The sequence below is a fragment of the Arsenophonus endosymbiont of Aphis craccivora genome (genome assembly GCF_013460135.1).
GTDB classification, from domain to species: domain Bacteria; phylum Pseudomonadota; class Gammaproteobacteria; order Enterobacterales; family Enterobacteriaceae; genus Arsenophonus; species Arsenophonus nilaparvatae.
In genome coordinates, this window is sequence record NZ_CP038155.1 from 1956213 (window position 1) to 2186898 (window position 230686).

Below are 230686 nucleotides of genomic sequence, written 5' to 3' on the forward strand. Positions count from 1 at the left end.
AATAAAACGGGCATGGATAGAATAACAGATAAGAGTAGATTGATTGTTCCTGAAGCATAAAGTAGCCATAAGCCATATAAACTAGTTACTGCACCAATAATAAGTCATCCTTTGCTAGCACGCTCAAAAGAGATTTTGATTAAGAAAGCACCGACTAAAAAATAAGGCACCAAAATCATTTACTACGGCATTATTATTTTGCACTATTCGTTTTGGTGCATCTGCTGCATAAATATAAGCAGTAGCAAGTGTGTTACCGCCATCATTTAAAGCAACATTGCGGACGACATAAAAATAAGCAGCACCTTTTCGCTTGGCTTTTTTAGCTAGCGCCTCATTCAGTGCGGCTTCCGAGCTATACAAACCACTGGCAGTAACAGTATCAAATGGCAATAATCTTACTGCTTCTGCTTCTGCTTCTGCTTCTGCTTCTGCTTCTGCTTCTGCTTCTGCTTCTGCTTCTGCTTCTGCTTCTGCTTCTGCTTCTGCTTCTGCTTCTGCTTCTGCTTCTGCTTCTGCTTCTGCTTCTGCTTCTGCTTTCGGCAATTCTTTGATGCCAGCAAAGATACGATAGGGGGGATTGGTTACTTTTACAGCATCTTTACGATACAAATCAGCAACTACTCGTAAATTACCACTATCGCCTACATCATCTAGGCTTTGAATATAGTAAGAGTAGGCGCCTTCTTTATCCGCTCGACGAGAAACTCCATCGGATGCTTCATAGATGGCATTAAAGCGGCCTGTGACAGCGATCCTTTGATAAGGCTTTAATTCTTGAGCTTGTTCCGGTGTTAATTCTACAGCGGCTTGCACAGTTATTATACTGCTTAGTGAAAGTACCGCAGTTGTGATGGCCGTTATCTTCAGCTTCATACAAAATCCTTCCGCATTACACAATTTACTATCAAAATGCTGAATTAATAGTCGTATCATACAGATAATAATTATTACATGTAATAACTGCAATTGTCCCATTGTTTTCTTATGAAACTATTAATTTAGTTGAATACTCACTACTTTTGCTAATTATTTTTATAAATTAATATCAAGTCTTAAGCTATTTGACTAATATCATTTTTTGACAAAAAAATTTAATTTAATGTCGTAGGAATCCGATAGATTATGGCTTATGATTACTATTTTCAGTAGGTTGCAATAATGTTTTTTCACTCAATATGACAGATATATAATATAATTAGTTATGTTAGTAGGGAATAAACATCAAGCAATTTTGAACTAGATAAGGGATCATTATGCATATTGGTGTACCAAAAGAAAGAATTACCAATAAAACACGTATTGCATCAACCTCATCAACAATAAAGCAGCTAATAAAATTAGATTTTTCTGTCATCGTTGAGCGAGAAGCTGGTCCGCTTACTAGTTTTGAAGATACTGCTTTCGAGCAAGCAGGTGCTGAAATTGTCGAGCAACAATCTGTATTGAATGCAGATATTATATTTAAAGTTAATGCGCCGCTAGAAGCTGAAATTGCCCTTATTAAAGAAGGGCAATATTAATTTGCTTCATTTGGCCGGCACAACAGCTAGATTTAATGCAAAAATTAGCAGCTCGTAAAATCACTATATTAGCACTGGATGCAGTGCCACGTATCTCCAGGGCTCAGCCAATTGATGCTTTAAGCTCTATGGCTAATGTTGCAGGTTATCGGGCGGTGGTAGAAGCTGCTTATCAATTTGGACGTTTTTTTACTGGCCAGATTACTGCCGCCGGCAAAGTACCGCCAGCTAAAGTTATGGTTATTGGAGCCGGGTTGCCGGTTTAGCAGCGATAGGCGCAGCGGGTAGTCTAGGGGCTATTGTGCTGGCATTTGATACCAGGCCAGAAGTAAAAGAACAAGTACAAAGCATGGGGGCTGAGTATCTTGAATTGGACTTTAAACAGGATCAGGTACGCAGTGATGGTTATGCTAAAGAGATGTCCGAGGCATTTATTCAAGCGGAAATGGCTTTATTTGCTAAGCAAGCAAAAGAAGTGGATATTATTATTACCACCGCATTGATACCAGGAAAACCTGCACCACAGTTGATTACTAAAGAGATGGTTGACTCGATGAAGCTTGGTAGTGTAATCGTTGATTTAGCAGCGAAATCGGGCGGTAATTGTGAGTTAACCCCGGCAGATAAACTGATTGTTACTGATCATGAGGTTAACATTATTGGCTATACCGATTTACCCAGCCGTTTACCAACACAATCCTCACAACTTTATGCGACTAATATTGTTAATTTAATCAAGTTGCTTTGTAAAGAACACAATGGGCAACTAACCATTGATTTTGATGATATTGTTGTACGCGCAGTCACTGTTATTAAAGAAGGTGAAATTACCTGGCCGTCTCCTCCTATTCCTGTATATCAACAACCACAAACAAAAAATCAACTGATAAAATATGAAGAAAAACCAGCAGTAAAAAAATCTCTTCTGGGTTAAAATATATTTCTCTGCTGTTGGCGATTATACTTTTTGGTAGTTTTGGGCGTATAGCGCCTAAAGACTTCCTTTCTCACTTTACCGTGTTTGCGCTGGCGTGTGTTGCTGGCTACTACGTAGTATGGAACGTCAGCCATTCACTGCATACACCGCTTATGTCAGTAACCAATGCGATTTCCGGTATTATTGTGGTGGCCGCATTGCTGCAAATTGGTAGTGGAGGTTGGGTCACTTTCTTCTCATTTATTGCAGTACTTATAGCCAGTATCAATATTTTTGGTGGATTTACAGTCACGCAACGTATTCTGAAAATGTTTCGTAAAAGATAAGGAGTTAAAATGATGTCGAGTGGAATGGTAACAGCGGCATATATCGTGGCGGCCATCTTATTTATTTTCAACCGGGCAGGTTTGTCTCGTCACGAAAGTTCTAAGCGGGGTAATATATTAGGTATTACCGGAATGGCAATCGCTTTAATTGCAACAATCTTAGGTCCCAATGCTCATAATATTGGCTGGATTATTATTGCAATGGTTATTGGTGGACTTATTGGGGTGCGTTTAGCAAATAAAGTCGCCCTGACTGAGATGCCCGAATTGGTTGCTATTTTACATAGTTTTGTCGGTTTGGCTGCTGTTTTAGTTGGTTTTAATAGCTTTATTGCTCACGATGTATTCTCAGATAGGATCATGGATAATATTTATCTGACAGAAATTTTCCTGGGTATTTTTATTGGGGCGGTAACATTTACTGGTTCAATTGTTGCTTATGGTAAATTATGCGGCAAAATAGCGTCTAAACCCTTAATGCTTCCTAATAGTCATAAACTTAATTTATTGGCGTTATTAATTTCATTTATTTTGCTATTTCTTTTCGTAAAAACGACAGCTACTGGTTTGCAAGTATTTGTCTTATTAATGATGACCATCATTGCGTTAGAATTTGGCTGGCACCTAGTCTCCTCAATTGGTGGTGCAGATATGCCGGTTGTGGTATCAATGCTAAACTCTTATTCAGGATGGGCCGCTGCTGCAGGCTTTATGCTAAGTAACGACTTGCTAATTGTTACTGGCGCGCTAGTGGGTTCTTCAGGTGCTATTTTATCTTATATTATGTGTAAAGCCATGAATTGCTCATTTATTAGTGTTATAGCCGGCGGGTTTGGCACTGACGGGATATTAGTCGATGATGAACATAGCTTGGGAAATGATCGGGAAACTACAGCGGATGAAGTAGCTGAGTTGTTAAAAAACTCCCATTCGGTAATTATTGCTCCCGGTTATGGGATGGCGGTGGCTCAAGCTCAATACCCGATTCACGATATTACGGCAAAATTACGCGAAAAAGGGATTAATGTTCGCTTTGCGATCCATCCTGTTGCCGGACGCCTTGCCTGGTCATATGAATGTATTATTAGCTGAAGCGAAAGTACCTTACGACATCGTGTTGGAGCTCGATGAAATAAATGATGATTTTGCTAATACAGACACGGTATTAGTAATCGGGGCAAATGATACCGTTAACCCAGCCGCACAAGATGAGCCCAATAGCGGGAATGCCCGTCCTGGAGGTTTGGAAAGCGCAAAATGTTATTGTATTTAAACGCTCAATGAATACCGGTTATGCAGGTGTTCAGAATCCGTTATTTTTTAAGGAAAATACCCAAATGCTTTTCGGTGATGCCAAAGTTAGCGTAGAAGCTATTTTGCGCGCTTTATAAGTTTTTACTAATAATGGCTCTATTTGAATGGGCCATTGGGTCGTTAATTATTTGCTGGATTTATTGGACAGACAAAACCATCCGGCTTAATGGCCAATAAATCACATTTTAACTTATCAATGATCTGTTCAGCAGTATTGCCTAAAAACACCGCTGAAATACCTGTTCTGCCTAAAATACCCAATACAACAATACCTGCATGTAATTCGTCACAGATTTCAGGAATTTTTTTCTCAGCGGACCCTTCAACAACATGGGTATATTTTTCATCAATGGTAAATTTTTGCCTTAATTTTTTCATTGCAACAAGATGCTGTGCCCGCAGAGCCTGATTATAGACATTTGGATCAAAATCTGGTAATTCAATAGCGATATTTATTGGCGCGACAGGGTAGGCACTAACGAGATGAATATGTGGATTTTTAACAATCTGGTGGCTGATATTTTCCGTTTCCTTGATGAGTTTAATATTAAGTTTATCGTGATCGGATTCTTCATTAGATAAATTAACTGCAACAACAATAGCGCCATCATTAGGCCATACTTTATCTTTTAACATCGACTGTGCAAAGGGCATTTACGAAGTAGATGCCTATCAAGGGAAGTGAATATCATGGCATCAAAACGATCATTTTTATGCGCCATTTTTAATAATAAATCATGTTTGTCAGCAATAACTTCTTGAATAATAGCTTCATATGTTTTGTTATGCCATATTACTTTAATTTCAATATCAATACCGGCTTCTAAATAGTAGTGTGCTTGCTGTTTTATCCATACTTTTCGCTGACTAATAAAGCCTTTGCGCATAGCATTGCGTTCTTCAGGGGATAATAAGGTTGTCATATCATAAGAGAGATCATATATGGGCAAGAAAGCCTTAATGCGTCCCCCATTGCGTTGTACTATATATACAGCACGTCGAAGTGCAGGTTGGTCATCCTGATTTGGATCAATAGCAACAACAGATTACGGTAATTAGCCATAATGGTTCCTCTTAGAGGCCAGGTAACATTGATATCACTAAAGATAAACCAATATGAGTTGGGATAATAGATATTAACATAGCCAAATCACAAAAAAATAATATGTTAATGTGATCTGACTTACATTTATATTGTTGTTTATGCTGAGGTTTTACCTGCAATTTGGGTCAGCTTATACATATCATTAATTGTAATATATTTACCTTTAACGCTGAGAGTATTATTTTTTTGGAAGCGACCTAACAGACGACTAATTGTTTCAACGGTTAATCCAAGATAATTACCAATATCACCTCGAGTCATTGTTAGGCGGAATTCTTTAGCTGAAAAACCACGTTGAGCAAAACGGCGTGAGAGATTATAAATAAAAGCAGCTAATCTTTCTTCAGCATTTTTTGTTGAAAGCAGTAATATCATTTCTTGATCATCTTTAATTTCACTGCTCATTAACCTCATTATGTGCTGTCGCAAATTAGGCATTTTACCGGAAAGATCGTCTAGTGTTTCAAAAGGTATTTCACAAAACATTGAAGTTTCAATAGCTTGGGCAAAACTTAAGTGTTTATGATTGATAATAGCATCAAAACCTACAAGATCACCTGCTAAATGAAAATCGGTAATTTGTTCATCACCTTCCTCGGTAATGGTATAGCTTTTTATGGTACCAGATCTAATGGCATACAGTGATTTTAACTCATCACCTGCTTTAAATAGAGTCTGTCCTTTTTGGATTGGTTTTTTACGTTCAATAATATTATCGAGTTGATCCAGTTCATGTTCATTCAATGTGAATGGAATACCAAGCTGGCTAATACTGCAGTCCTGGCCATGGATAGCGCAGCCACCAGACTGGATTCGGCGAACCACGCGTTTTTCTTGGATCATATTACTTGACTCATTATGATAAGAAATATTGATTTTAGTCAATTTTAACACATATTCTAAGCTTGAGTAAAAGAATTAATAATTAGTTGTATTGTTATTTAACTAATATTATCAATATATGCAGTTCACTTGACAGTCATTTATTTTACTTAAACTAATTGTATAACTTATAGAAAAGTAAAAATAAAATCAAATTTTTTCTAATAATATATTAAATTTTAATTAGTTTTAAAAATGTTATTATTTTTCACTTTAAACTTTATTTATTTGTTTTTAGTGAAATTTATTTTCTAATAATATTACTTAATAAAGTTTTTTTATTATAAAACATATTGATATCGATAGATTTTATTAATCAATATGGCTTTGTTGAATAAATCGAACTTTTAGGTGATTGGCGGAGCTGATCGCTAAATTCGTTTCAACATCAGGTCCCCATGGCAAAGCAAAAGTTTAAAATTACCAACTGGCCCGCGTACAACAAGGCACTCAGACAACGCGGTTCCCTGACGGTCTGGCTTGATGAGTCGGCCATCGCTGGATGGACTGACAGTTCTTCGCCTGAAGGTCGTGGCCGGCCGCTTTACTACAGCGATATGGCTGTTACCACTGTCCTGATGATGAAGCGTGTGTTTAACCTGTCGCTCCGGGCATTACAGGGCTTCGTTGATTCGATTTTTAAACTCATGTCTTTGCCGCTGTGCTGTCCGGACTACTCGCTGGTCAGCAGACGAGCAAAGAGCGTCAACATCAGCATAAAAACGCCAACGCGTGGTGAAATCTCGCATCTGGTCATCGACAGTACCGGTCTGAAGGTCTTTGGCGAAGGTGAATGGAAAGTCAGGCAGCATGGGGCTGACAGACGAAGAGTGTGGCGCAAGCTTCATCTGGCAGCAGACAGTGTGACTCATGAGATTATCTGTGCCGACTTATCGCTCAGCGGAACGACAGATGCGCAGGCACTGCCGGGCCTGATTAACCAAAACCACCGGAAAATCAGGGAAGTGTCAGCAGACGGTGCTTATGACGCCTGTTACTGCCACGATGCGTTGCTAAGAAAGAAAATCAGGCCCCTTATCCCGCCGCGAAGCGGAGCGAAATACTGGCCGGATAAGTACCATGAACGTAACCATGCGGTGGCGAATCAGCGTCTGAGCAGGAGTAATGATATGTGGAAAAAGAAAGTGGGTTATCACCGGCGTTCAGTGGCAGAAACAGCGATGTTCCGCATAAAAACTTTGCTGGGTGGCCATCTGAGGCTGCGTGACTATGAGGCTCAGGTAGGTGAAGCAATGGCGATGGTCAAAGCGCTGAACCGTATGACGTTGTTGGGTATGCCACACAGCGTCAGGATCGGATAACAGCTGTAGCAGAGGGAGCCATCCTGTCGGCTAATTCTGATTTATTCAACAAAGCCAGAAAATAGCTAAGCAGGTAGTGAAGAGTGAAAGGTTGGCAATTAGGCATTGCTATTATCATCGTGTTGCAGATTAACAACTGCTATGCTGCAATGCTGGTTTTTTCTTCTGCGCAAACAATATCATGTCCATTCTCAGAGCGGCAACACTGGTCTGGTAATTTTGATTCTTCGATTAGTAATGAAAAAGACATTTTTAATCAAAAAAAGGCTAATGCCAACTTTCCATACTAACCAAAAAACGCAAATAAATCCCATGTCAATGAAATGTTATATAAGTTATTTCATTGATATTACAAACCAATATAATCTGCTATCCAGTTTAACAATAAATAATATATGTAACTCGGTAAGTGACGCCGTCACTAAAAGGTGTTTAAAACAACAAAAAAATAATATAAATGATAAGGTGAACGGCAATTTTATTACTACCAATAGCACAAAGAAATTTTATTTTAATAATTTAAGCCAGTTTTCTAGTCACAAAGAATTAAATAGAATAAAAAATTTTGATGCTATGGAGATTGAATTTAATATAAATTATAAAATAAATCATAAAGTTAGTTTTGGGACGAGATTTCTTAATGAAATAGATGTTATTAATTATAAATTAACTGAATTTGATTTAATTGCGCAGTGGTATTTCTAATCAAACTATTGTTTTATTTTTCTATTTTACCAAAATATTATATTAAATATTGGTTAAATTATTAGAGGAAAATTTTACGGCTCTCAAGGGCTTTGTTGAATAAATCAGAATTAGCCGCCAGGATGGCTCCCTCTGCTACAGCTGTTATCCGATCCTGACGCTGTGTGGCATACCCAACAACGTCATACGGTTCAGCGCTTTGACCATCGCCATTGCTTCACCTACCTGAGCCTCATAGTCACGCAGCCTCAGATGGCCACCCAGCAAAGTTTTTATGCGGAACATCGCTGTTTCTGCCACTGAACGCCGGTGATAACCCACTTTCTTTTTCCACATATCATTACTCCTGCTCAGACGCTGATTCGCCACCGCATGGTTACGTTCATGGTACTTGTCCGGCCAGTATTTCGCTCCGCTTCGCGGCGGGATAAGGGGCCTGATTTTCTTTCTTAGCAACGCGTCGTGGCAGTAACAGGCGTCATAAGCACCGTCTGCTGACACTTCCCTGATTTTCCGGTGGGTTTGGTTAATCAGGCCCGGCAGTGCCTGCGCATCTGTCGTTCCGCTGAGCGATAAGTCGGCACAGATAATCTCATGAGTCACACTGTCTGCTGCCAGATGAAGCTTGCGCCACACTCTTCGTCTGTCAGCCCCATGCTGCCTGACTTTCCATTCACCTTCGCCAAAGACCTTCAGACCGGTACTGTCGATGACCAGATGCGAGATTTCACCACGCGTTGGCGTTTTTATGCTGATGTTGACGCTCTTTGCTCGTCTGCTGACCAGCGAGTAGTCCGGACAGCACAGCGGCAAAGACATGAGTTTAAAAATCGAATCAACGAAGCCCTGTAATGCCCGGAGCGACAGGTTAAACACACGCTTCATCATCAGGACAGTGGTAACAGCCATATCGCTGTAGTAAAGCGGCCGGCCACGACCTTCAGGCGAAGAACTGTCAGTCCATCCAGCGATGGCCGACTCATCAAGCCAGACCGTCAGGGAACCGCGTTGTCTGAGTGCCTTGTTGTACGCGGGCCAGTTGGTAATTTTAAACTTTTGCTTTGACATGGGGACCTGATGTTGAAACGAATTTAGCGATCAGCTCCGCCAATCACCTAAAAGTTCGATTTATTCAACAAAGCCGCTCTCAAGTACAATAATTAGTTGATTGACTCAGCAATGGAGTTATTATTGAATGCCGCACCTAATAGACCCTTTACCAAAAACGATGATTGCTATTGAAATTATTGAACCTGGCGGGCCGGAAAAGCTTAGTCCCACCCAATTACCACTAATAAAACCACCAAAATCACATTTACTTGTTAAAGTTGCCGCCGCGGGTGTCAATCGTCCTTATATTTTTCAGCGTATGGGGGTTTATCCACCACCAACGGATGCATCTCCAATACCAGGATTAGAAATTGCCGGTCAGGTAGTTAGTGTTGGAGAAGGTTGTCAGCGTTGGAAAAAAGGCGATAAAGTTTGTGCTTTAGTTGCCGGTGGAGGATATGCTGAATATTGTCTGGTACATGAAGCGATCGCTTTACCTGTTGGTGATCTTAGTTATATCGAAGCGGCGGCATTGCCAGAAAACTTTTTTACTGTTTGGGCTAATGTTTTCCAAATTGTTCAACTCAAAAAAAATGAAACTGTTCTCGTTCATGGTGGCACCTCTGGTATTGGTAGTGTTACTATCATGTTAGCAAAAATTTTTGGTGCTAAAGTATTTACTACTGTTGGTTCAGTGGAAAAAAGGAAGGTGGCCTCTTCTTTAGGTGCTGATAAAGTTATTAACTATATGACAGAAGATTTTGCTGAAAAAATAGCTGAATATACCCAAAATAAAGGGGTCGATATTGTGGTTGATCTGATTGGTGGCTATTATGTTAATAAAAATTATCAAATTGCCGCTAAACATGGCCGTATCATTCAAGTTGGTATGATGCGTGGGGCACCTCAGCAGTTAAATTTAATGCCATTAATGGTTAAACAATTAGTTCATACTGGTTCAACAATGCGAGCAAGAACTTTAGCGGAAAAAATAGCGATTGCAACAGCGTTAGAAAATAAGGTTTGGCCGCTGATTAATTCAGGTAAGATAAAACCCATTATTGCTAAAACTTATTCATTAGAACAAGCAGAAAAAGCGCATCGTTTTATGAAGTCAGGAGCTTTAATTGGTAAATTAGTATTAGTTAATGAACACTTTTAATATTGGTATTTTAATCATTATTTTCACTGTATTGAGAGCTACTCTGTAGTTAAAAATTTATGGTTAAATTATATGAAGAAACAGTCTAATTACCTGAAATTACTTCTAATATTATTACCTTTACCAGCTTTAGCCTATGATGAACAAGCTTCGTTAGAACAGTATCCAACTAAAGATATTGTGGTTTATTTCAAGCAAGCACAACAAAAAGGTTTAACTGGCATTGCTCAAAAAAGTAAGTAGGTCTATGCGCGACTTGCTGCGCCTGGTGAAATTATTAAGACAATCATTAAAGGCGTTGGAACTGAGGTAATATCGTCGCCCGCCGAGGAGGGTGATTGGGTGGTGGAAAATATTTGTCCTGCCACAGGTAATGAGCAATATTTGGTTGAAAAAGCAAAATTTCACCAGTATTATCATGATCCTGTTACCGTATCAAGTAAGCCCAATTATTTACGTTTTATTCCGACCGGTAAAATGATGAATTATTTTATTGTACCTGAAACCGAATCGGCGTTTACCTTTATTAATAGCTGGGGAAAAAAGCAATTATTGCGTGCCGGTGACATTGTTATTCAACCTGTTAGCCAGCCTCAAAGTTTTTATCATGTGCCAAAGCAGTCATTTTTTTGTACTTATAATATTCTGGTCACTGCACATAAAGCGTCTAATAACTTTGCCAGTAATTAGTCATGTCTGCGCTGGTGCTTATCATGTTCTAATTGATATTCTTAAAGTTAATCTGACGCATTATTTCTCAAATCAAAATCGATTTATCCATCGGTTTTTTTATATTATATTTATTTACAATAGGTAATACCTATTGAATTAATAGTAAAAAGGAATTAGACGTAATACTTTTATGTTTATATATTAAATACCTATCAAATAGAAGGGAGCAGCAAAATGTCTTTGGTTAATACAGAAATTAAACCTTTTCAAAATACCGCTTTTAAAGATGGAAAATTTATCGATATATCTGAAAAAGATATTAAAGGCAAATGGAGCATTTTTTTCTTTTATCCTGCTGATTTTACCTTTGTTTGCCCAACTGAATTAGGTGATTTAGCTGATCACTATGACGAGTTTCAAACACTAGGCGTCGAAATTTATTCTGTTTCAACGGATACTCATTTTACTCATAAAGAGTGGCATAGTCATTCAGACACGATTGGTAAAATTAAATATACCATGATTGGCGATCCTAGTTGGACATTAACGCGTAATTTTGAAGTGATGCGCAAATATCAAGAAAATGATGAACAAAAAGAATTAGGATTGGCAGATCGTGGCACATTTATTGTTGATCCAAAAGGTATTATCCAGGCAGTTGAAATTACTGCGGAAGGTATTGGGCGTGATGCATCCGATTTATTACGTAAAATTAAAGCGGCGCAATATGTAGCAAGCCATCCAGGGGAAGTATGTCCAGCTAAATGGAAAGAAGGGGAAGCAACCTTATCACCTTCACTCGATTTGGTAGGAAAAATTTAATTAAAATTTTTTGTGAATCATTTTACTGTGTTCGGGTGCATTAGCACCCGTTTTTTCGGGGATAAAGCAATGCTTGATAGCAACATGAAATCTCAACTTAAACTATATTTAGAAAAATTAACTCAGCCAGTTGAGTTGATAGCAACCTTAGATGATAGTGAAAAATCTACCGAGATAAGCACATTATTACAGGACATTAGTACACTGTCAGATAAAATAACTTTTAATAAAGACAATAATCTAACAGTACGTAAACCCTCGTTTTTAATTACTAATCCAGGTAAAGATAGCGGATTACGGTTTGCCGGCTTGCCATTAGGTCATGAATTTACCTCATTAGTTTTGGCATTCTTGCAAGTTGGCGGCCATCCAGCGAAAGAGCGGTAGAATTGTTAGATCAGATCCGTCAATTAGAGGGAAAGTTTCATTTTGAAACCTATTATTCATTGTCATGTCATAATTGCCCGGATGTAATTCAAGCTTTAAATCTAATGGCGGTCTTGAATCCTAATATTACGCATACTGCCATCGATGGCGCTATTGTTCAGTCTGAAGTTCAGCAACGGAATATTATGGCAGTGCCTGCTGTGTTTCTAAATGGCAAAGAGTTTGGGCAGGGGCGGATGACTTTAAGTGACATTGTCACTAAACTTGATGTTAATGCTGAAAAAAATACTGTCCAAAAATTAAATCAGCAACTGCCTTATGAGGTCTTGATTGTTGGTAGCGGACCGGCCGGTGCTTCAGCCGCTATTTATGCGGCTCGTAACGGTATTCGTACCGGTATTATCGGCGCACGCTTTGGTGGGCAGGTCTTAGATACTATTGATATTGAAAATTATATTTCTGTGTCAAAAACCGAAGGACCCAAATTAGCTACTGCACTACGTGGCCATGTCAATGATTATGATATTGATATTATCGACTCACAAATGGTAGCAAAACTCATTCCCGCCGATGCGGCTGATAAGTTGCATAAAAGTGCAACAGTATCGGGTGCTACTTTGCGTTCCCGCATCATTATTATTGCCACAGGGGCTAAATGGCGTGATATGAATGTGCCAGGCGAAAAAGAATATCGTACCACAGGAGTAACTTATTGCCCCCATTGCGATGGGCCATTATTTAAGGGTCAACTAGTTGCTGTGATTGGTGGAGGTAATTCTGGCGTTGAAGCCGCGATTGATCTTGCCGGAGTTGTTGAGCATGTTACTTTATTAGAATTTGCTCCAGAAATGAGAGCCGACGCAGTGTTGCAACAGAAACTAGCGAGTTTAAGTAGCGTGGATATTATTTTGCAGGCCGAAACCCTCGAAGTCAAAGGGTATGGTGTCAAAATGACTGGCTTACAATATAAAAATCGGCAGGATGGTTCAATCCATGATTGAGTGGTTGCTGGAACTTTTGTCCAAATTGGTTTACTACCTAATACCCATTGGTTAGATGGCGTAATTGCACGTAATGTAATCGGTGAAATCAAGGTTGATGAAAAAGGTGAGACCAATATAAAAGGTATCTTTGCTGCCGGCGATTGCACAACTGTGCCTTATAAACAGATCATCATTTCGGCAGGAGACGGGGCGAAGGCATCACTTAGCGCTAGCCACTATCTGATGAATGTAATGGAATAAACAGTTATTTATATTGATAACGATATATCGACTAAATTTAACGATTGCCCCCTCGATGAGGGGGCTTTTTTTATTATAGCATTTAGCTTTAATAGCATTATCGCCAGGCGGGAGGAATAATTTTTTTAAACGTGTCATTACAATGCTGTCTTGCGTAAATAGTCATATTGTCAGATAAAATATTGGTACAAGTGGAATTGTTTGTTACTCAGATTCCGAGTAATTGTTTCTTCCATTCAGCAAACCTATCAGATAGCTTAAATTTTTTCCCGCCAGATCCATCGCGTTATTAGTGGTGGTTAATACTCATGTAATGACTTAATTCCCTTGAGTCTTGCTTTCTGTATTTTTTTGCTAGACAAAGCTTTTTCTTCTGTTCGCCAATTTTGTGCAGCCATTTTAGATCCTTTACCGCCCAAACCTTGGGTTTTTAAATGATAAAGGCGTTCTTGCAGTCGAACGGGAGCTAATGCCAAATTACCAGCAGCATCACGGTAATATTTTCGACCATAAAGGGCACCGGTTACTGAATTTATTTGCATAAAAATATCTTTATTCTGTTTTTTGCCAATATTAACGACTAAAACTTCTGTTTTTAACTCAGGGCGATAGGCCTTTTCGATCTTGAATGATTTAATTGATGTTTGCGGCAAATTTTTTACTTGTTTCTCCAGGGCTTCGACTAGGGGAGCTAAGAGATGATTTTTTTTGTTCAATTTAATTGCTGCATCTTTTAAGCTATTGATACCCTTTAAACCTCCCGATGCCAGCAATTCAAATCCAGGATCTGCGCTACGAATAAAATCAATACCTAATCCAATGTAGGCTTCTGCTGGTACATTTTTTGTTATATGAGGAATGCCAACACTTACAAACTGTGTGCCACCTTGCTTTAAGGCCTGTGCAATCGTTGCCTGTTTTGCTGCGATTTTAAGCCCTTGAGTGGTGGCTTCTCCCATCGCAATACTAAATCGTCCACCAATTTGTAGTCCTTTGCCCAAAAAGTGTAAAAAACTTAAGATATCAAATACTCCCGCCACGATAGCTTCTCTAATATTGCCTTTTTGTGCTTCGGTAATGCAGCTATAAAAATGAATGAGACTTAAGAAAAAAGCCGCTACTTTTTGCTGGGTGGTTTTTTTGTAACCTTCATCATCTAATTTTTTAAATAGCTTGTTAGCATGTAATTCAGCCAGTTTTTCTAATGCCATTTTCGGTTGTTCTGTTGCTTTTTTTAGTAAGGAAGGAGAGTGGATTTTCAAAGCAAAATTTTTGTTATAACGGGTATTTTTATGATCTTTTATCAAGTGAAAAATTAGATCTCGATTGCGGTCTACTCGCGATAATTTATAGTTCCCCATTTTTTGATCTTTTTTCAGGGCATAAATACGCTTTTCTCCATTAAACGAACACATCAGCATATCAATTGCATCAGGCACAGGAATAATCAGTCCATCTTCAGCCACTAATCCAGCTGACAGAGAATGAATGTTGTTATCGCGGGCATTATATTCAACTTTGAGTTGATTTATTTCTGCTTGTTGCATAAATAGTTGTTCTTCTTCACTCAGTGAATGGCTTTGTTGAATAAATCGAACTTTTAGGTGATTGGCGGAGCTGATCGCTAAATTCGTTTCAACATCAGGTCCCCATGGCAAAGCAAAAGTTTAAAATTACCAACTGGCCCGCGTACAACAAGGCACTCAGACAACGCGGTTCCCTGACGGTCTGGCTTGATGAGTCGGCCATCGCTGGATGGACTGACAGTTCTTCGCCTGAAGGTCGTGGCCGGCCGCTTTACTACAGCGATATGGCTGTTACCACTGTCCTGATGATGAAGCGTGTGTTTAACCTGTCGCTCCGGGCATTACAGGGCTTCGTTGATTCGATTTTTAAACTCATGTCTTTGCCGCTGTGCTGTCCGGACTACTCGCTGGTCAGCAGACGAGCAAAGAGCGTCAACATCAGCATAAAAACGCCAACGCGTGGTGAAATCTCGCATCTGGTCATCGACAGTACCGGTCTGAAGGTCTTTGGCGAAGGTGAATGGAAAGTCAGGCAGCATGGGGCTGACAGACGAAGAGTGTGGCGCAAGCTTCATCTGGCAGCAGACAGTGTGACTCATGAGATTATCTGTGCCGACTTATCGCTCAGCGGAACGACAGATGCGCAGGCACTGCCGGGCCTGATTAACCAAACCCACCGGAAAATCAGGGAAGTGTCAGCAGACGGTGCTTATGACGCCTGTTACTGCCACGATGCGTTGCTAAGAAAGAAAATCAGGCCCCTTATCCCGCCGCGAAGCGGAGCGAAATACTGGCCGGACAAATACCATGAACGTAACCATGCGGTGGCGAATCAGCGTCTGAGCAGGAGTAATGATATGTGGAAAAAGAAAGTGGGTTATCACCGGCGTTCAGTGGCAGAAACAGCGATGTTCCGCATAAAAACTTTGCTGGGTGGCCATCTGAGGCTGCGTGAATATGAGGCTCAGGTAGGTGAAGCAATGGCGATGGTCAAAGCGCTGAACCGTATGACGTTGTTGGGTATGCCACACAGCGTCAGGATCGGATAACAGCTGTAGCAGAGGGAGCCATCCTGTCGGCTAATTCTGATTTATTCAACAAAGCCTCGTTTGGGGCGGATAATTTTTTGGCTCGTTCTGCGGCCTTCATTAATTCTTCTACTTGATCAAGTGTTGTTTTTGCCGATTCTGTATCTAAGCTCCATTTATTAAACCAGTGGGCGACAGCAAATGGATCGACCCGTGAAATATCAACAGCACCATATTGCATTTGATAAATAACGACATGTTCTAGTTTTTCCTGAAAGCCTTTCGACTCAATACTGTAACGCCAATACCAGATGTCACAGCGACATAAAAAATCCTTATCCGGATAAATAATATACTGTTTATATTGGTCTTCAGAAGCGGAACCAGAACCTAATACCGCATCTAAACCATTTGTTGCCAGCTCTTCGATAAATTTTCCTACATTTTGGCCATTTGGTTCTTTCGAAAGCGAAAAAGCTGATTCGATAGTTTTAGCAATGGGACTACCAATGGCATCTTTGCTATCTGTTTTGGTCATGACGTGCATGCGTTCGGTTTGAAAATCTTTGGTGACTCCTGGCGCTAGGCTATCTTCATCACTTTGATGCCAAGAATTATTCATTTCATGTTTGAAATTATCTAATTTGGCTTCTCCCAACTTGACTAGAATATTGAGTGTCTCTTTCAACTGTTCTTCCATATCTTTTCTTGGATCAAGATCACGAAGGCTTTGTTGAATAAATCAGAATTAGCCGCCAGGATGGCTCCCTCTGCTACAGCTGTTATCCGATCCTGACGCTGTGTGGCATACCCAACAACGTCATACGGTTCAGCGCTTTGACCATCGCCATTGCTTCACCTACCTGAGCCTCATAGTCACGCAGCCTCAGATGGCCACCCAGCAAAGTTTTTATGCGGAACATCGCTGTTTCTGCCACTGAACGCCGGTGATAACCCACTTTCTTTTTCCACATATCATTACTCCTGCTCAGACGCTGATTCGCCACCGCATGGTTACGTTCATGGTACTTGTCCGGCCAGTATTTCGCTCCGCTTCGCGGCGGGATAAGGGGCCTGATTTTCTTTCTTAGCAACGCATCGTGGCAGTAACAGGCGTCATAAGCACCGTCTGCTGACACTTCCCTGATTTTCCGGTGGTTTTGGTTAATCAGGCCCGGCAGTGCCTGCGCATCTGTCGTTCCGCTGAGCGATAAGTCGGCACAGATAATCTCATGAGTCACACTGTCTGCTGCCAGATGAAGCTTGCGCCACACTCTTCGTCTGTCAGCCCCATGCTGCCTGACTTTCCATTCACCTTCGCCAAAGACCTTCAGACCGGTACTGTCGATGACCAGATGCGAGATTTCACCACGCGTTGGCGTTTTTATGCTGATGTTGACGCTCTTTGCTCGTCTGCTGACCAGCGAGTAGTCCGGACAGCACAGCGGCAAAGACATGAGTTTAAAAATCGAATCAACGAAGCCCTGTAATGCCCGGAGCGACAGGTTAAACACACGCTTCATCATCAGGACAGTGGTAACAGCCATATCGCTGTAGTAAAGCGGCCGGCCACGACCTTCAGGCGAAGAACTGTCAGTCCATCCAGCGATGGCCGACTCATCAAGCCAGACCGTCAGGGAACCGCGTTGTCTGAGTGCCTTGTTGTACGCGGGCCAGTTGGTAATTTTAAACTTTTGCTTTGACATGGGGACCTGATGTTGAAACGAATTTAGCGATCAGCTCCGCCAATCACCTAAAAGTTCGATTTATTCAACAAAGCCGATCACGAATAAATTTACTAACAACCGCCATAGTTAATCTCCTTATTAAATCATAATCATTAATAAATAGTGTTTTATTGATAAATAATTGTTAACCAATTGATAGATGCATGATGATTATTATTTTTCAATCGTATTATGTATAGTGATTATTTGTTGAGTTGAATTTAATAAATAATAAGTAGTTCTGTGAATTAATTGGATTTTTTTTGATGAGTTTTTCTGCAGAAATTGACAAATAATAATTTCAAATTAGGTATATTATTAAACGTAATTTATTTTAATTGATAAAAATTACTGGCCATTAATATTATTATTTAATTTATTTCTATTATTAAATTTTATTTTTAGCATCTATTTAATTGCTGATCTTAGCTAGTGAGTATTTCTATATTAGCTCTTGGTCAAACCGGGTGAATAATTTTATTGTGCTCAGCTAATGGTTAATATCAATATTCTGATGAAACAAATATCCATATTATTCAACATCCTTGTTCGATTAAAATTCGGCTTTGTTGAATAAATCAGAATTAGCCGACAGGATGGCTCCCTCTGCTACAGCTGTTATCCGATCCTGACGCTGTGTGGCATACCCAACAACGTCATACGGTTCAGCGCTTTGACCATCGCCATTGCTTCACCTACCTGAGCCTCATAGTCACGCAGCCTCAGATGGCCACCCAGCAAAGTTTTTATGCGGAACATCGCTGTTTCTGCCACTGAACGCCGGTGATAACCCACTTTCTTTTTCCACATATCATTACTCCTGCTCAGACGCTGATTCGCCACCGCATGGTTACGTTCATGGTACTTGTCCGGCCAGTATTTCGCTCCGCTTCGCGGCGGGATAAGGGGCCTGATTTTCTTTCTTAGCAACGCATCGTGGCAGTAACAGGCGTCATAAGCACCGTCTGCTGACACTTCCCTGATTTTCCGGTGGGTTTGGTTAATCAGGCCCGGCAGTGCCTGCGCATCTGTCGTTCCGCTGAGCGATAAGTCGGCACAGATAATCTCATGAGTCACACTGTCTGCTGCCAGATGAAGCTTGCGCCACACTCTTCGTCTGTCAGCCCCATGCTGCCTGACTTTCCATTCACCTTCGCCAAAGACCTTCAGACCGGTACTGTCGATGACCAGATGCGAGATTTCACCACGCGTTGGCGTTTTTATGCTGATGTTGACGCTCTTTGCTCGTCTGCTGACCAGCGAGTAGTCCGGATAGCACAGCGGCAAAGACATGAGTTTAAAAATCGAATCAACGAAGCCCTGTAATGCCCGGAGCGACAGGTTAAACACACGCTTCATCATCAGGACAGTGGTAACAGCCATATCGCTGTAGTAAAGCGGCCGGCCACGACCTTCAGGTGAAGAACTGTCAGTCCATCCAGCGATGGCCGACTCATCAAGCCAGACCGTCAGGGAACCGCGTTGTCTGAGTGCCTTGTTGTACGCGGGCCAGTTGGTAATTTTAAACTTTTGCTTTGCCATGGGGACCTGATGTTGAAACGAATTTAGCGATCAGCTCCGCCAATCACCTAAAAGTTCGATTTATTCAACAAAGCCTATATATACTTATATAATAACGAATAAAATAATTTATTAACATTAAATAAGCCAGTTGTTAAAACTGGCTTATTATTTAATTGTTGTAACAGTTTATTAAATAGTTTAATCGCAATATGTAATTTTAATCGCTAACCCACCTTGTGAAGTTTCACGATATTTGGCATTCATATCTTTGCCGGTTTCATACATGGTTTCAATTACTTTATCCAGACAAACACGCGGATCACTAACCCGACGTAAAGCCATTCGGGCAGCATTAACCGCCTGAACTGCTGCAATCGCATTACGCTCAATACAGGGAACCTGGACTTGACCGCCAACCGGATCACAAGTAAGCCCAAGATGATGTTCCATACCAATTTCTGCTGCGATACAGACTTGGGCAGGACTACCTCCCATTAATTCGGTTAGCGCAGCTGCGGCCATAGAACAGGCCACACCAACTTCACCTTGACAGCCAACTTCAGCACCAGAAATTGAAGCATTCATTTTATAAAGGGTGCCGATAACGCCAGCAACCAAAAAGAAGCGGGTATAAGAATTTTCGTTAATGGGGCGAATAAATTTATCATAATAAGAAAGTACGGCTGGAATAATACCACAAGCACCATTGGTCGGTGCGGTAACCACTCGTCCACCGGCTGCATTTTCTTCATTGACTGCCAAGGCGAACATATTGATCCAATCAACAACAGCCATCGGATCCGTTGTCGTATTATAGGAGGTGACTAGCATTCTTCTTAATGCTGCTGCACGGCGTGGTACCCGAAGTGGGCCTGGTAATAGACCTTCGGTATTAACACCTCGTTCGATAGCTTGCTGCATAACCTGCCAAACTGCATCGAAATGAGTTTGTATTTCTTCTTTACTCCGCAGCGCTAATTCATTTTGCATCACCAGTGCAGAAAGTGAAAGGCCGTTATCTTTACAGTGCCGTTGTAGATCAGCTGCTGACTGGTATGGATAAGGCACTTTAACCGTCGATCCACTTTCTTGACCAACATGCTGTTCATCAACGATAAAACCACCGCCAATAGAATAATATGTATTACTATACAGTTTATCTTCAGCTGCGAAAGCGGTAATTACCATACCATTTTCATGCATTGGTAGATTGGTGGTATGAAAATTCATACCACCTTGTGTAGGAAAATCCACTACATGTTGTCCATTGGCAAGTAATAAGAGCTGAGTTTGTTCAACATTTTTAACAAAAGTGGAGATAGAATCGATAGCTACCGTATCGGGTAGATTACCGGCTAATCCCATAATAATGGCAATATCAGTGGCATGTCCTTTACCGGTTAAAGATAATGAACCATAAACATCAACGCTAATACGCTTTACAGAAGTCAGAATCTCTTTTTTAATTAGATCATCAACAAATTGTTTACCGGCTTTCATTGGTCCGACAGTATGAGAACTGGATGGGCCAATGCCAATTTTAAAAATATCAAAAACACTACTCATATTTTATTCGCCTCCTTGTTAAAGGCGCTAATTTTTAGTAATAAGCTGGCCAAAGAGTTGAAGTTAATATTGCGGCCTTACGATATTTGGGAAAGCTAATTCATTTATTCCAATAAATGACAGCCATCCCAAAATCATTAAACGTTAAAGAAATAATTTATATACTGCAGCTGAAATAGCGATAATACCGACAATGACTACAAAAATATTACTAATATGACCAGAATACTTACGCATAGCGGGTATTCTACTAATTGCGTACATTGGCATCATGAATAATAAAATTGCAATAACAGGTCCACCTAAACTTTCGATAATGCTCAGAATACTTGGATTTAAAGTAGCAACTAACCAGGTAGTGACTAACATAAAAATCGCAGTTGCTTTATTTAGTTTTTGGATATTGATTGTTTTACCTTTTGCCCGATAAGCACGTTCAACCAAACCATTAAAACCTTCACGCGCACCGAGATAATGTCCTAGGAACGATTTTATAATTGCGACGAAGGCAATTAGTGAAGCGGCAAATTTAATAAAAGGTTTATCGAAATAGCCAGATAAATAGTCGAGGATACTGATGTTTGCCGCTTTTGCTTTTACCAAATCAGCAGGAGATAAAGTAAATACACAGCTAAAAACGAACAACATTACGGTTATAACCATTAAAATATGTGCTGAAGCTAAAATTCGAGAAGCTTTTTGATCAGCATGCTCGCCATATTCTTTACGATTAGCAACGGCAAATGCAGAAATAATAGGTGAATGGTTAAATGCAAAGACCATAACAGGAATAGTTAACCAAATCGTAACCAGCATACTCTGGTTATTTTCGGTACTATCCATATTAATATTGGAGAATGAAAGTGTTTCTAATGCAGCGCCATGCCAGTGAGGGATCATATAGAGTGAAAATATCACCAAAACCGCAATAAACGGAAATACTAGCATACTCATTATTTTGACTATATATTTCTCACCCAGGCTAACAATAGCCATGATACCACCGACAAGAATAAGTGCTAATAGCCAGCGCGGTGGAGCATTAAAACCGAGGAGTTCAACGATGAAATTCTCGACATTATTGGTAATTGATACGCCATATACCAATAAGATAGGATAAATAGCAAAAAAATAGAGCAGTGTGATCCAATTACCGGAAGAACGGCCAAAATGTTCTTCTACAACCTCAGTAATATCGCCATTAGGTTTTGAGCCGGATAATACAAAACGGGTTAAACCGCGATGGGAAAACAAGGCCATTGGAAATGCGAGTAACGTCATTAGAATGACGGGTAATAGGCCACTCATACCTGCGTTAATGGGTAAAAAGAGTACACCAGCACCGATTGCGGTGCCGTATAAACCTAACATCCAAACTGTATCATTTTTACGCCAAACTTTTACGTCCTGGTGTGCATATGAGGAAGTGATGGAATCAACTCGAGTTGTATCCATGGTACTCTCCAAAATATAAAACGAGAAACAAAAAATAGTAAATTTTTAATGTATGAAAACCGCTCAATATAATTATGATTGCAGGTATATTTATACAATATTCTTTATCTACATAAACAAAATATATAGTTAAAATTTATGTAAATAAAGTAACTGATTATTCTAGTAAAGGTTAATTGCGATACTATACCACATTATGGTTTAGTGTCATTATCACAATACTGTTTAGAATCAATTTTATTTGTTTTTTTATATGTCAAAATTATATTTTAGTTTTTCAGAAGGGAATCTTATTATTTATCGGTATAAAGTTCCGTGATCAGCATCCCAAAAGTATAATCATCTATAGTTTGTTGTTAATGAGTGTAAGTTTTTTGTTTATATTTTGTTAAATTTAGCTATTCTTAGTTAATATTTACTTAAAAGTTGTTTTAATAAATATGAGGCTTTGTTGAATAAATCGAACTTTTAGGTGATTGGCGGAGCTGATCGCTAAATTCGTTTCAACATCAGGTCCCCATGGCAAAGCAAAAGTTTAAAATTACCAACTGGCCCGCGTACAACAAGGCACTCAGACAACGCGGTTCCCTGACGGTCTGGCTTGATGAGTCGGCCATCGCTGGATGGACTGACAGTTCTTCGCCTGAAGGTCGTGGCCGGCCGCTTTACTACAGCGATATGGCTGTTACCACTGTCCTGATGATGAAGCGTGTGTTTAACCTGTCGCTCCGGGCATTACAGGGCTTCGTTGATTCGATTTTTAAACTCATGTCTTTGCCGCTGTGCTGTCCGGACTACTCGCTGGTCAGCAGACGAGCAAAGAGCGTCAACATCAGCATAAAAACGCCAACGCGTGGTGAAATCTCGCATCTGGTCATCGACAGTACCGGTCTGAAGGTCTTTGGCGAAGGTGAATGGAAAGTCAGGCAGCATGGGGCTGACAGACGAAGAGTGTGGCGCAAGCTTCATCTGGCAGCAGACAGTGTGACTCATGAGATTATCTGTGCCGACTTATCGCTCAGCGGAACGACAGATGCGCAGGCACTGCCGGGCCTGATTAACCAAACCCACCGGAAAATCAGGGAAGTGTCAGCAGACGGTGCTTATGACGCCTGTTACTGCCACGATGCGTTGCTAAGAAAGAAAATCAGGCCCCTTATCCCGCCGCGAAGCGGAGCGAAATACTAGCCGGACAAGTACCATGAACGTAACCATGCGGTGGCGAATCAGCGTCTGAGCAGGAGTAATGATATGTGGAAAAAGAAAGTGGGTTATCAACGGCGTTCAGTGGCAGAAACAGCGATGTTCCGCATAAAAACTTTGCTGGGTGGCCATCTGAGGCTGCGTGACTATGAGGCTCAGGTAGGTGAAGCAATGGCGATGGTCAAAGCGCTGAACCGTATGACGTTGTTGGGTATGACACACAGCGTCAGGATCGGATAACAGGTGTAGGTGTAGCAGAGGGAGCCATCCTGTCGGCTAATTCTGATTTATTCAACAAAGCCCCTTTTTGTACTAATTGGTTACTATTTTGAGTTACTGAGATCAAACGTTCACTCAGTGCTTTATTAATCGCTTTTTCATGTTTAATTACCGGATATTCTTCCACTTCCTGACTATTTATCGTTGAGCGTTGCGCTTCTTTAGCAGTTTCCTCATAATAATTTAAGCGTTTATTATTAATAGTAGCCTGAATATATTGTATATCACTTTGAATTAACTCAAGATAAGTTGCTGTATAATCACGTTGCTTCTGTAGCACATCCTGTAATTGAGTATTAGCTTGTAATGCGTGTTGTTGAAATTTATTTTGCTGCTGCAAGTATAATTGTTCCACTTGTAATAATACTTGCAAAGCAGGCCGAATATCGTCATTGGAAGAAAAATCATTATTTAGTTGGTAACGAATATCTTGTAGCCGCCGAGCATTTTCTAGCATTATATTCATTGCGCGCTCTGGCTGGGTTTGTAATGCAACTAAGTTGTTATTAATATTGGCTAGATTTTCCTGCTGGTTTTGTAATATTTCTAATTTATTTTTTAACTGGCTCTCTAGTTGCGATAAAGATAAATGCTGATATTCAGTTTTAGTCTGCTCACTTTGTTGTTGCTCACGTTTAATTCTAGCTAAATTATCAAGTACATATCGCGCTTCTTTTGGCGCTTGCATCACTCTTTTTTGCATTAATTCAGCTTGTTTTTCTAATCCAGCTAATTCATCATAAAATTGGATGGCTTTTTTGTAGTCAGATAAAGCTAGCGTTTCATACGCAGTTAAATTGCTACGATTACTTAAGGCATTTAATTGGTTTTGAATAGTTTGCCTTGAGGTTATATTGGTTAAGGTAGCACTCTCAATTAACGTAGCATTAAAAAGAAAAAATAAACCACAAGATAAGGACAAGAAAGAAACTAACCACTGGCAACATGTTCTGCTTTGCAACCTTCGACTAAATGAAAACATAGTAGTATCCACTACGTTAGATTAAAAATAAAAAAACAGTTAAAAATCTCTCCTTAGGATTTCTTTCCTTGCCTCAAATATTATTATATCTAAAAAGTTAAAACTTTATTGGCTACTAATGTCCACTGAGCTAACTCTACCAAAGTGCCGATGCTGACCCCTTTAATTAACGGTAATTCACTGATACCTCTTGCATCAGTACAAGTCTTACATAATTTTATTTCCACTTGCTGCGCAAGCAAAATTTCTAACATCTGTTTTAAATTATAACCATCAATTGGCTTTTGATTATCAAGACCTGCAACAACCGCATCAGACATTAAAAAAATTTTCATTTCAGTTGTCGCTGCCTGTTCCTTAACTGCAATCGCCAAACGTAGCGCATTAAAAAGATTTTCATCACCATAAGCGGCACCATTAGCAATAATCAAAAATAGGTTTTTTTCTGGCATCAAATTCTCCGTAATTATGTAATAAAACATTTCAATTGTTTCTTATTGATGGACTGTATTTCATCATATCAATCATTGTATCCACATAGCGAATCGCATTTTCTTTGATACTAAAACTATCTGGTACACATAACCAATTTTCAAACAGGCCAGTAATCGCTGCACGTATCATAATTGCTGCGTACTGGGCATCGATATTGACAGGCAACTGTTTTTTTTCCACACAGGCACTTAACAGAGTGACTAGTCGTTGATGGTTAATCATATAAATTTCACGCCGTAATTCAGCAAACTGTGCCATTTCACCTATCAATTCACATTTATGAAAAAAAATCTCAGTTAGCTCCCTGTTTTTAGTATCGTCAAAAAAAGTAAATAAAATATAATGTAATAATTTTCTCAATACAAAAAGTGGATCATTGGGGTATTTTAACTGATACTTTTTCTGAGTTTCAGCCATTTGTTCATCAGTAAATTTACAAGCTTCAGAGAAAAGATCGACTTTATTTTTAAAATGCCAATAAATAGCACCACGAGTTACACCTGCAACCTCTGCTATATTAGACAATGAGGTAGATGAAACACCATACTTAGAAAATGTTCTAATTGCTGCATCAATTATTTCTTGGCGAGTTATTTTTGCTTGTTGCTTAGTTTTTCGTGCCATTTTAACTTACTTTCTTCTCATTGAAGGAAATTTACATACATTCACGTATGTTTGTGCAATAGAATAGGAGACTTATAACATAATAATTCACTAGGTTTCAGATTTGAAATTGATATTTGAATATTGAGGTTTATTTATGCAAAAAAACAGAGGGATCTTACCTCTGGTAATATTACTACTCTCAAGCTGTTTGATCTTGACAGCATGTGGCGATAATTCCCAGCAAGGTAATATTGCACCTCCAACACCTGAAGTTGGTGTCGTAACATTGGAAGTAAAGCCATTGACAGTTACAACTGAACTGCCTGGCCGTACTAATGCTTTTCGTATTGCCGAGGTAAGACCTCAAGTAGAGGGTATTATATTAAAAAGAAATTATAAAGAAGGTAGTGATGTTGAAGCTGGAGCTTCTTTATATCAAATAGATCCTGCAACCTATAAAGCAAATTATGACAGTGCAAAAGCTAATTTAGCAAAAGCAAAAGCCAATGCAGAAATTACTCGTTTAACTGTAAGCCGTTATAAGCCTCTATTAGGAACAAATTATATCAGTAAACAAGAGTATGATACTGCAAACGCTAATTATGCTCAGGCATTAGCTTCTCTTAAAGCTGCTGAGGCGGCAGTTGAAACCGCGCGTATCAATCTTGATTATACCAAAGTAGCATCGCCTATTTCAGGCCGTTCCGGTAAATCCAGCGTCACAGAGGGTGCATTAGTCACAACCGGGCAAGCTACTGCGCTAACAACCATTCAACAGTTAGACCCTATCTCTGTTGATGTTACTCAATCCAGTGACGATTATCTGCGTTTAAAAAATGAGATTGCTAGCGGCAATTTATCTAAAGAATCACAGCAAGCACCTGTTAGTTTAAAAATGAATAATGGTGAAGTTTATGCACAAAAAGGTGTTCTTCAATTTTCCGATGTAACAGTTGATGAAAGTACGGGTTCTATCACAATGCGGGCTATTTTCCCAAATCCAGAAAAACAATTACTGCCTGGTATGTTTGTTCGTGCTGTTTTAGAAGAAGGCGTGAAAAAAAATGCGATCTTAGTGCCACAACAAGGTGTAAGTCGGACACCTCGTGGTGAAGCCCAAGTGATGATTGTTAATACCAATGATGAAGTCGAAACCCGTACGGTAATTACTGCGCAAGCAATTGGTAATCAATGGCTAATAGCTAAAGGACTAAAAGCTGGAGAGCGTGTCATTGTTATTGGGCTCCAAAAAGTCAAGCCTGGCATGAAAGTGGTAGCTAAAGAGACATCATTAACTCCAAATACAACAGAAAAATAAATTTTCTCCGCAAAAGTCTTAAATTAAGGGAGTCGATAATTAATGCCTCAGTTTTTTATAGAACGGCCAATATTCGCGTGGGTAATAGCCATTATTACCATGCTTGCTGGTCTATTGGCAATTATCAAATTACCGGTGGAGCAATATCCAACCATTGCACCACCTGCTATATCGGTTTCAGCAACCTATCCTGGAGCTGAGGCCACCACTGTACAAAATACCGTTACTCAGGTTATCGAACAGAATATGAATGGGATTGATAATCTGGTTTATATGTCGTCAACCAGTGATGCAATGGGTAACATGTCTCTGACACTTACCTTTGAAGCTGGAACAGATCCCGATATTGCACAAGTACAGGTACAAAATAAATTACAATTGGCCATGCCATTACTGCCCCAAGAAGTACAGCAGCAAGGCATCCATGTTAATAAATCTACCGGTTCTTTCTTGATGGTAGTCGCTTTTATTTCTAAAGATGGCTCTATGAATCAAGAGGATATCGCTGATTATGTTAACTCTCACATTAAAGATCCTATCAGTCGAGTAAAAGGTGTCGGTGAAACCCAGCTGTTTGGCACTCAGTACGCTATGCGGATCTGGTTAGATCCAGATAAACTTGTTAAATACAATATGGCCACTCAGGATGTTATCAATGCCATAAAAATTCAAAATAACCAAGTCGCTGCCGGTCAGCTAGGTGGCACACCACCGATCGCAGGCCAACGACTGAATGTTTCGATTATTGCTCAAACGCGGCTAAATAATACCGAACAATTTGCCAATATCCTGTTACGAGTTAATCCGGATGGTTCTCAGGTTCGTTTAAAAGACGTTGCCGTCGTTGAGTTAGGTGCGGAAAACTATAGCATCAAAGCAAAATATAATGGCACGCCATCAGCCGGTATTGGTATCAAATTGGCTACCGGTGCCAATGCCTTAGATACCGCAAAAGCCGTACGTGCTACGCTCGCTGAAATGGAGCCGTTTTTCCCTAACGGATTAGAGATTGTTTACCCTTATGACACCACGCCGTTTGTAAAAATTTCAATTAACGAAATAGTGAAAACGCTGATCGAAGCTATCATGCTAGTCGTCGTTGTTATGTACTTATTCCTGCAAAACTTCCGTGCAACCTTGATCCCAACGATCGCAGTTCCTGTTGTTTTGCTTGGTACATTCGCTATTTTGTCTGCGATGGGTTATGCAATTAACACGCTTACCATGTTCGCAATGGTGCTCGCTATCGGACTCTTAGTCGATGATGCGATTGTGGTAGTAGAAAACGTCGAACGTGTAATGCAAGAAGAAGGATTATCACCTAAAGAAGCTACCAAAAAGTCGATGGGGCAAATTCAAGGGGCACTTGTCGGTATAGCCTTAGTATTATCGGCGGTATTTATCCCTATGGCTTTTTTTGGTGGCTCAACGGGCGCAATCTATCGTCAATTCTCGATTACTATTGTCGCCTCAATGGTGCTCTCCGTTCTGGTCGCGTTGATCCTAACTCCCGCCTTGTGCGCCACAATATTAAAACCTATCCCTAAAGGTACTCATGGTAAACAGACTGGCTTTTTCGGTTGGTTTAACCGTACATTTGAAAAAAGCGCGCATCACTATACTAATAGTATTGTCCATATGCTTAGAGGCACGGGCCGTTACCTGGTTATTTATGTTATATTAGTTGCCGGTATGGCATTTTTGTTCCTAAATTTGCCCTCTTCATTTCTGCCTGAGGAAGATCAAGGGTTACTTTTGACTATGGTTCAGCTACCACCTGGTTCAACCCAGGAACAAACAGTCGCAGTGCTTCATGATATTGACCAATATTATCGCACCAAAGAAACAGCGAATGTTAAATCTGTCTTTACCGTAAGTGGCTTTGGCTTCGCAGGACAGGGACAAAACATGGGGCTTGCTTTCGTGGTACTACAAGATTGGAAAGAGCATCATAGTGCTGAAAGCCATGTTTCTCAAATTATTAATCGTGCCAATCTTGCCTTTTCAAAAATACAAGAAGCTATCATCTTCTCTTTCAATATCCCTGCTATACCTGGACTAGGTACTGCCAGTGGTTTTGATTATGAACTTGTTGATCAGGGTAATTTAGGCCATGACAAATTAATGGCTGCTCGTAATCAACTACTAGGGCTTATCGCTCAACATCCTGATATATTGCAAAATGTCCGTCCTAACGGGCAAGATGATACTTCTCAATATCGTTTTTATATTGATCAACAGAAAGCGGAAGCATTAGGTGTTTCTATCAATGATATTAACGCAACGTTAAGTACCATGTTTGGCGGCATCTATGTAAATGACTTTATTGATCGTGAACGCGTTAAAAAAGTTTATGTACAAGCCGATGCCCCATTCCGGATGTTGCCTGCTGATATTGAAACATTTTATGTCCGCAATAATCAAGGAAAAATGGTACCTTTTTCTGCATTGATTGATCATAGCAAAGATCCATGGCTATATGTTTCACCACGTCTGGAACGCTATAATGGTTTACCTGCAATGGAAATCCAAGGTTCTGCGGCACCAGGGAAAAGTACCGGTGATGCCATGCTATTAATGGAGCAACTTACTGAAAAATTACCTGAAGGTGTTGGTTATGAATGGACCGGTATGTCTTACCAAGAACGTCTTTCTGGCAATCAAGCACCTGCTTTATATGTAATTTCTCTTATTGTCGTCTTTCTCTGTTTAGCCGCTTTATATGAAAGTTGGTCAATTCCTTTTTCTGTTATGCTAGTTGTACCATTAGGAGTTATTGGGGCATTACTCTTCACTTCAATTCGGGGATTAGAAAATGACGTTTACTTTAAGGTAGGTTTATTAACAACTATTGGTCTATCTGCCAAAAATGCCATTTTAATTGTTGAGTTTGCTAAAGACTTAATGGAAAAAGAAGGAAAAGGATTGATTGAAGCGACGCTAGATGCTGTCAGAATGCGTTTACGGCCTATTTTAATGACATCATTAGCATTCATGCTTGGCGTTTTACCGCTCGTTATTAGTAACGGTGCAGGTTCAGGCGCGCAAAACTCTGTAGGTACCGGTGTACTTGGAGGAATGATTGCAGCAACCACATTAGCAATCTATTTCGTTCCAGTATTTTTTGTCGTTATACGTAGACGTTTCACAAATAAATATTAGCTTAGTTAGATTATTAGTAATATTTCCATTAAAAGGCCAGATATTCTGGCCTTTTAAGTAAACATGTTTTTTAATAAATGAAAAATAACTCTAAATATATGACTAGAACTTATTTTTTAATAAAAAAATAAATAATAATAAAATAACACAGTAATACTGTAACTTTTTGTATATATTTGATATTTTGCTCTAGATTCGTTCCTTGATTAACATCATATAACAAAAAACTTTATACAGAGATAGTGACTTATGCGATAATAGTGCTATATTAATATCCAGTAGGTTGTTTGCTTTACTTTTGCGATACTCACACAAGTATACATTTTATAAATTATCCACATTATTCTGATTGTTTATCGACACCCATTTATAATTTTGGTAACAATCATAATTAATAGTGTTTTGATTTTACAAAAAATAAAACAATATATTAATTCAATGGTAATTTCTTCATCTTTAGCAGTATTATGGCTTTGTTGAATAAATCGAACTTTTAGGTGATTGGCGGAGCTGATCGCTAAATTCGTTTCAACATCAGGTCCCCATGGCAAAGCAAAAGTTTAAAATTACCAACTGGCCCGCGTACAACAAGGCACTCAGACAACGCGGTTCCCTGACGGTCTGGCTTGATGAGTCGGCCATCGCTGGATGGACTGACAGTTCTTCGCCTGAAGGTCGTGGCCGGCCGCTTTACTACAGCGATATGGCTGTTACCACTGTCCTGATGATGAAGCGTGTGTTTAACCTGTCGCTCCGGGCATTACAGGGCTTCGTTGATTCGATTTTTAAACTCATGTCTTTGCCGCTGTGCTGTCCGGACTACTCGCTGGTCAGCAGACGAGCAAAGAGCGTCAACATCAGCATAAAAACGCCAACGCGTGGTGAAATCTCGCATCTGGTCATCGACAGTACCGGTCTGAAGGTCTTTGGCGAAGGTGAATGGAAAGTCAGGCAGCATGGGGCTGACAGACGAAGAGTGTGGCGCAAGCTTCATCTGGCAGCAGACAGTGTGAATCATGAGATTATCTGTGCCGACTTATCGCTCAGCGGAACGACAGATGCGCAGGCACTGCCGGGCCTGATTAACCAAACCCACCGGAAAATCAGGGAAGTGTTAGCAGACGGTGCTTATGACGCCTGTTACTGCCACGACGCGTTGCTAAGAAAGAAAATCAGGCCCCTTATCCCGCCGCGAAGCGGAGCGAAATACTGGCCGTACAAGTACCATGAACGTAACCATGCGGTGGCGAATCAGCGTCTGAGCAGGAGTAATGATATGTGGAAAAAGAAAGTGGGTTATCACCGGCGTTCAGTGGCAGAAACAGCGATGTTCCGCATAAAAACTTTGCTGGGTGGCCATCTGAGGCTGCGTGACTATGAGGCTCAGGTAGGTGAAGCAATGGCGATGGTCAAAGCGCTGAACCGTATGACGTTGTTGGGTATGCCACACAGCGTCAGGATCGGATAACAGGTGTAGCAGAGGGAGCCATCCTGTCGGCTAATTCTGATTTATTCAACAAAGCCGGTGATTGGCGGATCTGATCGCTAAATTCGTTTCAACATCAGGTCCCCATGTCAAAGCAAAAGTTTAAAATTACCAACTGGCCCGCGTACAACAAGGCACTCAGACAACGCGGTTCCCTGACGGTCTGGCTTGATGAGTCGGCCATCGCTGGATGGACTGACAGTTCTTCGCCTGAAGGTCGTGGCCGGCCGCTTTACTACAGCGATATGGCTGTTACCACTGTCCTGATGATGAAGCGTGTGTTTAACCTGTCGCTCCGGGCATTACAGGGCTTCGTTGATTCGATTTTTAAACTCATGTCTTTGCCGCTGTGCTGTCCGGACTACTCGCTGGTCAGCAGACGAGCAAAGAGCGTCAACATCAGCATAAAAACGCCAACGCTCTTGGTGAAATCTCGCATCTGGTCATCGACAGTACCGGTCTGAAAGTCTTTGGCGAAGGTGAATGGAAAGTCAGGCAGCATGGGGCTGACAGACGAAGAGTGTGGCGCAAGCTTCATCTGGCAGCAGACAGTGTGACTCATGAGATTATCTGTGCCGACTTATCGCTCAGCGGAACGACAGATGCGCAGGCACTGCCGGGCCTGATTAACCAAACCCACCGGAAAATCAGGGAAGTGTCAGCAGACGGTGCTTATGACGCCTGTTACTGCCACGATGCGTTGCTAAGAAAGAAAATCAGGCCCCTTATCCCGCCGCGAAGCGGAGCGAAATACTGGCCGGACAAGTACCATGAACGTAACCATGCGGTGGCGAATCAGCGTCTGAGCAGGAGTAATGATATGTGGAAAAAGAAAGTGGGTTATCAACGGCGTTCAGTAGCAGAAACAGCGATGTTCCGCATAAAAACTTTGCTGGGTGGCCATCTGAGGCTGCGTGACTATGAGGCTCAGGTAGGTGAAGCAATGGCAATGGTCAAAGCGCTGAACCGTATGACGTTGTTGGGTATGCCACACAGCGTCAGGATCGGATAACAGGTGTAGCAGAGGGAGCCATCCTGTCGGCTAATTCTGATTTATTCAACAAAGCCCAGTATTATGCAATCAAAATGAGTAATAACCCGTAATCTGAGGTTTAAATGGAGGTGATTATGGATGAGTACTCACCAAGGAGTTATGATATCTTAGTGCTAAAGTATTTATGTGATGCTCTATATCGTGAAGCGATGTTAACTTTGCATAGGACAAAAACCCATTGGAAAAATGATCTTGGTTCCGATCAAAGCGTTAAACTTAATGTATTAATTGATCATATCACAGATTTTATTGGTCAATTTAAATTAAAATATCCGAATAACGTAAACCTTTTTATTTTTATTGACGAATATTTGAATGAAACTTATAACCTATTTGGTAAACCTGTAATGAGCCTAACAGATATTTCTGATTGGCAAAAAATGAATGAGCATTTGGCTGAAATATTAACAAATGATATAAAATATTCATTAAGTAACACTTGACGCAACAGCCAATAACATTCATATTTTATACATCTATAATTTAAAGAAAGGAAATTATGACTAAAATTGACTATCTGAAGCGCTTAAGAAGATGTACGACTATCGAAACATTGGAGCGCGTAATCGAAAAAAACAAATATGAGTTATCTGAAGACGAACTTGAATTATTTTATTCTGCCGCAGACCATAGGTTAGCAGAGCTCACAATGAATAAACTTTATGACAAAATTCCTTCGTCAGTTTGGAAATATGTTCGTTAATAAGTAAGTCTTTCCTTTATCAGATAGGATATGGTTATAATTTTAGCCGATAGCCTTTATCGGCTTTTATTAATAACTATATAACTTAAAATATTCATTTATTGCACGAATAATTATATCGTGGTGTTGCTTACGTTATTAGATTAAACAATGAACCATATGTATATTTTCACTTAATCAAAAAATAACCCTATAATTATCCTCACTCAACCATAACTCTTTTTCATTAATAAAAACCATACCTAAACAATAACTATTTATGAAAACAATCAATTCAATGCTATTTATTTTTTAATTAATAATTCAATTGCATCATTAATCAAAATTCTTAATTTCACATAATATTATTTTTCTATAAATAACTAAACCAAAAACTGACATTTAGATTAAAATGAAAATTCATCAAATTAATTGAAATTTTTCTCTATGTAAAAAACCAACCATATTGAATTAATTTAGCAATTTTCAACATAAAAACATTTTTTGTTAATTAGATTAATTTTATCTGAAAAAATATAAATATCTTAGAAGTGTTAAACTGGAGGAGTCGCTGTCAGCGACATCCCGGCACATACACCCCTTGCTATGGCTGCTTCTTTCCAGATCTGACCAAGTTAACAATTTAGCATTGCGGGAGAACCAACAGGACCCCATCGAATGGCTCTATAAGAATAATAGAGCACGCATTATGCGCTATTCATATTCAAATAGCAAGAAAAAAATCAAGTGTTGTTTTCTTATTCAAATAGATAATATTAAACATAAAAATAGTTTAACAGTATATAAATAATAACAAAAAAGATTAAAGTTGACCGACCTTATTTACAACAAAATAAGTATCTAATCTAGTATAATCTTAATTTACCAATCTTCGAAGTGATGAAAAAACAATTTTCAATATGAAATATAAAAATATATTAATAAAAAATCCACAAATAAGTAAGAATAAAATAGAAAAAAGATTAATTAACAACATCTAGACGTTCTACGCTATCAGTATGTAATAAATTACCAATTTGTTGCAATTGGTACATCTGAGCGGCTTTGTTGAATAAATCGAACTTTTAGGTGATTGGCGGAGCTGATCGCTAAATTCGTTTCAACATCAGGTCCCCATGGCAAAGCAAAAGTTTAAAATTACCAACTGGCCCGCGTACAACAAGGCACTCAGACAACGCGGTTCCCTGACGGTCTGGCTTGATGAGTCGGCCATCGCTGGATGGACTGACAGTTCTTCGCCTGAAGGTCGTGGCCGGCCGCTTTACTACAGCGATATGGCTGTTACCACTGTCCTGATGATGAAGCGTGTGTTTAACCTGTCGCTCCGGGCATTACAGGGCTTCGTTGATTCGATTTTTAAACTCATGTCTTTGCCGCTGTGCTGTCCGGACTACTCGCTGGTCAGCAGACGAGCAAAGAGCGTCAACATCAGCATAAAAACGCCAACGCGTGGTGAAATCTCGCATCTGGTCATCGACAGTACCGGTCTGAAGGTCTTTGGCGAAGGTGAATGGAAAGTCAGGCAGCATGGGGCTGACAGACGAAGAGTGTGGCGCAAGCTTCATCTGGCAGCAGACAGTGTGACTCATGAGATTATCTGTGCCGACTTATCGCTCAGCGGAACGACAGATGCGCAGGCACTGCCGGGCCTGATTAACCAAACCCACCGGAAAATCAGGGAAGTGTCAGCAGACGGTGCTTATGACGCCTGTTACTGCCACGATGCGTTGCTAAGAAAGAAAATCAGGCCCCTTATCCCGCCGCGAAGCGGAGCGAAATACTGGCCGGACAAGTACCATGAACGTAACTATGCGGTGGCGAATCAGCGTCTGAGCAGGAGTAATGATATGTGGAAAAAGAAAGTGGGTTATCACCGGCGTTCAGTGGCAGAAACAGCGATGTTCCGCATAAAAACTTTGCTGGGTGGCCATCTGAGGCTGCGTGACTATGAGGCTCAGGTAGGTGAAGCAATGGCGATGGTCAAAGCGCTGAACCGTATGACGTTGTTGGGTATGCCACACAGCGTCAGGATCGGATAACAGCTGTAGCAGAGGGAGCCATCCTGGCGGCTAATTCTGATTTATTCAACAAAGCCTAAAATGATATAACAGCAAGAGGCTGCACAAGCGCAGCCTCTAATTTATGTAATTGTATAAAATTATGTGGAAGTCGAACGCAAATTACTCAATTCGGCCTACATCGACTTTAGCCTTATCACGTAAATTCAACATCAGTGATTCCATCATCACATCGCCAAGTATCATTTTATAGCGTTGCGAAAAGACTTTTAATTCATCTTCCGTCGGTTGCCCCTGAGTCACTTTGACCAATTGAATAATAACTAAATTATTTTTGCTATCTTTGCTACTGAGATAAGTCGGTGCATTTTCTTTAGGAATTGGCATCTGAAAAATTTGCTCAGCCAATGAGTCATTTTGTTCAAAACGTTTGATAATCTTTGCCTCACCAAAGGTAATACCCTGTTTTGCCAAAGCCGCTGCACCTGTCCCTTGTTTTAATGCGCTCAGCAATTTATTGCCCTCTGCTTCCATCTCTTTTGTAGCTTTATTAAGCTTGACTAATTCAGCTACTGATTTTTTCACCTCATCGAATGGTTGAGTTACCTCTGGTTTATATTTTTCAACTCGAATAACAAACGCACGATCACCATCGACATTAATAACATCTGAGTTAATACCTGTTGGCCCATTTTTATCTAATAAGTTGCTGTTAAAAATAGAATCAGCCACTTTATCAAATCTTATTTCTTCAGGAAGATTATTACGACTAAACCAATCTGTTGTGACCGCTTTAATACCAGTAACTTTTTCAGCTGCTGCTAACGATTCGTTATTATCCATCGCCCCGCGACTTGCAGTTTGTTGTAATGAATAAAATGCATTAATCGCTTTTTCATTTTTTAGGCTATCGGCAATCTCAGTTTTTACTGACTGAAAAGGTTTTATTACTTCAGGTTTAATATCATCAAAACGAAATATAATATAATTGCTAGCCGATTTTATTACGCCAGAAACCTGTCCTTTTTTAGTTAGATTCGCATCAATAATTTCACTTGGCGTTGAAGTCACCTCCATCCAACCAAGAGCACCATGATTTGCTGCACTAAATTTATCTGTCGATTTTTCGGTAACTAATTGCTTAAAATCAGCCCCACCAGCCAATTCTTTAGCAACGGAATCGGCTTCTTTTTCTGTTGCCAATTGGATCATGCTGTAATGTTTTTGCGCAGGCTGCGTAAAATTAGCTATATTTTGCTCATAATAGCTTTTCAGCTCTTCATCTTTGACTGCCACATTTTCACGTTGAGAAGCGGCATCTAACTTAATATAACTAACCTGTACCTGTTCGGGTGAAATAAAACTGTTCTGATGTGTATTATAGTAATCTTGTAATTCTTTATCTGTCATCGTTTGTTTAGATTGATAGTTAGCAAGCGATATAGTTGCTGTTTTTACTTCACGTTGCTGTAAAAGTAACTCAGCATAGGACTTAATTTCTTCAGGTAAGACAAATTCATCTGTCACATACATTTTACTGAGTTGACGGTTAATCAAATTTTGTCGTATTTCTTGGGCAAGATCATCGGCATTAACATTATGTTGAGATAAAATAGCCCGATATTTTTCACTATCAAAATGCCCGTCAGTCTGAAATATCGGCATGTTGTAGATATCTTGCTTAATTTGCTCATCACTCGCCGTTAAACCCAATTGATTTGAATATTGATTAAGCAATGTCACACCAATTAACCTTTCTAAAGCTTGACGACGCAGCATCTGGATCCCTTGCTCGCTGCTGGCAATTTCAGCAAATTGATCACCTAGTCGTTCTTGTAATGCTTGCTTTTCTTGCTGAAAAGCTTGCTGTAATTGAACTTGACTAATTGCTGTGCCATTCACTTTCGCCGCGTGATTACTTGAACCGCCAATCAGGTAACCACCAACGCCGGTAAGCACAAAAGATAGGATAATAATCACAAATACTATTTTTAGCACAGGACTATTCGCCGCCGTGCGTAGGTTGTCCATCATAAAGAGGCTACTCTCCATTTTAGTCAAAGTAAATAGACGCATAATACGCTATTTTAGCGTAAAAGAAAAAAGCGCATCACCTTTATGATGCGCTCTATCCTAACTTACTAAAACAATTGATTCGGTTTTAGTTTATCCGTTAACAGTATGCGGCAATCCTTATTTTTTCTTGTGGCCGTTAACAGCATCTTTTAATCCTTGGCCGGCTTTAAATGTCGGTACCTTTGCCGCAGCTATCTTAATAGCCTTACCTGTTTGAGGATTACGTCAAGTACGTGCTGGGCGCTCTTTACTTTCAAAAGCGCCAAAGCCTATTAACTGAATTTTATCTCCTTTTTTGAGAGTTTGAGATACAATTTTGAGAAATACATTTAACACGCTCTCAGAGACTGATTTAGCAGCCTTTGACTCTTTAGCAATTTTTTCTATTAGCTCTTTCTTTTTCACGCTTATCATCCCCATTTTATTAATTATGGATTAAACAAACATATTGCTAACGGTTCACAAAAAGATGACACCGTCGTATCAATACTACAAAAGTATGGCAAGAAAACATATTACAGCCAAATAATTATAGATTTGTTTACTTAATTTATTTAGTAGATAAAAAAAACTGATAAATCATTTAAGATTTATCAGTTTTAAGTTTATGTAAAATTTTTAATTTAAATCAATGTATTAAGAGCATTTTTTAGTCACTATCTCCATCCCAAAGGGGGGCTTTTGTAGTGCAATAGAAAAAACCTCTTCAATGGTTTTTACCGGGTAAATTTTTAGATCTGCGATAACATTTTGGGATATTTCTTCCAAATCTCGACGATTTTCATCTGGAATTAGCACGATTTTTATACCACCACGGTGAGCGGCTAACAATTTTTCTTTTAAACCACCAATTGGTAATACTAATCCTCGTAATGTTATCTCACCAGTCATCGCTACGTCTGCTCGTACAGGATTACCGGTCAAACAAGAAACTAACGCTGTGCACATTGCAATTCCTGCACTGGGACCATCTTTTGGTGTTGCTCCCTCAGGTACATGCACATGAATATCCCGTTTTTCGTAGAAATCAGCATTAATACCCAGCTTTTCTGCTCGCGCCCGAACTGCAGTTAACGCCGTTTGAATAGATTCTTGCATAACCTCACCTAACGATCCGGTATAAGTGAGTTTACCTTTGCCAGGTACACAAGCGGTTTCAATAGTTAATAAATCGCCACCAACTTCTGTCCAAGCTAAACCCGTCACTTGACCGATACGATTTTCGGTATCTGCACGACAGTAATCAACTTTACGCACACCAAGATAGTCTTTTAGATTATCTTCATTGATGACAAGGTGTTTCAATGATTTATCCATCAGTAGTGCTTTTACTGCTTTACGGCATAATTTGGAAATTTCACGTTCTAAACCACGAACACCAGCCTCTCGGGTATAATAACGAATAATACCAATAATTGCGCTATCGTCGATCGTAAGCTCGCCTTTTTTCAATGCATTTCGCTGAATCTGTTTAGGTAACAAATGTTTTTTGGCAATATTAAGTTTTTCATCTTCGGTGTAACCTGAAAGACGAATCACTTCCATACGATCTAATAACGGTGCTGGAATGTTCATCGAATTTGAAGTCGCAACGAACATCACATCAGAAAGGTCATAATCAACTTCTAAATAGTGATCATTAAACGCAACATTCTGTTCTGGATCAAGTACTTCAAGTAAAGCCGATGCCGGATCACCACGCATATCCGAAGACATTTTGTCAATTTCATCTAACAAAAATAAGGGGTTCTTAACACCCACTTTTGCCATTTTTTGAATAAGTTTCCCGGGCATAGAGCCAATGTATGTTCGTCTATGTCCACGAATTTCTGCTTCATCACGGACACCACCAAGTGCCATACGAATATATTTACGCCCTGTCGCTTTAGCAATTGATTGACCTAATGATGTTTTACCAACACCAGGCGGTCCGACCAAACATAAAATTGGCCCTTTAATTTTACTCACGCGACTTTGCACAGCTAAGTATTCAAGAATACGTTCCTTAACACGTTCTAAACCATAATGATCGCTATCCAGTGTTTCCTGAGCTTTCAGCAAATCTTTTTTAACTTTACTACGAGCATTCCACGGGACCTGCACCATCCAATCAATATAGCTCCGTAAAACTGTAGCTTCAGCAGACATAGGTGACATCATTTTCAATTTTTGTAATTCTGCTTCCGCTTTTTGCCGAGCTTCCTTAGGCATTTTAACTTCTTCGATTTTGCGCTTGAACATTTCATATTCATCAGGCGCGTCTTCCATCTCACCTAATTCTTTCTGAATTGCTTTCATCTGCTCATTCAAATAGTATTCGCGCTGACTTTTCTCCATCTGCTTTTTAACGCGATTACGAATACGTTTTTCAACCTGCAGTAAATCAATTTCAGACTCCATCATTGCCATCAAATATTCAAGCCGCTCAACCACATCAGCCATTTCTAATACACGCTGTTTATCCACTAGTTTTAACGGCATATGAGAAGCGATTGTATCAGCCAATTTGTCCGATTGTTCAATAGAATGCAATGATGTTAATACTTCAGGTGGGATCTTTTTATTCAGTTTAATATAGCCTTCAAACTGATTAATGGTTGTCCGATTTAAGACTTCTTGCTCTTTTTCATCAACAGTCGGAGAACTAAAATACTCAGCCTGGGCAATGAAATATTCTCCATTATCTGTTAGCATAGTGATTTTTGCACGACGCAGACCTTCAACTAAGACTTTAACCGTACCATCTGGTAGTTTTAGCATCTGCAAAACAGAAGCAACTGTCCCTACAGAGAAAAGATCATTTAAACCTGGCTCATCAGTCGATGCTTCTTTTTGAGCCACCAACATGACCTGTTTATTCTGATCCATTGCAGCTTCAAGACAGTGAATCGATTTCTCGCGGCCAACAAACAATGGGATCACCATATGTGGATAAACCACGACATCTCGCAGAGGCAGTACAGGAATTTCAATGCGTTCTGAACGCTCAAGATTCATAAGGTTCTCTCTTCGTTTAGCTTATGCCAATTTTAGGGTTTCCTTAAAAATTTTGAGAAACCTCAGTTTAAATATCGAGTTACATGGGGACAAAATTTTGATATTCAATAGCCTGATTCGGTATTAAACACAAAATGAGGGGAAAACCCTCATTTTGCATTACACAATTCAACTAAGAAAAGCATTAAGATTTATTTTTCACCTGATGCTTGTATATCAGGTTGACTATAAATCACTAAAGGTTCTGATTGACCGGCAACCACCATTTCATCAATCACTACCTTCTCAACATGATCCATTGATGGCAAATCATACATAGTTTCTAGCAAAGCGCCTTCCACAATAGAACGCAAACCACGTGCTCCGGTTTTCCTCGACATGGCTTTTTTCGCAATTGCTTTCAATGCTTCTTCACGAAACTCAAGATTAACGCCTTCAAGTTCAAAAAGTGCTTCATATTGTTTAGTCAACGCATTTTTAGGCTCTTTCAGAATCTGAATTAATGCTTCTTCACTTAATTCGCCTAAAGTAGCTACGACAGGTAAACGACCAATAAATTCAGGAATCAAACCAAACTTAATTAAATCTTCTGGTTCCACTTGAGAAAGTAACTCACCTTCAGTCGCTCGCTCGGATTCGCTTTTGACCTCAGCAGAGAAACCAATACCTGAACGTGTATTTAACCGTTGGCCAATCACTTTATCAAGACCTGCGAATGCACCACCACAAATAAATAGAATTTTAGAAGTATCGACTTGCAAAAATTCCTGTTGTGGATGTTTACGGCCTCCTTGAGGTGGCACTGCTGCAATGGTACCTTCAATAAGTTTAAGTAAAGCTTGCTGAACGCCTTCACCTGAAACATCGCGTGTAATTGAAGGGTTGTCAGATTTACGGGATATTTTATCAATTTCGTCAATATAGACGATACCACGCTGTGCTTTCTCTACATCATAGTCGCATTTTTGTAGAAGTTTCTGAATAATATTTTCTACATCTTCTCCAACATAACCGGCTTCCGTTAATGTTGTCGCATCAGCCATGGTAAATGGTACATCCAGGTAACGAGCCAAAGTTTCAGCTAATAGTGTCTTACCACTGCCCGTCGGCCCAATAAGCAAAATATTACTTTTACCTAGCTCTACCCCTTCACCATTCATCCCTTCGTTAGAAATATTACGTAGGCGTTTATAATGGTTATAAACGGCTACCGCCAATACTTTCTTGGCATTTTCCTGGCCAATAACATAATCATCAAGATGATAACGAATTTCATGGGGTGTCGGTAATGCGCTGCGCTCACGATGTGGTGCAATCTCTTTAACTTCTTCTCGAATAATATCGTTACAGAGCTCAACACACTCATCACAGATATAAACTGACGGACCAGCAATTAACTTACGAACTTCATGCTGGCTTTTTCCGCAGAAGGAGCAGTACAGCAACTTTCCTGAACTCTCTTTGCGTTTATCTGTCATTCAGATAACCTCACTTTTTTAACCATCACCCTAATTTCAACAAAGATGGTAACAGAAAACTGTTACTAATTAATCATGGATATAACTATATCAGGCATGCCATACATTTATGTAAATTAATTACGATTAGTATAAATTTTATCTACCACACCATAACTAACTGCTTCCTCTGCAGATAAAAAACGATCCCGTTCGGTATCGTTCTCAATCTCTTTTATTTGTTTACCCGTATGTTTAGCCATTAATTCATTCATACGCGATTTAATTTTTAAAATTTCTTTGGCGTGAATTTCGATATCCGACGCTTGTCCTTGAAATCCGCCTAAAGGTTGGTGGATCATGACACGAGAATTGGGCAAACAATAACGTTTTCCTTTAGTACCGGCGGTAAGCAAAAAAGCTCCCATCGAACACGCTTGCCCCATACAAATTGTACTAACGTCAGGTTTAATAAATTGCATCGTGTCATAAATTGACATACCTGCCGTAATGACGCCACCCGGTGAATTAATATAAAGATGAATGTCTTTATCAGGGTTTTCAGCTTCTAAAAACAGCATTTGAGCAACCACTAAATTTGCCATGTGATCTTCGACCTGACCTGTTAAAAAAATAATTCTTTCTTTTAGTAGGCGCGAATAAATATCATAAGAACGTTCACCGCGTGAAGTCTGCTCGATTACCATTGGCACCAATGCCATATGCGGCGCAAGTTGATCTTGATTGTTATGATATGACATTTCCATCTCCTAATTAAACGCTTTATGGTGCCCAATCTATCTAATTCTACTCGAGATAAATAAGAATGACTATAATTACAAACTTAACCATTATTCATAAAGGGATATTCGCCTTTATGAAGAAAGTCATACAACAATATAGAAAATTATTTGGGGTTATTCTTTTCTTTTTTCAAGAAAAAAGAAAAGTTTTTTAACGATAAAAAACCCGTAGCATAAAACCACGGGTTTTCACAAAACCAGATAATAGCATTTCACTACTCAGCAATTACCTCATCTGAGCCTGATTCATTAACTCTTGGAATTGAGTTTCTTTATCTGTTACTTCCGCTTTTTCTAATAATATTTCAATGGCTTGTTCTTCTAGCGCCAAATTACGGACACTATCCATTAACTCTTTATTTTTGCTATAGTATTCGATCACTTCAGTGGGATCTTCATAAGCTGAAGCCATCTCTTCAATCAGTGACTTTACACGAACATCATCTGCAGTTAGCGAGTTTTTATTGATAACTTCACCTAATAATAAACCAACAATAACGCGATGTTTAGCTTGCTCTTCAAATATTTCACGTGGTAATTCTAACGCTTGTTTTTCGTTGCCACCAAAACGTTGTGCAGCTTGTCGACGTAGTACATTTATTTCACTGTCAACAACAGCAATAGGCACCTCAATTTCGTTTTCCTTAACTAAACCATCAAGTACTTGCGTCTTAATTCGATTACGAACAGCTGTTTTTAGTTCACGTTCCATATTTTTGCGTACTTCTGCACGTAAACTCTCCATCGAACCGTCAGGAACACCAAATTGTTTGATAAATTCTTCAGTCAGTTCTGGTAATACACGTTGTTCCACTTTCTTCAAAGTGCTAGCAAAGTTAGCCGCTTTACCTTTTAAATTTTCTGCGTGATAATCGGCTGGAAAATTGACATCAATAGTAAATTCTTCACCTTCCTGATGACCCATAATACCATCTTCAAAACCAGGTATCATACGACCTTCACCCATTACCAGCACAAAATCGTTCGCATTACCCCCTTCGAACACTTCACCATCAATTGTGCCTTTAAAATCGATAGTCACTCGCGAATCTGCAGCAACTTTTTCTTTTATCTCTTGCCAAGTAGCTTGTTGCTTGCGTAATGTTTCCAGCATGGTGTCAACATCTTCATCTTTTACCGCAACAATAGGTTTTTCAACCTTGATATTTTCTAAACCCTTTAACTCAATTTCTGGATAGACTTCGAATTCAACGGTATAGGTAAAATCTTCACCAGTTTTAAATTGTTTAGGTTGATATTTTGGTGCCCCAGCTGGATTAATTTTTTGTTCTATGATTGCGCTGACAAAATTACGCTGCATTATATCGCCCAGCACGTCCTGCAATACAGAAGTACCATAACGTTGTTTAACGATATTCATTGGCACTTTGCCTTTACGAAAACCATCAATGCGCACTTTTTTTGACACATTAATTAATTCACTATTCACCGCTTTTTCAATATCAGCATTCGGAACGGTAATTGTTACACGACGCCCCAGGTCTTGAGTTGTTTCAACAGAAACTTGCATCTTGTTACCTCAAAAGAATCTTAGTACTCGGACAACTCCAGAGTGAATGTTATCAGACATCTCCTGATAACATACTGCTCCCCAAACCCAGGTTTACCCTCTATTTTTGAGGCTCCCTGTTAAGTAGAAGCGTTCCGAAACCTTATAGAAAATTAGACGGGACATTATACAGATGCATATGCGGTGAGTCGAGCAAAGGTGAATAATAAATAGTAAACGTTCTAAATACTGGCTTTTGTAGCAAAATTGATATGACTAACACGGTAAGATATAACGATAAAAATATTTTATAACAGCAATTACTGCTAAATAATATCTGGTTAAGTCAGCATAATTATCTATTTCTTAACCTCGATTGACCTACTCTCCACCACGGCAAGCTGGTGAAGAAAAAGCCTGCTGTTGGCGCTGTTGCCACTCAGTTGGGTTATAAGTATGTAATGCCAATGCATGAACACTATTAGATAATTCATCTGCTAATAATTGATAAACAGCTCGGTGACGAGCAACCATCCTTTGTGCTGCAAATTTTTCTGTCACTAAAATAACTTTAAAGTGACTTTCCGTACCTGGCGAAACATTATGTTGATCACTTTCATCTAATACAATCAAATATACCGGTGAAAAAGCGTATTCCAGTTTTTCTTCAATTTGCTTACACATGGTTTGCATAGGTTTAGTTACCATATTAATAGACTCTGTCGACTTAATTTACTAAGTAAATATATATGCCAGCAAAAATGATTAATCTGTTTTTTATTATGACTCACTACGATTTATCCAATATCGGTTAGAAATAGGATTAGATATTACTAAATTACGATTAAAGCATAATCCAGACCAATTTTTTAGTAGGTTTCTTCACCAAATGCCGATAACTTTCTGGCATACTAACAGTAAAATACCAAAGTATGGTAACGAGGCTTTGTTGAATAAATCAGAATTAGCCGCCAGGATGGCTCCCTCTGCTACAGCTGTTATCCGATCCTGACGCTGTGTGGCATACCCAACAACGTCATACGGTTCAGCGCTTTGACCATCGCCATTGCTTCACCTACCTGAGCCTCATAGTCACGCAGCCTCAGATGGCCACCCAGCAAAGTTTTTATGCGGAACATCGCTGTTTCTGCCACTGAACGCCGGTGATAACCCACTTTCTTTTTCCACATATCATTACTCCTGCTCAGACGCTGATTCGCCACCGCATGGTTACGTTCATGGTACTTGTCCGGCCAGTATTTCGCTCCGCTTCGCGGCGGGATAAGGGGCCTGATTTTCTTTCTTAGCAACGCGTCGTGGCAGTAACAGGCGTCATAAGCACCGTCTGCTGACACTTCCGTGATTTTCCGGTGGGTTTGGTTAATCAGGCCCGGCAGTGCCTGCGCATCTGTCGTTCCGCTTAGCGATAAGTCGGCACAGATAATCTCATGAGTCACACTGTCTGCTGCCAGATGAAGCTTGCGCCACACTCTTCGTCTGTCAGCCCCATGCTGCCTGACTTTCCTTTCACCTTCGCCAAAGACCTTCAGACCGGTACTGTCGATGACCAGATGCGAGATTTCACCACGCGTTGGCGTTTTTATGCTGATGTTGACGCTCTTTGCTCGTCTGCTGACCAGCGAGTAGTCCGGACAGCACAGCGGCTAAGACATGAGTTTAAAAATCGAATCAACGAAGCCCTGTAATGCCAGGAGCGACAGGTTAAACACACGCTTCATCATCAGGACAGTGGTAACAGCCATATCGCTGTAGTAAAGCGGCCGGCCACGACCTTCAGGCGAAGAACTGTCAGTCCATCCAGCGATGGCCGACTCATCAAGCCAGACCGTCAGGGAACCGCGTTGTCTGAGTGCCTTGTTGTACGCGGGCCAGTTGGTAATTTTAAACTTTTGCTTTGCCATGGGGACCTGATGTTGAAACGAATTTAGCGATCAGCTCCGCCAATCACCTAAAAGTTCGATTTATTCAACAAAGCCTGGTAACGATTAAATCAAGTAATACCAAAATAGGTTGAGAAAACATGTTAAAAAATACCTTTCATCTAATCATTGCTCTGTTAATCTCATTGAGTTTAATAGGATGTGTTGCCCCAAGTAACACCCTGTCTATCGAGCCAAATATTAGCCTGCCAACTCAAGATCCAACCATAAGAGCAGTTTCAATAAATATTACTAGCATTGATAAAAGAAGCTCAACGGCACTTGCCGAAGTTAATCGTAATGCAGCACTAGCGGTATTAAAACCCTCTCGCGATTTATGCTATCTTTTACAAGAAGCATTAGAAAAACAGATGATCGTCAGAGGTTATACACAGTCAGTGCTCCGGCTAATATTAATTTACAAATTGCGCTAAATAAGCTGTATGCCGATTTACAAGAAGGCAGCTTACGTCATAATATCACTGTCTATGTTGCGATTAGTGTCGTAGCTATGGCATCTAATGTGTCAACCAGTACGCGTAGCTATAATGAACAAGGGCCTCTTGATGCTAGTAACGAAAAAATTGCTTCAGCTATCAATAAAGCGTTAACCGACATTATTGCTGATATGGCTAATGATCCTGAAACAAGCCAGTTTATAAAACAAAACGCACAATGAATTTTTCAGCGTGTTAAGTGAGAGTGCTGCCAGGAATAGCTCTGTCTGACAATAACAGAGCAACAGGACGACTATGAAAAAAAACTACCTGACCGTTTTTACCCAACATCGTTCCCGATGTGCTGCTTTTGCTAGGTTTTGGTCAGGGTTACCGCTGGCACTTACCGCAAGTACTTTGCAAGCCTGGTTAACCGTAGAAAATATTGAGATTAAAACGATCGGTTTTTTTTCATTAGTCGGCCAGGCTTATGTATTAAAGTTTCTTTGGTCACCATTAATGGATCGCTACACCCTGCCCTGGCTAGGTCATCGGCGTGGTTGGTTATTAACCACTCAGATTTTACTGATTATCAGCATTGCGGCGATGGGGTTTATCGATCCCAAAGAGCATCTTTGGTGGTTGGCAGCTGCTACGGTGCTGGTCGCTTTCTGTTCCGCCTCACAAGATATTGTTTTTGATGCTTATAAAACCCGATTTATTGTCAACAGAAGAGCGCGGCGCCGGCGCGGCAATATCCGTTATGGTTTATCGTATTAGTATGTTGGTTTCAGGCGGATTGGCTTTATGGTTGGTCGACCATTTTGTTACTTGGCAGCAACTCTATCTACTGATGGCCAGCCTAATGCTAATTGGTGTCAATGCAACACTGTCCGCTAAAGAACCACTAATAAAATCGCCACCACCCAAAACAATGTATGAAGCTATCTATGAACCCTTTGTCGAATTTTTTAGTCGTAATAATGACTGGATCACCTTGTTATTGATCATTTTTTATAAAATGGGTGATGCATTTGTTATGGCACTGAGTACAAATTTCCTATTAAATAAACTTGGTTTTTCGCTGGCTGAAGTTGGCACCATTAATAAAACTTTTGGACTATTTGCAACTATTCTTTGCGCTTTATATGGCGGCTATATTATGTAAAAAATGTCGTTATTTAAAGCCTTACTTATTTTCGGTATTTTACAGACTATTTCTAATTTTGATGATTGGTTTCTGGCAGTAAATCCCGCCAATATTTATACCACCAGCAGCGTTATCTTTATTGAAAATATCTTTTCTGGCATGGGCACTGCCGCTTTTGTCGCACTACTAATGACGCTTTGCAATCATTCGCTTTCTGCAACTCAATTTGCTTTACTATCGGCCTTATCGGCTATTAGGCGGGTCTATGTTGGGCCCATAGCAAGCGTGCTAGTGAACAAATATGATTGGCCCGCTTTTTATCTGATTTCTGTCGTTATTTCATTACCGAGTATTTTTTTAATATTGATATGGCTTTGTTGAATAAATCGAACTTTTAGGTGATTGGCGGATCTGATCGCTAAATTCGTTTCAACATCAGGTCCCCATGGCAAAGCAAAAGTTTAAAATTACCAACTGGCCCGCGTACAACAAGGCACTCAGACAACGCGGTTCCCTGACGGTATGGCTTGATGAGTCGGCCATCGCTGGATGGACTGACAGTTCTTCGCCTGAAGGTCGTGGCCGGCCGCTTTACTACAGCGATATGGCTGTTACCACTGTCCTGATGATGAAGCGTGTGTTTAACCTGTCGCTCCTGGCATTACAGGGCTTCGTTGATTCGATTTTTAAACTCATGTCTTTGCCGCTGTGCTGTCCGGACTACTCGCTGGTCAGCAGACGAGCAAAGAGCGTCAACATCAGCATAAAAACGCCAACGCGTGGTGAAATCTTGCATTTGGTCATCGACAGTACCGGTCTGAAGGTCTTTGGCGAAGGTGAATGGAAAGTCAGGCAGCATGGGGCTGACAGACGAAGAGTGTGGCGCAAGCTTCATCTGGCAGCAGACAGTGTGAATCATGAGATTATCTGTGCCGACTTATCGCTCAGCGGAACGACAGATGCGCAGGCACTGCCGGGCCTGATTAACCAAACCCACCGGAAAATCAGGGAAGTGTCAGCAGACGGTACTTATGACGCCTGTTACTGCCACGATGCGTTGCTAAGAAAGAAAATCAGGCCACTTATCCCGCCGCGAAGCGGAGCGAAATACTGGCCGGACAAGTACCATGAACGTAACCATGCGGTGGCGAATCAGCGTCTGAGCAGGAGTAATGATATGTGGAAAAAGAAAGTGGGTTATCACCGGCGTTCAGTGGCAGAAACAGCGATGTTCCGCATAAAAACTTTGCTGGGTGGCCATCTGAGCCTGCGTGACTATGAGGCTCAGGTAGGTAAAGCAATGGCGATGGTCAAAGCGCTGAACCGTATGACGTTGTTGGGTATGCCACACAGCGTCAGGATCGGATAACAGCTGTAGCAGAGGGAGCCATCCTGGCGGCTAATTCTGATTTATTCAACAAAGCCTATTCTTATTACAATAACAATATAATTCTCAGTAACAAAAAACCCAGTAAAAATTTTTACTGGGTTGTTAATATAAAGTTATTTTGGCAATCGGCGTTTTTATTCCCACTCAATCGTCGCTGGTGGTTTGCCGCTAATATCGTAAACTACTCGAGAGATGCCGGCCACTTCATTGATAATTCTATTTGACACCCGGCCAAGAAAATCATAGGGCAAATGGGCCCAATGGGCAGTCATGAAATCAATAGTTTCAACCGCGCGCAATGACACAACCCAGTCATATTTTCGGCCATCTCCCATTACGCCAACAGATCGTACCGGCAGGAAAACGGTGAAAGCTTGGCTGACTTTATGATAAAGATCAGCTTTATGTAATTCTTCAATGAAAATGGCATCTGCCTGACGTAACAGATCACAATAGGCTTTCTTCACCTCACCAAGTACCCGCACACCTAAGCCTGGGCCAGGAAATGGGTGACGGTATAACATATCATAAGGAAGTCCTAACTCCAGGCCTACTTTACGCACCTCATCTTTAAATAACTCTTTTAATGGCTCAACTAATCCCAGTTTCATTTCTGCTGGTAAGCCACCCACGTTATGGTGAGATTTAATGACATGCGCTTTGCCGGTTACTGAAGCGGCAGATTCGATTACGTCCGGATAAATAGTACCCTGAGCCAACCATTTTACTTGCGTTTGTTTCGCCGCTTGCTCATCAAATACTTCAATAAAAACGCGGCCGCTCGCTTTACGTTTTAATTCTGGCTCATCAATCCCTGCCAATGCGCTAAGAAAGCGCTCTTCTGCGGCCACATGAATAATATTAAGATCAAATTTACCGGCAAACATTGCCATAACTTGCTGCGCTTCATTTAAGCGTAACAAACCATTATCAACAAACAAACAAGTGAGCTGCTTACCAATAGCACGATTGAGTAATAACGCAGTAACCGATGAATCAACACCGCCTGATAATGCCAGAATAACCTGATCATCACCAATCTGAGCCTTCAAGCGCTGTACCGTATCTTCAACAATCGCCGCCGCCGTCCAAAGAGCTTCACAGCGGCAAATATCTAATACAAAACGCTGTAGAATAGCTGCTCCTTGATGAGTGTGAGTCACTTCAGGATGAAACTGAACACCATAGAAACTCTTTTTTTCATTAGCCATAATGGCAAATGGGCAGCTATCGGTACTGGCGATAACTTTAAAATCAGCTGGAATTGCCGTCACTTTATCGCCATGACTCATCCAGACATCTAGCAGTGGTTTACCATCTGCACCTAAGCTGTCATAAATATCGCGAAATAGTTCACAGGATTGTTGAATGGACATCTGGGCATAACCAAACTCTCGCTCGCCAGACACCTCAACTTGCCCACCTAATTGGATTGACATCGTTTGCATGCCATAACAAATACCTAATACCGGAACGCCAGCCTGAAAAACATACTCCGGTGCACGTGGGCTATTTAGTTCGGTGGTACTCTCCGGCCCGCCAGAAAGAATAATTCCATTAGGATTAAATTCACGGATCTGTGCCTCGGAAACATCCCAAGCCCAAAGTTCACAATAAACGCCAATTTCACGAATACGACGAGCAATTAATTGAGTGTATTGTGAACCAAAATCGAGGATCAAAATTTGGTATTGATGAATATCAGTTGTCATCTAAAGATAATTCCAAAACAAATGATAATTTGACGGTTTATAGCAAAAACCGCTAATAAAATAATTAACCTAAACGATAATTAGGTGATTCTTTGTTGATGGTAACATCATGTACATGACTCTCTTGGATACCGGCACCACTAATACGCACAAATTCTGCTGTGCTTCTTAATTCATCAATAGTGGCACAACCGGTCAGTCCCATACAAGAACGAAGGCCGCCCATTTGCTGATGAACAATATTCTTCAAAAATCCTTTATAAGCAACCCGTCCTTCGATGCCTTCAGGTACCAATTTATCTGCAGCATTATCGGTTTGGAAGTAACGATCGGAAGAGCCTTTCGACATTGCACCTAATGATCCCATTCCTCGGTAGGCTTTATAAGAGCGTCCTTGAAACAAGATAGTTTCACCTGGTGACTCCTCGGTACCGGCAAGCATTGAGCCAACCATAACGCAAGATGCACCGGCAGCCAGTGCTTTAGCAATATCACCCGAGAAGCGAATACCGCCATCGGCAATTATCGGTATATTCATGCCTCTCAGCGCCTCAACGGCATCGGCAATAGCAGTAATCTGAGGTACACCAACACCAGTGACCATTCGCGTTGTACAGATAGAACCCGGGCCAATACCGACTTTCACCGCGCTGGCACCTGCTTCAACCAAAGCTTTAGCCCCTTCGCCAGTGGCAACATTACCACCAATAATCGGCAAATTAGGATATTTTGCTCTCGTTTCACGAATACGTTGTAAAACTCCTTGTGAATGTCCATGGGAAGAGTCAATTAACAACACATCAACACCGGCTGCCACTAATGCCTCAATACGTTGTTCATTATTCGCACCAGCGCCAACCGCTGCGCCCACTCTCAAGCGACCTTGCTCATCTTTACACGCATTGGGCTTGCGTTCAGCTTTCTGGAAATCTTTTACTGTGATCATACCAAATAGGTGAAAGTTATCATCAACCACCAATGCTTTTTCAATACGTCTTTCATGCAATTTCTGCAAAACCACATCACGGGATTCACTCTCTTTGACCGTGACCAAATGGGGTTTAGCTGTCATAACCGCCGTAACCGGCTGATCCAAATCCGTCACAAAACGGATATCACGGCCAGTAATGATACCAACCAATTCTTTATTATTAACCACAGGATAACCAGCAAAACCATTACGCTCAGCCATTTCATAAACTTCACGAATTGTGGTTTCGGGTGTGACGGTAACCGGATCGATAACGATGCCACTTTCATACTTTTTAACGCGGCGAACTTCTTCTGCTTGACGCTCAATTGGCATATTTTTATGAATAAAACCAATTCCACCCTCTTGGGCTAATGCGATAGCTAAATCTGATTCAGTCACAGTATCCATGGCGGCAGAAAGCATAGGAATATTTAAACGGATCGAGGCAGTTAATTGAGTTGATAAATCAGCAGTATTAGGCAATACATCTGAGTGTGCAGGAACTAACAATACATCATCGAATGTTAGTGCTTCTTTCTTAATACGTAACATAAGCAATATATCACCAGGCAGGATTTGGAAAAAGATAAAATATTGCGGCGATATGATACATGACGAAATTGATTGACTCCAGTACTTTCTCACTAAAATTCATTTTTAGCTAACAAAAACGCATAATACTATGATCAAATTTAGATTTTTGCTTGTAAATAATTTATTTATTAATCGAGTTATTTAATTAATTTTAAAGCAAATAAATATTACATGAATTAGGTACATTGCTTAATTTATTCTGACTAACCCGCCTCTTTTTAAAATTGATTACTTCCATACAATATGGTTAAAGTTAACGGCTTAAACGTAGGAAAGTTATGTTCTCTATCAATAAAATAAACTTTAATCCATTACCTAATTATAAATCCGATACCCAAAGAGCTACTCCCCCACTTTCGACTATCGAAAAACAACATATTCATTTACTGGATTCACTCTATGCAAATGAAAATATTAGTTACCCGTTACACTCTTATGATGAAGCTTTAGCACTTTTAACACCACTCTACGATAAAGATTATATTGAAAATCAATGGCTTTGTTGAATAAATCAGAATTAGCCGCCAGGATGGCTCCCTCTGCTACAGCTGTTATCCGATCCTGACGCTGTGTGGCATACCCAACAACGTCATACGGTTCAGCGCTTTGACCATCGCCATTGCTTCACCTACCTGAGCCTCATAGTCACGCAGCCTCAGATGGCCACCCAGCAAAGTTTTTATGCGGAACATCGCTGTTTCTGCCACTGAACGCCGGTGATAACCCACTTTCTTTTTCCACATATCATTACTCCTGCTCAGACGCTGATTCGCCACCGCATGGTTACGTTCATGGTACTTGTCCGGCCAGTATTTCGCTCCGCTTCGCGGCGGGATAAGGGGCCTGATTTTCTTTCTTAGCAACGCATCGTGGCAGTAACAGGCGTCATAAGCACCGTCTGCTGACACTTCCCTGATTTTCCGGTGGGTTTGGTTAATCAGGCCCGGCAGTGCCTGCGCATCTGTCGTTCCGCTGAGCGATAAGTCGGCACAGATAATCTCATGAGTCACACTGTCTGCTGCCAGATGAAGCTTGCGCCACACTCTTCGTCTGTCAGCCCCATGCTGCCTGACTTTCCATTCACCTTCGCCAAAGACCTTCAGACCGGTACTGTCGATGACCAGATGCGAGATTTCACCACGCGTTGGCGTTTTTATGCTGATGTTGACGCTCTTTGCTCGTCTGCTGACCAGCTAGTAGTCCGGACAGCACAGCGGCTAAGACATGAGTTTAAAAATCGAATCAACGAAGCCCTGTAATGCCCGGAGCGACAGGTTAAACACACGCTTCATCATCAGGATAGTGGTAACAGCCATATCGCTGTAGTAAAGCGGCCGGCCACGACCTTCAGGCGAAGAACTGTCAGTCCATCCAGCGATGGCCGACTCATCAAGCCAGACCGTCAGGGAACCACGTTGTCTGAGTGCCTTGTTGTACGCGGGCCAGTTGGTAATTTTAAACTTTTGCTTTGCCATGGGGACCTGATGTTGAAACGAATTTAGCGATCAGCTCCGCCAATCACCTAAAAGTTCGATTTATTCAACAAAGCCGAATCATATAACCCCGTCGTAACCAATAAATTAGGGTAACGTTGAGATTTAATATTGTCATAGGGACTGTAAGATTTTATTTTAGTCGAAAATAAGCGTCCTGCGCAGCGGGATCACCCCATTCATCATATTCACCAGTTGTTAATGGAATAGAAGGATCAAGCATGGTTGTCACGACATCGACAAAAGGAACTTGAGCGACAACGCCTCGATAGAGTTCCGGTGCCTGGTTAATTACCGCCGCCATCAATAAACCACAAGCACTTCCACCCATTGCATATACCCGTTTGGGATCACTATACCCCTTTGCAATCAATATTTTGGTTGCATCAATAAAATCACTAAAACTATTGGCTTTATTTTCAACCTTCCCTTGTTGATACCAGGCTTTGCCTAAATCGCCGCCACCACGAACATGCACTATTGCATAGACAAATCCCCTATCCAATAAACTCAAACGCGGTGAACTAAAAACCGGATCCACATTGATACCATAAGCACCATAGCCATCAATCAAAATCGGATTTTTGCTTTTTTGCCATCGATCTTTACGATATACCAACGAAACTGGCACTTTAGTGCCATCTTTTACCTGAACCCAGATACGTTCACTGGTATAAAGTGATTTATCAAATCCATTGACTTGTTATTGTTTTAGCAATTCACGCTGTCCAGTTAGCATATTTATCTGCATAACAGATATTGGGGTAGTTAGTGAAGAATAACCATAACGTAAAGTCTCGCTATCAGGCTCTGGATTATAATCAATCCAGGCACTATATACCGCTTCATCAAATTGAACTATTTTTTGCTGTTTGGTCTGCCAATCTATCTGTCGAATATTAACTAAGCCATTATGCCGCTCTGCAACAACCAACCAACGGTTAAAAAGCGCAAAATTTTCTAAATCAGTCTCTTTATTCGGTGAAATAATTGTTTGCCAGGGCTGGTCAATTGATTGAGTAGCATATAACCCAAATTGCTCCAATTGATGGTTAGAGCGAATATAAAAATTATCACGAAAATGATCTAAATCGTACTCACGTCCCGTTTGGCGAGGGGAAAATATTTTAAGTGATTCAGCGGGGTTATTAGCATCGATTAATCGATATTCAGATGTTTCTGTACTACTAATTGCTAGTAGAATATACGCTTTTGAGCTACTTTTTGTCATGCTCAAGTAAAATCGGTCATCATTCTCCTGATAAACTTTTTTATCTTCAACCCCCCTCTAATCCATATTGATGACAATATACTTGATAAGGTAATAATGTCTGTGGGTGGTTACGAATATAATAGAGAGTTTGATTATCATTAGACCATACAATATTACCAGAGGTATTTTTAATTACTGCATTCTGCCATTTTTTACTAGCTAACTGTCTAAATGAAACCTCAAACTGACGACGACCTTGAAAATCTTCGACAATTGCCAAATGATTATTATCTTCAGATAACAGCAATACCACCCAAGGTATAAAATTGATGGCCCTTAGCACGTTCATTACCATCAACTAATATCTGCCAATTACTATTTTTGTTGACAGGTTTACGTTGATAAACAGGATAATCTTTACCTTCTTGATAAAGGGTACGATAAATATAACCATTATAGGTATAAGGCACCGATTGATCTTGCTGCTCCATACAAGCCACCATCTCGCCAAATAATTGCTCTCTTAATACGGTGCCAGACTTTAATACCGCATTGGTATATTGATTTTCATCAGTCAAGTATTTGATAACTTTTTTATTTTTTCTCGTATCATCACGTAGCCAATAATAATTATCCATGCGGCTATCACCATGTAAAACCATTTTGTGTGGTTGCTTTTCTGCCATTGGAATTATCATTTTTTCTCCTGCCAAACTGGTAAACGCCATCATATTTAATAATGATATCAATAGTATAATGTTCAAATATCGATAGAAAAAGCGCTGAGTTAATTGCATATTTATTAGAACATCCTGTTGGCAAATTTTTAGTTATTTAATAACCCAAAATTAATAAATAAAGGCCTATGATACTAATAGATAAAACAACTATTTTAAATAAATATTTAAACAATTAATCAACAAAATTAACGGCTATATTTTATCTTGCCATAATATAAAAAACCTCTCTTGTTGTGAGTAACAGAAGCCCAAATTTATGGTTAGTGTTATTCTATAATGGGCTTTGTTGAATAAATCGAACTTTTAGGTGATTGGCGGAGCTGATCGCTAAATTCGTTTCAACATCAGGTCCCCATGGCAAAGCAAAAGTTTAAAATTACCAACTGGCCCGCGTACAACAAGGCACTCAGACAACGCGGTTCCCTGACGGTCTGGCTTGATGAGTCGGCCATCGCTGGATGGACTGACAGTTCTTCGCCTGAAGGTCGTGGCCGGCCGCTTTACTACAGCGATATGGCTGTTACCACTGTCCTGATGATGAAGCGTGTGTTTAACCTGTCGCTCCGGGCATTACAGGGCTTCGTTGATTCGATTTTTAAACTCATGTCTTTGCCGCTGTGCTGTCCGGACTACTCGCTGGTCAGCAGACGAGCAAAGAGCGTCAACATCAGCATAAAAACGCCAACGCGTGGTGAAATCTCGCATCTGGTCATCGACAGTACCGGTCTGAAGGTCTTTGGCGAAGGTGAATGGAAAGTCAGGCAGCATGGGGCTGACAGACGAAGAGTGTGGCGCAAGCTTCATCTGGCAGCAGACAGTGTGACTCATGAGATTATCTGTGCCGACTTATCGCTCAGCGGAACGACAGATGCGCAGGCACTGCCGGGCCTGATTAACCAAACCCACCGGAAAATCAGGGAAGTGTCAGCAGACGGTGCTTATGACGCCTGTTACTGCCACGATGCGTTGCTAAGAAAGAAAATCAGGCCCCTTATCCCGCCGCGAAGCGGAGCGAAATACTGGCCGGACAAGTACCATGAACGTAACCATGCGGTGGCGAATCAGCGTCTGAGCAGGAGTAATGATATGTGGAAAAAGAAAGTGGGTTATCAACGGCGTTCAGTGGCAGAAACAGCGATGTTCCGCATAAAAACTTTGCTGGGTGGCCATCTGAGCCTGCGTGACTATGAGGCTCAGGTAGGTGAAGCAATGGCGATGGTCAAAGCGCTGAACCGTATGACGTTGTTGGGTATGCCACACAGCGTCAGGATCGGATAACAGCTGTAGCAGAGGGAGCCATCCTGTCGGCTAATTCTGATTTATTCAACAAAGCCTCTATAATGGTTTAGTTTGTGCTTCCGCAGCAGCTAGCGCAACCATATTAACGATACGTCGTACCGATACAATCGGTGTTAATATATGTACTGGTTTTGCTACTCCCATTAATACCGGCCCCACAGTGACACCATTAGAACTGGTAACACGAAGTAAGTTATAACTAATACGCGCAGCTTCCATATTAGGCATAATCAGCAAATTAGCTGATCCTTTTAATGTACTATCCGGCATAATATCTCGCCTAATGTTTTCAACTAATGCTGCATCGCCATGCATTTCCCCATCAATTTCCAACTCAGGATCGGTACGTTTGACTAATGCCAATGTTTTACGCATTTTTTGTGCTGATGGACAGTCTGCAGAACCAAAACTTGAACGAGATAATAGTGCCACTTTAGGCTCAATACCAAAACGCCTTACCGCCTGTGCCGCCATTAAGGTAAGTTCCGCCAGCTCCTCAGGGGTTGGATTATCATTCACATAGGTATCTGCAATAAAAGTATTGCCAGTTGGCAACATCAGGGCATTCATTGCACCCGCTACTGAACTATTCTGCCGGAAGCCAAGCACATTTTTTATAATGGTAAAATGTTGATTATAACTACCAACAGTACCACAAATCATGCCATAGGCTTCACCTTGGCGGATCATCAGCGCACCAATTAAGGTTGGGTTATTGATCACTTCTCTACGCGCCATTTCCTGCGAAACACCATGGCGTTTCATTAATTGATAATATTGTTGCCAATAGGTTTTAAAACGCGGATAATTTTCATTGTTAATCAACTCAAAATCTTCACCAATTTTAATTTGTAACCCAAGCTTTTCAATTCGCTTTTCAATCACACTGGATCGACCAATTAAAATCGGATAAGCCAAACCTAAGGATACTAATTCTTGGGTTGCATGCAATATTCGTTCTTCCTCACCTTCTGCTAATACAATCCGTTTTTTTTCTTTGCGGGCCAGAGAAAAAATCGGCTTCATAAATAGGTGGGTGCTATAGACAAACTCATTAAGTTTTTCTATATAAGAATCAAAATCTGTAATTGGTCGTGTTGCTACACCAGATTCCATTGCCGCTTTAGCGACTGCTGGCGCAATTTTAACAATTAAGCGCGGATCAAAAGGTTTTGGGATAATATAATCTGCACCAAATTTTAACTCCTGATCACCGTAAGCGGAGACAACAACGTCATTCTGCTCGGCTAATGCCAAATCAGCAATTGCCTGAACACAGGCTAGTTTCATCTCTTCATTAATCGTGGTTGCCCCAACATCCAGCGCGCCGCGAAAGATAAAAGGAAAACAGAGTACATTGTTTACCTGATTAGGATAGTCAGAACGCCCAGTGCAGATAATCGCATCATGCCGTGCTGCTTTTGCTATTGAAGGAAGAATTTCTGGCTCCGGATTGGCTAATGCTAAGATAAGTGGTGCATTAGCCATCGATTTTACCATTTCCGCAGTCAACACACCCGGCGCTGAGCAGCCTAAGAAAATGTCCGCGCCTGAGATAACATCCGCTAGAGTACGTAAACCATTATCTTCAATTGCATAAGCGGCTTTAGTTTCATCCATCACTTCATCGCGGCCACGATAAATAACGCCTTTTGAGTCACAGACAATAATATTGCTACGATTAAGACCTAATGCAACCAATAAATTCATGCAGGCGATAGAAGCAGCACCTGCACCTGAAACAACTAATCGAACCTGGTCAATTTTTTTATTAACAATGCGTAAACCATTCAATATTGCGGCGGTTGAAATAATGGCAGTACCATGCTGATCATCATGGAAAACAGGAATTTGCATTTTTTCACGCAGTTTTTTCTCAATATAGAAACATTCTGGTGCTTTAATATCTTCCAAATTGATTCCGCCAAAAGTTGGCTCCAATGCGGCAATAACATCGATCAGTTTATCCGGGTTAGATTCGTCTATTTCAATATCAAATACATCAATGCCGGAAAACTTTTTAAATAAAACACCTTTTCCTTCCATAACCGGTTTACCAGCCAAAGCGCCAATATTTCCCAGTCCTAACACTGCGGTACCATTAGAAACTACGGCCACTAAATGAGCCTTAGCTGTATATTTGTAAGCGGTCAAAGGATTAGCTGCGATTTCAAGGCAAGGATAAGCAACACCGGGAGAATATGCGAGGGCCAGATCTCGTTGTACCGTTAATGGCTTAGTCGGTGTAACTTCAATTTTACCTGGTTGGGGAAACTCATGAAAATCTAGCGCACTTTGTTTTAATTTTTCATCCATTGTGTGTCCTTAGAGAATTTTTATTAGAAAAGCATCCCCATTATAGTAATCTCTATCAATGAAATCATGACATATACAACAATTTCGGTAGAAACTAGCTAAACTTGAACATTCTATCAACAAAATCAATATAACTAAATAATATTGAAATTAAAATATAAAACTGGTGACCTTTATATTATTAATTTTTTTATAATCATAAAATTTAATACTATTGAATTTAAAATTATAAAATTCAATGTGTTTTTTATTTAAGATAATTACCTTTTGGTTATTTCATTAATATTTTTTTATTATATTCTTGCAATGTTTTATTTTTTTCAAAAAACTGGCTTTGTTGAATAAATCAGAATTAGCCGCCAGGATGGCTCCCTCTGCTACACCTGTTATCCGATCCTGACGCTGTGTGGCATACCCAACAACGTCATACGGTTCAGCGCTTTGACCATCGCCATTGCTTCACCTACCTGAGCCTCATAGTCACGCAGGCTCAGATGGCCACCCAGCAAAGTTTTTATGCGGAACATCGCTGTTTCTGCCACTGAACGCCGGTGATAACCCACTTTCTTTTTCCACATATCATTACTCCTGCTCAGACGCTGATTCGCCACCGCATGGTTACGTTCATGGTACTTGTCCGGCCAGTATTTCGCTCCGCTTCGCGGCGGGATAAGGGGCCTGATTTTCTTTCTTAGCAACGCATCGTGGCAGTAACAGGCGTCATAAGCACCGTCTGCTGACACTTCCGTGATTTTCCGGTGGGTTTGGTTAATCAGGCCCGGCAGTGCCTGCGCATCTGTCGTTCCGCTGAGCGATAAGTCGGCACAGATAATCTCATGAGTCACACTGTCTGCTGCCAGATGAAGCTTGCGCCACACTCTTCGTCTGTCAGCCCCATGCTGCCTGACTTTCCATTCACCTTCGCCAAAGAGCTTCAGACCGGTACTGTCGATGACCAGATGCGAGATTTCACCACGCGTTGGCGTTTTTATGCTGATGTTGACGCTCTTTGCTCGTCTGCTGACCAGCGAGTAGTCCGGACAGCACAGCGGCAAAGACATGAGTTTAAAAATCGAATCAACGAAGCCCTGTAATGCCCGGAGCGACAGGTTAAACACACGCTTCATCATCAGGACAGTGGTAACAGCCATATCGCTGTAGTAAAGCGGCCGGCCACGACCTTCAGGCGAAGAACTGTCAGTCCATCCAGCGATGGCCGACTCATCAAGCCAGACCGTCAGGGAACCGCGTTGTCTGAGTGCCTTGTTGTACGCGGGCCAGTTGGTAATTTTAAACTTTTGCTTTGCCATGGGGACCTGATGTTGAAACGAATTTAGCGATCAGCTCCGCCAATCACCTAAAAGTTCGATTTATTCAACAAAGCCCAAAAAACTTTAAAGACTAATAATTAAAATCAGTTGTAAAAACCCATTTATTTCTACAGGCATTTAAAAAGGAATATACTATGTCTAATCATTCAATAATGTTGGGGCTTTGTTGAATAAATCAGAATTAGCCGACAGGATGGCTCCCTCTGCTACAGCTGTTATCCGATCCTGACGCTGTGTGGCATACCCAACAACGTCATACGGTTCAGCGCTTTGACCATCGCCATTGCTTCACCTACCTGAGCCTCATAGTCACGCAGCCTCAGATGGCCACCCAGCAAAGTTTTTATGCGGAACATCGCTGTTTCTGCCACTGAACGCCGGTGATAACCCACTTTCTTTTTCCACATATCATTACTCCTGCTCAGACGCTGATTCGCCACCGCATGGTTACGTTCATGGTACTTGTCCGGCCAGTATTTCGCTCCGCTTCGCGGCGGGATAAGGGGCCTGATTTTCTTTCTTAGCAACGCGTCGTGGCAGTAACAGGCGTCATAAGCACCGTCTGCTAACACTTCCCTGATTTTCCGGTGGGTTTGGTTAATCAGGCCCGGCAGTGCCTGCGCATCTGTCGTTCCGCTGAGCGATAAGTCGGCACAGATAATCTCATGAGTCACACTGTCTGCTGCCAGATGAAGCTTGCGCCACACTCTTCGTCTGTCAGCCCCATGCTGCCTGACTTTCCTTTCACCTTCGCCAAAGACCTTCAGACCGGTACTGTCGATGACCAGATGCGAGATTTCACCACGCGTTGGCGTTTTTATGCTGATGTTGACGCTCTTTGCTCGTCTGCTGACCAGCGAGTAGTCCGGACAGCACAGCGGCAAAGACATGAGTTTAAAAATCGAATCAACGAAGCCCTGTAATGCCCGGAGCGACAGGTTAAACACACGCTTCATCATCAGGACAGTGGTAACAGCCATATCGCTGTAGTAAAGCGGCCGGCCACGACCTTCAGGCGAAGAACTGTCAGTCCATCCAGCGATGGCCGACTCATCAAGCCAGACCGTCAGGGAACCGCGTTGTCTGAGTGCCTTGTTGTACGCGGGCCAGTTGGTAATTTTAAACTTTTGCTTTGCCATGGGGACCTGATGTTGAAACGAATTTAGCGATCAGCTCCGCCAATCACCTAAAAGTTCGATTTATTCAACAAAGCCAATGGACAGGTGAAATTGATCTTAGGTGATATCGTTTGCAGTTCTGCTTGTAAAACCGCTTTTTCTATTGGAATAGATGAATTAATAAACTTAAGCATGATATAACATCCTTGTTAGTAACCAATTGATTTTTTTGATAAGGATATTGACTACATATTTTTTTGACTTGCTCTAAACGAATAAAAATTTATAACAGAAAGCCATTTTTCTGTTAATAAAAATATCTCGTGAACAATAATGACGATATTTTTTAATAAAAAGCGTGGCTATAAACCACGCTTTTTACCATAACTCTTAACGGGGTAATTTCTTAGCTTGCTATTTTTGCCCAACTATCTCTTAAGCCTACAGTGCGATTAAATACCAGATGCTTAGCTGTATGATCATGGCTATCTGCACAAAAATAACCCTCGCGTTCAAACTGATAAGCTTTTCCCGGTTGCGCGGTAATTAAACTTGGTTCAACAAACCCATAGCGAATTACTAAAGAATCAGGATTAATGGTAGCTAAAAAGTCCTCTTCTGCGGCAGGATTAGGCACAATACATAAGCGATCATACAATCGGATCTCTGCTGGCAAGGCATGTGATGCACTGACCCAATGGATAACCCCTGTGACTTTACGTCCATCAGCAGGATCTTTATTTAATGTATCAGCATCATAAGTACAATAAATCGTGGTAATGTTGCCTTCTGCATCTTTATCAACCCGATTAGCTTGTACAATATAAGCATTTCGTAAACGCACTTCTTTACCCAAAACTAAGCGCTTATATTGCCGATTAGCTTCTTCACGAAAATCAGCTCGATCGATATAAAGTTCCCGACTAAATGGCACTTGTCGAGCGCCCATCTCAGGTTTATTAGGGTGATTATACATCGTCAGCATTTGCTCATCAGCAGACATATTTTCAATCACTAACTTTATGGGATCTAAGACCGCCATTGCCCGTGGTGAATTTTCATTTAGATCATCACGAATACAAGATTCCAATGCTGCCATTTCAACAGTATTATCTTGCTTAGTCACGCCAATACGCCGACAAAATTCACGAATCGACGCTGCCGTATAACCACGACGACGTAAACCTGAAATGGTTGGCATTCTGGGATCATCCCAGTTTTCAACCCTATTCTCCGCCACTAACTGATTTAGTTTACGTTTTGACATCAACGTATAGGCAAGATTTAGACGCGAAAACTCATACTGTCTTGGATGACAATCAATAGTAATATTATCTAATACCCAATCATATAATCGGCGATTATCTTGAAATTCCAGGGTACAAAGTGAGTGGGTAATCCCCTCCAATGCGTCCGAAATACAATGAGTAAAATCATACATTGGATAAATACACCATTTATTACCAGATTGGTGGTGTTCAGCATATTTTATTCGATATAACACCGGATCGCGCATGACAATAAAAGAGGATGACATATCAATTTTAGCACGTAGACAGGCCTTTCCTTCTTCAAATCCACCCGCTCGCATCTTGTCAAATAGCTGCAAATTCTGCTCAATAGTGCGATCACGATATGGACTATTTTTACCTGGCTGCTTTAAAGTTCCGCGATATTCACGAATAGCATCGGGACTTAATTCATCAACATAAGCTAAGCCTTTTTTAATCAGCTCAATAGCATATTGATATAGGTCACCAAAATAATCTGACGAATATTTTACGTTACCACTCCAATTAAACCCTAACCATTTCACATCTTCTTGAATGGAATTAACATATTCAACATCTTCTTTAACTGGATTAGTATCATCAAAACGCAAATTGCATTGACCCTGATAATCCTCTGCAATACCAAAATTCAAACAGATTGATTTGGCATGACCAATATGTAAATAACCATTAGGTTCAGGTGGAAAACGGGTATATACATGAGTATGCTTACCTGTAGCCAAATCTTCTTCAATAATCTGGCGAATGAAATTTGTTGGGCGAGTATCTGCCTCATTCATTGTCATAGTTCCTCAATGCAAAAGCATGTTAATAACGCTTTTATCATCTACGATATCCGAATTAGAAACAACCGTTTATTAACATATATTATTAGGCTTTATTTAATCAATAAAAAGCTCATAAAGGAAAACGGGAGGTTCATAACCCTTCCCGTTTTTATTCATTATTAATTATATGGTTATCATATCAAATCATAATGATAAAACACATTATTTCAATACATCATAAATTGGTGTTACTCCAGCGATTACTTCACCAGTTGCGACTATTGTCAATCCCTGATAATCATCAATATTAATGATAACGACTGGACTTATCATTGACTTAGCATGCTGCTCCAAATAATCGAGATCTAATTTCAGGATAGGCTGACCTACCTTTACATCACTATTTTCTTCAACTAAACGCTCACAACCCTGCCCTTTTAACGTTACAGTATCAATACCCATGTGAACGATCACTTCAACACCTTCATTTGTCTCGATGCAGAAAGCATGATTGGTAGCAAAAATTTTCACAATCTTACCGGATACAGGCGCTAATACCTCACCACTCGTTGGCTTAATCGCTAAACCATCACCGACAATGCGGCTAGCAAAAGCTTCATCCGGAACTTCATCAAGGGAATAAATTTCACCACTAACCGGTGCCACCAGCGTTAAAATTGTTTGCCCCACATGCTTATTTTTTACTTTTACTGCTGACTGTCGATTATCTTTCCCAACAAAATTTAACGGTGAAACAACTTCTCGTGCAGCAATTTTTTTCATTGCTTCAGCAATCATTTCTGCCCTGGTTCCAACAATAATTTGCACACTATGTTTATTTAAACGAATGATGCCTGATGCACCCAGTTTTTTTACCAAGTTATCATTAACAATATCAACAGCTTTTACACCTAAACGGAAACGAGTAATACAGGCATCGATTACTGTTAAATTATCGGTTCCGCCCACCGCCGCAAGATATTGGTATGCTTCATGGGTAATATCCTTAGCACTGGTGGTGATATCTTTGTCATAATCATCAACGGCTTGATAGTCGTTTATTATTTCACGACCTGAAGTCATTAAATTGAACTTATTAATCACAACGCGAAATATGACATAGTATAAACAAAAGAAAAGTATCCCTTGGAAAATCAACATATACCAATGCACTGCTAATGGGTTACGACTCTGCAGTAACATATCGACTAAACCAGCACTAAAACCAAAACCCGATATCCAGTGCATTGCAGCTGCAATATAAACAGAAAATCCAGTTAATAGAGCATGAATGACATAAAGAACCGGCGCCACAAACATGAATGAGAATTCGAGCGGCTCAGTGATCCCAGTAAAAAAGGCGGCGAAAGCACCTTCCATCATGATACCTGCGACTTTTGCTTTATTTTCAGGACGAGCACACTGATAAATGGCCAATGCCGCACCAGGCAAACCAAACATCATGATAGGGAAAAATCCAGCTTGATAACGCCCAGTAATACCTTTTTCGGGGCTTTGTTGAATAAATCAGAATTAGCCGCCAGGATGGCTCCCTCTGCTACAGCTGTTATCCGATCCTGACGCTGTGTGGCATACCCAACAACGTCATACGGTTCAGCGCTTTGACCATCGCCATTGCTTCACCTACCTGAGCCTCATAGTCACGCCGGCTCAGATGGCCACCCAGCAAAGTTTTTATGCGGAACATCGCTGTTTCTGCCACTGAACGCCGGTGATAACCCACTTTCTTTTTCCACATATCATTACTCCTGCTCAGACGCTGATTCGCCACCGCATGGTTACGTTCATGGTGCTTGTCCGGCCAGTATTTCGCTCCGCTTCGCGGCGAGATAAGGGGCCTGATTTTCTTTCTTAGCAACGCATCGTGGCAGTAACAGGCGTGATAAGCACCGTCTGCTGACACTTCCCTGATTTTCCGGTGGGTTTGGTTAATCAGGCCCGGCAGTGCCTGCGCATCTGTCGTTCCGCTGAGCGATAAGTCGGCACAGATAATCTCATGATTCACACTGTCTGCTGCCAGATGAAGCTTGCGCCACACTCTTCGTCTGTCAGCCCCATGCTGCCTGACTTTCCATTCACCTTCGCCAAAGACCTTCAGACCGGTACTGTCGATGACCAGATGCGAGATTTCACCACGCGTTGGCGTTTTTATGCTGATGTTGACGCTCTTTGCTCGTCTGCTGACCAGCGAGTAGTCCGGACAGCACAGCGGCAAAGACATGAGTTTAAAAATCGAATCAACGAAGCCCTGTAATGCCCGGAGCGACAGGTTAAACACACGCTTCATCATCAGGACAGTGGTAACAGCCATATCGCTGTAGTAAAGCGGCCGGCCACGACCTTCAGGCGAAGAACTGTCAGTCCATCCAGCGATGGCCGACTCATCAAGCCAGACCGTCAGGGAACCGCGTTGTCTGAGTGCCTTGTTGTACGCGGGCCAGTTGGTAATTTTAAACTTTTGCTTTGCCATGGGGACCTGATGTTGAAACGAATTTAGCGATCAGCTCCGCCAATCACCTAAAAGTTCGATTTATTCAACAAAGCCATATTGACGCCGATTTAATTCTTATTGGCTCTCATAGCCCCAATTCTACCAGTTACCTGCTAGGATCAACCGCAGCTAGCATTGTTCGTCATGCAAAAATGACTGTTTTAGTCGCTCGCTAAAATAAACCAAGCACACAACTAGCCATCTCACAGGAGATGGCTTATTGGTTAAATTAAACCGTTATTTGATCTTCGCACTGTTAAGTTCTTCTGGTGCTGACCACACGCGATATTTAACTGCCATATCGTTTGGAACATATACCACTATCGGTAATTTACTATTATAGCGAACGATATTATTGCCTTCCCCGAGATGAGTGGTAACAAACTTCTTGGATTGCTTTTTATCTGGGCAAGCCATTAAGGTTGCTGCAGGACCGGATACTTTTTTTAATTCATAAAGGTCATAGCCCCAACCTTTAAGTTCTTTTTTCTCAAAATCCCCGCCAAACCAATGCTGATTGCAATCAACCAGCATTGATTTACCAATAACCAGTTCTACCATAAAATTATTTTCATTCGGTTTTTTGTCGAGCTGAATAACATAGCGGAGCATCCCTTTTGCTGCGGACGGGTATGGTGCTATTTTGGACAGATTATCATTTGCCATCGCATAAGATGTCGTTAGGAGCATCGCCAGTAATGGAAAGGTATATTTATTCATTGCCACATCCTACTTTATAAATAGTGATAAAAGTGATATTAACTATAACTGATAACAATAATTTTTATGCTTAGCTAATGCAAACATCTTTTTAGTATAACTGTCGTGTCAAAAAGTAAAAAATCGTAAAGAGTAAAACAACCAATTAATTTGTAAATATTATTAAAAATCAAATGATTATATATAACATATCACAATGTAAATTATTGTGTTCGCTGTTGTTAAATTTTAATTATTGTTATACTTAAATTGACCCTCAATAATTTTGCCGGAGGTTATATGTTATTGTCCGATCATGAGTTATTGTCTCACCTAAAACGTTTTAATCCACGCTTCCAATCACTATTTGAAAAACACCACCAACTGGATAAACAGATCACTGAATTAGAAGGCCCAAATGGCGCAGGCTATAATGATAACGTCATCAAATTAAAAAAATAAAAGCTTCATATAAAAGATGAAATACAGCGTATTATTCACCAACAAATTAGGCTTAAATAACGCCACCTCGCCTGCTGGAATAGCAGGCGAATTAAGTCTAACGAAATAGTTTAGCTGTCAATTAGTGCTATTTTTTAACCACTGCTGCTGATTGAGCCGATAAAGAATATGTTCATGTAAGGGATGAGCCGATGGTAACGCCGGATGTAAAAAATTATGCGCATCTTTTTCCATAGTTAATTTTTTCATCAAATTTTCAGAGGGACGATTAATTTTAGCGGTAAAAGAGATAATTTCCGGCATTTCTTGCTGCAAAAAAGCAAAATCTAATACGCTACTAGCAGCTTCATAAGCCAATCCTTGCCGCCAAAATGGCTTAGCTAATCGCCAGCAATTTCAGTGCAAGGCATAAAAGGTAGATCATATGCGGTAATATTGAGTCCGACAAATCCAATAAATTGCTTCTGTGCACGCAACTCTACCGCCCATAATCCCCAACCTTGCTGTTGGATAAATTTCTGTCTAATACTTTCAATGAAAGCATCACTTTGTTTTTTTGAAAGTAAGTGTGGGAAATAACGCATAACATCAGGATCACTATTAAGACGATAAAAAGGGAGCCGATCAGCTTCTCGCCATTCCCTTAAAATTAAACGAGGATTCTTTAGGATAATAACCATGCATTACGAATCGAAAAAGCTTTCACTATCAATATAACACCGCATTCTATCACGTTAGCAAAAAATGCTCATTTACTTTTGGGTATCTCTTCAATAGCTTCTAATTTTATTACTTTTTCCGATTGATGCTCAATTTTCTCAGATTGGCCTATGAATATACCCCCACGCTTAATTTACATATGACTGACTCGACTGATCCCTCGCAATTCACCATGTTCCAGGATATCCAGGTTATTTCCCAAGCAAGCTCCATCAACCAAACCATCAATAATCATATCCGGCGCTTCAATTTCAACTTCAATTTTTCCACCCTGCATGATGTGGATAGTTCCTTCAGTTACTTTGACGTTACCCTTAATATGTCCCCAAACATGAATATCACCTGAAATAGTAACGTTACCTTTAAAAAAACTCTCTTCTGAAATAATTGTTACCTCTTTTTGTTTAGGATCACTTTTTTTATCACTTTTCATTACACATATATTTGTATTGGAAATATCTGACTTTTTATGTCTAAACATCGTGAATAACCTCTCTCTTATAAAGATAAATAGCAGGATAAGAACGAATGAAAAAAATAAAACAAAAAACCATGTCTTTGCAATCACATTTGTTATATACAACGCCACTACTAGCACCCATAGGAACCAGATAAAATAAAGACAACAATTTTCTCTAACACTAAATGTTTTCATTCTTATCTAATAAACTCATCATAGATACCTAACCAAAATTATTAAACTGCACTACTAGTATAGAATATCAACAGGCTCTGGTATTGATATAGTGATTAAAACAACAGAAAGGTAATTTATATTGAAATTAATAGCAGACCAAGGCGTAATTGAAACTAACGGTAAACAGAGTAAAAATCCGCATTCCCTATTAGGATACACATAAATCCTTATGCCATATTTAGCTCTGAATACCGTTAAGGCACTCACTATACAATGATTTAGTGCAATGAAATATCAAGTTTGCCGTAAAGATTTATTATATTCCGCTAGCTTTAGTGAAATTAGCTAAAAATTGATCTAATTAGCCCGGTTTGTTAATAAAAAAAGTTAAAATAATACTAATTAAGTAGCAATATTTTACTTCTCGCCAAGTCAATACCATCGCCAATAATAATCAAGATGCAAGCTACTATCGTGTATTAAAGTCACATCGTTATGTTAACCTAGCGGCTTGCTGCGAGGATTATTCAGTGCTGAGAAGACGTTTACCAACATTTGCCCACAATAAACGTTCTTATTTTTAGTGAAAAATTACCCAATCACTGATGAAATAAAATATGATGGCTGCGTTCAATGTTAAATTGCGGGTATAGCTGGATTGCTGCTTTTAAAATCCGGTCAGTCTACCGCAATTGAGAAAAATTTAATTTCATGGCCCTTAAACCAAAATCATAGACTTTAATATAACTAACTTTATAGCAAGGAAAAATATATGCATATTAAACGGGCAACCAGCAGCGACTTTGCTCAATTAATCATAGTTTGGGAACATTCGGTACGCGCTACCCACGATTTCCTTCCAGAAAAAATGATAGCCACATTACGCCCCTTAATTTTAAAGAACTATTTACCCAATATTGATGTTTACATGTCAGTGGATGAGCATAATAACGGCTTTGTTGAATAAATCGAACTTTTAGGTGATTGGCGGAGCTGATCGCTAAATTCGTTTCAACATCAGGTCCCCATGGCAAAGCAAAAGTTTAAAATTACCAACTGGCCCGCGTACAACAAGGCACTCAGACAACGCGGTTCCCTGACGGTCTGGCTTGATGAGTCGGCCATCGCTGGATGGACTGACTGTTCTTCGCCTGAAGGTCGTGGCCGGCCGCTTTACTACAGCGATATGGCTGTTACCACTGTCCTGATGATGAAGCGTGTGTTTAACCTGTCGCTCCGGGCATTACAGGGCTTCGTTGATTCGATTTTTAAACTCATGTCTTTGCCGCTGTGCTGTCCGGACTACTCGCTGGTCAGCAGACGAGCAAAGAGCGTCAACATCAGCATAAAAACGCCAACGCGTGGTGAAATCTCGCATCTGGTCATCGACAGTACCGGTCTGAAGGTCTTTGGCGAAGGTGAATGGAAAGTCAGGCAGCATGGGGCTGACAGACGAAGAGTGTGGCGCAAGCTTCATCTGGCAGCAGACAGTGTGACTCATGAGATTATCTGTGCCGACTTATCGCTCAGCGGAACGACAGATGCGCAGGCACTGCCGGGCCTGATTAACCAAACCCACCGGAAAATCAGGGAAGTGTCAGCAGACGGTGCTTATGACGCCTGTTACTGCCACGATGCGTTGCTAAGAAAGAAAATCAGGCCCCTTATCCCGCCGCGAAGCGGAGCGAAATACTGGCCGGACAAGTACCATGAACGTAACCATGCGGTGGCGAATCAGCGTCTGAGCAGGAGTAATGATATGTGGAAAAAGAAAGTGGGTTATCACCGGCGTTCAGTGGCAGAAACAGCGATGTTCCGCATAAAAACTTTGCTGGGTGGCCATCTGAGGCTGCGTGACTATGAGGCTCAGGTAGGTGAAGCAATGGCGATGGTCAAAGCGCTGAACCGTATGACGTTGTTGGGTATGCCACACAGCGTCAGGATCGGATAACAGCTGTAGCAGAGGGAGCCATCCTGGCGGCTAATTCTGATTTATTCAACAAAGCCCATAATAACATTACCGGTTTTATGGCAACTAAAGAAAATCGGTTAGAAATGCTATTTATCTCTACCATTTCACGCGGTAAGGGTATTGGCAAAGCATTGCTGCAATATGCTGTGACTAACTTTGCCGTCAATGAAGTCGATGTTAATGAACAAAATAAACAAGCGATAGGTTTTTATCAACGGCATGGTTTTCGGATTTATGATCACTCTGAATTAGATGGCGAAGGCAACCCTTTTCCGCTGTTACATATGCGACTAGTCGATACTAATATTGACAATCAGGATAACAGGGTTTCGGCTGCAGATTGATAGTAAGCTTTTTTTCATTATCGATGACTTGTTGGTAATTTGCCTGAACAAATTGACTATCCGACCAAGCTAACGTTGCCTGTAGATAAATTTTTTGCTGAGCTTGGTAGATTTCAGGAACAGTAAAAGTAAAAGGAAGCGGCAGTAAATCCAAACGGTACTGTAATTGATTAATTAGCAATAATCGCCCATTATTTTGGGCGTAAAAGCGAATATTAACCTCTGCTGTTTTATACAGTCGCACAGGCATCGTGACTTTACTCATTACAACAGTTTTTAACGGATCATTGGGTTGATAATGAATACAGCCGGTTAAACAGAATATAGCAACCAATATAGCGTAATGCTTCATGGAACTGTTATGTCGTATTCAGATAAAGGCCGATGAACACCCTGCACTAAACGCTCCAAATGCGCTTGTTGCGATAAATCCATTTTACAAATTCACGTTAATCCTTCTAGCTGATTCAATTTACTTAAATTGGCCGATTCAACTAGCGTCATTTTTCTGCCCTGAAAATAACTCGACGAAATGGATTGATCACTATGATATTGATATGAGGATATTTTATTAATTTCCATACTAGATTAAACCTTCATTCCTTGAAATTGTCCTTTGTAAACTGCCTTTTTTACTGGTTCGCACAATAATTCCTGCCAAAATTCAGCATGATCGAGTATTGACGTTAATTGATGTTCCAATTTATCTAATGTTAAATTTGAGATTGTTATTTGACTATATAATTGGATTTTTAAGCTGGTTTCATCGAAACCAAAATGCAGATTAAATTGATACCAATAGCCATTAAAACTGGCCAACTGACGAAAAATTCCCTCACTGGCTTCCGATAAATCAGCAATATCTATTTGCAATGCAAGCAGCTCTTGTTCCTGCAGAAAAATACAACAAACCTGTAATTTTTCATCAAAACGTAAAGCCGCAATACCTTCTTGATTAAGTTTTAACAGTGGCAACTGATATTTCTTACTAAACTGGCCAAAAATCTGATCAATGCAATCTCTAACGTCCATATTTCTCTCCAGGCAATTTAGTCCTAAACTCACGCCTGAATTGTCATTTCTCTGTCATATTTCGTTAATTTTTTACTAAAAAAAGGCAGAATATCAATATATTCTGCTTTTATGATAGATTGATGGATATATATTAAGCAGCTGGAGTGGCAGCACGCAATGCCTGATATTGGCCTTCAGAAATTTGCATCATTAGTTATTTTAACTTAACAGTAATATTATCTAACTGACCCATTGTATTACGATTTTGTTGCTGCACTTGTTGGGCTGTATTTTCTTTTGCCCGTTCTTGCTTTACGCTTTGTTGCGATTTCGTCTCCATCACACCACTAAATTTATCAACACAAATGCTTGCTTGCTGCAATGCCGAGTTAGCTAAATCGAACCACTTGTGAGTAGCTGCGCTCGCATCATTCAACGTTTTCAGTTGCAATTTATCAGCTTTATTCAGATCATTTAATTTCGTTATTTCAACTTTTAAATTATCTTTTTGCTTGACTGATAATGTCTTATCCTTCAATTGGCTCGTTTTGGTCTTAACCAGTTCGGTAAGTTCATTAATTGATTGCTGTACATTATTCTTCTGTTGTTGAGTTTTATTGGCCTTAAAAGCCGATACTGCACTTAATGCTGACATGCCGAAGTTTAATACCCCGGAAACAATGGATAAGGCTAACTGCCAATCCGAATTTTTATCCATCTCCTGCGCCTGTTTTTTCTGACTTTCAGCTGCCGCCGTCGCCTGATTACTGGCAACCGCATCATTTGATTGCCGAACCTGTTGCTGAGTTTTAACCAACAAAGCAATACAATCCATCAATTAAGTAGCGGTGCTTAACAATTGACTGGCATTAATCAGATCCAATTTGGGTGCCGCTAATTTAACACCATCAGCAGAAGGTTTTATCGTTGGCTGGATTTTAGGTGGTGTTTGTATCTCAGCCTTGGCTGCTAATTTCACTTTATTTGCTGCTGTATTTTTCGCTACCGGTGCTGCAACATCAGTATTAGCAAGTGGACGGTGTTGCACATTATTATTGATAGTAGCCATATGAATCTCCTTATTAATAGCTAATGACAACCAATTAATACAATTAAATTGTGCTTGGGAGAACTACTAATTCACGCAATACTTCGCCTTTTTCATGGATCATCTGCGCCAGTGTTTCCATCACCTGCTGATAATCATCGGTCATTTTTGCTAAATCACTATTTAGTTTATCTAATATACTTTGACTCATCGCCATCACACTTTCGAGCATCTTAGCATCAGCTATTTTGCCACTGGCGATACTATGGGTGATAGAACTGGCCAATTGTGAGGCCGTTTCACCGACATCCGCGACTAAATTACCCACTTCTAAGCCTGTTTTAACATTATTAGCCACCGATTGAGTTGTTGTTGTAACTCCAGAAGAAACCATACCTGTCAATTTAGCGGTAACCTCAGCCGCTTTACCACCAATTTTAGCACCTACTTGAGCAATGGCTGTCGCAGCTGATCCGCCAAAACTAACGGCAATAGAAGAAATCCCAACTGCAATCTGTATTCCCATCAAGGTAGGTCCTAACCATTTCATGGTTTCATGGCTTATCAAAACAGCGGCAACCGCTTCCTGTACAATTTGGTTTGCCGCACTGGCCACCGCACCGACACCCGTTGCTACCAAAATAGCACCGACAACTGCGGAAACAGCAGTACTGATCCAACCAAATATTTTGGCTGCTAAACCCGATTTTTGCGACTCCTTTACAGCATCTTCCGATTCCTGGATTTTGGCCTGATTTTCATCCATTTTTAAGGCATTTTGCTGTTTGATGCGTTGAATATCTTCTAATTTCAACTTTTGCTGATTAGTCTGTAATTCACTGGTAACTTTACTTAATTCCACCTCAAACGAAGCAGGTGAAGTTCATGCCAGCGAAAGTAGTCTAAGTGATGATTTCACATCAATTGGCGGTAATACTTCCTGTTGTAAAACATTCAATTTTGCTAACAGTGAGTCATGACTCGCTGATTTGGCCGTCAAATTGGCATTCGGTTCTGGCAATAACACCCGATTAGGTTGCTGCGAAGGCTTTGTTGCAGATATTGCCGGATTTTTTTCCAATGCAATATTAGGCGTCGTCTTTTTGGCTATTGGCGTAATAGGAGTATTGTTAACCAGGCTCTGAATACTAGTGGTATCGGGTTTTAGTGGTTATTGCGCTCATTTTGCTGTTCCCTTTTTATATTAATCACGTCCAACATGGTTTCAGATTGTAATTTAATTTCTTCATATTCCGGCTTACCGGTCGCTAGTAAACGTGCCGATTCAAAACCAGACTGAGCACCATCGAAATCACTTAACTGCATTAAACATTCCGCCGCATGAAACGGAAAACGGGGATCATTCACATCTAAAAAAGTGGCGAAACTATAAGTTTCTAACGCCGCACTCCAATTTTCAGTCGCCTGACGGCAAGCGCCTAAACCTAAAAAGAAGCGACTATCATAGTGATCTAACATACAAAGCAATTGAAAAACCGCCATTGCATCTTCTTCTTTACCGGATTGATAAAGGTTATAAGCCAGCGTATAACATTGCTCCAATTAGTCAGCCGAAACCTCTTTCAACATCGCCAACGTGCCGCCACTAGTTAGAAAAGAATTAATTTCTGTTTCCATATTACCTGCTGTCATTTGCATTTGCTGTCCCATATGCTTTCCTTAAATTGCTCTCAGAATATCCTGGATAACTGAGTCATATTTTTGAATAAAACGATTGAGTGCTTCGATAGCGGCGTTATAACGGCCACTAATATCATTCAATCGAGTGGTTTTTTCACTAATACTGTCAGAAAGTGGTCGAGAACGATCACTCACCATGGTGGAAAAATTAGCTAGCCGGTTATTATCCTTATCATATTTATAAGAGTCCTCAACCCGACTCATCGCGCCGCTATTTTTATCGGCACTGAGTAAAAATTGCCTTATCGTCACGGTAGTTGAGAATGACACTATTTTTTGTAGTAACTGATATTCCGCTTTAGTTTTAAATTCTGCTTGTGATGAATAACCATAAAGCTGGTAATTCATTAAATTTATGCCGCGGTAATCGGTATAAATATTTTGTGAACTGGCTGCCGATAATGCGCTATTAATTTCCGATTGAACAACACTATAAATTTTCATCTCAGCCTAGATTTTTTCTAGTTCAGTTTTTAGCTCTTTACGTTTATCGTCGTGATAAAGCATATTTAGTTATAAATTATTTATTAAAACAATTATCAATTTAATCAGCTTTAAAAACCCTTTACCTATGGCAAAGATATTCAGTGCAGAAATAATAATTCACTAGGTTAGGAAGATGTTAATTTATATTTAGTCACTCTCTTTTGGTATCACATAAATACCTGCACCTGCCGTATTCTCATTAAAAAACCAAATACCAGTAGGATATTCAGGCAACTCAATTAAATACATTACTCCCTCATTAAAAGGCTCTATTAATCGAATAATGCCTTCTCGCATCTGCTCGCCATCAGTCTTTACTAAAACGCTATCATTGATTTTCATCGGTTATGCCAAAAAATTGAATGTTGTACCAAAAAATTTTACTACAAAATAATAAAGAAGCCTGCCGCTTGCACGACATGCTTCAAGAAATCCATTTATTTAACTAATCTTAAAGAGCAGTTACATTCGCTGCAGCTGGGCCTTTCGAACCATCTTCAATAGTAAATTCTACATTTTGCCCTTCAGCCAGGGTTTTGAATCCATTTCCTTGAATGGCAGAGAAGTGAACGAATACATCTTTGCTACCATCAGAAGGAGTGATGAAACCAAAGCCTTTAGATTCGTTAAACCACTTCACTTGACCCTTCATTTTGTCAGACATTTGCCTTTTCCTATATAACTAATAAACATTGCCGCTTTCGGCAGGTATACAAAAGCCTAAATCACTATTTAATTCATGGAAGCACTCAGCAAGAAACGGTCGAAAGGCTATCAAGGATAACGCTACTCATAACACATTAACTTAAATGTCGTAAATAAAATAGATCTGTTTATTAGGCTTCCTCCCATTAACGCACGAGTAGTTAATAATATCAATAGTTTTATGCTTTTGTTTAAGAAAAAAATCGAATTTTTTCAAGAATATTCTTCGTTAACCCAATAAATTAATAAAAAAATCAAAATGATCTAAATAAATCCATAAATATAAATTTTTTTTCTGTTTGTGACGATTCCTAATCAATAGAAATTTTGTTTAAAATAAAAGAAAAAAGATATGTCGATAACTCAAGCAATTTAATATACTAGTCTCAGGGTTTAGATTCATCTATAAATCTAATCAATTAAGGTAAATATCATGGATATGATAAAAGTAATCCTGAATGAAAATCTCTGCCAAATAAATAAACAGCAAAACCGTAATAATAGGCCTTATCTAAATTGGCAGTTTATTACTGCCCATCCATACCTATGTATAGGAATGGTCATGACTTACTTGCTAACAGCGATTCTAATCTATCATACCTCGTACTTTGGTTTGTACTGGACAATCGGTTTTACACTTTTTTTTCTTTTGCTCGCCGCTGCATTACTGTTTGATATCAAACCAACATACCGCTTTAAGGATATTGGGATACTGGATTTACGTGTATGTTACAATGGTGAATGGTTTGTTACTGAAAAAGTATCAGATGCTGCGATTAATAAAATACTTGCTGAGCCAACTATCAACAATGCAATCACAACCGAGTTAAAACGTCTTATCAAGCAAAAAGCAAAATAACATTTTATGATATATATCTACTTGCATACCCACCTAATTCAATAAAAAATCGCTCATAATTCATATAAAACTCATATAATATCAGATAAATAGTTTATTTTTGATGCAATTTGATTACAGTATAAACAAACAGTAAAGATATTATATTTTTAACGTTGACAGTGGTGCAGGACATCGTTAGTATGCAGCCAGCTTTTTTAGCTTGCTTAATTCCTCCATAGTTCAGTCGGTAGAACGGCGGACTGTTAATCCGTATGTCACTGGTTCGAGTCCAGTTGGAGGAGCCAAATACTTAAAGCCTGCAATCTTGCGGGCTTTTACTTTTTAGTTAACATACCATAATTATCCGCCGCCAAAATTTACTTGTTTTTCATCCAATTCTTTTAGCTAATACAAAATAAGCCACTCAATTTGGTCGATTTTTTAAACTTCTACAACATAAGACTCGGATTTTTAAATCTAAAATCTTGGTTCTTGATTACCTTATGACCAAACAGTGATTATTTTCATTTTTACACTTTACAACTAAGATAAGCCCCGCTATTATTCCGCTCGTTGTGAAGCGCACAGCCAATTACTCCATAGTTCAGTTTGTAGAACGGCGGACTGTTCATCCGTATGTCACTGGTTCGATCCCAGTTGGAGGAGCCAAACAATCTTAGCTTATACTTTTGTTATTACTTTTATAACTTATTAGTTTGATACAGGTTAATCTGCTATTTAATATAGCTATTTTGCTTTTTTCACTTTATCATCTCTAGTTAACATACTCAAAACTCATCTTTTTCATTATCTACTTTTAAGATGGAGTCAATTTAATGACCCAAATCACGACAACTATTAAAATTCGCTGCCCAGACGACTGGCATGTTCATTTTAGAGATGATGATATATTAAAACTTGTTGTGCCTTATACTAGCCGATTTTTTTGTCGAGCTATTGTTATGCCAAACTTGGTACCGCCAATTACTGATATTGATCAAGCAAAATCTTATCGAGAAAGGATCCTTAACGCGACCCCTGCAGAACATTCATTTACACCATTAATGACCTGCTACCTAACCGATTCCACTGACGCCCAAATAGTAGAAGAAGGCTTCAATCAGGGGATATTTACTGCCTGTAAACTTTACCCAGCCAACGCAACGACTAACTCTAAATATGGGATATCAAAGATAGCCAATATTTATCCCGTTTTTGCCAAAATGGAAAAAATAGGTATGCCACTATTAGTTCACGGTGAAGTCACAAACAGTGATATTGATATTTTTGATCGCGAAGCCTATTTTATTGATCAAACGATGGAGCCTATTAGAAAAGATTTCCCCAGCCTAAAAATTGTGTTTGAACACATTACCACTAAAGAAGCCGTTCAATATGTACTGGCTGCTAATGAAAAGCTGGCTGCGACCATCACACCACAACATTTAATGTTTAACAGAAATCATATGTTAGTTGGTGGCATCAAACCTCATTTATATTGTCTACCTGTTCTAAAGCGCAACATCCATCAAAAAGCATTACTTGAAGCAATAACAACAGGTTGTCAACGCTTTTTCCTTGGCACAGATACTGCACCCCATACACAAAATAGAAAAGAGTCTGCCTGTGGTTGTGCCGGTGTTTTTAATGCACCTACGGCCCTTGCAGCTTATGCTACCGTTTTTGATGAAATGAATGCGATGGAAAACTTTGAAGCGTTTTGTTCATTAAACGGCGCTAAATTTTATGGCTTACCTGTTAATGAAGGGTTTATTGAACTTAAACGTAAAAAAGTAATTATCCCTGACAAAATTTCCCAAGGTGAAAATCATTTAATTCCTTTTTTAGCAAATGAAGATGCTAATTGGGAAATCAATGTACTATAATTCTCTACTATAAAGTTACCATGGCAATGGTTGATTATTAATGTATCAACCACAGCCATCTTTTATAATATGATTTGTGCTTAAAAAACAGCTATTTCATTAAAAATAACGCTATTATCGAGGTTTATTTTATTAACAATATATTATTTATAATCAATATAAGATCATACATTAGTTAATCTGTTTAGGGCTTTGTTGAATAAATCGAACTTTTAGGTGATTGGCGGAGCTGATCGCTAAATTCGTTTCAACATCAGGTCCCCATGGCAAAGCAAAAGTTTAAAATTACCAACTGGCCCGCGTACAACAAGGCACTCAGACAACGCGGTTCCCTGACGGTCTGGCTTGATGAGTCGGCCATCGCTGGATGGACTGACAGTTCTTCGCCTGAAGGTCGTGGCCGGCCGCTTTACTACAGCGATATGGCTGTTACCACTGTCCTGATGATGAAGCGTGTGTTTAACCTGTCGCTCCGGGCATTACAGGGCTTCGTTGATTCGATTTTTAAACTCATGTCTTAGCCGCTGTGCTGTCCGGACTACTCGCTGGTCAGCAGACGAGCAAAGAGCGTCAACATCAGCATAAAAACGCCAACGCGTGGTGAAATCTCGCATCTGGTCATCGACAGTACCGGTCTGAAGGTCTTTGGCGAAGGTGAAAGGAAAGTCAGGCAGCATGGGGCTGACAGACGAAGAGTGTGGCGCAAGCTTCATCTGGCAGCAGACAGTGTGACTCATGAGATTATCTGTGCCGACTTATCGCTCAGCGGAACGACAGATGCGCAGGCACTGCCGGGCCTGATTAACCAAACCCACCGGAAAATCAGGGAAGTGTCAGCAGACGGTGCTTATGACGCCTGTTACTGCCACGATGCGTTGCTAAGAAAGAAAATCAGGCCCCTTATCCCGCCGCGAAGCGGAGCGAAATACTGGCCGGACAAGTACCATGAACGTAACCATGCGGTGGCGAATCAGCGTCTGAGCAGGAGTAATGATATGTGGAAAAAGAAAGTGGGTTATCACCGGCGTTCAGTGGCAGAAACAGCGATGTTCCGCATAAAAACTTTGCTGGGTGGCCATCTGAGGCTGCGTGACTATGAGGCTCAGGTAGGTGAAGCAATGGCGATGGTCAAAGCGCTGAACCGTATGACGTTGTTGGGTATGCCACACAGCGTCAGGATCGGATAACAGCTGTAGCAGAGGGAGCCATCCTGTCGGCTAATTCTGATTTATTCAACAAATCCCCATTATGGATATTTATCTATCATAAAAATCAAAACATAAACTAATTCATCTTATATTTTCAAATAATGATTTAATTTAACATAAGAAAAAAACTGATTAGCAACAGATCAGAAACCATTTTAAAACATCTCATCACTAAAAAATATTATATTTACTTTCAATAAGATATAAATTTTTCTTCATTTCTAAAAAATATAATGATTATTAATCAATTTTTATAAAGTATAATGGTTATAGCAATGGTTTTTTCTTTCCACTAACGCTAGAATCAGTAACAATTTACGATAAAATTAATGCCAGCTTTTCCAAAAGGAAACTTAATGTATTTCAATAGTAAGGAGATGATATTAACAAGCTATGAATTTTCATCTGCTAAGGTAAAAAATTGCCAGTTTCATATTGCTTACGGCGCAGATATTAATTTCTCTCTTGGTACTGCGATCTCTATCTGTTCGATTCTACATTTTAATAAAGATTATACCTTCCACTTTTATATATTCACTGATATGATTTCTGCAGATGAACTGAAAAAATATGATGAACTAACAAAAATATATAATACAAAAATAACAATATTACTTATCGACACTCTGCAGCTAAAAAAATTACCAACCAATAAATTGTGGTCTCATGCAATCTATTTTCGCTTTATCATTGCAAATTATTTTCACCAAAAAATAAATAAAATATTATATTTAGATTCAGACATTATTTGTTCGGGTGATATATCAGAATTATTCACCATCAATTTAAGCTATCATATTATTGCGGCTGTCGCTGACCGAGACCAATACCTATGGAAAAAACGGGCTGAAATGCTAGCAACACCAGCAATAGCTAATGGCTACTTTAACTCTGGCGTTATGCTGATCGATACCGATAAGTGGTATAAAAATAAAGTAACTGAGAATACGATAAATGTATTACTTGATGATCAGACAAAATCAAAATTTATATTTTATGATCAGGATGCATTAAATATATCTCTGGTAAATCAAGTTTTATTTTTAGAGAAAAAATTTAATACCCAATTTAGTATTAATTATGAATTAAAAAATAGAACATTATTCCCTACCATTGATAATGTAAAATTCATTCATTATATTGGCCCAACCAAGCCATGGAATAATTGGTCTGAATATCCCAGTACAGATCTGTTTATTACAATAAAAGAAAAATCTCCTTGGAAAACGACCCCTCTTATTGCGGCATCAACCTCCAACCAATATCGATATGCAGCTAAGCATATGTTTAATAAGAAAAAATATATTCAATGGCTATTGAATTATCTCTATTATTTTGTTATTAAAGTTTTATATAAATAGCAAATGGCATAAACCGTGAAATTGGATAATCGTCATTTGATGATAGACAATCATCCATTTTTACAGCTAAATTTTCAATCTATAGATGGCTTTGTTGAATAAATCAGAATTAGCCGCCAGGATGGCTCCCTCTGCTACAGCTGTTATCCGATCCTGACGCTGTGTGGCATACCCAACAACGTCATACGGTTCAGCGCTTTGACCATCGCCATTGCTTCACCTACCTGAGCCTCATAGTCACGCCGGCTCAGATGGCCACCCAGCAAAGTTTTTATGCGGAACATCGCTGTTTCTGCCACTGAACGCCGGTGATAACCCACTTTCTTTTTCCACATATCATTACTCCTGCTCAGACGCTGATTCGCCACCGCATGGTTACGTTCATGGTACTTGTCCGGCCAGTATTTCGCTCCGCTTCGCGGCGGGATAAGGGGCCTGATTTTCTTTCTTAGCAACGCATCGTGGCAGTAACAGGCGTCATAAGCACCGTCTGCTGACACTTCCCTGATTTTCCGGTGGGTTTGGTTAATCAGGCCCGGCAGTGCCTGCGCATCTGTCGTTCCGCTGAGCGATAAGTCGGCACAGATAATCTCATGAGTCACACTGTCTGCTGCCAGATGAAGCTTGCGCCACACTCTTCGTCTGTCAGCCCCATGCTGCCTGACTTTCCATTCACCTTCGCCAAAGACCTTCAGACCGGTACTGTCGATGACCAGATGCGAGATTTCACCACGCGTTGGCGTTTTTATGCTGATGTTGACGCTCTTTGCTCGTCTGCTGACCAGCGAGTAGTCCGGACAGCACAGCGGCAAAGACATGAGTTTAAAAATCGAATAAACGAAGCCCTGTAATGCCCGGAGCGACAGGTTAAACACACGCTTCATCATCAGGACAGTGGTAACAGCCATATCGCTGTAGTAAAGCGGCCGGCCACGACCTTCAGGCGAAGAACTGTCAGTCCATCCAGCGATGGCCGACTCATCAAGCCAGACCGTCAGGGAACCGCGTTGTCTGAGTGCCTTGTTGTACGCGGGCCAGTTGGTAATTTTAAACTTTTGCTTTGCCATGGGGACCTGATGTTGAAACGAATTTAGCGATCAGCTCCGCCAATCACCTAAAAGTTCGATTTATTCAACAAAGCCCTTTTCACCATAACTGGGTATTTTGGTTAATGGTATTGATTGCCATTCCAGCACTATTTATTCGCCCGAATAAAAAAATAACATCATTAAATGCGATGGAATAGCCAAACAATTAAGTTAGAGTAGTTCATTTAATTTGAATAACAGATAAATATTAACCAACTATGCAGATAAAAATTTTTATATTAAAACTAAACAAGCTGGCCAATCATTAAAATACCCCTTAATGCCTGAAAAGGAATAGTGGTTTTATATCCAATTAAGCAATAAATCACCGACAACAAGAGTAAGTATTGAAAATATTTAGCGGGTTTATTTAACTAATTAAAGCCATGGTGAATTTTTACCATTTGCAGCCTTCACCAATTAGTAAATGACAAAGTTACGCCATCAAGACATTATTAACTCAATATACCTGTGGCTATTGCTTTTTAAGCGCATTGTTTAGCATTTCAATGGATCGCTTAACTCGGTCTGCATTTCTAGCACCATTTTTTTCACTATCCGTGGACTGCCAGCTAGCAGATTGCCAGAGGTGAGATAATTATGTCCGCCAACGAAGTCGGTTACAATTCCACCAGCTTCACGCACCAATAGTTCTCCAGCCATAAAATCCCACGGTTTTAAGCCAATCTCAAAAAAGCCATCGACACGATCAGCAGCAACATAAGCTAAGTCCAAAGCCGCTGAACCTATGCGGCGAAAATCGGCGCATTTTTTAAATAGTGTAGCGACAATATTAATATATGCAGCTGAATGTTGTTTCGCTTTGAAAGGAAAACCCGTAGCAATAATTGCCCCTTCTAATTCATTATTATTTTTAAGACGAAGGCGGTAACCGTTTAATTGTGCACCTTGCCCACGTACCGCAGTAAATAGCTCATTAAGCATAGGATTATAAATAGCGGCGATTTCTGTACGGCCGTTAATACGTACTGCGATGGAGACGGCAAAATGGGGTAAGCGTTTAGTGAAATTGGTTGTGCCATCCAAAGGATCAATAACCCACTGAATATCATTTTTTTCACCAAGTATTTGACCACTCTCTTCGGTAATAATGGTATGAGTAGGATAAGATTTTTGAATGACTTCAATAATAATTTGTTCTGCTTTTTTATCAATATTGGTCACGAAATCATTTTGTCCTTTTGCCATTATTTCGATATAGTCAGGTTTTTCATAGCTTTTAGCAATAAAGTTACCTGCTTGGCGAGCTGCCCGTATAGCAATAGTTAGCATTGGATGCATGGGTTATTTCCACTGGAATGTTAAAGAACAAGGCAAGGTTTAAGCAAGTTCGGCAGTATAACATAGATTCGTCAACATGACTATGATTGTGGTAGAATAGCCTGATTATTAACACCAAATACAGACAATCATGCTAGAAAATATTCGCATTATTTTGGTTGAAACCTCGCATACCGGAAATATGGGATCAACTGCCCGTGCGATGAAAACGATGGGACTAACTAATTTGTACTTAGTTAATCCACTCATATTGCCGGATGCACAGGCTATTGCATTATCAGCTGGCGCCAGTGATGTTATTGGTCAAGCGACTATCGTGAAAACATTAGATCAAGCTTTGCTTGGATGCAGCTTGGTAATTGGAACGAGTGTGCGCGATCGTACGTTATCATGGCCACAGGTAACTCCTCGCGAATGTGGCGAAAAAACTTTCCGCCAGGCAATAAATTCTCCGGTGGCTATCATTTTTGGCCGCGAACGAGTTGGTTTAACAAATGAAGAACTACAGAGATGCCAATATCATCTTCATATTCCAACCAACTCTGAATATGGTTCACTCAATTTAGCAATGGCTGTTCAATTGATCAGTTATGAAATTCGTATGGCATACCTAGCAATAAATGAAAAAAAATCCTCGGTAGATAATGAAGATAGGGTACAATATCCACCATTTGAGGATATAGAACGATTTTATAACCATCTTGAAGCAGTGCTTAATGTATCTGGATTTATCAGAAAGCGTCACCCCGGGCACATCATGAATAAATTGCGACGTTTATTTACTCGAGCGCGTCCCGAAGTGCAGGAACTCCATATTTTGCGTGGCATTCTCACATCAATTGAAAAATGGCATAAATAATAGTTGATTAAATTAATAGGTTAAATAGTTGACTAAAACACTCTGGAATGACACAATTTTTGTCACATTTAACTATGGGGATATATTATGAGACTCACATCTAAAGGACGCTATGCAGTAACAGCCATGCTGGATGTGGTATTGCATTCAAAGACAGGGCCTGTGCCATTGGCTGATATATCGGAACGTCAAGGCATTTCTCTTTCTTATCTTGAGCAACTTTTTTCTCGACTTCGCAAAAACGAACTGGTTTCCAGTGTTCGTGGCCCTGGCGGCGGATATTTATTAGGTCGGGAAGCGAAAAATATTTTTATCGCTCAAGTGATTTCTGCTGTTGATGAGTCTGTTGATGCAACTCGTTGTCAAGGAAAAAAAGAAGGATGTCAAGGTGGAGAGCGTTGTTTGACCCATGCACTATGGCGTGATTTAAGTGACCGTATTACGGGTTTTCTTAGTAATATTAGCTTAGAAGAATTGGTCAATAATCAAGAAGTACAAGAAGTTGCTGATCGTCAAGATAACGATAAACACCATGTGAGAGCGATTCATCAATCCAAACCCATTATTAATATACGAGCATAAATTGCACGGTTCTACAAAATAGAATAATTGCAAAGTGATAAAATTTTGAGACGTTTTTCGTCTTATGGAGCTAGTGAGTTAATGAAACTACCGATTTATTTAGACTACTCGGCGACTACACCGGTTGATCCCCGTGTTGCTAAAAAAATGATCCAGTGTATGACAATGGATGGCAATTTTGGTAATCCATCATCGCTCTCTCATGGTTTTGGCTGGCGGGCTGAAGAAGCTGTTGATATTGCGCGAAATCAGATTGCTGAATTAGTCAATGCGGATCCGCGTGAGATTGTTTTTACTTCAGGAGCGACTGAATCAGATAACCTGGCAGTGAAAGGGGTTGCCAATTTCTATCAGAAAAAAGGTAAACATATCATTACCAGTAAAACCGAGCATAAAGCGGTGTTGGATACTTGCCGTCAACTTGAGCGTGAAGGTTTTGAAGTGACTTACCTTTCACCACAAAATAGTGGTCTTATTGATTTACATGAACTTGAAGCGGCTATGCGTGATGATACAATTTTGGTTTCTAGCATGCATGTCAATAATGAGATTGGAATCATTCAAGATATTGCCTCTATTGGCGAACTTTGCCGCAATAGAGGAATTTTTTTTCATGTTGATGCTACCCAAGCGGTAGGTAAATTACCGATTGATTTGAGTAAACTAAAAGTTGATTTAATGTCTTTCTCAGCACATAAACTGTATGGACCAATGGGAATAGGTGTACTTTATGTGCGTCGTAAACCCCGTATTCGACTTGAAGCCCAACAACATGGCGGTGGTCATGAACGAGGCATGCGCTCAGGAACATTACCTGTCCACCAAATTGTAGGAATGGGGGAAGCTTATCGGATTGCTAAAGCAGAAATGGCGGTAGAGTCTGATAGATTAAATTCCTTACGCCAACGTTTATGGAACGGCATTAAGAATATTGAAGAAGTTTATCTTAATGGCTCCCTGGTAAATGGCGCACCTCATATTCTGAATGTCAGTTTTAACTATGTAGAAGGTGAATCATTGATGATGGCACTCAAAGATTTGGCTGTCTCATCAGGTTCCGCGTGTACATCAGCAAGCCTCGAACCTTCATATGTACTAAGGGCATTGGGAATGAATGATGAGTTAGCTCACAGCTCAATTCGTTTCTCCTTTGGTCGATTCACCACAGAAGAAGAAATCGATTATGCCATCCAGCTAATCCATAATGCGATAGGTCGGCTGCGTGATTTTTCTCCGTTATGGAAGATGTATAAGCAGGGTGTCGATCTTAATAGCATTGAATGGGCTCATCATTAATAGACGGATTAAGGAGTTTAAAATATGGCATATAGTGAGAAAGTAATTGATCATTATGAAAATCCACGTAACGTAGGTTCGTTTGATAATGATGATCCAATGGTGGGCAGTGGGATGGTAGGGGCACCTGCATACGGTGATGTCATGAAGCTTCAGATCAAAGTTAATGACGCAGGCATCATCGAAGATGCGCGTTTTAAAACTTATGGTTGTGGTTCGGCCATTGCCTCTATTTCATTGATAACGGAATGGATGAAAGGTAAGTCATTGGATGAAGCGGAGACTATCAAAAATACGGCTATTGCAGAGGAATTAGAGCTGCCTCCGGTTAAAATTCACTGTTCTATTTTGGCAGAAGATGCGATTAAAGCCGCTATTGCAGACTATAAAAATAAACGGCAAAGAAAATAATTAATTAATTAATTAATATAAAAATCCCTTTTAGGCGTGATGCTATTTTATTTTTGTTTATAGTATCCGCCTGCACTGGTTTTGATTGAGAGGTGTTGTATGTCAATTTCTCTAACAGAAAAAGCTGCAGAGCGTATTCTGACTTTCTTACATAACCGAGGAAAAGGTGAAGGATTAAGTGTAGGCTTTAGGACTTCTGGCTGCTCAGGCATGGCTTATGTGCTTGAATTTGTTGATATCATTAATGAAGACGATACAGTATTTGAAGACAAAGGCGTAAAAGTTATTGTTGATGGTAAAAGCATTGTTTATCTCAATGGGACAGAATTGTATTTTGTTAAAGAAGGTCTTAATGAAGGTTTTAAGTTTAACAATCCTAACAGCAAAAATGAGTGTGGCTGCGGTGAAAGCTTTAACGTATGAGAATTTATTTATTATTTGTTAAGTCTAAAACTAAATAGACGACGTGATAAATTTTTTAACCGTCTATTTAATATTTTCAACTTAGAGCATTTATGGATTATTTTACCCTTTTCGGTCTGACATTTTCATATTCTATTGATCTTGAGCAATTAACTTACCGTTATCAGGAATTACAGCGCCGGTATCATCCTGATCGCTTTGCTAACCAATCTGAAAGCGACAAAGTATCTGCACTGCAACAGGCTGCGACAATTAATGCTGCTTATCAAGCCTTAAAACACCCTTTGAAACGTGCTGAATATATGCTCACTTTATATGATATTGATATCAATAATGAGCAATATACTATGCATGATACGGCTTTTTTGATGGAGCAGCTTGCGCTACGTGAAGAATTGGAGTGTATCGAAACCAGTGTTCAAGCAGAAGAGGCATTAGCCTTGTTTTCCTCTAGTTTAGTTAAAACAATAAAAAACTACTTACAGGAAATGTAAAAACAACTAAATAGTGAACAGTGGATAAATGCAGCTGATACTGTTCGGAAACTTCGTTTTCTTGATAAGTTGCAGCAACAAGTTGAACAATTGGAAGAGCGCTTATTCAATCGTTTTTAGAGTAAATTTTATGGCATTATTACAAATTAGTGAGCCGGGCATGTCGTCTATGCCACATCAGCACCGTTTAGCCGCTGGTATTGATTTAGGTACCACAAATTCGTTGATTGCAACGGTTCGCAGCGGAAAAGCGGAAACACTGCCTGATCCAGCAGGATATGAATTGCTACCCTCAATAGTTAGTTATCAACCAACGGCTATTACAGTAGGTAAGCAAGCACAAGCAAAAGTAGAACAAGATCCGGCTAATACCATTATTTCAGCTAAGCGTTTATTGGGGCGCTCACTGGCTGAGATCCAGCAACGTTATCCTAATTTACCCTACCAATTGACAGCAAGTAAAAATGGCTTACCGCTGATCCAGACAGCTATAGGGCAAGTTGATCCTATTCAAGTTTCTTCTGAGATATTAAAGTCGTTGGTGCAGCGGGCAGAAGAAACATTGAATGGTAGATTAGAAGGTGTAGTGATCACTGTGCCTGCTTATTTTGATGATGCGCAAGGTCAAGAACTAAAGATGCGGCGCGGTTGGCCGGATTACAGGTATTACGTTTATTGAATGAACCCAATGCGGCTGCTATTGCCTATGGTTTAGATTCACAACAAGAGGGTATCATTGCTGTTTATGATTTGGGTGGTGGTACTTTTGATATTTCCATTCTTATGTTACAGCGTGGCGTATTTGAAGTATTAGCAACAGGCGGAGACACGGCATTAGGAGGTGATGATTTTGATCATTTGCTGGTGGATTGGATATATCAACAAGCGGGTATTACTGATTGCCAAGATCATCGCCTACAGCGACAGATTTTAAATATAGCCAGCCAGGCTAAAATAGCATTAACGACTTGTAGCCATACTGAGATTGAAATCAATGGTTTGCGAGGGGTTTTGTCCAGGGAGCAGCTAAACACATTAATTTGGCCATTGATCAAACGCACTTTATTAACCTGTCGTCGCGCATTGAAAGATGCAGCGCTTGATATCGATGATGTTTTGCAGGTCGTCATGGTGGGTGGTTCGACGCGTGTACCGTTGGTGGTTTCTATGGTTGAAGAATTTTTTGGCCTTACACCATTAACTTTAATTGATCCGGATAAAGTTGTTGCTATTGTGGCGGCTATTCAGGCAGATATTTTAGTTGGTAATAAACCTGATAGTGAAATATTGCTACTGGATGTTACTCCTTTTTCGATTGGCTTAGAAACCATGGGGGGCCTGGTTGAAAAAGTGATCCCACGTAATACGACACTGCCTATCGCTAATGCACAGGAATTTACTACCTTTAAAGATGAGCAAACAGCCATGACATTTCATATTGTCCAAGGAGAACGTGAAATGGTTAATGATTGTCGTTCGTTAGCGCGTTTTACCCTACGTGGAATACCGCCACTAGCTGCCGGCGGAGCGCATATTCGGGTAGTTTTTCAAATAGATGCAGATGGATTATTGAGTGTCAGCGCAGTAGAAAAGTCAACCGGTGTTCGTTCTTCGATTCAAGTTAAACCTTCATATGGTTTAACTGATGAAGAAATTGCCAATATGATCACTGATTCAATCACTAATGCTCAAGATGATATGGTAGAGCGTCGTCTTGCTGAGCAGAAAGTTGAAGCTGCTTGGGTAATAGAAAGTCTAATGGCTGCATTAAAACAAGATGCGCATTTATTGAATAAAGAAGAAAAAGCAGTAATTGATAATGCTGTAAATAAATTAGTTAACTGCACACAGGAAAGCTCCTCACCTGTTGCGAGGCTTTGTTGAATAAATCGAACTTTTAGGTGATTGGCGGAGCTGATCGCTAAATTCGTTTCAACATCAGGTCCCCATGGCAAAGCAAAAGTTTAAAATTACCAACTGGCCCGCGTACAACAAGGCACTCAGACAACGCGGTTCCCTGACGGTCTTGCTTGATGAGTCGGCCATCGCTGGATGGACTGACAGTTCTTCGCCTGAAGGTCGTGGCCGGCCGCTTTACTACAGCGATATGACTGTTACCACTGTCCTGATGATGAAGCGTGTGTTTAACCTGTCGCTCCGGGCATTACAGGGCTTCGTTGATTCGATTTTTAAACTCATGTCTTTGCCGCTATGCTGTCCGGACTACTCGCTGGTCAGCAGACGAGCAAAGAGCGTCAACATCAGCATAAAAACGCCAACGCGTGGTGAAATCTCGCATCTGGTCATCGACAGTACCGGTCTGAAGGTCTTTGGCGAAGGTGAATGGAAAGTCAGGCAGCATGGGGCTGACAGACGAAGAGTGTGGCGCAAGCTTCATCTGGCAGCAGACAGTGTGACTCATGAGATTATCTGTGCCGACTTATCGCTCAGCGGAACGACAGATGCGCAGGCACTGCCGGGCCTGATTAACCAAACCCACCGGAAAATCAGGGAAGTGTCAGCAGACGGTGCTTATGACGCCTGTTACTGCCACGATGCGTTGCTAAGAAAGAAAATCAGGCCCCTTATCCCGCCGCGAAGCGGAGCGAAATACTGGCCGGACAAGTACCATGAACGTAACCATGCGGTGGCGAATCAGCGTCTGAGCAGGAGTAATGATATGTGGAAAAAGAAAGTGGGTTATCACCGGCGTTCAGTGGCAGAAACAGCGATGTTCCGCATAAAAACTTTGCTGGGTGGCCATCTGAGGCTGCGTGACTATGAGGCTCAGGTAGGTGAAGCAATGGCGATGGTCAAAGCGCTGAACCGTATGACGTTGTTGGGTATGCCACACAGCGTCAGGATCGGATAACAGCTGTAGCAGAGGGAGCCATCCTGGCGGCTAATTCTGATTTATTCAACAAAGCCCAATGCCAAAAGAAGAACTTACTCAAATTGATAACCAGTTACGCAAAGTGTGTGGAGCAGACTATTCGAAAGCCGTAGCGTTTATAGACGGACTTGATCAATATCATCCACATGCCTTTCGTCATTACTATATATCTCTTCTTGCGGTAAAACCTTCCTTCAGAGGTAAAAGCTTAGTTAATGATTTATTTAGCGAATTGAATACTATTCTCGATAAAGAAAACTTACCCTGTTACGCTGAATGCACAAGGTTTAGTACACGAACCTTAATTAGACGATGGGGGTATATTGATGCTGGTTCGCCGATCAGTATTGATGGTTTCCCTAAATTATATCCGATTATGCGTTATCCTCAGGTGGACGAGAAATAAGATTAAGTTTTACACTTAAGCTGATGGCATGTTTGGCATTAATAACTCCAAGTTTTTTTACAACATTTCCAATATGAAATTTTACAGTATAAGTACTTATATTAAGTATGGTGCCTATTTCTGAATAAGTTTTTCCAATACTGCACCAGTATAGTACTTCTGATTCACGGGGTGAAAATATAATCTTTTCGGTTGTATTTTCATTCTTATATAGTGAAATCAACATTTCATGGGTATGAATTAAGAGTCCTTGAAGCTCATCTTTATTACTAGTAATAAAAAAATTAATATCCTTTATTAAAAATTTATCTATATAGAGAGATAGTATCGCTAAGTTATTTAGGTGATCATGCAAAACAAAAGCATGCCCGATAATATTAAGTGTTTTGATTGGTTCAAAGACTTTTTTAACTGGCCATATGGAATTAATTTTAATATTTTCATCCCAAGAAAAAGGCGAAACCTGATTTAATGCCTTAATAATGACCGGATCAATGTCTTGAGTTTTTTTATTAAGATAGTTATTAACAAGATCATCAGATAAATCACTAATAATCATCATGTCATCTGTGTTTTTTTTATTCATCACAGCGTAGACGTAGTTTACCTTGTCATATTTCGCTAATTGTTTATCCAGATGCTGCTTGATGTAATTATTTTTTTCAGTATTTGAAAAAAAATTTTTAGGCATTAAATTTGTTCCTATTGTAAATGATGATGATATTTTCTTAAAATTCCTTAATGATTGATGAGATCTCTGACTTAGACTGATAGACACTGTTAGCTAAAAATCCCTGCTCAGTATCGCTTTTGGTAAAATGAATTTTTCCCATTGACTAAACGGTAAGGGGAAATTTCTTGCAAAGAAGTTTACCAAAAACCATTTCTACAACATCACTGTTAATGTAATTTATTGTCATACTAATCGGAATTGATTTACAAAAATAGCTTTTTCGATGAACAAGGGGTGTTTTGTCGCATGTAGACTTAATTTCTCGCGCCCTATCTTTTGAATAAGCATTCAATTCAATTTTTGTTCAACCTGTGAATTTCTATTAATAAGATTTGTTTAACATTTTACGATAGCAATCTGATTAATATCAGTCGTCCAATATTAGATAAATATATCACCATAATTCCTTTGTGATAGATCTTTAATCTTTAAATAGGTTTCTTAATTCAGGGTCTGTTAATCCAGTGAATTTCATAATAGATTTTCTGTCGATACCGCTTTCAAGCATCTGACAGGCAATATTCATCGAAGCTTGTTTTTCACCTTCCCGTTTTCCTTTCTCAATACCCTCTTGAATGCCTTCAATTTTTCCTTTTTGAATTCCTTCCAGAATGCTTTTTTTCGCCTTCTCGACGTAGCTGTTCTGCAATAGTCATTACGACCTCCCGATAATCATCCGCTTTCGCTTTTTCCGCAATCTGATGCAAAAATTGTTTTGCATGAGAAGTATTCCCCCGCTCAACAATATAATATATTAATCCCTTAAACAACTCCGGCCCCATTGCATACTGATTTAATAAATCAGCTATCTGCTGACTAAATTCTAGCATATCGCGGGTTCTGATATGTTTCTGTACCAGTTCCATGAGCGCCACTCGTCGATGGGTTAAAATTTCATCATCCGGGATCACTGTGATATCAACCAACGGAAATACCTGCATATAGACAGATTTTGCCAGTTCCGCATCAGCAAAACAATCCAGCCATTAAGTGCTGTAAGGATAGAGTGAATTTTTACCTTGATAAAACAACAACAGTATCACTACCGGCAACGTTTTATTACCTTGCTCAAGGTGCCGATGCATAGCTGCCACACTATATCTTAACAACCTAAAAGCCATCAATTTTTCCGGCTTATTCTGATGTTCAATGAGAGTATAAATATACCCCTTTCATGTTGTAGTTTGCACAGAATAGAGCATATCAGAGCATTGACTACGCAGGTCTGATTCAATAAAACGGCACTGTTGCAATAGTGCCATTGATAATTATCGCCAGGTTGGTGGTTGGATTGTTTTTAAAACATCATTATAGTGTTTTATGGCATAACCAGTCATTATGTCAGATAAAACCGCTGTACAAGTGAAGGCTTTATTTGTCCCGAGTAGTCGATTTTTCCAATCATTGAATTTATCCTGACAAATCAGTGTTGGATCAATTGTGTGAGCTTTTTCCATTAGGGCATAAGCATAATATCTGAGCATCAGAGGAGAGTGCTCCTCAGTTCCAAAAATAGCACTGGATGAATAACGGGTGAAAACTGCAGATAACGAAAAAAGATGTTCAGCTTTTCTCCTATCTGTACTTGACGTTAAATCATATAATTTCATAATCCGGTTGTAATTTTCATCATTCAATATATAACCTTGTTTCAAATCAAGTACGCGAGAGAAAACTTCACTTAATTCCTGTTGATAAGTGTCATCCACTAGTTTTGTAGCATATGCTTTAGATTTTGTGGCATCTATGAATAACGATTTAAGCTGGTCACCTAAATCTAAGGTCTCGATCAACTGACAAAATTTTGATTGATTCAAGCTATAAGAAAAGTGCGGCGCAAAAAGGGGAAAACTTTCGTTGTAACATTGCTTCAAACTGTATTCTGTTGGGCTTAAACATTTTCCATCTTGAAAAAGATAAACGTGATCCCACTTAGCATCCAGACCCGGATGCAGCATTTGTGATAAAATATTTTCAGAAGCAACTAGTACTCTGTTAGGTGTCGTTGATAATAATAGAAAATTTTGCGCATTGTTATCTGACCAGTCTTCATTACCTTTGTAATCACCAAAAATTTCTTTAATATCTTCATGCTTTAGTTGTTGCTGAATTTCAGGCATACTGAGATACTTTTCATACAGACTGTGGCCTGCATCAATACCCTGAGTTCTGGCTGCCAATAAGACTTGAATAAAGTTACTATTAAATTCAGAAGAGACCATTAGATGTGGATGTTGGTCAAAAAAATCAAGAAATAGGTTAGTTATTGTAGAACGATTTTCTAGCAAACTGAGTAAATTTGGTGAAAGATTTTTTAGATAATTACTCGTTAGTGTATTAACAAAATGACTAATATACCCATTGGTCATAAATGACGTTCTGCCAAAAATGTCTAGTAATGGTAATGTGACATTAATAAGATTTGCATTAGATTTTTCTAACGAAGTAATTAATTGGCAGGCCAACTTTATTTCTAGTTCATTATATTTATTATCAATACTATTGATACTCGTTAATAAACTACTTTGATTGTTAAAGTGATTAAGTGTAATATCTAAGCTGTTATCATTCCATATTTTTGGAAGAGATAAAGTTAAAGTATTATTTAGGATGGCATATGAAAAATTAGCAGCATTAATATTTAGCTCTTTTAAAATGGCATTACTGAAGTCAACTTTACTTAAGTTAGCGCCTATCAAGTCAGCTCCTGTCAGATTAGTATTGGTTAAATTAGCCACGATCAAATCAGTGTATATCAGGTCAGATTAGCCACTGTCAGGTTAGCTTTAGCTAAAGTAACTCCTTCCAAGTACACCTCTGTTAGATTAGCTTCTGTCAAATCAGCGTGAGCTAAATTAGCGTTCATTAAGTTAGTATTGGTTAAATTAGCGTCAATTAATATGGTGTTTCCCAGCTTAGCCCGAGTTAGATTAGCGCCTGTCAGGTCAACTTCTATCAGATTAGCGCCGACTAAATTACTATCATCCATTTTTACACCGACCAAATTAGCCTGATACAAATTAGCTATGTTTAGATTAGCCCCTTTTAGATTAGCTTCTACCAATCTAACATCTGCCAGATGAGCTTAAGCTAGATTGACGTTTATTAATTTAGCTTTCGTTAAGTCAGCTCCAGTCATTTTAGCACCTGTCAGGATAGCTTTCGTCAAGTCAGCTTCCATTATTTTAACACCCTTCAGCTTAGCGTTGGCTAGATTACTACCATCCATTTTTGCACCAATCAGATTAGCTTGCAGCAAATTAGCGTCTTTTAGATTAACCTTTTGTAGCGTCGCTTTTTCTAGATTAGCGCCGGATAAGTTCGCTAATGAGAGGTTAGTTTTACCATTAAAAAGAGATGAAAGATTCATATCGCTTAAATTTGCTCCCGATAAATCAATAACAGAATTATCATTTCGATTAGCTAATGATTTTTGTAATGCATAGAGTTTTTCCTCTGTCGATCCAGTTAAAAAAACAGCAGACAGTGTGACTCATGAGATTATCTGTGCCGACTTATCGCTCAGCGGAACGACAGATGCGCAGGCACTGCCGGGCCTGATTAACCAAACCCACCGGAAAATCAGGGAAGTGTCAGCAGACGGTGCTTATGACGCCTGTTACTGCCACGATGCGTTGCTAAGAAAGAAAATCAGGCCCCTTATCCCGCCGCGAAGCGGAGCGAAATACTGGCCGGACAAGTACCATGAACGTAACCATGCGGTGGCGAATCAGCGTCTGAGCAGGAGTAATGATATGTGGAAAAAGAAAGTGGGTTATCACCGGCGTTCAGTGGCAGAAACAGCGATGTTCCGCATAAAAACTTTGCTGGGTGGCCATCTGAGCCTGCGTGACTATGAGGCTCAGGTAGGTGAAGCAATGGCGATGGTCAAAGCGCTGAACCGTATGACGTTGTTGGGTATGCCACACAGCTTCAGGATCGGATAACAGCTGTAGCAGAGGGAGCCATCCTGTCGGCTAATTCTGATTTATTCAACAAAGCCGTCATAGGTAATAACATATTTAACGACTAGCTGTGACAAGTGTTCCAATTTTAATCTTTTTTTAGTTTGAATAAATTAAAATAATTATCAGCAAAACAAGAATAATATATTGAAAAAAATGGATAACATTTTAGATTATATCGAATTATTTATATCCAATCGGCCAATCTCATTTATCAATAAAATATTTGTTATAGACAAAAATGTCTATTATTTAGTTGATTATAAAAGGTATTTAATTGGTTTTTTGGTTAAATCTTACATTGCTTTTTATTCGTGACAGAAAAAAAACATCTCAAATATTCAACCAACCTTAATTTAAAATTATCATTCTAAATTAATTAACTAATTTTAATTAACTCTTATGACACTAAAGTAATAATGTTATTGTTTTTAAAATGATACTGCCACACTGCACTGATTGAACATTTAAAGTATTTTCAACAGGTCGCTGACAGTAAATTTTTTCGTTATGCTAAATAATAATTGGATTTGAGCAATCAATAGATAAAAAAATAAAGGCGTTTAATACGCCTTTTATTTATATTAAATCAAACAATTTTTTGTTATTTAAACTTCTTTATTTCGATAGGCACGACGGCGATCGTTTTCGGTCAAATAACGTTTTCTTAAACGAATTGATTGTGGCGTAACTTCCACTAATTCATCATCATCGATAAATTCTAACGCCTGTTCTAATGTTTTTTTAATCGGCGGCGATACAGTTGTCGCTTCATCTGTCCCTGAAGCACGGACGTTGGTCAATTTTTTACCCGTTAAACAGTTGACAGTTAGATCATTAGAACGAGAATGAATGCCAATAATTTGTCCTGCATACACTTCAGCACCATGACCAAGGAATAATTTACCGCGATCTTGCAAACTATAAAGTGCATAAGCTACCGCTTTACCTTGACCATTTGAGATCATGACACCATTTTGGCGGCGACCAATTTCACCAGGACGAACATCATCATAGTGACTAAAGGTTGCATACAGCAAACCGGTCCCTGATGTCATGGTCATAAACTCAGTTCGAAAACCTATTAGTCCACGACTTGGAATAATATACTCAAGCCGTACCCGTCCTTTACTATCAGGCAATATATCGCGCAATTCACCTTTGCGTTCGCCTAATGCCATCATAACATCGCCTTGGTGCCGCTCTTCAATATCGAGTGTAACTTGTTCAAAAGGTTCCTGTTTACGACCTTCAAATTCACGGAAAATAACCTTTGGTCGAGAAACAGCTAATTCAAACCCTTCACGGCGCATGTTTTCAATCAATACCGAAAGGTGCAGCTCACCACGACCTGAAACACGGAAAGCGTCAGGATCTTCAGTCTCTTCCAAACGTAATGCAACGTTATGCACTAACTCTTTTTTCAGGCGATCTAAAATTTGACGGGAAGTAACATATTTTCCTTCACGACCACAAAATGGTGAGGTATTAACACAAAAATACATACTTACCGTTGGCTCATCAACAGCCAGTGCTGGCAATGCCTCAATATTATTTGGATCACATAAGGTATCTGAGATATTTAATTCTCCCAGACCCGTTAAGGCAATAATATCACCGGCTTGGGCAATTTCAGAATCGATACGCTCTAATCCTAAATGCGTTAATACCTTACCCACTTTACCACTACGTGTTTTGCCATCACTGTCGATAATAGTGATTGTTTGATTTGGTTTGATTGCGCCACGCTTAATGCGACCAATACCAATAACACCCAAGTAATTGTTGTAATCAAGCTGAGATATTTGCATTTGGAAAGCACCCGCCAGATCAACCTGCGGCGGAGCAACATATTTTACAATTGCTTCATAGAGTGGCGTCATGTCTGCCGCCATATCATTGTAATCGATTCCAGCAATACCATTTAAGGCTGAGGCGTAGATGATAGGAAAATCCAGTTGCTCATCAGTCGCCCCTAAATTGACAAATAGATAAAAAACCTGATCAACAACCCAATCAGGTCTTGCGCCTGGGCGATCGATTTTATTGACTACCACAATTGGCTTTAAACCATGAGCAAAGGCTTTTTGGGTAACGAAGCGGGTTTGCGGCATCGGACCGTCCATTGCATCAACCAATAGCAGCACACTATCTACCATTGACATAACCCGTTCGACTTCACCACCAAAATCAGCATGCCCTGGTGTATCAACAATATTAATTCGATAATCGTGCCATTGGATGGCGGTATTTTTTGCCAAAATCGTGATGCCACGTTCTTTTTCCAAGTCATTGGAATCCATCACACGTTCATCGAGGTTATTACGTTCACCAAAGGTGCCAGATTGTTGTAATAATTTATCGACCAGTGTCGTTTTTCCATGATCGACGTGGGCGATGATGGCGATATTTCTTAAATTTTTAATAGACACAAATTGTTACCATATTATCTAACTGGAAAGGATTAAATGACTCTGGCCAAGCAGTATCTTGCCGGTAGGCATCTACACATATGCTGTTATTTTACACATAATATTGGCGGAGTGAAATAAATGTGAGCTATATCAAGTTAAATAATCCACCTAACCAGGCAGATCATTGTTTGAAAGACATTTTAAACGATTGAAAAAAATTATTCCTCTGTTAGTCTGTAAATGCGTTACTTACATTACATATTAATCTTCCAAACGTGTTTAATTGATATAAATTCTCCTGCCTGAGAAGATGTTTAGTGTAACCTTTTTGACACCAATCATTCTTAAAAATATCAATAGAAGCATTAAGATTTAAGTTGCTAAAATTGGCTTGATAAATATTAAAATAACTTTCTATTGTACGATAAATATCTTGCTGTTGTTGGCTGGTTAAAGATTTATTTTTTCTATTTATTACGGCTTTGTTGAATAAATCAGAATTAGCCGACAGGATGGCTCCCTCTGCTACACCTGTTATCAGATCCTGACGCTGGGTGGCATACCCAACAACGTCATACGGTTCAGCGCTTTGACCATCGCCATTGCTTCACCTACCTGAGCCTCATAGTCACGCAGCCTCAGATGGCCACCCAGCAAAGTTTTTATGCGGAACATCGCTGTTTCTGCCACTGAACGCCGGTGATAACCCACTTTCTTTTTCCACATATCATTACTCCTGCTCAGATGCTGATTCGCCACCGCATGGTTACGTTCATGGTACTTGTCCGGCCAGTATTTCACTCCGCTTCGCGGCGGGATAAGGGGCCTGATTTTCTTTCTTAGCAACGCGTCGTGGCAGTAACAGGCGTCATAAGCACCGTCTGCTGACACTTCCCTGATTTTCCGGTGGGTTTGGTTAATCAGGCCCGGCAGTGCCTGCGCATCTGTCGTTCCGCTGAGCGATAAGTCGGCACAGATAATCTCATGAGTCACACTGTCTGCTGCCAGATGAAGCTTGCGCCACACTCTTCGTCTATCAGCCCCATGCTGCCTGACTTTCCATTCACCTTCGCCAAAGACCTTCAGACCGGTACTGTCGATGACCAGATGCGAGATTTCACCACGCGTTGGCGTTTTTATGCTGATGTTGACGCTCTTTGCTCGTCTGCTGACCAGCTAGTAGTCCGGACAGCACAGCGGCAAAGACATGAGTTTAAAAATCTAATCAACGAAGCCCTGTAATGCCCGGAGCGACAGGTTAAACACACGCTTCATCATCAGGACAGTGGTAACAGCCATATCGCTGTAGTAAAGCGGCCGGCCACGACCTTCAGGCGAAGAACTGTCAGTCCATCCAGCGATGGCCGACTCATCAAGCCAGACCGTCAGGGAACCGCGTTGTCTGAGTGCCTTGTTGTACGCGGGCCAGTTGGTAATTTTAAACTTTTGCTTTGCCATGCGGACCTGATGTTGAAACGAATTTAGCGATCAGCTCCGCCAATCACCTAAAAGTTCGATTTATTCAACAAAGCCTCTATAGATATAAAAAAATTTTTCAATTTAATTTACTTTCATAATCTATATATTCGAATTGCGCTTTGGTCAATGTTAAATTAATGGCTTTAACAAAACTTTCAACCTGAGCAACAGTAGTTGCACTAGCAATCGGTGCGGTGATCCCATTAAAAGCCATTAACCATGCAAGGGCGACTTCGGCTAAGGTAGCTTGATGAGCATCAGAAACTACCTGCAACGCCTTAAGAATTCTTTCACCTCTTTGATTAAGATATTTATTGATATCACTTTTTCTAAGACTATTATTTAAATCACGTTGACGACGATATTTTCCGGTTAAAAAACCAGATGCCAAACTATAGTAAGTAACAACCCCAATATTTTCTTTGATACAGAGTTTCTTCAACTTATCATCAAAAGCGGCACGATCGTAAATATTATATTCTGGTTGTAATACCTGGTATCGCGGTAAATTCTGAATATTCGCCACATCTAACGCTGTTTTCAATTGCCCTGCATCCAACTTTGAAGCTCCTATAGCGCGAATTTTGCCTGTTGTTAAACGCTTATCAGAAGCGTTTAACGTCTCTTCATAAGGTGTATTGATGTCAGGCCAATGAGAAAAATAGAGATCAATGTAATCTGTTTGTAAACGCTGGAATGAATCTTCAACAGCGTTTATAATCCAGCGAGCAGAAAGCCCACGCTTACCAGGCGAACCTAAATCTGCGCCCACTTTGGTAAAAATAATTAATTTATCTCTGGCAATGGAATGTTTAGTTAGCCAATTTCCAATGATAGTTTCAGATTCTCCTCCACGATTACCTGCTGCCAAACTTGAATAAACATCTGGCGTATCAATTGCAACTAAACAGTTATCATAGAGAGCATCTAAGATGGTAAAACTCTCTTTTTCATTGATAGTCCAACAAAATACGTTACCACCAAACACAAGTGGTGGGATAACAAATCCAGTTGAACCTAACCTACGCAATTGCATATTTCCTCACTTGTTTTTAAATAAAGCGAATGTAATAGCTAGAAGATTTTAGTGGTTCTTTTACAGTAAGATTGCATTTATTAAATGTTAAACCCTATTTAACTTACAGATATAGTACAGCAATTTAGATATGTTAATTATAACTTACCAATAGCCCAATAACTTCCACCATAAACCACCAATGACTAACCAAATTAAAAGATTAACCACACTTAATATAAACCCCACTTTCCACCATTCAGCTAAGGTTGTATAACCAGAACCAAAAATAATCGGCGCAGTACCTGTAGCATAATGGGTTAACGACATCATTAATGATGAAGAGAAAGCCAGGATCAACCCAAGCAAAATAGGTGGCGCGCCCAATGCTAATCCAGCAGTAAAAAATGCTGCAAACATTGCCATAATATGGGCTGTGGTGCTGGCAAAAAAGTAATGGGAATAGACATATATTAAAACAAGTAACAACATGCCACCAATCCAGCCGATCCCCAGATGATCAATAGCGTTTCCAACTGTTTGAGAAAACCAATTAGTCAACCCAAGCTTACTTAGAAAAGATGCCATCATGACCAGTGCAGCAAACCAAGTAATTGTATCCCATGCCCCCTTGGTTTTCAAAATATCATCCCAAGCTAATACCCCGGTACAAAGTAAAACGGAAAGACCGATAAATGCCGCAGCGGTAGGGTTAATAGTAAAAGCGCTACCAAAAATAATCGCAGGCACACCAGCCCACATCAGCAAAAGCATGGCAAATACCGCTAAAGTAATTTTTTCTGCTACTGAAATAGGCCCTAACTTGTGTAATTTTTGTTTCGCGAAATTTGGTGCATCTGGTGTTACTTTAATTTCAGGTGGATAAATCCAATAGATAATTAATGGCATAATCAATAACGAAATAATACCTGGTATAAAAGCGGCTATTGCCCACATTCCCCAACTTATCTCAAATGGAGGTGTGGTATTTTCCATAATCAAACTAACAATCAATGGATTAGGGGCAGTTGCCGTAATAAACATCGCAGATGTAATTGGATTGATATTAAAATTAACCAATGAAAGATAACGGCCAATTTTGTGTGTGCTACCTGATTCGGGATCAGAGCCGAAACTCTTTGCAATTGAGCGCATTATAAGATGAATAATACCCCCCCCCCGCGCAGTATTACTTGGTGTAACTGGTGCTAATATTGTCTCTGCAATCGCCAATGAATAAGCGATGCCTAAGGTCTTTTTGCCAAATAAAGAAATAAAATAATAACCAATACGGGCACCTAAGCCGGTCTGATTTAGACTAACAGAAATCATTATTGAAATACCTATCAACCAAATAAGTTGATTTGAAAAACCGCTCAATGCATCATTAATGGCTTCCGTCGGATTATTAGGATTAGTTACCCCCGTAATAGCAATTAATGCAATTGCGATAATGGAGATTGCACCTATTGGTAAGGCTTTACCTATGATAGCTATTATAGTCCCGATAAAAAGCGCAAATAATTGCCAAGCATTTACCTCAACACCGTCAGGAGTAGGAATAATAAACCAGATGATGAGAGTGATTGTAATAGCAATTATGGCTGGTAAAGGTTTGAATGGGGTCAATTTATCCATATTGTATTATCCAATTGGTGAAATATATCTACACAAAAAATAATTAATAACTTATAAATTAAAAAAATCACGCTAACAAATCATACAACTACTTATTATATAAATTTATAGATTAGTAACTATATTTATTTTTATCAAGCTTAATAATAAATATTAATTTATAAGTTTATTAAAGTATCCAATTTATTCTTTTAATTTTCATCTCTTTATTGGCTTTGTTGAATAAATCGAACTTTTAGGTGATTGGCGGATCTGATCGCTAAATTCGTTTCAACATCAGGTCCCCATGGCAAAGCAAAAGTTTAAAATTACCAACTGGCCCGCGTACAACAAGGCACTCAGACAACGCGGTTCCCTGACGGTCTGGCTTGATGAGTCGGCCATCGCTGGATGGACTGACAGTTCTTCGCCTGAAGGTCGTGGCCGGCCGCTTTACTACAGCGATATGGCTGTTACCACTGTCCTGATGATGAAGCGTGTGTTTAACCTGTCGCTCCGGGCATTACAGGGCTTCGTTGATTCGATTTTTAAACTCATGTCTTAGCCGCTGTGCTGTCCGGACTACTCGCTGGTCAGCAGACGAGCAAAGAGCGTCAACATCAGCATAAAAACGCCAACGCGTGGTGAAATCTCGCATCTGGTCATCGACAGTACCGGTCTGAAGGTCTTTGGCGAAGGTGAATGGAAAGTCAGGCAGCATGGGGCTGACAGACGAAGAGTGTGGCGCAAGCTTCATCTGGCAGCAGACAGTGTGACTCATGAGATTATCTGTGCCGACTTATCGCTCAGCGGAACGACAGATGCGCAGTCACTGCCGGGCCTGATTAACCAAACCCACTGGAAAATCAGGCCCCTTATCCCGCCGCGAAGCGGAGCGAAATACTGGCCGGACAAGTACCATGAACGTAACCATGCGGTGGCGAATCAGCGTCTGAGCAGGAGTAATGATATGTGGAAAAAGAAAGTGGGTTATCACCGGCGTTCAGTGGCAGAAACAGCGATGTTCCGCATAAAAACTTTGCTGGGTGGCCATCTGAGCCTGCGTGACTATGAGGCTCAGGTAGGTGAAGCAATGGCGATGGTCAAAGCGCTGAACCGTATGACGTTGTTGGGTATGACACACAGCGTCAGGATCGGATAACAGGTGTAGCAGAGGGAGCCATCCTGTCGGCTAATTCTGATTTATTCAACAAAGCCCTCTTTATTGTAAGAATAAGTTATTTTCATATGTTAAAACTGTGATTTGTATTACAAAAATCACAATTAATTTTATTCATTAATTCACTAAGATAAACTATTTCTAGTTCTTTTAGTCTTAGTGATTTTCATAATATAGCAAATTAATCATAATTATTTATGGTTAATTTTATCAAATAACAAATAAGTTTATTTGTTTTATTAAAAAACAATAGATTTATTTGAAAATCAGAATTACTTTATAAAAAATAATATATTTTATATTACAATATAATGTGTAAATCTATTTATTTTTGAATAGATATAAAATTAAAGTCAAAAAAAGCAGCAAATCAATATGTCCATTTGTGCTAACCCAAAGACAAGAAAGATGGTCTTTATCGTTAATGATAAAGACCATCCAATATGATTTTATATCAGTTCAGCTAGACCTATTTCTCTATCCATTCAGTATGAAAGATACCCTCTTTATCAATCCGCTTATAAGTATGAGCGCCAAAATAATCACGTTGTGCCTGAATTAAATTTGCCGGTAAAAAAGCAGAGCGATAACTATCATAATAAGAAATTGCTGCTGTAAGCGTAGGTAATGGAATACCATTTTGTATACCAAAACAGACAATATCCCGTAATGATTGCTGATATTCATCAATAATATTCTTAAAATAAGGCTCTAACATTAAGTTTGCTAAAGATGGGTTTTGGCTATAGGCATCGGTAATTTTTTGCAAAAATTGCGCCCGAATAATACAACCAGCGCGGAAAATCCTGGCAATTTCACCATAATTTAGCTGCCATTGATATTCATCCGATGCTGCTGTTAATTGCTGAAAACCCTGTGCATAGGAAACAATTTTACCTAAATAAAGTGCCCGACGAACTTTTTCAATAAATTCCTGCTTATCACCTTTAAATGAATTAACAGCCGGTCCAGTCAGGATTTTTGCTGCTGCCACCCGCTGCTCTTTTAAAAAAGAGAGATAACGCGCAAATACTGATTCAGTAATAAGCGTAACAGGTACTCCCAAGTCTAAAGCACTTTGACTGGTCCATTTTCCAGTGCCTTTATTAGCGGCTTCATCCAATATGACATCAATCAAATAATTACCAGTCTGGTCTTCTTTTTTACGAAAAATATCGGCCGTAATTTCGATTAGATAACTACTTAATTCCCCTTTATTCCATTCAGTAAAAATATCAGCTAATTCTTCATTATTTAATTTTAATGCGTTTTTAAGTATTGAATATACTTCAGCAATCAGCTGCATATCACCATACTCGATGCCATTGTGCACCATTTTTACATAATGACCTGCACCATCGGGACCAATATAGCTGACACAGGGCTCACCATCGGCCTTAGCTGCAATTTGTTGCAAGATAGGCGCCACTAAATCATAAGCCTGTTTCTGTCCACCAGGCATGATAGAAGGCCCTTTTAATGCACCTTCTTCACCACCAGAAACGCCGGTTCCAATAAAGTTAAAACCTTGTGCTGAAAGTTCTTGATTACGTCGAATAGTATCCTGAAAATAAGTATTACCACCATCGATTAGGATATCACCTTTATCCAGATAGGGTGTTAAGGAAGCTATGGTTTTATCTGTCGCCTCACCCGCTTTTACCATTAATAAAATACGACGTGGTTTTTCTAATGAATCAACAAATTCTTCAATTGTATGATAGGGGATTAATTTTTTACCTGGATTTTCTGCGATCACTTCATCGGTTTTTTCTTTAGAACGATTAAAAATCGAAACAGAGTAACCTCGGCTTTCAATATTGAGCGCTAAATTACGTCCCATAACAGCCATACCAACTACACCAATTTGTTGTTTTGACATGAAAAACTCCTGTCTGACAATTCATTACCCACAATTAACGAGCAAATATATTTTTACGTATTGATATATTAACTTACTCTATAGTTTGGTGATAGTGATTTCATGCCTTCAAGGACACGATATTTCGGCTAAAAACGATTAAAAAAACGTTATTATATTGAAATTTTTGTTCAAAGTGCCCATTATTCTCAAGGTCGGCATAAGCCGTCATATTAGAAGGTAAAATAAATTTTATGGAATGGATCGCTGATCCTACGATGTGGGCGGGGCTTATTACTCTTATCGTACTCGAAATCGTGCTTGGCATTGATAATTTAGTCTTTATCGCTATCTTAGCTGATAAATTACCGGCTAAATTACGTAATAAAGCAAGAATAACTGGTTTAACCTGCGCACTCTTTATGCGCATCATCTTATTGTTTAGTCTCACTTTACTCGTTTCACTAACCAACCCTATCATTAATATTGGGGGTCACCCATTTAGTGCGCGGGATATTCTGATGCTTGGTGGCGGGCTGTTTCTGCTTTTTAAAGCCACTATGGAGCTTAATGAACGATTAGAAGGTAAAGATGAACGATCTGGCAAGCAACGAAAAACGGCTAAATTTTGGGCTGTTGTCGCGCAAGTTATTGTATTAGATGCTATTTTTTCACTTGATTCAGTAATCACTGCGGTAGGTATGGTTGAACATATTGGCATTATGATTGCCGCAGTCACTATTGCTATGATCTTAATGATTATCGCTAGTAGACCATTAACCCTGTTCGTTAATACCCATCCAACGATTGTTATTCTCTGTCTCAGTTTCTTACTGATGATCGGTTTTAGTTTAGTTGCTGAAGGATTTGGTTATTTGATACCGAAAGGCTACTTATACGCTGCTATTGGTTTCTCTATTATGATCGAATCACTTAACCAATTTGCATTATTTAATCGACGCCGTTTTTTAAAAGGCACCAAATCACTGCGGGAAAGAACCGCTGAAGCAGTATTGCGGGTTTTAGATGGTCAACATGAACGCGCTGAATTAGATCATCGCACCTCTGATTTAATCGCTGATAATAATGGTATTTTTGATCCACAAGAACGACAAATGATTGTTCGTTTATTAGGATTCGCTCAACGTAATGTTAGTAGTATTATGACTTCGCGCCATGACGTTGAATACATTGATATCAACAAGCCTGCGGATAAGCTACTTTCATTGCTAGAAAAAACACCACATACCCGTCTTGTTGTTACAGATGAATCGATAAGCGATGAACCAGTCGGGGTTATACACGTTATCGACATATTAAATCAACAATTAAAAAAGCAAAAACTTAACCTATATGCCTTAATTACCCAGCCACTAATTTTCCCTGAAGGCTTATCACTACTTCAGGCATTAGAGCAGTTTCGTAAAGCTCATACCCATTTTGCCTTTATTGTTGATGAATTTGGCTCTGTCGAGGGAATTGTTACGCTGACGGATATTATGGAAACTATTGCCGGTAATATGCCAATCAGCGAAGCAGAGGTGGATTCTCGTCATGATATTCAACAATTAGAGGATAGCCGTTGGGTTGCTAATGGCTTTATGCCTTTAGAGGATCTGATCCTGTATGTGCCAATGACGCTTGATGAAAAACGTGAATATGAGACGATTGCCGGATTATTAATGGAGCATCTACAACGAATGCCTGTGGTAGGTGAACGTACCAAAATTGAAAATTGGATTTTTGAACCGTTGGAAGTCACCAGCCACCGCCTTAAAAAAGTGTTGATTACTCCCCTGCAACTGGCTAAAAATGATGTTAAACAGAATATTACCTTAACATAAAACATAACGCGCTAATCATGGCGCGTTACATTTGTTGAATATTAAGCTAAAACTAATTTTTCGATTTAACTTCTTTTTCTAACCAACTATCTAGTGCTTTTTTAGCTTGCGATTGAAACTCATCACGCAGCAATTTTTCAATATTCAATTGATATTGTAAATTTTTCCACTTACCATAAATACGCAGAGGAATGGCCAATTGATTAATTTTATTAATAAAATTATCATTTTCATGCCAGCCTTCATTGATATTAACCAGCAATTTGACGTCTGCTGATTTCCCGGCTAAATTTAGCCAACCGTTGCCCTCGATACTCATAGCGTCTGAAGAAGCAACCAGATTTGAGAACGATAGCATGCCTTTATTAAGTTTTGTATCAACGGTTAAATTTTCAATTTGGGTATTATCGTCAAGATTTTGCGGGGTATCAATTTTATCAGTAAGGCGTGAAAAGGCGTGTTGGATTAGTGAAGCTATATTTAATCCTGTTAACTGTGCCTTGGATAACATTACATTAGCGTTACCGGACCAAAAATTTAGCAGCGCAAATTTATCGTATCCAGGCCCTGATAAATTTGCTGCTAACATCAATAAACCATCTAGTTTGGTCGGCATGTCAAAGGATTGCAGCAAAGGAGCCAACCTAACATGATTAAATTTGGGCTTAGCCGTGACAATAACCGGACTATTTTGATAATTTAAACTAATAGGTAATTCAAAATTTCCACCTAATAATCCACCTTCTAGCTGACTAACATTTAATAACGCTTTTTTATTGGTTATCTTAGACTTAAAGCTATCAACAACTAAACCTCGATATATAAGTTTATCGGCAGAGATTGTTGCTTGAAATGGGAATTGCTTTAAATAACTTAAATCATAACTATCGGTTTCAATCGTCGCAATAACAGGCTTAGGACTTACTTGAGGCGTTATCTTTGTCTCTGTTAAAGGTTGTAATAAAGATTGCCAACCTAAAATTTTATCTAGATCCAGTTTTGTGGAAGTAATATTTAATTGATAATCTGGTGATTTACCTAAATGAGCAACTAAATTTCCAGTTAAATTACTATCATTGACGTCAATAGCTAAATTAGACAGGGTTAATATTGGTTGCTGATCATGCAAATAATCAAACAATAAAGTTGCATTGCCGCTAATGCCATCTGTTGGTAAATTAATACCACTAATTTTATATTCTAATTGATTAATTTCCCCAGAAATCTGATGCGGATAATCTGCAATATTTAACTTACTTTTTAAAGAAAAAGTGAGATCTTGCTGATCCTTACTCACATTGCTACTAAAAGTAACGCTAATGAAATGATCATCTTCCCTGCTGATCGACAACATAATATTACGCATATTTAGCTGGGTATCATTATCCAACTGCCAAATTAACAAACTATCAGTTAGTTTTATTTTATTAATCTCAAATAGCCATTTGCTATCATTATTATTTTTCCTACTAATACGGTTAAGACCTTCTGGAGCAATCGGGGCATCTGGATTTGATTTTGCTTCACTATCTGGAGTAGCGCGCAAAACTGCATTACTGATTACAATCTGTTCAACAGACAGTTGGTGGGAAATTAACGGCCATAAGGAGACATCAAGTCGCATGTTATCTGCACTAATGGCCCGCTTAGTCGCGCCCGGCGCGGTGAGTGAAATCGGCCCAGTAATAATACTTAGCCTAGGCCATACATGCCAACGCATTTCGCCTTGAAAAACTAAATGATAGCCGCTTTTTTGTTCAACTTTATCAATTAAATAGTGACGAAAATCATTGGGATTAACGAGCAACACTAGCGCCGTTAAGCCTGCTAAAATAACCACCATCAAAATAGCTAATGTGGTCAAAAATAGTTTCATCACTGTCTCCATCAATGGTATTCAAACAAACAATTAATGACTTCATCTTTAGATAGCTTATTTTCCGTGACCTGAGAAAATAAAATTATTTTGGTTATAGCATGATTTCAGCTAAATACCGAATTAATTAACTTAAAATATCACAATTTATGATTACTTTTATCATCTTCACTAATTCTACTCCCTACCGCACCTTGTTGATTTTTATATTTTGCATCCTGACGGCGATTATAGGGGCGCTCAGCTGAACCGGATAAAACTTCAAAACTTAATGCGCCAATAACCATACCCGGCCGTAGTGCCAATGGCAGTTTACCTGAATTATAAAACTCTAGCACAATCTGACCGCACCAACCGGGATCAATACGGTGCGCAGTAACATGCACCATCAATCCCAAGCGAGCAAGAGAAGAACGGCCATCAAGCCAACCAACAGCATGATCAGGCAAAGTGACTGATTCTAAAGTGACCGCCAATGCTAATTCACCTGGATGCAAAAAAAACGCATCATCATGGCTTAAGGTAATTTCATCACTCATCACCCGATCTAATGCAGCATTAACTTCATTTTTGGGCCCACTAAGATCAATATACGGTGCAGTATAGCCCTGAAATATTCGAAATTTATTGCCTAAACAAACATCAACGGTTACCCCATTGATCCGTTCGATTGATGGGCGTGGTTCAATAACCAATGTCTTTTCATCTAGCCATTTAACTATATCACGGTCACAAAGTCGCATTTTTCCATCTCCTTGCGAGAATGCCTAATCTATTTATAGATAATTATTGGCAGAACTCCCCTATTTTAGCTTTTAGAATATCAATCGCCACTAGATTTTTTCCGCCACGAGAAACAATAATATCTGCATATTGTTTCGATGGCTCAATAAATTGAAGAAACATTGGACGAACAGTTTTAGTATATTGTTCAATAACAGAATCTAATGTTCTTCCTCGTTCATTGACATCCAGTTTAATTCTTCTTACTAAGCAAAGATCCAGTGGCGTATCAACATAAATGGCAAAATCCATATTATTACGTAAGCGCTTATCGGTTAATAATAAAATACCTTCAATAATAATCACTTTTTTAGGCTGAAAAAAATGGTCTCTCGCTTACGTGTATGCTGAGTATAATCATATTATGGCAGATCAATGTCTTTTCCTGCCTTCAACAATTGAAGATGATGAAAAAGCAAATCATGATCCATGGAGTTGGGATGGTCGTAATTTACTTTCACTCGTTCTTCCATCGGCATGTCATATTGATCTCGATAGTAACAATCCTCAGTAATCACACCAATATTGTGGTCACCCACTTGAGTACGTAATTCATGATAAAGCGTTTTCGCAATAAGACTTTTACCCGATGCTGAAGCACATGATATACCGACAATAGCGCACTTATGTGCTGGATCAGCCATTTTAAATAAACTGAGTTTAAATAATAGAAATTAATATAATTAAATATTATGAGCGCCGGAATTATAAGGGGTTATTGTAGTATCTGCCAGCATTTAAAATTAGGTCTGGCTAATTTTCATAACAAGACCTAATAATAATTATCACTACATATTTATTTTCAATCAATAAGCTATGGAGTTAATCAGTTTAAATAGCTCGGACAGCAATTTCAGTGGGAATTTTTTCTCCTGCCCAATACATTTGAGCAGAAATTATCGATGCTATTTCTCGATAAATATCAGCGAACTCACCATCAGGATCGCGCATTACTGTCGGTTGACCTTGATCTAAATCCTCACGCAGAGAAATATGTAATGGGATCTTACCTAACAGCTTGCACTGGTATTTTTCAGCCAATATTTCTGCTCCACCTGAACCAAAAATAGGCTCTACGTGACCACAATTACTACAAATATGTATACTCATATTTTCAACAATACCCAATACTTGCACTTTTACTTTGTCAAACATCGCGATGCCTTTCATCGCATCAAGCAAAGCAATATCTTGTGGTGTGGTAACGACAATCGCCGCGGTAACGGGTATATTCTGTGCTAAGGTTAATTGAATATCACCAGTTCCAGGTGGCATATCAATCACTAAATAATCTAAATCTGGCCATTCGGTATCCTGTAACATTTGCATCAAAGCCTTGCTAGCCATTGGACCACGCCATATCATCGCATTATCATCATTAATCAAATAACCAATTGAATTAGTCGCTAGCCCATAATAAGCCATTATAGGCACCATATGATGCCCATCAGGTGATGTGGGCCGCTGATTTTTAGTTGCCAACATAGTCGGAATAGAGGGACCATAAATATCAGCATCCAGAATACCTACCTTCGCTCCTTCTTGCGCTAATGCCAACGCCAAATTCACTGTCGTGGTTGATTTGCCAACCCCTCCTTTACCTGAACTGACAGCGATAATATTACGCACTTCATTAATACCAGGTAAATTATTCGCTCTACGTAATGTATTGATATTATGACGTAATTCCCACTCTACTGTTTGCGCGCCAGTTATTTTTCGTAATTGCGGTGTCAGCTGCTCAATTAATAACTTAAAAGGTGTTTTCCAGGCAAAGGGCATGACTAATTCAATATGTAAAACATCATCGAGTAATACACAATGACATAATGCCTTTAATGTACTCAGATTACTTTGCAGTGTCGGATGAGAAAATGTGTCTAAAACTTCAGCGACTTGCTGAGTTAACTTTTTTGCTTTTGTTTGTTTGAAGGATCCTGAATTCATCGCAGCTCCTTTTATTTAGTATTAAATTATCAACAATTAATCACTACATCATACCAGAGCACAATTTAATTAAGATAAATAGATAATAAAAACGACGCTTATCAAGCAAAATTACGATAAAATAATGATTGATTATTCATGTTCAGGCCTAGCCGGAAAAAACGCAATCAGTTAACATCAAATTATTGTTCAATTTTTATGGGAATTAGATCCTTACTATGTCTCAAGTCGCGAAAAAACTTTTGGTAACCTGTGCGTTACCTTATGCTAACGGTTCAATACACCTTGGCCATATGTTAGAGCATATTCAGGCCGATATTTGGGTTCGTTATCAACGAATGCGCGGCAAGCAGGTTTACTTTATTTGTGCCGATGATGCCCATGGCACTCCAATTATGCTAAAAGCTCAGCAATTAGTTATAACGCCTGAGGAGATGATTAGTAAAGTAAATCAGGAACATCAACACGATCTTGCTGACTTTGCCATTAGTTATGATAATTACCATTCAACTCATAGTGTAGAAAATAAAACATTATCTGAACAAATTTATTTAACACTAAAAAAGAGTGGCTATATCAAAAACAAAACTATCTCGCAACTTTATGATCCTAAGCAAGGTATGTTTCTACCCGATCGCTTTGTTAAAGGGGGTTGCCCAAAATGCCAAGCCGCTGATCAATACGGTGATAATTGTGAGGTCTGTGGAGCAACTTATAACCCAACAGAACTTATCAATCCCCACTCGGTGATTTCTGGTGCAACGCCTGAAATGCGTGAAACAGAACATTTTTTCTTTGATTTACCCGCATTTAGTCATATGCTGCAAACTTGGACACGCTCAGGGGCTTTGCAACCACAAGTGGCAAATAAAATGCAAGAGTGGTTTGAGGCTGGTTTACAGCAATGGGATATTACTCGTGATGCCCCTTACTTCGGTTTTGAAATCCCTAATGAGCATGGCAAATATTTTTACGTCTGGTTAGACGCTCCTATTGGTTATATGGGGACATTTAAAAATCTATGTGACAAACAACCCAATATTGATTTCGATAGTTATTGGCACAAAGATTCTACTGCCGATCTTTATCACTTTATCGGTAAAGACATTGTCTACTTCCATAGCCTATTTTGGCCAGCAATATTAGAAGGTAGTGATTATCGTAAGCCTACCAATATCTTTGTTCACGGTTATATCACTGTAAATGGCGCAAAAATGTCCAAATCACGGGGTACATTTATTACCGCGCGCGCCTATTTAGATCAGCTGGATGCTGATTGTTTACGTTACTATTATGCCGCTAAGCTTTCTTCCCGCATTGATGATATTGACCTTAACTTAGAAGACTTTGTCCAACGGGTAAATAGCAACATCGTGAATAAAGTCGTCAACCTCGCGGCTCGCAATGTTGGATTCATCAATAAACGCTTTGATGGTAAGTTATCATCGCAACTTGCAGCTCCTGAGCTTTACCAGCAATTTATTGCCGCAGCAGACAAAATTGGTCAACAATTTTGTCATCGTGAATACAATAAGGCGATTCGTGAAATTATGTTACTTGCCGATCTAGCCAATCGCTATATCGATGAGCAAGCACCCTGGGTAGTTGCTAAGCAGGAAGGTCGCGAACAAGATTCACATGATATCTGTTCGATGGGTATCAATTTATTTCGCGTGCTAATGACTTATTTAAAACCTATATTACCGGGACTCACCAACCGGGCAGAAACTTTTTTAAATATTTCACTAAACTGGGATGATATTAGCGACCCTTTGCTAAATCATGAAATTACGCCATTTAAAACCTTATTCCAGCGAATCGAAATGAACAATGTAACCGCTATGTTAGCGGCATCTAGCGAAAATATAACGGCGCAAACAATGACTAATCAACAAGATTGCGAAAATTCTTTCCAAGATGTCATCAGTTTTGATGACTTCAACAAAGTCGACTTACGAGTTGCTTTGATTAAGCAAGCTGATTTCGTCGAAGGCTCCGATAAGCTGCTAAAACTCCAATTAGATTTAGGTGATAGCAGCCGACAAGTTTTTTCTGGTATTCGCGCGGCTTATCCTGATCCGAAAGTACTTGAAGGGCGCTTAACGATCATTGTCGCTAATTTAGCACCACGAAAAATGCGTTTTGGCGTTTCAGAAGGGATGGTATTAGCCGTTGGTCCTGGTAACAAAGATATCTTTCTATTAATTCCAGATGCTGGCGCCAAGACCGGTATGCAAGTAAAATAGATTCACAATAAAAAGCATTAAATTAAAATGGCGACAATTGCATTTTCGCCATTTTTAATCCCAGTGACTACACCAGCCTAGCACATTAAGTGGGCTAATTGTATTATCAGTATGTTTTGTTATAGGACTGATATGATGTTGTTTTGCAAAAATATCTTTTATATTAGTTGGCAATATTTACGCGCTTTTTTACTCATTTATCTCTGCCTAATAATAGGAAACCTAATATCAAATTTACTGCCTTTTTCTCTGCCAGGAAGTATAATTGGCATGCTGGTGTTGTTTAGTTTATTAACCGTCCAAATCATACCTGTCCACTGGATACAAACTGGCTGTCATTTGCTAATCAAAAATATGACATTGCTATTTATTCCAATCGGGGTAGGCATAATGAATTATTATGATATGCTTAGCCAACAAATTATCCCTATTTTACTCTCCTGCATTATTAGTACCTTAATTATTATGATTATTGTTGCTTATAGCTCACACTGTATTCATCGTGACCCTAATATAAATACCTCGGATGCTGGTAAGCAGCAGCAGAAAAAACAAATTAAGCAAAAAAATGGGCCAAATAACGAGTAACAACAATGTTAAATCATATCTGGTGGTCACTACCTTTTACCATTATCGTTTTCTTATTAGCGAGAAAATTATCCCAAAAATACCGATTAACTATTGTAAATCAGCTGTTAATTTCAATCACTATCATTATTGCTACTTTACTAATAACACATACTTCATATAGCCATTATTTATCTGGTTGCCGTATTCTCAATGATTTGTTACAGCTGGCAGTTATCGCCTTGGCTTTGCCATTATACGAGCAATTACATCAAATTCGTGCCCAATGGAAATCCATTATTAGTGTTTGTTTTATTGGGAGTCTGATTGCTATGGTCACAGGAACCGCTATTGCGTTATGGACAGGCGCGAGCGTCGAAATGGCTGCTTCAATATTACCAAAATCTGTTACAACACCGATTGCGATGGCGGTTTCACAAGGGATTGGCGGCATACCAGCCATCAGTGCAGCTTGTGTGATTTTAGTTGGCATTTTTGGTGCTATGTTTGGGCATTTACTGTTTAATTTTTTGCGGATAAAAAACACTATTGCTCGAGGATTAGCGATGGGAGCAGCCTCACATGCAGTAGGTACTGCGCGTAGCGCCGAGATAAACTACATTGAAGGTGCCTATAGTTCTCTCGCATTAATGACGTGTGGCATAATCACCTCATTAATTGCCCCTTTCATTTTTCCTTTAATAATCGATTTATTACATTAAATGATTAGCTATAAAAAATGAATCAACAACATAGTAATCACTTTCTGTCTATTTTATGTAGAAAAATTATTCTCACTGGCGGGCGGTAACTTTAATTTTTAGGTTATTTTGGCTGAATAAATTTAAATCAAATCTAGCCAGTTACCACAGTAGCCTTGAACAATGTGTTAAAGCAACTAATTGGAGGTAATTTCAGCTAGTCTGAATATCGTATTTACAAACTTGCTGCCTTCTGACTATTATAAGTCTTATCTAGCAATAAGCTGTTGAATTAATCAGGGGCGGCGCATGATAATAAGTAAAATAGCCCTTATTAAGCTGACTTTCTCTATCCTGTAATCTATAGGCATAAATGATGAGGAAATTCCTTATTTATAGCTTACTTACCATTATAGTAACAGCAATCGTTGCTACTCTAGCATTCGATCGTTGGATTAGCTGGAAAACTGCTGACTATATCTATGATGATGTAAAAAAATTACCACCTCGCAGCGTTGGTATGATTTTAGGTACGTCAAAATATTATTCTGCTGGTTTACCTAATGAGTACTATAAGTATCGAATTCAAGGTGCCATTAACGCTTATAATAGCGGTAAAATAAAATACTTACTGGTTAGCGGTGATAATGCCCATTACAATTATAATGAACCTATCACCATGCGTAGAGATCTGATCTCAGCGGGTATCCCAGCGGCAAAAATTGTGCTAGATTTTGCAGGCTTCAGAACATTGGATTCGGTTGTCCGAACTCACCAAGTGTTTGCCACTAACAATTTTACTATTATTACCCAACGTTTCCATTGTGAAAGAGCATTATTTATCGCTATGAAAAAAGGGATTGATGCACAGTGCTATGCAGTTTCCTCACCCAAAAAAATCATTAAAGTTCGTTTACGCGAGGTTTTGGCCCGTATTAATGCCCTAATTGATCTCTATATATTAAAAAGTGAACCCCGCTTTTTGGGACAACAGGAATCTATTCCCGCAGCGATAAAAATGCCTGATGGTATCAACGGATATCCTGCCGTTTTACCTGACGAGCTGAAATAATTTCAGCTAGCAAGTAGCGAATTTATTGGTTAAATAACGCCATAAACACTCTATTGGCCCTTGCTTAAAATATTTCAACCAGCTGATGGCAAATATAATATTAATGAACCAAATCAGCGGCACAAAGCTAAGTAATGCTAAACGGCCAAATTGAGCAAAAAAACCAAACCGATAAAAAATAGTGGTACAGATCAGCGTCTGTAATAAGTAGCTAGTTAAAGCCATACGGCCAACTGATTGCAGCCATTTAATAATGAAGATATTTTTTATTTGTGGCCAAAAACCATAAATAATAGCAATATAGCCAATAACTTGAACCGGAATAATAATCTGATTAATAATAAAACCTAATCACCCAGTTACAATATAACTCCAGTCATAGTAATACTGGATGGCAATAGAACAGAGTTGAATAAAAATAGTTAATGGGATTGTCCAATAAGCAACATAGCGATAATGAAACAAAGAAAAATTTCCCGTTAACCAGCCAATTCTCACTAATGCTGCACCAGCCATCATTAATGCCAATAACTGCCAACCATAATCGATCACTAACATAATTAATCTTTGTGCTACCGATTCAGCCCGATATAAGAACGCTTTCCATCCGCCCGCTATTTTAATGTTGATCTCATTAGTAAAATCATTTTCTGCTGGATACCAAAATGGGCTTTGTTGAATAAATCAGAATTAGCCGACAGGATGGCTCCCTCTGCTACAGCTGTTATCCGATCCTGACGCTGTGTGGCATACCCAACAACGTCATACGGTTCAGCGCTTTGACCATCGCCATTGCTTCACCTACCTGAGCCTCATAGTCACGCAGCCTCAGATGGCCACCCAGCAAAGTTTTTATGCGGAACATCGCTGTTTCTGCCACTGAACGCCGGTGATAACCCACTTTCTTTTTCCACATATCATTACTCCTGCTCAGACGCTGATTCGCCACCGCATGGTTACGTTCATGGTACTTGTCCGGCCAGTATTTCGCTCCGCTTCGCGGCGGGATAAGGGGCCTGATTTTCTTTCTTAGCAACGCATCGTGGCAGTAACAGGCGTCATAAGCACCGTCTGCTGACACTTCCCTGATTTTCCGGTGGGTTTGGTTAATAAGGCCCGGCAGTGACTGCGCATCTGTCGTTCCGCTGAGCGATAAGTCGGCACAGATAATCTCATGAGTCACACTGTCTGCTGCCAGATGAAGCTTGCGCCACACTCTTCGTCTGTCAGCCCCATGCTGCCTGACTTTCCATTCACCTTCGCCAAAGACCTTCAGACCGGTACTGTCGATGACCAGATGCGAGATTTCACCACGCGTTGGCGTTTTTATGCTGATGTTGACGCTCTTTGCTCGTATGCTGACCAGCGAGTAGTCCGGACAGCACAGCGGCAAAGACATGAGTTTAAAAATCGAATCAACGAAGCCCTGTAATGCCCGTAGCGACAGGTTAAACACACGCTTCATCATAAGGACAGTGGTAACAGCCATATCGCTGTAGTAAAGCGGCCGGCCACGACCTTCAGGCGAAGAACAGTCAGTCCATCCAGCGATGGCCTACTCATCAAGCCAGACCGTCAGGGAACCGCGTTGTCTGAGTGCCTTGTTGTACGCGGGCCAGTTGGTAATTTTAAACTTTTGCTTTGCCATGGGGACCTGATGTTGAAACGAATTTAGCGATCAGATCCGCCAATCACCTAAAAGTTCGATTTATTCAACAAAGCCACCAAAATGATGAAACATCGGTAAAATAACTAAAACTGCCAAAAATAATGAAGCCGGATAAATAAATAACAATAGATTTATAATAGAGCTGCCTAGTGTTATTAAAATAAATAAATTTTATTGCCAATAGCCCCGTCAAAGCATAAGGCAATAAAATATCCCCATCCGATAACCCAATGACATGCAGCAGACCAATAATAGCCAATACAAACAGACGAATTTGATTCCAATATAAACCCTGCTTAGACAAAAATTCAAAACTTGCACCAAATAACAAACTAAAAATTGCCAGAAATTTTCCCTGCACAAAGATATTCAAAAATAACCAGCACCAAATATCCCCGGCTGTTGTGCTAGCAATATAAACTGGATTCACATAAGCTAATTCAGGTAGCGCACAAGCACAAATATTAACCAGCAAAATTGCAAAAATAGCGCTTGCACGCAGCAGATCAATTTGTTCAATCCGCTGCCGTCTGGCTTTAATAACAAACATTAATTAGCGGTAACGCAGGCGACACATATTGCGTAAAAACTCCTGACGGGTATTTTGACTTGATTTAAATAAACCACCTAGCGAGGTTGTCATAGTGCTGCTGCTTACATCACGAACGCCTCTGGCTTTCACACAATAATGAACAGCATCAATTGAAACCGCGACATTACTTGTACCTAATAAAGTTTGTAGCGCAATTAAAATCTGCTGGGTCAAGCGCTCCTGAACTTGTGGCCGTTGAGAAAAAAATTGAACAATACGATTAATTTTAGATAAACCAATCACTTTATCCTTTGGAATATAGGCCACTGTCGCCTTACCATCGATAGTGACAAAATGATGCTCACAAACACTAGTTAACGTAATATCACGAATCGTTACCATTTCGTCGAAATCCATTTTATTTTCGATCAAAGTAATTTTAGGAAAATTATTATAATCGAGGCCTGAGAAAATTTCGTCAACATACATTTTAGCAACGCGCTTAGGTGTTTCCACTAAGCTATCATCTTTAAGATCGAGATTAAGTAAACGCATAATTTCACTCATGTGCCCTTCAATCTGTTGTTTACGCTCATTTGAGGAAAGAGATTGACCGCAAAGAGGGGTTTCAAGACCACGAGCTTCTAGTGCTTTACGAACAAGATGCGCTTCTTGACTGAGCGATGACATGCATTTCTCCCACAATAAAATTCAACATTAATTTAACTAAACATTCAATAAATGGATACCATTATCCCATGACAATAGCCTATACTAACAAAATATTTTTTATATCGCGCTAATTTTCATATCAGAGTCACTATTTATTCTTTGTTTTTTCTGTTCATTTATATAAAAACATCAATTTATATTACTACAAATAATCGATTTACTGACTATAGCCTTATTTTAAACCCATCGAGTTGCGACTAAATATTTTATCAAAAAATATGAGCCTGTTAGCTAGCAAAATTGATTGCTTTAATATCACAACACAATCAATAGTGGCCGTCGTTTTTGTATATTTATATTGTTATTTATTGTGGGTGGCAGCAAAGAAATTATTTTAACCATAGCGTTCAGATTTTTAATAGCCTATTATTTAAGCATATAAAGATTAAAAAATGTTCGGTGATGGTTTTCCTGTTATGAAAGACTGACTGATCGATCATTAAGGACGCAAAATCGATAAGAACGCAAACAATAGGCGAAATTGAATAATTATTTAAAAAAGATCGGCATTATTTAGACTATTTTGTATTTTTGTTAGTATTTCTATCAGATTATTAATTTCTTTTTCAGTTGATCCATAACTGATTTTTTAACATGTTGAATTAACTTATCAGAAATAATGGTTTAATTGATTCCATCCTCTTTCGATAAATATTTCATAATTAATAACTGTTCTGGTGATAAATTAAACGGACTCAGTATCTCTTTTATTTTACATGTTTGTAACAGATCGGTTTGATGCATGAATTTATAAAAAACATTTTGCTTGATGCACGCCTAATATAAAAATAATTTGCAGCGGCAAATTTTAATAGGCTTTGTTGAATAAATCGAACTTTTAGGTGATTGGCGGAGCTGATCGCTAAATTCGTTTCAACATCAGGTCCCCATGGCAAAGCAAAAGTTTAAAATTACCAACTGGCCAGCGTACAACAAGGCACTCAGACAACGCGGTTCCCTGACGGTCTGGCTTGATGAGTCGGCCATCGCTGGATGGACTGACAGTTCTTCGCCTGAAGGTCGTGGCCGGCCGCTTTACTACAGCGATATGGCTGTTACCACTGTCCTGATGATGAAGCGTGTGTTTAACCTGTCGCTCCGGGCATTACAGGGCTTCGTTGATTCGATTTTTAAACTCATGTCTTTGCCGCTGTGCTGTCCGGACTACTCGCTGGTCAGCAGACGAGCAAAGAGCGTCAACATCAGCATAAAAACGCCAACGCGTGGTGAAATCTCGCATCTGGTCATCGACAGTACCGGTCTGAAGGTCTTTGGCGAAGGTGAAAGGAAAGTCAGGCAGCATGGGGCTGACAGACGAAGAGTGTGGCGCAAGCTTCATCTGGCAGCAGACAGTGTGACTCATGAGATTATCTGTGCCGACTTATCGCTCAGCGGAACGACAGATGCGCAGGCACTGCCGGGCCTGATTAACCAAACCCACCGGAAAATCAGGGAAGTGTTAGCAGACGGTGCTTATGACGCCTGTTACTGCCACGACGCGTTGCTAAGAAAGAAAATCAGGCCCCTTATCCCGCCGCGAAGCGGAGCGAAATACTGGCCGGACAAGTACCATGAACGTAACCATGCGGTGGCGAATCAGCGTCTGAGCAGGAGTAATGATATGTGGAAAAAGAAAGTGGGTTATCACCGGCGTTCAGTGGCAGAAACAGCGATGTTCCGCATAAAAACTTTGCTGGGTGGCCATCTGAGGCTGCGTGACTATGAGGCTCAGGTAGGTGAAGCAATGGCGATGGTCAAAGCGCTGAACCGTATGACGTTGTTGGGTATGCCACACAGCGTCAGGATCGGATAACAGGTGTAGGTGTAGCAGAGGGAGCCATCCTGGCGGCTAATTCTGATTTATTCAACAAAGCCCCTAATCACCCCAATTGCAGAAAAAGAAATTATCCCACTAACAGAATCAATTAATCGCATTACTGCCAGAGAAATTATATCGCCAATTAATGTCCCTCCATTCGATAATTCAGCCATGGATGGTTATGCAATACGCTTTAATGATTGGCATGACACCGCCCCATTGGTTGTTGCGGGTACAGCGCTAGCTGGTTCTGCTTTTCGCGATCCGCTGCCAGCCAAGTCTTGTATTCGCATTATGACAGGAGCGCAGATCCCCTCTGGCGTTGATACGATCATCATGCAAGAAAACACCCGGTTAGTTGATAATGCCATTAGTTTCATTCAGCCAATAAAACCAGCTAGTAATATTCGTTTTGCCGGCGAAGATATTCGACAAGGTGATACAGTCTTAACAATAGGCAGCAAACTTTCCGCCACTCAGATATCCCTTGTTGCATCATTGGGGGTCAGCGAGATTGAAGTTTTTCGCCAGTTGAAAGTGGCTCTTTTCTCTACTGGCGATGAACTACAAACTATTGGCCAGCCATTGGCTGCCGGTCAAATCTATGATACCAATCGGCTGGCAATACGCTTAATGTTAGAAAAAATGAACTGCCAAGTGATTGATTTAGGGATTATTGCCGATGAGCCTGACAAACTCTATCAAGCGTTTGAACAAGCGGACCAACAAGCCGATCTGGTTCTTAGCAGCGGTGGTGTGTCGGTGGGGGAAGCTGATTATACCAAGCAGATCCTTAATGAAATAGGCAGCATCAATTTTTGGCAACTGGCAATCAAACACGGTAAACCATTTGCCTTTGGTAAACTAAAATCTGCCTGGTTTTGTGGTTTACCCGGTAATGCTGTATCCGCTATAGTCACCTTTTATCAACTGGTACAACCCATTATCAATCACCTTTCCGCTTTTAGCCAATGGCAAAGAACGCCCTATTTAAAAGCGCGCACCACCAGCCTGATAAAAACATCACCAGGACGCCTTGAGTTCCAACGAGGAGTTGCCAGGGTAAATTCTCAAGCCGAGTTAGAGGTAACCCCCATGCCACAGCAAGGTTCACACATTTTGAATTCATTTAACCAAAGTAACTGTTTTATCGTTTTAGAGCAAAAATGTGGCACGGTTAACGCAGGTGAATTAGTTGATATTGAGTATTTTAATTATTTATTAATAAGTGAATAAATATGGCTATTGAATTATCTGACCAAGAGTTACTCCGTTATAATCGCCAAATTATTTTACAAAATTTCGATTTTGACGGACAAGAAAAATTAAAAACAGCAAAAGTATTAATTGTCGGAATGGGTGGTTTAGGTTGTGCCGCCGCTCAATATTTAGCCGCAGCAGGCATTGGGCAACTAACACTATTGGATTTTGATACCGTCTCTCTATCAAATTTGCAACGGCAAATCCTATATCACGACCAATCTATCGGTAACGCAAAAGTTGACTCGGCCAAAACCGCATTACATAAAATAAATCCGCACATAGAAATTTCTACGGTTAATAGAAAACTGGCAGAATATGAACTGAATACTTTAATCAAACAACAAGATGTAGTTGTTGATTGTACCGATAATGTGACTATTCGCGAACAGCTTAACCACCTATGTTTAACGTTAAAACGCCCATTAGTATCAGGTGCAGCTATTCGCATGGAAGGACAACTGGTGGTATTAACTTATCAAGATAATACCACCTGCTATCACTGTTTAAGCCGTTTATTTGGTGAAAATAATCTCTCTTGCATCGAAACCGGCGTTATGTCTCCACTGGTTGGTATTATTGGTAGCTTGCAAGCGATGGAAACATTAAAATTACTTACTAACTATGGTAAAATTATCAGCGGAAAAGTGCTATTTTATGATGCTATGTCAACAGAATTTCGAACGATTAATTTTGGCTATGTCTGCGTTAAATGTTGTACATCGAACAGGCCCAAGGCTTCTTGCAGTAAAATCACAGGATTGATTAGGATTTTATGGCACTCAAGTATGCGTCTCCAGCCCAGATAATGCGTAAGGTACCTGGTGGCGACCCCATGAAACGAGCGCATCCAGTTTTTCAGTCTGCTGTCGTAGGCGTTAACATTCTGAATATGAAAAGGTCCATTGACCCTGCGCGTCTGCCTGAGGTTTACCGGGCAATGTGGTATTCCCTGTTCCCGGGCCACGTGGGCATAGATCTTCGTACTGTCGGTGCAAAGAATCGCATCCGCGTCGATCAAGGGCGCTAACCGCTCTCCGACATGCCGAATGTCAAGTTTATCCAGCTGGAAGTCGGCATGTTGACCGCTACGATCCTGAACCACCAGTACGGGGATCTGCTCGGCGGATATCCCCCGCAACCTGGCTTTTCCTCCCCGTTTTCGAGGAGGTCGTGGAAGTCCCCTATTCCCTTTGAACGACTCAAGGAAGAAGGTTTCATCAGCTTCGACGATACCGGACGCATGAACTGCCTGATGTCCGGCAATCTGCTTCAGAAATCAGTGTCGCCAGCGGAACGCTGTATCCTTGTTTATGCCACAGCCTGTTGCGGCCTTGCGTACACTCAGACTCTGAATCAACATATCAGCATAATCCAGCCAAAGATGCCGCTTTCGTAACCGGGCCATTGGCGTACCTGTCATTGGGTTACAGGTTTTACCACAGTATTTGCAGCGATAGCGGGGAAGACCACTACTGAATCCCCACGGTCGTAATGCCCACAGATGGCAATGTAGGCAGTTATTCGGTGTAGTTCTCAACACATCCGGGAGAGGTTTGTCTACTGAAAGAGAGGCTTTCACCTGCTCCCGCTGCTCATTATTAAGGCTGGAAAGCTTGGAAATCCAGCGATCAAACTGAATCGCGTCCATGATGTATACCTATCGTAGGAAGAAATCATGATCAGTTTAGCCCACAACCACAATTTACGCAGACATAGCCTTTATTTAATGCCTGATCCTAATTGTGAAGCCTGTCAGGCAACCACCATATAGAGCGAACTTTTATAGCTGTAAAACCAATATATCACTTTTTAATTATTTATTTTATTAGTGCTAACCAAGTGATGGAAACTTAACACAGCTATAGATCATCATAAGTTTTTACTGAAGGTGCCGTATAGTGTAAAAAACGAACAAGTAAATTGGCCGCCTTATCTTCAACAATCGCCATATGTCGATATTTTTCTTGTAAAAACTTTTCATCAGCCATTTTTTCTATCATAGCAACTAACGGTGCCCAATAATTATTAACATTTAGTAAGCCACATGGTTTTGTATGTAAGCCAATTTGACCTCAAGTAAAAACTTCACTAAATTCTTCCAGGGTACCAAATCCCCCCGGTAGTGCAATAAACCCATCAGCCAAATCAATCATTTTCTGCTTACGTTGATGCATAGTATCGAAAATATGGATTTCACTCAGACCAGTATGAGAAATCTCTCACGTTCAACTAATAAATTAGGCATTACACCAACCACTCGACCACCTTGCTCCAATACCGAGTTAGCTAAAACACCCATAATACCGACGCGGCCACCGCCATAAACCAGCGTTATTTTTCTGTTAACCAGTTCGGATGCCAATGCAATTGCCTGCTGTTGATAAATATCACTGGCTCCTACACTAGATCCGCAATAAACTGTTACACTATTTATCTTATCCACATTATCCTCCTTAACTTAAATTTACTAATGTCAGCCTTAGCAGACATTAATCAAATCTAACAAACGCATAAATATTTTTCATGTCATTTCTTTTTTTAAATTAACAATGATTATAGTGAATATCCTATTTACAATCGGCATTGAAAAGAATATTTGTTTACTTATCTTTTATGTAATAATTACACAATATAATTAAGCAAATCTTGCTGTTACTGAGTTATTATTTAGTTTCCTACCATTTATTTTGTTCTCTATTTTTGAGGTTACATCCAGATGTCATTTGTCTTAAATCAAAAGCGTAAAACGCTGTTGCCCGTATTGTTGTTGCTATGCGCAATGATATCAATACAAAGTGGAGCTTCATTAGCAAAAAGTCTATTTCCAATTATAAGTGCACTTGGCGTAACAGCTTTAAGACTATTTTTGGCAACGATTATTCTTTTTATAATTTTTAAGCCTTGGCGAAAAAAGTTACGCGGCCATTCATTAAAACATTTAGTTATTTATGGTATCTCCTTAGGCTCAATGAATTCGCTATTTTATCTATCGCTAGAAAGGATCCCATTAGGGATAGGGATCGCTGTGGCATTAGAGTTCACCGGCCCTTTAGCCGTAGCAATGTTCTCATCTCGCCGCGAGATTGACTTTGTTTGGATATTAATGGTTATTGTTGGATTAGCCTTTCTACTACCTTTTAGAAACAATATTAATAGTTTAGATCCAGTTGGTGTTACATATGCTTTAGCTGCCGGTATTTGCTGGGGAACGTATATCATCTTTGGTCAGCGGGCTGGGGCGGGTTATGGTACAGCAACAGTGGCTTTAGGTTCGTTTATCTCGACATTGATTTTTTTCCGGTCGGTCTTCTTACCGTTGGCATTGAACCGCTATTTGATCTGTCAATTCTACCAATTGCACTTGCGGTGGCTATTTTGTCAACGGCCTTCCCTTACACGCTTGAAATGTTTGCCCTAACACGTATGCCGGCGAAAACATTTGGTACCTTAATGAGTTTGGAACCGGCAATGGGGGCCTTTATGGGCATGATATTTCTTAATGAACACTTAACATTAACCCAGTGGTTCGCGCTATTTTGTATCATTGGCTCATCAATTGGTTCAGCATCTACCATGAAAACAAAAAACGAAACGGTTGAAATCAATTAAGTCGTTTTTCACGCTTAAACAGTGTGAATTCAAGCCTAAATTCACACTGTAACGTGTTGCTAATTTCCATTGCATTCCTATTTTTTATCACCATATTTATAATTGTAAGGGCTTTGTTGAATAAATCGAACTTTTAGGTGATTGGCGGAGCTGATCGCTAAATTCGTTTCAACATCAGGTCCCCATGGCAAAGCAAAAGTTTAAAATTACCAACTGGCCCGCGTACAACAAGGCACTCAGACAACGTGGTTCCCTGACGGTCTGGCTTGATGAGTCGGCCATCGCTGGATGGACTGACAGTTCTTCGCCTGAAGGTCGTGGCCGGCCGCTTTACTACAGCGATATGGCTGTTACCACTGTCCTGATGATGAAGCGTGTGTTTAACCTGTCGCTCCGGGCATTACAGGGCTTCGTTGATTCGATTTTTAAACTCATGTCTTTGCCGCTGTGCTGTCCGGACTACTCGCTGGTCAGCAGACAGTGTGAATCATGAGATTATCTGTGCCGACTTATCGCTCAGCGGAACGACAGATGCGCAGGCACTGCCGGGCCTGATTAACCAAACCCACCGGAAAATCAGGGAAGTGTCAGCAGACGGTGCTTATGACGCCTGTTACTGCCACGACGCGTTGCTAAGAAAGAAAATCAGGCCCCTTATCCCGCCGCGAAGCGGAGCGAAATACTGGCCGGACAAGCACCATGAACGTAACCATGCGGTGGCGAATCAGCGTCTGAGCAGGAGTAATGATATGTGGAAAAAGAAAGTGGGTTATCACCGGCGTTCAGTGGCAGAAACAGCGATGTTCCGCATAAAAACTTTGCTGGGTGGCCATCTGAGCCGGCGTGACTATGAGGCTCAGGTAGGTGAAGCAATGGCGATGGTCAAAGCGCTGAACCGTATGACGTTGTTGGGTATGCCACACAGCGTCAGGATCGGATAACAGCTGTAGCAGAGGGAGACATCCTGGCGGCTAATTCTGATTTATTCAACAAAGCCAATTGTAAGTAATAAAATAACGCTTACATCAATATTACCTATCAATTTAATAGGATCAAATGATAAGACTATTGATTAATAATAAGTTATTGTTTAGATAAAGTATTAATACATGATTTGATATAATGGGAGCGTAATAATGAGCACAGCTAAATTAGTTAAAGTACCGAAAATTGATTTACTTTATACCCGTAATGATATTAGTGATAGTACTAAAAAACACGCTATTTCTGTTTTAAACCCGCTAGTTGCACAACTTATTAATCTGTCATTGATGACAAAACAAGCACATTGGAATCTGCGCGGTAGAAACTTTATTGCTGTTCATAAATTATTAGATGAATTTAATTCCTCTATTTTAGAACATCAAGATGAATTAGCGGAACGCGTGGTACAAATGGGTGGTACAGCTATGGGCACAATAGAGAGTGTTCATGGCCATACACCATTAAAAGCATACCCAACCAATATTCACGATGTACAAGATCATTTGAAAGCCTTGGCCGATCGTGCTGCGGTGGTTGCCAATAATGTTCGTAAAGCAATTGATGAAGTTGGTGAAGTGGATGCTGAAGATATTCTCACGGGCGCTTCTCGTGATCTGGATAAATATCTCTGGTTTATCGAAGCCAATATTGAAAAATAACCGTTGTATCTCTCTCTCGATAACTATATAAAAACAAAATGTCGTCATTTAGCCACACAGGAGTGTGGCTTTTTTATGTTTATTTATCCACTTAATATTAATCAATTTTTTTACTATAATTGTTAGCATTGTTTGCAATTAATAAGGATTTTCATGGATATTGTCGTTAAAGATGCTAATGGCGCACACTTAAGCGATGGGGATAGTGTGCAAGTTATAAAAGATCTCAAAGTTAAAGGAACATCAAAAACCCTAAAACGAGGCACGGCAATAAAAAACATTAGCCTAACCCAAAATAAAGATGAAATTGAGTGTAATGCAGAAGGAATTAAAGGTTTAGTGCTAAAAACCTGCTTTTTGAAAAAAATCAGCTAATTTCAATAAGGAGTAATAAGTAGCAGATAAAAAGGCTTATTACTCCGTTTCTTTAGGAAGTGTCGAGGATATTTCTGGTTCAACTATCGGAAACACCGGTAATGAAGCTAATAAACGAGCACCATACTGCTTGGTTATTAGTCGTTTATCATAGATAACAATCTCACCATAACAATCATGGCTACGGATCAAGCGACCGACTTGCTGCATTAACGTGAATGAGGCAGTTGGCAAACTTTGTACTTCAAATGGATAAAGATTTAATGTTTTTAACCATTCATTTTCAGTAATAATGATTGGGTTTGTGATCGGTGGAAAAGAAATTTTTTGAATATGTAACTGCGATAAATAATCGCCTTTAAGATCCAAACCTTCAGCAAAGGATTTTAATCCAACTAACACACTAGTGAGTCCTTGATCCACACGTTGACAATGAGTTTCGACCAACCGATAACGCGGTTTATCACCCTGAACCAACAATTGCTCGCGTAACTCGTTAACTTGATTCAAAAAGCCTTCCATTGCTCGTTGACTACTAAACAAAAATAGGATGCCACGATGTTTGCCAGACTGGAGTTGTTGTTTAAAATAATCAGCCATTTCCGCTAAGTGTAATATTTCATTTTGCCAAGTCGGTTCGATTGACATTTTAGGGATCACTAATTGCCCTTGTTTAACATGATCAAAAGAAGCTTCTAAACTAACAAAGCGATCATCTTCACGCTCATTTAACCCGGTTAACTCCGTGAAACGAGCATAACTATCTAATGAACGTAAAGTGGCTTAAGTCACTATTATGTGTGGAATATTTTGCCATAACAGCTGATTTAACTGTTCATTGACCCTTATTCCCGCACAATGAAAATAGTAATGTAACTGATTTTTGTCATAATGACGGCTCAACCATTTGGATTGGATACTGGCGCATTTGATGATGTTTCACAGCCAGCTAAACGCCAAAATTTAACCATATTTTGCCAATAACTGAGCATCTTACTGCTGATTAACAGGCTAAGATGCAAAGTAGCAGCATCATGTTTGCCAGTTTGTTCAGACAAGTGCTCGACTATTTTTTCAGTAAGTACAACAAAATCATGGCTGAGTTGCAAAAGTTGTTGGCAACAAACATTTAATTCCTCTGGTAATTGACCTAATTTAAACAGATAAATCGGATCCTGACTATTGTCAGGTAATAAATGCTGAGTAATAGCCATAACCTGACTAAAGCAATCAATTAATTTTTGTCTGTGCCGGATTAAATGATTAGTTTTGGCGAGTTTTGGTGGTTTAACTGGGCAGTAGTGGCTCAAATAGTGCTCTATGTGACGTAAAAAATTATCTAACTGCGCGGTCAGATGAGGTACAGTAATATTCGCTTCAACTTCTAAGCTATCTCGGGCTACAGCTGCGATATGATGCCCTTCATCAAGGACTAACAACATCTTTTTAGCCTCAGGTAAAACCGAGCCACTTTCCATCGCTGCCATCACCAATGCCTGATTAGTAACGATGACATCAACTTGCTCAATTTTCCATATGGCCAAAAAAAATGGACAGCAATGATAAAACTGACAATTTCTGGCTAAACATCCAACTTTATCGGTACTGATTTTTTGCCATAAACTATCATCTAACGCTGTTTTATAATGATCTCTTACCCCATCCCAATGACCGGCGATAAAATCAGCATGTAGCTGCTGACAAACTGTGCTCTCTTGTTGACTGGTTACCGCCATCTCCTGCTGCAATAACAACATCAAGTCAATCTGCGGCTGATCTACCGCACAAATAGCAGTCAAATTGTGTGGGCACAAATAACGCCTACGGCCAAAAATAGCAATAAATCTTAGATCAGGAATAATTTTAGCCAACAAAGGGAGATCTTTATGTAAAATTTGATCTTGCAAGGCAATATTGGCCGTACTGATGACTAAGTGCTTGCTATTTGCCCGACTAATAGCAATACCCGCAATTAGATCAGATAGGGTTTTCCCCACTCCGGTTGGTGCTTCAATAACCAGATGACGGCCTTGTTCACCTGATAATGTCTTAGCTACTTCGGCGATCATTTGCCGTTGGTCAATACGTGGAATAAAGCCGTCAATATAAGTCGATAGCGATTTATACCAAAGACTTATCTGATTTTTAATTGTGTTAGATAGCGCCATAGAAATCTTATATAAAAATATCAACCATTTTGATGAGTATAAAACGATAAAAATATTAAATTTATCATAGTGTTATTATCAATAAGATAAAAATTTAATCCAGATTTAATTTCTCACAAAAAATAGATATACTAGTTTTAGTTAACACTCAACCCCAAGTTAAATTATTGCTTATTATAGAAGGGTATTATGTACGAAGCATTTTTTGTTAGCCCGCAATGGCTTCATCGGCATTTAACGGATGAAAATATTGTCCTAGTTGATGCTTCTGCGCCGCCACCTACCGATCCAACTGATTATCAACAACGATATTATCAAGAACATATTCCCAGTGCGCAATTTTTCAATTTGGATATTGTTGCTGACCAAAGTAATAATCTGCCTCATATGCTACCTGATGAAATAACTTTCACTCAAGCGGTTGAGCAATTAGGCATCAGCAATCATCATCAAGTTGTTATTTATGATCAAGGCGCACTATTTTCCGCCCCGCGCGCCTGGTGGACCTTTAAAACATTAGGCTGTAATAATGTTAAAATTTTAGCCGGAGGGCTATGCGGATGGAAAAAAGCGGGCTATTCGCTAGACTCCGGTATGTCTGTGGTACGTGAAAGACAGCAGTTCATTGCTAAATGTATTACTGATCAAGCTTTATCCCAACAACAAGTAATCACCCTTCTTCAACAACCTAATGTCCAATTTATCGATGCACGCCCCACTGCCCGTTTCAGTGCACAGCAGCCAGAACCTCGCCCAGGATTACGGATGGGACATCTGCCAGGCAGTAAGAATGTTCCTTGGAATTGGTTAGTCAAGGAAGGTTGTTATAAATCACCGGCAGAGTTAAAAGCTATTTTTGCCAAACAACAGGTTGACATTATGCAGCCCACAGTCATTAGCTGTGGTTCTGGTATGACTGCCGCTGTAGTGTTACTTGCTTTAATACTTTTGGGTAATAAGAATGTCAAACTTTATGATGGCTCATGGGCTGAATGGGGCCAATATAATGGATTACCGATTGAAACGAACTAAGATAAAAACATAACTGCCAGTTTAGCAGTTATGTTTTTATATGAGAAATGCTTATTATCTTTAGATAGTGGGCTATGGGCGACCGACCATTCCGGCGATAAAAAGGACAACAATAGCACCAATTACGGCAACAATAAAACTGCTTAAATTAAAGCCATCCACTTTGCCTTTACCAAAGAAGGTACTGATATAACCGCCGACAACTGCGCCGACAATACCGAGGATAATGGTCATGATAATCCCCATATTGTAAGCACCTGGCATGACCCACTTAGCAATAATACCAGCGATCAAACCAAAAATAACCCAGGACAAACTACCCATACACACCCTCCGAAATATCCAACATATCAAATAAGTTAAAAAACTAACTTGCTAACATTTCAAATATATGAACACTTTTTAGTAAAGAACCTAACCGCCAGAAATGCAAATAGATAAGCGATTTTTTATCAAAAATTTGTGATAATCATTTTATATTAGTCGATTAGGTGTCTTATAATATGTTGTATTTTATACTGTTTTTTAACTATGGTTGTGACAAGTCAACAAAAAGTATGACGTTCAATTATATTAGCAATAGCGGCTGATTTTTTCTCTAATCTGATCTGATTAAATAACTCAGCCGCTTCAACATACTTTTTACGCAAATAACCTAACCACTGTTTAATACGCGCTGCGTGATATTGACCTCTATCACCTTGTTTTTCCAGCTGAATATATTTAAACAGAATTTGCATAACCTGCGGCCAAAACCATCGGTTCAGCTTGATATTTGATCACTTGAGCCAGGTTAGGAACATGTAATCCACCTCGGCCAATCATCAACTCGTCACAGCCGGTTATCGCCCTGCACTCATTTGCACTATGCCAATCCCAAATTTCGCCATTGGCGATAACCGGTATAGTGAATTTTTGGCGTATCTGGCCGATGGTTAGCCAATCGATTTTTTCTGCCCGATACCCCTCGGCCTTAGTTCGACCATGAATGATAATTTCTGTCGTGCCAGCCTGTTGCACAGCATCGACAATTTCAAATGCCAGACAACGATCATCCCAACCTAACCTGACTTTTACTGAAGTAGGTAAATTCGTAGGTACTGCCGCCCCACCGCCATGGCCATTAACTGTCGGAGACGGGCAGCCACAATTGAAATCCACCCCCCAAGAGCCTAACTCTACTGCTAGTGCCGCATTTTCAGCTAACCATTGCGGATGCTGACCCAGTAATTGAATACGTACTAATGTACCTGATACAGTTGTACTTGCTTGATATAATTCAGGGCAAATTCGATAAAATGTTTTGGTTGGCAATAAACTATCCACCACCCGCAAAAATTCGGTGATACAAAGATCATATTCGTTAACTTCAGTTAATAGCTGACGCACCAAAGAGTCGAGAACCCCTTTCATCGGGGCGAGTAATATTCGCATTTATCCGCTACCTGGATTTTTTTGGTGCTAAAGCTTTAGTATTAACGTTGCTGGTTGTCGGTTGTTTTAGTGGTTTACTCTTAGCATGAGAAGCTTTTGCTACCGATTTATGTCTGCGTTGTTTGCTTGCTGGGCTCTTTTTTGGCGTTGGTTCTGGCTTAATAGCCGGATCAGGTTCATAGCCTGCGAGTGCCATACGCGGGATACTCTGTTTTAACAATCGCTCAATCGCTATTAATAAACTTTGCTCATCAATAGCAACTAGCGAAACTGCTAAACCAGTCGCTGCCGCCCGCCCAGTACGCCCAATGCGATGGACATAATCCTCTGCTACATTGGGTAATTCGTAATTCACCACATAGGGTAGCTGTTCAATGTCCAATCCCCTGGCAGCAATATCGGTTGCTACCAAAACTCTAATCGCGCCTGATTTAAAATCTACCAGCGCCCGCGTTCGCGCGCCTTGGCTTTTATTACCATGGATCGCCATCGCTTTCATGCCATCCTTAATCAGATGTTCAGTTAAGCGATTAGCGCCAAATTTAGTGCGGGTGAAAACCAATACCTGCTGCCAGTTTTCACTGCCAATCAGATAAGAAAGCAATTCAGCTTTACGTCTCTTATCAACAAAATGAATAAGCTGTTTGACCTGCTGTGAAGCGGAATTACGTGGTGCCACTTCCAATATGGTCGGATTATGCAGTAAGCCATTTGCCAACTGTTTAATTTGGTTAGAAAAAGTGGCTGAAAAAAGTAAATTTTGGCGTTTTGCCGGTAATTTATTTAATATCCGTCGAATATCATGAATAAATCCCATATCTAACATTCGATCAGCTTCATCTAATACTAAAATCTCAACCTTTGACAAACTAACGGTATTTTGCTGCACTAAATCAAGCAAACGACCTGGGGTTGCCGCCACTAAAATGTCAACTCCTCCCAGTAATTTCATCATTTGTGGGTTGATACTAACACCACCAAAAACCACCAGCGATTTTAAGCACAAAAATTGGCTATATTCACGCACATTTTCTCCAACCTGAGCGGGCTAATTCAGGAGTTGGTGCCAAAATTAACGCCCTGACCGGTTTTTTGCCTTTTACAACAACAGGCGTATGACTAAGATGATGTAATATAGGTAAAACAAATCCGGCGGTTTTACCTGTTCCTGTTTGCGCGCTGGCCAACAGATCTTTTCCAGCTAATATGGCTGGGATCGACTGCGGCTGAATTAAAGGCGGCTTTTCGTATCCGACCGCTTTAATCGCCGATAAGATCTCTTCAGATAAACCCAATGAGTTAAAACACATAAATATAAAATACTCCAAGTTTCAGTTGACTTAATTTCAGTCAACTGAATATAAAAACCATCACTATAAGCTATTAAAAATGGCGGTTAATGACAGTAAAATAACTGATTACTGGCAACCGCTATCACCAACTAATAAAAACGAAATAAAATAATTAACATAAATTCATCAAATAACCATTAACCTGATAAAATTAAATATGCATAACCTTATTTTATTCCATATTATTGAACTATTTTAAGGATGCTATGAAAAAAAATCTGCGCTTATTATCTATTGCTATCATCTGCCTACTTATCGTTATTATAGTGGCTGGATACTACTACTATCAAACCTATCAGAATAAAACGCTCATTCTGTATGGTAATGTTGATATTAGAACGGTCAACTTAAGTTTCAGAGTCAACGGTAAACTTCAGACACTGAATGTCGATGAATGGGATAAAATTAGCGCCGGTCAGATCTTAGCTTCTCTTGATAATACTCCCTATCAAAATAGCCTGCAACGAGCGACAGGTATTCTTGCTAGCGCAAAAGCCAAATTAGATATGTTAGAAAGTGGTTATCGTAGCCAAGAAATTGATCAGGTTGAAGCCGAAGGGGCGCAACGGCAAGCAGCCTGGAAGTATGCTAATAGTTTTTACCAACGCCAACAAGGGCTTTGGACACAACGGGTGATTTCCGCCAATGACTTGGAAAATGCGAAAAATAATCGCAACCAAGCGCTTGCAGCGCTAAATGCAGCAAAAGATAAATTAAATCAATTTCAGACCGGCTATCGTACTGAAGAAATAGCCGCCGCGCGAGGTGAATGGGAACAGGCGGTCACTGCATTAGCGCAAGCACAGCTGGATCTGGCAGATACGATACTAACCACACCCTCGCCGGGTACTATCCTAACCCGTGCCATTGAGCCAGGGACTATTCTTACTGCCGGCAGCACTGTTTTTACCGTTTCATTGATCCGACCTGTCTGGGTTAGAGCTTATGTCAGTGCACCTTATCTCGGCGAAGCAATACCTGGGCGAGAAGTATTACTTTATACCGACAGGCGTCCATATCAACCCTATCATGGCACTATCGGTTTTGTCTCACTAACCGCAGAGTTTACGCCTAAAAGTGTACAAACCACCGACTTACGTACCGATTTAGTTTATCGTATTCGGGTCATTGTTAATGATGCTGACGATATGTTGCGCCAGGGTATGCCGGTGACGCTTCATTTTGCAGAAAAAAAACACTAAGGCTTAATGAATGGTCAATACTGTTCATAAGATTACATTGACTGAGGTCGAAAAACGCTTTTCTGGTTTAGCTTCACCTGCGGTGGCAAAACTCACCACTGAGATCACCGGAGGTTCAGTGACCGGCTTAGTTGGACCTGATGGTGCAGGAAAAACAACGCTAATGCGTATGCTGGCTGGTTTATTAAAACCAGATAGCGGTAATATCACTATTATGGGCTTAGATCCGATTAGTCAAGGTGTTGACGTCCGTCGCCATCTTGGTTATATGCCACAAAAATTTGGTCTTTATGAAGATCTCACCGTACAAGAAAATCTGGATCTATATGCCAGTTTATGTGGCGTGATAGGAGAAAGCCGCCAACAAATCTATCAGCAATTACTAGATTTTACCGACCTTAGCCGTTTTACCCAACGACTGGCAGGTAAACTGTCCGGGGGCATTAAACAGAAGCTTGGCCTGGCCTGTACATTAATCAGTCGGCCAAAAATCCTGTTGCTAGATGAACCTGGCGTGGGTGTTGATCCTATTGCACGTCAAGAGCTTTGGCGAATGGTTCATGAACTGGCAAGCGATGGTATGCTGATCCTTTGGAGTACATCCTACTTAGATGAAGCTGAACAATGCCGAGATATTTTACTGTTAAATCAAGGGCAACTACTTTATCGGGGGATACCGCAGGCATTAACTAATAAAATGGCTGGACGCTCATTTTTACTGCAAGTTCCAACATCAAAACGCCGCGCATACTTACAAGATGCACTATTATTACCACAAACTACCGATTGTGTTATCCAAGGGCACTGTATTCGCCTGATCTTAAAACAAAACAACCAGCAAACCGATTTCCTTGCCAGTCTAAATTTAGCGAATAGTAAACTTATTACCGCTAAACCCCGTTTCGAAGATGCTTTTATTGATTTATTAGGTGGTAGCCCATCGCAACGTTCTGAGCTTGCGGAAATTATGCCGCAAATTCCAGCTGATCCGACTGAAACCGTCATTGAGCAAACTATTCGGTGACTTTGCCGCTACGAATAATGTTAACTTTACGGTTAAACGCGGTGAAATTTTTGGCTTGCTAGGTCCTAATGGCGCTGGCAAATCAACAACATTTAAAATGATGTGCGGATTAATGGTACCAAGCACAGGCAGGGCATTAGTCTTGGGGATGGATCTAAAAATAAGCTCGAATAAAGCTCGCCAACATCTTGGCTATATGGCGCAAAAATTTTCACTGTACGGTAATTTAACAGTTGCTCAGAACTTAAAATTTTTCTCTGGTATTTATGGCCTTAGTGGCAATCAGCAACAGCAAAAAATCAGTAACATGATCAAGGCCTTTAATTTAAATCCAATACTGCAACAAACCACCGATGAATTGCCATTAGGCTTCAAACAGCAACTAGCCTTAGCCTGCTCGTTGATGCATGAACCGGACATACTTTTCTTGGATGAACCCACTTCAGGTTTGGATCCCCTGACGCGAAGAGAATTTTGGTTACATATTAACGGCATGGTAAATAAAGACGTTACAGTAATGGTTACCACTCACTTTATGGACGAAGCGGAATATTGCGATCGAATTGGCTTAGTTTACCACGGTAAAATTATTGCTGCTGGCACACCCGATGAATTAAAAAGCCAAATCGCCACGGCAGAAAATCCGGATCCGTCGATGGAACAGGCTTTTATTAGTTTGATAGTTAACTATGACCGAGGGAAACAATGAGCCAAACAGAAAAAAAATCAACCCACGAAGCACAGTTTTCCTGGCGTCGTTTACAGGCCCTGTGTATTAAAGAAAGTAAACAGATTTTACGTGACCCCAGTAGTGCGCTGATTGCCGTCGTTATTCCATTAATGCTGCTATTTATTTTTGGCTACTGCATTAATCTGGATTCAAGTAAATTACGGCTTGGCATTTTGGTCAATCAACAAAATAATCAAGTGCGAGAATTTGTCGCTACCTTTACCGGGTCCCATTTTATTGATGCGACAATTAGCGATAATCGAAAATTGCTAATAGATAAAATGCAAGCAGGCGAAATCCGCGGTATGGTAGTGATCCCGGTTGATTTTGCCAGCCAGCTTAATCGTCCCTTAGGGCATGCATCGATCCAGGTTATTACCGATGGTAGTGAGCCGAATACCGACTATTTTGTACAGGCTTATGCTAAATGCATTTGGCAAACCTGGCAGCAGCAACAAGGTGAAAACGCCGTTTATGCTACTCAACCATTAATTGTTACTGAATTACGCTTCTGGTTTAATCCAGCAGCCATTAGCCAACATTTTATTATTCCAGGTGCAATCAGTATCATTATTACCGTAGTCGGTGCCATTCTGACTTCATTGGTGGTTGCCCGCGAGTGGGAACGCGGCACAATGGAAGCCCTACTTGCCACCCAAATAACCCGCACATAATTGCTGCTTTCCAAACTATTACCTTATCAATTGTTAGGCACCTTTGTCATGCTACTTTGCATGTTAGTCACGGTCTTTATTTTGCATATTCCTTATCGTGGTTCACTCTGGTTGTTATTTATTATTACCAGTCTCTACCTGGCTACTGCCCTTGGCATGGGATTACTGATATCTACCTGAACCAGTAACCAATTTAACGCCGCTATCGTTGCATTAAATGCCGCTTTTTTACCTGCCATCATGTTGTCAGAGTTTATTTTTGAAATTGATAGTATGCCGATAGTTATTCGTAGTTTACAAACTCTATTTCTGGCCGGTGACATTTATGTTGTCCTGTTGACCACTTTTCTGTTATTAGCCACCACCGCCATCATCTTTATTGGGCTAACTGCATTAAAAACGCGTCGCAGACTTGATTAGGGAGAGAATATGCTACACCGTCTCTATACACTGATTATCAAAGAATTACAGTCACTACTACAAGAGCCTCAAACCCGCGCAATATTGATCCTACCGGTTATTTTCCAAATGATCTTATTTCCACTGGCCGCTACTTTAGCTGTCACTAACACTACAATAGCTATCTTTAATGCGGATAAAGGCCAAGATTCGATTGAATTAAAACAACGATTGGCAAAATCGACGACTTTCTCTAAAGTCTTACTACTTAATAATAATCTACAAGTTGCTGAAACAATCAATAATCGTAAAGCACTTTTAGTGGTACATTTTCCGCAAAATTTTAGTGCTCAACTGGCACAAAGAAAATCGACGCCGGTTCAACTAATACTTGATGGTAAAAATTCTAATAGTGCTCAAATCACCGCTAACACAGTTAGCCAGGTTATTGAAAATTATCAACAACAATTAACAAACCAGCAGATAGCGCATAATAATAGCGAATTAATTATTCGTCATTGGTATAACCCTAATCTTGATTACAAATGGTTTATTGTTCCATCCTTGGTAGCATTAATTACTACCATTGGTGTATTAATTGTCACTTCATTGTCAATTGCCCGTGAGCGTGAACACGGCACACTGGATCAGTTACTGGTTTCACCCCTGACACCTGGCAGATCTTTATCGGTAAAGTAGTGCCAGCATTACTTATTGCCACCTTTCAGGCAACATTGGTGCTGATTATCGGGATTTTCTGTTACAACATTCCATTTTCCGGTTCATTGTTTATACTACGATGGCAATTTATGGTTTGTCATTAGTGGGTTTTGGTTTATTGATCTCCGCTATATGCTCAACTCAGCAACAAGCGTTTATTGGTGTGTTTGTCTTTATGATGCCGTCAATATTGCTATCAGGTTACGTCTCACCTATAGAAAATATGCCGGTTTGGTTACAAAATGTCACCTGGATCAATCCTATTCGACATTTTACTGATATTACTAAACAAATTTATTTAAAAAATGCCGATTTGGCCGTACTATGGCACAATTTGTGGCCATTACTGATTATTTCATTATTTACCACAGGCCGGGCTTATTGGTTATTTCGCCGAAAAATTGCCTAAATGGTAAAATAAAAAATCCCGCTAACATTATCAGCAGGATTTTTTTAACAAACAGATTAAATTAACGACGATCGCCTAGAATACGTAACATCATTAAGAACAAGTTAATAAAATCTAAATAGAGTGTCAATGCACCAAGAATAGCGTATTTACGCATACCTTCTTGATCACGACTATCAATTGGGCTACCCATGTCTTTCAGTTTTTGTGTATCATAAGCCGTCAAACCTGCAAAAATTAATACACCGGCGTAGGTGATAACCAACGTTAAGCCAGAACTTTGCAGCCAAATATTGACCAATGAAGCAATAATTAGCCCTATTAGTGCCATAAATAAAAAACTACCCATACCACTTAAGCTACGTTTGGTTGTATAACCATAAAAACTAAGTGCCCCAAACATAGCAGCAGTGATAAAGAAGGTGCTGGCAACCGAAGCGCCAGTGTAGGCAACTAATACGAGAGAAATGGTTAAGCCTGTCAGCGCCGAGTAGAGCATAAACATGGCCGTTGCCAGCGAGCCACTCAATTTGGGCAACAGAAATGATAATCCTATGACTAATGCAAATTCAGCAACAATGAGGCCTATCAATACCCAACTATGCGTCGCCAGATACATAATAATATTACTATTATTAATCGCATACCAAGCAACAAACGCAGTTAATAACAAACCTACCGTCATCCAGCCGTATAATTGCGCCATATAGGTTTGAATACCTGCGCCAGCGCGCTGGACGATCGAATCATTTTGATGTTCAAATCGATTGATGATGATTACCCTCATCACTTGCGTTAAAGATAAAGCTATTTAGTAAACTAAATAACTCAGTAAACTTAAGTTAAGTCTATCATAATTTCTGGATAAAACCATGGTTTGATATGCGCAAATAAGAGAAGGTTTTACATTACTTTTACTTTATTTAGCTAAATTTCAATAAATTGAAATAAATTCAATAAAAATTGTGTTACCAACGCTGAAATGCGGCTTGATCACTCGCTCTGGCCTCAACCCAACGACTGTTTTGTCCTTGCGCTAAATGCTCTTTTTTTCCAAAATGGCGCTTTTGTTTTCATATAATCCATAATAAATTCTGCCGCTAAAAAAGCGCTACTACGATGACCGCTAGTAACACCCACAAACACGATTTCCTCACCTGGCTGTAAAGTACCAATCCGATGAATAATACAGATACGTTGCAACTGCCAACGACCACGCGCTTCATTGACAATATCCTGTAACGCTTTCTCTGTCATGACTGGATAATGTTCAAGAGTGAGGGTGTTAATACTATCACCCAAGTTGTGATTACGCACTTTACCAGTGAAAGTAACCACCGCACCATCATCATAACATTGTGCTAACCATTCATATTGTTCACCAACATTAAAATTCGCTTGTTGAATAAGCAATCGTGTATTTGTCATTGATCCTCCCGTTACCGGTGGAAAAAATGCGATTTCATCGCCAGCAGTGAATGGATGCTCTGACTGTACAAAGGTATGATTGACCGCAAAAAGCAGTTTTTTGTGATCTAGTGCTAATGCCCAGCGCTCTCCACGTTGGCTTAATGCATCACGTAATTCTTCTACGGTGGAATAACGATTTTCTAACTCTAACCTATCAGTGCCTGTCAATTCACGGACTTGGGCAAAGAAAAGCACTTTAATCATGGTGTTACCTTAAAATCACCGGATTTACCACCCGTTTTTTCCAATAATCTAACCGTACTAATCACCATATCGTTCTGCACCGCTTTACACATATCATAAATGGTTAATGCGGCAATTGATGCAGCGGTCAACGCTTCCATTTCAACTCCAGTTTTACCGGATAACCGACAATATGACTCAATTCGAATGCTATTATTGCTTGTTTGTGCTTCCAGTAAAACTTCCACTTTAATGAGTAATAGTGGATGGCAAAGCGGGATCAGATCCCACGTTTTTTTGGCGGCCTGAATGCCAGCAATCCTAGCGGTAGCAAAAACATCACCTTTATGATGACTACCATTGATAATCATATTAAGCGTCTTAGCATTCATTGTTATAAATGCTTCAGCCCGCGCTTCACGTATGGTTTCCGCTTTAGCAGCCACATCCACCATATGCGCCTCACCCACTGAGTTGATATGGGTTAATTGAGACATTTTAAGCTCCTTGAGATCGCTAAAAATCGCATTTATCCCCCAATAATTGAAAGATTTGACGTGATACCACTATCTCCTTGATGAAGAAAATGGCTTGCACGTTTTAACTGTAATTCTGCCCGAATACGTGCTTTTAATGCCTCAGATTGGGATGCATCAACCAATAGATCGCGTAAAATAATACTGCGCTCGCCAAACAGACAGAGATGAAGATGACCGATAGAAGAGACCCGTAAGCGATTACAACTTTGACAAAAATTCTGCTCATAAGGCATGATTAAACCAATTTCACCATAGTAATCAGGGTGCTTAAAAACCTGGGCCGGTCCATCAGAACGACAGCGTGGTATTTGCTGCCAATTTTGCTCTAATAACCGCCGCCGGATCTTTTCGCCTGAGACATGGTGACGACGAAATATTTTATCACTCTCGTCAGTTTCCATTAATTCAATAAATCGTAGTTGGATTGGCCGCAGTTTGATCCAGTTGATAAAACTCGCTAAATTACTGTCATTGATGTTTTTCATCAACACAACATTGACTTTTATTTTTTCATAACCTGCCTCTAAAGCAGCATCAATCCCGGCCATGACTTAAAAAATTTATCTTGCCCGGTAATGGCTAAAAACTGTCGCGGATCAAGACTATCAACACTGACATTAATGTCCGTTAAACCGGCATTTTTCCACTGGCTAACATTTTTGGCTAGTCGATAACCATTAGTAGTTAGGGCAATTTTCTTAATCGCATGGTTTTGTTTGATTGTAGCAATAATGTCAATAAAATCACGGCGCATGGTGGGTTAGCCGCCGGTTAAGCGAATTTTTTCGGTACCAAGCTCAGCGAAAGATTTAGTCAGAAAAGCAATTTCCTGCAACGATCAAAAGGCTTGATCACCATTCGGTTTATATCCATTAGGTAGACAATATGTGCAGCGAAAATTACATACATCCGTTATGGATAGTCTTAAGTAGTAGAATTTACGGGCAAAAGTATCAATAAGTTGAGTCATAATAACGCCTTTCCAAATACTGGAGATGCAGGCATTTCTACCTTGCACCCTGGTGGCTGATAAATGCCACGGCCTCAATACCCTATTTAAATGTTAAGTTCACAAACTTAGGTAAAAAGGCTAGGAGTTAATAACACCACATACAATAATAGCGTAATGTAATGATTGCTATAAATCTTATTGCTAAATATTTAAAAAAGCGATTAAGCACTCAAATCTATATTTTGCAATTCAACAAGTTAATCAATTAGCTGAAAATAATGTAATATAAAAGAATGACAAAGTTATTGTTTAATATCACGTTAATTTAATAAGGTCTGATATTTGATAATCAATTATGTCAAACCCTATCAGCAAATAATAAAATAGGGGAAGTAATGCATAATCGCAGTATTCTTAATAATTTAGGGCAAGTTGTCGCGCTGGGTGGTGGTCATGGCTTGGGTCGGGTGATGTCATCCCTTGCCTTTCTAAATTCTCAATTAACAGGGATTGTCACTACAACTGATGATGGTGGCTCTACCGGTCTAATTCGCCGTTCTGAAGGTGGTATTGCCTGGGGAGATACGCGCAACTGTTTAAACCAATTAATTACGGAACCGTCGATTGCATCAACTATGTTTGAATATCGTTTTGCCGGTAACGGTGAACTTGGTGGCCATAATCAGGGTAACTTAATGCTAAAATCACTTGATCATCTCAGTGTTAGGCCGTTAGATGCGATCAACTTAATCCGTAGTCTCTTAAAAGTGAAGGCGCATCTTATTCCTATGTCCGAGCAACCAGCTGATTTACTGGCAATCGATTTGATGGGCAATAAAATCTATGGCGAAGTTAATGTTGATCAACTCACCTCACTACCACAAAAATTAATGTTATCTCCTCAGGTAAGTTGCACGCCAGAGGCTCTCGATGCTATCCATAATGCTGATTTGATCATCATTGGCCCAGGTAGCTTTTTAACCAGCCTGATGCCTTTATTGCTAATGAATGACCTAACGCAAGCATTACAAGCATGCCGGGCAGCAATCATCTATATTGGTAATCTTGGTAAAGAACTAAACCAACCCGCTGCCAATATGCAACTAACCGAAAAAATTGCAATGATTGAAAAACACATTGGCCAACAGAAAATTGATGCGGTTATCGCTGGTCCAGTAACAGATACATCAAGCCTACCAGATCGAATCGTACTCCAAAGAAAACTGGCTGACCAAAATGTCTGTTACCGTTATGATCGAGACTTATTGCGCCAGGCTATTGAAGACATGGCACACAAAATTCATCAACTTAAACCTTTTAACTTATCTCCTTACCCGAATGCCAGCTAACGGCTTGCTTGGCACCCACCCCGCCTTAGAGGGCGTGGCTGCACCGCACTGCGGATAAAAATTGTCTAATGCTTTAAGAATTAGCAATAAACTGTTCACGTAGCAATTGAATTTGATCGCGTAAACTGGCTGCTTGTTCAAATTCAAGATCTTGTGCATAAAGATACATTTGTGCTTCTAACGCCTGAATTTTAAGCTCCAATTCTTTGGTCGAAAGTTTCTGATAATCTTCGATAATCGGTGATACTTGCGGTTGTTTATGTTTCCCTTTTGCCGATACTGGTACACCGACTTGTAAAATATCGCCAACTTTTTTATTTAAACCTTTAGGTACAATACCATGCTGTTGATTAAAGGCGATTTGCTTTTCGCGACGACGTTCCGTTTCTTTAATCGCTTTTGCCATTGAATCAATAACCTTATCGCCATATAAAATAGCTTTACCTTTCAGGTTACGCGCTGCACGCCCAATCGTTTGAATTAATGAACGCTCTGAACGTAAAAATCCTTCTTTATCTGCGTCTAAGATAGCAACTAGTGATACCTCTGGCATGTCCAACCCTTCACGCAACAAGTTGATGCCCACTAAAACATCAAAGACGCCTAATCGCAAATCACGAATAATTTCGACCCGTTCAACGGTATCAATATCTGAATGCAAATAACGAACCTTTATGTCATGTTCTTGCAGATAATCGGTCAAATCTTCTGCCATTCTTTTGGTTAACGTTGTTACTAGTACCCGTTCATTTACCGCTGTACGCAAATTGATTTCAGATAACAGATCATCAACCTGAGTGGCTACCGGACGAACTTCAATTTCTGGATCGAGTAAGCCAGTTGGCCGCACAACTTGCTCAATAATTTCATTTGCCGATTTTTCCAATTCATACTTACCTGGCGTGGCAGAAATATAAATTGTTTGTGGGGAAAGTGCTTCAAATTCCTCAAAACGTAATGGGCGATTATCCAACGCAGAAGGTAAGCGAAAACTATATTTTACCAATGTCTCTTTACGCGAGCGATCACCACGATACATACCGCCAATCTGTGGGATGGTGACATGCGATTCATCAATAACTAATAAACCATCTGCGGGTAAATAGTCAAACAACGTTGGTGGTGGTTCACCGGTTGCACGGCCAGAAAGATAACGTGAATAATTTTCAATACCAGAACAATAACCCAATTCATTCATCATCTCTAAATCAAACTGGGTACGCTGTGTTAACCGCTGCTCTTCAACAAGTTTACTATTTTCCAGTAGTAATTTACGTCTTTGTGCCAATTCAGTTTTAATCTGCTCCATGGCTTCAAGGATACGCTCACGCGGAGTTACATAGTGGGTTTTAGGATAAATGGTAAATCGCGGTACATTATGTTGGATCTGTCCGGTTAAGGGATCAAAAAGCGCTAGCCGTTCTACTTCCTCATCAAATAATTCAACTCTTAACGCATATTGATCTGATTCGGCAGGAAAAATATCAATCACTTCCCCCCTCACTCTAAATGTACCTCGCTGAAATGCTTGATCATTGCGGCTATATTGCAAATCGGCCAGACGGCGTAAGATAGCTCGCTGATCAATAATCATACCTTTGGTTAAATGAAGCATCATTTTTAGATAGCTATCAGGATCACCTAAACCATAAATCGCTGATACCGAAGCAACAACAATAACATCACGTCTTTCAAGCAGTGCTTTAGTGGCAGAGAGTCGCATCTGTTCAATATGTTCGTTAATAGAAGCATCTTTTTCAATAAAGGTATCGGAGCTTGGAACATACGCTTCTGGTTGATAATAATCATAATAAGAAACAAAATATTCCACCGCATTGTCAGGGAAAAAAGCCTTCATCTCACTATATAATTGTGCAGCCAACGTCTTATTGTGAGCCATTACCATTACCGGGCGGTTAACCTGCTCAATAACATTAGCGATAGTGAATGTTTTACCCGATCCAGTGACACCAAGTAAGGTTTGATGAGCCAATCCATCATTAAGACCTTCGATTAATTTCTTTATCGCTGCAGGCTGATCACCGGCAGGTTGAAATTCAGCATGCAATTTGAAGACTTTACTCATCTAACCCTCTCTACTAAAAATATTTCTTTATCATACTGGATAAAAAAACAGTTTCAATGACAGCAGAAATCAAAACCCAGTTTCATCCACAACCAATTATTTACATATATTTATCATTTTGATAACTTAGTTATCCCCAAGCTTTTTTTACCTTGAATTATATTTTATGCTAATCAGCCAATGTAAAACTTTATTATATATCATTTCAGACTTGATTTTATATAACATGTTAATATTTATAAAATTTCACTTCAGAGCCGAGAATGGCATCAACTGCCCGCCAAGCCTCATCCCATCTCGGTTAGAGTAACTTTTCTAGATCTAATACACCAGGTTATCCACAGAAATAGTGGATAACTCAAGAAATTCTTTTCAGCACCAATAGTTGTAAGATTTTCACTTGAGCATTTGCAAAAATTTTTGCAAAAAAAATAATCACAAAAAAATTTTTTTATAAGCAAAAAAAGAAAAATAGCATTTCATTTGTTGCAATTAAGCTAATTCAAGCAAAATATGGCTAAAGCGGCATAACGCTTTAGCCCCAAAATTACTCCTATTACAGTAGGTTATCTAAATTGACAAATTTGCCAATCGAATGAGATTGCCAATTCGGCAAATGCGGAATAACGCCTAAACATGGTGCTGACAGCCGTTGCTGTAATGTTAACAAATAATCCTTCTGATATTGACCCGGTAAAATAATTTCATTAGCCACCCATTCTGCCAATAATAAGCCACTTTGCTCAATGGCCTGTGCGGTTAATATTGCATGGTTAATACAACCCAATTTAATGCCAACTGTTAATATCAATGGCAATTGCTGTTGTATAACCCAATCAGCCAAAGTGTGCTCAGCACAAAGCGGTGTATACCATCCACCAGCACCTTCGACAATAATCCAGTTAGCAGATTGTGTTAATTTATTTAATCCTGTATGCATTATTTGCCAATCGATAAGCTCCCCTGTTAGTTAACTAGCAATATGGGGTGAAGTTGCTTGAGCAAAAACGATCGGATTAACATCATGGTAATTCAGTTTCACGCTACTATTTTTTCTTAATAATTGAGCATCTGAATTTCTTAAGCCAATGGTTAACTGTTCACTGCCTGAGGCTACCGGTGTATAGCCCGCTGTTTGATAACCCTGATCGGCAGCCGCTTGTAGTAGCGCACAGCTGACGACAGTCTTACCCACATCTATGTCAGTTCCGGTGACAAAAAAACATCTATTCACGATATAACATTCCATAAACCAGTTGATAAGTTAAAGGAAATTGCTGATTAATATGAGGATAATGATCAACCAGTTTAGCTAACTGATTTTTTGTCATTAGACCCTGCTGCTGACGCCCCTCTGTTAGATAAGTCGCGCCAATACCCTTTATAGATTGAAGTAAACAGGCAAATGTAGGGTAAGTTAAATGCCAGCAACGCTGTTCTAAACTATGCGGCCAATCACGACAAGCCTGCTTAATTTGTTCAAAAGTCATAAAAGAATTAATGTGCCGGTTATTATCAACTTTTTGCCAACACTGTTGTAGCTCTTGTAATGAGCCATCGACTAAAGTAGAAAAAGCAACGACTCCACCCTTTTTAGTAACACGATATAACTCACTTAATGGGGTAGATAAATTACTACACCACTGAATAGCAAGATGACTAAAACAGAGATCAACACTTTCATTGGCCAGTGGTAACCTCTCCATATCGGCTTGGATATAGCTCATAGCCGCTTGCTTTTGTTGAGCAATGGCTAACATTGATGCCGACAGATCGAGGGCAATAACCCGTTTTTCGGCTAACTGCCACTGCGCACTGAAATAGCCGGTACCACAGCCAGCATCCAGCACTTTTTTACCAGGTATTGCAGATAAGCAATTAAACAGATGTTGGCCACTTTGTTGTTGAAATAAGGCAATATTGTCGTAATTTTTGGCCGCCCGCCCAAAAGCATGAGCAATCGCTTGCTTATTCATCGGCGTCGTTGTTAAAGAAGTCATTTAATGTTTCCATTAACTGTGCAATATCGGCTAATTGATGATTTGCCATTAAGGTGATCCTTAATCTTGCACTACCCGCTGGTACCGTTGGCGGCCGAATAGCTTGCACCCAAAATCCTTGCTGGCGTAAAAATTGAGATAACTGTAAACAACGTTGATTACTACCAACAATGAGTGGCTGAATTGCGCTAGTTAACAACTACCTCTGCCTTCATGGCCTCTTACGCCAATACCATGGGCATCATCCACTAATAACCACGCCTGCGCTTGCCGCGTCACTGCATGTAATTGAGCTAAAGGGGCTCTATCGCCATCCATACTAAATATACCTTCAGTAGCAACCAGTGTTTTACCATTATGATTGGTCGCCAAAAGATGCCTTAAGGCGTCAGGTTGATTGTGGGCAAAACGTTGTAATCTAGCTGGCGATAACATCGCGGCTTCCAGTAAGGATGCATGACTGAGTTTATCGGCCACAATATGATCATTTTTGTTCATTAAGGCCGTTATTACACTTTGATTTGCCGCATAGCCGGAAATAAATAACAAAGCACGGGGGTAACCTAACCAATCGGCAAGCTGTTGCTCTAATTGGGCGTGAGCGCAATTAAAACCGATAACATGACCATAGCTTCCACTACCTGTTCCATATTGGCTTAATCCTGTTTGCCAGGCTTTAATAATTGCCGCATGATGACTTAATCCCAGATAATCATTACTTGAAAAATTGACATACTGCTGTTGTTCAAAGATTAGCGTACACGCATCATTTTTTTTATTAGCTGCCGCTGCCGCCACAATGCTTGCTGCTTGCGCATATCAAGTTGACGAGTTAAAAATGTTGACCAATTCATTATAGTGCCGCGTTATAAAACTGTTCCGTATCCACTTGCATCATCGCTTCTTCCAGCCGCTCAATTTGCTGGTGGTGAGTCAAGGCGGTTGCAAGCGGTTGAGGATTAATCTTTAGCTTGCGAAAAAGTTGCTGATCTTTATCTTCTGTGGGATTAGCGGCCGTCAATAACTTACAGCCATAAAAGAAGGAGTTAGCCCCGGCCATAAAACAGAGTGCTTGCATCTGTTCATTCATCTGTTCACGGCCAGCAGAAAGCCGGACAAAGGAGGTTGGCATCATAATACGGGCAACAGCGATGGCGCGAATAAAGTCAAAAGGATCTACATCTTCATTATCTTCAAGGGGCGTGCCTTTTATTTTTATTAGCATATTAATCGGCACACTTTCAGGAGCCTGCGGTAAATTAGCTAATTGAACCAATAGCTCCGCACGATCAGTCACCTTTTCACCTAAACCAACAATTCCACCAGAGCATATCTTCATTCCTGCCTGACGAACTACATCAATCGTATCCAGCCGTTCTTGATAGGTTCGAGTGGTAATAATACTGCCATAAAATTCAGGTGAGGTGTCCAAATTGTGATTGTAATAATCAAGTCCCGCCTACGCTAACCGGTGTGCTTGCTGATCATTTAATTTACCCAGTGTCATGCAGGTTTCTAGGCCTAACGCTTTGACTTCTTTCACCATGGATTCGAGATAAGGCATATCGCGTTCATGGGGATTACGCCAGGCAGCGCCCATACAAAAACGGGTTGAACCGGCTTTTTTGGCTTGTTTAGCCGATTCGATCACTTACTGTACTTCTAATAGTCGCTCGGCTTTTAATCCGGTTTTATAGCGAGCACTTTGGGGGCAATATTTGCACTTTTCCGGGCAGGCGCCGGTTTTAATTGAGAGTAAAGTACTAATCTGGATCTGTTGCGGATCAAAATGTTGACGATGAACTTGCTGAGCTTGAAAAAGTAATGCAAAAAAAGGTAAATCAAATAGTGCTCGTGCCTGGCTAAGTGTCCATGGTTTTTCCATATTCACCATTCTCTCTTCTGAAACAAAAAGTATTGCCAGTTTAAATCACTGCGTTATAATGTCAACTAAAATAAATATAATTAGTTGACTATGGATAATGAAAATCTACAATATTAATTTTGATGCGAAACATATTTGGCACCCATACACTTCAATGACCAAACCAATACCAGCCTATCCTGTCGTACGCGCTTCAGGTGTCGAACTTGAATTAGCTGATGGCAGAAAATTGATTGATGGTATGGCTTCCTGGTGGGCAGCAATTCACGGCTATAACCATCCCGTACTCAATCAAGCCGCTACAGAGCAATTAACGAAAATGTCCCATGTAATGTTTGGCGGCATCACACATCCAGCAGCGACTGCTTTGTGCCGACAATTAATCGATATAACTGATGATAAATTAGAGTGTATTTTTCTGGCTGATTCCGGCTCAGTTGCGGTCGAGGTGGCATTAAAAATGGCATTACAATATTGGCAGGCACGAGGCGAAGCGCGCCACCAGTTTATTGCCTTACAACAAGGATATCATGGTGATACCTTTGGTGCTATGTCAGTTTGCGATCCGGAAAACTCGATGCATAGTCTTTATCGAGGCTATCTACCCGAACATATTTTCGTGCAAGCGCCTCAATGCGGTTTTTATCAACAATGGCAAGCTGACTCTCTGATCCCATTACAAAAAATACTAACCGAACGGGCAGACAAAATTGCTGCCATTATCGTTGAGCCGATCGTTCAGGGAGCGGGCGGTATGCGAATTTATCACCCTAATTATTTGACGGCTGTGAGAGAATTATGCGATCACTATAATATTTTGCTGATTGCCGATGAAATCGCCACCGGGTTTGGCCGTACCGGCAAATTATTTGCTTGTCAACACAGCGGCATTGCGCCGGATATTTTATGTTTAGGTAAAGCGCTAACCGGTGGTTATGTTACTCTGTCAGCCACTCTGACCAGCCGTTCTATCGCAGAGACTATCAGCCTAGGTAAAGCCGGCTGTTTTATGCATGGGCCCACTTTTATGGGCAACCCACTAGCCTGCGCGATCGCTGATGCGAGCATAACATTACTAAGAAATAGCCCATGGCAGAAATGGGTGAAAAACATTGAAACTCAATTAATGGCTGAACTCTACCCACTGCGAGAGCAACCGCAAGTTGCTGACGTGCGAGTTTTAGGCGCAATTGGTGTTGTTGAAATGAAAAGCCCCGTCAATGTGCCTGAATTACAACGTCATTTTGTTGCTGATGGAGTCTGGATCCGGCCATTTGGTAAATTAATTTATTTAATGCCACCCTATATTATTACCGCTGAACAGCTGACTAAGTTAACGCAAACGATAAAAAAAATAGTCATCAATCTGTAAATTAAAAATAATTTAGTTTTTAATTATATGGGTCGTGATCCACATCGGCCCTTTGCCAACCGGATACCAATCTAATGCTTGTAGCACGCCAGTCACCGCATCTATTTTATAAACCGCAATATGATCGGACTTTTGGCCTGCAGCCAGCAAAAAATGACCGCTTTGATCAATATTGAAGCCACGCGGTTGAGTTTCGGTTGCATAAGCTGCCATCGGCGTTAATACTAACCCCTCTGCTGTCACCTCGAAGTGGCGAATAATACTGGCAGAACGTTCACTAGCATAAAGATGACGACCATTTGGCGTAATATGGATATCGGCAGCCCAAGGTTTACATGCCGCTCCGGCAGCTAAAATGTCACAATTTTGCTTTTGCTGATAAGGTTCAAATGCAGAATAAACATTAATGGTGGCATCTAGCTCATTTAAACAATAAAAAGCGGTGTGGTTGGGCGAAAATGCCAAATGGCGGGGCCCTGCGCCTTCGTTAGTTGTGATCCGATAGGCAACCTGTTCGGTTAAATGTCCATTGTCATTGATGGTATAAACGCGGATCTGATCTTCCCCTAGACAAGGGACAAACAAGTGTGAATTATCAAAACTTACTCCCGATGCATGCGGATGTTTTAAATCGCCAATAACTTGAATTGGTGATTGAGCGATCCCCTGTTGATCAACCAGTAACACCATTAAATTACCTTGATGGTAAGAGGGAATAAATAACCAACGCCCCTGATTATCAGTTTCAATATGGGTTGGTGTGGCGGGAATAGCGGTAATGGCCTTTTGGCTGAGTTTTCCTTCAGCTGAAATAAGATAAGTAATAATCGCAAAATCAGGACGGATACCAACATAAAGGTGTCGACCATCACGACTAATCTGCATCGGCTGTACTTCACCTGGTAATGTCAACTGTTGCAATAATGTCAGTTTGCCCTTTTCATCCATTGACCAAACATGAATTTGCTTGCTTTCTGGACTGGCAACATACACCACCTGTTTCATTGCTTAACTCCTCAGACATGATTCAACAAAATAGCCTCAGTTATCATATCCGATTTGCTGCTAAATAATGACAAAAATAGCCAAATGGTTAATAAAAAAATTTATGCATCAGCTGACTGATGTCACTATATTGCAGGTTTTTATAAATTATCACTGTGTGATTAAAGTTTATATTTACCGATAATAATTACTTGACTGTTGAGAGCCATTGAATATAGCCTTATTCAACTAAATTTAGTATTCAGATCATCACCAATTAAATTAAATCCTATAAAAAATCTGTTGTTTAAAAGTAAAAAAATAATATTATATAGATATATAAGATATTTTTTTGGGCTTTGTTGAATAAATCGAACTTTTAGGTGATTGGCGGAGCTGATCGCTAAATTCGTTTCAACATCAGGTCCCCATGGCAAAGCAAAAGTTTAAAATTACCAACTGGCCCGCGTACAACAAGGCACTCAGACAACGCGGTTCCCTGACGGTCTGGCTTGATGAGTCGGCCATCGCTGGATGGACTGACAGTTCTTCGCCTGAAGGTCGTGGCCGGCCGCTTTACTACAGCGATATGGCTGTTACCACTGTCCTGATGATGAAGCGTGTGTTTAACCTGTCGCTCCGGGCATTACAGGGCTTCGTTGATTCGATTTTTAAACTCATGTCTTTGCCGCTGTGCTGTCCGGACTACTCGCTGGTCAGCAGACGAGCAAAGAGCGTCAACATCAGCATAAAAACGCCAACGCGTGGTGAAATCTCGCATCTGGTCATCGACAGTACCGGTCTGAAGGTCTTTGGCGAAGGTGAATGGAAAGTCAGGCAGCATGGGGCTGACAGACGAAGAGTGTGGCGCAAGCTTCATCTGGCAGCAGACAGTGTGACTCATGAGATTATCTGTGCCGACTTATCGCTCAGCGGAACGACAGATGCGCAGGCACTGCCGGGCCTGATTAACCAAACCCACCGGAAAATCAGGGAAGTGTTAGCAGACGGTGCTTATGACGCCTGTTACTGCCACGACGCGTTGCTAAGAAAGAAAATCAGGCCCCTTATCCCGCCGCGAAGCGGAGCGAAATACTGGCCGGACAAGTACCATGAACGTAACCATGCGGTGGCGAATCAGCGTCTGAGCAGGAGTAATGATATGTGGAAAAAGAAAGTGGGTTATCACCGGCGTTCAGTGGCAGAAACAGCGATGTTCCGCATAAAAACTTTGCTGGGTGGCCATCTGAGGCTGCGTGACTATGAGGCTCAGGTAGGTGAAGCAATGGCGATGGTCAAAGCGCTGAACCGTATGACGTTGTTGGGTATGCCACACAGCGTCAGGATCGGATAACAGCTGTAGCAGAGGGAGCCATCCTGGCGGCTAATTCTGATTTATTCAACAAAGCCCTTACGATGGTGAGCGGCAATTGTTAGCAAAAAGTGAGCGTAGCTTTTGTAATTTGGCAGGGATTATAGCTAAACAATAACTGTTCTGTTGACCTTCATTCTACCAAAAATTTTGATGATATTTTTCTGCTGGATACCATTTTTTAAAAGGCTCTAAGGTAGTTACTATCGGTGCTGCATAGGTTTGTTGGGCATTATTTATCGCTATTTCGGCGGCTTGTTTTTGTTGCGCAGAGGTGAAGAAAATAGCGGAACGATATTGGCTACCAATATCATTGCCTTGCCGGTTTAACTGAGTTGGATCATGGGTAGCGAAGTGGATAGCTAGCAACTCATTATAATTTACTTGTTTTGGATCAAAAGCGATGCGAATAGCTTCTGCATGTCCTGTATTACCGTAGCAAACTTGTTCATAAGTGGGGTTTTCTACAGTTCCACCGGTATATCCGCTTTCTACCGATTTTACACCAATTACCTGTTCAAATATCGCTTCCGCACACCAAAAACATCCACCACTAATTACTGCATATTCAATAGTCATAGTGATTGACTTGTAAGCTGGTCAATAGAGTTAGAATCAATCAATACGATTTATCAAAAAAGATGATAGCTATTTTTGTCATATCAAATGAGTCGTCTGAGCCGAGTTTATTACTGTAATATAGTTTTAGGTTGGTAGCTATTCTAAGTGGCTAGCTTATAGTTTTGATGCTAAAAATAGTCAACATTTTGATTTTTATTCGTTATTAATATCTCCCCTTAATTTTTTGATTGAGGGGAAGAAATTCATTATTTAGCCTAAATTGTTTGTTGATCGACGTTTTGTAGCATTTTTCTGATAGGAATAATTAAGATTGCCAATACCGCAGCACAAATTATTAGGGCAATAGAAACTTGGGAAAATAGTGTTGGCATAGACTGTAACTGTTCTTTATTGATATTTCCGCCCATAATTCCTGCAACCAGATTACCTAACGCGCTAGCACAGAACCAAAGCCCCATGACTTGTCCGCGCATTTTTTTAGGCGCCAGTAATGTCATTGTTGCTAGTCCAATTGGACTTAAACATAATTCACCTAAGGTTAATAATAATATACTGCTGATTAACCAAATAGGTGAAACATTGACATTATGCATGATAACTATGTTTGCGGCTAGCATCATAACGGCAAACCCAGCAGCAGCAAATAAGATAGCTATGACAAATTTTGTGGTACTAGTCGGGTTTATATTGCGCTTAGCCATTGTTGGCCATAGCCAACTGAATAGCGGGGAAAGAGTGATTATGAAAAGAGCATTAATTGATTGAAACCAAATAGTTGGAATTTCAAAGCCATTATTAAGATGGCGATCAGTATAGTCACGAGCAAAAATATTAAATGAGGTCGGTTTTTGCTCAAAAGCTGACCAGAAAAATGTCGCTGAAATAAGTAGGATGAGGCAGACTAATAAGCGCATCCGCTCATTTTGATTTAATCCTGCCAGGAAAAACATATAAATAAAATAGAGGCTAACAAAGGCGGCAATGATATAAGCAAAACTTTTGGCCATAATGGTAGCATTAAATGGCACGATATCGGTCGCAATAAATATCACGATAGCGGCCAATAATACCATTACAAATGTGATCCATTTACCAATGTTTTTACTCTTGACGGTTGGTTGCTCCCAACTAGCATCAATACCTGTTTCTTTACTATAGCGACGCATTTGGGGGACGGCATAAAATCGGAAGATAAGTAGAGCAACCAGCATCCCAATTCCACCAAGGCCAAAGCCGATATGCCAACCATATTTTTCATAAAGTGGTCCAATAATTAACGGTGCAATAAATGAGCCCATGTTAATTCCCATATAGAACAGTGAAAATCCGCCATCACGGCGCGTATCATCTTTTCTATACAGAGTGCCAACCATAACAGTAACACAGGTTTTAAATAAACCCGTTCCAAGTGCAATAAATAATAATCCGATAAAAAATAGGCTATTACCCCAAATTGCAGAAAACGCGATGGAGAGATGGCCTAATGCAATAATTAGTGATCCATACCAAACTGCTTTACGCTGCCCAAGCCAGTTATCAGCTAACCATCCGCCAGGGAGTGAGGTAATATAAACTCCACCGGCAAAAATACCAACAATAGCGGATGCTTGCTCGATTGTTAATCCCATTCCTCCTTGCAATAAGGTTGCACTCATAAAGAGGATCAACAGTGGCCGCACGCCGTAAAATGAAAAACGTTCCCACATCTCAGTTAAGAAGAGAGAGCTCAGAGGATAGGGATGACCAAAGAAGGTTTTAGCTTTTGTTACTGTGCGTTGCATCTAAATATTCCCCATCAATACTCTACCAGTGAAATTATAAAAGTAAAAAATATTAGCCTTAAGTTATAAAATATTATCTTTTTCAGTTCAAATATTGCTGTTAATCCAATATCGTGCAATATTATTTTATGTTTAAATTATTAGAAAACTATATTTACTTTTATTTAAACCATTTTTTATAAAAAAGTCGACAAAAATATTATTTTTCCTATCTTAGATAGATTAAAAACAGAAAATATAGTTAATATAAATTTTTAAATTTAATTATTATTAAATTTAAAAATCATGTAAATCAATAAGATAAATGTTCATTTTCTGATTGTTATTATATCGTTTATAATAAATTTAATTTGAAGTAAAAAAATGATAAAGCCATCATTTAATCACATATTAGGGGCTTTGTTGAATAAATCAGAATTAGCCGACAGGATGGCTCCCTCTGCTACACCTGTTATCCGATCCTGACGCTGTGTGGCATACCCAACAACGTCATACGGTTCAGCGCTTTGACCATCGCCATTGCTTCACCTACCTGAGCCTCATAGTCACGCAGCCTCAGATGGCCACCCAGCAAAGTTTTTATGCGGAACATCGCTGTTTCTGCCACTGAACGCCGGTGATAACCCACTTTCTTTTTCCACATATCATTACTCCTGCTCAGACGCTGATTCGCCACCGCATGGTTACGTTCATGGTACTTGTCCGGCCAGTATTTCGCTCCGCTTCGCGGCGGGATAAGGCCTGATTTTCCGGTGGGTTTGGTTAATCAGGCCCGGCAGTGCCTGCGCATCTGTCGTTCCGCTGAGCGATAAGTCGGCACAGATAATCTCATGAGTCACACTGTCTGCTGCCAGATGAAGCTTGCGCCACACTCTTCGTCTGTCAGCCCCATGCTGCCTGACTTTCCATTCACCTTCGCCAAAGACCTTCAGACCGGTACTGTCGATGACCAGATGCGAGATTTCACCACGCGTTGGCGTTTTTATGCTGATGTTGACGCTCTTTGCTTGTCTGCTGACCAGCGAGTAGTCCGGACAGCACAGCGGCAAAGACATGAGTTTAAAAATCGAATCAACGAAGCCCTGTAATGCCCGGAGCGACAGGTTAAACACACGCTTCATCATCAGGACAGTGGTAACAGCCATATCGCTGTAGTAAAGCGGCCGGCCACGACCTTCAGGCGAAGAACTGTCAGTCCATCCAGCGATGGCCGACTCATCAAGCCAGACCGTCAGGGAACCGCGTTGTCTGAGTGCCTTGTTGTACGCGGGCCAGTTGGTAATTTTAAACTTTTGCTTTGCCATGGGGACCTGATGTTGAAACGAATTTAGCGATCAGCTCCGCCAATCACCTAAAAGTTCGATTTATTCAACAAAGCCCTGAAGGAGAGTAGCGTGAAAATCGTTGAGGTAAAACTACCCGTTAGTTAAACATAAATTGGGCTTATTGCGGGATAAAGATATTAGCACTAAACGTTTTCGTGAATTGTCCTCAGAAGTGTGCAGTCTGTTAACTGATGAAGCAACAACAAATTGAGAAACAAAAACAATTGCAATAGAAGGATGGTGTGGGCAGGTAAACATCGAGCAAATTAAGGGAAAAAAATTACTGTCGTGCCAATTCTACGTGCTGGATTGGGAATGATGGATGGGGTGCTGGAAAATATTCCCAGTGCCCGTATAAGTGTTGTGGGTGTTTATCGTGATGAAAAGACGCTGGAGCCTATTCCATATTTTCAAAAGCTGGCTTCAAATATTAATGAACGGATGGCATTGGTTGTTGATCCGATGTTGGCCACAGGCGGCTCAATGATTGCCACGATAGATTTACTTAAAAAAGAGGGCTGTCATGCTATTAAAATATTGGTACTAGTTGCCGCGCCGGAAGGTATTAAGGCACTGGAAGCTGCTCATCCTGATGTTGAACTTTATACTGCATCTATTGATGATCATTTGGATGAACATGGTTATATTGTTCCTGGTTTGGGTGATGCGGGCGATAAGATATTTGGTACCAAGTGACATTTATTGTTTATGTTATTTTTTATTAATTATAGTTATTGAGAGCTAATAAGATTGGATAGAGATACCAATCTTATTAAGTTTGAATATTATTTCAAATTTAGTGCGTTAACTTTTCGGCGTTTTTTTCACTCTATTTCTATCTAACCAACGTTTTAGTCCTGCATAGGTTTTATTTAATTCAACTTTGGCATTTTCTACCGTTAGTTGGCTTTGTTGAATAAATCGAACTTTTAGGTGATTGGCGGAGCTGATCGCTAAATTCGTTTCAACATCAGGTCCCCATGGCAAAGCAAAAGTTTAAAATTACCAACTGGCCCGCGTACAACAAGGCACTCAGACAACGCGGTTCCCTGACGGTCTGGCTTGATGAGTCGGCCATCGCTGGATGGACTGACAGTTCTTCGCCTGAAGGTCGTGGCCGGCCGCTTTACTACAGCGATATGGCTGTTACCACTGTCCTGATGATGAAGCGTGTGTTTAACCTGTCGCTCCGGGCATTACAGGGCTTCGTTTATTCGATTTTTAAACTCATGTCTTTGCCGCTGTGCTGTCCGGACTACTCGCTGGTCAGCAGACGAGCAAAGAGCGTCAACATCAGCATAAAAACGCCAACGCGTGGTGAAATCTCGCATCTGGTCATCGACAGTACCGGTCTGAAGGTCTTTGGCGAAGGTGAATGGAAAGTCAGGCAGCATGGGGCTGACAGACGAAGAGTGTGGCGCAAGCTTCATCTGGCAGCAGACAGTGTGACTCATGAGATTATCTGTGCCGACTTATCGCTCAGCGGAACGACAGATGCGCAGGCACTGCCGGGCCTGATTAACCAAACCCACCGGAAAATCAGGCCTTATCCCGCCGCGAAGCGGAGCGAAATACTGGCCGGACAAGTACCATGAACGTAACCATGCGGTGGCGAATCAGCGTCTGAGCAGGAGTAATGATATGTGGAAAAAGAAAGTGGGTTATCACCGGCGTTCAGTGGCAGAAACAGCGATGTTCCGCATAAAAACTTTGCTGGGTGGCCATCTGAGGCTGCATGACTATGAGGCTCAGGTAGGTGAAGCAATGGCGATGGTCAAAGCGCTGAACCGTATGACGTTGTTGGGTATGCCACACAGCGTCAGGATCGGATAACAGGTGTAGCAGAGGGAGCCATCCTGTCGGCTAATTCTAATTTATTCAACAAAGCCCTTCTTCAGTACAAACCATCTACAAATAAAAAATTATCAGATTATAGCGCTTTTTCAGACCTGTTACACTGATAGATTAAGGTTTTTCTTGCAGGGAATTCATTTTTGCTGGCTCTTGAGTTTTATTATGAAAACCAAAATAAGTATCTCGCAAACGTTTGCTTAGGCTGGTAGAATTATTTCTGTTTCCATCTATTTTACTAAATGCAATCGCCTTGGGAGCTTGCTGTGACAGATAAAATTTCTCTCAGCTATAAAGATGCTGGTGTCAATATCGATGCAGGTAATACACTGGTCGAACGTATTAAAGGTGCTGTTAAAAAAACCCGCCGCCCAGAAGTAATGGGAGGATTAGGCGGCTTTGGCGCACTGTGTGCCTTACCACAAAAATATCGTGAGCCAATCTTAGTTTCAGGCACAGATGGTGTCGGAACAAAACTGCGATTAGCAATGGACTTAAAACGCCATGATACAATTGGCATTGATTTAGTTGCTATGTGCGTTAATGATTTGATTGTTCAAGGTGCCGAGCCACTCTTTCTTCTCGATTATTACGCCACCGGTAAACTAGCCGTCGATACAGCGAACAGCGTGATCAAAAGCATTGCAGCAGGCTGTAAACAATCAGGCTGTGCCCTAGTCGGCGGTGAAACAGCAGAGATGCCTGGTATGTATCATGGTGAAGATTATGATATAGCAGGCTTTTGTGTTGGGTGGTCGAAAAAACAAAAATTATTGATGGTAGCAAAGTTAAAGCTGGCGATGCCCTAATTGCGTTAGGCGCTAGTGGCCCCCATTCCAATGGTTATTCATTAATTAGAAAAATTTTACAGTTAAACCAAATAGATCCAGCCACAGTACAACTAGAAAATAAGTCACTGGCTGATCATTTATTAGCCCCAACACGCATCTATGTTAAAAATATTCTAGCGTTGATTGAAAAACAGAATATTCATGCCATTGCCCATATAACCGGTGGTGGCTTTTGGGAAAATATTCCACGGGTTTTAACCGCCAATAACCAAGCGCAGATCGATAGCACTAGCTGGCAATGGCAGGCGATATTTAGTTGGTTACAACAAACCGGTAATGTATCGACCCATGAAATGTACCGCACCTTCAATTGTGGTGTTTGCATGTTAATTGTTTTACCCGCAGAAGAAGTCTCTGATACATTACAACTACTCAATCAACTGGGTGAAAAAGCCTGGCAAATTGGTAAAATTGTCGAGATCAACGCGGATGAACCGCAGGTAACAATCATCTAATGAAAAATTTTGTAGTATTAATTTCTGGCAATGGCAGTAATTTACAAGCCATTATTGATGCTTGCCAAAAACAAAGTATTGCCGCAAAAATTAGTGCAGTTTTCAGTGACAATCCAACTGCTTATGGTTTAGAACGGGCCAAGCAAGCCGCGATCCCAACTGTTGTGATGCACAAAACTGATTACGCGGATAACCATGCTTATGATGCTTCACCGATGACCGAAATAGCACGATATCAGCCAGATCTGATTGTGTTGGCAGGTTACATGCGCATTCTCACGCCACACTTTGTCAGCCATTATTTAGGTAAAATAATTAATATTCACCCTTCCTTATTACCTAAGTATCCTGGATTAGATACTCACCGTAAAGCGCTAGCAAACGAAGATAAAGAGCACGTTACTTCGATTCACTTTGTCACTGATAAATTGGATGCAGGTCCAATTATTTTACAAGCTAAAGTGCCTATCTTTGCTGGAGATAAACCGCAAGATATTATTGCGCGCGTTCAAACACAAGAGCATCGTATTTATCCATTAGTTATTAATTGGTTTGTTAAAGGCCGCTTAGCTATGGTTAATAATTCAGCCTTCCTGGATGGCTGTAAACTACCTGAATACGGTTATGCTAATGAAGATTAGCAGTATCTGTCCCTATGTGATGCCAATCGCATCACAATTTTGTATACTGATGCTAACCCATATTGATATAAATTCTAATTGATAATTTTGTAGTAATAATCAACCAATACTTGACTAATTAGTTATCGAAAACTGAGTTTATTGCTAAAATATAGTTGCTCTCATTTATCACTCAGCTTGATTCTGCTATTCTTTACTAACCAAACCGACTAAAAATACAGAACATCCATAGTAACTATTTTAATATGCTAAGTTTTACTCCCAATCGAGGTATCCAATTCCTAATGGCAAAAAAATGAGTCAATTACGCTACGACCTTTAGAACGTGAAGATCTCCCATTTGTCCATCAATTAGATAATAACGCCAGTGTTATGCGTTATTGGTTCGAAGAGCCTTATGAAGCTTTTGTTGAATTAAGTGATCTGTATGACAAACACATTCATGATCAGTTAGAGCGTCGGTTTATTATTGACAATGAAGGCACTAAAATTGGATTAATTGAATTACTAGAAATAAATTATATTCATCGTAGAGCTGAAATTGGCATTATTATCGATCCGGCCTTTCAAGGTAAAGGATATGCTGCCAAAGCCACCAACACCAACCTAGCTATGGATTATGCTTTTTCAGTGTTAAATCTCTATAAAGTCTACTTGATTGTGGATAAAGAAAATACCAAAGCGCTGCATATTTATAAAAAATTGGGCTTTCATATTGAAGGCGATTTGGTTGATGAATTTTTTATTAATGGTAAATATCGTACCGTCATTCGGATGAGTATTTTTCAACATCAATACAGTGAAATGAGAAAAAAATTCTCACCAGAGGCCAATAAAACACCTGAAAAATCATCAGTAATCAGATAAGCTGTTAAGTATCAATATCCTGTATTACTAAATAACAATATTGGTTATGGAGTAAAGATGTCTCAAGATCTGCTCTATACTGAAAAAGAGATCAGTTGGTTATCATTCAATGAGCGAGTTTTGCAAGAAGCAGCAGATAAACGTAATCCGCTGATTGAACGCATGCGATTTTTAGGCATTTATTCCAATAACCTTGAAGAATTTTATAAAATTAGATTTGCTGATGTTAAGCGACGTATATTAATTAATGAAGAACGAGGAACCGCATCCAGTTCACGCCAGCTATTAAAGCGAATTGAAAGCAAAGTTGCCAAACTCGATCAAGAATTTGACTCATTATATAACGAGTTATTACTTGAAATGGAGCGTAACCAAATTTTCCTAATTAATGAACGGCAAATTTCGCCAAATCAACAAATTTGGTTACGACAATTTTTTCGCCAACAACTTCGTCAGCATATTACTCCTATCCTGATCATGCCGGAAACTGATTTAGTCGAATTTTTAAAAGATGATTATACCTATTTAGCCGTTGAAATTATCAAGGGACAAAATATTCAATATGCCTTACTAGAAATTCCAGCGGGCAAACAACCTAGATTTATTCATTTACCGCCTGAAATGCCAAAGCGCAGGAAATCAATGATCCTGCTAGATAATATTTTGCGTTATTGTCTAGACGAAATATTTAAAGGCTTTTTTGACTATGACCAATTAAACGCCTACGCGATGAAAATGACGCGCGATGCGGAATATGATTTAACTACTGAGATGGAATCCAGCATGCTGGAGTTGATGTCATCCAGTTTAAAACAACGTCTTAATGCCGAACCGGTTCGTTTTGTTTATCAACGTAATATGCCTGATGAAATGGTAGAACTACTGAGAAAAAAACTCGGACTATCAAGTGATGATTCAGTCATTGCCGGTGGCCGTTATCATAACTTTAAAGATTTCATTAAATTTCCAAACGAAGGTAATAAAAATTTACTGAATAAACCACTGCCGCGTTTACGTCATCGTCGTTTTGATAACTTCCGTAATGGCTTTGATGCGATCAGAGAAAAAGATGTTCTCCTCTATTATCCTTATTACACTTTTGAGCATACGATAGAATTATTACGCCAAGCCTCTTTTGATCCCAACGTATTGACAATCAAAATCAATATTTATCGTGTAGCCAAGGATTCGCGCATTATTGAATCGATGATCCATGCCGCGCACAACGGTAAAAAAGTCACCGTGGTGGTTGAATTACAAGCGAGATTTGATGAAGAAGCCAATATTCATTGGGCTAAGCATCTTACCGAAGCCGGAGTACATGTCATTTTCTCTGCACCTGGCCTAAAGATCCACGCTAAACTTTTTATTATTTCTCGTCTCGAACAAGGTGAAATTATTCGTTATGCTCATATTGGCACCGGAAATTTTAACGAAAAAACCGCTCGCCTTTATACAGATTATTCCTTATTAACGGCAAATCAACAAATTACCAATGAAGTAAGGCGGGTATTTAACTTTATTGAAAACCCTTACCGACCTGTCAATTTTGAAAATCTAATGGTTTCGCCGCAAAATTCACGCACTCGGCTGACGCAACTGATCGATCGGGAAATTAGCAACGTTCAAGCGGGAAAAGCGGCCGCTATCTTGCTAAAGATTAATAACTTAGACGACAAAGAATTAATTAATCGTCTTTATGATGCCTCCAATGCTGGCGTAAAAATTCGTCTGCTGATCCGCGGCATGTGTTCGCTGGTTCCCGGCCAAGCTAATTTTAGTGAAAATATTCAAGTTACTAGCATTGTCGACCGTTTTCTTGAGCATGACAGAGTTTATGTATTTAGTAATAATGGCAACGAAGAAGTCTTCATCTCATCAGCTGACTGGATGACCCGCAATATCGATTTTCGTATTGAAGTGGCTGTTAAATTGGTTGATCAACAACTGAAACAACGCGTGCTCGACATTCTTGAATTACAATTTAATGATACCGTTAAAGCGCGTTATATCGATAAAGAGTTAACCAATCGTTATGTACCACGTGGTAATAAACGCAAGATCCAGGCACAGCTTGCTGTCTACGATTATCTAAAATCACTAGAACATCCAGAAACAAGAGCTTAACACTATGCCATTAATAAAACCTTCAGCATCGAGGCCGATGGAAATTGCGGCCATAGATCTTGGCTCTAATAGCTTTCATATGATTGTTGCACGAATAGTTAATGGTGCCTTACAGATTTTAACCCGCATTAAAAAACGTGTTCATCTGGCTGACGGTTTAGATGAACATAACAAATTAAGCGAAAAATCAATTCAGCGTGCCTTGACCTGCTTAGCGCTTTTTGCTGAACGTTTACAAGGATTTACCGCTGATAATGTTTGCATAGTTGGAACTCATGCCTTACGAGAAGCAGTTAACGTCAAAGAGTTTTTGCAACGAGCTAAAGCCATTATACCCTACCCAATTGAAATGATTTCAGGCCAAGAAGAAGCGCGGCTGATTTTTATGGGGGTTGAGCATACCCAGTCAGAAAAAGGTCGGAAGCTGGTGATCGATGTTGGCGGTGGCTCTACAGAACTTATTATTGGTGAAGATTTTAAGTCTCTATTAATGGAAAGCCGTAAAATGGGCTGCATCAGCTATGCCCGCCAATTTTTTGCTAATAATCTAATTAATGAAACTAATTTTGCGCGCGCCTATTTTGCTAGCCGACAAAAACTGGAAAATCTTGCTTGCCAATATCAAATGCAAGGTTGGGACTATGCCTTTGGTGCTTCAGGAACCATAAAAGCAATTCATGAAGTACTTTGCCAGTTGGGTGATTCAGATGGCATTATAACCCATGAGCGCTTAGTTAAACTAAAAAAATTAGTACTAAAGTATAAAAATTTTAAGTCACTCGATCTACCCGGCTTATCAGCAGAGCGTGCTCACGTTTTTGTTCCGGGATTAGCTATTTTATGTGGCATATTTGATTCTCTGCAAATCAAGCAGTTAACGCTCTCTGACGGTGCTTTACGTGAAGGGGTTCTCTATGAAATGGAAGGACGTTTTCGTCATCAAGACATTCGCCAACGCACCGCATTAAGTTTATCTGAACACTATAATCTTGACCGAGAACAAACGCAGCGAGTATCAAAAACCATCGAGATCCTTTATCAACAATGGGCAAAACAAAATCCCAAGTTGGTTAACCCACAATTGAAAGTGCTACTTATCTGGGCCGCTATGCTGCATGAGGTTGGATTAAATATCAATCATAATGGCTTACATCGTCATTCTGCCTATATTTTATACAACACCAATCTGCCAGGATTTAACCAAGAGCAACAGTTATTACTAGCGACATTGGTCAGGTATCATAAAAAAAGTATCAAAGCTGATGAGTTCCCTAAGTTAAATCTATTTAAGAAAAAACAATATTTACCCATGATCCAACTATTACGGTTAGCTACGCTACTTAATAATCAACGTCAATCGACAACCACGCCAAACTCACTACGTTTGAAAACCGATCAAAATCATTGGACACTCTATTTTCCTCCCCACTATTTACAGCAAAATGCGTTAATGCTGCTAGATTTAGAAAAAGAACAAAAATATTGGCAAGATGTTCCTAGCTGGAAACTAAAAATTAAAGAGGAATATGCTTGATATTTTGGTATGATTAAAAATAAAATCTAGCAACCATAAATCTAACTTAATTGCTTGTTTTCTATTCAATAACTTATCTATTCTGCTGCTGATAGTAGTTGTTTAAATAATGTGTGCATTTAATCGAAAGTCATTAAAAATGATAATACCTGATAATAGGTTACGACTATTAGTATTTAAGGATAACCATGTCTCAACCAGCCTTTTCATCGAATATTACCTCACTTATTAATCCACATTCACAAAAGCTGGCACAAATTAGGCAAGATATTTTGACGCTTTTCATGGAAAATGAAGAGACGATTAAAATATTAGCCACCCAACATGACAAACAACAAACCTTATCGATCGTAAAGCACGATAAAAATATCATCCAAATTAAATCACTATTACATGCCTTACATGCAGCCGATATTGCGGATCTTTTAGAAATGTTGCCTTATGATGAACGCTCATTACTATGGTATTTAATTGATAATAATAAACGCGGTCAGGTTTTAGTCGAAGCCTCAACCTCGGTCTGGGAAAGTTTACTCAAGAACATGTCAGATAGAGAGTTGCTACGCGCTGTTGCTAATCTACATGTTGATGACCAAGCCTATATTGCCGACCACTTACCGCGCGACACGATGCGTCGTTTACTGACTTACCTTGATCCCAGTTTACGTAATCAGATCCGTGAAGTACTGCAATACCCTAAGGATAGCGTTGGCCAAATGATGGATTTTGAATTTATTACCGTTAGGCCTAACATTAGCCTGAAAACTGTTCAACGCTATCTACGCCAGCGCGGTAATATCCCTGAAGCAACCGATAAAATTTTTATTGTCGATATACAAAATAGCTTGCAAGGAGAATTGCCATTAACGACGATTTTAACCTCATCACCAACAAAAACAGTGGCTGATGTGATGAAAACTGCCACGATGAGTTTCTTGCCTGACGAAAAAGCAGAAGACGCTGCGAGTGCTTTTGAACGATACGATTTGATTTCAGCTGCTGTGGTTGATAACAATGGTTTATTAATGGGACGCTTAACCGTTGAAGATATAGTTGATAATCTTAATGAAGAGAGTGATAGCAACATCCGGCGCATGGGAGGATTAAGCCCTAAAGAAGATGTTTTTGACCCCGTTGGGCAAGCAGTAAAAACTCGCTGGACCTGGCTTGCCATTAACCTCTGTACCGCCTTCATTGCCTCACGAGTGATTGGTGTGTTCGAAAATACCATTTCACAACTGATCGCACTGGCAACACTAATGCCTATTGTCGCCGGCATTGGTGGCAATACCGGCAACCAAACTATCACTATGATTGTTCGAGCAATTGCCTTGCATCAAATCCAAACTGGTAATTTCTCATTTCTGTTACTGAGAGAATTAGGCGTAGCGCTGATCAATGGTATTGTCTGGGGCGGGATCATGGGCATCGTCACCTATTTACTCTATGGTAACCTTGAGATGGGTGCGGTGATGAATTTAGCTATGATATTGAACTTAATGATGGCCGCATTAATGGGCGTTATTATCCCATTAATTATGGTCAAACTGGGTCGAGATCCGGCCATTGGCTCAAGTGTGATGATAACCGCGATTACTGATACCGGCGGCTTCTTTATTTTCTTAGGTTTAGCCACTCTTTTTCTAATTTAAATCGTCAGCGCTAATCTATCATTGAAACCTTAGAATAGCGCCTTAAAACAAAACTTATTAAACCTCTTTGCTATCTCAATCTATTTAAATTAATAGCCAAATTTTTCTCTATCTATCAATTGAAAAATAGCAGATTAATATATTTATATAATTAAAATAGAATGCATTACTATCTAAATTCCATCCTTGATTTTGCTAACCATTGATTTAATTAAAAACAAATAAACCAATATTTCTCCGGTTTAAAGGTTATCCAGAGTAGGATAAAATAATATCCGCTTTTTATGTTTATATAGACAATGACGAAAAAAACCAGATTATTGGTTATAACTGCCGGATGATAAACAGATAATTATTATCGCTAAATTAAGATATCATTGTTATTTCATTATTTTTTATTATTAAAAAATAAACTCAATTAACAAATTGCACCTATTGTTTGAATTATTTATTCAGCTAATTAATGGCTTTGTTGAATAAATCAGAATTAGCCGCCAGGATGGCTCCCTCTGCTACAGCTGTTATCCGATCCTGACGCTGTGTGGCATACCCAACAACGTCATACGGTTCAGCGCTTTGACCATCGCCATTGCTTCACCTACCTGAGCCTCATAGTCACGCAGCCTCAGATGGCCACCCAGCAAAGTTTTTATGCGGAACATCGCTGTTTCTGCCACTGAACGCCGGTGATAACCCACTTTCTTTTTCCACATATCATTACTCCTGCTCAGACGCTGATTCGCCACCGCATGGTTACGTTCATGGTACTTATCCGGCCAGTATTTCGCTCCGCTTCGCGGCGGGATAAGGGGCCTGATTTTCTTTCTTAGCAACGCGTCGTGGCAGTAACAGGCGTCATAAGCACCGTCTGCTAACACTTCCATGATTTTCCGGTGGGTTTGGTTAATCAGGCCCGGCAGTGCCTGCGCATCTGTCGTTCCGCTGAGCGATAAGTCGGCACAGATAATCTCATGAGTCACACTGTCTGCTGCCAGATGAAGCTTGCGCCACACTCTTCGTCTGTCAGCCCCATGCTGCCTGACTTTCCTTTCACCTTCGCCAAAGACCTTCAGACCGGTACTGTCGATGACCAGATGCGAGATTTCACCACGCGTTGGCGTTTTTATGCTGATGTTGACGCTCTTTGCTCGTCTGCTGACCAGCGAGTAGTCCGGACAGCACAGCGGCAAAGACATGAGTTTAAAAATCGAATCAACGAAGCCCTGTAATGCCCGTAGCGACAGGTTAAACACACGCTTCATCATCAGGACAGTGGTAACAGCCATATCGCTGTAGTAAAGCGGCCGGCCACGACCTTCAGGCGAAGAACTGTCAGTCCATCCAGCGATGGCCGACTCATCAAGCCAGACCGTCAGGGAACCGCGTTGTCTGAGTGCCTTGTTGTACGCGGGCCAGTTGGTAATTTTAAACTTTTGCTTTGCCATGGGGACCTGATGTTGAAACGAATTTAGCGATCAGCTCCGCCAATCACCTAAAAGTTCGATTTATTCAACAAAGCCCTAATTAATACACTATTTTGCCTATTAATAAAAAGGATTTAAAAAACATGTCATCGCTAACCAATAGGCTTTGTTGAATAAATCAGAATTAGCCGCCAGGATGGCTCCCTCTGCTACAGCTGTTATCCGATCCTGACGCTGTGTGGCATACCCAACAACGTCATACGGTTCAGCGCTTTGACCATCGCCATTGCTTCACCTACCTGAGCCTCATAGTCACGCAGCCTCAGATGGCCACCCAGCAAAGTTTTTATGCGGAACATCGCTGTTTCTGCCACTGAACGCCGGTGATAACCCACTTTCTTTTTCCACATATCATTACTCCTGCTCAGACGCTGATTCGCCACCGCATGGTTACGTTCATGGTACTTGTCCGGCCAGTATTTCGCTCCGCTTCGCGGCGGGATAAGGGGCCTGATTTTCTTTCTTAGCAACGCATCGTGGCAGTAACAGGCGTCATAAGCACCGTCTGCTGACACTTCCCTGATTTTCCGGTGGGTTTGGTTAATCAGGCCCGGCAGTGCCTGCGCATCTGTCGTTCCGCTGAGCGATAAGTCGGCACAGATAATCTCATGATTCACACTGTCTGCTGCCAGATGAAGCTTGCGCCACACTCTTCGTCTGTCAGCCCCATGCTGCCTGACTTTCCTTTCACCTTCGCCAAAGACCTTCAGACCGGTACTGTCGATGACCAGATGCGAGATTTCACCACGCGTTGGCGTTTTTATGCTGATGTTGACGCTCTTTGCTCATCTGCTGACCAGCGAGTAGTCCGGACAGCACAGCGGCTAAGACATGAGTTTAAAAATCGAATCAACGAAGCCCTGTAATGCCCGGAGCGACAGGTTAAACACAAGCTTCATCATCAGGACAGTGGTAACAGCCATATCGCTGTAGTAAAGCGGCCGGCCACGACCTTCAGGCGAAGAACTGTCAGTCCATCCAGCGATGGCCGACTCATCAAGCCAGACCGTCAGGGAACCGCGTTGTCTGAGTGCCTTGTTGTACGCGGGCCAGTTGGTAATTTTAAACTTTTGCTTTGACATGGGGACCTGATGTTGAAACGAATTTAGCGATCAGCTCCTCCAATCACCTAAAAGTTCGATTTATTCAACAAAGCCGTATTGCTAAACAAAAACAAGTCACTGAAGCAATCAAAAATGGGGTAGTTGGCGCAATATCTGGCTCTGCGGTTGTAAAATTAATTGGAATTCATCATCAGCAATCTGATATATTACTGGCCAAATTAAAACAGTTTGTTTCACAGATGAAAATGGCTACGCAAAAATAGTCAATTTAAAGCTAGCGAAAAATGGTAGTTTGTTTTGCTATTTTGTAATTACTAATTATCGATTCTAATAAACTATTGTAATTAACAAGTCTCTCTCGATACCAGCTATTCATTTGTAATTTATTTATATTTCATCAATAATCAGTATATTGACTGCGATAAAATTTTCATTTAGCACTCATATACGATAAATAAAAATAACCCTCGTATTAATGGAGAATTGAATAATGAAATATCTTAAATCAATGACAGCGCTCTGTACCGTGCTATTTATGGCATTATTCCTTTCTGCTTGTGCTCCAACAGCAAAAACAGAAGGAACTGGTGGATATATTGATGATACGGTTATTACAACTAAAGTGAAGACAGCATTATTGGCAGAAAAAAACTTGAAATCAACGCAAATCAATGTTGAAACCTTTAAAGGTCGTGTGCAATTGAGCGGTTTTGTCAGTTCGCGTGCCGACGCTCAGCTGGCAATTCAAGTAACACAAGGTGTAGCAGGTGTACAATCAGTCATTGATTCGATGAAAATACGATGATTGTTTTAATTTTCAGCCCCTATATTGGGGCTGAAATAAATATAATTTATCGCCATTGGCTCCTCAAATCAGATAATAAAATAATCGCTTTTATCACCATAAAGTCATTACTATATCAATTATTAAAACCAATCATTACATTGTTATATTCAAAATTACTATAATATAAATATCACTCTATTTTTAGTATTTTATCCTTACTTATAGAATAACCACAAAATTTACTGATATAGCAATAGCTTTACCATAGAAAAGCTATACGCTCTCTTCACTGTCAGTTACAATATACAAGGCTTTGTTGAATAAATCGAACTTTTAGGTGATTGGCGGAGCTGATCGCTAAATTCGTTTCAACATCAGGTCCCCATGGCAAAGCAAAAGTTTAAAATTACCAACTGGCCCGCGTACAACAAGGCACTCAGACAACGCGGTTCCCTGACGGTCTGGCTTGATGAGTCGGCCATCGCTGGATGGACTGACAGTTCTTCGCCTGAAGGTCGTGGCCGGCCGCTTTACTACAGCGATATGGCTGTTACCACTGTCCTGATGATGAAGCGTGTGTTTAACCTGTCGCTCCGGGCATTACAGGGCTTCGTTGATTCGATTTTTAAACTCATGTCTTTGCCGCTGTGCTGTCCGGACTACTCGCTGGTCAGCAGACGAGCAAAGAGCGTCAACATCAGCATAAAAACGCCAACGCGTGGTGAAATCTCGCATCTGGTCATCGACAGTACCGGTCTGAAGGTCTTTGGCGAAGGTGAATGGAAAGTCAGGCAGCATGGGGCTGACAGACGAAGAGTGTGGCGCAAGCTTCATCTGGCAGCAGACAGTGTGACTCATGAGATTATCTGTGCCGACTTATCGCTCAGCGGAACGACAGATGCGCAGGCACTGCCGGGCCTGATTAACCAAACCCACCGGAAAATCAGGCACCTTATCCCGCCGCGAAGCGGAGCGAAATACTGGCCGGACAAGTACCATGAACGTAACCATGCGGTGGCGAATCAGCGTCTGAGCAGGAGTAATGATATGTGGAAAAAGAAAGTGGGTTATCACCGGCGTTCAGTGGCAGAAACAGCGATGTTCCGCATAAAAACTTTGCTGGGTGGCCATCTGAGCCTGCGTGACTATGAGGCTCAGGTAGGTGAAGCAATGGCGATGGTCAAAGCGCTGAACCGTATGACGTTGTTGGGTATGCCACACAGCGTCAGGATCGGATAACAGCTGTAGCAGAGGGAGCCATCCTGGCGGCTAATTCTGATTTATTCAACAAAGCCAATATACAATTAAAATGTGATGATAAAAACCAGTTATAGGAGCAGTTTTCATGTCCATTACGGCCAACTCACTTATCAGCGATAGCTTTAATTTTTTTAAAAATCAGCTGAGCGGCCTTTTTATCCTGTCATTCATTTCAGCTACCATCAGTCTAATACTTTATTATTTTCTGGTTCCCATCGATGAAATGGCAACTATTGTCAAAACCCTTGGTGGTCAAAATGACTCAACTTCACTTTTAACCTGGGTAAGTCAATTATCTGATGAAGAAAAATCGATAATGATGAGAGTTTCACTACTCTCATTGGCTGCGGTTTTTATCGGATTAATATTATTAGTTTCTTCAGTAGTTACTTATTTGTCAGAACTCAGTACCGGCAATAGCATCAGTGCAGGGCAAGCTTTTGTCCTTTCGTTACGTATATTACCTAACATGTTAATTTTGTTAGTTATATGCACAATTATACTTTATTTTGGCTTTATGCTATTCATCTTACCCGCTATCATTTTAGCTATCGGTTTTTCCTTATCACCCATCATCTTAATAACCGTCAAAAACATTATGCCGCTACGAGCCATGAGTCAAAGTTGGAAAATAGCATTTCGTTATTGGTGGTTAATTCTAGCAATTTTATTACTTTGGCTAGCATTGCAAATGTTACTCACTATGCTACTTGGACAATTTCGTTTTTTACCGAGTATGGTGAATAATATTATCTCTTTTACATTGAATAATTTACTTACCTCTTTTACATTGATCTATTTTTTCCGCCTTTACATGTTAGTTGGAAAAACAACAAATTAACCAAATAAAAATACCACGTCTATTATTTACCATTAGATGGCGTGGTAAAAATTTACTATTAACTTAAACAATTAAACAATTAAACAATTAAACAATTAAACAATTAAACAATTAAACAATTAAACAATTAAACAATTAAACAATTAAACAATTAAACAATTAAACAATTAAACAATTAAACAATTAAACAATTAAACAATTAAACAGTAATTACAGAACCAAAGTGCTGAATCAAAATTGCACTGTATTGGTAATAACAAGTTAATTACTTCAATATATTAATAGTGAATTTTATTGCTCAGTAGATAATTTTATTGATAAAAATATACATCTACTAACTGTGTAACCTTATTATCAAATAAGGTAATATAATATAAAAAAATTGGCAATAGGATATTTTATAATTTATTAATCAAATAATTATAAAAATTCATATTTACTCGAAAAGGATCAGGATAAGCGCCCTCATGAGACAACTATTAGATTTTATTCCTCTCATTGTTTTCTTTATTGTATATAAAAAAGTAGATATTTTTTACGCATCTGGCGCATTAATGATTGCCACCGCTTTATCGATGCTGGCCATTTCTCTTATCTACAAAAAAATTGAAAAAAGTTCGTTAATTACTTTAGTCATCGTGATCATTTTTGGTGGACTGACGTTGATTTTCCACAGTGATCTTTTTATGAAATGGAAAGTGACAGTTATTTACGCTATTTTTTCATTAGCACTGTTAGTCAGCCAATATTTTACCCAAAAACCATTAATCCAGAGAATGCTGGGTAAAGAAATCCATTTAGCTGATGAGATTTGGCATAAATTAAATTTATCATGGGCAATCTTTTTTGCTATCTGTGCACTAGTAAATATTTATGTTGCCTTTTGGCTACCTCAGGATGTCTGGGTTAACTTTAAAGTTTTTGGTTTGACCGCGGTCACACTAATATTTACAATACTTAGTATGGTGTATATCTATAAACATTTACCTAAAGAACAAAAGTAATTGATATGATAACAACGGATACCTACTTCCAGCAGGTATATTGTGGCAAATAACAGAAGTAAATTTTTCATGACACAACAACAATTACCACAAGGAGAATTAGTTCTCCGTACATTAGCAATGCCGGCCGATACAAATGCTAATGGTGATATATTCGGAGGATGGCTAATGTCACAAATGGATATTGGGGGTGCAATTTTAGCAAAAGAAATTGCACTTGGTCGTGTTGTTACTGTCGCCGTCAATGGGATCACGTTCCAAAAACCAGTCTCAGTCGGTGATGGAATTTGTTGTGATGCTCGCTGCATTAAAACAGGTAACACCTCTATTACCATCAATATTGAAGTTTGGGTCAAGAAAGTTTCCAGTGAGCCAGTAGGCCAACGTTATCGAGCCACAGAAGCTATTTTCACTTATATTGCTGTTAATGAAGATAATTCTCCCCGTTGTTTACCTGAAGAAAAACGTCATTACCAATGATCTAACTCTGATAACGTATCTCCCAATTAATCTATTTTTAAAGGCCAATTTACCTTGGTCTTTAAGCAAGCTTTATGACTAAAGCAATTTAAGAAAGATTAATTGAACCATCGATTTTAAACAGGAATGTCTTTTTTAATCCCTTAGCCGGAATTTTTTCATAATACCAACGATTCATTGCCCGCTTAACTTCACGTTCGAACAAACCTCTAGGTGATGAATCAACTACTTCTAAGTTAACAACTCTACCATTTTCATCAATATCATATAGAACATTAACATAACCTTCTTTACCGAGTTTACGAGCGCGATCAGGGTAATCTGGATGTTGAATTCTTAATGCTCTGGGGCCATCTATAGCAATTGATGAGGAAGCTATTTGATTAGTCTGCTGATTGTTATTAACACCAACATGATCATCGCTTGCTAATTTGCTCACGACATTAGCTTGTGATTGATTTGACTGTTAGGTAATAGTTTTTTTAATATGATTTTCTACTAACTGCTTAGATTTAGAATTTTGTTTAACGATCGATGTTTTTTGCGTGACCTTTTTTTTCATAGGTAACGCCAGTTTGGCTTCAACATCAGGCTCTATTTTAGGCGCGATTTCCGTTACTGGCTGTTTAACATTTACCGACTGGTTAATACCACTAGGTGCCGCTAAAGCGACCATGGTTACTGACATAGATTCAGCTGAGGAAGCTGATAATGTAGGCTGTAATAAAAACCAATATACCGCTAACGAAGCATGAAGGAATAATGATAAGACAATAAATGATGCCGAACGGATCCAACGCATGAGAAAATTCTTTCTTAAAATAAGCAAATTAAATAAGCTCTATTCTAAATGCAAATAGCAATCATATTCAATAAGGATAGCCTGCTAAGTTTAAAAAAGTATCTTGTTGACAATAAAATTAGCTAATGATCTAGTTTTTTATTAATAATATCAACATAGGCTTTGTTGAATAAATCAGAATTAGCCGCCAGGATGGCTCCCTCTGCTACAGCTGTTATCCGATCCTGACGCTGTGTGGCATACCCAACAACGTCATACGGTTCAGCGCTTTGACCATCGCCATTGCTTCACCTACCTGAGCCTCATAGTCACGCAGGCTCAGATGGCCACCCAGCAAAGTTTTTATGCGGAACATCGCTGTTTCTGCCACTGAACGCCGGTGATAACCCACTTTCTTTTTCCACATATCATTACTCCTGCTCAGACGCTGATTCGCCACCGCATGGTTACGTTCATGGTACTTGTCCGGCCAGTATTTCGCTCCGCTTCGCGGCGGGATAAGGGGCCTGATTTTCTTTCTTAGCAACGCATCGTGGCAGTAACAGTCGTCATAAGCACCGTCTGCTGACACTTCCCTGATTTTCCGGTGGGTTTGGTTAATCAGGCCCGGCAGTGCCTGCGCATCTGTCGTTCCGCTGAGCGATAAGTCGGCACAGATAATCTCATGATTCACACTGTCTGCTGCCAGATGAAGCTTGCGCCACACTCTTCGTCTGTCAGCCCTATGCTGCCTGACTTTCCATTCACCTTCGCCAAAGACCTTCAGACCGGTACTGTCGATGACCAGATGCGAGATTTCACCACGCGTTGGCGTTTTTATGCTGATGTTGACGCTCTTTGCTCGTCTGCTGACCAGCGAGTAGTCCGGACAGCACAGCGGCAAAGACATGAGTTTAAAAATCGAATCAACGAAGCCCTGTAATGCCCGGAGCGACAGGTTAAACACAAGCTTCATCATCAGGACAGTGGTAACAGCCATATCGCTGTAGTAAAGCGGCCGGCCACGACCTTCAGGCGAAGAACTGTCAGTCCATCCAGCGATGGCCGACTCATCAAGCCAGACCGTCAGGGAACCGCGTTGTCTGAGTGCCTTGTTGTACGCTGGCCAGTTGGTAATTTTAAACTTTTGCTTTGCCATGGGGACCTGATGTTGAAACGAATTTAGCGATCAGCTCCGCCAATCACCTAAAAGTTCGATTTATTCAACAAAGCCATCAACATAGTAATCCATAAAAGCAAACCAATTATTAACATATTTAATTTATTTAAAGTAACCAAGCTTAGCATTTGAAGTGTATAATAATAAGTGACTATTTAATCTGACAAATTAACATTCATGGATATAGCAAAAAAAATATAAAAATAATTAAAATATTCATAAAATACATTAAATTACTTTCACTTAAGCTAAAAATCGTACTTTTCATATTCATCACAAATTTTATTTTGCTATAGTGAATAACCAGATAATCAATAATATCTAACCAACGCTAAAATAGGAACATCTTTGCCTATGGCAACCCTCTATATACTATTAAACTGGGCTGTGCTTTTTCTGTACTGGCTAATGATTGCCACGGTTACTATACGCATTTTATTAAAACGCCGTCCGGTGACTTCTGCCCTAACCTGGCTATTGATTATTTACATCATCCCACTAGTTGGCGTTATTGCTTATCTGGCTTTTGGTGAGTTACACCTTGGCAAGCGACGAGTAATTAAAGCAAAGAATATGTGGCCTTCAGTCGAAACATGGCTTGAAAAACTCAAACAATCTAAACATATTTTTTGCAAAAGCAATAGCCGAGTGGCAGAACCTTTATTTGAACTCTGCGAAAAAAGACAAGGAATTGACGGCGTTAAAGGAAATAAAATTCAACTTTTAACCAATTATCAAGACGCTTTAAATACCATTATACGCGATATTAATTCAGCCTATTACAATATCGAAATGGTATTTTATATTTGGCAAGACGGAGGGTTAGTTGATGAGGTTACTGAAGCTCTGATCAATGCAGCAAAACGTGGTGTAAAATGCCGAATTATGATTGATTCTGCCGGTAGCTGGTCTTTTTTTCACAGCCATCAACCAAAAAAAATGCGTGAATCCGGAATAGAACTAATAGAATCACTAAAAGTAAATTTGTTCCGCTTTTTTCTACGACGAATGGATCTACGCCAACATAGAAAAATAATTATTATTGATAATTATATTTCCTATGTTGGTAGTATGAATATGGTTGACCCTCGCTTTTTTAAACAAAATGCCAGTGTGGGACAGTGGGTAGATATTGTTGTTCGGATGGAAGGACCAGTCTCAACAACCCTTGGCATTGTTTATGCATTTGATTGGGAAATGGAAACCGGTCAACGCATTCTTCCTCCTCCTCCAGACACCAATATTATGCCGTTTGAACAAGCTACTGTACATACAACTCAAGTCATTGCTTCAGGGCCTGGCTTTCCGGAAGAATTAATCCAGCAATCTTTAATGACCGCAATTTTTTCTGCCCGCAAACAGCTGATCCTTACCACACCCTACTTTGTTCCCAGTGATGATCTCATCCATGCTATTTGCACTGCAGCGATGCGGGGTGTCGAAGTGTTAATGGTCATTCCTAATCGGAATAATTCTTTTTTAGTTCGTTGGGCAAGCCGGGCGTTTTACTCTGAATTGTTAGAAGCGGGCGTTAAGATCTATCAGTTCAATGATGGGCTTTTGCATACTAAAAGCCTATCTGTTGATGGTGAGTTAAGCTTAATTGGGTCTGTTAATCTAGACATGAGAAGCCTTTGTCTTAATTTTGAAATTACTGTTGTAATTGATGATAAAAGCTTTGGTAGTGATCTAATATTAGTTCAATATGATTACATTGCTCGCTCTACACCTTTGATGCAGAAGAATTGGAATAAACGCCCATTATGGAACCGTGTTATCGAACGTATTTGCTATTTTTTTAGTCCATTCTTGTAATATTTTTATAAAATTATCAGCCCCAAAAAATTATTTTTGTTAAATTAAGCCAATACTAATAAATCAACCAATAACATTTATTTCCCATAATTGTCAGATAATGATATTCATATATACACCTTATTTATAAAAATAAGGCTAATTTTTATAAATAAGGCTGCACATAGTTAATAACAAAATTAATTCATTGAACAGATTTCCAGCACCATAACTTGCCTTTATGTATTATAATCAAGCGGATTAGCTAACAGGAAAAATTTCAATTTTAAATTATTAATCACCCTATTAGACCATAAATTAAAATGGATATTGCTATTGCAATCCTTAGTAAAAAAATGTTTTTTAGCCTATAGAAATTGATTTTATGATGGATTAATAATTCGGCTTTGTTGAATAAATCGAACTTTTAGGTGATTGGCGGAGCTGATCGCTAAATTCGTTTCAACATCAGGTCCCCATGGCAAAGCAAAAGTTTAAAATTACCAACTGGCCCGCGTACAACAAGGCACTCAGACAACGCGGTTCCCTGACGGTCTGGCTTGATGAGTCGGCCATCGCTGGATGGACTGACAGTTCTTCGCCTGAAGGTCGTGGCCGGCCGCTTTACTACAGCGATATGGCTGTTACCACTGTCCTGATGATGAAGCGTGTGTTTAACCTGTCGCTCCGGGCATTACAGGGCTTCGTTGATTCGATTTTTAAACTCATGTCTTAGCCGCTGTGCTGTCCGGACTACTCGCTGGTCAGCAGACAAGCAAAGAGCGTCAACATCAGCATAAAAACGCCAACGCGTGGTGAAATCTCGCATCTGGTCATCGACAGTACCGGTCTGAAGGTCTTTGGCGAAGGTGAATGGAAAGTCAGGCAGCATGGGGCTGACAGACGAAGAGTGTGGCGCAAGCTTCATCTGGCAGCAGACAGTGTGAATCATGAGATTATCTGTGCCGACTTATCGCTCAGCGGAACGACAGATGCGCAGGCACTGCCGGGCCTGATTAACCAAACCCACCGGAAAATCAGGGAAGTGTCAGCAGACGGTGCTTATGACGCCTGTTACTGCAACGACGCGTTGCTAAGAAAGAAAATCAGGCCCCTTATCCCGCCGCGAAGCGGAGCGAAATACTGGCCGGACAAGTACCATGAACGTAACCATGCGGTGGCGAATCAGCGTCTGAGCAGGAGTAATGATATGTGGAAAAAGAAAGTGGGTTATCACCGGCGTTCAGTGGCAGAAACAGCGATGTTCCGCATAAAAACTTTGCTGGGTGGCCATCTGAGGCTGCGTGACTATGAGGCTCAGGTAGGTGAAGCAATGGCGATGGTCAAAGCGCTGAACCGTATGACGTTGTTGGGTATGCCACACAGCGTCAGGATCGGATAACAGCTGTAGCAGAGGGAGCCATCCTGGCGGCTAATTCTGATTTATTCAACAAAGCCTAATAATTCATAAAACTTACAATTATTATATAAATAAATTTATTAATATAGGTTTTATGACAATATCAATATCCTAAAATTTTATGAATACGTTATAAATATCAATGAGTTATAATGTTATTGCTCGTTTACAGTAATCCTGGGAAAACAGATTTAGTGCCTGTAATGATAAACTCAATTCCAAGTGACATTAATAATAATCCCATAATACGAGTAATAACATTAATTCCCGTTTGACCTAAATATTTAACGAGAATTGTTGCTGAGCGAAAAAGTAACCAACAACACAAAGCAAAAAAGATACACGTTAGCGATAGACCAACTAAATTTTGCCATCCTAACCAACGAGAAGACCAGACAATACATGAACTAATTGCTCCAGGCCCTGCCATTAATGGTAATGCTAAAGGAACAACTCCAATACTATCACGAATGGCCGTTTCTGATTTTTCCTGTTTATTCTGCTTATCTTCACCTATTCGACCACTAATCATAGACATAGCAATGGCTGCAATAACTATTCCGCCAGCAATACGGAAAGAATCAATAGAGATACCAAATAATTTTAAAAAAACCTCTCCCACCAATAACGAAATACATAAAATAATTGCCACAGAAAAATTAGCTACTAAATTAGTGCGGTTTCTTTCTGTCACAGATTGATAATTAGTCATACTAATAAATACAGGCAAAATTCCTATCGGATTAACTAACGCAAAAAGACCTAAAAAAAACTTAATATAATTAGGAAGATCCAGTAAAGTACCAACCACAATTGAGTCCCTCAACCAAATATTAACGCTTAGCTAAAAATTAATTATTCAAAACAAATAATGTTTAGCCTAACAGGAAAAACACTTTATCTTAGCGTAGCATACTTATCTAGCTAAAATTCAAAAACTCATTCAATAACAAAATAAGCTTCTAAATTAAATACCATACAAAATTTTGCTAACTTAATTCTTCAATATTTACTTGGCTTTGTTGAATAAATCGAACTTTTAGGTGATTGGCGGAGCTGATCGCTAAATTCGTTTCAACATCAGGTTCCCATGGCAAAGCAAAAGTTTAAAATTACCAACTGGCCCGCGTACAACAAGGCACTCAGACAACGCGGTTCCCTGACGGTATGGCTTGATGAGTCGGCCATCGCTGGATGGACTGACAGTTCTTCGCCTGAAGGTCGTGGCCGGCCGCTTTACTACAGCGATATGGCTGTTACCACTGTCCTGATGATGAAGCGTGTGTTTAACCTGTCGCTCCGGGCATTACAGGGCTTCGTTGATTCGATTTTTAAACTCATGTCTTAGCCGCTGTGCTGTCCGGACTACTCGCTGGTCAGCAGACTAGCAAAGAGCGTCAACATCAGCATAAAAACGCCAACGCGTGGTGAAATCTCGCATCTGGTCATCGACAGTACCGGTCTGAAGGTCTTTGGCGAAGGTGAATGGAAAGTCAGGCAGCATGGGGCTGACAGACGAAGAGTGTGGCGCAAGCTTCATCTGGCAGCAGACAGTGTGACTCATGAGATTATCTGTGCCGACTTATCGCTCAGCGGAACGACAGATGCGCAGGCACTGCCGGGCCTGATTAACCAAACCCACCGGAAAATCAGGGAAGTGTCAGCAGACGGTGCTTATGACGCCTGTTACTGCCAAGATGCGTTGCTAAGAAAGAAAATCAGGCCCCTTATCCCGCCGCGAAGCGGAGCGAAATACTGGCCGGACAAGTACCATGAACGTAACCATGCGGTGGCGAATCAGCGTCTGAGCAGGAGTAATGATATGTGGAAAAAGAAAGTGGATTATCACCGGCGTTCAGTGGCAGAAACAGCGATGTTCCGCATAAAAACTTTGCTGGGTGGCCATCTGAGGCTGCGTGACTATGAGGCTCAGGTAGGTGAAGCAATGGCGATGGTCAAAGCGCTGAACCGTATGACGTTGTTGGGTATGCCACACAGCGTCAGGATCGGATAACAGCTGTAGCAGAGGGAGCCATCCTGTCGGCTAATTCTGATTTATTCAACAAAGCCTATTTACTTATATTGCTAATTGACAGTATTCTTATATAACTTATTACTGAATTGATTCAGCATGCACTTTTTTTGATAAAGATCACTTTAGCGCTATTTATAAATGGTAAGCTATATATCTATTGAGTTCTCATAAATATAATGAGCGTTTTTACTTATTTTTATAATGTGAATTTTTTAAGTCAATTAGCTTACTAAAAACAAATTAGCACTTATATAATATGACACCTCATATTTAATTATATTGCTCCTAATCTAGGCTAATTGACTAAAAAAATTTAACATTTATTTAGGAGTAATCTTTATGTCTGTAACTAATGTTACTTAACTCAATGAACTTGTCGTCCGTGTAAAAAAAACACAACAACAATTTGCAAATTTTACCCAGGATCAAGTTGATAAAATTTTTCGTGCTGCTGCTCTTGCTGCTGCTGACTATCGCATTCCTTTAGCAAAATTAGCAGTTGAAGAATCTGGCATGGGAATTATAGAAGATAAAGTGATTAAAAATCATTTTGCTTCGGAATATATTTATAATGCTTATAAAGATGAGAAAACTTGTGGCATTATGTCCGAAGATCTTACTTTTGGTACTATCACCATTGCCGAACCTATTGGCTTAATTTGTGGTATTGTTCCAACAACTAATCCTACATCGACAGCCATTTTTAAATCTTTAATCAGTCTAAAAACGCGTAACGGGATTATTTTTCCCCCTCACCCTCGCGCTAAAAATGCCACTAACAACGCCGCCAAAATCGTATTACAAGCCGCTGTTGTTGCTGGTGCACCAAAAGATATCATTGGCTGGATAGATGAACCCTCGTTCGAACTTTCAAATGCATTAATGCACCACCCTGATGTTAACCTTATCTTAGCAACCGGTGGACCTGGTATGGTGAAAGCAGCTTATAGCTCAGGAAAACCTGCCATCGGTGTAGGTGCAGGTAATACACCTGTCGTGATTGACAGTTCTGCCGACATTAAACGTGCAGTTGCTTCAATTTTAATGTCAAAAACTTTTGATAATGGTGTTATTTGCGCGTCAGAGCAATCAGTTATCATTGTGGACGAAATTTACAATCAAGTGCGCGAACGTTTTGTCACTCATGGCGGTTACTTATTAAAAGGTAAAGAGCTTAAAGCAGTACAAAACATTATTTTAAAAAATGGTAATTTAAATGCGGCTATTGTTGGTCAACCAGCGGTAAAAATTGCTGAACTAGCCGGCATACAAGTGCCGTTAAACACTAAAATTTTAATCGGAGAAGTAAAAGCCACAGATGAGAGCGAACCTTTTGCCCATGAAAAACTCTCACCATTACTTGCCATGTACCATAGTAAAGATTTTGCTGATGCCGTTGGAAAAGCAGAAAAATTGGTTGAGATGGGTGGTATTGGCCATACTTAATGTCTTTATACTGATCAAGACAATCAAACTGAGCGAGTTAATTATTTCGGCGAGAAAATGAAAACCGCACGTATCTTAATTAATACTCCGGCATCACAGGGTGGGATTGGTGATCTTTATAATTTGAAATTGGCTCCTTCATTAACATTAGGATGCGGCTCGTGGGGTGGAAATTCTATCTCTGAAAACGTGGGTCCTAAGCACCTAATTAATACTAAAACAGTAGCGAAAAGAGCAGAAAATATGTTGTGGCATAAACTTCCTAGTTCTATTTATTTTCGTCGTGGTTGCCTACCATTAGCGTTGAAAGAAATTGCTACTGACGGTGCTAAACGGGCTTTTATTGTTACTGACAGTTACTTATTCAATAATGGTTATGTTGATGAAGTCGTTAATGTATTGAAGACTTTTAACGTTGAAACTGAAGTATTTTTTGAAGTTGAAGCCGATCCTACGCTGAGTATTGTTCGTAAAGGTGCCGATTTAATGCATACCTTTAAACCAGATGTGATTATCGCTTTAGGCGGTGGCTCTCCTATGGATGCAGCTAAAATCATGTGGGTAATGTATGAACATCCTGAAACCCATTTTGCAGAGCTTGCTCTACGTTTTATGGATATTCGTAAACGTATTCATAAATTCCCTAAAATGGGTGTTAAAGCCAAAATGGTTGCCATCACCACAACATCAGGTACAGGCTCAGAAGTCACGCCATTTGCTGTTGTTACTGATGATGCTACCGGCCAAAAATATCCTTTAGCCGATTATGCAATTACGTCAAATATGGCAATTGTTGATGCCAATCTTGTTATGCATATGCCGAAATCACTTACAGCATTCGGTGGACTAGATGCTATCGTCCATGCATTAGAAGCTTATGTTTCAGTTCTGGCAAGTGAATACTCTGATGGACAAGCTTTACAGGCTTTAACGTTGTTAAAAGAGTATTTGCCAACCAGTTATCTGAATGGAGCGAAAGATCCGATTGCCCGCGAACGGGTGCATAATGCAGCAACCATCGCTGGTATTGCTTTCGCTAATGCTTTTTTAGGTGTTTGCCACTCAATGGCCCATACATTAGGTTCCGAATTTCATATACCCCATGGTTTAGCCAATGCGCTGCTAATTGAAAATGTCATTCGCTATAACGCTAATGACAATCCAACAAAGCAAACCGCATTCAGCCAATATGATCGCCCTCAAGCTCGTCGTCGCTATGGTGAGATTGCCGATCACTTAGGACTAACCTCACCAGCTGATCGCACAGCTAACAAAATTGAAAAACTGCTTAATTGGTTAGCAACACTTAAAACTATGCTCGGTATCCCCAAATCTATTCGTGAAGCTGGGGTCGCGGAAAAGGATTTCTTAGCTAAAGTGGATAAGTTATCTGAAGATGCGTTTGATGATCAATGTACTGGTGCGAATCCTCGCTTTCCGTTGATCGCTGAACGGCTTTGTTGAATAAATCAGAATTAGCCGCCAGGATGGCTCCCTCTGCTACAGCTGTTATCCGATCCTGACGCTGTGTGGCATACCCAACAACGTCATACGGTTCAGCGCTTTGACCATCGCCATTGCTTCACCTACCTGAGCCTCATAGTCACGCAGGCTCAGATGGCCACCCAGCAAAGTTTTTATGCGGAACATCGCTGTTTCTGCCACTGAACGCCGGTGATAACCCACTTTCTTTTTCCACATATCATTACTCCTGCTCAGACGCTGATTCGCCACCGCATGGTTACGTTCATGGTACTTGTCCGGCCAGTATTTCGCTCCGCTTCGCGGCGGGATAAGGGGCCTGATTTTCTTTCTTAGCAACGCGTCTTGGCAGTAACAGGCGTCATAAGCACCGTCTGCTGACACTTCCCTGATTTTCCGGTGGGTTTGGTTAATCAGGCCCGGCAGTGCCTGCGCATCTGTCGTTCCGCTGAGCGATAAGTCGGCACAGATAATCTCATGAGTCACACTGTCTGCTGCCAGATGAAGCTTGCGCCACACTCTTCGTCTGTCAGCCCCATGCTGCCTGACTTTCCATTCACCTTCGCCAAAGACCTTCAGACCGGTACTGTCGATGACCAGATGCGAGATTTCACCACGCGTTGGCGTTTTTATGCTGATGTTTACGCTCTTTGCTCGTCTGCTGACCAGCGAGTAGTCCGGACAGCACAGCGGCAAAGACATGAGTTTAAAAATCGAATCAACGAAGCCCTGTAATGCCCGGAGCGACAGGTTAAACACACGCTTCATCATCAGGACAGTGGTAACAGCCATATCGCTGTAGTAAAGCGGCCGGCCACGACCTTCAGGCGAAGAACTGTCAGTCCATCCAGCGATGGCCGACTCATCAAGCCAGACCGTCAGGGAACCGCGTTGTCTGAGTGCCTTGTTGTACGCGGGCCAGTTGGTAATTTTAAACTTTTGCTTTGCCATGGGGACCTGATGTTGAAACGAATTTAGCGATCAGCTCCGCCAATCACCTAAAAGTTCGATTTATTCAACAAAGCCAGATTCAGGATGAAAAAACATAAGATAATTTTGATTTACAATAGGAATTATTTTGATTAAAGAAAAAAGGAACAAAATTAAGAAAGTAATTTCTAATTACAATAACTGTATAAAAGTAACCAATTGATTCCAATAAATGAAAAATAATTATATATTTCAATACAAAAAAATATATAACTTTAAGTTTAAATCCGTAAAATATTTGTTCTATCATAAGTACTATTTTCTAAAAAGATAATATTGTCAATGGCATTTTATGTAATGTAAGGCTGGCATATGAAAGGGAAGAAAATATTAATTGTAGAAGATGAGGTGGTTTTTCGCTCTGTATTGAGAAATTACCTTAAATCATTTGATGTGATTACTTATACAGCCAGCGGCTTTGTTGAATAAATCAGAATTAGCCGACAGGATGGCTCCCTCTGCTACAGCTGTTATCCGATCCTGACGCTGTGTGGCATACCCAACAACGTCATACGGTTCAGCGCTTTGACCATCGCCATTGCTTCACCTACCTGAGCCTCATAGTCACGCAGCCTCAGATGGCCACCCAGCAAAGTTTTTATGCGGAACATCGCTGTTTCTGCCACTGAACGCCGGTGATAACCCACTTTCTTTTTCCACATATCATTACTCCTGCTCAGACGCTGATTCGCCACCGCATGGTTACGTTCATGGTACTTGTCCGGCCAGTATTTCGCTCCGCTTCGCGGCGGGATAAGGGGCCTGATTTTCTTTCTTAGCAACGCGTCGTGGCAGTAACAGGCGTCATAAGCACCGTCTGCTGACACTTCCCTGATTTTCCGGTGGGTTTGGTTAATTAGGCCCGGCAGTGCCTGCGCATCTGTCGTTCCGCTGAGCGATAAGTCGGCACAGATAATCTCATGAGTCACACTGTCTGCTGCCAGATGAAGCTTGCGCCACACTCTTCGTCTGTCAGCCCCATGCTGCCTGACTGTCCATTCACCTTCGCCAAAGACCTTCAGACCGGTACTGTCGATGACCAGATGCGAGATTTCACCACGCGTTGGCGTTTTTATGCTGATGTTGACGCTCTTTGCTCGTCTGCTGACCAGCGAGTAGTCCGGACAGCACAGCGGCAAAGACATGAGTTTAAAAATCGAATCAACGAAGCCCTGTAATGCCCGGAGCGACAGGTTAAACACACGCTTCATCATCAGGACAGTGGTAACAGCCATATCGCTGTAGTAAAGCGGCCGGCCACGACCTTCAGGCGAAGAATTGTCAGTCCATCCAGCGATGGCCGACTCATCAAGCCAGACCGTCAGGGAACCGCGTTGTCTGAGTGCCTTGTTGTACGCGGGCCAGTTGGTAATTTTAAACTTTTGCTTTGACATGGGGACCTGATGTTGAAACGAATTTAGCGATCAGCTCCGCCAATCACCTAAAAGTTCGATTTATTCAACAAAGCCACTTAGAGTTGCATTTAATGAATTATTGCAAACCTATCTTAATAGCCAATCAAACAAATTATTTAATATTAGTGAAATGCTTGAGCAAATAAACACTTTATTAATGGATTTAGGTATTAAAGGACAATTCCCAATTTTATTAGGTTATTTTCATACTGAAAGTAAAACAATTGTATTAGCTTCAGCAGGACTTAATGTAAAATTAAAAACCGAGAATAAAGAAGTCGAATTGTCATCAAGTGCACCATTGGGTAGCTTACAATCAATTGCTTATCAGCAAATAATGGAAAAAGGAATAGATTGGCAATGTAAAATATGGAATCATAAACATCGAATGACTTTAATGTTTAATTCATTGGTAGAAATATTATAATTATTTACTTTTTACAGGATTGTTAACCTAGGCCAATTTTCTCTAGTTTGCTATTTATTTGGTACATTTTACTGCTATACTCGCCACAAAAGTTGTTGAAAATCTATCTATCACATTTCATTAATATATTTTATTTAGGTAACTTGGTAGAAAAAATGAAATTAAAAAAAGTGGAAAAAAAAGTTAGCAAAGCTGTTATTCCTGTCGCAGGATTAGGAACTCGCATGTTGCCGGCAACCAAAGCGATCCCTAAAGAAATGTTACCTTTAGCGGATAAACCACTTATTCAGTATGTAGTAAATGAATGTATATCTGCTGGTATTCATGAAATTATATTAGTCACTCATTCTTCAAAGAACTCAATAGAAAACCATTTTGATACCAGTTTTGAATTAGAAGCAATTTTGGAAAAGCGCGTTAAACGGCAATTATTAAATGATGTACAATCCATATGCCCAAGTCATGTCACAATTATGCAAACGAGACAAGGTATCGCAAAAGGGCTGGGACATGCCATTTTATGTGCAAAACCCTTGGTAGGAGATGAGCCTTTTGCTGTAGTTTTACCGGATGTAGTTATTGATCAATATTCTTCGGATTTGAAACAGTATAATTTAACCGCGATGCTGAAGCGTTATCATGAAACATCAGCCAGCCAAATTCTTGTTGAGCCGGTACTAAAGGAGTCTGTATCCAATTATGGTGTTGTAGATTGTGACAGTTATGAATTAAACGCCGGTGAAAGCAAAATTATTAAAGGCGTTGTTGAAAAACCTAAAATTGAACTGGCACCATCTAATTTATCTATCGTGGGGCGTTATGTATTGTCAGAGAAAATTTGGCCTTTATTAGAGAAAACACCAATGGGGGCAGGTGATGAAGTCCAGTTAACTGACGCGATTGAAATGTTAATAGAAGGAGAACCTGTTGAAGCCTATTATTTACAAGGTAAAAGTCATGATTGCGGTAATAAATTGGGTTACATGAAAGCATTTGTTGAATATGGTATGCAGCATGAATTTTTAGGTGATGAGTTTTCCTCGTGGGTAAAAAAAATATCTTAGATTGCTAATGGTCGATAAATTTGATTCAAATCAATAAAAAAATCTGCATGGTATTTTTGGCTTTGTTGAATAAATCAGAATTAGCCGACAGGATGGCTCCCTCTGCTACACCTGTTATCCGATCCTGACGCTGTGTGGCATACCCAACAACGTCATACGGTTCAGCGCTTTGACCATCGCCATTGCTTCACCTACCTGAGCCTCATAGTCACGCAGCCTCAGATGGCCACCCAGCAAAGTTTTTATGCGGAACATCGCTGTTTCTGCCACTGAACGCCGGTGATAACCCACTTTCTTTTTCCACATATCATTACTCCTGCTCAGACGCTGATTCGCCACCGCATGGTTACGTTCATGGTACTTGTCCGGCCAGTATTTCGCTCCGCTTCGCGGCGGGATAAGGGGCCTGATTTTCTTTCTTAGCAACGCGTCGTGGCAGTAACAGGCGTCATAAGCACCGTCTGCTGACACTTCCCTGATTTTCCGGTGGGTTTGGTTAATCAGGCCCGGCAGTGCCTGCGCATCTGTCGTTCCGCTGAGCGATAAGTCGGCACAGATAATCTCATGAGTCACACTGTCTGCTGCCAGATGAAGCTTGCGCCACACTCTTCGTCTGTCAGCCCCATGCTGCCTGACTTTCCATTCACCTTCGCCAAAGACCTTCAGACCGGTACTGTCGATGACCAGATGCGAGATTTCACCACGCGTTGGCGTTTTTATGCTGATGTTGACGCTCTTTGCTCGTCTGCTGACCAGCGAGTAGTCCGGACAGCACAGCGGCAAAGACATGAGTTTAAAAATCGAATCAACGAAGCCCTGTAATGCCCGGAGCGACAGGTTAAACACACGCTTCATCATCAGGACAGTGGTAACAGCCATATCGCTGTAGTAAAGCGGCCGGCCACGACCTTCAGGCGAAGAACTGTCAGTCCATCCAGCGATGGCCGACTCATCAAGCCAGACCGTCAGGGAACCGCGTTGTCTGAGTGCCTTGTTGTACGCGGGCCAGTTGGTAATTTTAAACTTTTGCTTTGCCATGGGGACCTGATGTTGAAACGAATTTAGCGATCAGCTCCGCCAATCACCTAAAAGTTCGATTTATTCAACAAAGCCGCGTAAAATTAAAATGAGATTTATTAATTATATAAGTAGGCAAGGATGTTGTTTAAATGGAGATATTACAAACTATTTCAAATAATAATAATTTGATTTTGCTGATCATATATCACTTTAGTTGTTAGCTAAAATTTCTTGTGTTGGAGAGTGAGTTTCTATCAATAATATTTACGTTAACACTGATCATAATTATGATAAAAAAGTAGAGTAAGTATATTTAATTGATTTAGCTTGTATCAGATTAAAAGTAATCTGTTTATTATTTCTATAGTAAATTTTTTCATAATGAATAGAATGAAATTTAACAAACTCTCTAACAAAATAAAATAGAGAGAAGTCTAATAATAAACATTGAATGCATGATTTTATGGCAATAAAAAACAACGATACTATTTCTTGAAGGAATAATTTGAAATGTTTAGACAACAAAAGTTTACATTACATGGTGTATCGCTGATAACAAAATATTAATAGAAGTTGTACATTTTTATGTCGGTTTCTTTATTATAGGAAAAGGTATGGTTAGTTATTAGTGAAAAGTGGCTGGCATGTAAATGTATTAAGTATTTATCTTAGCGAGCAGAGTTTTACGCTTTGATATATTTTAGACCTTTAAGATTGGTTATTTATTGTGTAATAAATGTTAATGATATGTGTAATAAAAATACCCTTTATATAAAGGGTGGCTTTGTTGAATAAATCGAACTTTTAGGTGATTGGCGGAGCTGATCGCTAAATTCGTTTCAACATCAGGTCCCCATGGCAAAGCAAAAGTTTAAAATTACCAACTGGCCCGCGTACAACAAGGCACTCAGACAACGCGGTTCCCTGACGGTCTGGCTTGATGAGTCGGCCATCGCTGGATGGACTGACAGTTCTTCGCCTGAAGGTCGTGGCCGGCCGCTTTACTACAGCGATATGGCTGTTACCACTGTCCTGATGATGAAGCGTGTGTTTAACCTGTCGCTCCGGGCATTACAGGGCTTCGTTGATTCGATTTTTAAACTCATGTCTTTGCCGCTGTGCTGTCCGGACTACTCGCTGGTCAGCAGACGAGCAAAGAGCGTCAACATCAGCATAAAAACGCCAACGCGTGGTGAAATCTCGCATCTGGTCATCGACAGTACCGGTCTGAAGGTCTTTGGCGAAGGTGAATGGAAAGTCAGGCAGCATGGGGCTGACAGACGAAGAGTGTGGCGCAAGCTTCATCTGGCAGCAGACAGTGTGACTCATGAGATTATCTGTGCCGACTTATCGCTCAGCGGAACGACAGATGCGCAGTCACTGCCGGGCCTGATTAACCAAACCCACCGGAAAATCAGGGAAGTGTCAGCAGACGGTGCTTATGACGCCTGTTACTGCCACGACGCGTTGCTAAGAAAGAAAATCAGGCCCCTTATCCCGCCGCGAAGCGGAGCGAAATACTGGCCGGACAAGTACCATGAACGTAACCATGCGGTGGCGAATCAGCGTCTGAGCAGGAGTAATGATATGTGGAAAAAGAAAGTGGGTTATCACCGGCGTTCAGTGGCAGAAACAGCGATGTTCCGCATAAAAACTTTGCTGGGTGGCCATCTGAGGCTGCGTGACTATGAGGCTCAGGTAGGTGAAGCAATGGCGATGGTCAAAGCGCTGAACCGTATGACGTTGTTGGGTATGCCACACAGCGTCAGGATCGGATAACAGCTGTAGCAGAGGGAGCCATCCTGTCGGCTAATTCTGATTTATTCAACAAAGCCATAAAGGGTATTTTTAAAGTAGGGAAAGGATATTTAGATTAAAAAATCATCCATATTTTTACCATTCGTTAGTGCCTTTTTGATGACAGCAGGTGTGCGACCTTGGCCGGTCCAGGTTTTGATTTCACCATTTTCATCTTTATATTGAAATTTAGCCGGTCTTGCTGCGCGCTTAGTACGGTTAGATGTTTTTGAAGGAGTTTTTGCAGTAACTAGATCATCTAGACTGAGTCCTTCTCCTTCCAGCAATTTAATATATTTTGCAATTTTTTGACTATGAGCTTCTAATTGTGCTCTCGCTTGATTTTCATCTTCACGACGTTCATCTACAACGGTATTAAATTTATCATGTATTTCTTGCAATGATTCTAACGGTATTTCTCTTGCTATCGCACGTAAGGTACGAATGTTATTTAATGATTTAAAATATTTCAATGAATCGCTCATTTTCCTGGTCTCGAATTAAAATGAATGTTGGCTGATGTCTACTAATAATAGAATGCTATTTTATTTTCTGCAATAGTGAAGTTACAAAATAAGGTTAAATTTATTGTTTTTTTAAACTTAAACTTCTTTGCAAAAGCAATATAAGCTTTCTCTATAAAAATATTATATATCTTATATTAGATACACTTGATACTTAAAAATCTATACCAAAATGATAGAACTGCTTTTATATTTGAATTTCATTCAGATGTAAAGATGATGTTTTTTATTTTTATTCAACTTTATGGTGTGTAACATAAACTAAATTTTAACTTAATATGTGTAACAGAGTTTGCTTATTAAGCTTTTGTTGAGTTATCACTACTGTGTATCTAAGTTTTTTGATGGATGTTAGCTATTAATAATCTTTTCTTATCACATACTTTGTTAAAATAAAGATGTTGTTTGTAGAGCGTGACATTTAAACATAAGAATTTTTTTATGACTATAAACATTACTAAAAAATCTGTTATGTTAGTTATCAATATTTATAATCAAATGAAATGAAAAATAATGTTTGATAATGTATGTGGTAAACTTTCAAAATATTTGTCTAAATAGGTAAGAGGAAATGGCTAATGGCTCAGCTTTATTTCTATTATTCAGCAATGAATGCTGGTAAATCAACTTCACTACTTCAGTCTTCATATAATTGGCTTTGTTGAATAAATCAGAATTAGCCGCCAGGATGGCTCCCTCTGCTACAGCTGTTATCCGATCCTGACGCTGTGTGGCATACCCAACAACGTCATACGGTTCAGCGCTTTGACCATCGCCATTGCTTCACCTACCTGAGCCTCATAGTCACGCAGCCTCAGATGGCCACCCAGCAAAGTTTTTATGCGGAACATCGCTGTTTCTGCCACTGAACGCCGGTGATAACCCACTTTCTTTTTCCACATATCATTACTCCTGCTCAGACGCTGATTCGCCACCGCATGGTTACGTTCATGGTACTTGTCCGGCCAGTATTTCGCTCCGCTTCGCGGCGGGATAAGGGGCCTGATTTTCTTTCTTAGCAACGCGTCGTGGCAGTAACAGGCGTCATAAGCACCGTCTGCTGACACTTCCCTGATTTTCCGGTGGGTTTGGTTAATTAGGCCCGGCAGTGCCTGCGCATCTGTCGTTCCGCTGAGCGATAAGTCGGCACAGATAATCTCATGAGTCACACTGTCTGCTGCCAGATGAAGCTTGCGCCACACTCTTCGTCTGTCAGCCCCATGCTGCCTGACTTTCCATTCACCTTCGCCAAAGACCTTCAGACCGGTACTGTCGATGACCAGATGCGAGATTTCACCACGCGTTGGCGTTTTTATGCTGATGTTGACGCTCTTTGCTCGTCTGCTGACCAGCGAGTAGTCCGGACAGCACAGCGGCAAAGACATGAGTTTAAAAATCGAATCAACGAAGCCCTGTAATGCCCGGAGCGACAGGTTAAACACACGCTTCATCATCAGGACAGTGGTAACAGCCATATCGCTGTAGTAAAGCGGCCGGCCACGACCTTCAGGCGAAGAACTGTCAGTCCATCCAGCGATGGCCGACTCATCAAGCCAGACCGTCAGGGAACCGCGTTGTCTGAGTGCCTTGTTGTACGCGGGCCAGTTGGTAATTTTAAACTTTTGCTTTGCCATGGGGACCTGATGTTGAAACGAATTTAGCGATCAGCTCCGCCAATCACCTAAAAGTTCGATTTATTCAACAAAGCCCATATAATTATAATGAACGGGGAATGAATACGCTTATTTTCACCGCTGAGATTGATACCCGATTTGTTCAAGGTACAGTAACCTCCAGAATTGGTTTAGCAGCAGATGCAATATTATTTTCGCAACAGACAGATATGGGGAGATTAATAAAAGAAAAAAATAGCTGTCAAAAAATTCATTGTGTGCTTGTTGATGAGTGTCAGTTTTTAACTAAAGAGCAAGTTAGTCAGCTTTGTGAAATTGTTGATTATGCCAATATACCGGTTTTGTGTTATGGATTAAGAACAGATTTTCGTGGTGAGTTATTTATTGGCAGTCACTATCTGTTAGCTTGGGCAGATAAACTTATTGAACTAAAAACCATTTGTTATTGTGGTCGTAAAGCAAGTAGGGTTTTGCGATTAGATGATAATGGGCTTGCTGTCTATCAGGGAGAACAGATTGAAATTGGTGGTAATGAAAAATATATCTCAGTCTGTCGTAGACATTATATGGATGCAATCAATCACACAAAATGTATTGAGGTGGGTGAAAAACCTTTTTCCGTTGTTCCATTTAAATAATTTTTAACTCCCCATATTAGATTATTATTCTTAAATGAAAATTAATTACGTAAAATAACTATTTTGGTTTTAAATTATTTTCAAATAAGGATTGGTAAAATATTTTGCGATTAAAAAAGCACCGAATATATATTCAGTGCTAATTATTAAATAAATGGTTACAAATAAAATGTTTATTAAGTAGATTCTTTTACTAGATGACTTTTTTCCTCTGTTTTCAGAAATATATTTTTCTCTTCAGTAAAATTATTACCATAGTATGAATCTAACATAATTTGTTTTAGTTCAGCGAGGCTTTGTTGAATAAATCGAACTTTTAGGTGATTGGCGGAGCTGATCGCTAAATTCGTTTCAACATCAGGTCCCCATGTCAAAGCAAAAGTTTAAAATTACCAACTGGCCCGCGTACAACAAGGCACTCAGACAACGCGGTTCCCTGACGGTCTGGCTTGATGAGTCGGCCATCGCTGGATGGACTGACAGTTCTTCGCCTGAAGGTCGTGGCCGGCCGCTTTACTACAGCGATATGGCTGTTACCACTGTCCTGATGATGAAGCGTGTGTTTAACCTGTCGCTCCGGGCATTACAGGGCTTCGTTGATTCGATTTTTAAACTCATGTCTTAGCCGCTGTGTTGTCCGGACTACTCGCTGGTCAGCAGACGAGCAAAGAGCGTCAACATCAGCATAAAAACGCCAACGCGTGGTGAAATCTCGCATCTGGTCATCGACAGTACCGGTCTGAAGGTCTTTGGCGAAGGTGAATGGAAAGTCAGGCAGCATGGGGCTGACAGACGAAGAGTGTGGCGCAAGCTTCATCTGGCAGCAGACAGTGTGACTCATGAGATTATCTGTGCCGACTTATCGCTCAGCGGAACGACAGATGCGCAGGCACTGCCGGGCCTGATTAACCAAACCCACCGGAAAATCAGGGAAGTGTCAGCAGACGGTGCTTATGACGCCTGTTACTGCCACGACGCGTTGCTAAGAAAGAAAATCAGGCCCCTTATCCCACCGCGAAGCGGAGCGAAATACTGGCCGGACAAGTACCATGAACGTAACCATGCGGTGGCGAATCAGCGTCTGAGCAGGAGTAATGATATGTGGAAAAAGAAAGTGGGTTATCACCGGCGTTCAGTGGCAGAAACAGCGATGTTCCGCATAAAAACTTTGCTGGGTGGCCATCTGAGGCTGCGTGACTATGAGGCTCAGGTAGGTGAAGCAATGGCGATGGTCAAAGCGCTGAACCGTATGACGTTGTTGGGTATGCCACACAGCGTCAGGATCGGATAACAGCTGTAGCAGAGGGAGCCATCCTGGCGGCTAATTCTGATTTATTCAACAAAGCCCCTGAATCTAACAACTAAAAAACTATTTATTACTTTATTATCAATATCTAAAATTCAAATCAGTAAACCAAAGTAGATAAATGATCAATAGCACTGATGATGGCTTCAGTCACTATTGAGTAACATTATTTACCCAATTAAAAGTGAATATAAAGATAAAAATGAACCTTTGTTAAAGTTTTCAGATAAATTAATCATACATAACTCATATTTATCTATTATAGCGCTTGTTTGTTTTTAATTAATCAATATTCCAAATGATAAAAATGTGATTTACAATAATAAAAAGATGTTTTTTTAAATAATTTTAATGAAATTTTGAAAAAACCATTGCTATAACAGTCCTAAAAGCGTTATAATTGCAAAATTTTATCGTAACAAGATTAAAATTTCCTATTTTGCGATATTTGTAACAAAAAAATTTTAAGGAAAAGACCATTCATGCAACAAGATAAACAAAAAAAAATTCTTCGCACCATCTGCCATGATGCAAAAGGGTTAATCGCTAAAATCACAAATATTTGTTATAAACATCAATTAAATATTATTCAAAATAATGAATTTGTTGACCATCAGACGAACTGCTTTTTCATGCGTACTGAACTTGAAGGTATTTTCAACGATAATACATTATTAGCTGATCTCGACGATGCTTTACCATCAGGGTCTAAACGTGAATTAAGTACAGCAAATCAACGACGCATTGTTATTATGGTAACCAAAAAAGCACACTGCTTAGGTGATCTATTAATGAAAAGCGCCTATGATGGTCTTGATGTGGAAATTGCTGCTGTAATTGGTAATCACGAGACATTAAGATCACTCGTTGAACAATTTAATATCCCATTTCACTATATTAGGCATGAAAATCTAACCCGAGAACAACATGATCATCTATTAAAAGAACAAATTGACCATTATAATCCTGATTATGTGGTTTTAGCAAAATATATGCGCGTACTTACGCCTGATTTCGTTCAACATTATCCCAATAAAATTATTAATATCCATCACTCTTTTTTGCCAGCTTTTATTGGTGCAAAACCTTATCATCAAGCTTACCAACGTGGTGTCAAAATCATTGGAGCAACGGCGCACTTTGTCAATAATGATCTCGATGAAGGCCCTATTATTACTCAGAATGTGATTAACGTTGATCATAGTTATACTGCTGAGGATATGATGCGAGCAGGTAAAGACGTTGAAAAAAATGTCTTAAGCCACGCTTTATACTGGGTATTAGCACAACGCGTTTTTGTTCATGGCAACCGAACGATTATTCTTTAACCTATCCTCTATTTAATAAAATAGCCTGCCTTATTTTAAAGGTAATTATTATACAGAGTACATAATATTACCTTTAAACAATTATAATTATTTTATTAATTTTAATTTTAATTTTAATTTTAATTTTAATTTTAATTTTAATTTTAATTTTAATTTTAATTTTAATAAAATATTTTATTTAATTATTTATCATGATAAATGATTATTTATTATTAACTATATTTCAAAAAAGCTGACATCGTTATTACATTTAAATTTTACCTAATGAACTAATGAACTAATGAACTAATGAACTAATGAACTAATGAACTAATGAACTAATGAACTAATGAACTAATGAACTAATGAACTAATGAACTAATGAACTAATGAACTAATGAACTAATGAACTAATGAACTAATGAGCAAGGATAATACTTCTGACTAATCGATTAAATATCAAATAGATAGGCACTTAGAGCAGTTAACGCTTGCTCTGTCTATTCACTAGCGTAAACTCGCAAGTTACCAACCCTGTGGTTACTCGCATCAGATCAACCATAATTTTGCCCAATTTATATTTTACCTATTGATTAATATATTTTTTCAATTGCATCAATAAATCGATTCAAAATACTACCATTTGCTTTAGATTTATAAAAATAACAGCTATTTGTCATGCTAAGCTCATCTAGCGGTAAAAAAATAATGTCAGGTGTTGATTGACAGGTTTCGGGTAATTTATCGGTTAAACCGATATAATCACCATTTTGTATTAATCCATCGCAAAAACCACTGTTTTCCATCCACCTGATATTGATTCTATTTGCCCCTATCGTCGCTTTTGATTCTATATCTCGAATAAATTGACTCTTATATAAAACTGGATCACATATCCAAAGAAATTGATTCAATAATTTTAATAGATTCTTTTCAGCATGTTCGTAAAGTTGTTTGCGGCAACATATACCAATAGCCTCTTTTTGTGATTTTTTAACAAAATAAAACGTTCACTTACAATTTTTTCTGAACTTAAAATTAAAATATTGCCATCATAATCTGATATTTCATTTACTTTATCATAATCAAATTTTAAAACGTTTATTGGTATTTTATTAATACCTGCTGTTTGATAAAGTTTTATTAAATGATGGTTTTTACCCCAGTCATGGGCTTTGTTGAATAAATCGAACTTTTAGGTGATTGGCGGAGCTGATCGCTAAATTCGTTTCAACATCAGGTCCCCATGGCTTTGTTGAATAAATCGAACTTTTAGGTGATTGGCGGATCTGATCGCTAAATTCGTTTCAACATCAGGTCCCCATGGGCTTTGTTGAATAAATCGAACTTTTAGGTGATTGGCGGAGCTGATCGCTAAATTCGTTTCAACATCAGGTTCCCATGGCAAAGCAAAAGTTTAAAATTACCAACTGGCCCGCGTACAACAAGGCACTCAGACAACGCGGTTCCCTGACGGTATGGCTTGATGAGTCGGCCATCGCTGGATGGACTGACAGTTCTTCGCCTGAAGGTCGTGGCCGGCCGCTTTACTACAGCGATATGGCTGTTACCACTGTCCTGATGATGAAGCGTGTGTTTAACCTGTCGCTCCGGGCATTACAGGGCTTCGTTGATTCGATTTTTAAACTCATGTCTTTGCCGCTGTGCTGTCCGGACTACTCGCTGGTCAGCAGACGAGCAAAGAGCGTCAACATCAGCATAAAAACGCCAACGCGTGGTGAAATCTCGCATCTGGTCATCGACAGTACCGGTCTGAAGGTCTTTGGCGAAGGTGAATGGAAAGTCATGCAGCATGGGGCTGACAGACGAAGAGTGTGGCGCAAGCTTCATCTGGCAGCAGACAGTGTGACTCATGAGATTATCTGTGCCGACTTATCGCTCAGCGGAACGACAGATGCGCAGGCACTGCCGGGCCTGATTAACCAAACCCACCGGAAAATCATGGAAGTGTTAGCAGACGGTGCTTATGACGCCTGTTACTGCCACGACGCGTTGCTAAGAAAGAAAATCAGGCCCCTTATCCCGCCGCGAAGCGGAGCGAAATACTGGCCGGACAAGTACCATGAACGTAACCATGCGGTGGCGAATCAGCGTCTGAGCAGGAGTAATGATATGTGGAAAAAGAAAGTGGGTTATCACCGGCGTTCAGTGGCAGAAACAGCGATGTTCCGCATAAAAACTTTGCTGGGTGGCCATCTGAGGCTGCGTGACTATGAGGCTCAGGTAGGTGAAGCAATGGCGATGGTCAAAGCGCTGAACCGTATGACGTTGTTGGGTATGCCACACAGCGTCAGGATCGGATAACAGCTGTAGCAGAGGGAGCCATCCTGGCGGCTAATTCTGATTTATTCAACAAAGCCAAAAAATAACTCATTAATAAATAAAAGAAAATGTTTTATATAATGGGTTACATTTATATATTCAATCTGATAAAATATTTTTATAAATATATTTCAATTAAATAACCAATTCAAATGAAATTTGTCTCATTTAACATTAATAGCCTAAGAGCACGTATCCACCAACTTGAAGCTATCATCGAAAAACATCAACCTGATGTCATAGGCTTACAAGAGACCAAAGTTGATGATAGTGCATTCCCTTTAGAGCAGGTTAATCAGTTAGGCTATCATATCTGCTACCATGGACAAAAAGCACATTATGGTGTCGCGCTATTTTGCAAACAAAAACCAATCACTATTCAAAAGGGATTTCCTGGCGACGATATTGATGTCCAGCGCCGTATTATTATGGCAGATATTGAAACAGAAAAAGGCACAATTACCATAATAAACGGTTATTTCCCACAAGGTGAATGCCGTGATCAACCAACAAAATTTGCTGCAAAAGCAAAATTTTATCAAGACTTGCAACTTTATCTGCAAAATAATCTTTCTCCTCAATCGCATATTATTCTTATGGGAGATATGAATATTAGTCCAACAGATCATGATATCGGTATCGGCGAAATTAATAGAAAACGTTGGTTAAGTGCTGGCAAATGCTCATTTTTACCTGAAGAACGCGAATGGATGGATAAATTGAAATCCTGGGGATTAATCGATACTTATCGTCAACAAAATCCAGCAATTACTGATCAATTTTCGTGGTTTGATTACCGTTCCAAGGGTTTTGTCGATAACCGAGGTCTGCGAATTGATTTGATTCTAGCCTCTAGTTCGTTGTTTGCCTGCTGTGGTGAAACAGGCATTGATTATGACATTAGAAGTATGGAAAAACCTTCAGATCATGCCCCTATTTGGGCGAAATTTGAGTTAAATTAAGTTAAAATCAAATGATAGTACTATTTTACGCTTAGCTATCATTTGATTGCCTTTTTTGACTAGCTCTCTTCTTCTTTACTGATAACTTTTTCTCCGTTTTCTCTTCGATGACAGATATCGTACGGAATATAGTTAAATCAGTTTGTTGTTTCGCTTGTTGGATTAACATTTTCAATGTATCTGCCAATGGTGACATAAAATCCTGATAACGAAACTGTTTTTCACTGATTTGGGTTAATTTAGACTCCCAGTGAGCTGTCATATCAGGCAATACTGCCACCAGCGGTAAAACTTTATATAAGACGATGCCTGCTGACGCAGCATGGATATAACGACCTTTTTTAATCAAAAACTTACGTTTAAATAACAGTTCTATAATACCCGCTCGGGTCGCTTCTGTTCCTAAACCATCCGTTGCTCGCAATACCTTTTTCAGCGCCTTATCTTGCACAAAACGGGCAATACCGGTCATAGCCGACAACAAAGTGGCATCAGTAAATGGTTTTGGTGGCTGAGTCTGCTTTTCTATTACTTCACCCTGCTCGCAAAATAACTCATCTTTTACCTTTACCTCAGGGAGTGGCATACCATCATTATCCGCATCCCGTTCCTTAGTAGTTAAAATTGCTCGCCAACCAGGTTCGACCAAACAGCGAGCTCTAGCGATAAATTTTCCACCTGCGATCTCCAATTCAATAACCCGTTTATGAAATTTTGCACTAGCCATAAATTGGATAATATATTGAGCAGCAATCAATGCATAAATTTTGCTTTCGTTTTGATCAAGCTGCACCGCTATTGCTTTAGCGGTAGGAATAATTGCATGATGTACATCAACTTGTTTATCATCCCAACAGCGATTTTGCTTATATAATTCAGCCAATTCAAATTGTGTAAGTTCTGGCTGATGTATAGCAATAGCTTTTAATACCCCATGGCGATTGGCAAAATGCTCTTGCGGTAAGTAACGACTATCGGAACGAGGATAAGTAATAACTTTATGTTTTTCATATAATTGTTGGCATATATCAAGAACTTCCTTAGCACTTAAGCCATGTTTTTTAGAGGCTTCAATTTGCAAAGCCGACAAAGAATAAGGTAAGGGCGCAATTTCTGATTCTTGTTTATTTTGATAGGCAACAACCAAGGCCGGCTGCTGCGTAATTCGTGTAGCAACATGCTCGGCTAACGGGCGATGAATCAGACGCCCTTCTTCATCCTGATAATCAATACAGGCTTCACTTGGCTGCCAGATAGCGGTAAAACGTTCTTTATTCGGCGTGATTATATGTGCTTTTACTTCAAAAAAATCTTTAGCAACAAAATGTTCAATCTCTTCATCCCTTCTAACCACCAATCCCAATACTGGCGTTTGAACTCGGCCAACAGATAATACCCCTTGATACCCCCCTCGCTGGCCAAGCAAAGTATAAGCCCGCGTCATATTTATGCCATATAACCAATCTGCTCTGGCTCGAGCCAATGCCGAAACACAAAGTGGAATAAAATCTCGATTACTTCTTAACCGTTCAATGGCCTTAACTACCGCTTGAGGATTAAGATCGCTAATTAAACAGCGCTGAACAGACTGTTTTTTATCATCGGGTAAGGCTAAAAAATCTAACACTTCATCCACCAGCAATTGCCCTTCGCGATCGGGATCTCCCGCATGCACAATCTCATCGGCCTGAACTAATAGCGCTTTAATAGTATTAAGTTGCTTAATAACTGCCGCCCGAGGCTTTAATTGCCATTTTTCAGGAATGATCGGTAAATCAGTTAATGACCAACGCGCTAAACGAGGATCGTAAGCTTCAGGTTCAGCTTGCTCCAATAAATGACCAATACACCAAGTCACATATTGCGAATCACCACAGACAATAAAACCATCTTGTCGTTTGTGTGGCTTAGGTAAAACATCAGCTATAGCACGCGCTAAACTGGGCTTTTCTGCAATAAATAGACGGCGCATAGGTTATTCAACTACCTCAATCATCGCTCTGCCAGATTTGGATTGCTCTAATTGACCGATTGCGCTAAGAGATAAATTATTTTGCCAGGCAATTTGTTTAACTTCAGCAATTGCTGTTGGTAACACCGCCATTAGTAGTCCTCCTAAGGTCTGCGGATCACATAATACATTGCGTTGTAACGGTGTCATCTGGCCTAAAAAATGGCCGTAACTGGCAAAATTACGTTGGGTTCCACCTGGTACACACCCTTGCTCAATATAACTTTTAATATGAGGTAATTTAGCTATTTGCGAAAAAGCCACCGTCGCCTGTAAATCAGCCGCTCGACAGATTTCAGTTAAATGGCCTAACACACCAAAACCGGTTACATCGGTCATCGCAGTAACTCCTTCAATATTTGCCAATTCTGAGCCTGATTTATTTAATTGACACATAATCTGAGTCGCTAACCCTTGATGTTCAGGTAACAATAATTTTTTCTTTTCTGCCGTTGTGTGAATACCAATTCCTAATGGTTTAGTTACAAATAATTGGCTACCCGCAACTGCAGTACTATTCTTTTTTACTTTAGCGGTATTAATAACACCTGTCACGGCAAGACCAAATATAGGTTCTGGCGCATCGATCGAATGACCACCGGCAAGTGATATACCGGCATCCTGACAAACCATCCGCCCCCCTTCAATCACTTGCTGGGCTATCTCAGCTGGGATTTTATTAATGGGCCAACCTAATATCGCAATCGCCATAATGGGTTTACTACCCATCGCATAAATATCACTAATTGCATTAGTGGCAGCAATACGCCCAAAATCAATCGGAAAATCCACTATTGGCATAAAAAAATCCGTGGTACTAATAATCCCTACGCCATTGCCAAGATCATAAACAGCAGCGTCATCGTTGGTCTCGTTACCAACCAGCAAATGAGGATCATTAAATTTTTTACGTTCACTATATAAAATAGTCTCCAATATATTTGGCACAATTTTAAAACCACAACCCGCTCCATGACTAAATTAGGTTAATTTGATTTCCGATGGCATATTTTTTCCTTTAAAAATAAGTCACAAAATCCTTTATATCCGCTGAAGAACTTTTCATTGTAGGATTAAATTTTGGCGTTCCTAAATAGAGGAAGCCAACAATTTTATCCTCTTGTTGGCAAGCTAAACCTGATCTCACCACCGGATCAGTAGTCCAAGAGTCGGTACGCCAGATGCCACCAAATCCTTGAGCAACAGCAGCCATCTGCATAGCATGAACACAACAACCAGCAGTAATAACTTGCTCACAGGCAGGAATTTTTGTATCGACGACAATTTTAGCAATAACAGCAATAATTAACGGAGCTCGTAGAGGTGCTTTTTTGGCTTTCTCTTCAGCTTCTTTGCCTAAGTTAGCGTTAATTGAGGCTTTTTCCAGTAACTGTACAAATTTATCGAGCCCTTGATTTTGGATCACCACAACATGATCAGGAGCTCGCATTCCGGCTGCCAAAATATTATCCAGTGATTGACCTTCAGGTGCCGGTGTTGTCAAATGACTCATGGAACGACGGGTTAATAATAGTGTTAAAGCATCCATAGATTCCTCCTTGTTGAAATTCACTTATATTGCAACTATTTGCATAGCTACAAATAGCGTAGAAATGACCATTTTATAAGTATGTTTCTAAAAAATAGAATATTATCATCAGCATTAGTATAGTAAGGTAACATTTTCAATCAGATTGAAGAGCAATAAAATAATATTTTTAATTATTCTATGAGTTATGGCTGACAATTCTCTTATGTCCTTTTAAGATAAATATGTTAATCATATAATTGGAGATCACATGCGAAACCCATGTAATTTAATCGCAACCTGCTTTAAATTTAGTTGGCGATTACTTAATTTTATCAGACGATTTGTCACCAGTTTTATCTGTCTTTTTTTGATCTTTATCGCAGCAAGCAGTTACTTTGCCTATAAAAGTGAAAAAAAATCGACGAGCCAATATCATGGGGCGCTACTTATTGATCTACAAGGTGTAATTGTTGATCAAGTCTCTATCCCTAATCCTCTTGGTAAAATGAGCCGCGAATTGTTAGGCTCATCAAGCAAACGCATGCAAGAAAACTCCTTATTTGACATTGTAAATATTATCCGCCGGTCAACCTATGACGACAAAATTACCGGTATCGTTTTACAACTGGATAATCTGATTGGTTCCGACCAGCCATCTTTACAATATATTGGTAAGGCGTTGATAGAGTTTAAGCAAGCGGGAAAACCTATTTACGCTGTAGGTAATGGCTATAATCAATCGCAATATTATTTAGCCAGTTTTGCCAATCATATCTATATGTCACAACATGGTCATGTCGGAATTTACGGTTTTTCAACCAATAAACTCTTTTATAAGACGCTACTGGATAACCTAAAAGTCAATAGCCATATTTTCCGTGTTGGCACCTATAAATCAGCAGTAGAGCCATTTATTCGTGACAATATGTCACCTGAAGCACGTGAAGCCGATAAAGTCTGGATTGGTTCACTATGGCAACATTATTTATCAACCGTGGCGCAAAACCGACAAATGACGCCAGAAAATATCTTCCCTGGTGCCGATAAATTGATTGAAGAAATGAAAAGCGTCAATGGTGATAGTGCGCAATATGCGTTTAAACAAAAACTCATTGATCATATATTTACCGGCGCAGTTATGGAGAAAGAGTTAAGCAACAAATTTGGCTGGAATGATAAAGAGCAACATTTTAATTACATCAGTATCTATAATTATGCGAATGAACAACCCCAGCAAAATCAGCTAATGCTACAAAAAGAATCCGATGAGCAAGCTGGAAATATCGCTGTGATAATTGCCCAAGGCGCCATTATAGATGGATCACAAGAGCCTGGCATGGTTGGCAGCGAAACAACGGTAGCGCAAATACGTAAAGCAAGACTTAACCCTGATATTAAAGCGATTGTATTACGTGTTAATAGTCCTGGTGGCAGTGTTACCGCTTCAGAAGCGATAAGGAATGAGCTTGTGGCTGTACGCGAGGCCAATAAACCTATTGTAGTTTCGATGGGAGGAATGGCAGCATCAGGAGGTTATTGGATTTCAACACCGGCCAATTATATTTTTGCCAGTCCAACAACCCTGACCGGTTCAATTGGTATTTTTGGTGTGATAAATACCTTTGAAAAAAGCTTAGATACACTTGGCGTTTATACTGACGGGGTCTCTACCACGCCATTAGCGGATATCTCAGCTACAAAAGGGATTAATAAACAATTTTCTGACATGATGCAAATCACCATAGAAAATGGCTATAACACCTTTCTAAAGTATGTTGCTCAGGCGCGCCATAAAACACCGGCAGAGATAGATAAAATCGCTCAAGGTCGGGTGTGGATAGGTTCAGACGCGCTACAAAACGGTTTGGTTGATAAACTGGGTGATTTTGACGATGCCGTAAATAAAGCGGCTGAGTTAGCTAAAGTCACTACGCCATCACTTGACTGGATGCAGCCTGAACGTTCTTTTATTGATCAATTAATACTTGAATTAACTTCAAGCGCTGAGTCAATGATGCCCAATACACTGCAATTGTTACTTCCGCAAAAAACGGCTAACGACCTGCAGCAACAAATCAAATTTTACCAGCATATGAATGATCCACAAAATCGCTACGCATTTTGTTTAAATTGTGGTGAAGTTTATTAATAAATAGCCATCATTGTTCAACTCTAGCGCCCTGCATATGGGCGCTTTATTTTATATTAATATTTAATATCCCACAGATTTTATTAGCTAACTACTTTATAATTCTTTAAATTTATCAATTTTCACTTATTCATATCGTTAGGTAAAGAGAATGGAAAAAAATCCATCTATGTGGTTTACACAGGCGGCACTATTGGCATGCAATATTCAACCCATGGATACGTGCCAGCCTCCGGCCATCTACAAAAACAACTGAGCAGCATGCCAGAATTTCATCGCGCTGAAATGCCAAATTTCACTATTCGTGAACATAATCCTTTAATTGATTACGCTAATATGACACCACAAGATTGGCAGTGTATTGCGGATGATATTAGTGATAATTATGAAAACTATGATGGTTTTGTTATTCTACATGGTACTGATACGATGGCATTTACCGCCTCTGCACTCTCATTTATGTTTGATAACCTAGATAAACCGATTATCGTGACAGGGTCATAAATACCGCTGGAAGCGTTAAGATCAGATGGCGAAACTAATCTTCTTAATGCCTTGTACTTGGCGGCAAATTACCCTATCAATGAAGTGACGCTGTTTTTTAATAACAAATTATTTAGAGGTAACCGGACCGTCAAATCACATGCTGATGGTTTTGATGCCTTTACTTCTCCTAATTGTCCACCATTGATTGATGCGGGTATTCATATCCGTTGTTTACAAAGCTGTCCATTGCCAAAAAATGACGGCAATTTCAGCAGCCATAAAATCGCCCCAGCACTTAATCAGTCAGCCATTCAAGCAACTTTTCAAAAAGGGATCAATGCCACAATCGATAGTTATAGTGCTTTTTTTGATAATGATCATCAACATGCAACTCAGTTAGATCGTTGGCTAACAGAAAATAAAATCCAACATCTATACATTATGGGGTTAGCAACAGATTACTGTGTAACATTTACCGTCCTTGATGCAGTGCAACTAGGTTATCACGTAACGGTTATTCAAGATGGTTGTAGGGGCGTTAATCTTCATCCAGAAGATAGTCATAACACATTACAAGAAATGGTATTAGCTAGTGCTAAATTAATCACATCTTCTGATTTGCTGACGCAATCTATTATTGTAACTAATGCACTTAGCTAAGGAGCTGCAATCTATTATTAACATTGAATAAATTTTGCTTATTGCTGCTGTTCACTATCAAACAATCGCTTTAGCTCATCTTTTGTTTTCAAAATGATATTCCCATCGGTGCCAACCGTCATATGCTGAGCATCATGGTTATGTCTAGCCTGCCAAAGCATAATAGCTTGCAGACTCTTTTCTTTTTGCTCGGGCGTTAACACAACACCATCAGGCCACTTGCGCAACTCAACGGCAGTCAGCAATCGTTGATAAATATCGACTGTCATTAAATTAACCAGATCATTAAGCTCCATATTTCTTCCCTTCTCTTTTTTATCGTCGTGTAAACCTTACTTAACCCTCAGTTACTTCGCCAGATTGTTGATCAGTAAAACTTAATGCAACAGAATTAATACAATAACGTTGCCCAGTCGGTTGTGGGCCATCGGCAAAAACATGGCCTAAATGTGCGTTACAGTGACGGCAACGCACTTCTATCCGCTGCATACCGTGGGAAAAATCATCAATATAACTGACGGCTTGATCATTAATTGGTTGATAAAAACTTGGCCAGCCACAGCCAGTATCAAATTTTGTTTGTGATAGAAAAAGCGGCGCATGGCAACAGAGACAGTAATAAATACCTTCTCGTTGATTATGTAGTAATTTACCTGAAAAAGGTGGCTCGGTTCCGGCTTCTTGCGTGACATGATGTTGCATTTTATTAAGTTTATTTGACTTAATGCGTTTATGTTCTTTTTCAGTCATAAGAAAGCTTTCCTTATTTTCTAGTAAAAGTAATTATATTCATATGATGAGCAAAAGTTAACACTAAACCATCTCAATTATTTTTAAACCGATAAACCGGGTCTTTCTAGTCTGATTTGTGATATAATTCACATATATTAGCAATATTCACTTTAAATCTCTTTATCCAGAACGATAATAGTGAATCAAAACATTGACCTTAAGCTTGTTGGCAAACATACAAAAGGTGCTTTATATGTCAATTTTTCTGGTAATTGACAGGATTCAGCTTGACGGATGGCAAGGTTTTGGTAACGATAGAAACAATATTGAATTCTTTTAAATTAAATAAAATATAGCTGGTGGAAATACTATGACTATCAAAGTAGGTATTAATGGTTTCGGTCGTATTGGCCGTATTGCTTTTCGTGCTGCCCAAGAGCGTAAAGATATCGAAATAGTAGCAATCAATGATTTATTAGATGCCAATTATATGGCCTATATGCTGAAATATGACTCAACCCACGGCCGCTTTAACGGTACTGTCGAAGTTAAAGATGGTCATCTAGTGGTTAATGGTAAAACTATTCGCTGCACGGCAGAGAAAGATCCTGCTAACTTGAAATGGAATGAAGTTGGTGTCGATGTGGTTGCAGAAGCAACAGGTATTTTCTTAACTGATGAAACAGCACGCAAACATATTGAGGCGGGCGCTAAAAAAGTCGTTTTAACTGGTCCTTCTAAAGATGATACCCCGATGTTTGTAATGGGCGTTAATCATAGCACCTATAGTGGTCAAGATATTGTTTCTAATGCCTCTTGTACCACAAACTGCCTAGCCCCATTAGCGAAAGTTATCAATGATAAATTTGGTATCATTGAAGGTCTGATGACCACCGTTCATGCAACGACTGCCACGCAAAAAACCGTTGACGGACCTTCAGCTAAAGATTGGCGTGGTGGACGTGGTGCTTCACAAAACATCATTCCTTCATCAACCGGCGCCGCTAAAGCTGTTGGTAAGGTTATTTCTGAATTGAACGGCAAATTAACCGGTATGGCTTTCCGTGTTCCAACCCAGAATGTCTCAGTTGTTGACTTAACCGTTCGTTTGAATAAACCTGCCACTTATAAAGAAATTTGCCAGGCGATCCAACAGGCAGCAAATGGTGAATTAAAAGGCATTCTTGGTTACACCGAAGATGATGTCGTTTCCACAGACTTTAATGGCGACAAACTAACATCAATTTTTGATGCTAAAGCGGGTATTGCCTTAAACGACAGTTTTGTAAAATTAGTAGCCTGGTACGATAATGAAACCGGTTATTCAAATAAAGTTTTAGATTTAATTGCTCATATTGCTAAATAAATAGCGTAATTATTCGCTTCAAGCCCCCCCATTAATGGCGGCTTTTTTCATTCTGGCATATAATCCAACGATATTTTTAAACTAGCTAATTTCTAATCATAAAAATATAAAAAGGACGAGATGATGAATGACACGACACTGTTTAGCTTACCTGTAAAAGAAACAATTTCATCCTATATTACACTTCGACAGCTTGATGAAATTCCAGTCATTATTGTTTCTCATCCTAAAGTGAGTGCAGCAGTCAGTCTGCAGGGAGCACAGCTACTTAGCTGGGCAGCCCGAGGGAGAAAAAGCCTGTTTATGGCTGAGTAAAAATAGTCTATTTCGAAAAAATACCGCTATTCGCGGCGGAATTCCTATCTGCTGGCCATGGTGTGGCCTGGTCGCTCAACCCTGTCATGGTTTTGCTCGTTTACAGGAATGGCAATTGACAGCGTATTGTGAGCTTACAGATAGTGTGATCCTTACCCTAACACTTTCTGATAATGAAATAACAAAAAAGATATGGACACATGAATTTACCTTAATAATGCGCTTAAAATTAGCAGCGACCTTTGAAATTGAATTTGAATATTATGGTACTGAGCCTGCCACCGGTGCATTACATACCTATTTACAAGTAAGTGACATAAATAAGATATATATTGAAGGTATAGGCAAACATTATATTGATAAAGTAGCTGATCGTGATGTTTACACAGAAGAGACAAAAACTTATAGAACCACACGAACTGATCGTATTTATACTGAATCCGATGATAGTAATTTGGTGTATGATAAAAATTGGCAACGTATTTTAGAAATACACCATTACCATCATAGCGACATAGTATGTTGGAATCCGGGCGCTGAACTATCCAGTACCATAAAAGATATGACCAGCGATGGTTACAAAAAAATGCTATGTTTAGAAACAGCCCATATTAGCCAACCAATGCAACCAGCAGGTGAAAAACCTGCCCGCATGTCATTAACCTTAGGTGTACGTAGCATCAAGATGCAAGACGTAATGTTATAGCTTTGCGATTTTTATGCAGAAATAATAAGCAAGATTGTTAAAATTTATTAGTATTTTAAACTAATAGCCGCTATCTAAATTAACGCCCTCACTTTTGATGAGGGAATAAAAATAGGCTGATAGCGCATTAACTAGCAACGAGTTTAACGTAATTCAGACAAATTATTTATTATATTGTCTTTATCTTTCATCTCACGCCAAAGATTGCCACTATCTTTGCCATAACTACGAACCCGATCTAACACCAGATCATTGTTTTCTTGTTCACATATTTTGGCTAAATCATGGTAGAAACGGCAAGCAAGCTGACGCGCCTTAGGATCAGAAAAATAATAACGGCCAACACGGGTATATAATCCTTTCAAACCATTTAGGATCAAGCCATAGATAGGATTACCAGAGACAAATGCGAGTCCACGAAAAATATTATAATCAATGGTACTAAATGCTTCTGAAAAATCTTTTATATTCTCTCTTATTGATAATATCTCTAGTGATTTTGATTTACTTTTACGAAAGGCAGTTCGAATAAAAATAGCTGAAATATTGGTTCTAACTGATAACAAATCTTCAATCAGTTTAGGTGCTCCACTGTGATCTAACCGCGCCAGGGTTTCTAAAATATTAAGTCCTGAGGTTTCCCAAAAATTGTTTACTTTAGTTGGTTTTCCATGCTGAATAGTTAGCCAACCGTCTCTGGCAAGCCGCTGTAAAACTTCTCGTAATGTTGTTCTCGTTACCCCAATTAACTCCGATAGCTCACGTTCAGCTGGTAAAATCGAACCCGGCGGAAAATGGTTATTCCAAATACTTTCAACAATATACTCTTCTGCAAAATTAGCCGGACTTTGCGCTCTAATAATCATATTTTTATCTACCTAAAACAAATTTTTGCCATTAATAAAACGAGATAATATCAGAATGAAAAAGTTTGAGGTAGCCGATTTATGAAGAAATACTAATCTGACCATAAAGACTTAATGCAATTTGTCGTTAATTAGGAAATCGTTCTTTTAATTTCTGGTATAAAAAACGTAGTATGCTACGTTAGCCAATTTTACTTATATACTAGTGAAGGAAAGCAAGTAATAATGAATATAAATATCAGACAAATTATGTTAAAAAATTTCCTTGGTAATTCCCCTGAATGGTACAAATTGTACCATTATTTTCTTCTTGATAATCAACCCGCTGTGCTTTTTTTTGGTTAACCCTTTTATTGCCGGTTGGTTATTGATTGCTGAATTTATTTTTACCCTTGCCATGGCGCTAAAATGCTATCCACTACAGCCTGGCGGATTACTTGCTATTGAATCGGTAATAATTGGGATGACTTCACCACAACAAGTAAGTCATGAAATTGCCAATAACATTGAAGTAATACTCTCACTGGCTTTCTGTTTAGCAAGCGCTTTCCTTTCGGCCTTTTTAGACGCACTAACAGTTATTGCCGTTGTGATAAGTGTAGCCGTTGATTGTTATTCTATTTATCAATAGAGCTATGTATCCAGCCAGAAAGAGCTTCTTGCGCCGGAGAATAACGCTGAAATGACCGAAAAGGGCCAGATCCTTGAACAATTTCGGGCTTTTTTACGTAGTCTAATGATGCACGCCAGCATTGGCACTGCATTAGGTGGCGTAATGACAATGGTTGGTTAGCCACAAAATTTAATTATTGCTAAATATGTTGGCTGGAACTTTAGTAATTTTTTCTTACATATGATCCCGGTGACGTTGCCGGTATTTATTTGTGGCTTAATTATTTGCTATTGCGTCGAACGTTTTAAATTATTTGGTTACGGCGCTGAATTACCTGAAAGTGTCCGCCATATTCTGCAAATCCACGATAAAAAAGCCAGCAGAAAACGAGATCGGCGAGAAAAATTGCAACTAATAACGCAAGCATTAGTAGGCGTTTGGTTAATTATTGCTTTAGCTTTCCATCTTGCAGAAGTCGGCTTAATTGGTTTATCTGTAATAATCTTAATAACATCATTTTGCGGCATAACTGATGAGCACACTATTGGCAAAGCATTTGAAGAAGCTTTACCCTTTACCGCCTTATTAACAGTATTTTTCTCAATTGTGGCAGTCATTATCGATCAATACCTTTTTACGCCATTTATTCAATTTGTATTACAGTCTTCAGAATCATCGCAACTTGTTTTATTTTATTTATTCAATGGGTTACTTTCTGCCATTTCAGATAATGTTTTTGTTGGCACTGTCTATATAAATGAAGAGATGAGTGCGTTAAAAGCGGGATTAATATCACGTCAACAATATGAATATCTGGCAGTTGCCATTAATACGGGGACTAATTTACCTTCAGTCGCAACGCCAAACGGTCAAGCCGCTTTTCTGTTTTTATTAACTTCAGCGCTTTCACCACTTATCCGCCTTTCATATGGTCGAATGGTTATCATGGCTTTACCTTATACTATTGTTATGACGCTAGTCGGTTTACTAGCCGTAGAATTATGGTTGATCCCGGTAACAGAGTGGTTCGCTTCATTAGGCTTGATAAATATAGCCAAATAACTTTTTATTAATAATGCTATTATTTATTTGAAAATAATAGCATTCCCCTGTCATTTTAAGCAAAAACTATCGGCTAAATAGAAAATTCATTTTAACAATTTAATTCAGTATCCTATCTTATTAGCTAATTTAAATTAGCTGTTTTTTTGTCGTAAAAAAATAAGATCATATGCTTACCTAACTAACTTATCGAGATAATGGAATAGAATGAACATGTTTAAATTTTTTTACTCATACTCACAAACCAGAAAAGCTTGGTTGCTACTAGCTACTAGCGCCTGTATGTTAGAAATTATTGCACTTTATTTTCAACACGGTATGGGACTTAGACCCTGCGTATTATGCATTTACGAACGGAGAGCGATATTTGCTATCTTAGCGGCAGGTTTAATTGCTGCCATGGCACCAAAAAGTGCTTTTCGCTTAGTAGCACTAATTTTATGGTTATATAGTAGCTGGGAAGGATTGAAATTAACCTTCGAACATACCCGACTACAACTCTATCCCTCTCCTTTTGATTCATGTGATTTTGTCGTTAACTTTCCTGCATTGCTGCCACTTAACCGCTGGTTACCGACTGTTTTTGCAGCCTACGGTGACTGTAGCCAAAAACAATGGTCATTTTTGAATATTGAAATGCCCGTATGGTTATTAATTATTTTTATTGCTTATTTCTTGGTGGCAATAATTGTCTTGTTAAGCCAATTTTTATGGTTTAAAAAAATAGTCATTAAGACAATTTGAACTGGACTAATAGTTATCAGTCCAGCTTTCGCTATGGCAATTTGATGAAAATAGTGCAGGTTTCAGCTGAAAATAGGCTTTGTTGAATAAATCGAACTTTTAGGTGATTGGCGGAGCTGATCGCTAAATTCGTTTCAACATCAGGTCCCCATGGCAAAGCAAAAGTTTAAAATTACCAACTGGCCCGCGTACAACAAGGCACTCAGACAACGCGGTTCCCTGACGGTCTGGCTTGATGAGTCGGCCATCGCTGGATGGACTGACAGTTCTTCGCCTGAAGGTCGTGGCCGGCCGCTTTACTACAGCGATATGGCTGTTACCACTGTCCTGATGATGAAGCGTGTGTTTAACCTGTCGCTCCTGGCATTACAGGGCTTCGTTGATTCGATTTTTAAACTCATGTCTTTGCCGCTGTGCTGTCCGGACTACTCGCTGGTCAGCAGACGAGCAAAGAGCGTCAACATCAGCATAAAAACGCCAACGCGTGGTGAAATCTCGCATCTGGTCATCGACAGTACCGGTCTGAAGGTCTTTGGCGAAGGTGAATGGAAAGTCAGGCAGCATGGGGCTGACAGACGAAGAGTGTGGCGCAAGCTTCATCTGGCAGCAGACAGTGTGACTCATGAGATTATCTGTGCCGACTTATCGCTCAGCGGAACGACAGATGCGCAGGCACTGCCGGGCCTGATTAACCAAACCCACCGGAAAATCAGGGAAGTGTCAGCAGACGGTGCTTATGACGCCTGTTACTGCCACGATGCGTTGCTAAGAAAGAAAATCAGGCCCCTTATCCCGCCGCGAAGCGGAGCGAAATACTGGCCGGACAAGTACCATGAACGTAACCATGCGGTGGCGAATCAGCGTCTGAGCAGGAGTAATGATATGTGGAAAAAGAAAGTGGGTTATCAACGGCGTTCAGTGGCAGAAACAGCGATGTTCCGCATAAAAACTTTGCTGGGTGGCCATCTGAGGCTGCGTGACTATGAGGCTCAGGTAGGTGAAGCAATGGCGATGGTCAAAGCGCTGAACCGTATGACGTTGTTGGGTATGCCACACAGCGTCAGGATCGGATAACAGCTGTAGCAGAGGGAGCCATCCTGGCGGCTAATTCTGATTTATTCAACAAAGCCCTGAAAATAGTCAAATAGCTAAATAAGTATTAGGGTTAAAAGATCATTAACTAATGCTCCTTTAATGATTATTAATGAATACTACTTTTAGAAACCAGATTAATAACTAAAACTCCAGAAATAATCAACAAAATACCTAAAATGGCTGGCCAATCTAATTTTTGCTGATAAAGGAACAACGCTGCCATAGACACCAGAACGATCCCTAAACCAGACCAACTAGCATAGGCAAGGCCTAATGGCATCATTTTGACTACTTGTGATAAACCAAAAAATGAAATGCTATAACCAATAACAACAATAATCGATGGCAACAAACGGGTAAAACCATCGGAAGCCTTTAATGATGTGGTTGCAATCACTTCAGCCACAATCGATATTAATAGATATGCCAATCCGTTCATTTATACTCCTAAATATAAACTAATCATCACAATGGTAAGATAATCGAAGCGTTGATTGCCAGTATGTGGGGTAAAACTAAAATAACCAGCAAAAGTTTTCTTTTGCTTTAAACTAGCCTAAACTAGTCGCATTTTCTTATCGCTGTGGATTTAAAAATCATTCTTTTGATAATAAAATCGATTACCTTTAATACATTAGTAATAAATATGAATCAACAAAAAGAACAATATAACTTTAATAAACTACAAAAAAAGTTACGTCGTAACGTTGGCCAGGCGATCGCTGATTTCAATATGATTGAAGAAAATGATCGCATTATGGTTTGCCTTTCTGGCGGCAAAGATAGTTACACCCTATTATCAATATTACAAAATTTACAAAAAAGTGCACAAGTAAATTTTACGTTATTTGCCGTCAACCTTGACCAAAAAAAACCAGGTTTCCCTGCCGACATTTTGACATCCTATCTCAACAAACTCGGTATTGAATACCAAATAGTTGAAGAAAATACCTACGGTATTGTGAAGGAGAACATTCCGGCAGGAAAAACTACCTGCTCACTATGCTCTCGTCTGCGTCGCGGTATTTTATACCGGACTGCCAGCTAACTAGGAGCCACTAAAATTGCGTTAGGCCACCACCGTGATGATATTTTACAAACTGTATTTCTCAATATGTTTTATGGTGGCAAACTCAAAGGGATGCCACCTAAGCTAATGAGTGACGATGGTAAACATATCGTTATTCGTCCCTTAGCTTATTGCCGGGAAAAAGATATTGCCAACTACGCAAAAATTAAAGCATTTCCAATTATTCCTTGCAATCTTTGTGGTTCCCAACCCAATTTACAACGGCAAGTTATCGGCAATATGCTAAGAGAATGGGATAAACAGTACCCAGGACGAATTGAGACTATGTTTCAAGCGATGCAAAATATTGTTCCTTCGAATTTATGCGATAGCAACCTATTCAATTTCAAACAAATTAATCATACCAACAACATTATTAATGGTGAAGATTTAGCATTTGATCAAGAAACGTTTCCCATCATCAACACCGACCAAGATAATTCTCCCTCAGATCGGGTTAATATAGTTGAAATAAAATAAAAAAAAGCCGATGTATTAAACATCGGCTGATAGTGGTTAATTATTCTGTATAAGAACTCAATATGAGAAAAACTACAATCATGGAGCACAACGTTCATCGCTTAACGTTGCATTCACCTGCAAAATCAATTCTGCCCTAGTTAAGGTTAAAACTTCTTGATATAGCTCAATTTATTTTTTACTAAACTAAATAACTGGAAATTTCATATTGGAAAATGTTTTATTTTATAGCAACTTCCCTCTTTTTAACCACCAGATAACAAAACTAATTAAGCAGCTTAATAATAAACAAAAAACACTAAATGCAAATTTAAATTCACTACCAGGTATACCATTGAGGTTAACCCCAAATAATCCGGTTAAAAAGGTTGATGGAAGAAAGACAATCGCTAACATTGACATAGTATAAATCCGTTTATTTGTTGCCTCTGATATAAACGCATGAATTTCATCGGTAATTACAGCGGTACGAGCAACAAAATCATCTAATTCATCAATACAGCGTCCAAGCCTTTCGGCATTTTCCTGCATGCGGTTGCGATCATCATCGCTCATCCATAAAAATTTTTCTGTCGCTAAACGAGCAAAAACATCCCGTTGAGTAGACATATAGCGGCGCACAATAATAATCTGTCTTCTTAATAACGCTAATTTTCCTCGTTCAGGGATCTCTTCAGTTAAGATCTTTTCTTCCATTTTAATTAAACGATCATGCAAAATATCGGTAAAATCACTCACTTCATCGTTAATCGAATCAGCAACTTCGACTAACCATTCTCCGCTCGTTTTTGCGCCAACATGATGATTAAGATCGTCAATAACAGGCTCAAGATATTTAACTTTGCGATGTCGACTAGAAATAATTATCTAATTATTAATATAAATACGAAAGGCAACTAGCTGTTCAGGCCGGTCACCAATATTTTTATTAATCGTTTGTAAATTAACCAATGTACCATCACCAGTTCTTATTATACGCAACCGATTAATATTTCCTGTTAGTCCATCTTTGATGGTTGAATTGAATAATCCAGAATGCTTTATCCATTGATAACTGGCTTTATTTCTATAATCATAGTGAAGCCAAAATGGCATTTGTGGTGTCGCTTCCGCATTAACATCGATAGCAATAAATCCACCTTCTCCATCTAATTGGTAAGCATGCACAGGTTCAGAGCCCTGAATTATTGAGCCATAAATAGCCACAACAAATATCCCCATATTACGGTCAATTTTTGTTCTTTTCCTTTTAAAAATAGTCGTATTTCTGCTTAATTAAAGCTTTCTTACTCGATTGTTATAGGATTAATTGCGTTTGATATTTTATTTTTCATGTTACTAAGCGGTTTTATATACCATTATTCATTATAAAAAATAATAAAATTAAAAATAAAATAAATTTAAAATAATCAATAATACCTTTTAATTCAATGAATTAAAATTAAAAACAAATTAATAAAAAGTTGATAACAAGTGAAAAATAATTAAAATAATTTATCATACAAAACATAAACTAGGGACAGTTATGAAAAAAACCTTTATTTTTACATTAATAAATAATTTATTTTTTTCAGCAATAGGATTTTCAGCTTCACCTCAATCGCAAACATTCAGTCTAGGCTACTCTAATCTCTATTATCATGGTAATTCGCTTACTGGTCTAAATATTAATTATGACTACAAAATAGACAACCATTGGGGAGTATTAATGTCGATAAGCTGGAATAAAGGCAATCAATAGTAGCGTAGTTACAATTATTCCTATCAACCAGTTAAACATAAAGTGAATATCGATTACCTCAGCTTACAAACCGGCCCCAGTTACCGTTTCAATGATTACTTAACTTTATATGGCACTATCGGATTTGCTCGTTTTACCCTAAAACATCGAGAAAAATTCGATAATATAACGCTGAATTCAATGAAGCATAACACAGGCCTTAGTTGGGGAGTCGGCATAAAAATCAACCCAGTCAACATGCTAAACCTCTATTGAGGCTATGAAGGCGCAAATAAGGATGACTATCTGTCAAATCCCACAGTGAATGGATTTAATATTGGTTTAGGTTATCGATCCTAGTTGTTTAATTTACAATTTTGCACACTAGATGATATTCAGGGCATAATTTCATCACTGCCTTGCATTATGGAGGCTAATTTAGCATTGAATTAATGTTTAATAAAATAAAGGGTATGACTATAACTTACACTTTCTGGATTGTTGACTGGATAGCCCTTTAACCAAGATTTAATTAAATAGCCGCGACTGTAATAGTATATTGGTGCAATAGGCGATTGAGTTAACAACATTTTTTCTGCTCGATTATAAAATCGATTACGATTTTTACTATTTTTTTCCATCATGGCTGATGCAACCATTTCGTCATAGTCATTATTTTTGAATTTGGCCCAATTACCAGCGTTGGAAGATGTCATGACATTTAAAAAACTCGATGGCTCATTATATTCAGCAACTCTAGCAGAACCCAGCACATTAAAATGACCTGCATTACGACTTTCAGTGTAAGTTTTCCATTGCTGATCAGTCAAAGTTATCTCAGCACCTAATTTTCTTTTCCACATAGAGGCGATAGCAGTAGCCACCTTTTTATTATTTTCTGAATTATTGTACACCAGAGAAAGCTTTAACGGATTATGGCTACTAAATCCCGCTAAATGCAATAGAACTCTAGCTTGCTCATCTAACTATTTTTGGCCATAGCCATCATAAACACCTCTTTACGAGGTAAAATCAGCAATGCTATCGGGTATAAAACGATAAGCGGCTTTCTCGCCATCAGCTAATATTTTATTCGTGATAACTTCTCTATTAATTGATACTGATAATGCTCTTCTAACTCGGCTATCATTAGTTGGTGGCTTTTGCGTATTAAAAACATAGTAATAAGTTGCTAATTGCTCGGCCAAATAAAACTCATCAGTTATTTGCTGCAATAATTTGCTATCTAAATGCTCAGGCAAAAATTCTGTTTCGACAACATCACCTGCAAAATAACTTTGCCATGCGCGAGCTGTCTGTTTAATCGGTACAAAAGTTACTTTAGTTAAAATTGTATTTTTATGATCCCAATCATGTCGGTTAGGTTGCAAAACAATTTTTTCGCCAGCAATACGCTCAGATAACATAAAAGCACCATTGCCAACTAAGTTTGTTGGTGCGACCCAATTTTGGCCATATCTGGCGATTATTTTCTGATTAACCGGAAAGAAACTAAAATGGTTAGTTAAATTTAGAAAATAGGGTGCCGGCTGCTCTAAAGTGACCTTTAAAGTATGATTATCAATAGCTTCAACACCTAACTTTTCAATTGGTAGTTCATTATTAATAATTTTTTGCGCATTCTTGATACCTGCCAGGGTGGCAAAGTAAGCAAATGGTGAATTATTTACTGGATCAACCAAGCGACGCCAGCTATAAACAAAATCTTTAGCCGTGACAGGGTCACTATTTGACCACTTGGCATTCGGTCTTAAATAAAAAAACCAAATCCGATTACCGGCGGTTGTCCAACGATTTGCCACACCAGGAATCGGACTACCGGTTTCATTTTGATTAGTTAATCCTTCAAATAAATCACGTATTATATGCAATTCGGCTAAACCAACATTGCTGATAGGATCAAGAGAAGTTGGATCCGCATTAATCTGCCTAACTATCTCTTGTTTTTCAGCTAATAAGTCCCCTCTAACCACCAACGCAGCCACGGCAGGTTTAGTGTTGACGATACAATTTAAAAAGAATATTGCTAATGCTGTTCTATAGCGAAGCATATAGATTTCCATATTATATCCCGATGTTATTATAATTATAGAAAATAATTTGGTTAAAACAATTAGATATAACACAAGTTGTTGTAACGATTTAGATAGTAAACTTAATTATTTTCATTTAGAATTGTTGAACTAAATGTTATTAAGAAGGAAAGGATAAGATGTCAACTAGTACAAATTTCAAAGTGGAAGGTGTTGCTATCAATGGTACTTTCTTGCAACCTGGTGATAAAGCTAAACAATTTACCCTTGTAGCGGGCGATCTTGCAGAAAAATCCTTGTCAGATTATCAAGGCAAACGAAAAATTCTTAATATATTTCCCAGTATTGATACCGGTGTTTGCGCTAGCTCTGTTCGCAAGTTTAACCAAATAGCCAGCCAACTAGAAAACAGTGTTGTATTATGTATTTCTGCCGATCTTCCTTTTGCACAGAGCCGGTTTTGTGGCGCCGAGGCCCTTGAGAATGTAGTTACATTATCGTTTTTTCTTGCACCTACATTCATTAAAGACTACGGCGTAGAAATGACCTCTGGGCCATTAAAAGGACTAGCAGCGCGTGCTGTGGTTATCATCGATGAAAACGATAAAGTCATTTATAGTCAATTAGTTGATGAAATCACCCATGAACCAGACTATGATGCCGCTCTTAATGCCTTAAAATAGTGATATTAATACTTACTAAAAATATCTGTTTTTTAATTAAAATATTTGTCTAGTTTTAATTCGATAGCGATAAAACTTATCGCTATCTTGATCCAAATTACACTATCACTCACCCTCACTCTCTTTTTTATGACTTAATCCATACTCTCGCAACTTATTTGCAATTGCTGTATGCGATACGTTAAGCCGTTTAGCTAATTTACGTGTACTTGGATAATCTTGATAAAGTCGCGCCAATATTGAAGCTTCAAAATGTTTTGTTAATTCATCTAAGGTACCATTTAATTGATCGGCGCTAAACAATGAAATATCTTTTAGATCTGGCAAATGAATATCTTGTGGCGTTAATTCTCGTCCTGCCAATTGAATTAAGGCCTGATAGAGAACATTACGTAGCTGCCGCACGTTACCAGGCCAGTGATAACCGGCAAGGTAATGCCCTAACTTAGACGAAAGTTTCGGTTTTTCAATACCTGGTTCTTGTGAAAATTGCCTAACAAATTCTACCGTAAGCGGTATTATATCAGCTTGTCGTTCACGCAGCGGTGGTAAGTTCACCGTTAATACATGCAGGCGGTAGTATAAATCTTGCCTGAATTGCCCTTTTTCAACTAATTCCAGCAAGTTTTTTTGTGTCGCGCAGATCACTCTGACATCAACTTTAACTTCTTGCTCTTCACCTACCCTACGAAAGGTACCATCATTTAAGAAACGTAACAGTTTGATCTGCATTTGTGGCGACATTTCACCAATTTCATCCAGTAAAACAGTACCTCCATTCGCTTGCTCAAAAAATCCTTTTTTAGCCTCAATGGCATTTGGATACGCCCCTGCAGCATAACCAAACAGCTCGTTTTCAACCACATCCTCTGGCATCGATGCACAATTAAGCCCTAAGAAAGGTTTATCGCCTTTGATGCTCTGCAAGTGACAAGCTTTAGCTAAAATATCTTTACCCGTTCCGGTTTCCCCAACCAATAGAAGTGGTTCATCAAGTAAAGCTATTTTTTTTAGATCCTCAACCAGCTGGCTCATTTTGGGACTGACTGCAATGATGTGAGCAAAACTATCTGCTGCTGCTATTTTATCTGCTTGATACTGCTGCTCTGCAGGTAATACTTTTAGTAGAATAATGGCGCCTGCATTTTCAATCGAACCCGTTGCTTTCTGGTTGTTAATTGGCGTAACCTGCAGCAAATATTTATTACCTTTAATCACCACTTGTTCAGAATAAGATTGTAAATTATTTTGCTCTAGTAATTTTGCCAAACGCGAGTGATTTATTAGCTGATTAAATTTTTTTTCTTTTAACTGATTATTATCAATAGCGAACAATTTTAACATCGCTGAATTGGCTAATTCGATGTGAGCTTTAGCATTAACCGAAAAAATAGGATCAGGAAATGTATTTAATAGAGTTAATAATAATTTTTTTTCATGCTCAGAAGGCATAAAAGAGACCATCTTAACATCTTTAACACCACGAATACGCCGAATTTCAGTCATTAACAGTTGAAACGTCGTAGTGTCAATTTGAGCAAATCTGAGATAAATATTACGATTTGGTGAAATTTCAATCCCTTCAAGGTCAATGTTTTGTAAAACAAGTAAATCAAGTAATTCACGTGTTAGTCCCATTCGATCTTGGCAAATCACTTCTAATCGCATCACTGAGAACCTTATGTCTATATAATTTACTATTTAATTAATTAAGTATGTATTTTTATTTATTAAGCTACCATAGAAAACGTTTTATAACATAAACACTAGCACCAGAAATGATAAACGGATAAGCATTAATCTAATATTGCTGCTTACCATTTAGTCAACAGAGATCTTAATTAAAACATTACCCAATTAAGCTTGATGGTGAATTAGTTAAATCTTTTTATGCTCAACGCTTTTTGGCATAATATTCTTTAACTGGCTGAATAATTGACGACGCAAATCAGCCAATTTAGGTTTATCATCCATCCACGGTAAAGGATGGCATAACTCCATCGTTTTAATACCTAATCTAGCTGTGAGTAAACCGGCGCCGATCCCTTGAGCCGCTCGTGTAGAGAGCCGTGCCATAATATATTGCGATAACCAATCCATGCCAATTTCACGCACCAACTCACTTGCTCCAGCAAAAGCAATATTAAGTAATACCATTTTAAATAATCGGATACGGCTATAATACCCTAGCTCAATGCCATAAATAGCTGCAATCCGATTCATCAATCGAATATTGCGCCAGGCAATAAATGCCATGTCGACAATAGCTAAAGGACTAACGGCAATCATTAACGCCGATTCAGCTGATGAACGATTAATCTCTTTGCTAGCCTGCTCATCCAAAATAGGTTGCACTATTTGGCTATAAAGTGTCACGATTTCTTTATCATTATGACTATCATGGATTGTTGCCTGCCAACGTTTCATCGCCGGATGATCTAAGCCTATCGCCGATTGTTTGCCTAGCTTTTGACAAAATTCACGCCCGCCATGCATACCATGACTTTGCAAAAATTCTCTAGCCTTGATCCGTTCTTGACTACGTTCTTTTAAATAATAAAGCCGCCGCCATTCAGTTATTATGGCGCCAATAGCAGCAATAATAATTAAGCCACCAGCCGCGACAATAGCTAAAGAAACCCAATTTTGCTTTATCCACGCTTGGTAGATCCATTGGCCGGTTTGAGCAAAAATACTCACTACGATTAAACTTAAAGCAATAAACACCAGTTTACGCCAAAAACTATAGCGCGGTTTGAGTGCAGCATTGACCAATGCCTCAATTTCACCTTCTCGTTCGTCATTTTCTGCTTCGTGGCTGCTAGCCGTAAATTGTTCAGGCGCTAATTGATCAAACACTTTGGCTTTTTTTAACTTTGTTTTTTTGTTTGCCGGCAAAGACTCATCAAAATCGATGCGGGATTTTAGCGGTTTACTCATTTCAATTTATCTCCGAGTAAAAATTCTAAAGCACTATCCAATCGAATATGAGCAACAGGTTGATCAGTCGCTGTTTCGCGAGGCCGAAAAGATTCAAAATCAAATCCCTGCTTTAACCAAAAATCATCATTAGGCAAATGCCGTGGTACCTCACCTGGAAAAACAGTCATTAATCGACCATCTGTTAATCTATGTCAATTTAAGGCAGGTACCCGTTCTCCTTGATATTCAATCATGCCATTTTCTGTCGCCTGAATTGCAGCTAGTGCCAGACAATCCATGCTGATCCCTTCAAAAGCGGCATTTTGCCAGGCCGCACGAACTAATTGCTGGAGCAATGAAACTAAATTGGAATTTTGATCATGGGTTATATGATCAACCTTACTTGCCGCGAAAAGTAATTTATCAATATGTGGTGAGAACATGCGGCGCAATAGTGTCCGTTTACCATAATGAAAGCTACGCATAATTTGGGTTAATGCGGCCTGCATATCATTAAATGCTGCAGGAGCGTTATTCAATGCAGCTAAACAGTCAACTAAAACAATTTGCCGATCAAAATGTTGAAAGTAATCTTTATAAAAACGCTTAATAATTTTTTGACAATAATAGTGATAACGCTGTTGCAACATACCAATATTAGACTGTTTGTCCGCTTGCTTTAATTTAAGTTCATCTGTTGTATCAATATTGGGCCAAGGAAAAAACTGCAATACCGGTGCCCCTGCAAGATCACCAGGTAATACAAATCGCCCTGGCTGAATAAAATATTGCCCCTGTTGTTTACAAAAAACCAAGTAATCGGTGTAAGCCTGAGCAATATTAGCTAATAATTTCTCATCAGCAGCTGCAAAGGGGTCGCACTGTTGACAAAGTTGCAACCATTGCTGTGCCCCCTCCTTATCACGGCCTTTTAATAGCTGTTGCATTTGCCGCGACCAACTAAAATAGTCCTGAGTCAACATAGGCAGATCCAGCAACCATTCGCCTGGATAGTCAATAATTTCAATATATAAATTAGAATTCTCTTTGACGTGGCGTAGCAAACTCTGTTGCGATCGATAACGTAGTTGCAAACATATTTCACTGATCACACGGGTAGGAGTCGGCCATTGAGGAGAAAAATGGTACAGTGCTGCTATATTTTCGTCATAAGCAAAACGAGGGATATTAAAATGTTTCTGCTGGATCCGTTTTGCACCTAATAGACGGCCATCTCTTGCGGCGGAAAACAGTGGCAAACGCGCCCCACTGTGCACATGTAGTAATTGATTAACCAGCGAGGTAATAAATGCCGTTTTACCACTACGGCTAAGCCCGGTAACCGCTAAACGGACATGACGATCTACGCTTCGATTGACCAGTTCACTAAGCTCACTTCGCAATCTTTTCATATTTCTCCCATAACAACTTACGCACAAATTTAGCAATGCCTGTACGTTGCAATAGCTGTATAACTATTAACATAAACCATCGCAAAGGTTTGCGGCTAGTATATTTTAACATTAGTCCAATTATTCCTGTTGGCGCGTAATGAATAACCATAATTATTGCTATTATTGCCATTTGTCCGCTTAAAAGCTTAATTTTCAGTCGACTAATCAGCATATTATTCTGTTAATACATAGGATAATTATTTAATTGATAAGAAAAATGATTTTACGGTAGAGCATTATTCACTCTACCCTAATTTGATAGTTAGTTACAATTTATTGATGCGACTATCAATACTGAAACTATCAGAAGTGATATAGCGCTCCATTTGGCGCAGTTTTTTTTCACCCGCTTTCAATTGCTGATCGATTTCATTCATTAACTTAGTCACTTTAACACTAACATCAGTTTCATCCTGATAACCTGCCGGTGCCGGTTCGATAAAAAACCACATTAACAGATAAATAACGATGGTAATGGCAAAAAATCCCAAGAATAATGCCACAACCGCCAGTGCCCGTACTAAATTAACCGGTAAATCAAAGTAATGCGCCAACCCGGCACAAACACCCCCAATCATACGTTGATCAGTACGCCGATAAAGTTTTCGCGCGCCCATTTTTGCCATTATATTTGCCTCCAATTTGGATGCTCTGCATCCAGAATATCTTCCAGCGCTTTAATACGTTGCTGCATGCGTTGTGCTCGCTCGGCTAACTGCGTTAGTCGCTGGATCTCATTCTGCGTTAATTGACTATGGCTATTTCCTTTTTTACCATAGTGGCACCATAACCAAATAGGCAGAATAAAGATAACAAAGATCAATAAAACTAACCCAATAAATATAGAGCCCATCACATTTCCTTATTAATCATTAAATTTGGCTACCAATAGATTACTCTTGCTTGTTCAGTTTAGCTTTCAACGCAGCCAATTGCTCACTGATTTCATCATCAGCTTTTAATTCAGCAAACTGTTGGTCTAAGGATTTTTGTTTACCTAAATGATAACTTTGCGCTTCACTTTCCATATGATCGATCCGCTGCTCAAACTGTTCAAACCGCGCTAGGCTTTGTTGAATAAATCGAACTTTTAGGTGATTGGTGGATCTGATCGCTAAATTCGTTTCAACATCAGGTCCCCATGGCAAAGCAAAAGTTTAAAATTACCAACTGGCCCGCGTACAACAAGGCACTCAGACAACGCGGTTCCCTGACGGTCTGGCTTGATGAGTCGGCCATCGCTGGATGGACTAACAGTTCTTCGCCTGAAGGTCGTGGCCGGCCGCTTTACTACAGCGATATGGCTGTTACCACTGTCCTGATGATGAAGCGTGTGTTTAACCTGTCGCTCCGGGCATTACAGGGCTTCGTTGATTCGATTTTTAAACTCATGTCTTTGCCGCTGTGCTGTCCGGACTACTCGCTGGTCAGCAGACGAGCAAAGAGCGTCAACATCAGCATAAAAACGCCAACGCGTGGTGAAATCTCGCATCTGGTCATCGACAGTACCGGTCTGAAGGTCTTTGGCGAAGGTGAATGGAAAGTCAGGCAGCATGGGGCTGACAGACGAAGAGTGTGGCGCAAGCTTCATCTGGCAGCAGACAGTGTGACTCATGAGATTATCTGTGCCGACTTATCGCTCAGCGGAACGACAGATGCGCAGGCACTGCCGGGCCTGATTAACCAAACCCACCGGAAAATCAGGGAAGTGTCAGCAGACGGTGCTTATGACGCCTGTTACTGCCACGATGCGTTGCTAAGAAAGAAAATCAGGCCCCTTATCCCGCCGCGAAGCGGAGCGAAATACTGGCCGGACAAGTACCATGAACGTAACCATGCGGTGGCGAATCAGCGTCTGAGCAGGAGTAATGATATGTGGAAAAAGAAAGTGGGTTATCACCGGCGTTCAGTGGCAGAAACAGCGATGTTCCGCATAAAAACTTTGCTGGGTGGCCATCTGAGGCTGCGTGACTATGAGGCTCAGGTAGGTGAAGCAATGGCGATGGTCAAAGCGCTGAACCGTATGACGTTGTTGGGTATGCCACACAGCGTCAGGATCGGATAACAGGTGTAGGTGTAGCAGAGGGAGCCATCCTGTCGGCTAATTCTGATTTATTCAACAAAGCCACCGCGCTAATGCTTCGTCCAATTTACCACTATCTAATTGATGACGGACATCACGACTGGATTGCGCGGCTTGATGCCTTAATACCATAGTTTGCTGCTTTGCCCGTGTTTCAGTTAGTTTTTGCTCTAATTCAGCAATCTCGTCTTTCATACGTACTAATGTTTCATTTACCATAATTAACTCACTTGTTAGTGTATAAATAATGGTAGCCACTTTTTGCTTTTCAATTAATGCCGCGCGAGCTAAATCCTCTTTATCTTTAACTAGCGCCAGTTCTGCTTTTTCTTGCCATTGTATAACTTGTTTTTCACCGCTAGCAATACGCCGCTCTAATCCTTTCTGCTCAGCTAAAGTGCGTGCCGAGATTGAACGAGACTCAACTAACATATCTTCCATTTCTTGGATCATTAAACGGATCATTTTTTTTGGATCTTCTGCCTTATCAAGTAAAGAAGCAACATTTGCATTAATGATATCTGCGAAACGTGTGAAAATGCCCATCGATAAATTCCTTAATTAATATTGAATGATTGATTTGTCATTAAATTTTTTAACCTTAATTATTGATAAACAATATTCATGCCAATTTTACAAAAAAACATAACAATATGAAATAATTAAATTTTTATTTTGTTATCTTTTATTCCAATTTTCGTTATAATTTACAGATAATGAAAATGACCAATAAATGGCTAAAATGACCATGCAACTCTCAACAGATAATATTCTTGGTACTGAAGATAATTTCTTAGAAATACTGGAGCAAACTTCTGCACTTGCCAAACTGAGTAAACCGGTTTTAGTTACAGGTGAGCGAGGAACAGGCAAGTAGCTGATTGCTAGCCGTCTTCATTACATTTCACCACGTTGGCAAGAACCATTTGTTTCCATTAATTGCAGTGCACTGAATGAAAATTTATTAGATTCCGAATTATTTGGTCATGAAGCAGGCGCATTTACTGGAGCACAAAAAAGACATTTAGGCCGATTTGAACGTGCAGATCGAGGCACACTTTTCCTTGACTAGTTGGCAACCGCCCCCCATGATTGTACAAGAAAAATTATTACGGGTGATCGAATATGGCCAACTAGAACGTGTTGGTGGTAGTCAAAGCCTTAAAGTCGATGTTAGGCTTATTTGCGCAACCAACGCTAATCTACCCCAATTAGCTAATAAAGGCTTGTTTCGTGCCGATCTACTTGACCGTCTAGCCTTCGATGTCATCCACATTCCGCCCTTACGTGAGCGATTAGCCGATATTATGTTACTGGCTGAACATTTCGCAATTAATATGTGCCGTGAGCTCAATCTCTCTTTTTTCCCTGGATTTACTGTTAAAGCACAAAAAAACCTGTCAGCTTATCCCTGGCCGGGTAATGTACGTGAATTAAAGAATGTTATTGAGCGTTCCGTCTATCGCCATGGCGATAGAGCTGAACCATTAGATTTGATTGTCTTCAATCCCTTTGCTAATGAGTCAATGATGTCGGTGGTAACACAAGAAAACGATGAGCTACCTCAACTTCCCATTGATTTGAAACAATGGCAGCAGGTGGCAGAAAAAAATTTGCTCGAACAGGCATTACAAATAAGCCAGTTTAATCAGCGCTTGGCCGCTTCACACTTAAAATTAACTTATCACCAATTAAGGGGACTACTGAAAAAACATAATTTGCCAGAGAATCAAAATAACAAATAAGAATTAGTAATCGAGAAAGTGGCCATCCGATGCTGGCAAGAAAATTAAACCACTGGCAACAATCTAAGCAATATCGTGTCAGCAATAAATTAAAGTTACTATAATTATCAATAACGTTAGCAAAGCAGTTGGTTGACAATTTTTATCAACAAATTACTGATAATTTTATCAACTCTATTTTGTTGCATAAAAGGAGTTAAGCTACAATAAAGCCATTCGCACTTATAATAGGTTTTTATATGCGGTACCTAATTTTATGGATTATTTTAATAAATGTAGGGACAATAAATGCATTAGCAGATACCCTTCCACCACAAATTCGTCAAAACAGTTTTATCTATTGTGTTAATGGCATTGTCACTACATTTAATCCGCAAATTGCCAGCACCGGGTTGATTATTGATCCACTAGCCGCTCAACTTTATGATCGATTATTAGAAGTTAATACACTTACTTACAAATTAAATTCCGAACTTGCCTCGCACTGGAAATCATTTGATAAAGGAGCCACTTATCGATTTTATTTAAAACGTAATATTCCATTTCAAACAACAGATTGGTTCACACCGACACGAACGCTCAATGACGTTGTGTTTAGTTTTTCCCGTATGTTTGATAAAAATCATCCTTATCAATATGTTGGGGGAGGCAATTATCCTTATTTCGATAGCCTGCAATTAGCTAACAATATCCGTAGTATTCGTAAAATTGATAATTATACTGTTGAATTTAAATTATATACCCCCGATGCATCATTTCTCTGGCATCTTGCAACTCGCTATGCACCAATACTTTCACAAGAATATGCGCAATATCTCAACAAAATTAATCATAAAGAATTTATTGATTGGCAACCTGTTGGCACTGGTCCTTTCATGTTGGTAGGCTATCAAACCGGTCAATTTATCAAGCTAAATCGGCATAATAACTACTGGAAAGGCAAACCTTTAATGCAGCAAGTGGTGATTGATCTGGGTGCCGGCGGTACAGGACGCATATCTAAATTATTAACCGGTGAATGCGATGTCTTAGCCTATCCAGCTGCTAGTCAATTAAAGGTGCTACGTGAAGATGCCCGTTTGCGGCTATCGATGCGAGCCGGCATGAATATCGCCTATCTGATTTTTAACACTAGCAAACCACCGCTTGATCAATTAAAGGTTAGACAAGCCATAGCGTATTCAATTAATAATGAAAGATTAATGCAATCTATCTATTATGGCACCGCTGAAACAGCAACTTCTGTTCTACCTAGAGCTTCATGGGCTTATGATAATCAAATTAAAGTGACAGATTATAATCCTGAAAAAGCCAAAGAAATGCTAGAAGAGCTCGGTTTGTCCGGTATGAAATTAGATATTTGGGTTCCCGTGATTTCTCAATCCTATAATCCGAGCCCGTTAAAAACTGCCGAACTTATCCAGGCAGACTTAGCAAAAGTAGGCATTAAGATGAATATTCATCCGGTAGAAGGCAATTTATTAGAAAATAAGCTGAGTGATCGTAACTATGACATGATTCTTGACGGTTGGTCGACGGATAGTAATGATCCTGATAGTTTTTTCCGCCATCTACTTAGTTGCGCTGCTAAGGAATCACATACTAATTTGAGTAAATGGTGTAATCCTTACTTTGATGAACTTTTACGTAAGGCGCTAGTAAGCCAAAGTATTTCATCTCGCATTAATTATTACCACCAAGCGCAATCATTACTAGCAAAAGAATTACCTGTATTACCGCTAGCTTATTCATTACATTTACAGGCTTATCGCTATGATATCAAAGGGCTAGTTATTAGCGCCTTTGGTAACTCCTCTTTTGCCGGGGTTTATCGTGATGGATCGATTAAAACCCCACTACCGGCTGACTCCTATTTTAATGACGAAAAAGGAGCAGCGTGGTGATTATTTACGTATTAAGGCGGTTATTACTTTTAATTATTACTTTATTTTTACTAACGCTGGTTAGTTTTAGTTTGAACTATTTCACTGCTGATGCTCCATTAAGTGGACTATCATTATGGGATGCCTATATTTTTTATTTAACCGGCTTATTACATTGGAATTTTGGTTTTTCTAGTATTAATGGTCAACCGATTAGCAGTCAGCTGAATGCCACTTTTCCTGCCACTATGGAGTTGTGCTTTTTAGCGTTTATTTTAGCTTTAATC

171 protein-coding genes, 1 tRNA gene, 1 other RNA gene, 64 pseudogenes and 1 riboswitch (1 of these 238 running past the window's edge) are annotated in these 230686 nt (G+C 39.8%); of the genes and pseudogenes, 110 read left to right on the forward strand and 127 right to left on the reverse strand.

Going from position 1 to position 230686, the window contains the following annotated elements:
* Window positions 1-240 precede the first annotated feature (240 nt).
* Window positions 241-876: pseudogene (locus tag E3U36_RS09935) on the reverse strand (YdgH/BhsA/McbA-like domain containing protein); the annotation flags it as partial.
* Between the two features lie 380 nt (window positions 877-1256).
* Between E3U36_RS09935 and pntA the strand changes: the two are divergent.
* The 3 genes and pseudogenes from pntA to E3U36_RS13030 all read left to right on the forward strand — a co-directional run bounded on the left by pntA (window position 1257) and on the right by E3U36_RS13030 (window position 4177).
* Window positions 1257-2786, forward strand: a pseudogene (gene pntA, locus E3U36_RS09940) (Re/Si-specific NAD(P)(+) transhydrogenase subunit alpha).
* 9 nt (window positions 2787-2795) lie between these two features.
* Complete coding sequence (locus tag E3U36_RS09945) at window positions 2796-3878, forward strand: NAD(P)(+) transhydrogenase (Re/Si-specific) subunit beta (RefSeq protein ID WP_255479076.1); 1083 nt, start codon at window positions 2796-2798, stop codon at window positions 3876-3878.
* Window positions 3859-4177 (forward strand): annotated as a pseudogene (locus E3U36_RS13030) (NAD(P)(+) transhydrogenase (Re/Si-specific) subunit beta). Before E3U36_RS09945 ends, E3U36_RS13030 begins: the two are co-directional and overlap by 20 nt.
* Before the next feature lie 43 nt (window positions 4178-4220).
* Here the strand turns inward: E3U36_RS13030 and uspE are convergent.
* Window positions 4221-5163, reverse strand: a pseudogene (uspE, locus tag E3U36_RS09950) (universal stress protein UspE).
* A 138-nt stretch (window positions 5164-5301) separates the two neighbouring features.
* Complete coding sequence (fnr, locus tag E3U36_RS09955) at window positions 5302-6048, reverse strand: fumarate/nitrate reduction transcriptional regulator Fnr (protein ID WP_180816417.1); 747 nt, start codon at window positions 6046-6048, stop codon at window positions 5302-5304.
* Window positions 6049-6485: 437 nt separating this feature from the next.
* On the opposite strand from fnr, the gene E3U36_RS09960 reads away from it, so the two are divergent.
* The 3 genes from E3U36_RS09960 (at window position 6486) to E3U36_RS12805 (ending at window position 8114) form a co-directional block, all read left to right on the forward strand.
* Window positions 6486-7409: an IS5 family transposase gene (locus E3U36_RS09960; RefSeq protein ID WP_180816397.1), complete on the forward strand. Its 924-nt coding sequence runs from the start codon at window positions 6486-6488 to the stop codon at window positions 7407-7409.
* Between the two features lie 83 nt (window positions 7410-7492).
* Window positions 7493-7699, forward strand: a complete 207-nt coding sequence (locus tag E3U36_RS09965) for a hypothetical protein (RefSeq protein WP_180816418.1) — start codon at window positions 7493-7495, stop codon at window positions 7697-7699.
* A gap of 175 nt (window positions 7700-7874) precedes the next feature.
* Window positions 7875-8114, forward strand: a complete 240-nt coding sequence (locus E3U36_RS12805) for a hypothetical protein (RefSeq protein ID WP_238337447.1) — start codon at window positions 7875-7877, stop codon at window positions 8112-8114.
* A 144-nt stretch (window positions 8115-8258) separates the two neighbouring features.
* Here E3U36_RS12805 and E3U36_RS09975 read toward each other — a convergent pair whose 3' ends face one another.
* Window positions 8259-9182, reverse strand: coding sequence for an IS5 family transposase (locus E3U36_RS09975; RefSeq protein WP_180815895.1), 924 nt, complete (start codon window positions 9180-9182; stop codon window positions 8259-8261).
* A gap of 160 nt (window positions 9183-9342) precedes the next feature.
* Here E3U36_RS09975 and E3U36_RS09980 point away from each other — a divergent pair, with 160 nt between their 5' ends.
* The 5 genes and pseudogenes from E3U36_RS09980 (at window position 9343) to ahpF (ending at window position 13451) form a co-directional block, all read left to right on the forward strand.
* Window positions 9343-10326, forward strand: a complete 984-nt coding sequence (locus E3U36_RS09980) for an NAD(P)H-quinone oxidoreductase (protein ID WP_238337448.1) — start codon at window positions 9343-9345, stop codon at window positions 10324-10326.
* A gap of 72 nt (window positions 10327-10398) precedes the next feature.
* Window positions 10399-10569 (forward strand): hypothetical protein, encoded by a 171-nt coding sequence (locus E3U36_RS09985; RefSeq protein WP_180816421.1) that lies wholly within the window; start codon window positions 10399-10401, stop codon window positions 10567-10569.
* Between the two features lie 141 nt (window positions 10570-10710).
* Complete coding sequence (locus tag E3U36_RS09990) at window positions 10711-11016, forward strand: hypothetical protein (RefSeq protein ID WP_180816422.1); 306 nt, start codon at window positions 10711-10713, stop codon at window positions 11014-11016.
* Window positions 11017-11232: 216 nt separating this feature from the next.
* Entirely contained in the window at window positions 11233-11820 is a 588-nt protein-coding gene (gene ahpC / locus E3U36_RS09995) for an alkyl hydroperoxide reductase subunit C (protein WP_180816423.1), read from the forward strand.
* Window positions 11821-11889: 69 nt separating this feature from the next.
* Window positions 11890-13451 (forward strand): annotated as a pseudogene (gene ahpF, locus E3U36_RS10000) (alkyl hydroperoxide reductase subunit F).
* Window positions 13452-13548: 97 nt separating this feature from the next.
* On the opposite strand, the pseudogene E3U36_RS13560 reads toward ahpF, so the two are convergent.
* Both E3U36_RS13560 and E3U36_RS10005 read right to left on the reverse strand, forming a co-directional pair.
* Window positions 13549-13641 (reverse strand): annotated as a pseudogene (locus E3U36_RS13560) (hypothetical protein); the annotation flags it as partial.
* Between the two features lie 109 nt (window positions 13642-13750).
* Complete coding sequence (locus E3U36_RS10005) at window positions 13751-15109, reverse strand: hypothetical protein (protein WP_180816424.1); 1359 nt, start codon at window positions 15107-15109, stop codon at window positions 13751-13753.
* On the opposite strand from E3U36_RS10005, the gene E3U36_RS10010 reads away from it, so the two are divergent.
* Entirely contained in the window at window positions 15103-16026 is a 924-nt protein-coding gene (locus E3U36_RS10010) for an IS5 family transposase (RefSeq protein WP_180816425.1), read from the forward strand. The two genes, E3U36_RS10005 and E3U36_RS10010, sit on opposite strands and share 7 nt — an antisense overlap.
* On the opposite strand, the gene E3U36_RS10015 is transcribed toward E3U36_RS10010, so the two are convergent.
* Window positions 16013-16705, reverse strand: a complete 693-nt coding sequence (locus E3U36_RS10015) for a hypothetical protein (RefSeq protein ID WP_180816426.1) — start codon at window positions 16703-16705, stop codon at window positions 16013-16015. The two genes, E3U36_RS10010 and E3U36_RS10015, sit on opposite strands and share 14 nt — an antisense overlap.
* An 82-nt stretch (window positions 16706-16787) precedes the next feature.
* A complete protein-coding gene (locus tag E3U36_RS10020) occupies window positions 16788-17711 on the reverse strand; it encodes an IS5 family transposase (protein WP_180816427.1) in 924 nt (307 codons plus the stop codon).
* Between E3U36_RS10020 and E3U36_RS10025 the strand changes: the two genes are divergently transcribed.
* Entirely contained in the window at window positions 17705-17842 is a 138-nt protein-coding gene (locus tag E3U36_RS10025; RefSeq protein ID WP_180816428.1) for a hypothetical protein, read from the forward strand. The two genes, E3U36_RS10020 and E3U36_RS10025, sit on opposite strands and share 7 nt — an antisense overlap.
* A 508-nt stretch (window positions 17843-18350) precedes the next feature.
* Here the strand turns inward: E3U36_RS10025 and E3U36_RS10030 are convergent.
* From E3U36_RS10030 to E3U36_RS10040, 3 genes are all read right to left on the reverse strand, one after another.
* Window positions 18351-19274, reverse strand: a complete 924-nt coding sequence (locus E3U36_RS10030) for an IS5 family transposase (protein ID WP_180816429.1) — start codon at window positions 19272-19274, stop codon at window positions 18351-18353.
* Between the two features lie 180 nt (window positions 19275-19454).
* Entirely contained in the window at window positions 19455-20822 is a 1368-nt protein-coding gene (locus E3U36_RS10035; RefSeq protein WP_180816430.1) for an L-serine ammonia-lyase, read from the reverse strand.
* Between the two features lie 144 nt (window positions 20823-20966).
* A complete protein-coding gene (locus tag E3U36_RS10040) occupies window positions 20967-22277 on the reverse strand; it encodes a serine/threonine transporter (protein ID WP_180816431.1) in 1311 nt (436 codons plus the stop codon).
* Window positions 22278-22796: 519 nt separating this feature from the next.
* Here E3U36_RS10040 and E3U36_RS10045 point away from each other — a divergent pair.
* A pseudogene (locus E3U36_RS10045) lies at window positions 22797-23720 on the forward strand (IS5 family transposase).
* Here E3U36_RS10045 and E3U36_RS10050 read toward each other — a convergent pair.
* From E3U36_RS10050 to acrR, 3 genes are all read right to left on the reverse strand, one after another.
* On the reverse strand, window positions 23707-24753 hold the full coding sequence (locus E3U36_RS10050; RefSeq protein ID WP_180816432.1) for a hypothetical protein: 1047 nt from the start codon (window positions 24751-24753) through the stop codon (window positions 23707-23709). The pseudogene E3U36_RS10045 and the gene E3U36_RS10050 sit on opposite strands and share 14 nt — an antisense overlap.
* 77 nt (window positions 24754-24830) lie before the next feature.
* A complete protein-coding gene (locus E3U36_RS10055) occupies window positions 24831-25193 on the reverse strand; it encodes a DsrE/DsrF/TusD sulfur relay family protein (RefSeq protein WP_032115139.1) in 363 nt (120 codons plus the stop codon).
* Between the two features lie 31 nt (window positions 25194-25224).
* Entirely contained in the window at window positions 25225-25860 is a 636-nt protein-coding gene (gene acrR / locus E3U36_RS10060; protein ID WP_180816433.1) for a multidrug efflux transporter transcriptional repressor AcrR, read from the reverse strand.
* A 136-nt stretch (window positions 25861-25996) separates the two neighbouring features.
* Between acrR and E3U36_RS10065 the strand changes: the two genes are divergently transcribed.
* On the forward strand, window positions 25997-27160 hold the full coding sequence (locus E3U36_RS10065) for an efflux RND transporter periplasmic adaptor subunit (RefSeq protein ID WP_180816434.1): 1164 nt from the start codon (window positions 25997-25999) through the stop codon (window positions 27158-27160).
* A 42-nt stretch (window positions 27161-27202) separates the two neighbouring features.
* Window positions 27203-30322 (forward strand): efflux RND transporter permease subunit, encoded by a 3120-nt coding sequence (locus E3U36_RS10070; protein ID WP_180816435.1) that lies wholly within the window; start codon window positions 27203-27205, stop codon window positions 30320-30322.
* A gap of 353 nt (window positions 30323-30675) precedes the next feature.
* Here the strand turns inward: E3U36_RS10070 and E3U36_RS10075 are convergent, their stop codons facing one another.
* Complete coding sequence (locus tag E3U36_RS10075; RefSeq protein WP_180816436.1) at window positions 30676-30873, reverse strand: hypothetical protein; 198 nt, start codon at window positions 30871-30873, stop codon at window positions 30676-30678.
* Between E3U36_RS10075 and E3U36_RS10080 the strand changes: the two genes are divergently transcribed.
* From E3U36_RS10080 to E3U36_RS10095, 4 genes and pseudogenes are all read left to right on the forward strand, one after another.
* Window positions 30867-31790 carry an IS5 family transposase gene (locus E3U36_RS10080; protein WP_180816437.1) on the forward strand — a complete coding sequence of 308 codons (924 nt, stop codon included), beginning with the start codon at window positions 30867-30869 and terminating at the stop codon, window positions 31788-31790. The genes E3U36_RS10075 and E3U36_RS10080 overlap by 7 nt on opposite strands.
* 104 nt (window positions 31791-31894) lie before the next feature.
* A pseudogene (locus E3U36_RS10085) lies at window positions 31895-32820 on the forward strand (IS5 family transposase).
* Window positions 32821-32924: 104 nt separating this feature from the next.
* Window positions 32925-33305, forward strand: a complete 381-nt coding sequence (gene tomB, locus E3U36_RS10090) for an Hha toxicity modulator TomB (RefSeq protein WP_238337449.1) — start codon at window positions 32925-32927, stop codon at window positions 33303-33305.
* Window positions 33306-33361: 56 nt separating this feature from the next.
* A complete protein-coding gene (locus E3U36_RS10095; RefSeq protein ID WP_180816438.1) occupies window positions 33362-33565 on the forward strand; it encodes an HHA domain-containing protein in 204 nt (67 codons plus the stop codon).
* Between the two features lie 548 nt (window positions 33566-34113).
* Here E3U36_RS10095 and ffs read toward each other — a convergent pair.
* Window positions 34114-34210, reverse strand: an RNA gene (gene ffs / locus E3U36_RS10100) — signal recognition particle sRNA small type.
* Window positions 34211-34680: 470 nt separating this feature from the next.
* Between ffs and E3U36_RS10105 the strand changes: the two genes are divergently transcribed.
* Window positions 34681-35604 (forward strand): IS5 family transposase, encoded by a 924-nt coding sequence (locus E3U36_RS10105; RefSeq protein WP_180816439.1) that lies wholly within the window; start codon window positions 34681-34683, stop codon window positions 35602-35604.
* Window positions 35605-35745: 141 nt separating this feature from the next.
* Here the strand turns inward: E3U36_RS10105 and ppiD are convergent, their stop codons facing one another.
* From ppiD to E3U36_RS10145, 8 genes and pseudogenes are all read right to left on the reverse strand, one after another.
* Entirely contained in the window at window positions 35746-37617 is a 1872-nt protein-coding gene (ppiD, locus tag E3U36_RS10110; protein WP_180816440.1) for a peptidylprolyl isomerase, read from the reverse strand.
* 159 nt (window positions 37618-37776) lie between these two features.
* Window positions 37777-38064: pseudogene (locus tag E3U36_RS10115) on the reverse strand (HU family DNA-binding protein).
* 231 nt (window positions 38065-38295) lie between these two features.
* On the reverse strand, window positions 38296-40656 hold the full coding sequence (gene lon / locus E3U36_RS10120) for an endopeptidase La (RefSeq protein WP_180816441.1): 2361 nt from the start codon (window positions 40654-40656) through the stop codon (window positions 38296-38298).
* A gap of 191 nt (window positions 40657-40847) precedes the next feature.
* Entirely contained in the window at window positions 40848-42134 is a 1287-nt protein-coding gene (gene clpX, locus E3U36_RS10125) for an ATP-dependent protease ATP-binding subunit ClpX (RefSeq protein WP_180816442.1), read from the reverse strand.
* A 116-nt stretch (window positions 42135-42250) separates the two neighbouring features.
* Window positions 42251-42874: an ATP-dependent Clp endopeptidase proteolytic subunit ClpP gene (gene clpP, locus E3U36_RS10130; protein WP_180817629.1), complete on the reverse strand. Its 624-nt coding sequence runs from the start codon at window positions 42872-42874 to the stop codon at window positions 42251-42253.
* 268 nt (window positions 42875-43142) lie between these two features.
* Complete coding sequence (tig, locus tag E3U36_RS10135) at window positions 43143-44447, reverse strand: trigger factor (RefSeq protein ID WP_180816443.1); 1305 nt, start codon at window positions 44445-44447, stop codon at window positions 43143-43145.
* Window positions 44448-44807: 360 nt separating this feature from the next.
* Window positions 44808-45110: a transcriptional regulator BolA gene (bolA, locus tag E3U36_RS10140; protein WP_180816444.1), complete on the reverse strand. Its 303-nt coding sequence runs from the start codon at window positions 45108-45110 to the stop codon at window positions 44808-44810.
* Window positions 45111-45424: 314 nt separating this feature from the next.
* Window positions 45425-46348: pseudogene (locus E3U36_RS10145) on the reverse strand (IS5 family transposase).
* Window positions 46349-46467: 119 nt separating this feature from the next.
* On the opposite strand from E3U36_RS10145, the pseudogene E3U36_RS10150 reads away from it, so the two are divergent.
* Together E3U36_RS10150 and E3U36_RS10155 are read left to right on the forward strand one after the other, a co-directional pair.
* Window positions 46468-47045: pseudogene (locus E3U36_RS10150) on the forward strand (YajG family lipoprotein).
* 73 nt (window positions 47046-47118) lie between these two features.
* A pseudogene (locus E3U36_RS10155) lies at window positions 47119-48322 on the forward strand (AmpG family muropeptide MFS transporter); the annotation flags it as partial.
* Here the strand turns inward: E3U36_RS10155 and E3U36_RS13035 are convergent.
* Window positions 48271-48405, reverse strand: coding sequence for a hypothetical protein (locus tag E3U36_RS13035; RefSeq protein WP_255479077.1), 135 nt, complete (start codon window positions 48403-48405; stop codon window positions 48271-48273). The pseudogene E3U36_RS10155 and the gene E3U36_RS13035 sit on opposite strands and share 52 nt — an antisense overlap.
* Here E3U36_RS13035 and E3U36_RS10160 point away from each other — a divergent pair.
* Window positions 48399-49322, forward strand: coding sequence for an IS5 family transposase (locus tag E3U36_RS10160; protein WP_180816445.1), 924 nt, complete (start codon window positions 48399-48401; stop codon window positions 49320-49322). The two genes, E3U36_RS13035 and E3U36_RS10160, sit on opposite strands and share 7 nt — an antisense overlap.
* A gap of 155 nt (window positions 49323-49477) precedes the next feature.
* Here E3U36_RS10160 and guaA read toward each other — a convergent pair whose 3' ends face one another.
* Both guaA and guaB read right to left on the reverse strand, forming a co-directional pair.
* Window positions 49478-51055, reverse strand: a complete 1578-nt coding sequence (gene guaA / locus E3U36_RS10165; protein ID WP_180816446.1) for a glutamine-hydrolyzing GMP synthase — start codon at window positions 51053-51055, stop codon at window positions 49478-49480.
* Window positions 51056-51119: 64 nt separating this feature from the next.
* Complete coding sequence (gene guaB, locus E3U36_RS10170) at window positions 51120-52580, reverse strand: IMP dehydrogenase (RefSeq protein WP_180816447.1); 1461 nt, start codon at window positions 52578-52580, stop codon at window positions 51120-51122.
* A gap of 320 nt (window positions 52581-52900) precedes the next feature.
* Between guaB and E3U36_RS12810 the strand changes: the two genes are divergently transcribed.
* The gene (locus E3U36_RS12810; RefSeq protein WP_238337450.1) at window positions 52901-53128 is read left to right on the forward strand and encodes a hypothetical protein; all 228 of its coding nucleotides are present in this window, start codon (window positions 52901-52903) and stop codon (window positions 53126-53128) included.
* Between the two features lie 45 nt (window positions 53129-53173).
* Here E3U36_RS12810 and E3U36_RS10175 read toward each other — a convergent pair.
* Together E3U36_RS10175 and E3U36_RS10180 are read right to left on the reverse strand one after the other, a co-directional pair.
* Window positions 53174-54097 (reverse strand): annotated as a pseudogene (locus E3U36_RS10175) (IS5 family transposase).
* A gap of 74 nt (window positions 54098-54171) precedes the next feature.
* Window positions 54172-56026 (reverse strand): annotated as a pseudogene (locus E3U36_RS10180) (S9 family peptidase); the annotation flags it as partial.
* 396 nt (window positions 56027-56422) lie between these two features.
* On the opposite strand from E3U36_RS10180, the gene E3U36_RS10185 reads away from it, so the two are divergent.
* Window positions 56423-57346: an IS5 family transposase gene (locus E3U36_RS10185; RefSeq protein ID WP_180816253.1), complete on the forward strand. Its 924-nt coding sequence runs from the start codon at window positions 56423-56425 to the stop codon at window positions 57344-57346.
* Window positions 57347-57403: 57 nt separating this feature from the next.
* On the opposite strand, the gene E3U36_RS10190 is transcribed toward E3U36_RS10185, so the two are convergent.
* The 6 genes and pseudogenes from E3U36_RS10190 to E3U36_RS10215 form a co-directional block, all read right to left on the reverse strand.
* The gene (locus tag E3U36_RS10190; protein ID WP_180816448.1) at window positions 57404-59683 is read right to left on the reverse strand and encodes an NADP-dependent malic enzyme; all 2280 of its coding nucleotides are present in this window, start codon (window positions 59681-59683) and stop codon (window positions 57404-57406) included.
* A 386-nt stretch (window positions 59684-60069) separates the two neighbouring features.
* Complete coding sequence (locus E3U36_RS10195; protein WP_180816449.1) at window positions 60070-60993, reverse strand: IS5 family transposase; 924 nt, start codon at window positions 60991-60993, stop codon at window positions 60070-60072.
* A 236-nt stretch (window positions 60994-61229) separates the two neighbouring features.
* The gene (locus tag E3U36_RS10200; protein ID WP_180816450.1) at window positions 61230-62153 is read right to left on the reverse strand and encodes an IS5 family transposase; all 924 of its coding nucleotides are present in this window, start codon (window positions 62151-62153) and stop codon (window positions 61230-61232) included.
* A 385-nt stretch (window positions 62154-62538) separates the two neighbouring features.
* Complete coding sequence (gene glnS / locus E3U36_RS10205; protein ID WP_180817630.1) at window positions 62539-64203, reverse strand: glutamine--tRNA ligase; 1665 nt, start codon at window positions 64201-64203, stop codon at window positions 62539-62541.
* A gap of 210 nt (window positions 64204-64413) precedes the next feature.
* A pseudogene (locus E3U36_RS10210) lies at window positions 64414-65694 on the reverse strand (glucose PTS transporter subunit IIA); the annotation flags it as partial.
* A 64-nt stretch (window positions 65695-65758) separates the two neighbouring features.
* Window positions 65759-66682, reverse strand: coding sequence for an IS5 family transposase (locus tag E3U36_RS10215; protein ID WP_180816452.1), 924 nt, complete (start codon window positions 66680-66682; stop codon window positions 65759-65761).
* A gap of 77 nt (window positions 66683-66759) precedes the next feature.
* Between E3U36_RS10215 and E3U36_RS12815 the strand changes: the two are divergent.
* Window positions 66760-66879: pseudogene (locus E3U36_RS12815) on the forward strand (universal stress protein); the annotation flags it as partial.
* Between the two features lie 61 nt (window positions 66880-66940).
* On the opposite strand, the gene eco reads toward E3U36_RS12815, so the two are convergent.
* Window positions 66941-67423 (reverse strand): serine protease inhibitor ecotin, encoded by a 483-nt coding sequence (eco, locus tag E3U36_RS10225; RefSeq protein ID WP_180817631.1) that lies wholly within the window; start codon window positions 67421-67423, stop codon window positions 66941-66943.
* Window positions 67424-67702: 279 nt separating this feature from the next.
* Here eco and E3U36_RS10230 point away from each other — a divergent pair, with 279 nt between their 5' ends.
* On the forward strand, window positions 67703-67864 hold the full coding sequence (locus E3U36_RS10230; RefSeq protein WP_180816454.1) for a DUF465 domain-containing protein: 162 nt from the start codon (window positions 67703-67705) through the stop codon (window positions 67862-67864).
* Between the two features lie 117 nt (window positions 67865-67981).
* Here the strand turns inward: E3U36_RS10230 and E3U36_RS13495 are convergent, their stop codons facing one another.
* The 4 genes from E3U36_RS13495 to E3U36_RS10245 all read right to left on the reverse strand — a co-directional run bounded on the left by E3U36_RS13495 (window position 67982) and on the right by E3U36_RS10245 (window position 70255).
* Window positions 67982-68221, reverse strand: a complete 240-nt coding sequence (locus E3U36_RS13495) for a GNAT family N-acetyltransferase (protein ID WP_439647267.1) — start codon at window positions 68219-68221, stop codon at window positions 67982-67984.
* Window positions 68222-68244: 23 nt separating this feature from the next.
* The gene (locus tag E3U36_RS13500) at window positions 68245-68544 is read right to left on the reverse strand and encodes a GNAT family N-acetyltransferase (protein WP_439647268.1); all 300 of its coding nucleotides are present in this window, start codon (window positions 68542-68544) and stop codon (window positions 68245-68247) included.
* Between the two features lie 173 nt (window positions 68545-68717).
* Window positions 68718-69239: a bactofilin family protein gene (locus tag E3U36_RS10240; protein ID WP_180816455.1), complete on the reverse strand. Its 522-nt coding sequence runs from the start codon at window positions 69237-69239 to the stop codon at window positions 68718-68720.
* Between the two features lie 824 nt (window positions 69240-70063).
* A complete protein-coding gene (locus E3U36_RS10245) occupies window positions 70064-70255 on the reverse strand; it encodes a hypothetical protein (RefSeq protein WP_180816456.1) in 192 nt (63 codons plus the stop codon).
* On the opposite strand from E3U36_RS10245, the gene E3U36_RS10250 reads away from it, so the two are divergent.
* On the forward strand, window positions 70249-71172 hold the full coding sequence (locus E3U36_RS10250; protein WP_180816457.1) for an IS5 family transposase: 924 nt from the start codon (window positions 70249-70251) through the stop codon (window positions 71170-71172). The two genes, E3U36_RS10245 and E3U36_RS10250, sit on opposite strands and share 7 nt — an antisense overlap.
* A 23-nt stretch (window positions 71173-71195) precedes the next feature.
* Complete coding sequence (locus E3U36_RS10255) at window positions 71196-71537, forward strand: GNAT family N-acetyltransferase (protein ID WP_500784362.1); 342 nt, start codon at window positions 71196-71198, stop codon at window positions 71535-71537.
* Here the strand turns inward: E3U36_RS10255 and E3U36_RS10260 are convergent.
* From E3U36_RS10260 to cspE, 9 genes are all read right to left on the reverse strand, one after another.
* Window positions 71494-71889: a YscW family type III secretion system pilotin gene (locus E3U36_RS10260; protein WP_238337451.1), complete on the reverse strand. Its 396-nt coding sequence runs from the start codon at window positions 71887-71889 to the stop codon at window positions 71494-71496. The two genes, E3U36_RS10255 and E3U36_RS10260, sit on opposite strands and share 44 nt — an antisense overlap.
* A 236-nt stretch (window positions 71890-72125) precedes the next feature.
* Window positions 72126-72602, reverse strand: a complete 477-nt coding sequence (locus tag E3U36_RS10265) for a type III secretion system chaperone (RefSeq protein WP_238337452.1) — start codon at window positions 72600-72602, stop codon at window positions 72126-72128.
* Window positions 72603-72765: 163 nt separating this feature from the next.
* Complete coding sequence (gene sctB, locus E3U36_RS10270; protein ID WP_238337558.1) at window positions 72766-73386, reverse strand: type III secretion system translocon subunit SctB; 621 nt, start codon at window positions 73384-73386, stop codon at window positions 72766-72768.
* A 3-nt stretch (window positions 73387-73389) separates the two neighbouring features.
* Window positions 73390-73620, reverse strand: coding sequence for a hypothetical protein (locus E3U36_RS10275; RefSeq protein ID WP_180816461.1), 231 nt, complete (start codon window positions 73618-73620; stop codon window positions 73390-73392).
* Between the two features lie 43 nt (window positions 73621-73663).
* Window positions 73664-74461, reverse strand: coding sequence for a type III secretion system translocon subunit SseC family protein (gene sctE, locus E3U36_RS10280; RefSeq protein ID WP_180816462.1), 798 nt, complete (start codon window positions 74459-74461; stop codon window positions 73664-73666).
* A gap of 302 nt (window positions 74462-74763) precedes the next feature.
* On the reverse strand, window positions 74764-75162 hold the full coding sequence (locus E3U36_RS10285; RefSeq protein WP_304488601.1) for a SycD/LcrH family type III secretion system chaperone: 399 nt from the start codon (window positions 75160-75162) through the stop codon (window positions 74764-74766).
* Between the two features lie 117 nt (window positions 75163-75279).
* The gene (locus E3U36_RS10290; RefSeq protein ID WP_304488602.1) at window positions 75280-75744 is read right to left on the reverse strand and encodes a virulence-associated V antigen; all 465 of its coding nucleotides are present in this window, start codon (window positions 75742-75744) and stop codon (window positions 75280-75282) included.
* 189 nt (window positions 75745-75933) lie between these two features.
* Window positions 75934-76128: a protein DsrB gene (dsrB, locus tag E3U36_RS10295; protein ID WP_180816463.1), complete on the reverse strand. Its 195-nt coding sequence runs from the start codon at window positions 76126-76128 to the stop codon at window positions 75934-75936.
* A 109-nt stretch (window positions 76129-76237) separates the two neighbouring features.
* On the reverse strand, window positions 76238-76450 hold the full coding sequence (cspE, locus tag E3U36_RS10300) for a transcription antiterminator/RNA stability regulator CspE (RefSeq protein ID WP_026823671.1): 213 nt from the start codon (window positions 76448-76450) through the stop codon (window positions 76238-76240).
* A 474-nt stretch (window positions 76451-76924) separates the two neighbouring features.
* Between cspE and E3U36_RS10305 the strand changes: the two genes are divergently transcribed.
* From E3U36_RS10305 to E3U36_RS10325, 5 genes and pseudogenes are all read left to right on the forward strand, one after another.
* Window positions 76925-77350, forward strand: coding sequence for a YlaC family protein (locus tag E3U36_RS10305; protein ID WP_238337453.1), 426 nt, complete (start codon window positions 76925-76927; stop codon window positions 77348-77350).
* A 211-nt stretch (window positions 77351-77561) separates the two neighbouring features.
* Window positions 77562-77637: transfer RNA gene (locus E3U36_RS10310), tRNA-Asn, on the forward strand.
* Window positions 77638-78168: 531 nt separating this feature from the next.
* Window positions 78169-79218, forward strand: a complete 1050-nt coding sequence (pyrC, locus tag E3U36_RS10315; RefSeq protein WP_180816464.1) for a dihydroorotase — start codon at window positions 78169-78171, stop codon at window positions 79216-79218.
* Window positions 79219-79481: 263 nt separating this feature from the next.
* Window positions 79482-80405: pseudogene (locus E3U36_RS10320) on the forward strand (IS5 family transposase).
* A gap of 350 nt (window positions 80406-80755) precedes the next feature.
* Window positions 80756-81787 carry a glycosyltransferase gene (locus tag E3U36_RS10325; protein WP_180816465.1) on the forward strand — a complete coding sequence of 344 codons (1032 nt, stop codon included), beginning with the start codon at window positions 80756-80758 and terminating at the stop codon, window positions 81785-81787.
* A gap of 143 nt (window positions 81788-81930) precedes the next feature.
* Here E3U36_RS10325 and E3U36_RS10330 read toward each other — a convergent pair whose 3' ends face one another.
* Window positions 81931-82854, reverse strand: coding sequence for an IS5 family transposase (locus E3U36_RS10330; RefSeq protein WP_180816466.1), 924 nt, complete (start codon window positions 82852-82854; stop codon window positions 81931-81933).
* Here E3U36_RS10330 and E3U36_RS10335 point away from each other — a divergent pair.
* Entirely contained in the window at window positions 82848-83033 is a 186-nt protein-coding gene (locus E3U36_RS10335; protein ID WP_180816467.1) for a hypothetical protein, read from the forward strand. The two genes, E3U36_RS10330 and E3U36_RS10335, sit on opposite strands and share 7 nt — an antisense overlap.
* A 340-nt stretch (window positions 83034-83373) precedes the next feature.
* On the opposite strand, the gene suhB is transcribed toward E3U36_RS10335, so the two are convergent.
* Window positions 83374-84177: an inositol-1-monophosphatase gene (gene suhB / locus E3U36_RS10340; RefSeq protein WP_180816468.1), complete on the reverse strand. Its 804-nt coding sequence runs from the start codon at window positions 84175-84177 to the stop codon at window positions 83374-83376.
* Between the two features lie 130 nt (window positions 84178-84307).
* On the opposite strand from suhB, the gene trmJ reads away from it, so the two are divergent.
* From trmJ to E3U36_RS10385, 9 genes and pseudogenes are all read left to right on the forward strand, one after another.
* Window positions 84308-85036 (forward strand): tRNA (cytosine(32)/uridine(32)-2'-O)-methyltransferase TrmJ, encoded by a 729-nt coding sequence (trmJ, locus tag E3U36_RS10345; RefSeq protein WP_180816469.1) that lies wholly within the window; start codon window positions 84308-84310, stop codon window positions 85034-85036.
* A gap of 87 nt (window positions 85037-85123) precedes the next feature.
* Window positions 85124-85618 carry a Fe-S cluster assembly transcriptional regulator IscR gene (gene iscR / locus E3U36_RS10350; RefSeq protein WP_180816470.1) on the forward strand — a complete coding sequence of 165 codons (495 nt, stop codon included), beginning with the start codon at window positions 85124-85126 and terminating at the stop codon, window positions 85616-85618.
* Window positions 85619-85699: 81 nt separating this feature from the next.
* Complete coding sequence (locus E3U36_RS10355) at window positions 85700-86914, forward strand: IscS subfamily cysteine desulfurase (protein ID WP_180817633.1); 1215 nt, start codon at window positions 85700-85702, stop codon at window positions 86912-86914.
* A 24-nt stretch (window positions 86915-86938) separates the two neighbouring features.
* On the forward strand, window positions 86939-87325 hold the full coding sequence (gene iscU, locus E3U36_RS10360; protein ID WP_180816471.1) for a Fe-S cluster assembly scaffold IscU: 387 nt from the start codon (window positions 86939-86941) through the stop codon (window positions 87323-87325).
* 99 nt (window positions 87326-87424) lie between these two features.
* Complete coding sequence (iscA, locus tag E3U36_RS10365) at window positions 87425-87748, forward strand: iron-sulfur cluster assembly protein IscA (protein ID WP_180816472.1); 324 nt, start codon at window positions 87425-87427, stop codon at window positions 87746-87748.
* A 92-nt stretch (window positions 87749-87840) separates the two neighbouring features.
* Window positions 87841-88362, forward strand: a pseudogene (hscB, locus tag E3U36_RS10370) (co-chaperone HscB).
* Window positions 88363-88372: 10 nt separating this feature from the next.
* Window positions 88373-90046 (forward strand): annotated as a pseudogene (hscA, locus tag E3U36_RS10375) (Fe-S protein assembly chaperone HscA); the annotation flags it as partial.
* A gap of 144 nt (window positions 90047-90190) precedes the next feature.
* On the forward strand, window positions 90191-91114 hold the full coding sequence (locus E3U36_RS10380) for an IS5 family transposase (protein ID WP_180816473.1): 924 nt from the start codon (window positions 90191-90193) through the stop codon (window positions 91112-91114).
* 58 nt (window positions 91115-91172) lie between these two features.
* Window positions 91173-91541 carry a hypothetical protein gene (locus E3U36_RS10385; protein ID WP_180816474.1) on the forward strand — a complete coding sequence of 123 codons (369 nt, stop codon included), beginning with the start codon at window positions 91173-91175 and terminating at the stop codon, window positions 91539-91541.
* Here E3U36_RS10385 and E3U36_RS10390 read toward each other — a convergent pair.
* The 6 genes and pseudogenes from E3U36_RS10390 to E3U36_RS10425 all read right to left on the reverse strand — a co-directional run bounded on the left by E3U36_RS10390 (window position 91510) and on the right by E3U36_RS10425 (window position 95644).
* Window positions 91510-92232, reverse strand: coding sequence for a helix-turn-helix transcriptional regulator (locus tag E3U36_RS10390; RefSeq protein ID WP_180816475.1), 723 nt, complete (start codon window positions 92230-92232; stop codon window positions 91510-91512). The genes E3U36_RS10385 and E3U36_RS10390 overlap by 32 nt on opposite strands.
* 463 nt (window positions 92233-92695) lie before the next feature.
* Entirely contained in the window at window positions 92696-92923 is a 228-nt protein-coding gene (locus tag E3U36_RS10395) for an Rpn/YhgA-type helix-turn-helix domain-containing protein (RefSeq protein WP_180816476.1), read from the reverse strand.
* A pseudogene (locus E3U36_RS10400) lies at window positions 92856-93536 on the reverse strand (Rpn family recombination-promoting nuclease/putative transposase). Before E3U36_RS10400 ends, E3U36_RS10395 begins: the two are co-directional and overlap by 68 nt.
* A 6-nt stretch (window positions 93537-93542) precedes the next feature.
* Window positions 93543-95012 carry a pentapeptide repeat-containing protein gene (locus E3U36_RS10415; RefSeq protein ID WP_180816478.1) on the reverse strand — a complete coding sequence of 490 codons (1470 nt, stop codon included), beginning with the start codon at window positions 95010-95012 and terminating at the stop codon, window positions 93543-93545.
* A 17-nt stretch (window positions 95013-95029) separates the two neighbouring features.
* Entirely contained in the window at window positions 95030-95353 is a 324-nt protein-coding gene (locus E3U36_RS10420; RefSeq protein ID WP_255479110.1) for a pentapeptide repeat-containing protein, read from the reverse strand.
* A gap of 6 nt (window positions 95354-95359) precedes the next feature.
* Window positions 95360-95644 (reverse strand): pentapeptide repeat-containing protein, encoded by a 285-nt coding sequence (locus E3U36_RS10425; RefSeq protein WP_180816480.1) that lies wholly within the window; start codon window positions 95642-95644, stop codon window positions 95360-95362.
* Between the two features lie 109 nt (window positions 95645-95753).
* Between E3U36_RS10425 and E3U36_RS10430 the strand changes: the two are divergent.
* A pseudogene (locus E3U36_RS10430) lies at window positions 95754-96221 on the forward strand (IS5 family transposase); the annotation flags it as partial.
* Between the two features lie 626 nt (window positions 96222-96847).
* Here the strand turns inward: E3U36_RS10430 and typA are convergent.
* Complete coding sequence (typA, locus tag E3U36_RS10435; protein WP_180816481.1) at window positions 96848-98671, reverse strand: translational GTPase TypA; 1824 nt, start codon at window positions 98669-98671, stop codon at window positions 96848-96850.
* A gap of 519 nt (window positions 98672-99190) precedes the next feature.
* A pseudogene (locus E3U36_RS10440) lies at window positions 99191-100111 on the reverse strand (IS5 family transposase).
* Between E3U36_RS10440 and E3U36_RS13040 the strand changes: the two are divergent.
* Window positions 100105-100230, forward strand: a complete 126-nt coding sequence (locus tag E3U36_RS13040; RefSeq protein ID WP_255479078.1) for a hypothetical protein — start codon at window positions 100105-100107, stop codon at window positions 100228-100230. The pseudogene E3U36_RS10440 and the gene E3U36_RS13040 overlap by 7 nt on opposite strands.
* On the opposite strand, the gene E3U36_RS10445 is transcribed toward E3U36_RS13040, so the two are convergent.
* A complete protein-coding gene (locus E3U36_RS10445) occupies window positions 100209-101168 on the reverse strand; it encodes an aldo/keto reductase (protein ID WP_180816482.1) in 960 nt (319 codons plus the stop codon). The genes E3U36_RS13040 and E3U36_RS10445 overlap by 22 nt on opposite strands.
* Before the next feature lie 144 nt (window positions 101169-101312).
* Window positions 101313-102785, reverse strand: a complete 1473-nt coding sequence (locus E3U36_RS10450) for a DASS family sodium-coupled anion symporter (protein ID WP_180816483.1) — start codon at window positions 102783-102785, stop codon at window positions 101313-101315.
* Between the two features lie 286 nt (window positions 102786-103071).
* Between E3U36_RS10450 and E3U36_RS10455 the strand changes: the two are divergent.
* Window positions 103072-103926, forward strand: a pseudogene (locus E3U36_RS10455) (IS5 family transposase).
* 487 nt (window positions 103927-104413) lie between these two features.
* On the opposite strand, the gene gnd reads toward E3U36_RS10455, so the two are convergent.
* A complete protein-coding gene (gene gnd / locus E3U36_RS10460; RefSeq protein ID WP_180816484.1) occupies window positions 104414-105826 on the reverse strand; it encodes an NADP-dependent phosphogluconate dehydrogenase in 1413 nt (470 codons plus the stop codon).
* A 233-nt stretch (window positions 105827-106059) separates the two neighbouring features.
* On the opposite strand from gnd, the gene E3U36_RS10465 reads away from it, so the two are divergent.
* Window positions 106060-107649: a TerC family protein gene (locus E3U36_RS10465; protein ID WP_180816485.1), complete on the forward strand. Its 1590-nt coding sequence runs from the start codon at window positions 106060-106062 to the stop codon at window positions 107647-107649.
* Between the two features lie 52 nt (window positions 107650-107701).
* Here the strand turns inward: E3U36_RS10465 and asmA are convergent, their stop codons facing one another.
* The 4 genes and pseudogenes from asmA to apbC all read right to left on the reverse strand — a co-directional run bounded on the left by asmA (window position 107702) and on the right by apbC (window position 112255).
* Window positions 107702-109537, reverse strand: coding sequence for an outer membrane assembly protein AsmA (gene asmA / locus E3U36_RS10470; RefSeq protein ID WP_369412940.1), 1836 nt, complete (start codon window positions 109535-109537; stop codon window positions 107702-107704).
* A 128-nt stretch (window positions 109538-109665) separates the two neighbouring features.
* Window positions 109666-110268, reverse strand: a complete 603-nt coding sequence (dcd, locus tag E3U36_RS10475; protein WP_180816487.1) for a dCTP deaminase — start codon at window positions 110266-110268, stop codon at window positions 109666-109668.
* A 43-nt stretch (window positions 110269-110311) separates the two neighbouring features.
* Window positions 110312-110952, reverse strand: a pseudogene (gene udk, locus E3U36_RS10480) (uridine kinase).
* Between the two features lie 187 nt (window positions 110953-111139).
* Window positions 111140-112255 (reverse strand): iron-sulfur cluster carrier protein ApbC, encoded by a 1116-nt coding sequence (gene apbC, locus E3U36_RS10485; protein WP_180816488.1) that lies wholly within the window; start codon window positions 112253-112255, stop codon window positions 111140-111142.
* A gap of 218 nt (window positions 112256-112473) precedes the next feature.
* Here apbC and metG point away from each other — a divergent pair, with 218 nt between their 5' ends.
* The 4 genes from metG to sanA all read left to right on the forward strand — a co-directional run bounded on the left by metG (window position 112474) and on the right by sanA (window position 116841).
* A complete protein-coding gene (gene metG, locus E3U36_RS10490; RefSeq protein ID WP_180816489.1) occupies window positions 112474-114501 on the forward strand; it encodes a methionine--tRNA ligase in 2028 nt (675 codons plus the stop codon).
* Window positions 114502-114633: 132 nt separating this feature from the next.
* Window positions 114634-115089: a CidA/LrgA family protein gene (locus E3U36_RS10495; protein WP_238337454.1), complete on the forward strand. Its 456-nt coding sequence runs from the start codon at window positions 114634-114636 to the stop codon at window positions 115087-115089.
* A gap of 5 nt (window positions 115090-115094) precedes the next feature.
* On the forward strand, window positions 115095-115790 hold the full coding sequence (locus tag E3U36_RS10500; RefSeq protein WP_180816490.1) for a CidB/LrgB family autolysis modulator: 696 nt from the start codon (window positions 115095-115097) through the stop codon (window positions 115788-115790).
* Window positions 115791-116145: 355 nt separating this feature from the next.
* Complete coding sequence (gene sanA / locus E3U36_RS10505) at window positions 116146-116841, forward strand: outer membrane permeability protein SanA (RefSeq protein ID WP_180816491.1); 696 nt, start codon at window positions 116146-116148, stop codon at window positions 116839-116841.
* A 6-nt stretch (window positions 116842-116847) separates the two neighbouring features.
* Here sanA and E3U36_RS13290 read toward each other — a convergent pair whose 3' ends face one another.
* The 6 genes and pseudogenes from E3U36_RS13290 to E3U36_RS10535 all read right to left on the reverse strand — a co-directional run bounded on the left by E3U36_RS13290 (window position 116848) and on the right by E3U36_RS10535 (window position 120670).
* Window positions 116848-117183, reverse strand: coding sequence for a DUF418 domain-containing protein (locus tag E3U36_RS13290; RefSeq protein ID WP_180817637.1), 336 nt, complete (start codon window positions 117181-117183; stop codon window positions 116848-116850).
* A 9-nt stretch (window positions 117184-117192) separates the two neighbouring features.
* Entirely contained in the window at window positions 117193-117393 is a 201-nt protein-coding gene (locus tag E3U36_RS10515; protein ID WP_238337455.1) for a hypothetical protein, read from the reverse strand.
* Between the two features lie 172 nt (window positions 117394-117565).
* Window positions 117566-118489 (reverse strand): annotated as a pseudogene (locus tag E3U36_RS10520) (IS5 family transposase).
* A gap of 64 nt (window positions 118490-118553) precedes the next feature.
* The gene (locus E3U36_RS10525) at window positions 118554-119060 is read right to left on the reverse strand and encodes an acyltransferase family protein (RefSeq protein ID WP_180816493.1); all 507 of its coding nucleotides are present in this window, start codon (window positions 119058-119060) and stop codon (window positions 118554-118556) included.
* Between the two features lie 3 nt (window positions 119061-119063).
* Window positions 119064-119732: a GTP cyclohydrolase I FolE gene (gene folE, locus E3U36_RS10530; protein WP_180816494.1), complete on the reverse strand. Its 669-nt coding sequence runs from the start codon at window positions 119730-119732 to the stop codon at window positions 119064-119066.
* 749 nt (window positions 119733-120481) lie between these two features.
* Window positions 120482-120670 carry a hypothetical protein gene (locus tag E3U36_RS10535; RefSeq protein WP_180816495.1) on the reverse strand — a complete coding sequence of 63 codons (189 nt, stop codon included), beginning with the start codon at window positions 120668-120670 and terminating at the stop codon, window positions 120482-120484.
* Between E3U36_RS10535 and E3U36_RS10540 the strand changes: the two genes are divergently transcribed.
* From E3U36_RS10540 to moeB, 3 genes are read left to right on the forward strand one after another with little or no spacing between them, the layout of a single operon-like run.
* Window positions 120664-121587, forward strand: coding sequence for an IS5 family transposase (locus tag E3U36_RS10540; RefSeq protein ID WP_180816450.1), 924 nt, complete (start codon window positions 120664-120666; stop codon window positions 121585-121587). The two genes, E3U36_RS10535 and E3U36_RS10540, sit on opposite strands and share 7 nt — an antisense overlap.
* Window positions 121588-121626: 39 nt before the next feature.
* On the forward strand, window positions 121627-122829 hold the full coding sequence (moeA, locus tag E3U36_RS10545; protein WP_180817638.1) for a molybdopterin molybdotransferase MoeA: 1203 nt from the start codon (window positions 121627-121629) through the stop codon (window positions 122827-122829).
* A gap of 2 nt (window positions 122830-122831) precedes the next feature.
* Window positions 122832-123662, forward strand: a complete 831-nt coding sequence (gene moeB, locus E3U36_RS10550) for a molybdopterin-synthase adenylyltransferase MoeB (RefSeq protein ID WP_180816496.1) — start codon at window positions 122832-122834, stop codon at window positions 123660-123662.
* Here the strand turns inward: moeB and E3U36_RS10555 are convergent.
* Both E3U36_RS10555 and E3U36_RS10560 read right to left on the reverse strand, forming a co-directional pair.
* Window positions 123551-124504 (reverse strand): annotated as a pseudogene (locus E3U36_RS10555) (IS1595 family transposase). The gene moeB and the pseudogene E3U36_RS10555 sit on opposite strands and share 112 nt — an antisense overlap.
* 211 nt (window positions 124505-124715) lie before the next feature.
* A pseudogene (locus E3U36_RS10560) lies at window positions 124716-125299 on the reverse strand (LOG family protein).
* 273 nt (window positions 125300-125572) lie between these two features.
* Here E3U36_RS10560 and rhtA point away from each other — a divergent pair.
* The 4 genes and pseudogenes from rhtA (at window position 125573) to E3U36_RS10580 (ending at window position 128483) form a co-directional block, all read left to right on the forward strand.
* Window positions 125573-126465 (forward strand): annotated as a pseudogene (gene rhtA / locus E3U36_RS10565) (threonine/homoserine exporter RhtA).
* Between the two features lie 184 nt (window positions 126466-126649).
* A pseudogene (locus E3U36_RS10570) lies at window positions 126650-127406 on the forward strand (IS5 family transposase).
* Between the two features lie 195 nt (window positions 127407-127601).
* Entirely contained in the window at window positions 127602-128108 is a 507-nt protein-coding gene (gene dps / locus E3U36_RS10575) for a DNA starvation/stationary phase protection protein Dps (protein WP_180816497.1), read from the forward strand.
* Window positions 128109-128261: 153 nt separating this feature from the next.
* Entirely contained in the window at window positions 128262-128483 is a 222-nt protein-coding gene (locus tag E3U36_RS10580) for an alkylphosphonate utilization protein (protein ID WP_180816498.1), read from the forward strand.
* A gap of 39 nt (window positions 128484-128522) precedes the next feature.
* Here the strand turns inward: E3U36_RS10580 and dinG are convergent.
* A pseudogene (dinG, locus tag E3U36_RS10585) lies at window positions 128523-130651 on the reverse strand (ATP-dependent DNA helicase DinG).
* 189 nt (window positions 130652-130840) lie between these two features.
* On the opposite strand from dinG, the gene sseA reads away from it, so the two are divergent.
* Complete coding sequence (gene sseA / locus E3U36_RS10590) at window positions 130841-131683, forward strand: 3-mercaptopyruvate sulfurtransferase (RefSeq protein WP_180816499.1); 843 nt, start codon at window positions 130841-130843, stop codon at window positions 131681-131683.
* 72 nt (window positions 131684-131755) lie between these two features.
* Here the strand turns inward: sseA and E3U36_RS10595 are convergent, their stop codons facing one another.
* The 3 genes and pseudogenes from E3U36_RS10595 to E3U36_RS10605 form a co-directional block, all read right to left on the reverse strand.
* Window positions 131756-132007 carry a GlsB/YeaQ/YmgE family stress response membrane protein gene (locus E3U36_RS10595; protein ID WP_180816500.1) on the reverse strand — a complete coding sequence of 84 codons (252 nt, stop codon included), beginning with the start codon at window positions 132005-132007 and terminating at the stop codon, window positions 131756-131758.
* A gap of 221 nt (window positions 132008-132228) precedes the next feature.
* A pseudogene (dusC, locus tag E3U36_RS10600) lies at window positions 132229-133117 on the reverse strand (tRNA dihydrouridine(16) synthase DusC).
* Between the two features lie 7 nt (window positions 133118-133124).
* Window positions 133125-134427 (reverse strand): annotated as a pseudogene (locus E3U36_RS10605) (DEAD/DEAH box helicase).
* Between the two features lie 248 nt (window positions 134428-134675).
* Here E3U36_RS10605 and hlyD point away from each other — a divergent pair.
* The 4 genes and pseudogenes from hlyD to E3U36_RS10625 all read left to right on the forward strand — a co-directional run bounded on the left by hlyD (window position 134676) and on the right by E3U36_RS10625 (window position 139627).
* Window positions 134676-135671, forward strand: coding sequence for a secretion protein HlyD (gene hlyD, locus E3U36_RS10610; RefSeq protein ID WP_180816501.1), 996 nt, complete (start codon window positions 134676-134678; stop codon window positions 135669-135671).
* A gap of 10 nt (window positions 135672-135681) precedes the next feature.
* Window positions 135682-137404 (forward strand): annotated as a pseudogene (locus tag E3U36_RS10615) (ATP-binding cassette domain-containing protein).
* Window positions 137401-138519: pseudogene (locus E3U36_RS10620) on the forward strand (ABC transporter permease). The pseudogenes E3U36_RS10615 and E3U36_RS10620 overlap by 4 nt, the downstream one beginning before the upstream one ends.
* Before the next feature lie 9 nt (window positions 138520-138528).
* A pseudogene (locus E3U36_RS10625) lies at window positions 138529-139627 on the forward strand (ABC transporter permease).
* 61 nt (window positions 139628-139688) lie between these two features.
* On the opposite strand, the gene E3U36_RS10630 reads toward E3U36_RS10625, so the two are convergent.
* The 5 genes and pseudogenes from E3U36_RS10630 to moaA form a co-directional block, all read right to left on the reverse strand.
* A complete protein-coding gene (locus E3U36_RS10630; protein WP_180817639.1) occupies window positions 139689-140399 on the reverse strand; it encodes a Bax inhibitor-1/YccA family protein in 711 nt (236 codons plus the stop codon).
* 196 nt (window positions 140400-140595) lie between these two features.
* Window positions 140596-141055: pseudogene (moaE, locus tag E3U36_RS10635) on the reverse strand (molybdopterin synthase catalytic subunit MoaE).
* 15 nt (window positions 141056-141070) lie between these two features.
* Window positions 141071-141301: pseudogene (gene moaD, locus E3U36_RS10640) on the reverse strand (molybdopterin synthase sulfur carrier subunit); the annotation flags it as partial.
* The gene (gene moaC / locus E3U36_RS10645) at window positions 141298-141777 is read right to left on the reverse strand and encodes a cyclic pyranopterin monophosphate synthase MoaC (RefSeq protein ID WP_180816502.1); all 480 of its coding nucleotides are present in this window, start codon (window positions 141775-141777) and stop codon (window positions 141298-141300) included. The gene moaC and the pseudogene moaD, both read right to left, overlap by 4 nt.
* Before the next feature lie 32 nt (window positions 141778-141809).
* Window positions 141810-142789: pseudogene (gene moaA, locus E3U36_RS10650) on the reverse strand (GTP 3',8-cyclase MoaA).
* Window positions 142779-142928: riboswitch (molybdenum cofactor riboswitch) on the reverse strand. (Overlaps the previous pseudogene by 11 nt.)
* A gap of 238 nt (window positions 142929-143166) precedes the next feature.
* Between moaA and E3U36_RS10655 the strand changes: the two are divergent.
* Window positions 143167-144120, forward strand: a complete 954-nt coding sequence (locus E3U36_RS10655; RefSeq protein ID WP_180816503.1) for a gluconeogenesis factor YvcK family protein — start codon at window positions 143167-143169, stop codon at window positions 144118-144120.
* Between the two features lie 73 nt (window positions 144121-144193).
* On the opposite strand, the gene uvrB is transcribed toward E3U36_RS10655, so the two are convergent.
* From uvrB to bioB, 5 genes and pseudogenes are all read right to left on the reverse strand, one after another.
* Entirely contained in the window at window positions 144194-146206 is a 2013-nt protein-coding gene (uvrB, locus tag E3U36_RS10660; RefSeq protein WP_180816504.1) for an excinuclease ABC subunit UvrB, read from the reverse strand.
* 556 nt (window positions 146207-146762) lie between these two features.
* Window positions 146763-147440 (reverse strand): annotated as a pseudogene (gene bioD / locus E3U36_RS10665) (dethiobiotin synthase).
* Entirely contained in the window at window positions 147433-148182 is a 750-nt protein-coding gene (gene bioC, locus E3U36_RS10670) for a malonyl-ACP O-methyltransferase BioC (protein WP_369412941.1), read from the reverse strand. The pseudogene bioD and the gene bioC overlap by 8 nt, the downstream one beginning before the upstream one ends.
* A pseudogene (locus E3U36_RS10675) lies at window positions 148175-149060 on the reverse strand (8-amino-7-oxononanoate synthase). Before E3U36_RS10675 ends, bioC begins: the two are co-directional and overlap by 8 nt.
* A pseudogene (gene bioB / locus E3U36_RS10680) lies at window positions 149060-150091 on the reverse strand (biotin synthase BioB). The pseudogenes E3U36_RS10675 and bioB overlap by 1 nt, the downstream one beginning before the upstream one ends.
* 97 nt (window positions 150092-150188) lie before the next feature.
* Between bioB and bioA the strand changes: the two are divergent.
* Window positions 150189-151463 carry an adenosylmethionine--8-amino-7-oxononanoate transaminase gene (bioA, locus tag E3U36_RS10685; protein ID WP_180816506.1) on the forward strand — a complete coding sequence of 425 codons (1275 nt, stop codon included), beginning with the start codon at window positions 150189-150191 and terminating at the stop codon, window positions 151461-151463.
* A gap of 12 nt (window positions 151464-151475) precedes the next feature.
* On the opposite strand, the gene pgl is transcribed toward bioA, so the two are convergent.
* Complete coding sequence (pgl, locus tag E3U36_RS10690) at window positions 151476-152468, reverse strand: 6-phosphogluconolactonase (protein ID WP_180816507.1); 993 nt, start codon at window positions 152466-152468, stop codon at window positions 151476-151478.
* A gap of 224 nt (window positions 152469-152692) precedes the next feature.
* Window positions 152693-152884, reverse strand: coding sequence for a hypothetical protein (locus E3U36_RS10695; protein WP_180816508.1), 192 nt, complete (start codon window positions 152882-152884; stop codon window positions 152693-152695).
* Here E3U36_RS10695 and E3U36_RS10700 point away from each other — a divergent pair.
* Window positions 152878-153801 (forward strand): IS5 family transposase, encoded by a 924-nt coding sequence (locus E3U36_RS10700; RefSeq protein ID WP_180816509.1) that lies wholly within the window; start codon window positions 152878-152880, stop codon window positions 153799-153801. The genes E3U36_RS10695 and E3U36_RS10700 overlap by 7 nt on opposite strands.
* 57 nt (window positions 153802-153858) lie before the next feature.
* On the opposite strand, the pseudogene msrA reads toward E3U36_RS10700, so the two are convergent.
* The 3 genes and pseudogenes from msrA to E3U36_RS10715 form a co-directional block, all read right to left on the reverse strand.
* Window positions 153859-154398: pseudogene (gene msrA, locus E3U36_RS10705) on the reverse strand (peptide-methionine (S)-S-oxide reductase MsrA).
* Between the two features lie 257 nt (window positions 154399-154655).
* Window positions 154656-156182 carry a peptide MFS transporter gene (locus E3U36_RS10710; RefSeq protein ID WP_180816510.1) on the reverse strand — a complete coding sequence of 509 codons (1527 nt, stop codon included), beginning with the start codon at window positions 156180-156182 and terminating at the stop codon, window positions 154656-154658.
* A 451-nt stretch (window positions 156183-156633) separates the two neighbouring features.
* Window positions 156634-157486, reverse strand: a pseudogene (locus E3U36_RS10715) (IS5 family transposase).
* Window positions 157487-157576: 90 nt separating this feature from the next.
* Between E3U36_RS10715 and upp the strand changes: the two are divergent.
* Window positions 157577-158203 (forward strand): annotated as a pseudogene (gene upp, locus E3U36_RS10720) (uracil phosphoribosyltransferase).
* A 108-nt stretch (window positions 158204-158311) separates the two neighbouring features.
* On the opposite strand, the gene E3U36_RS10725 reads toward upp, so the two are convergent.
* Entirely contained in the window at window positions 158312-158494 is a 183-nt protein-coding gene (locus tag E3U36_RS10725) for a hypothetical protein (protein WP_180816511.1), read from the reverse strand.
* Here E3U36_RS10725 and E3U36_RS10730 point away from each other — a divergent pair.
* From E3U36_RS10730 to mgtE, 7 genes and pseudogenes are all read left to right on the forward strand, one after another.
* Window positions 158488-159340 (forward strand): annotated as a pseudogene (locus E3U36_RS10730) (IS5 family transposase). The gene E3U36_RS10725 and the pseudogene E3U36_RS10730 overlap by 7 nt on opposite strands.
* Before the next feature lie 284 nt (window positions 159341-159624).
* Window positions 159625-160664: pseudogene (purM, locus tag E3U36_RS10735) on the forward strand (phosphoribosylformylglycinamidine cyclo-ligase).
* The gene (purN, locus tag E3U36_RS10740) at window positions 160664-161305 is read left to right on the forward strand and encodes a phosphoribosylglycinamide formyltransferase (RefSeq protein WP_180816512.1); all 642 of its coding nucleotides are present in this window, start codon (window positions 160664-160666) and stop codon (window positions 161303-161305) included. The pseudogene purM and the gene purN overlap by 1 nt, the downstream one beginning before the upstream one ends.
* Before the next feature lie 303 nt (window positions 161306-161608).
* A complete protein-coding gene (gene speG, locus E3U36_RS10745; protein ID WP_180817640.1) occupies window positions 161609-162172 on the forward strand; it encodes a spermidine N1-acetyltransferase in 564 nt (187 codons plus the stop codon).
* Between the two features lie 57 nt (window positions 162173-162229).
* The gene (ppk1, locus tag E3U36_RS10750; RefSeq protein ID WP_180816513.1) at window positions 162230-164299 is read left to right on the forward strand and encodes a polyphosphate kinase 1; all 2070 of its coding nucleotides are present in this window, start codon (window positions 162230-162232) and stop codon (window positions 164297-164299) included.
* 4 nt (window positions 164300-164303) lie between these two features.
* Window positions 164304-165833, forward strand: coding sequence for an exopolyphosphatase (gene ppx / locus E3U36_RS10755; protein WP_180816514.1), 1530 nt, complete (start codon window positions 164304-164306; stop codon window positions 165831-165833).
* A gap of 284 nt (window positions 165834-166117) precedes the next feature.
* Window positions 166118-167485 carry a magnesium transporter gene (gene mgtE / locus E3U36_RS10760; RefSeq protein ID WP_500784363.1) on the forward strand — a complete coding sequence of 456 codons (1368 nt, stop codon included), beginning with the start codon at window positions 166118-166120 and terminating at the stop codon, window positions 167483-167485.
* A gap of 521 nt (window positions 167486-168006) precedes the next feature.
* Here mgtE and E3U36_RS10765 read toward each other — a convergent pair.
* A complete protein-coding gene (locus tag E3U36_RS10765) occupies window positions 168007-168930 on the reverse strand; it encodes an IS5 family transposase (RefSeq protein ID WP_180816516.1) in 924 nt (307 codons plus the stop codon).
* Between the two features lie 197 nt (window positions 168931-169127).
* A pseudogene (locus E3U36_RS10770) lies at window positions 169128-170051 on the reverse strand (IS5 family transposase).
* Between E3U36_RS10770 and E3U36_RS10775 the strand changes: the two are divergent.
* The 6 genes from E3U36_RS10775 to yciA all read left to right on the forward strand — a co-directional run bounded on the left by E3U36_RS10775 (window position 170045) and on the right by yciA (window position 174405).
* Window positions 170045-170296: a tryptophan synthase subunit alpha gene (locus E3U36_RS10775; protein WP_180816517.1), complete on the forward strand. Its 252-nt coding sequence runs from the start codon at window positions 170045-170047 to the stop codon at window positions 170294-170296. The pseudogene E3U36_RS10770 and the gene E3U36_RS10775 sit on opposite strands and share 7 nt — an antisense overlap.
* Before the next feature lie 227 nt (window positions 170297-170523).
* On the forward strand, window positions 170524-170838 hold the full coding sequence (locus E3U36_RS10780; protein WP_180816518.1) for a BON domain-containing protein: 315 nt from the start codon (window positions 170524-170526) through the stop codon (window positions 170836-170838).
* Between the two features lie 366 nt (window positions 170839-171204).
* A complete protein-coding gene (locus E3U36_RS10785; RefSeq protein ID WP_180816519.1) occupies window positions 171205-172059 on the forward strand; it encodes an IS5 family transposase in 855 nt (284 codons plus the stop codon).
* Between the two features lie 106 nt (window positions 172060-172165).
* Entirely contained in the window at window positions 172166-172921 is a 756-nt protein-coding gene (locus tag E3U36_RS10790) for a YciC family protein (RefSeq protein ID WP_180816520.1), read from the forward strand.
* A 467-nt stretch (window positions 172922-173388) separates the two neighbouring features.
* Window positions 173389-173925, forward strand: a complete 537-nt coding sequence (locus tag E3U36_RS10795; protein ID WP_180816521.1) for a septation protein A — start codon at window positions 173389-173391, stop codon at window positions 173923-173925.
* A 69-nt stretch (window positions 173926-173994) separates the two neighbouring features.
* Window positions 173995-174405 carry an acyl-CoA thioester hydrolase YciA gene (gene yciA / locus E3U36_RS10800; protein ID WP_180817641.1) on the forward strand — a complete coding sequence of 137 codons (411 nt, stop codon included), beginning with the start codon at window positions 173995-173997 and terminating at the stop codon, window positions 174403-174405.
* 88 nt (window positions 174406-174493) lie between these two features.
* On the opposite strand, the gene E3U36_RS10805 is transcribed toward yciA, so the two are convergent.
* From E3U36_RS10805 to E3U36_RS10815, 3 genes are all read right to left on the reverse strand, one after another.
* Window positions 174494-174844: a TonB family protein gene (locus E3U36_RS10805; RefSeq protein ID WP_180816522.1), complete on the reverse strand. Its 351-nt coding sequence runs from the start codon at window positions 174842-174844 to the stop codon at window positions 174494-174496.
* 27 nt (window positions 174845-174871) lie between these two features.
* Window positions 174872-175207 (reverse strand): hypothetical protein, encoded by a 336-nt coding sequence (locus E3U36_RS10810; protein WP_180816523.1) that lies wholly within the window; start codon window positions 175205-175207, stop codon window positions 174872-174874.
* A gap of 214 nt (window positions 175208-175421) precedes the next feature.
* Window positions 175422-176345: an IS5 family transposase gene (locus E3U36_RS10815; RefSeq protein ID WP_180816524.1), complete on the reverse strand. Its 924-nt coding sequence runs from the start codon at window positions 176343-176345 to the stop codon at window positions 175422-175424.
* Between the two features lie 375 nt (window positions 176346-176720).
* Here E3U36_RS10815 and cls point away from each other — a divergent pair, with 375 nt between their 5' ends.
* Together cls and E3U36_RS10825 are read left to right on the forward strand one after the other, a co-directional pair.
* A complete protein-coding gene (gene cls / locus E3U36_RS10820; protein ID WP_180816525.1) occupies window positions 176721-178181 on the forward strand; it encodes a cardiolipin synthase in 1461 nt (486 codons plus the stop codon).
* Window positions 178182-178638: 457 nt separating this feature from the next.
* Window positions 178639-179562, forward strand: a pseudogene (locus E3U36_RS10825) (IS5 family transposase).
* A gap of 184 nt (window positions 179563-179746) precedes the next feature.
* Here E3U36_RS10825 and E3U36_RS10830 read toward each other — a convergent pair.
* On the reverse strand, window positions 179747-180391 hold the full coding sequence (locus E3U36_RS10830; protein ID WP_180816526.1) for a YchE family NAAT transporter: 645 nt from the start codon (window positions 180389-180391) through the stop codon (window positions 179747-179749).
* Between the two features lie 279 nt (window positions 180392-180670).
* Here E3U36_RS10830 and E3U36_RS10835 point away from each other — a divergent pair.
* Together E3U36_RS10835 and adhE are read left to right on the forward strand one after the other, a co-directional pair.
* Window positions 180671-181594, forward strand: a pseudogene (locus E3U36_RS10835) (IS5 family transposase).
* A gap of 360 nt (window positions 181595-181954) precedes the next feature.
* Window positions 181955-184513, forward strand: a pseudogene (gene adhE, locus E3U36_RS10840) (bifunctional acetaldehyde-CoA/alcohol dehydrogenase); the annotation flags it as partial.
* Between the two features lie 57 nt (window positions 184514-184570).
* On the opposite strand, the gene E3U36_RS10845 reads toward adhE, so the two are convergent.
* Window positions 184571-185494, reverse strand: coding sequence for an IS5 family transposase (locus E3U36_RS10845; RefSeq protein ID WP_180816527.1), 924 nt, complete (start codon window positions 185492-185494; stop codon window positions 184571-184573).
* A 509-nt stretch (window positions 185495-186003) separates the two neighbouring features.
* Complete coding sequence (locus E3U36_RS10855) at window positions 186004-186927, reverse strand: IS5 family transposase (RefSeq protein WP_180816529.1); 924 nt, start codon at window positions 186925-186927, stop codon at window positions 186004-186006.
* Between E3U36_RS10855 and E3U36_RS10860 the strand changes: the two genes are divergently transcribed.
* The 3 genes from E3U36_RS10860 to galU all read left to right on the forward strand — a co-directional run bounded on the left by E3U36_RS10860 (window position 186921) and on the right by galU (window position 188439).
* Window positions 186921-187094, forward strand: a complete 174-nt coding sequence (locus E3U36_RS10860) for a hypothetical protein (RefSeq protein WP_180816530.1) — start codon at window positions 186921-186923, stop codon at window positions 187092-187094. The two genes, E3U36_RS10855 and E3U36_RS10860, sit on opposite strands and share 7 nt — an antisense overlap.
* Window positions 187079-187375 (forward strand): hypothetical protein, encoded by a 297-nt coding sequence (locus tag E3U36_RS10865; RefSeq protein ID WP_180816531.1) that lies wholly within the window; start codon window positions 187079-187081, stop codon window positions 187373-187375. The genes E3U36_RS10860 and E3U36_RS10865 overlap by 16 nt, the downstream gene beginning before the upstream one ends.
* A 155-nt stretch (window positions 187376-187530) precedes the next feature.
* The gene (galU, locus tag E3U36_RS10870) at window positions 187531-188439 is read left to right on the forward strand and encodes a UTP--glucose-1-phosphate uridylyltransferase GalU (RefSeq protein ID WP_180817642.1); all 909 of its coding nucleotides are present in this window, start codon (window positions 187531-187533) and stop codon (window positions 188437-188439) included.
* 114 nt (window positions 188440-188553) lie between these two features.
* On the opposite strand, the gene E3U36_RS10875 is transcribed toward galU, so the two are convergent.
* Both E3U36_RS10875 and E3U36_RS13045 read right to left on the reverse strand, forming a co-directional pair.
* Window positions 188554-189477, reverse strand: coding sequence for an IS5 family transposase (locus E3U36_RS10875; RefSeq protein WP_180816040.1), 924 nt, complete (start codon window positions 189475-189477; stop codon window positions 188554-188556).
* Between the two features lie 721 nt (window positions 189478-190198).
* Window positions 190199-190321 (reverse strand): hypothetical protein, encoded by a 123-nt coding sequence (locus E3U36_RS13045; RefSeq protein WP_255479079.1) that lies wholly within the window; start codon window positions 190319-190321, stop codon window positions 190199-190201.
* Between E3U36_RS13045 and E3U36_RS10880 the strand changes: the two genes are divergently transcribed.
* Complete coding sequence (locus tag E3U36_RS10880) at window positions 190315-191238, forward strand: IS5 family transposase (protein WP_180816532.1); 924 nt, start codon at window positions 190315-190317, stop codon at window positions 191236-191238. The genes E3U36_RS13045 and E3U36_RS10880 overlap by 7 nt on opposite strands.
* Before the next feature lie 89 nt (window positions 191239-191327).
* On the opposite strand, the gene E3U36_RS10885 is transcribed toward E3U36_RS10880, so the two are convergent.
* Window positions 191328-191741, reverse strand: a complete 414-nt coding sequence (locus E3U36_RS10885) for an H-NS family histone-like protein (protein WP_180816533.1) — start codon at window positions 191739-191741, stop codon at window positions 191328-191330.
* A 617-nt stretch (window positions 191742-192358) separates the two neighbouring features.
* Between E3U36_RS10885 and E3U36_RS10890 the strand changes: the two are divergent.
* Window positions 192359-192436 (forward strand): annotated as a pseudogene (locus E3U36_RS10890) (thymidine kinase); the annotation flags it as partial.
* A gap of 54 nt (window positions 192437-192490) precedes the next feature.
* On the opposite strand, the gene E3U36_RS10895 reads toward E3U36_RS10890, so the two are convergent.
* Window positions 192491-193414 (reverse strand): IS5 family transposase, encoded by a 924-nt coding sequence (locus E3U36_RS10895; protein WP_180816040.1) that lies wholly within the window; start codon window positions 193412-193414, stop codon window positions 192491-192493.
* Between E3U36_RS10895 and E3U36_RS10900 the strand changes: the two genes are divergently transcribed.
* Window positions 193408-194052, forward strand: a complete 645-nt coding sequence (locus E3U36_RS10900) for a thymidine kinase (RefSeq protein WP_439647269.1) — start codon at window positions 193408-193410, stop codon at window positions 194050-194052. The two genes, E3U36_RS10895 and E3U36_RS10900, sit on opposite strands and share 7 nt — an antisense overlap.
* A gap of 176 nt (window positions 194053-194228) precedes the next feature.
* Here the strand turns inward: E3U36_RS10900 and E3U36_RS10905 are convergent, their stop codons facing one another.
* Window positions 194229-194426, reverse strand: coding sequence for a hypothetical protein (locus E3U36_RS10905; protein ID WP_180816534.1), 198 nt, complete (start codon window positions 194424-194426; stop codon window positions 194229-194231).
* Between E3U36_RS10905 and E3U36_RS10910 the strand changes: the two are divergent.
* Together E3U36_RS10910 and purU are read left to right on the forward strand one after the other, a co-directional pair.
* Window positions 194420-195343: pseudogene (locus E3U36_RS10910) on the forward strand (IS5 family transposase). The gene E3U36_RS10905 and the pseudogene E3U36_RS10910 sit on opposite strands and share 7 nt — an antisense overlap.
* A gap of 497 nt (window positions 195344-195840) precedes the next feature.
* A complete protein-coding gene (gene purU / locus E3U36_RS10915) occupies window positions 195841-196686 on the forward strand; it encodes a formyltetrahydrofolate deformylase (RefSeq protein WP_180816535.1) in 846 nt (281 codons plus the stop codon).
* A gap of 572 nt (window positions 196687-197258) precedes the next feature.
* Here purU and E3U36_RS10920 read toward each other — a convergent pair.
* Together E3U36_RS10920 and E3U36_RS10925 are read right to left on the reverse strand one after the other, a co-directional pair.
* Entirely contained in the window at window positions 197259-197579 is a 321-nt protein-coding gene (locus E3U36_RS10920; protein ID WP_180816536.1) for a hypothetical protein, read from the reverse strand.
* Between the two features lie 305 nt (window positions 197580-197884).
* Entirely contained in the window at window positions 197885-198073 is a 189-nt protein-coding gene (locus E3U36_RS10925) for a hypothetical protein (protein ID WP_180816537.1), read from the reverse strand.
* On the opposite strand from E3U36_RS10925, the gene E3U36_RS10930 reads away from it, so the two are divergent.
* Entirely contained in the window at window positions 198067-198990 is a 924-nt protein-coding gene (locus tag E3U36_RS10930) for an IS5 family transposase (protein ID WP_180816538.1), read from the forward strand. The two genes, E3U36_RS10925 and E3U36_RS10930, sit on opposite strands and share 7 nt — an antisense overlap.
* Before the next feature lie 170 nt (window positions 198991-199160).
* Entirely contained in the window at window positions 199161-199970 is an 810-nt protein-coding gene (gene xthA, locus E3U36_RS10935) for an exodeoxyribonuclease III (RefSeq protein WP_180816539.1), read from the forward strand.
* Between the two features lie 31 nt (window positions 199971-200001).
* Here xthA and E3U36_RS10940 read toward each other — a convergent pair whose 3' ends face one another.
* The 3 genes and pseudogenes from E3U36_RS10940 to E3U36_RS10950 form a co-directional block, all read right to left on the reverse strand.
* A complete protein-coding gene (locus E3U36_RS10940; RefSeq protein ID WP_180816540.1) occupies window positions 200002-201942 on the reverse strand; it encodes a DNA topoisomerase III in 1941 nt (646 codons plus the stop codon).
* Window positions 201943-201945: 3 nt separating this feature from the next.
* Window positions 201946-202989: pseudogene (gene selD / locus E3U36_RS10945) on the reverse strand (selenide, water dikinase SelD).
* 10 nt (window positions 202990-202999) lie between these two features.
* The gene (locus tag E3U36_RS10950) at window positions 203000-203530 is read right to left on the reverse strand and encodes an NAD(P)H nitroreductase (protein ID WP_180816541.1); all 531 of its coding nucleotides are present in this window, start codon (window positions 203528-203530) and stop codon (window positions 203000-203002) included.
* Window positions 203531-203780: 250 nt separating this feature from the next.
* On the opposite strand from E3U36_RS10950, the gene sppA reads away from it, so the two are divergent.
* From sppA to E3U36_RS12355, 3 genes and pseudogenes are all read left to right on the forward strand, one after another.
* Window positions 203781-205661, forward strand: coding sequence for a signal peptide peptidase SppA (gene sppA / locus E3U36_RS10955; RefSeq protein ID WP_180816542.1), 1881 nt, complete (start codon window positions 203781-203783; stop codon window positions 205659-205661).
* A gap of 198 nt (window positions 205662-205859) precedes the next feature.
* Window positions 205860-206438: pseudogene (locus tag E3U36_RS12820) on the forward strand (asparaginase domain-containing protein); the annotation flags it as partial.
* A pseudogene (locus E3U36_RS12355) lies at window positions 206436-206807 on the forward strand (isochorismatase family protein); the annotation flags it as partial. The pseudogenes E3U36_RS12820 and E3U36_RS12355, both read left to right, overlap by 3 nt.
* 38 nt (window positions 206808-206845) lie before the next feature.
* Here E3U36_RS12355 and E3U36_RS10965 read toward each other — a convergent pair.
* Together E3U36_RS10965 and msrB are read right to left on the reverse strand one after the other, a co-directional pair.
* Window positions 206846-207103 carry a YeaC family protein gene (locus E3U36_RS10965; protein ID WP_180816543.1) on the reverse strand — a complete coding sequence of 86 codons (258 nt, stop codon included), beginning with the start codon at window positions 207101-207103 and terminating at the stop codon, window positions 206846-206848.
* Between the two features lie 40 nt (window positions 207104-207143).
* A complete protein-coding gene (msrB, locus tag E3U36_RS10970; RefSeq protein WP_180816544.1) occupies window positions 207144-207557 on the reverse strand; it encodes a peptide-methionine (R)-S-oxide reductase MsrB in 414 nt (137 codons plus the stop codon).
* A gap of 352 nt (window positions 207558-207909) precedes the next feature.
* Here msrB and gapA point away from each other — a divergent pair, with 352 nt between their 5' ends.
* Both gapA and E3U36_RS10980 read left to right on the forward strand, forming a co-directional pair.
* Entirely contained in the window at window positions 207910-208905 is a 996-nt protein-coding gene (gene gapA, locus E3U36_RS10975; protein ID WP_180816545.1) for a glyceraldehyde-3-phosphate dehydrogenase, read from the forward strand.
* A 123-nt stretch (window positions 208906-209028) separates the two neighbouring features.
* Window positions 209029-209926: pseudogene (locus E3U36_RS10980) on the forward strand (D-hexose-6-phosphate mutarotase).
* Window positions 209927-210069: 143 nt separating this feature from the next.
* Here the strand turns inward: E3U36_RS10980 and fadR are convergent.
* The gene (gene fadR, locus E3U36_RS10985) at window positions 210070-210792 is read right to left on the reverse strand and encodes a fatty acid metabolism transcriptional regulator FadR (RefSeq protein ID WP_180816546.1); all 723 of its coding nucleotides are present in this window, start codon (window positions 210790-210792) and stop codon (window positions 210070-210072) included.
* A 225-nt stretch (window positions 210793-211017) separates the two neighbouring features.
* On the opposite strand from fadR, the pseudogene E3U36_RS10990 reads away from it, so the two are divergent.
* Window positions 211018-212467 (forward strand): annotated as a pseudogene (locus E3U36_RS10990) (Na(+)/H(+) antiporter NhaB).
* A gap of 213 nt (window positions 212468-212680) precedes the next feature.
* The gene (dsbB, locus tag E3U36_RS10995) at window positions 212681-213211 is read left to right on the forward strand and encodes a disulfide bond formation protein DsbB (RefSeq protein WP_180816547.1); all 531 of its coding nucleotides are present in this window, start codon (window positions 212681-212683) and stop codon (window positions 213209-213211) included.
* Between the two features lie 31 nt (window positions 213212-213242).
* Here dsbB and E3U36_RS13050 read toward each other — a convergent pair whose 3' ends face one another.
* On the reverse strand, window positions 213243-213368 hold the full coding sequence (locus tag E3U36_RS13050; protein ID WP_255479080.1) for a hypothetical protein: 126 nt from the start codon (window positions 213366-213368) through the stop codon (window positions 213243-213245).
* Between E3U36_RS13050 and E3U36_RS11000 the strand changes: the two genes are divergently transcribed.
* The gene (locus E3U36_RS11000) at window positions 213362-214285 is read left to right on the forward strand and encodes an IS5 family transposase (RefSeq protein WP_180816548.1); all 924 of its coding nucleotides are present in this window, start codon (window positions 213362-213364) and stop codon (window positions 214283-214285) included. The two genes, E3U36_RS13050 and E3U36_RS11000, sit on opposite strands and share 7 nt — an antisense overlap.
* A gap of 127 nt (window positions 214286-214412) precedes the next feature.
* On the opposite strand, the gene E3U36_RS11005 is transcribed toward E3U36_RS11000, so the two are convergent.
* The gene (locus E3U36_RS11005) at window positions 214413-214745 is read right to left on the reverse strand and encodes a DMT family transporter (RefSeq protein WP_180816549.1); all 333 of its coding nucleotides are present in this window, start codon (window positions 214743-214745) and stop codon (window positions 214413-214415) included.
* Between the two features lie 201 nt (window positions 214746-214946).
* Here E3U36_RS11005 and ttcA point away from each other — a divergent pair.
* Window positions 214947-215855: pseudogene (gene ttcA / locus E3U36_RS11010) on the forward strand (tRNA 2-thiocytidine(32) synthetase TtcA).
* Between the two features lie 225 nt (window positions 215856-216080).
* Here ttcA and zntB read toward each other — a convergent pair.
* Both zntB and E3U36_RS11020 read right to left on the reverse strand, forming a co-directional pair.
* Window positions 216081-217076: pseudogene (gene zntB / locus E3U36_RS11015) on the reverse strand (zinc transporter ZntB).
* 948 nt (window positions 217077-218024) lie between these two features.
* Window positions 218025-219647, reverse strand: a pseudogene (locus E3U36_RS11020) (peptide ABC transporter substrate-binding protein).
* A 161-nt stretch (window positions 219648-219808) separates the two neighbouring features.
* On the opposite strand from E3U36_RS11020, the gene tpx reads away from it, so the two are divergent.
* Window positions 219809-220312 carry a thiol peroxidase gene (gene tpx / locus E3U36_RS11025; RefSeq protein ID WP_180816550.1) on the forward strand — a complete coding sequence of 168 codons (504 nt, stop codon included), beginning with the start codon at window positions 219809-219811 and terminating at the stop codon, window positions 220310-220312.
* Window positions 220313-220417: 105 nt separating this feature from the next.
* On the opposite strand, the gene tyrR is transcribed toward tpx, so the two are convergent.
* From tyrR to E3U36_RS11055, 7 genes and pseudogenes are all read right to left on the reverse strand, one after another.
* Entirely contained in the window at window positions 220418-221980 is a 1563-nt protein-coding gene (tyrR, locus tag E3U36_RS11030; RefSeq protein WP_180817644.1) for a transcriptional regulator TyrR, read from the reverse strand.
* 210 nt (window positions 221981-222190) lie between these two features.
* Window positions 222191-223252: a YcjF family protein gene (locus E3U36_RS11035; RefSeq protein WP_180816551.1), complete on the reverse strand. Its 1062-nt coding sequence runs from the start codon at window positions 223250-223252 to the stop codon at window positions 222191-222193.
* Window positions 223249-224646, reverse strand: a pseudogene (locus E3U36_RS11040) (YcjX family GTP-binding protein). The gene E3U36_RS11035 and the pseudogene E3U36_RS11040 overlap by 4 nt, the downstream one beginning before the upstream one ends.
* Complete coding sequence (locus tag E3U36_RS13565; RefSeq protein WP_500784351.1) at window positions 224627-224860, reverse strand: phage shock protein PspD; 234 nt, start codon at window positions 224858-224860, stop codon at window positions 224627-224629. Before E3U36_RS13565 ends, E3U36_RS11040 begins: the two are co-directional and overlap by 20 nt.
* A gap of 94 nt (window positions 224861-224954) precedes the next feature.
* The gene (gene pspC, locus E3U36_RS11045) at window positions 224955-225314 is read right to left on the reverse strand and encodes an envelope stress response membrane protein PspC (protein WP_180816552.1); all 360 of its coding nucleotides are present in this window, start codon (window positions 225312-225314) and stop codon (window positions 224955-224957) included.
* The gene (gene pspB / locus E3U36_RS11050; protein ID WP_032114952.1) at window positions 225314-225541 is read right to left on the reverse strand and encodes an envelope stress response membrane protein PspB; all 228 of its coding nucleotides are present in this window, start codon (window positions 225539-225541) and stop codon (window positions 225314-225316) included. The genes pspC and pspB overlap by 1 nt, the downstream gene beginning before the upstream one ends.
* 40 nt (window positions 225542-225581) lie before the next feature.
* Window positions 225582-225755: pseudogene (locus E3U36_RS11055) on the reverse strand (phage shock protein PspA); the annotation flags it as partial.
* Between the two features lie 74 nt (window positions 225756-225829).
* Between E3U36_RS11055 and E3U36_RS11060 the strand changes: the two are divergent.
* Complete coding sequence (locus tag E3U36_RS11060; protein WP_180816553.1) at window positions 225830-226753, forward strand: IS5 family transposase; 924 nt, start codon at window positions 225830-225832, stop codon at window positions 226751-226753.
* A gap of 60 nt (window positions 226754-226813) precedes the next feature.
* Here the strand turns inward: E3U36_RS11060 and E3U36_RS11065 are convergent.
* Window positions 226814-227317: pseudogene (locus E3U36_RS11065) on the reverse strand (PspA/IM30 family protein); the annotation flags it as partial.
* 187 nt (window positions 227318-227504) lie between these two features.
* On the opposite strand from E3U36_RS11065, the pseudogene pspF reads away from it, so the two are divergent.
* The 3 genes and pseudogenes from pspF to sapB all read left to right on the forward strand — a co-directional run.
* Window positions 227505-228516, forward strand: a pseudogene (gene pspF / locus E3U36_RS11070) (phage shock protein operon transcriptional activator).
* 239 nt (window positions 228517-228755) lie between these two features.
* Window positions 228756-230420 carry an ABC transporter substrate-binding protein SapA gene (gene sapA / locus E3U36_RS11075; RefSeq protein WP_180816555.1) on the forward strand — a complete coding sequence of 555 codons (1665 nt, stop codon included), beginning with the start codon at window positions 228756-228758 and terminating at the stop codon, window positions 230418-230420.
* Window positions 230417-230686, forward strand: the 5' end (the start) of a protein-coding gene (gene sapB / locus E3U36_RS11080) for a putrescine export ABC transporter permease SapB (protein WP_180816556.1). The gene runs 696 nt beyond the window's last position; the window shows 270 of its 966 coding nt (coding positions 1-270); its start codon is at window positions 230417-230419; its stop codon lies beyond the right edge, outside the window. The genes sapA and sapB overlap by 4 nt, the downstream gene beginning before the upstream one ends.

What these genes read in the sequence shown, in the direction of transcription:
- E3U36_RS09945 (WP_255479076.1), top strand. Translation starts at nt 2,796, where the DNA reads ATGATGTCGAGTGGAATGGTAACAGCGGCATATATCGTGGCGGCCATC.
- fnr (WP_180816417.1), bottom strand. Translation starts at nt 6,048, where the DNA reads ATGATCCAAGAAAAACGCGTGGTTCGCCGAATCCAGTCTGGTGGCTGC.
- E3U36_RS09960 (WP_180816397.1), top strand. Translation starts at nt 6,486, where the DNA reads ATGGCAAAGCAAAAGTTTAAAATTACCAACTGGCCCGCGTACAACAAG.
- E3U36_RS09975 (WP_180815895.1), bottom strand. Translation starts at nt 9,182, where the DNA reads ATGTCAAAGCAAAAGTTTAAAATTACCAACTGGCCCGCGTACAACAAG.
- E3U36_RS09980 (WP_238337448.1), top strand. Translation starts at nt 9,343, where the DNA reads ATGATTGCTATTGAAATTATTGAACCTGGCGGGCCGGAAAAGCTTAGT.
- E3U36_RS09985 (WP_180816421.1), top strand. Translation starts at nt 10,399, where the DNA reads ATGAAGAAACAGTCTAATTACCTGAAATTACTTCTAATATTATTACCT.
- ahpC (WP_180816423.1), top strand. Translation starts at nt 11,233, where the DNA reads ATGTCTTTGGTTAATACAGAAATTAAACCTTTTCAAAATACCGCTTTT.
- E3U36_RS10010 (WP_180816425.1), top strand. Translation starts at nt 15,103, where the DNA reads ATGGCAAAGCAAAAGTTTAAAATTACCAACTGGCCCGCGTACAACAAG.
- E3U36_RS10015 (WP_180816426.1), bottom strand. Translation starts at nt 16,705, where the DNA reads ATGGAAGAACAGTTGAAAGAGACACTCAATATTCTAGTCAAGTTGGGA.
- E3U36_RS10020 (WP_180816427.1), bottom strand. Translation starts at nt 17,711, where the DNA reads ATGTCAAAGCAAAAGTTTAAAATTACCAACTGGCCCGCGTACAACAAG.
- E3U36_RS10030 (WP_180816429.1), bottom strand. Translation starts at nt 19,274, where the DNA reads ATGGCAAAGCAAAAGTTTAAAATTACCAACTGGCCCGCGTACAACAAG.
- E3U36_RS10035 (WP_180816430.1), bottom strand. Translation starts at nt 20,822, where the DNA reads ATGAGTAGTGTTTTTGATATTTTTAAAATTGGCATTGGCCCATCCAGT.
- E3U36_RS10040 (WP_180816431.1), bottom strand. Translation starts at nt 22,277, where the DNA reads ATGGATACAACTCGAGTTGATTCCATCACTTCCTCATATGCACACCAG.
- E3U36_RS10055 (WP_032115139.1), bottom strand. Translation starts at nt 25,193, where the DNA reads ATGCCAGAAAAAAACCTATTTTTGATTATTGCTAATGGTGCCGCTTAT.
- acrR (WP_180816433.1), bottom strand. Translation starts at nt 25,860, where the DNA reads ATGGCACGAAAAACTAAGCAACAAGCAAAAATAACTCGCCAAGAAATA.
- E3U36_RS10065 (WP_180816434.1), top strand. Translation starts at nt 25,997, where the DNA reads ATGCAAAAAAACAGAGGGATCTTACCTCTGGTAATATTACTACTCTCA.
- E3U36_RS10070 (WP_180816435.1), top strand. Translation starts at nt 27,203, where the DNA reads ATGCCTCAGTTTTTTATAGAACGGCCAATATTCGCGTGGGTAATAGCC.
- E3U36_RS10080 (WP_180816437.1), top strand. Translation starts at nt 30,867, where the DNA reads ATGGCAAAGCAAAAGTTTAAAATTACCAACTGGCCCGCGTACAACAAG.
- tomB (WP_238337449.1), top strand. Translation starts at nt 32,925, where the DNA reads ATGGAGGTGATTATGGATGAGTACTCACCAAGGAGTTATGATATCTTA.
- E3U36_RS10095 (WP_180816438.1), top strand. Translation starts at nt 33,362, where the DNA reads ATGACTAAAATTGACTATCTGAAGCGCTTAAGAAGATGTACGACTATC.
- E3U36_RS10105 (WP_180816439.1), top strand. Translation starts at nt 34,681, where the DNA reads ATGGCAAAGCAAAAGTTTAAAATTACCAACTGGCCCGCGTACAACAAG.
- ppiD (WP_180816440.1), bottom strand. Translation starts at nt 37,617, where the DNA reads ATGATGGACAACCTACGCACGGCGGCGAATAGTCCTGTGCTAAAAATA.
- lon (WP_180816441.1), bottom strand. Translation starts at nt 40,656, where the DNA reads ATGAATCTTGAGCGTTCAGAACGCATTGAAATTCCTGTACTGCCTCTG.
- clpX (WP_180816442.1), bottom strand. Translation starts at nt 42,134, where the DNA reads ATGACAGATAAACGCAAAGAGAGTTCAGGAAAGTTGCTGTACTGCTCC.
- clpP (WP_180817629.1), bottom strand. Translation starts at nt 42,874, where the DNA reads ATGTCATATCATAACAATCAAGATCAACTTGCGCCGCATATGGCATTG.
- tig (WP_180816443.1), bottom strand. Translation starts at nt 44,447, where the DNA reads ATGCAAGTTTCTGTTGAAACAACTCAAGACCTGGGGCGTCGTGTAACA.
- bolA (WP_180816444.1), bottom strand. Translation starts at nt 45,110, where the DNA reads ATGTGTAAGCAAATTGAAGAAAAACTGGAATACGCTTTTTCACCGGTA.
- E3U36_RS10160 (WP_180816445.1), top strand. Translation starts at nt 48,399, where the DNA reads ATGGCAAAGCAAAAGTTTAAAATTACCAACTGGCCCGCGTACAACAAG.
- guaA (WP_180816446.1), bottom strand. Translation starts at nt 51,055, where the DNA reads ATGACAACTGATATTCATCAATACCAAATTTTGATCCTCGATTTTGGT.
- guaB (WP_180816447.1), bottom strand. Translation starts at nt 52,580, where the DNA reads ATGTTACGTATTAAGAAAGAAGCACTAACATTCGATGATGTATTGTTA.
- E3U36_RS12810 (WP_238337450.1), top strand. Translation starts at nt 52,901, where the DNA reads ATGTTCTCTATCAATAAAATAAACTTTAATCCATTACCTAATTATAAA.
- E3U36_RS10185 (WP_180816253.1), top strand. Translation starts at nt 56,423, where the DNA reads ATGGCAAAGCAAAAGTTTAAAATTACCAACTGGCCCGCGTACAACAAG.
- E3U36_RS10190 (WP_180816448.1), bottom strand. Translation starts at nt 59,683, where the DNA reads ATGGATGAAAAATTAAAACAAAGTGCGCTAGATTTTCATGAGTTTCCC.
- E3U36_RS10195 (WP_180816449.1), bottom strand. Translation starts at nt 60,993, where the DNA reads ATGGCAAAGCAAAAGTTTAAAATTACCAACTGGCCCGCGTACAACAAG.
- E3U36_RS10200 (WP_180816450.1), bottom strand. Translation starts at nt 62,153, where the DNA reads ATGGCAAAGCAAAAGTTTAAAATTACCAACTGGCCCGCGTACAACAAG.
- glnS (WP_180817630.1), bottom strand. Translation starts at nt 64,203, where the DNA reads ATGAATGAGGCAGATACTCGCCCAACAAATTTCATTCGCCAGATTATT.
- E3U36_RS10215 (WP_180816452.1), bottom strand. Translation starts at nt 66,682, where the DNA reads ATGGCAAAGCAAAAGTTTAAAATTACCAACTGGCCCGCGTACAACAAG.
- eco (WP_180817631.1), bottom strand. Translation starts at nt 67,423, where the DNA reads ATGAATAAATATACCTTTCCATTACTGGCGATGCTCCTAACGACATCT.
- E3U36_RS10230 (WP_180816454.1), top strand. Translation starts at nt 67,703, where the DNA reads ATGTTATTGTCCGATCATGAGTTATTGTCTCACCTAAAACGTTTTAAT.
- E3U36_RS13500 (WP_439647268.1), bottom strand. Translation starts at nt 68,544, where the DNA reads ATGGTTATTATCCTAAAGAATCCTCGTTTAATTTTAAGGGAATGGCGA.
- E3U36_RS10240 (WP_180816455.1), bottom strand. Translation starts at nt 69,239, where the DNA reads ATGAAAACATTTAGTGTTAGAGAAAATTGTTGTCTTTATTTTATCTGG.
- E3U36_RS10250 (WP_180816457.1), top strand. Translation starts at nt 70,249, where the DNA reads ATGGCAAAGCAAAAGTTTAAAATTACCAACTGGCCCGCGTACAACAAG.
- E3U36_RS10260 (WP_238337451.1), bottom strand. Translation starts at nt 71,889, where the DNA reads ATGAAGCATTACGCTATATTGGTTGCTATATTCTGTTTAACCGGCTGT.
- sctB (WP_238337558.1), bottom strand. Translation starts at nt 73,386, where the DNA reads ATGGATTGTATTGCTTTGTTGGTTAAAACTCAGCAACAGGTTCGGCAA.
- E3U36_RS10275 (WP_180816461.1), bottom strand. Translation starts at nt 73,620, where the DNA reads ATGGCTACTATCAATAATAATGTGCAACACCGTCCACTTGCTAATACT.
- E3U36_RS10290 (WP_304488602.1), bottom strand. Translation starts at nt 75,744, where the DNA reads ATGAAAATTTATAGTGTTGTTCAATCGGAAATTAATAGCGCATTATCG.
- dsrB (WP_180816463.1), bottom strand. Translation starts at nt 76,128, where the DNA reads ATGAAAATCAATGATAGCGTTTTAGTAAAGACTGATGGCGAGCAGATG.
- cspE (WP_026823671.1), bottom strand. Translation starts at nt 76,450, where the DNA reads ATGTCTGACAAAATGAAGGGTCAAGTGAAGTGGTTTAACGAATCTAAA.
- E3U36_RS10305 (WP_238337453.1), top strand. Translation starts at nt 76,925, where the DNA reads ATGGATATGATAAAAGTAATCCTGAATGAAAATCTCTGCCAAATAAAT.
- pyrC (WP_180816464.1), top strand. Translation starts at nt 78,169, where the DNA reads ATGACCCAAATCACGACAACTATTAAAATTCGCTGCCCAGACGACTGG.
- E3U36_RS10325 (WP_180816465.1), top strand. Translation starts at nt 80,756, where the DNA reads ATGCCAGCTTTTCCAAAAGGAAACTTAATGTATTTCAATAGTAAGGAG.
- E3U36_RS10330 (WP_180816466.1), bottom strand. Translation starts at nt 82,854, where the DNA reads ATGGCAAAGCAAAAGTTTAAAATTACCAACTGGCCCGCGTACAACAAG.
- suhB (WP_180816468.1), bottom strand. Translation starts at nt 84,177, where the DNA reads ATGCATCCAATGCTAACTATTGCTATACGGGCAGCTCGCCAAGCAGGT.
- trmJ (WP_180816469.1), top strand. Translation starts at nt 84,308, where the DNA reads ATGCTAGAAAATATTCGCATTATTTTGGTTGAAACCTCGCATACCGGA.
- iscR (WP_180816470.1), top strand. Translation starts at nt 85,124, where the DNA reads ATGAGACTCACATCTAAAGGACGCTATGCAGTAACAGCCATGCTGGAT.
- E3U36_RS10355 (WP_180817633.1), top strand. Translation starts at nt 85,700, where the DNA reads ATGAAACTACCGATTTATTTAGACTACTCGGCGACTACACCGGTTGAT.
- iscU (WP_180816471.1), top strand. Translation starts at nt 86,939, where the DNA reads ATGGCATATAGTGAGAAAGTAATTGATCATTATGAAAATCCACGTAAC.
- iscA (WP_180816472.1), top strand. Translation starts at nt 87,425, where the DNA reads ATGTCAATTTCTCTAACAGAAAAAGCTGCAGAGCGTATTCTGACTTTC.
- E3U36_RS10380 (WP_180816473.1), top strand. Translation starts at nt 90,191, where the DNA reads ATGGCAAAGCAAAAGTTTAAAATTACCAACTGGCCCGCGTACAACAAG.
- E3U36_RS10385 (WP_180816474.1), top strand. Translation starts at nt 91,173, where the DNA reads ATGCCAAAAGAAGAACTTACTCAAATTGATAACCAGTTACGCAAAGTG.
- E3U36_RS10390 (WP_180816475.1), bottom strand. Translation starts at nt 92,232, where the DNA reads ATGCCTAAAAATTTTTTTTCAAATACTGAAAAAAATAATTACATCAAG.
- E3U36_RS10425 (WP_180816480.1), bottom strand. Translation starts at nt 95,644, where the DNA reads ATGAATCTTTCATCTCTTTTTAATGGTAAAACTAACCTCTCATTAGCG.
- E3U36_RS10445 (WP_180816482.1), bottom strand. Translation starts at nt 101,168, where the DNA reads ATGCAATTGCGTAGGTTAGGTTCAACTGGATTTGTTATCCCACCACTT.
- E3U36_RS10450 (WP_180816483.1), bottom strand. Translation starts at nt 102,785, where the DNA reads ATGGATAAATTGACCCCATTCAAACCTTTACCAGCCATAATTGCTATT.
- gnd (WP_180816484.1), bottom strand. Translation starts at nt 105,826, where the DNA reads ATGTCAAAACAACAAATTGGTGTAGTTGGTATGGCTGTTATGGGACGT.
- E3U36_RS10465 (WP_180816485.1), top strand. Translation starts at nt 106,060, where the DNA reads ATGGAATGGATCGCTGATCCTACGATGTGGGCGGGGCTTATTACTCTT.
- asmA (WP_369412940.1), bottom strand. Translation starts at nt 109,537, where the DNA reads ATGGAGACAGTGATGAAACTATTTTTGACCACATTAGCTATTTTGATG.
- dcd (WP_180816487.1), bottom strand. Translation starts at nt 110,268, where the DNA reads ATGCGACTTTGTGACCGTGATATAGTTAAATGGCTAGATGAAAAGACA.
- apbC (WP_180816488.1), bottom strand. Translation starts at nt 112,255, where the DNA reads ATGAATTCAGGATCCTTCAAACAAACAAAAGCAAAAAAGTTAACTCAG.
- metG (WP_180816489.1), top strand. Translation starts at nt 112,474, where the DNA reads ATGTCTCAAGTCGCGAAAAAACTTTTGGTAACCTGTGCGTTACCTTAT.
- E3U36_RS10495 (WP_238337454.1), top strand. Translation starts at nt 114,634, where the DNA reads ATGATGTTGTTTTGCAAAAATATCTTTTATATTAGTTGGCAATATTTA.
- E3U36_RS10500 (WP_180816490.1), top strand. Translation starts at nt 115,095, where the DNA reads ATGTTAAATCATATCTGGTGGTCACTACCTTTTACCATTATCGTTTTC.
- sanA (WP_180816491.1), top strand. Translation starts at nt 116,146, where the DNA reads ATGAGGAAATTCCTTATTTATAGCTTACTTACCATTATAGTAACAGCA.
- E3U36_RS10525 (WP_180816493.1), bottom strand. Translation starts at nt 119,060, where the DNA reads ATGTTTGTTATTAAAGCCAGACGGCAGCGGATTGAACAAATTGATCTG.
- folE (WP_180816494.1), bottom strand. Translation starts at nt 119,732, where the DNA reads ATGTCATCGCTCAGTCAAGAAGCGCATCTTGTTCGTAAAGCACTAGAA.
- E3U36_RS10540 (WP_180816450.1), top strand. Translation starts at nt 120,664, where the DNA reads ATGGCAAAGCAAAAGTTTAAAATTACCAACTGGCCAGCGTACAACAAG.
- moeB (WP_180816496.1), top strand. Translation starts at nt 122,832, where the DNA reads ATGGCTATTGAATTATCTGACCAAGAGTTACTCCGTTATAATCGCCAA.
- dps (WP_180816497.1), top strand. Translation starts at nt 127,602, where the DNA reads ATGAGCACAGCTAAATTAGTTAAAGTACCGAAAATTGATTTACTTTAT.
- E3U36_RS10580 (WP_180816498.1), top strand. Translation starts at nt 128,262, where the DNA reads ATGGATATTGTCGTTAAAGATGCTAATGGCGCACACTTAAGCGATGGG.
- sseA (WP_180816499.1), top strand. Translation starts at nt 130,841, where the DNA reads ATGTACGAAGCATTTTTTGTTAGCCCGCAATGGCTTCATCGGCATTTA.
- E3U36_RS10595 (WP_180816500.1), bottom strand. Translation starts at nt 132,007, where the DNA reads ATGGGTAGTTTGTCCTGGGTTATTTTTGGTTTGATCGCTGGTATTATT.
- hlyD (WP_180816501.1), top strand. Translation starts at nt 134,676, where the DNA reads ATGAAAAAAAATCTGCGCTTATTATCTATTGCTATCATCTGCCTACTT.
- moaC (WP_180816502.1), bottom strand. Translation starts at nt 141,777, where the DNA reads ATGTCTCAATTAACCCATATCAACTCAGTGGGTGAGGCGCATATGGTG.
- E3U36_RS10655 (WP_180816503.1), top strand. Translation starts at nt 143,167, where the DNA reads ATGCATAATCGCAGTATTCTTAATAATTTAGGGCAAGTTGTCGCGCTG.
- uvrB (WP_180816504.1), bottom strand. Translation starts at nt 146,206, where the DNA reads ATGAGTAAAGTCTTCAAATTGCATGCTGAATTTCAACCTGCCGGTGAT.
- bioC (WP_369412941.1), bottom strand. Translation starts at nt 148,182, where the DNA reads ATGAATAAGCAAGCGATTGCTCATGCTTTTGGGCGGGCGGCCAAAAAT.
- bioA (WP_180816506.1), top strand. Translation starts at nt 150,189, where the DNA reads ATGAAAATCTACAATATTAATTTTGATGCGAAACATATTTGGCACCCA.
- pgl (WP_180816507.1), bottom strand. Translation starts at nt 152,468, where the DNA reads ATGAAACAGGTGGTGTATGTTGCCAGTCCAGAAAGCAAGCAAATTCAT.
- E3U36_RS10700 (WP_180816509.1), top strand. Translation starts at nt 152,878, where the DNA reads ATGGCAAAGCAAAAGTTTAAAATTACCAACTGGCCCGCGTACAACAAG.
- E3U36_RS10710 (WP_180816510.1), bottom strand. Translation starts at nt 156,182, where the DNA reads ATGCAACGCACAGTAACAAAAGCTAAAACCTTCTTTGGTCATCCCTAT.
- purN (WP_180816512.1), top strand. Translation starts at nt 160,664, where the DNA reads ATGAAAAATTTTGTAGTATTAATTTCTGGCAATGGCAGTAATTTACAA.
- ppk1 (WP_180816513.1), top strand. Translation starts at nt 162,230, where the DNA reads ATGTCTCAAGATCTGCTCTATACTGAAAAAGAGATCAGTTGGTTATCA.
- ppx (WP_180816514.1), top strand. Translation starts at nt 164,304, where the DNA reads ATGCCATTAATAAAACCTTCAGCATCGAGGCCGATGGAAATTGCGGCC.
- mgtE (WP_500784363.1), top strand. Translation starts at nt 166,118, where the DNA reads ATGGAAAATGAAGAGACGATTAAAATATTAGCCACCCAACATGACAAA.
- E3U36_RS10765 (WP_180816516.1), bottom strand. Translation starts at nt 168,930, where the DNA reads ATGGCAAAGCAAAAGTTTAAAATTACCAACTGGCCCGCGTACAACAAG.
- E3U36_RS10780 (WP_180816518.1), top strand. Translation starts at nt 170,524, where the DNA reads ATGAAATATCTTAAATCAATGACAGCGCTCTGTACCGTGCTATTTATG.
- E3U36_RS10785 (WP_180816519.1), top strand. Translation starts at nt 171,205, where the DNA reads ATGGCAAAGCAAAAGTTTAAAATTACCAACTGGCCCGCGTACAACAAG.
- E3U36_RS10790 (WP_180816520.1), top strand. Translation starts at nt 172,166, where the DNA reads ATGTCCATTACGGCCAACTCACTTATCAGCGATAGCTTTAATTTTTTT.
- E3U36_RS10795 (WP_180816521.1), top strand. Translation starts at nt 173,389, where the DNA reads ATGAGACAACTATTAGATTTTATTCCTCTCATTGTTTTCTTTATTGTA.
- yciA (WP_180817641.1), top strand. Translation starts at nt 173,995, where the DNA reads ATGACACAACAACAATTACCACAAGGAGAATTAGTTCTCCGTACATTA.
- E3U36_RS10810 (WP_180816523.1), bottom strand. Translation starts at nt 175,207, where the DNA reads ATGCGTTGGATCCGTTCGGCATCATTTATTGTCTTATCATTATTCCTT.
- E3U36_RS10815 (WP_180816524.1), bottom strand. Translation starts at nt 176,345, where the DNA reads ATGGCAAAGCAAAAGTTTAAAATTACCAACTGGCCAGCGTACAACAAG.
- cls (WP_180816525.1), top strand. Translation starts at nt 176,721, where the DNA reads ATGGCAACCCTCTATATACTATTAAACTGGGCTGTGCTTTTTCTGTAC.
- E3U36_RS10845 (WP_180816527.1), bottom strand. Translation starts at nt 185,494, where the DNA reads ATGGCAAAGCAAAAGTTTAAAATTACCAACTGGCCCGCGTACAACAAG.
- E3U36_RS10855 (WP_180816529.1), bottom strand. Translation starts at nt 186,927, where the DNA reads ATGTCAAAGCAAAAGTTTAAAATTACCAACTGGCCCGCGTACAACAAG.
- E3U36_RS10865 (WP_180816531.1), top strand. Translation starts at nt 187,079, where the DNA reads ATGCTTGAGCAAATAAACACTTTATTAATGGATTTAGGTATTAAAGGA.
- galU (WP_180817642.1), top strand. Translation starts at nt 187,531, where the DNA reads ATGAAATTAAAAAAAGTGGAAAAAAAAGTTAGCAAAGCTGTTATTCCT.
- E3U36_RS10875 (WP_180816040.1), bottom strand. Translation starts at nt 189,477, where the DNA reads ATGGCAAAGCAAAAGTTTAAAATTACCAACTGGCCCGCGTACAACAAG.
- E3U36_RS10880 (WP_180816532.1), top strand. Translation starts at nt 190,315, where the DNA reads ATGGCAAAGCAAAAGTTTAAAATTACCAACTGGCCCGCGTACAACAAG.
- E3U36_RS10885 (WP_180816533.1), bottom strand. Translation starts at nt 191,741, where the DNA reads ATGAGCGATTCATTGAAATATTTTAAATCATTAAATAACATTCGTACC.
- E3U36_RS10895 (WP_180816040.1), bottom strand. Translation starts at nt 193,414, where the DNA reads ATGGCAAAGCAAAAGTTTAAAATTACCAACTGGCCCGCGTACAACAAG.
- purU (WP_180816535.1), top strand. Translation starts at nt 195,841, where the DNA reads ATGCAACAAGATAAACAAAAAAAAATTCTTCGCACCATCTGCCATGAT.
- E3U36_RS10930 (WP_180816538.1), top strand. Translation starts at nt 198,067, where the DNA reads ATGGCAAAGCAAAAGTTTAAAATTACCAACTGGCCCGCGTACAACAAG.
- xthA (WP_180816539.1), top strand. Translation starts at nt 199,161, where the DNA reads ATGAAATTTGTCTCATTTAACATTAATAGCCTAAGAGCACGTATCCAC.
- E3U36_RS10940 (WP_180816540.1), bottom strand. Translation starts at nt 201,942, where the DNA reads ATGCGCCGTCTATTTATTGCAGAAAAGCCCAGTTTAGCGCGTGCTATA.
- E3U36_RS10950 (WP_180816541.1), bottom strand. Translation starts at nt 203,530, where the DNA reads ATGGATGCTTTAACACTATTATTAACCCGTCGTTCCATGAGTCATTTG.
- sppA (WP_180816542.1), top strand. Translation starts at nt 203,781, where the DNA reads ATGCGAAACCCATGTAATTTAATCGCAACCTGCTTTAAATTTAGTTGG.
- E3U36_RS10965 (WP_180816543.1), bottom strand. Translation starts at nt 207,103, where the DNA reads ATGGAGCTTAATGATCTGGTTAATTTAATGACAGTCGATATTTATCAA.
- msrB (WP_180816544.1), bottom strand. Translation starts at nt 207,557, where the DNA reads ATGACTGAAAAAGAACATAAACGCATTAAGTCAAATAAACTTAATAAA.
- gapA (WP_180816545.1), top strand. Translation starts at nt 207,910, where the DNA reads ATGACTATCAAAGTAGGTATTAATGGTTTCGGTCGTATTGGCCGTATT.
- fadR (WP_180816546.1), bottom strand. Translation starts at nt 210,792, where the DNA reads ATGATTATTAGAGCGCAAAGTCCGGCTAATTTTGCAGAAGAGTATATT.
- dsbB (WP_180816547.1), top strand. Translation starts at nt 212,681, where the DNA reads ATGTTTAAATTTTTTTACTCATACTCACAAACCAGAAAAGCTTGGTTG.
- E3U36_RS11000 (WP_180816548.1), top strand. Translation starts at nt 213,362, where the DNA reads ATGGCAAAGCAAAAGTTTAAAATTACCAACTGGCCCGCGTACAACAAG.
- E3U36_RS11005 (WP_180816549.1), bottom strand. Translation starts at nt 214,745, where the DNA reads ATGAACGGATTGGCATATCTATTAATATCGATTGTGGCTGAAGTGATT.
- tpx (WP_180816550.1), top strand. Translation starts at nt 219,809, where the DNA reads ATGTCAACTAGTACAAATTTCAAAGTGGAAGGTGTTGCTATCAATGGT.
- tyrR (WP_180817644.1), bottom strand. Translation starts at nt 221,980, where the DNA reads ATGCGATTAGAAGTGATTTGCCAAGATCGAATGGGACTAACACGTGAA.
- E3U36_RS11035 (WP_180816551.1), bottom strand. Translation starts at nt 223,252, where the DNA reads ATGAGTAAACCGCTAAAATCCCGCATCGATTTTGATGAGTCTTTGCCG.
- E3U36_RS13565 (WP_500784351.1), bottom strand. Translation starts at nt 224,860, where the DNA reads ATGCTGATTAGTCGACTGAAAATTAAGCTTTTAAGCGGACAAATGGCA.
- pspC (WP_180816552.1), bottom strand. Translation starts at nt 225,314, where the DNA reads ATGGCAAAAATGGGCGCGCGAAAACTTTATCGGCGTACTGATCAACGT.
- pspB (WP_032114952.1), bottom strand. Translation starts at nt 225,541, where the DNA reads ATGGGCTCTATATTTATTGGGTTAGTTTTATTGATCTTTGTTATCTTT.
- E3U36_RS11060 (WP_180816553.1), top strand. Translation starts at nt 225,830, where the DNA reads ATGGCAAAGCAAAAGTTTAAAATTACCAACTGGCCCGCGTACAACAAG.
- sapA (WP_180816555.1), top strand. Translation starts at nt 228,756, where the DNA reads ATGCGGTACCTAATTTTATGGATTATTTTAATAAATGTAGGGACAATA.